This window comes from bacterium, assembly GCA_035549195.1.
Lineage (GTDB): Bacteria > Oederibacteriota > Muellerivitia > Muellerivitales > Muellerivitaceae > DASZRK01.
The window spans coordinates 57,672-288,357 of the sequence record DASZRK010000002.1; the positions used below are offsets into that span (position 1 = coordinate 57,672).

Genomic DNA, 230,686 nt, shown 5'->3' on the forward strand with positions numbered 1-230,686 from the left:
CCGCGGCTCATCAGGAGCGCGCCCAGGTTGGCGTAGCCGAGCCCCAACGGACGGTAATCGTGGCTGTTGCGCTCGATGGGCTTGGTGGGGTAGCTGGCGTTATCCACCGTGATCTCCTGCGCCAGGATGGTGACATCCACCGCGTGCTGGAAGGCCTCGATGTCGAACTCGCCCTCGGCGTTGCGGAACTTCATGAGGTTGAGCGACGCCAGGTTGCAGGCGGAATCGTCCAGGTACATGTACTCGGAGCAGGGGTTGGAGGAGTTGATCCGGGCCGTGTTGGAGCTGGTGTGCCACTTGTTGATGGTGGTGTCGTACTGCATGCCCGGGTCGCCGCAGATCCAGGTGGATTCGGCGATCATCCGCAGGATCTCCTTGGCCTTGTAGCTGTCCATGGGCTTGCCGTCCTTGCGGGACTTGGTGGTCCAGGTGCCGTCGTTCATCGCGGCGTTCATGAAGTCGTCGGAGACACGCACCGAGTGGTTGGCGTTCTGGAACTGGACGGAGTCATAGGCCCCGCCGGGGACGTTGAAGCCGCCGTCGTAGCCCGCCTCGATCAGGGCCCAGGCCTTCTTCTCTTCCTCGGCCTTGCACTGCACGAACTCGACGATGTCCGGATGGTCGGCGTCCAGGATGACCATCTTGGCCGCGCGGCGGGTGCGCCCGCCCGACTTGATGACGCCGGCGAAGCTGTCGAAACCCTTGAGGAAGGACACCGGGCCGGAGGCGGTGCCGCCGCCCGAGAGCTTCTCCTTGGAGGAGCGCAGGCTGGAGAAGTTGGTGCCGGTCCCCGAGCCGTACTTGAAGAGCATGCCCTCGGTCTTGGCCAGGTCCAGGATCGATTCCATGGAGTCGGAGACCGAGTTGATGAAGCAGGCGGAGCACTGGGGGCGGGCCTCGATGCCCACGTTGAACCAGACGGGCGAGTTGAAGGCCATCTTCTGGTTGACCAAAAGATGCAGGAGCTCGTTATGGAAGATCTCGGCGTCGCTCTCGGTGGCGAAGTAACCCATGTCCTTGCCCCACTCGGCGATGGTGTCGGCCACGCGGCGGATCAATTGCTTCACGGAGCGCTCGCGCTCCTCGGTGCCCATCAGGCCGTGGAAGTACTTGGAGACCACGATGTTGGTGGCGGTCTGCGACCAGCTCTTGGGGACCTCGACGTCCTTCTGTTCGAAGATGACCTTGCCCTTCTCGTCGGTGATGCCGGCGGAACGCAGTTCCCATTCGACCTCATCGAAGGGATGGACGCCCTTCTTCGAGAAGTAGCGCTTGATCTTGAGGCCCCCTTCCCGGGTGAAAGTGTTCGGCCTCACAAAGGTCTGGGCGGCTTGGGCTGATTTCGTCGACATGCATCCTCCTTAAAGGAACGGTGCCCGGGGATCCTGGAAGGACCCGCACGGACAAAAAATGGTTTATGGGTTCCCCCAGGCCCTGTGGACCTGCGGGAGAAGGGGTCGCAAAAACACCGGCCCCCCCGGAGCCAAGATTTCCCTCCTGAGGTTAACCATGGGTTAACTCAGTCCTGGAATCCAGGTTGTAGTGGATGTGGTTCGGAAAGTTTCGTGCGAGGCTGGAAGGGCAGTAGTTGACGCGCGACGGTCGGATCCCCGTTATCCCCCTCTAAAAATCACCCGAAGAAGGCCCCGGTACTTCCCCCATGGGACGCTCCCTCAGGACACAAAATGTGGTGTTCGGTTGAACGACCAGCCACTAGGAAAAAAGCGGGCAAAAATCGTTATTTAACACTACATTTTGTTAACACGCAGGTTATATACCCAAGGCCTAGTGCTGTCAAAGGAATTATCGGTCCCCCAAATGATTTAACATAAGCCGGACCCGATGGCTCCACCGCCAAGCCGCCAAGCCGCCAAGAAAAGTAGATGGGGATGGAACAACCCACCCCTTAAAAACCAATTCCCCCAAGTTTTATGGAATCCTCCGGATTTCACATCGGAGGGATTTGACCTTTTTAAGAGACGGCCAAAAGGTCGATCCTTCTTGGCGGTCTTGGCGTCTTGGCGGTGAAAAGAAGAGCTATACCCCTTTGGCCTTGAGCTCCGCGGCCAGCTTCTCGAAGCCCTTCTTGCCCAGCAACGCGAACATGTTCTTCTTATAAGCCTCCACCCCCGGCTGGTCGAAGGGATTGATCCCCAAGAGCGTGCCCGAGATGCCGCAGGCCATCTCAAAGAAGTAATAAAGGTAGCCGAGCGAGTATTCGGAAAGTTCGTTCATCGTCAGGCGGATGACCGGAAGTCCCCCGTCCCGGTGCGCCACGGCGGTGCCCTTGAAGGCCTGCTCGTTGACCCAGGAAAGCTTCTTGCCGGCCAGGAAGTTCAGCCCCTCCCGGTCGTCCTTGTCCTTGGGGATGACCACATCCTGGTCCTCGTCCGCCACCCAGAGCATGGTCTCCATCAGGTTGCGCTGGCCTTCCTGCAGGTATTGGCCCATGGAGTGCAGGTCGGTGGTCAGGTCCACGCTGGCCGGGAAGAGGCCCTTGCCTTCCTTGCCCTCGGACTCGCCGTAGAGCTGTTTCCACCATTCGCTGACGTAATGAAGTTCGGGGCGGAAGTTGGCGAGCACCTCGGTGGTCTTGCCCTGGGTGGAGAGCAGGTAGCGGGCGGCGGCGTAGCGGGCCGAGAGGTTGGCCTTCCAGTCGGTGGACTTCATGACCTTGGCCGCGTCCTGCGCGCCCTTGAGGAGCTTGGCGATGTCGTAGCCCGCCGCCGCGATGGGAAGCAGGCCCACGGGGGTGAGCACGGAGTAACGGCCGCCCACGTCGTCGGGGATGACGAAGGTGGCGTAGCCTTCAGCGTCGGCCATGCCCTTCAAGGCGCCCTTGGACTGGTCGGTGACCGCCACGATGCGGGCCTTGGCCTTCTTCTTCCCCACCGCCTTCTCCACCCAGCTCTTGAGGATCCGGAAGGCGACGGCCGGTTCGGTGGTGGTGCCCGACTTGGAGATGACGATGATCCCGGTCTTCTTGGGGTCGAGGTCCTTCATCAGCTTGGCCAGCGCCGTGGGTGAGAGATGGTTGCCCGCGTAATGGACCTTATCGGACCCGCCGAGGGCTTCGATGGTGGACTTGATGCCCAGGTAGGAGCCGCCGATGCCGACGGAAACGACCGACTCGCACTTGGCGAAGGCCTTGGCCGCCTTCTTGAGGGCGGTCAACTGCTTCTTGGCCGTGAAGGGAAGGTCGATCCATCCCAGGTAGTCGGAGCCGCGGCCTGTGCCCTCCAGGAGGGATCTCAGGGCCGCCTCGACCCGGGGGGTAAGGGCGATGATGTCCTGTTCGGAGACCAGGTCAGAGATATAGGAAAGATCGAGGGTTAGGGGGGATGGCATGAAAGCTCCTTGAAAGGCAGTCTCGAACCACAGAGAGCACAGAGTACACAGAGAAAAGAAAAATAAAAATGGGTTTTAACGGCGGAAAATAAATGGTTTGGATGTCGGGTGGAAAGGAATCAGGCCAACAAAAGCCTTCTCTGTGCTCTCTGTGGTGAGAGGTTTATGCGGTTAGCGGATCTTGAACTTCTCCACCATGCCCTTCAGTTCCTCGGCCATGGCGGCCAGTTCCTTGAAGGTGGCGCTCACCTGCTCCATGGAGGCCGTCTGTTCCTCGGTGGAGGCCGAGACCTCCTCGGTGGAGGCGGCCGATTCCTCGGAAACGGCGTTGATGTCCTGGATGGAGTGGGCGATCTTGGCGAAACGCTGGGATTGGGCGTTGATCATCTCGGTGATCTTCTGGCTGTGCTCCATCACGTTCTCGATGACCCCCACGATGTCGGTGAGGGTGCTTTCCATGTGGCGGATGCCCTCCTTGCCGCCCTCGGCCTCCCGGGCGCTCTTCTTCATCGAATCCACCACCAGGGTGGTCTCTTCCTGCATCTCCTGGACCAGTCCCGTGATCTCCTGCACCGCCTTGCTGGAGCCCTCGGCCAGGATCTTGATCTCGTCGGCCACCACCGTGAAGCCCTTCCCCTGTTCCCCGGCGCGGGCGGCCTCGATGGCGGCGTTGAGGGACAGCAGGTTCGACTGCTCGGCGATCTGGGAGATGATCTCCACCACCCGGCCCACTTCCCGGCTCTTCTGCCCCAGCTTCTCCACCATGGTGGAGTTCTGGAGGATGATGTCGTTCACGCTGGCCATCCGGCCGATGGCGTCCCGGGTCAATTTGCCCCCGGCCTTGGCGGTCTGGGTGGCGCGGTCCACCGCGTTGGAGGTCTCATGGGCCTTGCGCTCCACCTCCCGCATGGTGTCCTGGGTCTCCTGCATGAGCTGGTTGAGCTCGGCGATCTTGGCGGCCTGTTCCTCGGCGCCCTTGGCGATCTGCTGGACGGTGGTGGTCACGTCCTCGCTCATGGCCGAGACCTCGGCGGTGGAGTGGCTCATGGACTGGACCTGCTCGGTGAGGTGTTCGGAATGTTCCATGATCCGGAGCACCATGGCCCGGATGCGCCCCAGGAACTGGTTGAAGGAGCCCGCCATGGCCCCGATCTCGTCGTGGGTGCTCACCCGCACCTGCAGGGTCAGGTCCGCGTCGCCCCGGGAGAGCTGTTCCAGTTCGGCGCCCATCTCATGGATGGGCCGGATGACGAAATAGTTGAAGGTGGGCCAAAGGATGAGGGTCACGAAGAGCAGGATCGCCAAGGTGACGCCGCCCAGGGTCCAGAGGGTCTCGGTCACCCTTTCCTGGGACTCGGGGTCCAGGAGGCTCAAGGGGAGCTCCATCTCCAGGCCGCCGGAAAGCGCCCCGGCGCCGTCATGGAGCGGGAAAAGGCAGCGCACCGTCCCGCCGGGAAGGAACTGGGAGGGCGGGGCGATGTGGGACTCGATACGGGGCAGTTCTTCCTTCGGGTTGCCCGGGTGGGGGGTGTAGCCCTCCACGCGGACCTTCTCGGCCAGGGGCTTGCCCTTGAGGTCCACGAGGATATAGGAGGAAGCCTGGAAACGGGAGGCCAGGTCCTCCAGCAGGTCGGCCAGTTCCTGGTTGCGGGAGTGGCGGACGGCGTTGTGGATGGTCTTGTCCACCAGGGCCACCGAGGAAGCCAGGACCTCGGTCTGCCGGCCCTGGACCCTTTCCTTCTGGCGGGAAACGGCGAGGAAGCCGATGACCAACGCGATGAAGAGGATGGAAAACAGGACCGTGGCGAGGACCCGGACGCCTAATTTGCTGCTGAACAAGGGCTGGCCTTTCCCACGGGGATGGAACGCAGGCATTTTAACAGGGACGGCGGTTTTTCAAGCGGGTTAAAAAACGATCGAACCACGGAGGGCGCAGAGATCACAGAGAAGACCCCTTCCCGGGGAAAGATAACGGCTTGAGGCCGAGCCCCGACCGATCTTCCCTCGGTGTCCTCCGTGACCTCTGTGGTTCGAGGACGTTCCTTTTATTTGTCGTCCTCGAACAGGGAGGACATCATCCTGAGGCCCTGGACCACCTCGGGCAGGGCCTTGAGGAACTGCTTCACCTGGTCGCCGGTGTTGTGGCGGCCGAAGCTCAGGCGCAGGCCCTGTTTGGCCTCCTTCGGGGAACGGCCCATGGCGGCCAGCACGTGGGAGGGGGGCGCGGAGCCCGCGGCGCAGGCGGCGCCCGAGGAGACGGCGAAGCCCTTGGCGTCCAGGCTGTGCACCAGGTTCTCCCCGTCCAGGCCGGGCAGGGTGACGTTGAGCAGGCCGGGCAGGCGCCGGTCGGGGTCGGCCGGGCCGTTCAGCTTCAGGTCGGGGAAGATCTTACGGGCCTCGTCCAGGAAGATCTCGCCCATGACCTTGAGGCGGCCCATCTCCGTAGGGTCCGAATGGATCAGCCGGGCGGCCTCGGCCATGCCCACGATGCCCGCCACGTTCTCGGTCCCGCCCCGGCGGTCCTTCTCCTGGCCCCCGCCGTGGATGAGGGGCACCAGCTCCACGCCCCGGCGCTGGTAGATGAACCCGGCCCCCTTGGGCCCGTAGATCTTGTGGGCGGCGACGGAAAGGAAGTCGATCTTGTCCCGCTGGGTGTCGAGGGAGAGCTTGCCGTAGGCCTGCACCGCGTCGGTCATGAAGAGGATGCCGTTCTCCCGGGCGAAGGCCCCCACCTCGCGGAAGGGCTGGATGGCCCCCACCTCGTTGTTGGCGGCCATCAGGCCGATGAGACGGGTCTCGCCCTTGCGGACCGCCTTCTGGACGGCCTTGGGGTCCACGAAGCCTTCCGAGTCCACGGGGACCGTGGTGACGGAGACGCCGTGGTTGGTGAGCCAGTCGGCGCAGTCCAGCACGCAATGGTGCTCGACGGCGGAGAGGATGATGTGGCGGGGCTTGCCCTCGTGGGCCCAGGCCACGCCCTTCAGGATCGCGTTGATGCCCTCCGTGCCGCCGCTGGTATAGACGATCTCCTTGGGGTCGGCGTTGAGGGTGTTGGCGATCTCGTCGCGGGCTCGCTCCAGGGCGGCGCGGCCTTCCCGGCCCAGGGCGTGCACGCTGGAGGGGTTGCCGTATTCTTCTTTTAGATAAGGGAGCATCTTTTCCAGCACCCTCTCGTCGAGGGGGGTGGAGGCGGCGTGGTCGAAGTAGATCATGGGTTTCCTTCAGGGATCCGGGACGGCCTCAGTTTAGCATCCTTCGGGCGGGTCCGAACTATTTCGATGCCGGGTTCCAACTCGCCCATTCACCATACGCTACCGGCCCCTGCCTTAATGGGACTTTGGTGGCGGATTGGACCGTCGGGTCCGCCTTCAACCGCGCAATGATCCCATCGGCATTTCCACCGGTCACCTTCAAGAAGTAATCAGGGTTCAAGCCGTCCGAGGACCCATCGTCCGCTCCAAATCTCGCCAGGACCTTTGTTCTCTCCTCCAAGGAAGTGCCGTTTTGAAAGTGGATCGCGATCCGGTCCGGTTCCTGGCCCTTCAACAGGCAAAGCGCATTTTCCTCATTCCCGGGTTTTCCATCCGCCTTCTCAAAGGACCCGACTTCGACACGCGGAAAGCCGGAAACCCAATGAAGACGCCCGACGATCCGAAGATAGGCTTGCTGGTCCGGAATATCCTGGTCCCAATAGACCAAGATCCGCCTATAACATCCCCCGGGAACCGGGAGGGGCTCATCCGGCACAAAATAAGCGATCCGTTCCTTATCCAGGGGAAGGGTCATCGATCCCGGTCCCGTCTTTATCCTCTTCCCCAACAAACCCGTGAAAGTCACTGGATCGTTCTCGGTCTCAAGATGGACATAGGCATTAGCGCCGCTCACGTCCCCATGGTCCCGGGCCAATCCGTACCATTTCTTCGCTTCCGCCAGGTCCTTGTTCAACCCACGGACTTTCTTGCCTGATGCATAACCCGTTTCAAAATAGGATCCGAGTTCGTTCTCGGCGGGACCCCATCCCTGTTGGGCGGCCTTCTTGATCCATTCCAAGCCTTTCTCCCGATTGTCGTCGGTGTAGCCCTCCCACTCCTGGTACCCACCCAAGTAATAGCGGCCCAATTGGTACTCGGCATCGGGGTCCCCCTTTTCGGCCCGGAACTTGGCCGACTCAAAAGGAAGGGTCGGGGCCACGGAAACACCCCTTTGGGTCACAGGGGAAAAACCCGTCGGCACAAATGAATATCGCGGCTGGATCATGGCCGCCTCTTCGCAGCTCAAACCCCATTGTCGGAGCCATGGCGGGAGCAATGGATTTTTCATGTCCATGACAAGGGCTTCGTTTTCCAAATGGGAGATGGTCTCCACGGCCTTTCGGCCTGCCGTCTTCTCGACCAGGTATCCCACCGCGCAGACCGCGCCATTGTCGCCGATGAATTCCGGCGTCCTTTTGAGGAACCGGTGATTTTCCGGGAATTTCCCGGCTTCCCGGTAATCCCTCAGGAGGTCCATAAGATGGAGCCGATTCGACCTCTGTTCTTTTGAAAGTCCCCTCACCCTTCCGGCCCGGAACCTCTTTTCCAGGATGGCCAAATGGATTTGGATCCGTTGTTTTTCCGTGGTTCGGGGTAAAAAAGCGGCGATGTTCTTAAAGTGGCCGTCGTAACGGGCCATCCCCCGTTCCAGGTCCGGGACTTTTTCGGCGTGGCCGATCATTCGACCCACGATGAGGAAAAAAATGATCAGTGGATTTTTTATTCGCATGGATCCTCGGGATGACCACGACGAGATCATCAAGAACGACCGATATGACCGCCTCAAAGCTCCATGAGCTCCAGCAGCCCTTCGGGATAGAGCGGGACCTTGCCGGCGTGCAGGTCCTTCAAGGGCACCCAGACCGCCTTGCCGAGCGTCCTGCCCCCTTCCAGGATGGGCCGCTCCGCCGCCTCATAGAGGGCGGGGTCGGTCAGGTCGCCCCGGAAGATGATGAGGATCTCGTGGCCCGACTCGCCCGTCAGGGGGAAGGGGCTCTCCATCTGGCCGTAGGATTCGAGGTTCTTCAGTTCAGCCCCGATCCCCTCGCGGAAGGCCCGGCGCACCGTCTGCTGTTCGGGCTCGCCGAACCCCACCCGGCCCCCCAAGGGGCGGTAATAGGTCCCACCCTTGGCCTTGTCCTGGCATTCCATCAAAAGGACGCGGCCATCCTTCTCGACGACGCAGACGGCCACGACATGAACGGCATCACTTCCCTGCATTTTCCGCTCCTAAAAATGAATTCAGCAGGCCGGACCATTCGGTCTCCTGCAGGCGCACCAGCACCCGGTAGGGCACGGAGGCGGGGTCCTCCTTGCGGTATTTGTCGCAAAGGTCCACGAAGGTCTCCGGTTCCCAGAGGCAGGACTTGTGGACCCGGTCCCGGAGCTTGACGAGGTCCTTGGGCGGGTCCTTTTCCAGGATCTCCAGGACCGACCAGCCGATGGCCCGGTAGGCGCTGTCCGGCGCCTTCACCCGGGCATACCAGTACTTGGAATTGCCGGCGTCGGGCTCCCGCCGGTGCAGGATGGCATGGATCCAGTTGCCTTGCCAACTCCCCTCGTGGTCATTGGCCACATTATGCGCTTCGTCGAAACAGTCAAGGTAAAGGAAGAGCGCGCCCTGCACGAAGGGCTTGAGCCCCGAGGCGGCCACCGCCTTGGCCGCCATGGCCGGGGCTTGGCCCCGTTCCAACCGGTCGAGGGGCCTGGCCTGGCCCGCGAAGGCCATGAGGGACTGGATCTTGGATGAGAATTCCACGGCGCTTCCCTTAGGGTTCCAGGGTCTTCTGGTGCCCCGCCTTGTCCGACATCTCGATGGCGCTCTGGGAGCCCAGGCCCTTCATCCGCACGAAGGTCTTGTCGTCCTGTCCCATGACCAGGAAGCCCGCGCCCTGTTCGTTGGCCACCAGCTTCACCTCGGGCCGCCCCTGGGGGTCGATCAGGCGCAGGATGACCGTGTCCGGCAGGGTGCCGCCATCGGGCATTCGGACCTTGGGGTCGGCGGGGAGCACGGCGATGGCGGCCCGGATGCGGTCCTGCTGGTCGACGATCTGCAGGCCGCGGCCCCTCAAGATCCCGTCCGAGTCGGCCCAGGCGGAGCGCAAGGGCGCGCCCAGGAAGACCAGTAGGACGCAGGTCACGTTCAGGACCGTCAGGGCGACCAGGAAACGGCGGAGCTTCTGCATTTGGGCCAATTCGTTCGACATGGGAGACCTCCTGGAATGAAAAAGGCCCTCCCCTTCATAGAAAGGGAGGGCCTCCAGTCTAACTTCCCGGAAAGGTCCGACAAAACCCTTTCGGGCCTTGGGGCACCGGGCGCGCCGGGGAGGGCAAGTGTCGAAGACGAAACCCCTTTCGGCCCGGGGTTCCTAGCCTTTTGCCCCTCCTGGCGCTCCCGACGCCCCAAGGACTTCCTTCCGACCCATTAGAACCTTTTGAACCACCGAGAACACAAAGGTCACCAAGAAGAACCTAGGCCTTAGGCAGGAGGACATTCAAGATTCCCCCAAAGATCCTCCGTGCTCTCCGTGCCCTCTGTGGTTCGAACCACCTTAATCCACCCGTTTCATCCGCACCCCGAAGTCCACGTTGTTCTTCACCCAGCGGATGAACTTGTCCTGCTTCTCCATCGGCCCGTCGGGGTTGTAGATCTTGGGATCCTTCCAAGTCTCCATGACGGGGGCCTCCTGGGTCCAGACCTTCACGCGCCGGCGGGGCACCTGCCCCTCCCACTTCTTCCCCACAGTCGGGTCCGTATAAAGGAGGCGGACCGTCACGTTGCGGGAGAGCTTCTCCAGCGGCGAAAGGTCGATGCCCCGGAAGTCGTGCCGCCCGTGGTTGCCCGGCACGTCCAGCATCCCGTCGCTGACCATCACCACCGCCAGGGGCTTGAGGACCATGTTGCGGTCCTTCACCATCTCGGTCACCTTCTGGAAGAAGGCGTTGTAGTCGGTGTACTTATCGACGTGGTCCTTCGGGAAGATCTCGCGCAGTTTCGCCTCGATCTCCTCCGGCGTCTTGTCCTGGAAGGTCTCGATGGGGAAGAAGACCTTCGGCTCCCCCTTCTTGTCCCCTCCGATGGACCCCACGAAGAGCGCGGCGGGCTGGGTCATCCCCTCCAGGCCCTTCAGGTGCCCATAGATGTAATGGGACAGGAACTGGATGGAGTCGTCGAAATCCGGCCCCTTGAGGAAGGACCCGCTCTGGTCCACCCCGATGAACATCACCAGCCGGGGTTGGGGTTTGTCGTCGAAGAACCCGCCCCAGACCGGCATGGTCACGAACAGCGCCAGGGCCCCGAGGGCCGTGATCCTTGCCGTCCTCATGGCCGCGCCTCCTGGTGGGTGCTGTCGGGCACGACGGACAAGGGCGCCGCCTTCGCCTTGCCGGACCGCTTGCGCGCGATCTCGGGCTTCGCCTGCAGCAATTCCCGCGAGCGCATGATGTCGCGGAAGCTCTTGAAGGGCAGGTCGAAGAGGTGGCGGGACATGATCAGAAGGATGAAGAAGTTCACGGTGGCCGAGACCACCTGCATGGGCGGCAAAAGGAAGGCCCCCAGCAGTTCATCCCCCTTCTCCCGCAGGTAATCCATGTCGCTCTTGACCGAATAATAGAAGGCGGTCGTATAGGCGAAGGCGTCGTCCATCTTCGCCGACACCCCTCCCTCGGGTTTCTTCAGGCCCGTTCCCTGGATGATGGCCGTCAGGATGGGCACCCCGTGGGACCCGAAGAGGAACCAGGTCATGCCCCGGACCCCCAGCCAGGCCAGGAAGCCGATGAAGAGCGTCCCGCCCATGCCCAGGTCGAAGTCCTTGGAGGTGTGCTGGGCGAACCAGGGCACCAGCGAATCCACCAGTTCACGGTAGAGGAACAGCACCTCCACGAAGGCCGCCACGCATTCCACCAGGCTGATCTTCACGATGGTGGGGATGTCCCGGCTTTCCAGGGCCTTGGACCAGGCCGCCAGCACCGCGTAACTGCCCATGATGAGGAAGAACATGAAGAGGAAGAGCGGGATGCGGATGGCCGTCTCGGAGAGCTCGCCCCCGGTCATGTTGGCCAGGGTGTCGAGCACCAGGGGGGTCATCACATAGGTGAAGATCACCGCCTCCACCAGGCACCAGGCGAAGGTCATCACCACCGCGATCCAGGGCACCCCGGGTGTGGACACGCCCTTGGCCACCGTGCGCACCAGCCGGAAGGGGATCATCAGGATGTCCTGAACGATGAACCAGACCCCCAACACCATGACCCGCGCCAGACCGTAGAGGGACGAGACCAGCACTATCAGGAACTTGAAGAACCCGCCCCAATAGGCGAAGACGCTCTTGAGGTAGTCCCACCAGGTGACGCAGAAGGCCTTGAGGAACTCCACCCTCTTCTGGCGGACCACCACCGTTAAAAGCGACGGCACCGTGAGCCAAAGGCACACCATGGTGGCGGCCGCCGGCAGCAGCAGGAAGACCCGTTTGGCCACCATCAGCCCCAAGGGATCCTGCGCCCCCCAGGCGAATTGAAGCACTTGTTGTTGGAAGAACGTCGGGAACAACAGGACGGACAGAATGACGGAACCGAGGCTGGATGCGCCTTGATCCATGACCGCACCTCCTATTGCAGAAGGCGAAGGTTGCCCCGTCCCCGGCGGCCTGCCGCGTCCCTCGAAAGGGGCTTGGCGGGAGTACCACTAGAACCCAATGGGACCTTCAGATAGAGGGTAGGCCCAAGGCGTCAAGGACCCCAATCAAAACCGACGTTAAAGCAGGGTCATGCCTTTACCCCTTGGATTTGGGGCTGGTTGCACGTGAGTGAAAAAAGCGGAAATCGATGTCGAAGTTTGGGAAATATTTCACAAGGAACAACGGCTTCACCACGGAGCCACGGAGAAGGCAAAACCAGGACGGCTTTTTCACCGCGAAGACGCGAAGTCCGCGAAGAAATCCCAAACCCTTTCAGGACATCCGCCAAAACCAAGATCAAGAACCCCTTCTCCCTCGAGGGGAGAAGGCCGGGATGAGGGTGACCTACAGGTTGGGGATCCTTAATCCAAGTGCTTTAGGCGGCGGTCACGGGGTTTTTCCTTGCCGCCCATCATCCGCGCCGCGCCGCATTGGGGGCAGACGAATTTGCGCTTTTTATGGGCCGAATGGGCCTGTTCCCGCATCTTGATCTTGCAGCGTCGGCAGAACAAGCGAACACCTTTCTAAACAATATTTCGGGTCGCGCATTCACGAGCATATATTTTTAAATGAAGATCGAGATCCCGGTTCCGCCTTAAAAACCGTTGAATAATGGCCCTGCTCCTCACTGTTTTTTGATGTCCCAAACCGTGTAGGGCACCGCGAAGACAATAATGATTCTTAAGTTTTAATATCCCCTCCAAAGTATCCAGCATCGCCTTTAAAAGAGCTTTTCCGTTCGCGGTCAGCGGCCCTCTCTTCCAGTTACGCGGCACTCCTTCGAACCAATCCCACCACATAAAAGCAGAATCTTCTATTTCTCTTTTCTCAAAGACCCCGGCATAGAGCTCCCCCATGGATTCGACACATCTCACTCGAAGGGACAAGGGAACGGACTTATTAGTGAGCACATCAGGCAGGTTGGCGCCAAAAGCCAGATAATACAAACCCTGATTAACTTGATCGTCGCTAAAACGATCGAAATTACTCGGACGGGAGAAAAGACGGATCACATTACGAACAAGGACCTTTGGGTCGTATTGACGACTCCACTTATCTTGAAAATACCAATCCTTCCCACGATCCTTTTTAGGTTGATCCGAGTATTTAGACCTATGGCGAGGATGGACTTTCCGATCAAAAGCGAACCGAACCCATTTTTCGAAATTTTCCGGATCCACCATTCCTTCGTTCACTCCCATTGACCACCTCGTCCAATTCCCCTTCCTAGTAACCCTGCTTCACGGGAAGGAGATAACCCAGGTCGGGTCCCAACTTCTATTTGAGCGATCCGGCGGGGACCCGTACCACTTTCCCGTTCTTCCATATCACCAGGGGACGACCGGATCTCTTATGTTCCTCCACCACCTGCCGAACGGCCTTTTTCATGGCCGCTTCCGCTTTATCCTGCAAGGACATCCTTTTTTTCATGACCCACCTCGTTCACCCTGAATTTTGTCGAACAGGTCCTCATGGAATACTTCGACATTCCCGTTCCGGCCTTTGGCGACCAAAAGCGGGACTGAGCCGGAATTGTCGAAAAGCATCATTGGGGAAGGAATTGCCTGGCGAAAGTCGTCTTTCCTGCGCCATTGGGACCCGCGATGACGTAAATATTCTTGTTTTTCATGACCTTATTTTAACTTATTCCCGGGAGTTCAACTTGCTGTATTCCACGGCCTCTTCCAATATCCCCTTGTTCAAGTCTTGTAGCGTCGGCAGAACAAGGGGCCTCCCCAGACCGTGTTATTTCCAAGCGTAATTCGTTAATTTTTAAATACCGTACTAAAAATCAACCCTCTTTCCGGTCGTTAGACACCACAAAAACGTCGCGACGAAGAATCCTGAAACGAGAATATTGGCCCCAAGTATTATTTTGTCGATGACGTCTAGTTTTTTGTTCCAAGAAATTGCCGAAATCAAGAAAGATAAACAAACATAACCAATTCCAAGTGTCGGGAGACCATAGATAAAAATACACAAAATCGGAAATAATAAAATATCTGCCGACGTGATAAACCAAGTAACCCAACAGGCAAGAGCAAGAAAAAGTGGGATGTTTAAAATGATCGATGACAAAAATAAAAATCTGTTAAGTTTCAAAATACCTCCCCGTGTTGGACTCGCGCCGATCCACTCTCTTCACTTTCCGGATCGCGCCTCGCTCGTCTTCACCGCCTCTTCCAGGATGCCCTCGTCCAATCCCCATTCCTTGTAACCCTGCTTCACCTGAAGCAGATAACCCAGGTTGGGTTTGCCGAAAGGCGGGTCCGTTTGGGTCAATTGATAGCAGACGGCCTTCACCTTTTCCCCGCCGTCCTTTTCCACCTCGACGTCCAAGGGCTTGTAGAGCCCCTTCTCGCAGGCCTCGGCCCGGTCCAGGTATTGGATCATGACGACGTCCAGTTCATAGAGGGTGCCGGGAACGGTGCTGGCGGGGTCGGGCAGGAGATTGACGACGGGGCCCTTGCGCTCCGTGGAATGGCCCATGAAGGCCAGGCGGTAGCCCTTCAGGAAAGCCCGCGTGACGGGGCGGTTGCCCATGAGGCGGCGCTCCATCTGGGCACGAAGGAGGCTGGAGCCGTAGGCGAAATAAAGGGGCATAAAACTAGTTTAACCACGGAGGGCACAGAGAGCACAGAGAAAGACCTTTTTGATTTGAAGTCTTCACCGGCTCTTCGTCAAAGACAAAATCCTTCTCTGTGGCCTCTGTGATCTCTGTGGTTCGAGCGGTCCTTAGGGGTTCTTCTCCGGCAGGCTGGGCGTGGAATGGGGGACCACCAGCGCCTTGGTGGCCGAGATCTCGGAGGTCAGGGTCACCCGCAGGGGCGCCCCGTGCTGGCAAAGCTGGAGCAAGGCCGTCCTAGTATCCCCCGGGTTGCCCACCCCCAGGCTGACCGCCAGGCCTTCCCGGCCCAGGTCGAAGTCCTTGTCCAGGTAGGTGCCCGCCAGCGGAGCCCAGCCGCCATCCTTGGGCAGGATATCGGCGGTCAATTGGCCCCGGCGGCTCTCCTCGCGGTTGGCGACGGTAAGGGAGACCTTCCAGGTCCATTTGGCGGGGATCTTCAAGGAAAAGACCCGGCACTCATTGGCCGCCAGGACCAGGTCGTAGCGCTTGAAGGGGTCCAGGGGCGCGGGGTCGCCCAATGTGCCCATGGGTCCTTGCCGGGCCTCCACATCCGACACTTCGGTGAGGCCCATCTCCTGGTCCAACCCGAAGCACGACGGCAAAACCAGGAGAACGACCAAAAGAAGAGGCCATTTGAACCACAGAGGGCACAGAGAACTCAGGGAAAATCCTCTTGGGTATTTCGGCAAATCGATCCAGGGGCTTTGCTTTTTCAAATTTTTTCTCTGTGCTCTCTGAGCTCTCTGTGGTTCGACCATGGTTCAAGGTCCCAGCTTTTCGACGGAACCCTTGGGGAAATAGTGCCGCAGGATGGCCCGGAAATCCTCGCCCGCCCGCGCAAGACCATAGCACCCGACCTGGCACAAGCCAACCCCGTGGCCCCAGCCCCCGCCATAGATGGTGTATTCCAGCGGCCAACCCTTGGGGTCGCGCTGGGTCTCGATCCAGACGAGGTTGCTGCGCAAGCCCCCCAGGAACCCCCGGATGGCGTCGCCCCGCACCCGCTTCGTTCCCTGATCACCCTCCACCAGCAGGACCTGGGCCCAGCCCGCGCTGGAGCGTTTCTCGACGAGGAGACGCTTGAGCCGCCCGATCTCGGGCGCCTTGGCCTCCAGCTCCTGGGCGCCGATCATGGAGATCCAACGGTAGTTCTTGTAGCCCCGCAGTTCGAGGACGCGGCACCAGGCCACCCGGTCCTCCTGCACCCATTCCTTCAGGTGGAGGGGCGAAGGGGGGAATTCCATGTCCCGGTTGTAGCGCTCGGGGAAATCGGGCACGCCCACCACGGGCTCATGCCCTCCCCAAGCCTCCTGGTAGTCCTGGGTGTGGCCGCCGCACTCGGCCGAGAAGACCGTCTTGAGGATGTGGTCGCCCTTCTTCACCACCATCCCCGCCGTTTGCCGCACCGCCTCGCTGGACCGGGCCACTTCGGCCGTGATGCCCCGGTAGACCTGGTCGCCCACCGTGTCCACCACGTCGAACCCCTGGGAGGCGTGCCCTCCCATGCGGGTCATGGCGTAACTGCGGGCCGCCACCGCCTGGGCCTTGAGGGCCTCCATGGGCCAGGAGGGATTCATCTCCGAGGGGATGACCCCCGCGCAATAGTCCTCCAGCCCGACCCGGTCGATGACCGAGAAACCCTTGCCCGGTTCGGGACGGACCTCGATCGTCCCCCGGTAGGCCCGGTCCTCGGCCTCCTTGGCGAAGAAGTAGCCCGCGCCCGAGGGCAGGGCGTGGATGAGGATGGCCTTGGCGGGGTCCGGAGAGGACACCTGGAGGGGCCGGTCGAACTTGAGGACCAGCTTGTTCCTCCGGTCCAAAAGCTCCCAGGCATCGGCTTGGCCCTTCCGACCCCGTCGGTAGATCCATTGGTGGTCCACTCCGCCCTGGAGCTGGGTCACCGGGCCCTGGCCTTCCACCGAGACCGTGAGGTCGCCCTGGCCCCGGAACACCACCCGGCCCATGCCGGTCAGGAGCCCGACCCGCACCGTGACGGGGGACGGGGCGATGGGCGGGGCCGGGGTGGGCTGGTAGTCCTTCCATTGGGCCAGGCGCAGGGCCTTTCGTTTCTTCTCTTCCCCCGGCAGTTCCTTGGCCACCAGGGCGGCCTCGGCCTTCAATTCCTGGTTCTGGGGCTCGACCTGCATGGCCCTTTGATAGCGCTCCAGGGCCTCCTTGGAACGTCCGAGGCGTTCCAGGAGCCGGGCGATGAGCCCATGGACCTTCTTATAACTGGGGTCCAGCTTGAGGAGGGCCAGGTAGGCGTCCAGCGCCCCCTGGTCGTCGCCGGCGAGGGTGAGCACCTCCCCCAGCCGCCAATAGGCCGGGGCGAAGCGCGGCTTGATCTTGACCAGGTCGTTCAGGAACCCCGCCGCTTCCTCGAGCTCCCGCTTGCGGAACCAGCGCCGCTTGTCGACCCGGGCCTTCTCATGGTCCACCTGGGCCAGGCCCCAAAGGACCCAGGGATCCCGCGGCTCCTGCTTCCGCGCCTCCAAAAGGAAGGCTTCGGCGTTGCGGGAACGGCCCATCTGCAGGAGGGTCAGCCCCAGGGCGAGCCGCACCTTCGCGTCCCCGCCCTTCTCCAGGCAGGACCGGTAGGCCGTCAGGGCCCCGGCGTCGTCCCCGATGCTCTTTCGCAGTTCGGCCAACTGGAGCCAAAGCTCCTGGTCCGTGGGGTCGCGGGCGATCCTTTCCCTTAAAAACCCGTCGGCCTGGCGGAACTGCCCCTGGGCGTAAAGTTTTCCCAGGTCCTCCTCGAAGGTCGAGGCAAGAAGGGGGGAAAGGAGGAACGGAACCGCCAAGACGCCGAGACGCCACGAAAGACCCGATGGATTTTTAAAACCCTTGCTCATGGCGGTCCTGAAAAAGAAAAACCTCCAAGTCGGAACGACCGGAGGTTTTAAGGGTCGGCCCGGCTCGGCGCCGGGCGGTGAGGGTTTTACTTCTTGGCCAGTTCCAAACGCCGGGGGACCAGGACCGACTCGTCCCGGGAGGACCAGTAGCCCGTGTTGTCGATGACCTCGAGGTTGGGCACGTAGCGTTTCTTGAGGTAGTCCAGGATCTTCACCAGCGCGATATGGGAGGCGACGTCGCCCGGGCGCAAGTTCGTGCAGGTATGGACCTGGTGCAGGACCTGGCGCAGGGCCCCGGTGGGCTTTTGGCCCGGCATCTCGGCGGGGGCTTTCTCGTAATAGATATGGGAGAGATAGCCGTCCTTGTCGAAGGTGACCTGGATGGGGGAGGTGGTCTTGGAAAGGGTCAGGCGGATGCCGCGCAGGGTCAGGCGGGTCCCGGTCGGGTCCCCTTCCTGGGCGAAGACATGGTCCACCATCTCATGGGCCCAGCCGCTGACCTGGGCGATATCCCGGAATTCCTCCTGGAGGTCCCTCAGCGCTTCCTGGCTCTTGATCTTCCCGAAATAATGGACGGTGGTGGACATTCATCCCCCTTTGATGCACCCAAGGTTGGAACGGCGAGCCACGATTTCAATCCCATCCCCGGATCTTTTTCCGGGAACCCGCGTCACAGGGGCCGCTTCACTCGTTGACGGCCAACGGCATTTCCAATTGTCCGTCCTTGGAAACCACCGGTCCCTTTTCGGGGGGAAGCGTACGGAAGATCCCCTTGAGGTTCTTGCCGGCCTTGAAGGAAACCTTGGGGTAGGCGGGGAGGGAGATGGGGAGGTTCCGCGCGAGGTCACGGCCCTTCTTGCCCGACACCATCTTGGTCTGGAAGACACCGAAATCGCGGATCTCGATGCGCTGACCCTCCGCCAAGGCTTCCTGGATGGAGGACACCAATTTCCGGACCACGACTTTCGCGTCCGGGCGGGCAAGTTTGGTGGCTTTCGCCACCGCGTCCACTACATCTTGTAGGACAAACTTCATGGGGGGAATTATATCAAGGGGCAAAAATAAGGGAAATAGCCCCATCGGGAATAACCCCTAAAAAGAGTGCCACTTCCCTTCCTCGAAGGTCCGCCAGCGGCCCTTTCCTCCCTCCCCCACCTCCACTTCGATCGCGCCGTCCAGGGCGGTGGAAAACACCCTGGCCCCGGGCCGGGCCCGCCCGAAAAGGACGTGATCGTCGGCGTAATCCCGCCAATCGCTCAGGACCGTGAAACGGGGGGTGAGGTCCTTGGCGCAAAGGCCCGGTTCGCCGCTACGGCGGCCATGGTGGGGCGCCATCAGCCAATCCAACCCCGCCAGTCCGGGGTTCCCGTTGAAGAGCCTGAGCAGGCCTTCCTTCTCCAGGTCCCCGGGAAAGAGGAACCGTACCCCCCGAAAGGTCAAAAGGGTCGCCAGGGAGAGGTTGTTGACCGCATGGAGGTGGGGATGGAATTCCCGGGGCGGATGGAGCAGTTCCAGGTCCATTGGCTCCAATCCCTCCAGCGGGTCGCCCGCTTCCACTTCCCTCTTCGGGATCCCCAGTTCCTTGATCCTTCCTTCGAAGCGCCGGTAGATGAAGCTCGGGGCGGGATTGCGGCCGCTCTCGAAGACCTCGCCCACCCGGCAGGCGCCCAGCAGGTTGTAAAGGCCGCCCACGTGGTCCTCGTCCGGATGGGTGAGCAGGGCCCCGTCCACACGGTCCAACCCCTCGTGCCGCAGGTAGGTGACGAGCGGGCTGAACCGGTCGGCGCCTTTGTTCTCCTTGCCCCCGTCCAGGACCAGCACCCGGCCCTGGGGCGACCGGACGACCACCGCGTTGCCGTGGCCCACCGCCAGGTAGGTGACCCGCAGGGGCTGCCGCTCCAACCTTCCCCCAAGAAAGACCGCGACCGCGGCGCAAAGAAAGACCGCCGCCGCCCGCATGAACCACCGGCGTCCCCTCCTCAGTTTTTTCATTCCCTCCTTCCATCGGGGGGAGGGCTCCACGGGACGGGGGCGGGGCCAGTAGAAATAGAACCCCGCCAACAGGAACAAGTGATAGAGCAGGACCCATCCCCCGGGCGGCGAGGCCACCACCCATTCCACGCCCGGCAAGGCGGCCATCCGGTCGGCGGCCCCGAGAAGGAACTTGAGCGGCATCTCGCAGGCGCCGCCCAGGAAATGCCCCAGGGCCGGATGGATCAGGGACCCGGCCAACACCGCCGCCCCGCCCGCCGCCGAGAAGAGCGCCAGGGGCACCACGACCAGGTTGGCCGGGACCGAATAGAGCGAGACCTGGTTGAAGGCGTCGGCCATCAGGACCCAGACCGCGAACTGGGCCGACAGGGTGGCGGTGACCAGCAGGGCCGCGGGGCGCCAGAGGAAGGAGAGTTTTTCCAGCAGGGGCGAAGCCATCACCATGAGCCCCGCCGTGGCCAGGAAGGAGATCTGGAAGGACAGGTCCTCCAGGAGCAAGGGATTGAGAAGGAGCAGGAAGAAGGCGGTGCCGAGCAAGAGCGTTCCCCCGTGCACCTTGCGTTCCAGCAGGAGGGCCAGCAGCGCCAGCCCCGAGAAGACCGCCGCGCGGCAGACCGGCGGATGGGCGCCCGTCACCAGGGTGAAAAGGAGCAGCAGCGGCAGGGTCACGCCCGCCGCCCATTTGCGGGGCACCCGCAGGGCGCGAAGCACCAGGAAACAGAGCCCGGCCAGGAAGGCCGTCATCATGCCCGAGACCGCCAGGATATGGATGGTCCCGGTGAGGAAGAAGGACCGCACCAGGTCCTCCGGCAAGGGCGACCGCTCCCCCAGCAGGATGCCGGCCAGGAGGGCGTTCTCGGGGAACTCCAGGTCGGCATCAAGGGTGTCCAGGGACCAGCGCTTCAGCGAAGCGGCCCAACGCGGCAGGAACCAGCCCCGGGGAGGGGCCGGGGTCCTTTGCCATTTCCCCGGCGCGCCATAGAGCACATAAAGAAGGCCCTGGTCCCGCAGGTATTTGGGGTAATCGAACTGGCCCGGGTTCAGGGGCGGAGCGGGCGCCTGCACCTTGCCCTCGACCTCCACCTCATCCCCGTAGGAAAGGACCGCCTGGGACCGGCCCGGCGCAGGAAAGAAGGCCGCCCGCACCTTGACCGGGGGCAAGGGCCGGCCGTTCAGGGAGACCAATTGGCAGACCGCCCGGACCTCGCGTACTTGAGGATCGTAAACGCCCCGGGTTCGGCCCGTTTCGTGGCCCCCCGGCGCGTGCTCGAAAAGGACCTGGGGCTCTTCCCGGACCCAAAGCTTGAAGAGACCCTTGGTGGGCTTGGGAAAAAGGGCGGACTGGGTCCGAAGGTCCGTCCGGGCCTGCCAGGCGCGCAGGAGGAGAAGGACACCGGCTAAGATCAAGATCCACTTTCGATCCACGGATAGGCCTCAAATGAAGGAAAAATACCTCTCCAAGAAGAACGAACGTCCCAACAGCCATTTAGCCACAGATACATGGGATGCACAGGGAGGACGTCCAGGAAAAACGATCCATCCGACCCTTCCGGGTGGTTTTATCCCATGCATCGGTGGCTCGATGGCTTTTTCGCCGTCGGCCCTATTTGAGGTTCTCGGGGACGATCCCGTCCTTGAAGGTGAAATAGCCGAAACCGGACACGACGATGGGACCCCGGCCGTCATAGGCGGGGACCACTTCGATCCGGAGGAAATACTTGCCGTAGGTGTACTTGGTGGTCTTCGTCGCGTAAAGGAAGGAGCGGGAAGCCCGGCGCCAGACCCCGTCCTGGCGCAGGCCCGTCTCGGAAGCCTTGAACTGGAAGTCCAAAAGGCGTCCGTAGATCTTGTCCATCTGCCCGATATGGTCCCCCAGTTCCTTCTCATCCTTGACCACCATGTGGAAACCCGGGTCCAGGCGCTGGAAAAGGTCCTTCATGTCCTGTTGGAGCAGGTCGGAAGCCACCGCGTTGGCCAGGTTGCGGGCCTGGGTGTAATCGGCCAGCGGCACCACCGGCTTCTGGCCGTCGCCCGCGGGCTTGGGGCCGCAACCGGTCATCCATCCTAAAAGGGCCAGGGCCAGGACCAGGGAGCGGGACATGGGGCCTACTTGATGTAGGAAAAGGGGATCGAGATCTGCTTCTCGATGCGGTCCCGGGATGAATAGGTGGCCATGACGTGGAGCAGCAGCGAATAGTTGCCCGAGACGACGGAAGGGTCGGGGGTCCAGTCCAGTTCCTGGCGGCCCAACTCCAGGTCCTGCTTGAGGGCCAAGGTGGTCACGGGACGGGCGGCCCCGTCCAGGACCTGGGCGGTCACTAGGGCCCGTTCGGTGAGGAAGAAGGGGATCCGGAACCCCGTGCCGGAGAGCTCCACCTTCGGGTCCAGGGCGTCGGCGCCGTTCCAGAAATATTGGACGCTGTCCTTCTCGCTGACCAGCACCTGGCCGAACTGGTGGTTGATGGCGATGCCCCGGGGTTCGTTGAATTGGAAGTCGTCCCCACCCGGGCCCCCGAAGGTCACCAGGTAATGCAGGTCCTTGTCGAACTTGCGCAGGCAGTCCTTGAGGCCGTCGGTCGCCACCACGTTGCCGAAATAATCGAAGGCGCAATCGTTGAGCTTGACCGGTCCGTCGGGGATCGCGGCGGCCTCGGCCTGGGCCAGGGGCGACCCGGCCAGGCTGAGGGTCTGAAGGCGCCGGCCCTGGCGGTCGATGACGGCCAGCCGGTCGGCGTAGGGTCCCTGCGGGTAGAAGGTCCAGGCCTCGTGGGCGTCGATGACGGCGATCGCGCTGGGGCCCTCCAACCGGGGCGTGGGAAGCACCCGGAAGCGCCCCGAGGGGGTCATGACCTGGATGCGGTCGTTGCCGGTATCGGCGATATAGAGGTTCCCCTGGGAATCAAAGGCCACTCCCATGGGACCGGCGAAGTGGCCCGGCGCGTTCCCCGCCTTGCCGGCCGTCTTGACCCAGGCCATGCGGAGCCCGTCGTGCTTCAGGAAGCAGATCCGGTTGTTGCCCGTGTCGGCGATGGCCACCCGGCCGTCGGGATGGATGGCGGCGCCGGTGGGATGGAAGAACTGCCCCTCGCCATGGCCCGTCTTGCCGAAGCGGCGGATGTCCTTGAGCCCCACGTTATAGACGATCTCCCCGGCCCCCGAATTGACCCCGATGCAGGTCACCACCACGTCGTTGTTGGGGTCCTGGGGGTTGTGGTCGCTCTTGAGCAGCGCGCAGGCCACCCCCCGGGGATCGTCGAAGGAACAACCGGGGAGCATGAGCGAAAGCATGGTCTGGGTCCCCCGGTGGATGTTGAAGGGCAGGAACCCGTTGGTGGGATAGACGAAAGTGGAGGGGACCTCTTTCAAGACCTCCAACGGCGCCGCAACGGCGAAGACCGGAACCGCGATGAAAAGGCAGGTCCACCGCCAAGCCGCCAAGCCGCCAAGAACGGCTTTCCAAGAACGGGGTTCCCCATCCCGGCCCCTCCCAAAGGATCCTTCCTTCCGATCTTTCCTTGGCGTCTTGGCGTCTTGGCGGTCCACTCGCTCTTCCTTTTTCTCAGTGTTTCTTCGGGACGACTTGGAACCGATAGTCGTTCCGGGCCAGCACCTTGCCGCCCTTGGAGAGCGATACCTCCACCCGGTATTCCCCGAAGGGCGCGTTCCCGGGCACCTTGAAACCCTTGATGTGGTTGTAGCGCTTCTTGGCCTCGAAGGGTTGGACGACCGAATCGGCGGGGATGTCGCAGGGACGTTTGTCCCGGTGAAGGACCTTCCCGTTGGAGGCCACCACCTTGGCCTCGGCCGAAAGGCCCTTGAAGGCCGTCGGCAGGTCGTTGACCACCTGCAGGGTGTTGAGGAGCGACACGCCCCAGTTGAAGACGTCGCCCCGGTTGTATTGGCTGATATGGGCCCGCCAGACGGGAAGCAGGGGCTGGGAGGCGGTCTTGAGCGCCTCGTAGCCCGGCTTGGGCTTGCGGTAATAATCCACCACGCTCCAGGTGATGGAAGGCCAGCAGTCCACGAACATGAACTGGAAGTAGCCCGTGACCGGCTTGTACTTCTTGAGCCGGAAGCTCTGGATGTATTCCTTCACGATCCTCGCCTGGTAGGCCTGGCTGTTCCTCACGAACTCCTCGATCGAATCCCCCATCGGGACCTTGGCCACGTTGAAGGTCTGGAAATACTGGAAGTCGCGGAAGGCCCATTCGCTCCACTTGGGGGGCCAGAGATCGGCGGGCTTGAACATCTTCTTGAGGGTGGAAAGGTCCGGCAGGGCTTGGGCCCCGAACTCGGAATAGAAGGGGCTCTCGGCGGTGATGCTGCCGGGCGCGTCCTTCACCACCGACTCCTCCCAATACCAGCCCGGGTAGGGGTGGAGCTTGAAATCGCTGGCCACGTCCACGTAACGGCTGTCGTCCTCTTCCTTGACCGCCCGCTCCAGCACCGGGTCCAGCACCTCGCGGTTGTGGGAGGGTTCGTTGTGGCAGCACCAGACCAGGATGGAGGGATGGTTATAAAGGAGGCGGACCATCTCCTTGACCTGCCGGCGGGCGTTGCGGGTGAAGGCGTCGGTGGCCTCGTAGCTCCATTGCAGGGCGAAATCCTGCCAGACGAAGATCCCGGCCTCGTCGCAGGCCGAATAGAACTCGTCGCGGTTCACGTGGGCGTGGACCCGCACCCCGTTGAGGTTGGCGTCCCGCATCATCCGGACGTCCCGGGCGATCTTGTCCTGGGTGTATTCGGAAAGCCACTGGGTGGGGATGATGTTGGTGGCCCGGGGGAAGAAGGGCCGCCCGTTCAGCCTGAACTTCCAGCCGGGTTCGACCTGGATGGAACGGATGCCGAAGCGGACCTTCCCCTTTTCGACCACATGGCCCGTGGCCGAATCATGGACCTGGATCGCGGCCTGATAAAGGTTGGGTTGGCCCTGGTCCCAGGTCCACCAGAGGCGGGGCTTGGCCACGGTCTGGCTCACCTGCACCTCGGTCTGGCCCCGTTGCAGGTGCACGTTCTTCTGGGTCTTGAGGCGCGTGGGGAACCCCACCCCCTCCAGGTCCAGCCGGATGTCATAGGTCCCGGCCTCGGCCACGTTGAGCAGCGTCAGCTTGAAGTTGACCACCGCCTGGCCGTTCTTGAGCAGGACCGAATCCACCTGGATGCGCTTGAGCAGCACCTGGTCCACCAGCACCAGTTCCACGTCGTTCCAGAGCCCGCCGGTGTTCAGGTCCTGGCCCCGCTCCACGTCCCAGCTCCCGGGCCGGGCGTCGTGGTGGTTGAAGATGCCCTTGATCAGGTGCTTGTTATGCGGCCAGACCTTGCGGTTCTCCTTGGGGGATTCGACCCGGACCTTGAGTTGGTTCTGGTTGCGGAGCGCGTGGGTGGCGTGCAGGTCGAAGGTCTGGAAATAGCCCTCGTGGCTCCCCAGGAGCTGGCCGTTCAGCTCGACCTTCGTGAAATAGTCCGAGCCCTTGAACCGAAGGAAGGCCGCCTGTCCCTTCTTTAATAGAGGGGCCTTGAACTCCCTTTCATAGAGGGCTTCCCCGGCGAACTCTTCACCTTGCAGGTACCAGTTGGAGGGGACCTGGATGACCCTCCCTTTCGCCTTGGCGAGGGGGACGGACCTTTTGTCCAAGGTGGACTCGGCCAGGCGTATGAAGCTCCATTTACCGTTGAGGGAGATGATCTGGGACAAGGAGGATTCCTTTCGAGAGGGTCATGGCCTGCCTTGGGAGGAGGCTTCCGACCCGGGAGTTTGGACGGTCCTTGGCTGGAGGGCAAGCCGAAGGACGCCCAACAGGGCCATCACCACGAGGAAACCGACCACTTTTTTCTCTTGGGGGGTCATGGGGGCCTTTTCCTTGGGGGCAAGGGCGCTCATTATAGCCAAAGGCCCCGGCGGAAGGACCGCCCAGGGCCGCTTGGGGCGGGGCGAAAACCACGCCCAAGGTCCCCAATGGGCCCTTTCCGTGGGAAAATCGTCCGGTGGGTTTGCCCCCGCACCCCTTTGGGCCCTTTCCATCGTCTAATGACGGAGACCTTCAGGACAGGAAATCTTCCTTGACCGACGCCGAAAAGATAACGCTCATCCTCCAGGGCCAAAAAGACCTCTATGGCGACCTGATCCACCAATACCATAAGAAGGTCATGGGCTATTGCCTCTCCATGCTCCAGAACCACTCGGAAGCCGAGGAGGCCGCCCAGGACATCTTCATCAAGGCCTACCGGAACCTGCCCAAATTCAAGGGGAATTCCCAGTTCTCCACCTGGCTCTACCGCATCACCGCCAACCATTGCCTCGATGTTTTGCGCAAGCGCAACCGCCGCAAGACCTTTTCGCTGGACGCTTTATTGGAGGACGAGGGAGAATCCATCCACCGTTTCCTGGCCGCTCCCCCCCTGGCCGAGGCCCAGGCCGAGAACCGGGACCTGACGGGCAAGATCCTTTCCACCCTGCCCGAGGATTACCGGGCCATCCTGACCCTCCGGGAAGTGGACGGCCTGGAATACCAGGAGATCGCCAAGGTTTTGGAGTGTTCCCTGGACGCGGTCAAAGGCCGCCTTTCCAGGGCCCGGCGCCTGCTCCAGGAGAACCTACGACACTTCCTGGCCGAAAAGGACGTCCAAACAGACGGATAACCACCATGAACCACGAAATGATCCAGGAAAAACTCTTCGCCCTTTATGACGGCCCCCTGACCGAACAGGAAAGGAAGGTCGTGGAGGGACATTTGTCCCAGTGCCGGCAGTGCCGCCGGGCCCTGGCCGAGTGGAAGGCCCTGTCCCAGCGCCTTTTCCCCAAGATCGCCTTCTCGGAAGCCTCCGAAGATATTTTCACCCTGGGCGTCCTGCGCCAGTTGGAACCCTACCGGCCCGCCGAGGTCTTTTGGACCCGGCCCTTGTTCAAATGGGCCGTGCCGGCCTTGGGCGCCGCCGCCCTGATCGCCTGGTTCTTCCTCTCCTCCTTGAACACGGGCGCGGGCTTGGTGAACGAGCCGGCCGAGGCCGCCTTCACCTTCGCCGGGGCCGGCGGAGGATACACCCAAAGCGGGTTCGTCCCCGTCTCCTATCCCGGACCTTAAAGGAAAACCCGACATGAAGACCTTCTGGATCTCCCTCTTCACCTTCGTCGCCGGGATGGCCCTGGGCGTTTTCGTCCACGGCGTCGTCGAGATCCGCCACTTCCGCGAAGTGCGGGTGAACATGCACAATCCCAACTCGGTGCTGGACAACCTCTCCCGACGCCTGGACCTTTCCGACGACCAGCAGCAAAAGGTCCTGGTCCTGCTCAAGGCCCAGATCCCCAAGACCGATGCCCTGCGGGACGAACAGCGAAAGAAGTTCAAGGCCATCCGGACCGCCTTCGACGCCCAACTGCGCCCCCTGCTGAACGCGGACCAACAGAAACGGCTCGACGCCATGGTGGCGGACTGGGACCGGCATGAGAAGGCCGAGACAAGGGACCCGGACTGTCCCAGCGGTCCCGTATCCGCGGCGGTCGCTCCGCGCTGAGATCAACGTCCCCGGCCTCTCCCCGGATGGACCTACGGGGCCCCCTCCCAAAGGGGGCCCTTTCGTATTTCAGGAAAGCTTCGTTGCAGGTATAAGGAACGTGAAATTTTCAGCGACCATTTGAAATCGGTGGGCCTCTTCGCATAAAGTGCGCCGACCCGAGAACGAACGAGGACCCATGACCCAAAGATCCCTGCTCTTGCTTCCGCTGTTGCTCGTCGGATGCGCGGGCGCGCCCGTGGTGGTGCACGACGGCAAGATCGAGCACCCCCTGGAGGAGGCCACCGGCCTTTCCACTTCCGACGTCGAGAAGGCCGCCGGTAAGGGCGAGTTGGACCTTTGGGACGTCTATGCCCTGGCCGTCGACCGGACCGAGACCCTGGCCACGGCCCAGGAGAACGTCGAACAGGCGGAAGCCCTTTCCCGCCAGGCCGTCGGGGCCTGGCTTCCCCAGATCTCGATCGCCGACCGCAAAAATTGGCAATCGGACAGCTACATCGTGGGCCCCTCCAACTCGAGCCCGTTGGACAACAGCCTCTATCTCTCGGGGGCCGAGACCATCCTCAGCGGACTCACCCAGGTGGCGGCCATCCAAGGGGCCCAGGCCACCATCGATTACCAGCACGAGAACCTCAAGGACTCCGCCGCCACCCTCTTGAGCGGCGTGGCCCAGGCCTTCTATGACGTCCTTTCCCTGCAGGAATCCCTCGGGACCCAGCAGGCCACCCAGGACCTGACCCAGAAGACCCTCGACCAGCAGAGGAGCTGGCAGGCCATCGGCCGGGCCCAGAAGAGCGACGTCCTGGCCACCTCGGCCCAATTAGCGCAGGTCGTCGCCAACCTGGCCAGCACCCGTGACCAATTGGCCCAGGCCCGCGAGGCCCTGGCGACCCTGGCGGGCATCCCGCCGGACGCGGCCTTGAAGAGCGATAACGAAGTCCTCACCGCGCCCACCGCCACCCTGGAAGAGTGCCTGGCCCGCGTGAAGGACCGGCACGACGTCAAGGCCGCCCAGGCGGCCGTGGCCATCGCCGACGCCCAACTGCTCCAAGCCCACGGCGGGCACCTCCCCACCCTGGCCCTCCAGGGACAGTATTCGCTCCTGCAGGACGGCGGGGGTTCCACGCCGGACTGGACCGTGCAATTGAACGCCTCCCTGCCGCTCTTCGAGGGCGGGCAGGTCGTGGCCCAGGAGGATTCGGCGGCCTCCAAGAAACGCCAGGCCGAGCTCGAACTTTCCCGCACCCAACGCAACGCCGCCCAGCAGGTCCGTCAGGTCTACCAGGACCTGGTGAACACCCTGCAGGTCATGGACGCCTACCAGAAGGCCGTGGACGCCGCCCAGGCGGCCTACGAGGCCGTGCTGCACGATTACCGCCTGAACCTCACGAACAACCTGCAGGTCCTGAACTCCTTGAACACGCTGGAAAGCACGAAGGAAAGCCTGGTCAAGGCCCGCTACCAGGTGCTGGCGGACAAGGTGGCCCTGGGCGTCGCCACCGGCGAACTGCCGAAACTGAACCACTCAAATTAACCACAGAGGACACAGAGATCACAAAGATCTAGATCGGCGGGCCGTTCGAACGGCGGAAGATCCTTCTCCGTGCCCTCCGTGCTCTCCGTGGTTCAAAAGGACTTGAAATGACCCTTTCCGACGTCTCCATCAAGAATCCCGTCTTCGCCTGGATGCTCATGTTCGGGCTCATCCTCTTCGGGATCGTGTGCTTCCTCCGCCTGGGCGTCTCCCAGATGCCCGACGTGGACTTCCCCGTGGTCAACGTCTCCGTCTCGCTCCCCAACGCCTCGCCCCAGATCATGGAGTCCGACGTGGCGGACCCGGTCGAGGACGCGGTCCTGGGCGTGGAGGGCGTGCAGGACGTGCAGACCACCTGCACCGAGGGAAGCGCCAACATCTCCATCCAGTTGGACATCAGCCGGGACGTGAACGTGGCGGTCCAGGACGTGCAGACCGCCGTCTTCCAGGTGGAGCGCCACCTGCCCAAGAACATCTACCCCCCCATCATCCGCAAGTTCAACAACAACAGCTCCCCCATCATGTGGCTGGCGGTCTCCGCCGACCCGCCCCTGACCCTCAAGGACCTGATGCTCTACGTGCGCGACCAGTTGAAGGACCGCTTCACGAACGTCGACGGGGTGGCCAACGTCTTTTTGGGCGGTTTCGTGGACCGCCAGGTCAACATCTGGGCCGACATCAACAAGCTCAACGCCCGCCAATTGACGGCCGACGACCTGGTCAACACCATCCAGAAACAGCACGCCGAGGTGCCAGCCGGCTTCATGGAGACCCCCAAGACCCAGTACGACATCCGCTCCATGGGCGAGGCCTATTCCATCAAGGATTTCGGGGACCTGCCCATCCTCCAGCGCGGCGGGGCCCCCAACTACGCCCCCACCAAGCTCAAGGACGTGGCCGCCATCGAGGACGGCCTGGCCACCATCTCCCGCATCTCGCGCTTCAACGGCATCCCCTCCTGCGGCATGGGGATCGTGATGCAGGACGGCTACAACGCGGTCCAAGTGGGTGACGCGGTCAAGGACCGGGTGGCCCAGATCCTCCCCAACCTGCCCAAGGGCTACCACGTCGCCCTCAATTTCGACACCACCACCTTCATCAAGGACAACGTCTTCGAACTGGAGCTGACCATCCTCCTGGCGGCCCTCCTGACCGCCCTGGTCTGCTATCTCTTCCTGGGAAGCTGGTCCTCCACCCTCAATGTCTTTTTGGCCATCCCCACCTCCCTCTTCGGGACCTTCATCGTCATCTATTTCTTCGGCTTCACCCTGAACACCTTCACCCTGCTGGCCCTGTCCCTTTCCATCGGGGTGGTGGTGGACGACGCCATCATGGTGTTGGAGAACATCGTGCGCCACCAGGAGAAGGGCGAGAACATGGTGGACGCGGCCCTCAAGGGCGCCCGTGAGGTGACCTTCGCCGCCGTCGCCACCTCGGTGGCCATCGTGGCCATCTTCCTGCCCCTGGTCTTCATGCAGGGGGTCATCGGCAAATTCATGCTGCAGTTCGGGGTCACCCTCTCGGGCGCGGTGATGATCTCGCTCCTGGAGGCGGTCACCCTCACCCCCATGCGCTGCTCCCAGTTCGTGCACGCCGCCGACGAGACCCGCGGCTTCGCGGGTTACGTGGCCCACAAGTTCGAGAAGCTCTCCGCCTTCTATTCCCGCGCCCTGGCCTGGTGCCTGGATCGCCGCTGGTGGGTGGTCCTGGGGGCCCTGGTCTTCTTCGCGGCCTCCATGTTCATGGCCAAGCTGGTGAAAAAGGAACAGGTCCCCTCCACCGACCAGAGCGCCTTCCTGATCAACTATCAGCTCCCGGTCGATTACTCGATCTTCCACACCGACGAGGTCATCAAGCAATGCGAAGCCGTCCTCAAGGACCGCAAGGAGATCCAGAACCTTTACACGGCGGTCGGGGGTTTCGGCGGGAATGCGGCCAATTCGGCCATCATGTTCGTGACCATGAAACCCCAAGGGAATCGTCCCAAGGCCGATTGGTCCGAGAAGATCCCCTCCACCGGCCCCCTGTCCCTGCTGACCAATTTCTTCGACCGCCACTTCACCACCCCCCACCTGACCCAGCAGGAGTTCATGGCCGTCGTCCGCAAGTCCCTCAAGAAGGTCTCTCCCGACCTGCAGGTCTTCCTGATCGACCTTTCCAAGCGGGGCCTTTCCAGGGGGAAGGGTTACGACGTGGAATTCACGGTGACCGGCCCCGACTGGGCGGACCTGGCCAAGTATTCGGAGGAGATCAAGAAAAGGATGAAGGACAGCCCCCTGCTGGCCGACGTCAACAACAACTACCTGGCGGGGCAACCCGAGATCCAGATCATCCCCGACCGGGCCAAGGCGGCCCTGCGGGGCGTGGACATCTCCGACCTGGGAACGGTGCTCGGGACCCTCATCGGGGGCTATACCTTCCAGAGCGCCTATTACCACGAGTCCGGCCACCAGAACAACATCTTCATCCGCGTGCCCCAGGACCAGCGCCTGAACCCTTCGGACCTGCGCAAGGTCTATACCCGTAACAACCGTGGGGAACTGGTGCCCATCCTGGACGTGGCCGACATGAAACAGGTGGACTCCCTCCAGCAGATCACCCGCGACAACCGCCAGCGGGCCATCTATTTCCAGGCCAATCATTCCACGACCGCCACCGGCCAACAGGCCTTGGACGAGGCCCTGAAGATCGCCAAGTCCGTCCTTCCCCCGGGCTACCAGACGGCCCTGACGGGCACCTCGCAGGAAGGCTCCAACACGGGCAAACAGCTCATGGTCGCCATGGTCCTGGGGATCATCGTGGCCTACATGGTGCTGGCCAGCCAGTTCAACAGCTTCATCCATCCCTTCGTGATCCTCCTGGCCCTGCCCTTCTCCATCACCGGGGCCTTCGGGACCCTCTGGCTCTTCAACCAGTCCATGAACATGTACAGCTTGATCGGCCTTTTCCTCCTGTTGGGACTGGTGAAGAAGAACTCCATCATGCTGGTCGACTTCACCAACCAGGCCCGGGAACGGGGCATGGCGGTGAAGGACGCCCTCCTTTACGCCTGCCCGGTGCGCCTGCGGCCCATCCTCATGACCTCTTTCGCCACCGTGGCGGGGGCCTTGCCGGCGGCCCTGGCCTTGGGACCGGGCGCCGAGCTTCGCCAACCCATGGCGGTGGCCATCATCGGCGGCATCCTCATCTCCACCCTGCTCACCCTGGTGGTGGTCCCCTGCGCCTACAGTCTTTTCGCCGGGCTGGAGTCGAAGAGGCGGCATTTGGCCTTCACCGTCGACGCCGAGGGCAACGTGGCCACGGTCCCCGGGAAAAAAACGAAGGCCCGCTCCCGCTGACCTTCCTTGGCCCGTAAGGACGGAACCATGGACCCTCGATCACCCTTGAAAAAGAACCTTCCGGCGGCTTTCCTGGCCCTCATGGCCTGGACGGCCGTCTCCCCCGCCCTGGCGGGGTCCCTTTCCTTCTCCAAACCCTCCCTCCAGGCGGTCCTTCCCTGGACCAGTGACCACTCTCCCGGCGCGCCCCAGGAAGGCGCCGACTGGCTGGTGGTGGACGGCCGGGGCCGTTTCCTCCTGGTCTCGGGGCTCGATTTCGACCTTTTCTCCCGGGACGGGAAGTGGATCCGGACCACCCAGCCGTTGGACGCCCAGGAGAATTTCTACGGTTTCGCCGGATTGGAGGCCCTCGCGAAGGGCGGGACCGTCGTCCTGGTCCGCCTGGAAAGCGTCCGGGAGCAATGGGGCAAGGATAATTTCGAACTGCGCACCAAGCCGGGCGTTCGACGGGTCCTGCTGGATACCGAGGGCAAGGTCCGCGAGGCGAAGGAATTCGTGGACGACCTGCAGCCCCACTCCAGCTATTGGCTCATGGATGGGGCGGTCTATGCCGTCCATGACGACGGCACCTACCGGGAACTCGATCCGGAAGGACCGGCCCCTTCCGCGAAGGAACCTTTCCTTTTCTTTGCCCGGACGGCCTTCGAGCCCGAACGGTGGCTGGCCCACCTCAAGGGTCTTCCGGTGTTCCGGTCGAAGAACGGCGCCTACCACGACATCCATGGGCAGGTCCACGATGTCCCGGGCGCCTCTTCCTTCCTCCTGGGACGCCGCTTCGTCGAAGGGGTCGGCCCCCTGGCCTTCCGGCGCGGAAGGACCTATTACCGGGTGGTCTGCGATGAGAAGAAGGGGTTCGTGGATTCGGTCTTCGTGGAGGATCCGGCCCGTAAAAGCTACGCGCTGGTCGAATTGGAACGGCCCGAAGGGGACCTGACCGGCGCCAAGAGGCCGGTGATCCATGTGGACGGCCACGGGGACATCTTCGAGGGCGTGGCCAAGAAGGACGGCTACCGCATCTACCGCTGGAGGGCCCTCAACTGACCGGCGGGTCCGCCTCGGGGCCGGATGGGTCCCGGTTCAGATCGTTCATGGCGGCCTCGGGCCCCTTCAGGATGAAGGTCTCGATCCCCTCGGCCGCCCGCGCCACCGCTTCCTCGACCTTTTCCTTCTCCCCCGGTGGGAACCCCGAAAGCACATGATGGGCGCCTTCCCCCGCGGATGGAGGTTTCCCCACCCCGATGCGAAGACGGGGGAAACCGTTCCCTCCCAAGTGGGCGATGAGGGAATCCAGTCCGTGATGTCCGCCGGAACCGCCCGAAGGCCTCAGCCGGATACGGCCGGGGGAAAGGTCCAGGTCGTCGGACACCACCAGGATGTGGTCGGCCGGGATATTGCGGTAGCGGGCGTAAGGCCCGACCGCCCGGCCCGATTCGTTCATGAAGGTCTGGGGGAAAAAAAGGACGACCTCGCGCCCCTCCAGGGAATAGGATCCGAAGATGGCCTCGTCCTTCTCGCGATAGGCGACGCCCCGCTTCTTGCCCAGGGTCTCCACCGCCCGGAAGCCCACGTTGTGGCGGGTGTGGCGGTAGTTCTCGCCGGGGTTCCCCAATCCCACGACCAACCAGATCTCGCTGGCCATCTGTTCCTCTCGTTCCTGGAGCGACGGGGCTAGTTTAACCGACAAGGGCTGAAATGAAAAAAGCCACCCAGGGCCAAAGCCCTGGATGGCTCGAGAACTTCTTCCGCCGGGTTACTTCTTCTCGGCGGCCTTCTTCTCCCCACCCTTGGCGTCGGGGGCCGCGGCGGCCCCTTCTTCCTTCTTCTTGGCGGTGAGGACTTCCGGCTCGGCGCCCGCGGCGGGGGCGGCGCCCGGCGCGGCGGCAGCGGCCGCGGCGTCCGGTGTGGCGGCCTTGACCTCTTCGGCCATCTGCTGGGCCACGGACAGGACCACGCTATCACCGGAGGTGATGGCCTTGACGCCCTCGGCCAGCTTCAGGTCGCTGACGTGGACCGAGCTTCCGATCGCCAAGTGGAGCGCGTCCACGGTGACGGCCTCGGGGATCTGGGCGGGCAGGCACTGTACCTCGACGGAGCGCAGGAACAACTGCAGCACACCCCCGGCCTTCACGCCTTCGCAGGTCTCGCCGTTGAGGATCCGGACCGGGATCCGGATGCGGATCTTCTCGTCCATCTTCACCTTCAGGAAATCGGCGTGGATGATGAGGTTCTTGAGCTTGTGGTTCTGGACTTCCTTCAGGATGGCCAGTTGGGAGCCGCCCTGGGCACCCTCCACTTCCAATTGGAAGAAGATGTTCTCGCCCCGGTTGCTGGTGAGGATCTTCGAGAGTTCCTTCTCATTGACCTCGATGGTCAGGTTGGGTTCCTTGTGGCCATAGACCTCGGCCGGGACGAACCCCTTCGCGCGCAGGCGGCGGCAATCGGCGCTGCCACGGATGTCGCGGACTTTGGCTTTCAACGGTACTTGTTTCATCGTCTTATCGCTCCGGCCCAGGGCGTGAGGGCGACGGTTCAGCCTTCACGTGTCCCAAGTTTCTTTTTTATTTATTTTATTTCTTACCGCGAAGAAACGAAGGTGCGGATGGGATCGACCCAAGGGATCGCCCGAGGGTAAGAACTTCGCCGTTTTCGCTTCTTCGTGGTGAAGGTGGGCTTCCGCCCCGATCAGAGGTCGTCGAACAAGGAACTGATGGAAGCTTCGTTGTGGATCCTCATGATCGCCTCGCCCAGCAAGGGGGCCACCGACAAGACCGTGATCTTGGGCGCCCGCTTTTCCGGGGGGAGGGGAATGGTATCCGTAATGACCAGCTCTTTCAAGACGGATTTTTGGAGGTTTTCCACGGCCTTTCCCGACAAGACCCCGTGGGAACAGCAGGCGTAGATGTCCTTGGCCCCGAACTTGACCAGGGCGTTCACCGCCTCCACCAGGGAGCCCCCGGTGGCGATCATATCGTCGGGGATGAGCACGTTCTTGCCCTTCACCTCCCCGATGAGGTTCATGGCCTCCACTTCGGTCGGGCCGGAGCGGCGTTTGTCCACGATGGCCAGGTCGGTCCCCAGCTTCTTGGCGTAGGCCCGGGCCATCTTGATGCCGCCCACGTCGGGCGAGACCACGATCAGGTTCTTGAGCTTCTTGCGGCGGACATAGTTGGCGATGATGGGCGAGGCGTAGAGATGGTCCACCGGGATGTCGAAGAAACCCTGGATCTGCTGGGCGTGCAGGTCCATGGTCAGGACCCGGTCGGCCCCGGCGCGCGTGATGAGGTTGGCCATGAGCTTGGCGGTGATGGGCACCCGGGGCTGGTCCTTGCGGTCCTGCCTGGCGTAGCCATAGTAGGGGAGCACGGCGGTGATGCGGCGGGCGGAGGCGCGCCGGAAGGCGTCCAGGATGATGAGCAGCTCCATCACGTTGTCGTTGACCGGGGGGCAGGTGGGCTGGATGAGGAACACGTCCCTCCCGCGCACGTCCTCCTTGATCTTGATGCGGATCTCCCCCTCGGAGAAGCGGCCGACCATGATCTCGCCCAGGGGCATCTTGATGCTCTTGGCGATTTCCCGGGCCAGGGGCACGTTGGCCGTCCCGCAGAAGATCTTCATGGCGTCATTGTTCTTCAACTTGGGGCTCATAGGGGTCCTTGAACGGGTTGATGAAGGCGGAGGAGGGGCGTCGAAAGCGGGATTTTATCTATTTCCTTCCTTTGGGTCTAGCGGGAACCCCGACGACCGTCGTGCCCGCCCGGACGTCCCGGGTCACCACGGCGCCCGCGCCGATCACGGCCTTGGCGCCGACCTTGACGGGGGCCACCAGGGTCGAGTTGCTTCCCAGGAAGGCGCCGTCGCCGACCGAACTCCCGTGCTTCTTCTTGCCGTCGAAGTTGGCGAAGACGCATCCCGCGCCCACGTTCACGTTCTTGCCCAGTTGGGCGTCCCCCACGTAGGAGAAATGCCCGCATTTGGTGCCGGCGCCGAGCTTGGAGTTCTTGATCTCGGCGTTGGTCCCCACGTGCACGTACTTGTCCAAGACCGACCCGCCCCGCACATGGGCGAAGGGCCCGGCGTCGCAACCATCCCCCAGGTCGCTATCCGTCACCCGGGAATGGCGCACGACCACCCCGTCCCCCAGGCGCGAGCCGTGGATCACGCTTCCCGCCTCGATCTTGCAATCCTCCCCGATCTCGGTGGCGCCCAGGAGCTGGACATTCCCCTCGATGAGGCTGTCCCGGCCGATGGCCACCTTGGGGCCGATCTCCACCGATCCGGGGTCCAGGAAGGTCACCCCTTCGCGCTGGTGGTGCTCCACCCGGCGCAGGTTCCAGAGCCGGTGGGCCTGGGCCAACTGCTGGCGGTTGTTGATGCCCAGCACCTCGGATCGGTCCGGGACCATCAGGGCGTGGACCTTGCCGCCCTTCGAAAGGATGAGGGGGATGGCGTCGGGCAGGTAGAGTTCCTTGGGGCCCTTCGGCGATCCGATCCCGGCCAAGGCCTCCGCCAGGGCGGGAGCGGAGAAGAAATAGACACCGCCGTTGATCTCATTGAGATGTTTCTCGAACTGAGTGGCGTCCTTCTCCTCCACGATGCGCTCCACTTCCCCATCCGTCCCGCGCACGATGCGGCCATAACCGAAGGGGTCCTCCACCCGCGCGGTCAAAAGGGTGGCGGAAGAGCGTTGGAGCAGGTGGAACTGGCGCAGGGCCTGGACGGTCTGGGGACGCACCAGGCAGGCGTCGGCGTAATGGACGAGGATGTTCCCCTTGAAGCCCTTCAGTTTGGGGAGCACCTGGGCCACCGCGTGGGCGGTCCCCTTGCGGTCCTTTTGGATGACGGGAACGGCCCTTTTTTCCACCGCCGCCGCCACGGGGCTTTTGGCGTCGCCCACCACCACGAAGATCCGCTCGGGCAGGAGGGACTCGGCGTTCCCAAGGGCATATTCGATCATGGGCTGACCCGCGATGGGATGCAGGACCTTGGGGGTCTTGGACCCCATCCGGGTGCTGTCTCCGGCGGCCAGAAGGATGGCGATCGTGGGCGTAGGCAAGGGGACCCTCCAACGGTCTAGTTTCAACGCCCCATCATAACGCAAAGACATCGACCGGACCTGTCCGAGCTCATGGAAGGAAGGGGAAATTTCAGCGGGCCGGCCTGTCCCGAAGGAGGAAAACGGCGCTTTTTCCATCGACGTAAAGGGGCTGTAACCACCGGTCCTTGAAGGCCGCCCAATTCCCGAAGGGTTCGCCGGTGGCCGAATAAGGGAACCGGTCCCCGAACAAACGGGTCCCCTCGGTCCCCGAGACCACCAGGGCGTCGATGCCCATCTCCCGCAGGGTGCGCCGCATCCCATCCGGGTCCAGGCCCGAGAGGAGTTCGGGGACCTGGGGGTCGAAAAAGCTGTTGGTCACGACCTCGCCGGGGTAATAAAGCCCGCGGGCATCCCCGACGACCAGGGACCGTCCGCCCGCGGGCAGGACCCGGGCCGCCGCTTGGGCCAACGAAAAATAGGAATCGGTCTGGGGACTTTGGGCCAGATAGTCCCTTTGGCTTTCCGCGCCCGACCAGACCCGGTCGATCCGGTAATAGTGGAAGGCCAGACGGCCCAAGGAAAGGAAGGACAGGACCCCGAAGACCCCCAGGACGCAGACCGCCCAACGGCGCCATCCCGGCGTCCGGACCTGGCCCAGCCCCATTCCCGCCGCGATCAAGAGGACCCCGAAAGCGGGGATCACCAACCGGGGTTGGTGGGAAAGTCCGAACCCGGCCAAAAGCCAAACGCCCCCCAGGGCCCCAAGGAACTTCGCGGGACCCGGAAGGCCCCTCCAAAAGAAAAGAAGGGGAAGGAGTCCCAGCACCAAGGGGGCCGTGGTCCGGTCCAGGTCCCGGGTCAGGACCCTTTGGAGCCAAGCGGTGAAGGAGGGATGACCGATCCAGGAAGCCTCGTGATCGGACAAAAGGGAGGCCAGGGAGGCGGGCGGCAGGGATCCCCCCCAACCCAGGAAGGGATAGGGGTACAGAGGATCCGCCCGAAGGGCCAGGTTCCTCATCAGCCAGGGTGCCAGGAGAAGGAACGCGACCGAACCGATCAGGATCCAACGCCGCCCCTGGCCGCGCCGGAGGGCCCAGGACCCTCCCAGGGCTAGGAGGATCCCCAGTCCGGCGGTGAACTTGACCGAAAGGGCGGCGCCGGCGAAACATCCCGCGCACAAAGCCCATCCCGCCCCCCTTTTTTGCGTGGAACGCCCAAGGGACAGGAGAAAGAGGAAAAGGAAAAAGGCCAGCAGCACATCCACCTGGCTGGTCCAGACCGTCGCGTTGAAAAGGGGCACGGTCATCACCATGGCCCAAGTGGCCGCGCCCGCCCAAGCTCCCGCTTCCTCGGCGGCCCAAAGCCCCGCCACCCAGGCGGTCAGGACCAGTCCTCCCACGTTCAACAACTTGGCCCCTTCGCTTCCCCCGAAAAGGAAACCATTGAGAAGGACCATCTCGCCCCCGAAGGGGTAATAGGTATAGAGGTTGGTGGGCAGGTCCACGAGGGTGTGGCGGTCCAGCCAGGCCTGGAGGGTGGAAAGGTGATAGACCAACCCGTCATAAAAGACGTCGGGCGCGGACCCCATCATCAGGCTGAGGACCCCGAAAAGGCCCCCCAAGAGGAGGAACCCTTTCGTCCCTCGTTCCTGCTCCCCCCATGCATCGGCCCAAGTGAACCGCTCGGCCCGCAGTTCCACCAGGGCCCCAAGGGAAAGACCCACCAGGACCAGTTTCAGCAAACCCGGATACCAAAGACCATTGAGCCCCAAGGCGGTCCAAGCGATCCCCAGTCCTAAGGCGCCCAGCCCCAAGGCCAGGGGCCCCCGGAAAGGTCCGGGATCAAGGCCCATCCAGGCGAGAAGCCGGGCTCCGGAAGCGTAAAAGACCAGGCCGATTAGGAACACGCCCAGGAGGTTCTTCAGGAACAGGATCCAGGTCCCGAAGAATTTTTCGGCCTGGAAGGAGGACAGGTCCCGGGGCAAGGACCCCAGGAAGGACAGGTCCAAGGCCCCGGGGAGCGGGAAATAGTGGACGAAAACCAGGGCCGACCAAACCGAGGCGGCGGCCCAAAAGACCTTCCCGGCGTTGGAGGGGGCTTTCACGGTCCTATCACTTCCCTTTTTTCAGCGGGCTTCGGGTCTTCTTATGGGACCCCTCCAGGATATCAAAGGTCCGCTTGAAGAGGTCCCAACAACGGCGGGACGCGCGGCTGTCCTTCGCGTCCCCACCCGTCATCACCACGACCACCCCACCGTCGGGAACGATGAAGATATATTGCCCCCCCACACCCCAGGCCTCGACGACCCGCCGGGTGCGCCCATGCGCGATGACGTTCCGTTCCCACCAAAGGTAGCCGTAATCGAGGCCCTTTCCCAGGGCATCCTTCACCTGCGGCGAGGTGCTTTTTTCGATCCATTCCTTCGGGACGACCACTTGGCCCTGCCATTCCCCCTTTTGGAGGACCAACAGACCGATCTTGGCCATGTCCCGGGGCGTCAGGGAAAGGCCGAAGGCGGGGGAGTGGGCCCCCTGGGGCCCTTCCCACCAGGTGGGGGCTTGGATCCCCAGCGGATCGAAAAGGTCCTTTTGGGCGAGGGCCAGGAGCGGCAGCTTGCTTTGCTTTTGCAGCGCCTCGGCCAGGATGGAAAGGCAGGCGCCGCAATAGGCGAAATGTTTCCCAGGCTCCCGGGTCATGGGAAGGGAAAGGGCGAAGGAACCCCAGTCGGACGAAGCCACCATGGGCCAGGAGCAGCCCTTGCCCCGGGACAGGTCATCGCAATCGATCCCGGAGGTCATGGTGAGCAGGTCCTTCACCGTGACCTTTCCCTTGCGGGCATCCCCGGACACCGGAGGCCCGGGGAACAGGTCCTGGAGCTTATCGTCCGGATCCAGCCAACCCTTCTCCACCGCGTCCCCCACCAATAAGGAGAAGATGCTCTTGGTGACCGACTGGACCGGATGGGGGTCCCGGGGGCCATAGCCGTAGAAATACTCCTCGAGCAGGAGCTTGCCGTCGTTAAGGACCAGAAGGCTATGCAGGTGCCTGTATTTCCCATGGAGGGCCCCCTGGACCAGGGCCTGGAAGCGGCGTAAACGGGCTGGATCCTCCTTCAGGTCCCCGGGGACAAGACCGTCCCCCAGGTCCTGGGGCGGGATATAGGAATAGCTTTTGTCCGCCCGGGGCCTCAAGCGGTCGCTCCCCCGGGTGAGGGTGATGGGATAGGAAACGCCCTCCCCCATCAGGCTTTGCTTGCCGTCCTTCCCCGCCCCCTGGGTGAAGGTCCCGGTCATCACCGGACAGCGGGGGAAATAATCCAGGTGGATCGTCCCGCCCCCCGGCGTCACGCCATCCAGCGCCCCGTCCCCGGCCCCGAAGGAGACCAGTTCGTTATAGATGCCGTCGTCCAGGTTGTTGTAATAGCCGAAATCCTCCCAGAACTGGAAGGCCACCTGGAACCGGTGGGATCCGGAGCCGAAGGTTCCCTGCCAATCGCCGCCCCAGGGTTCGTCGATCGAATCGGCCCATCCAGGACCCACGGCGCAGGCAGCGATCAAGGTGAGGAGGAAGGTCCGGACCAGGTTCAGAACCGGACCCCCACGGAGAACCGGGACTCCGCCGGGCCCCAAGCCAATTGGAGGGGCGTCCATTCCCACGCTTCGCCCTTTCGGGAGCGCAGGACCTGGTTGTAGCGCTGGACGGCGTTGAATTTCCGGGCCTCCGAGTTGGTGTCAAAGAGGCTCCCCAGTCCCCAGACCAACTGGGCCACGGTGAAGCCCGTGAAGACCCGGTCCGCCCAATCCACGTTCAAAAGCGGCGTGGGCCGGAAGAAAAGGGCGATGTCGCATCCCGTGAGCAGGCCCGCGGCGAAGACCGTCTCCCCCACCACCTGGCATTGGCCGGCCTCGCGGATGAGCCGGGAGGCCTCCGCGTCCCCCAGGGGATAGATGACGGACTTGAAATCCTCCATGTCCCGAAGGGACCGCCCCTGGAGGGTGTATTCCATTTTTCCGCCCAGGACGCCGAAGAGACCCAACCCCATCCGGCTTTCGATGGGCTGGTCCCCCGGCAAGGCCGGGACCCGACCCCAAACTTGGGGGATGAAAGGACCTAGGAAAAATAATGCGGCAAGGAGGGGACGCATGGCCCTACTTTAAAGGGGAGGAGCCCTCAAGCGCCAGTTGGATGGGAGTCAAAAAAGTCAGGGGACCAGGTCCGGACCATGGAAAGCCAAGCGTCCATCTTCTGGAAACGCTCCTCCCCAGAGAACCAACGGACCGGCCGCCCGTGATGGAAGAGCACCAAGGTCGGGTCTTCCTGGAACCAGGGGGCCGGCGCGTCGTTGAAGACCGCGCCCAGGTCCAGGATCCCCACGGCGATCTCCCTGTCGAAAGAGAAGGCCAACGGTAGGAGTTCCTTGGACGTCCGGGAGGCATCGCTTCCCGGGGCCAGCAGTTCCGCGACGACCAGGCCTTTCCCTGGGCGGGACCATTCGGACCAATTGTCGGCCGTAAAGGCGCGAAGGGCGGCCATGGTCAACCTGCCTTCGGGACCGTGAGGAAGGGCGCCTGGAAAGCCCGGATCGCCTTCACGAAAAGGGGATTGGCGCCGCCCGGCGGGACGGCCCGCAGGAGCCTCCGCGCGGGGACTTTCCGGGGCCTGGGGTCCCGGGTGGAGCGGGTGGGAACGGCCGGAAAGGGGGTCATTCCCCATCCTCCTCTTCCATCCGGTCGATGATCTTTTGCATGTCGCGGATGAGGATGCGGCCGCGGGTGCAGGCGACCAATCCGGCGGCTTCCAGCTTGGTGAAGGTCCGGATGCAGGTCTCCACCACGGTCCCCGCCATTTCGGCGATCTCCCGGCGGGTCAGGGGGATGGTGTTCCCGAATTGGTCCGCCAGGGTGGCCAGGACGTGCAGGATGCGCTTCTCCACCGACTCCTGCTCGAAGGTCTGGGTCTCCTTGGAGCGGCTCAACCTTTGGGAAAGCTGGTCCGCGACCGCCAGGGTCACCGAGGGATGGCGGCCCAGGATCCCGATGAAATCGGCCCGGGGGATGGAAAGGACGGTGACGTCGGTCTCGGCCACGCTATGGCAGGGATAGGTGCCCCCGCCCAGGGAACAGCAGGACCCGAACATGGACTTGGGGCCCACCATGCAGAGGGTCTGACACCGGCCGTTGGGGCTGCAAGCCTGGGCCTTGACGTGGCCCTCCTTCACGAACCAGACCTGGTCCGCCGGGTCCCCGTCCAGGAAAAGGGTGTCCCCCTTCTTGAAGCGGCGCTCGATCATCTTTTTTTCCAGCTCGGACTGTTGGGCGAAAGGCAGGCTCTTGAAGATGTCCAGGAAGGGGGCTTGCGTCCTCCCCGGGACGGCCATCGGGTTCGGCCGGATCTTGGAATAGGTCAGCATCACTTCCTCCTTAATGGAACGGCTCTAGGCTTCGGGCCCAAGGCCCTTGGCCGGGTGAACGTCTAATCCTTTGCGCCCCTCAAATATCCCGCCACGATGCCCGGAAGGGCCTGGGTATCGATGGGTTTGCTCAGGTACCCGTCGCATCCGGCGGCCATGGCCTTCTGCTCGTCCCCCTTCTGGTCGTAGGAGGTGATCATGATCACGATCGCATCCTTCGAGCGGGGGTCGGCCTTCAGGCGCCGGGTCAATTCCAGGCCGTCGACCCCGGGGAGCTGGAAATCCATGAGGATCAGGCGGGGCCGGAACCCCTCCAGGACCCGGAAAGCCTCTTCGGCGCCCTGGGCGGTGTGGACCTGGTAATGCTCCACTTCCAAAAGGAGCTTGGCCAGCTTCAGGTTCAGGGGGTTGTCATCGATGATCAAAATGGGTTCTTCGGACATGGTGCCTTCCCCGGTCGGATTTGACCTAAAGAAAGGCAACTGTGATGCCAGTCATAGAAGGGGAAAAACCGGGGAAAAAGGGGTGATCGGAGCGGAGGATCGGATGAAAAAGGGGGATTATGGCATGGGCGCCATAGTGGAGGAGCCAGAGCCCATCGGAACCACAGAGGGCACAGAGGTCACAGAGAAAATCATTCTTGCTTTTGACTTTTTCCGTCCTACAAAAGACGGCCGTCTCCGTGCACCCCGTGCGCCGCCGAAGGCGGCCTGTGGTTCAAATGGGCTAGCTTTTCGACCAAAAGTCGTATTTTTGGGACTTCATGAAGTCGGAACCACAGAGGTCACAGAGGGCACAGAGAAAATCATTCTTGCTTTTGGCTTTTTCCGTCTTCCAAAAGACGGCCGTCTCCGTGCTCTCCGTGCGCCGCCGAAGGCGGCCTGTGGTTCAAATGGGCTAGCTTTACGACTGAAGACCGTACTTCTTCACCTTCATAAAAAGGGTCTTGTAGTCGGTCCGGAGGATCTTGGCGGCCTGGGACTTGTTCCCCTGGGTCGCCCGCAGGACGTTACGGATGGCCTGCTTCTCCGCTTCCTCGGCGGCGCGGGTCGAGATCTGCTTCAAGGAAAGGCCGGGCGCCAGGGGCACTTCCACGGCCTCCAGGCCCGCCTGGGGCGCGGAACCCTTGCCCAGGAGGGATCGGAGGACCTCCGGACCTACCTCCGGGCCTTGGCTCAAGAGCACGGCCTGCCTGACCACGTTGCGCAGTTCCCGGATGTTCCCGGGCCAGGGGTAATCCCGGAGCCGCTCCAGGGCCTCGGATCCCAGGGGCGCCAGGGGCTTGCGGAATTCCACGGCCGCCTCCTCCAGGAAGCGGCCCGCCAACAGCTCCAGGTCCTCGAGACGGTCCCGCAAGGGGGAAAGCTGGAGGGTGAACTCGGCCAGGCGGTAATAGAGGTCCTGGCGGAACTTCCCTTCCTGGGCCAGTTGTTCCAGCGGCGCGTTGGTGGCGGCGACGAAGCGCACATCGATGGCCAGGGACCGCTCGGCGCCCACGGGGCGCACCTGGCGTTCCTGGAGCACCCGCAGCAGCTTGGCTTGGAGCCCCATGGGCAGGTTCCCCACCTCGTCCAGGAAGAGGGTCCCGCCCGACGCCAGGACCATCTGGCCCTCCTTCTTGCGGTCGGCGCCGGTGAAGGCGCCCTTCTCATGGCCGAAGAGCTCGCTCTCCAGCAGGTTCTCGGCCAGGGCGCCGCAATCGATGGCCACGAAGGGTTTCCCCCGGCGGGGGCTTTCTTCGTGCAGGGCCCGGGCGGCCAGTTCCTTCCCCGTCCCCGTTTCCCCCTGGATGAGCACCGTCAGGTTGGAGGGGGCCACCTTCCGGATCTGGGCCACCATGTCGCGCAAGGCGGGGCTCTCCCCCGCCAACCGTCCCAGGGCCGGTCCCTTGCCCGCCCTCTGGCGGAGCTCCTCCATTTCGTTCAGCAGTTCGTCCCGTTCCAGGGCATTGCGGAGCGTGATGAGCAGTTGGTCGTTCTCGAAGGGCTTGGTGAGGTACTGGTGGGCGCCGGCCTGCACCGCCTCCACCGCCTTCTGCACGTCGGTGACCCCGGTGAGCATCAGGACGGGAAGTTGGGGGCGGCGTTTCTTGAGCTCCTTGAGGACCTCGATGCCGCTCATGTCAGGGAGCTGGAGGTCGAGGAGGACCGCGTTCACCGTGGGGACCGCCCGTTCCAGGGCGGACCGGCCGTCCTCGGCCGTCAGGACGTCGTAACCCGCCACCTTGCCCAGGAGGGTCTGGAGCAGGCGCCGTTCGATGGCGTCGTCGTCCACCACAAGGATTTTCTTCATTTGAACCTCAGGTAAAAGATGGACTAAAAGGCATCCCATGACACGAAGATTCTAAAACACTAAGAAATCCGTTCCTTTTCGATCCACATACAAAACCCTTACTTCGAATCTTTGTGGCTTCGTGTCATCCGATGCCTTCATTCCTTCAAATACCCCGCCACCTGGGACGCGAAGGTCTGCACGTCCAGGGGCTTGGAGATATAGCCGTCGCAGCCCGAAGCCAGGGCCTTCTCCTCGTCGCCCTTCATGGCGTAGGCGGTCACGGCCACGATGACCAGGTCCTGGAAGGCCGGATCGGCCTTCAGTTGGGCCGTCAGCTCCAGCCCGCTCATGCCGGGCAGTTGGAGGTCCATCAGGATCAACCGGGGCCGGGTGTTCTCCAGGCTCTGGAGGGCCTCCTCGGCGGAGCCGGCGGTGAGGACCCGGTAGCCCTCCTTGGCCAAGAGGAGTTTCGTGAGCTTGAGGTTGATCGGGTTGTCGTCCACGATGAGGATCTCGGTCACTCGAACACCCCGAAACCAATTCTTGATGTCGGAAAGTTTTCGACACTGATCCTGCGTCGAAAAAATCCTGAATTCAAAATTAAAAATTCAAAATTCATGCTTGGTTTCCAGAGGTGTCCCGGGGCAGGACCGCGGTGAAAACGCTCCCCGTCCCATAAACGCTCCGGACCGAGACCGCGCCCCCCTGGGCCTCCACCAGACGCTTGGTGAGGGCCAGTCCCAGGCCCGTGCCCGCGTATTTCTTGGCGACCCCCTGGTCGAGCTGCTGGAACTCGATGAAGAGCTTGTGCATGTCCTTTTCCTGGATCCCGATGCCCGTGTCCTCCACCTCCAGGCGGAACCGGTCGTTCCCCTCGGGCAGGGCCCGGACGGTCACCGTCCCGCCCTCGGGGGTGAACTTGATGGCGTTGGAGAGGAAATTATAGAGGACCTGCTTGAGCTTGGAGGCGTCCAGCACCACCGTCCCCAGGGCCGGGTCCACCTGGGCCACCAGGTCCAGCTTCTTGGGTCCGGCGATGCCCCGCAGGATCTCCTTGACCTCGGTGATGGAACGGGAAAGATCCACCTTCTCGGGGCGGAACTGCATCTTGCCCGCCTCCACCTTGGTGAGGTCCAGCACGTCGTTGATGAGCTGCAGCAGGTGGCGGGCGCTGGTGAGGATGTCGCCCAGGTATTCCTTGTGGTCCGGCGAGAGGGGCCCCACCTTCTCATGCACCATCAGCTCGGAGAAGCCGATGATGGCGTTCAAGGGCGTGCGCAGTTCGTGCGACATGTTGGCCAGGAACTCGCCCTTGAGGCGGTTGGATTCCTGCATGCGGCGGTTCTCCTCCTCCAGCACCCGCCGGCGCTCGGAGACGTCCCGGACCGCGGCGATGACGAAGACGCCCTCCTCCGTATGGATGGGGCTGAGCGATATCTCCGCGGGGAACTCGCTCCCGTCCCTTTTCAGGGCGTAAAGGTCCATCCCGGCGCCCATGGGCCGGATCTTGGGGGCGTGGAAGTACTCGCCCCGGTGGGCCGGGTGGCCTCCCTGGTACCGGGCGGGGACCAGGGCCTCGATCTTGAGGCCTTGAAGTCCGTCCGGCGGGTAGTCGAAGAGGGTCTCGGCCTGGGCGTTGGAGAGGACGATCCCGCCGTCCTTGCCCACGATGACCATGGCGTCCGGGGCGGCGGCCAAAAGACCCCGGAGCAGGGCCTCCTCCGATCTCGGACGGGCGGAAGGGCCGTGTGTCCTTTTCCCGGGGCCGCGGGTCTTTCCGGTTCTCGGTTTGTTCTTTTTCATGCGGGAAGGATTTCCTTTTTGGGGGGTGGGCTTCCCAATTTTAATCCAGGGCCATTGGTTTTACGACGGGAAGAAGGCTATATTCCCGTTACATCCACCGGGAGGAAGACCATGTCCATCCATCCATTCCAAGCCAAGACCATCGACGGGAAGGAAATCGCCCTTTCCCAATACCGGGGCAAGGCCCTTTTGATCGTGAACGTGGCCAGCCGTTGCGGCTTCACCCCGCAATACGAGGGCTTGGAGGCGCTTTACAAGAAATACAAGGACCGGGGGTTCGAGATCCTGGGCTTCCCCTGCAACCAATTCGGTTCCCAGGAGCCCGGGACCGAGACGGAAATTAAACAGTTCTGCGACCTGAACTACGGGGTGACCTTCCCGCTCTTCGCCAAGATCGACGTGAACGGGCCCAACGCCCATCCCCTCTATAAGTACCTGACCTCGGAGAAACCCGGCATCCTGGGCACCGAGGCCATCAAATGGAACTTCACCAAGTTCCTCATCGGCAAGGACGGCGAACCCGTCAAGCGTTACGCCTCGGCGGCCACCCCCGCCAGCCTGGAAGCGGACGTCGAAGCGGTCCTTAACAAGTAGGACAAGGCCCATTGAGCCACCGATGAACACCGATCAACTCCGATAAAGACCCGATAGATCATTTTCACCACAGAGACCCCCCCGTCCCAGCCCACGATCGTATCCAAGACTTATCGGCGTTCATGCCCTTCATCGGTGGCTAATGGGACGTTCGATGTCGTCGCGAAATAAAAAAGCCCGGGGATTTCCCGGGCTTGTGTGCCGGTCTTCTGTTCCATCCCATCTATGCCATGCATCTGTGGCTGGAATGGATCTTTTTAGTGGATGACCGCCAGCTTGCGCGTGAAGGAGACCCCGTCCACCGTGAAGCGGCCGATGTAACTGCCGCTGGCCAAGGCCTGGCCCGCCTGGTTCGTCAGGTCCCAATCCACGCTGTTCTCCCCCGCCACCGTGGCCGAGGCCGGCAGGGTCCTGTCCCAGACCAGCGTTCCGGTCAGGTCGAAGACCTGGACGCTGACGTTGGAAGGCCCCGGCAGGTCGAAGTGGAGCTTCACCGACCCTCCCCGGGCCGGGTTCGGATAGAAATAGGTGGTCTCATCGCTGAACCGGTCATGGGACCCGTGCGCCAGGGCGTCGGGCGTGGGCGTCGGGGCCACCAGGGTCAGGGGCACCACCTTCAGGCTGTTGGTGCGCATGTGGGTCGTCACCAGGGCCGCGCCATCCTGCCCCTTCATCACCGCCAGTTCGACCGGACCGAAGGAATGGTCCTGGCCTTCGGCCACCGTCAGGGTGCCCTCCAGGGCGTAGGTCCCGTTGAGGGCGTCGAAAACATCGATGGTGTCCGAGTCGCGGTTGGCGACCAGGATCTCCAGGTCCTTGTCCCCGTCCAGGTCCGCCACGGTCAGCCCGTTGGGATGCTGGCCGGTGGTCGAGAGCGGGAGTTGGGGATCGAGGGAGCCGTCGGCCTGTTGCAGGAAGACCTGCACGTTGTTCTTGGTGAAATCGGCCAGCACCAGGTCGGAACGCCCGTCGCCGTTGAGGTCGGCCAGGTGAAGGTCCGAGGGCGAGCCGCCCGGCGGGAGTTCCAGGGTGCGGGTGACCGCGAAGGACGAGGGATCGGCGTTGGAAGCCGAGAGGATGACGACCTGGTTGGCGTTCATACAGACCACCGCGATCTGGCCGGAACCGTCGCCCGTCAGGTCGCCCACCGCCAATTGCACCGGGCCGCCCGGCACGGGAATATCGGTCCGTTGGCCCAGCTTCCCGTCCTTGAGCGGGAAGAGGGAGACCTGCCCCGCCCCGTAATCGGCCACCGCCACGAAGTCGGTCCCGTCCCGGCGGGTGCGCCCCGCGGCCACGCCGACCGGCATCTTCAAGGTCGGGGCCTCGTCCACCTGTCGGAAGCTTCCCCTTCCCCATTGAAAGACCTGGAGGCGATCCGCCTCATAGGCGGTGACGAAGAGCAGTCCCTTGCCCGTGGATTGGGCGTCCAGGATGGCCAGGCCCCGGGGGCTCTGGGCGGTGGGGATCGTGGCGATGGGGCTCAAGGCCGAACCGTTCAGGCCGAAGACCTGCACCGTGGAATCCTGGGCGTGGGTCAGGGAAACGGGGGTGGAGAGCCCGATGAAGGTGTGGGAACCGAAATTCGCCACCGCCAGTTGTTGGGAGCCGTTCCCCAGCAGGGAACCGACCGCCAAACCCCGGGGGCTGGTCCCCGCGTCCTGGCTGGTGGGTGTTTGGAAGGGCAACGGGACGGCTTGGCTTGCGAGAGGAAGAACGGCGATAAGGGCGGCTTTCCGGATAAAGGTACGGATCTTCATTGGACCTCCTAAAAAGAAATCAGTAGGTCAATGGTATCAAAAAAGTCCGGTCCCGGCGGTCGTCTCGGGGGAAAAAGAGGAAGGAAAAACCCCAGGTCAGGCCTATTGGCCCCGGCCCATCCCGTAATAGGTGAAACCCTGTTCGGCCAGCGGGCCGGCCTCATAGAGATTGCGGCCGTCCAGGATCAGGGGTTGTTTCACCAGGCCCCGCAGTTTCCGGAAGTCGATCTGCCGGAACTCGTTCCACTCGGTGACGATCAGGATGGCGTCCGCCCCATGGGCCGCCTCGTAGGCGGAAGGCGCGTATTTGACGTGGGGCAGGAGGGCCCGGGTCTTTTCCATCGAGACCGGGTCATAGGCCCGCACCTTGGCCCCCGCCTTCAGGAGGGCGGGGATGATGTCCAGCGACGGCGCTTCCCGCAGGTCGTCGGTGTTGGGCTTGAAGGCCAGGCCCCAGACCGCGATGGTCTTGCCCTTGAGGTTCCCCACCACCCGGCGCACCTTCTGGAGGAAGATCTTTCGCTGCTGCTTGTTCACCGCCAGCACCTGGGGAAGGATCTTGAAGGGCTGGCGGTTCTTCTTGCCGATCTTGGCCAGCGCCGCCACGTCCTTGGGGAAACAGCTTCCCCCGAAACCCAGGCCGGCGTTCAGGAACTGTCCCCCGATGCGCGGGTCCAGCGCCATGCCCTTGACCACCTGCAGGATGTCGGCCCCGATACGGTCGCAGAGGTCCGCCACCTCGTTGATGAAGGAAATCTTGGTGGCCAGGAAGGCGTTGGAGGCGTACTTGATCATCTCGGCGCTCTTGAGGTCGGTGATGACCACCGGGCACTGGAGCAGCTTGTAGATCTCGGCCACCTTCTGGGCGGCGGCGCGGTTGGTGGCCCCGATGACCACCCGGTCGGGCTTCATCAGGTCGTTCACCGCCGAGCCTTCGCGGAGGAACTCGGGGTTGGACACCACGTCGAAGGAGACGTCCGAGGGGCTGTTCTGGATGATGATCCGGGCCACGATGTCGGCCATGCCGATGGGCACGGTGCTCTTGTTGATGATGATCTTGTAGCGGTCGAGGCTTTTCCCGATCTCGCGGGCGGCGGCCTTGACGTTGGTGATGTCCGCTTCCCCGTCCTGGCCCGGCGGGGTGTTGACGGCGATGAAGATGAAGTCGGAGGCCTGGACGGCGCCCTTCAGGTCGGTGGTGAAGGTCAGGCGCTTGCCCCGGTTGCGCTGGATGATCTCGGAAAGGCCCGGCTCGAAGATGGGCACCACGCCCCGGCGCAGGGCCGCGACCTTTTTCCTGTCGATATCCACGCAGATGACCTGGTTGCCGAACTCGGAGAAACAGGCCCCCGTCACGAGCCCCACATAACCGGTCCCGATCACGGCGATGCGCATGAAAAAGCCTCCGAAAAGGATTGGGAAGATTGGACGCCCGGCCGGGTCACCCCGGACCCAGGGACAAAACCAAAAGCAGGATAGCCTTTTCCGATGATTTTCCAAGTTGGAAAGAGGACGGCCCGGGCCCCCGAAAAGGGGCATGGGCCGGGAAAAAGGGCCTGCCTTCCCTAGGGCTGACTTGGGGGGCGGGCGTTCTGTAACTGCATCCGTTCCTGCTCGCTGAGCTGGTAGGGGAACATGGAAAAGTCCACGGCTTGGTCCCCCCCGCCCTCGGTCCCCCGGAAGCTCTGGTTCGGCGGTTCCTCATAGGCCTTGGCCATCCGCGCCCCCACGTCCAGCCCCGACGGGTCATCCGTCCAATACCTTTCCCCGAAATTCGGGTGACTGATCCGGACCTCGTAGGCTTCCGGAGCCGAGAGCGGGGGGACGGTCACATGGTAAAAACCCTGTTCGTTCGTGGTGGCGGTCACCGCCACGCCGTTGTTCGAGAAGACAATCACGGCGCCGCTGATGGTCGACAAATGGAGGCAGTCCAGGACCTTCCCGTGGAACTGCCAGGACGGGCCCGCGATGGTCATGGGGGTGGCGATGGGCGTGGGGGTGCAGGTCGCATCGGGATACCCGCAAGGCAGGGGGGTCCAGGTCGCCTCCGGGGACGGCTCTTCGGTGGCGTTCCCATAGATGGAGGTCGGGCGCTCGATGGGCTTCGGGGTGGCGTATCCGTCGGTCTTGGGTGTGGGCCAAAAGGAATAGAGGGCCGCTCCCAGCAGGAGCGGGACCGCGAGCAGGATCATCTTCTTGAGTGGGAACTCCTGGTATTGCCGCTCGGGCAGCGGTTTTTTCCAAGGGTTCGTTTCGGCCGGGGGCGGGTTTTCTAAAGGCGGCGCGGCGGCCGGTTCCGGGCCCGATGGCGCCGGCCCAGGTCCGGGGGTCTCCGGGGGCGGAGGCGCATTGCGTTCCCGCCATTTGGCGAAGATCAACCCGCAGGCTTCGCAGGTCTCATTGCCATCGGCTTGTTCGAACCGGCAACTGGGGCATTGCATTCAATGATTATAAAACGGATTTTGGGGAATCAAAGAAAACGGACCGGTCGTTCCTTTGGGTCCGTTTAAGGTGAAAAGAGAGCCGATCGGGCATTCGCGGAGGATCTTTTAAACTTCGACGAAATCCTCCATTCCCGACAGGGCCAAGAGAAGGACCTATCGGGACCCACCCTAGTTCAGGGGCATGGACCTAGTTACTTTTGACCCCTGTTCTTCGGGTCAAAGTCCACGGTCCATTCAATGCCGTACTTATCCCGGAACATCCCGAAATAGGAACCCCAGGGACTGTCGGCGATAGGCACTTCGATCGCTCCACCCGCCGAAAGTCCATTGAACAACCTGTCGGCCTCTTCACGGCTTTCCGCGCTGATCGCTATCTTGGACCTGTTCTCGTTTTCGTTCACCCGCCCCATCCTTTCCGGGACGTCATTGGCGATCAAAACATTCTTCCCGATGGGCAAGGCGATGTGCATTATTTTATTCGCTTCCTTCTCCGGGACCTGGAACTCGGGGCTCGCTAGGTCCTTGAAACGGACGATCTTCGAGAATTCTCCCCCGAAGACCGATCGGTAAAATCCGAACGCTTCTTCGGCGTTCCCATTGAAGTTGATGTAAGGATTGATGGTCGGCATAACGTTCCTTTCTCGGTCGACGTTCTTTCACGGCTTTACCCGCTTTATTCCCCAACGACACAAAAAGAGGCCACGCCTAAATCTACTTGAGGACCATCCCCATGGTACGGCTCATTTCAAGCCTCCGGTCATCCGGAAATGGTGGCTGAACTCAGTACTACGGACCAATTGCGGGACCCACCCGCTTTGGACCGCCAGCTTTTCGAGGTGGGACCAATCCCGGTGCTGGAGGGCGGGGCCTTGGGCGTTCTTCTCCCCGCCGGAAGGCGCCTGGGAACGGGCCACGGAACCGACCAGCAGGCCCGGGCCCGTCCGACGGAACAGGTCCAAATGGGCGGCCACCACCCCATCGGAAGCATAGGAAAAAAGGGCCCCTTCCGACGAAACAACAACGAGGGCCGCCGGACCCAGGGACCCCAACAACCGCCGCAGCGGTTCCGGGTCCTCCCAATCATAGTCGATCACCTCCAAGGCGATTTCCAGGCCCCGCAAAGGCCCCCCGGCGGAACGGAGGGCGTCCAAGGCCCGGCTCCCGAAGGCGGGACCTTCCCTTTCCAGTTCCAGGACGTGGATCAGGACCTTCCGGTCCGACAGGAGTCGGCGCGGATCCCGGGACAGGAGGATCAGCGCGTTGAGGTTGTCGATCGCGGGCCCGCCCCCGATGTTGATGAAGTGGAGGGGAACACCCGGATTTTCCGCCAGGGCCGGGGCCACCCCCTCGGCCTGTAAATGCGCCATGTCCCAGAGACGCAACCGCAGGGTCCGGGCCAATTCGGACGCCGCGATGCGGCGGTCGAACCATCCCCCCCAGCCCGGCTTTTGGTGTTCCGGGCCCAGTTTCATCAGATAGGTGCCCATGCCGCTCAGGAAGCTGCCCCGCGCGTCCCGGACCTCCCGGACCAGGGGCGACCCGGGCCAGAATTTCCCCATCGGTTCGATCACGGCGCGGGACAGGACCCGTTCCACGATGCTCCGCTCCCGGCCCTTCGGCGGCGGATAGCCAAAGGAAGGGTGGGTGATATCGATGACCGGCAACTCATCCCCACCGTCCCTGGATGCGTAACAAAGACCCGGGCGCCCTCCCTTGCCGGGGTTCCCGGCCGGGAACGGCCCCCGCGTGGACAACCGCCGCAGGATCCGGTAAGGGGCGGAACGGAAGGACCTTTCCAAGCGGCCGGCGGACGGGCGGGTGGCCGACCAGCGCATGACGGCCCAATAGGCCCGCTGAAGGATCCCCACGGTCCCGGGCCGGTGGGGCACCCGGTCGTTCAAGGCCCGCATCTTCCGGCCGAAGGTCTCCACCCATTTCCGGTTCAATTCCCGGCGGTGGGACGACCGGGTCAGGGCCAGGGAAAAGATCTGCGGATTGGTGTTGATCTCCCAGACACTGATCCGGCCCTCTGCGTCCACTCCATAGTCGACGCGCCCATAATCCACGCCGGCCAGGGCGAAAACGCGGCGCAGGAGGTCGGCATGGGGGTTCCGGGCGACATGGTCCCTTTCCTCCGCCAGCAACCCTTCCTCGAAAAGTCCCGCTTCCTTGACCTGCCAATGGGAATTGAAAAGCACGCCCCGGGGGATCACCTCATCCCCGATGAGGAAGGCCGCGTATTTGGCATAGGCCCCGTCGGGACGTTGGGACCCCGCGTACTCGCAGGCGATCCATCCTTCCAGGTCCTTTCCCTGGGAACGCAGTTCCTCGATCCGCCGCTGGAGCGCCTCCGGGCCCTCCAACAACCCCGACCGGGCTCCATCATGGTCGTTGGCCACGCGGAGGAAGACCGGGAACCGGACATCGGGAGGAGGGGGTTGCCACAGGGGCCAGGCCCGGTGACGGTTGATGCCTTCCGCTTGGAGCTTCCGGAGAAGTTCCAAGCGGCGCAGGGTCCGCCCAGGCTGGTTCAAGGTCACCCACCGCGCGGGATCCTCCTGCAAACGCTCCCACAGCTCCCCGGCTTGGGCCTCCTCGGCGGGGCTCAAACGCTCGATGTCGGTGAAAAGATAGACGCCCGGCGGTGGCTCGCCGGCGGAGCGCAAGAGCGGATGCCCATAGGGGACCGGTTTGAGGATGTCCCGGTCCGGGGCTCCCGCCCCGGCCAGGTATTCGTCGATCGTATGGAGGCCGAAACGGGTGGCCAGGAAGTGGATCATCGCAGGACGTTGGGCACGCCCGGTAGCAGGGAAAAATGGCTATGGACGCAATGCCACCGATCCCCGCCCTTGAGGCGCAGGATCAACGTCGACCTGCCCGGCCTTTCGAACCGTCCCTGGTCGGGGGCGATGCCGGTGGAGGTCCAGGGAACGGCGATGGACAGGACCCCATGGGCGGCCTCCCCATGGACCCGCATGGCGTCCAATTGGAAAGTGAACCCCTCGATATTGGGCCAGACCCTGGACCACTGCTCGGCCTCCAGGCCCCTCTGGCCGGCCACCGCATGGACCCGGCTTCCATATCCCAGGACATCGGGGTCGAAAAGTTCCCGCGCGGACGCGTAATCCTGTTTCCGGACGCAATCCTGGAACCGGACCAACCATTGTTCGGCGATATCCTTGGGGACCATTGGGGCATTTTATACAGGGACCGCGTTCGGCGGGAAAAATCCGGGTAAAGACGGGAAGCGGTGAAGGTCGAATGGTTCGATAAACCCACCACAAAGCCGCCCGCCCTGAGTTCATCGAAGGGTTAGCTCACAGGGGAAAGGACCCCCTGTGTACCCCATGAAAGGCCCTAGGGGCCCTGCCCCTATGAACCCCACGGTTCGAATCCCTATTACCACAAATAATTAAGCCCTCTCTCCCGAAGGAAGAGAGGGCTTTCGATAGACCAAACCCAGGGCGGTGAATGTCGAACCGCTTCGCTCACAGGGGAAAGGACCCCTGTGTACCCCTTTGAACGACATGGGGACCTACTGTTCCCCATACCCCTCACGGTTCGAATCCCTATTACCACAAATAATTAAGCCCTCTCTCCCGAAGGAAGAGAGGGCTTAATTGGCTGGGGCGGTAGGATTCGAACCTACGAATGCCAGATCCAAAATCTGGTGACTTACCGCTTGTCGACGCCCCAATGTCCGCAAAGCCGCGAATTTTGAATTTCGAATTCTTAATTTTTAGTTAAAAACCCTAAAACCCATCGGCGGGCAGGTAATTTAATTCCCGCAACTTCCTTATGCAAGCGCCAATTATATGGTCAAAAGGGCGGTTGAGACCCGGCCCCGGCGCGTGATAGCCTGAAAACATGGAACAAGAACAGGAAACCCCCGAAAAGATCACCCGGCTCCCTTCCCTCTTCGAGATCGGCAAGGGTCTCGCCAAGGGACAAAATTCGGAGACCGAGAAACTCTTCTACACCTGTCCCCAATGCGGCCATGGGATGGTCACCAAAAAGTGCAAGATCGTCTGCTACCACTGCCATTACTTCATTGGCTGCGTCGAGTGACCCTTCTTTTTCTGCCCGCTCATTAGATCCTCTTCCGCCTTCGGGAAGCCGGCCTTCAGGTCCTTCAGGAACTCTTCCACCACCTTCTCATAGATCATCGGATAGAGCTTGTAGGTCTCCTCATGGCCTGCGTCGGGGATATAGATGAGCCGCTTTTGCCGGGACGTGGTGGCTTCGAAGAGTTTCCGGACCTCGTCCGACTTGGCCAGGTCGTCCTTCTCGCCCGTGATATAGACCGTGGGGACCCCGTTCAATTGTTTCACCACCGGCAGCAGGTCCAGGTCGCTTTCCTTCAGGTCCAACCCCGTGTCCTGGTCATAGGCGGAAAGGACCTTTTGCAGGAACCCGGGAAAGGCCGCGAACTTGGCGCCCATGGTACGGCGGGAGACATAGGACTTGAGGTTGGCGAGGGGGCTGTCGGCAATGACCGATACGTTCGGCGTCCCAATGGCGGCGCGCAGGGCGCTGATGGCCCCCATGGAGAACCCGAAATAGACCAGGGGACCTTTCAACGAATGGCGGCTTTCCAAATAGGCCCGGGCCGCGGGGAAATCCTTGTATTCCAGGACGCCGCCGGCCAGGGGCGCGTCCCCGCTCTGCCCGCAGCCCCGCTGGTCGAAGATCAGGACCTGGCATCCCAGCTTGTGGAGGAAAAGGGCCCGCGACAGCACCTGTTCCCGGTTCTTGAAGGCGCCGTGGGTCAGCAGAACCGTCGCCAGGACGTCCTTCTTCTTTTCGGCCGGGATCCACCAGGCCGCCAGGGGGATGCCGTCCGGGGTCCGGATCGTGACCGCCTCATAATGGGACATCCCATAGACCGCCGGGGTCTCGGTGACGGGCTTCTTGACCTTGGCCTTGGCCGCAATGGACTGGGCGACCTTGCCCGGCAGGACCCCATAAATGAAGTAAAGCCCGCCCAAAACCGCCAGGACCAGGACCGCCAGGGAGAGAAGCACCCAACGGTTTGGAGAGTTCCTCGTTTTAGCCATGTTCCACCCTCAAATGAATTGGACCCCATCGGGGACCGCTTGGACCGCCCAGACCTCCCAACCCCGGCCCTCGAGCGAACCGCGGATCCGCTCCGCATGGTCCGCGTTCTCCGCCACCCCGAAGACCGTCGGCCCGCTGCCGCTGACCAGGACCCCCAGGCTTCCCGCCTTCTCCAGCGCCTCCCGGACCTTTCCGATGAGGGGCAGGAGAAAAAGGGCCGCGGGCTCCAGGCCGTTGAACAGGGCCCGGCCGATCCGGTCCGCTCTCCCGTCCGCGGCCACCTGCCGGAAAGCCCGGGCCTTCTCCCCGCCGGTGAACAACGCCTTTCCCGACCCGTAGACCGAAGGCGTCGAAAGGCCCTCCGCGGGCTTGACCAGCACCAGGGACCAGGAGGCCGGAGAGTCCCAAGGTTCGATGATCTCGCCCCGGCCGGTCCCCAAGGCGGTGCCGCCCTTGAGGAAGAAGGCCACGTCGGAACCCAATTGGGCCGCCAGGGGTTGGAGCTTGGCCGGTCCCCACCCGGTCTTGAAAAGACGGTCCAGACCCAAAAGGGTCGCGGCCGCGTCGCTGGAACCGCCACCCAACCCCGCGGCCATGGGGATCCTCTTGGTGAGCCCGATCCGGACCCCCGGCTCCTTCCCCAGCGCCTCTTTCGCGAAAAGACGCGCCGCCCTCAGGACCAGGTTCGAATCGTCCGCCGGGAGCGTCGAGCCCTCGACCTCGAGACGGAGGCCGGAGCCGCCCTCCTCCATCCTCAGTTCGTCGTAAAGGGCGACGGCCTGGAACACCAGGGCCAGTTCATGGAAGCCGTCGGGACGCCGCCCCAGGACCTCCAGGACCGGGTTGACCTTCGCGGGCGTCCGCAAGAACAGGTTCAGGCTCAAGAGAGAACACCCCATTCACCGCCAAGGCGCCAAGACGCCAAGAAGGACCGAATGAAAATTCCCGGGAAAAGAACGTCCGGATCAGGGAAAAAAGACCCTTGGAAAACATCCCTTCGGGCCTCCGGGTCCCGCTTTTCGATCTTTTCTAAGATCTTCTTGGCGTCTTGGCGTCTTGGCGGTAAAGGATCTTTTGGCATTCAAAGACCCGAAGTGGAATTCTCTTGGATCTTCAGGGAGAAGTCCTTGTTGGCGGGGTCCAGCGCGGAGGCCTTCTTCCACTGCGCCACCGCCTGCCGCTTCTGCCCCTGCTTGAGGTAGACCTGGGCCAGGTGGTCGAAGATGACCGCATCGTCCTTTTGGGAGGTCTTGAGGAGTTGGACGGCCTTCTCCAGGCTGGCCTGGGCCTGGGGGTATTCGCCCCGCTTGAATTGGACCCAGCCCATGCTGTCCAGGTAATAGGGGTTCTCCGGTTCGAGCTTGAGGGCGCTTTCCATGTAACGCTTAGCCTCGTCCAGGCGGATGCCCTTGTCGGCGAAGGAGTAACCGATGTAGTTATCGACCTCGGCGTTCTCGGGCTGGATCTCCAGGACCTGTTTCATGGAGGCGATGGAGTCGTCGAAATGGCCCTGCTTGTCCAGGACCACGCCCTGGTTGAAATAGGCCTGGGCCAGGGAGCCGATGTTGAATTCGGGCGCCTGCTTGTCCCGGTAATTCTTCTCGATCTTGATCACCCGCCGGTATTGTTCCAGGGCCTCGGGATACTTCTCCGCCTCGTGGTAGAGCATCCCCTGGACCAGGAGCAGGTCCGGATGGTCCGGTACGGCCTTCAGACCCTCTTCCACGGTCTTTTGGGCCAGGTCGGCCTTCTTCTCCCGGTCATAAAGGAGGGCCAGGCGCACCCAGGCATCCAGGGATTTATCATCGTTCTTCAGGATCTCCTGGAGCTGGAGCTCCGAATCGGCGAAGTCCTTCATCTCCTCATAGGCGGCCGCCAGGCGGTAGCGGATGAGGGCCTCGGTCGGTTTCTTTTCCAGTATTTTTTGGAAGACCTGGACGGCCTCGGGATAACGCTGGAGGCGGAAATAGCACAGGCCGATGTAGTCGTTGACCCCCACATCCTCCGGTTTCAGGGAGGAATAACGCTGGAAAGCCTCCAGGGCCTTCCCATCCTCCTTCTGGTTGTAATAGAGCTGTCCCATGGCCAGGTAAGGCTGGGGGTTCTCCGGGTCCTTCTCCGCCAGGGCCTGGTAGATGGTGATGGCTTGCTGGGGTTTCTGGTCCAGTTCATAGACCAGGCCCAGGGAGGAATAGGCGCGGGCGTCCTTGGCGTCCAGGTCGATGGCCTTCTTGAAGGCCTCCTCGGCCTTCACCACCTGGTTGGAGCGGGTATAGATGAGGCCCATGTTGTAATAGACGGCCTCTTCCTTGGGATGGTCGGCCAGGATCTTGACGTATTGCTGGATGGCGTCCTCGTAGCGGTTCTGTCCGGCCAGCACCCCCGCCAAGTAATAGCGGGCCTCCAGGTCCTGGGGATCGATCCTCAGGATCTCCTCGTACTCATGCTGGGCCTTGCCGTACTCGCCCTGCGACCCCAAGAGGCCCGCCAGCATCATGCGCGGTTCGATCTTCTCGGGGGAGATCTCGATGGACTTGCGCAGTTCCTCCACGCTCTTGTACTCCAGGCCCTCCACGTAATAGTGGTAGGCCAGGCGGTCATGGATGGAGGCCGACCTGGGGTCGTAGCGGATGGCCTGCTGGAACTCGACCAGGGACCGCTCCACGTCGCCGGTGCGCTGGGCATAGATCCCGTTGAGGTAATGCCAATAGGACCGGGGGTCGTTGGCCAGGCGGTCGCCGTCCACGTCCGCCCAAAGGGCGGTGACGAGGGAAAGGAAGGACAAGGCGAGGAAAAGCGGTTTCGGGGTTCGCATGGGATCGTCTTTCAGACTTGTTTGATGGACTCGTTGGCCTTGCGGAGCCGTTCGTTGGCCGTGCGCAGGAAGACCAGCAGGATCTTCAGGGCGATATCGGGGTGCTTCTCCAAAAGGGTCGTGAAGGCCTTCTTGGTCATGACCAGGAGGCTCGAGTCCTCGGCGACCCGGGCGGTGGCGGTCCGGGGACGGTTGTCGATGAGGGACATCTCCCCCAGGAACTCGCCCTCCTTCAGGCTCGCCAACACGATCTCCTCGTTCCCCTTCCCCTTCTTGGTGATGTTCACCGTGCCCTTGCGGATGACGTAGAGGATCTCCCCCGTCATGCCTTCCACGAAAAGGGTGGCGTTGCGGGTATAGACCTTCTCGAAGAAGAGGGTCGACACGCTGGCCAGTTCGGAAGGGCCCAGTTCCTTGAACAAGGGGATGCCCTTGAGCGAATCGACGTCGAGCTGTCCGGCCATGGTTCCCCTTTTCCCCTGGTTTTGACGCGCATTATACATCCGGGGGGTCCGCAAAAAGCCCGTGTCCGAGGAAAAGGATCAGCGGCGCCCCAGGATCCTCCGGGCGGCGGACGTTCCTTGGGCGATGGCGCTTTCCATGCTCCCGTACTCCCAAAGGCCGTAGCGGCCCACGCCATCCACGCCTTTACGCCGGTAATGGTCCAGGAGCTCCGGCACGCACTCGCGGTCCCGGTCATAGATCACATAGGCACCGGGCAGGTCCAGGTCCGCCCGGCTGACGACCTGCTTCCCGCTCTTGATCCAGCCCAGGTGCTTCAGGCCTTCCAGGGCCTGCTTCCCCAGGACCTTCGGCGAGGGCCGCGGGCCCCGGTAGGAGAATTCCACATAAAGGGAAAAGTGCCCCGAGGGGGCGACCGTGGGCACGCAGGCGCTCACCGAACCGGCCCGGTGGAAGGTGAACTCGGCCCCCGGGAAATAGACCCAGCTATAGGGGATGGGTTGGCGCCCCCGGAGGCCCAGGTTGATGTTGTAGATCGAGGTGGCCTTGAGCCTGCCGGCCATCCGGCGCAGGCCCGCCGGAAGGTCGCGGGTCAAGCGGACCAGGCGGGGCAGGGGAAGGCTGGAGACCATCCGGTCGAAGGGGACCGCCCGTCCATCCTTCAGCCACGCGGTCCTTTTCCCCAGGTGGAGCCCCGCCAGTTCGGCCCCGAGCCAAAGGTCCGGGAGCCCTTTCGCGATGGCCTGGGGGAGGATGGAGATGCCGCCCTGGTCGGGATAGAGGAACGTGGCGTTGTAGCCCGCGCTGGAGTTGCGGGAGCCCCGGGCCCCTTCCAGGACCTCCAGGACCCTCGGGCGGGGCACGAAGCGCCCCATCCAATGGGTCGAGAGTTTGTGCAGCGGGAACTTCCAGAGCTTTTGGTTGTAGGGGAACATGAAATTCTTGGAGATGCCTTCGCCGAAAGAGCGCAGGCACCAGGTCCTGAAATCATCCGCCGGGCCCGTCCCGTCCGCCGACCGCCGCCCCAACTGGGCTTGGAGATAGCCCAGGACGTTCTCCCGCACGGTGGCGCTGGGAAGTCCCGCGTTGTTCTCCTGGTAGGGATATTCGCTGTAGGTCCCTTCGCTATGGATGACCGCGTGGCGGCGGCGGACCTTGAGCCGGTCCCCGACCCATCCAAGCACCCATTCCTTGACCTTGGGGTCCTGGAAGTGGAGGAAGTGCCCCGTGTAATCGTAGGTGAAACCCTGGGTCAGCACGGAACGGCAGAGGCCGCCCGGATCCTTTTCCTTCTCGACGAGGAGATAGGGATGGGAATGTTGGAAGAGCTCCCGGGCGCAGGACAGTCCCGCCAAGCCGCCGCCCGCGATGAGGACGCGGGGCTTCATTTCTTCCGGGACTTTCGGGGGCTCCGGTCAGGGGGCTTCAGGAAAAGCCGGAAGGGGTTCTCCCGGACCTTTTGTTTCCCCTCGTCCACCGGGATCACCGAGACCGCCACCGTGAAAAGGAGCGTCAAGGTGAAGAGTCCCAAGAGGAGGATGGTCGCCCTTTTTTCGGAGACATGGACCAGCACCCAGGCCGCGATCCCCAGGAGGATGGAAAGCCCCCAAAGGGTCCCGACCACCTGCTTGACCGTCATGCCCACCGCCCGCAGGCGCAAGGCCAAGTGGTCGTTGGAGCCGCGGAACATGGAACGTCCCTTCAGGAAGCGCAGGAACATGACCAGGGCCGTGTCGTAAAGGGGGATCCCGAGGATGAGCAGGGGGGCCAGGAGGCCTTCCACGTTCACTTGGGAATAGCCGTGGCCCATGGCGAGTCCCGCCAGGACGAAACCCAGGAACAGGGCGCCCGAGTCCCCCATATAGATCCTGGCCGGTTGGTAGTTGTAGGGAAGGAACCCCAGGACGCTCCCCCCCAGCGCGGCAGCGGTCAGGTGAACATAGCTATGCGGCCCCAGGGCAGGGACCAAGGCGAAACCCAGGCAGGCCAGGACCGTTACCCCGCCCGCCAGCCCATCCATGATGTCGATGAGGTTCACCGCGTTGGTGACCGCCAGCACCCAGAAGACCGTCAGGACTTTCCCCAACCAGGGGTGGCTGGGCAGGAACTCCAACTGAACACCGAAAAGGATCAGCAAGGCCGCCGCCAGGACCTGGAAGAGGAACTTGATGCCCGGTCCCAGGGAGAAGAGATCGTCCACCAGTCCCAGGATGGCCATGACCGTGCCTCCGGCGAGCAGGGCCAGGACCCGGGGCCCATCCTCCGGCGGGGTGAGGATCAAGGCCGAAAGGATGCCCATCAGGAAGGCGAAATAGATGGCCAGGCCGCCCAGGTAGGGGATGGGCGCCGTGTGCTTCTTGAGCTGGCCTTGCGGGCTGTCCAGGAACTGGGTGCGAAGGGCGATCTTGCGGAAAAGGGGGGTCAGCCCCAGGGAAAGGGCGAAGGTGATGAAAAAGAGCAGCCAGTCGGTGTTCAGGGGTGTCCTCCAAAGCGGATGCTGTCTTTCAGGCACTATAACACAGGGGGGAAAGGGTTAAAATTCGGTGGAAAATGGCCCTTGGGGCATAAAAAAAGAGCCCCGGTGGGTCGACCGAGGCTCTGGAGGTGAGTTTTGATTCGTTTAGGCCAGTTGTCGCTGACCTGCATTACATATAAGCAATGCTTGTGCCAATCTTTGGTCTTTTTACAATGGCTCAAAATAAGGGTTTTGGGACCCAGCTTCTTCGAACTGAACCGTTCGAGTGTAAAATAATTATACTATTGATAACCAAGTGTTAATTATATTTACACTTTGGATGTTTTCAGGCCGTATTTCCTGATCTTTTGATAGAGGGTCGGTCGGCTGATCCCCAGCCGCAAGGCCGCCTGCTTCTTGTTGAACCCGGCTTCCTGCAGCACCCGCAGGATCAGGTCCTTCTCCCCCTTCTCCAGGACCCCGATCCCGGGAAGGGTGGCCGCTTCCGATGCCAAAAGGCCCTGCGCCTCGGCCCACTCCGCCGGCAAATGCCGGGGCTCGATCACCACATCGTCATGCAAGGTCACGATCCGTTCGATGACATTCTCCAGCTCCCGGACATTGCCCGGCCAGCGGTAACGGGCCATGGCCTGGAGCGCCTCGGACGAAAAGGTCTCGAAACGCGTCGGCCGTTCCTTCTTCAGCCGGTCGAGGAAATAACGGGCCAAGATCGCCAGGTCCTCTCCCCGGTCCCTCAGGGGCGGCATCTCCAGCACGATGACGTTGAGCCGGTAGAAAAGGTCCTCCCGGAAGTGGCCGTCCTGGATGGCCTTCTTGAGGTCCCGGTTGGTGGCGGCGATGACCCGGATATCGACCTTCACCCGCTCGGTCCCTCCCACCCGCTCGAACTCCCGTTCCTGGAGGACCCGAAGGAGCTTCACCTGGGTGGCCGCCGAGATCTCCCCGATCTCGTCCAGGAAGACCGTGCCGCCGTCGGCGGCCTCGAACTTGCCGATCTTCCGACCCACCGCTCCCGTGAAGGAGCCCTTCTCATGGCCGAAAAGCTCGCTTTCCAGCAGGGTCTCGCTCAACGCCGAACACACCAGGGGCACGAAGGGCCGGTCGTGCCGGGCGGACTGCTCATGGATGGAGCGGGCCACCAGTTCCTTGCCCGTTCCGTTCTCCCCCAGGATGAGGACCGTGGCGTCGCTCGCCGCCGCGCGCTTGATGAGGTCCCGGATCTTCCGCATGGGGGCGCAATCGCCGATCAAGGAGGTCTCCCCCACGGGCTGTTCCTTGCGGGCGGTGGCAGCCGAGACCATGGATTTGGACAGGGCGAAAAGGATGGAAGCGGCGTCCTTGGAGGACTTCACGAAATCCTCGTAGTCCTTGCGCATGCGGCCGGTCAGGCCCTCGTGGTAATAGACCTGCCCCAGGTTGTAGATGGCGTTCACATGGTCCGGGTCCTGCTTCAGGACATCCTTGAACTCGGCCACCGCCTTTTCCAGCTCCCCCTTCTTGAAGTAGCAGATGCCCAGGTCGTTCTGCAGGTTCCACCTTTCCTCTCCCGCCGGGACCTTCTTCAAGGCCTTGCGGTAGGCGGTGATGGCTTCGTCGAAACGCTCCAAGGCCATCAGGCAGTCGCCCGATGCGCCGAGGGCGGGAAGGTTGCCCGGGTTCCCCTCCAGGGTCCTTTGGTATTGCTCCAGGGCCTTTTCCAGCTCCCCCTTCTCCTTGAACAGGGCTCCCAGGTTCATGCGGCATTGGTACTCCAGGGTCTGGGCCGAATGGAAAAGCCCCAGGTAATAGGCGCCCGGAGTGATGGGGTGCAGCAGCCGGAGGGCCTCGAGGAATTCGAAGGCCGCATCGTTCACCTGCCCCCGTTGGCGGTGGATGAGGCCGCAATTGAAGTGGATGTCCAGGTGATTGGGGTTGATCCGCAGGGCCTTCTGGTAATGGTCCAGGGCCACCCCCAGGTCCTGCCCATGGAAGGCCGCATGCCCCACGTCCCTCAGCGCGAAGGAATTGAAGGGATTCTTCTTGGCCACCGCCTTGAAGGACCGCAGGGCCTTGTCATACTCCCCTTCCTCGAAAGCCGCGATGCCTTCCTCGGTGGCCTTGTCCAAGGGTTCATGGACCGCGCCGCAGACCGGGCAATATCGGTGTTCGGCCTCCAGGGGATTCCCGCATTCGCGGCAGGGAAAGAGGGCCATGGATCAGGCCCCTTTCTTCTTGGGCGGCTTCGCGCCTTCCAGCTTCCCGATCTGCATTTGGGTCAGGTGCACCGCCTGGGGATGGCCGGCGTATTTCTTTTCCAGTTCCTTATATCGTTTGAGGGCTTCCTTCTTCTTGCCCGCCTTTTCCAGCTTATAACCCTGGCGGAATTCCTTCTCGAACTCGATGAATTTCTCCTGGGCTTCCCGGGAGAGGCGCGTGGTCCAAAGGTGGGCGAACTCGGTGAGGGCCGCCATGGTCATCAGATAGACGAAGTAGGGGGGGAAAGCATAGGCGGCAAAGAGCGCCACGAAGGTCAGGCCGCCCCACTCCTCCTTCTTCAGCATGGTCTTGGGCGTTTCGGGTTCTTTCACGGGGTCCCTTCAAAGGCCGGAACAGGCGAGTAAATTTATTTTACACCCCGCCCTCGGGGCCTTTTGGACAAAAAAAAAGCCCCGGCCGGAAGGCCGGGGCTTTCAACGGCTTTTTAATTCTTTTTGTAATCCTCGATCTTCAACCCCAAGGCTTCCTTGCGGGAAAGCTTGATCTTCTTGGTCTTCGGATCGATCCCGATGCACTTGACCAGGAGCTCATCGCCTTCCTTCAGGACGTCCTCCACGCGTTCCACGCGGCGGTTGTCCAGCTGGGAGATGTGCACCAGGCCGTCGGTGCCCGGCAGGATCTCGACGAAGGCGCCGAAATCCATGATCTTCTTGACGGTCCCGAAGTAGATCTTGCCCTCTTCGGCTTCCGCCATGAGGCCGTCGATGAAGGCCTTGCACTTCTCGATGGCGGCGCCATTGGGAGAAGCGATATGGACGGTCCCGTCGTCCTCGACGTTGACCTCCACCTGGAAATCCTCCTGGATCTTTTTGATGGTGGCCCCGCCCTTGCCGATGATGTCGCGGATCTTGTCCACCGGCACCTTGATGCTGACGATGCGCGGCGCGAAAGGCGACAGGTCCTTCTGGGGCGTCGAGAGCACCTTGTCCATGATGTCCAGGATGGTCAAGCGGCCCTGCTTGGCCTGGGCCAGCCCCTTGTCGATGACCTCGAAGGGCAGGCCGAAGATCTTGATGTCCATCTGGATGGCGGTGATGCCCTTGCGGGTCCCGGCCACCTTGAAGTCCATGTCGCCGAAGTGGTCTTCCAGGCCTTGGATGTCGGTCAGGATGGCGGTCTTGGACATGTCCTCGTTGGAGACCAGTCCCAAGGCCACGCCGGCGCAGGGGGCCTTCAGGGGCACGCCCGCGTCCATCAGCGACAGCGAACCGCCGCAGACGGAGGCCATGGAGGAGGAACCGTTGGATTCCAGGATGTCGGACGTGACCTGGATGGTGTAGGGGAAATCATCGTGCTTCGGGAGCAACGGCTTCAAGGCGCGCTCCGCCAGGTTGCCGTGCCCGATCTCACGACGGCCGGGGCCCGACAGGCGCTTGATCTCGCCCACCGAGTAGGGCGGGAAGTTGTAGTGGAGCATGAAAGTCTTCTTCTGTTCGCCTTCCAGCTCCTCCAGGATCTGCTGGTCGTCCTTGGTGCCCAAGGTCGTCGTCACCAAAGCCTGGGTCTGGCCGCGGGTGAAGAGCGCCGACCCGTGGGTACGGGGCAGGACGCGGGTCTCCGCCGTGATGGGGCGGAACTCGTCGAACTTGCGGCCGTCCTGGCGCTCTTGGCGGTCCAGGATGGCTTCGCGGACCAGGTCGGACTCGATGCCATGGACCAGCCCGTGGATGTCCTTATCCTTCTCGGGGAACTTCTCTTTCAAGGCCTCGACGGTATCCTTGGTGACCTTGGCGATGCCTTCCTGGCGCTTGAGCTTGTCCTTCTCGGCCATGGCGGTCTTCATCTTGGAAAGGGCGAAGTCCTTCACGGCCTTGGCCAGGTCCTCGGGCGGCTTGACCAGGGTCAAAGCGCGCTTGGGTTTGCCCGCCTTCTTCACCAGCTGTTCCTGCAGGTCGATGATCTTCTGGCATTCCTTGTGGGCCAGCTTGATGGCCTCGAACACCACGGATTCGGATTCTTCCTCGGCCTCGCCCTCGACCATGACCACGGCCTTGCGGCTGGCGGCCACGATCAGGTCCATCGTGCTCTTCTCACGCTGGGCGAAGGTCGGGTTGATGACCAGGTCGCCGTTGACGCGGCCGACGCGCACACAGCCGAACATATCGGCCACGGGGATGTCGGAGACGGCCAAGGCCGCGGAAGCGGCGGAGACGGCCAGGACGTCCGAGTCGTTCTCTTGGTCCGCGGAGATGACGGTGGCGTGCATTTGCACTTCATTGAAGAACCCGTCCGGGAAGAGGGGGCGGATGGGGCGGTCGATCAAACGGGAAGTGAGGATCTCCTTGGTGCGGGGACGGCCCTCGCGCTTGAACCAGCCGCCGGGGATGCGTCCCGCGGCCGAACTGCGTTCGCGGTACTCGACGGTGAGGGGGAAGAAATCCTTGCCCGGCATGGGGTCCTTGGCGCCGACCACGGCCACCAGGACCACGGTCTCGCCCAGTTGGGCCAGGATCGATCCGTCGGCCTGCTTGGCCAAACGGCCGGTCTCGAACGAGATCTGGGTATTGCCTAAAGCGCTGCTGACACGTTCCATCATTTCGGAAGCTCCTTCGATAGTTTAGTGGTGTGAGGAAAAGGCCGGGATGAACGGACGAAGAACGGGGGCGGTCCTTACTTCACGCCCTTCGCGGCTTCGTGGTTCAATTCGTCCTTATTTGCGAAGTCCCAAACGATCGATGAGCGCGGCATAGCGCTTCACGTCGTGCTTTTTCAGGTAGTCCAAAAGACGGCGCCGGTGCCCGACCAGCTTGAGCAATCCACGGCGGGACGCATGGTCCTTGGGATGGGATTTGAAATGTTCCGTTAAGTACTTGATCCTCTCGGTGACGAGGGCGATCTGAACTTCAGGGGAACCGGTGTCGCCTTCCTTTTGCCTAAAATCCTGAACGAGCTGGGTCTTCTTATCCTTGGTCATCATGGTACTGCTCCTCAAAGTTAATTTTTACGGCTTGGACTCCCCCCGAACCGAGCGATCGTTAGAGTGAACGAAGGCCAAGTAAGGGATCCGTGCCCCATCCGCTTCCAAGATCCAAAGGCGGATGGGCCCCGAGTAAGTGAAACGCATCGAGGGGCTAATCGCTCTTTTTGGAAGCGTGCCTGCGCCAAAAGTCCGGGCGCAGGGGCAGTATTCTATGGGCATTCCATAGGTGAGTAAAGGAGGATGGGCCTCCGTGAGGACCCCAAAAACCTTATTTGAGGCGGGGGAGCGGGGTTCCCATGATCTTTCGAAGGTCCTTCTTGATCTGCCGCACCAGGAGCGCGGGGGACGGGAATTTCCTCTCCGGCCTCAGGTATCCGAGCAGTTGGACCGCCATCTTTTTCCCATAAAGCTTCCCGTAATAATGGAGCAGATGGACCTCGGCCTGGCGATGGTGGTCATCGTCCCGGAAGGTGGGCCGGTGCCCCAGGTTCATTCCCGCCCGGTAGAGCTTCCCCCCGAGAGGGACCGCGCAAGCATAGACCCCATCCTTGGGAAGGTAGGAGGAGATGCGGGCCAGATTGGCCGTGGGAAAACCGATCCGGTGTCCCAGGTGTTTCCCATGGACCACGGTCCCCTCGATGCGATAAGGCCGCCCCAGCATGGCCCAGGCCTGGTCGGGACGCCCGGCCGCGAGACTTTCACGGATGCGGCTGGAGGAGATGATCCGGCCTTGATAGCGCACCGGAGCCACGGAACGGACCTCGAACCCCCGTTCCTTGCCGACGCGCCTTAAAAAAGCGATGTCGCCCGCCGCCCCCCGGCCGAAACGGAAATCCTTCCCCACGACGATCCCCTTCACCCGCCCCAAACGACCCAGCCAATCCAGGAACTGTCCCGGGTCCTTTTTCGAGAAGGCCCGGGAAAAAGGGATGACGGCGACCCGTTGGATGCCGGCTTCCCTCAACAATCCGAAGGTCTCCGTTCGGTCCAAAAGGAACGGGATGCGTTCGCCACCCCGCAGGATGTGGACCGGATGGTCCTTGAAGGTCGCGGCCACGGCCGTGGCCTTCGAACGGCGGGCAAGCTTGACCGTTTCCCTGGTCAGGGCTTGGTGTCCCCGATGCACGCCGTCGAAGACGCCGATGGTCACGACGATCGATCTTTTATGATTGGAACTCAAGGCCATCCCTCGATGCCGAAAACTTTCCTTGGACGACCGACACCTTCCCCGGCGCCTTCCACAATGCCGCAAAGAAGGCCTTGGCTGTTCATCACGCGGGCCAGCTGTCCCTGTTCTAACTTCGCCCGCACTTCCCTTCCATGACAAAAAGCAGTGAGTTCACTGTCCGCCAGGGTGACGGAAGGGAGATGGCCGGCCAGACCCGAAGCGGGAAGCAAGGCCCCTTGGACCTTCCCATCCTTCACCAAGGACTCGAGCACTTCCAGCGTCACGCTCCGCTCCAAGGGAAAGGGCCCCACCCGGGTCCTCTCCAATGATTCCAGACAACCACCGACCCCTAAGGTTTCCCCCAGGGTTTCGCAGAGGGAGCGCACATAGGTGCCCGGAGAGCATACGACACGGAAACGCACCCGGGGAAGTTCCATGGACGTCACTTCCAGATCCTCGATCCGGATGGGCCGGGGCTTTCGTTCGACCTCGATGCCCTCCCGGGCCAATTCGTAAAGCTTGCGTCCGTCCCGTTTGACGGCGGAGACCATGGGAGGGACCTGTTCGGTCAGGGCCTTGAGGCTAAGGGCCGCTTCCCGGACCTTCCCCGGCTCGAGCCCGTCCCAGGGTTTTTCCTCCAGGACCGTCCCCGTGACATCGCCGCTATCGGTCCTTTTTCCCAGCAGGCAGGTGGCCCGGTATTCCTTATCGAAGGAAGCGAACTCGATGAGCCTCGTGGCCGTGCCCACGACCAAAGGAAGCACCCCGGTGGCCATGGGGTCCAAGGTGCCCAAATGGCCGATCTGTTTCTCGCGGAGGATGCCCCGGACCTTCGCCACGACGTCATGGGAGGTCCAGCTCTTTGGTTTACGAAGGATCAGGACGCCTGTCATGGGAGCACTTTAAGGCCGATAAAGGATCCCAGGGACTCAAATTTTAAATTCTTAATTAAACAAGGGCTTCCGAGGATCGGAAACTTCCAGAATTCAAAATTCAACATTCGAAATTGAGAATTGGTTTTTTTAGAGGGCGTCCTGGCAAGCGGCGATCACGGCGGGCAGGGCCTTTTGGATCGGGCCTTCGGTCACGGCGCCCGCCGCATAGGCGTGGCCGCCGCCGCCGAAGCGCTTGGCCACGTTCGCCACGTTCACGTGGTTCTTGGACCGGAGGGAGATCTTGACCAGTCCATCGGGCCTTTCCTTCAGGAAGATGGCGATCTTCACGGTGTCGAGGTTCCGCACGACGTTGATGAGGTTCTCGGTGTCGTCGTCGCTGGCCCCCGAACTGCGGAAATCGGCCTGGTTGAGGGTCATGGAGCCGATGAGGCCGTCCTGATGGACCTTGAGGGTGCCCATGGCGAGCCGGGTCAGTTCCATGGCCTGGCGGGTGATGTCGCCGAAGATATGCTCGCTCACATGGGAGGTATCGGCGCCCGCCTCCTCCAATTCGGCGGCCAGGCGGAAGATGTGGGGCGTGGTATTGGGATAACGGAAGCGGCCCGTGTCGGTCACGATCGAGGTGAAGATGCCCTCGGCGATGGGCTTGTCCATCTTGACCTTCAGCGCTCGGAGCAGGCGATAGACCACCTCGCCGGTGGCGGCCGCGTCGGGGAAGACCAGGTTGTAGTCGCCGTACTTGTTGTTGGAGTAATGATGGTCGATGTTGACCAGGGTCTTGAACTCTTCCCGGCGGACGCCTTCCCGGATGCGGGTGAAATCCCCGGCGTCGAGCACGAAACAGACCTCGTGGGGCGGGATGACATCGCTCGCCTGGTAGTGGGGGGTGAAGGCCAGGTATTTGAAACGATGGGGCAGGGGGTCGTGATTGACCACCTGCACCTTCTTGCCCATCTTGGTGAGGGCGGCGAAAAGGGCCGACTCGGCGCCGAGCCCGTCCCCATCGGGGTTCACATGGGTGGTCACCAGGAAGGACTTATGGTCCTTGATGAGCCGGACCACCTTTTGGAAATCGTCCTTCGCGGTCCTGCGGCGGACGGGGGCTTTTTTCGTCTTAAGCTTCATCGCCGGTCTTGTCCTCGGGCTTCTTGATCTGGTTCAGGATGCCTTTGATCTTCATGGCGTGGTCGAGGGATTTGTCGAGGCGGAACTGCAGCTCGGGGGTATATCGTAACTGAAGGCGGTGGCCGATTTCACCCCTTAAAAAACCCTTGGCCCGTTCCAGGGCTTGCATCGTTTCTTGCCGGGTCCCATCGTCCCCCAGGATGGAGACGAACACCTTGGCGTGACGCAGGTCGTCGGTGGTCTCGACGCCGGTCACGGTGACGAAATGGATGCCCGGGTCCTTGACCTCCTGGGTCAACATGACGCTGATCTCGCGCTTGATCGCCTCGGAGACCCTATCCGCCCGCTTGTAGGACATAGAATCCTCAATTTTAAGTTCTTAATTCTGAATTCCTAATTAAAGACCAAAAATTCAAAATTAAGAATTGCCGTTAAAGGTACTCGGTCTGCACACCCGTCACGATCCAGTCCCCTTCGTTCTCCATCAGGTCCAGGACCTTCGAGAGAGCGGCGTCGGCGTGTTTCCGGTCGGTATTGACCGTGACCACGGCCAGGACCGACCTTTGCCAGAGGTTTTGGTGTTCCACTTCGGCCAGGGAGACGTTGAAACGCTTGCGTACCCGGTCGGAGACGCTCTTCAAGGTCATGCGTTTGGTCTTGAGGGAGCCGCTCTCCGGGTAATGGACCTCGACCCGCAAAAGACCTATCACCATCGTCAGAATTCTCAATTCTTGATTTTTAATTCTTAATGACGGTGATCTTGAATTCATAATTCAAAATTAAGAATTCAAAATCGCCTTTATTCCAGCTTCTGCGCGACCGCCTCGAGGATATAGACCTCCAGTTGGTCCCCCACCTGGACGTCGTCGTAGCCGTCGATCCCGATCCCGCACTCAAAGCCGTTGTTCACTTCCTTCACGTCGTCCTTGAACCGGCGGAGCGACGACAAGGTCCCATCGTGGACGATCTCCTCGCCCCGGTGGACCTTCACCTTGGCCTTGCTGGTGATCTTGCCCGACATCACCATGCAACCCGCGATGGTCCCCTTGGGCGTGCTGAAGAGCTGGCGCACCTCGGCGCGGCCGATGCTCACCGGCCGGTAGGTGGGTTCCAGCATGCCTTCCATGGCCTTGCGGACGTCCTCCACCGCGTCGTAGATGATCTTGTAGACCCGCACATCCACGTCCTCCCGCTCGGCGGTGGACTTGGCGTTGGAATCGGCCTTCACATTGAAGCCGACCACGATGGCGTTGGAGGCGGAGGCCAGCAGGATGTCGGAGTTCACGATGTTCCCCGTGCCCGAATGGATGACCTTGAGGGCCACCTTCTCGGTGGAGAGCTTCTCGAGGGATTGGGTGAGGGCCTCCACCGACCCCTGGACGTCGGCCTTGACCACGGCCTTGAGTTCCTTGATCTGCCCTTCCTTGATCTGCTCGAAGAGGTTGTCGAGGGTGATGTGCTTCATGGCGCCGACCAAGCGGTTGTCCTTGCGGGCTTCGGCGCGGCGGGCGGCGATCTCGCGGGCCATCTTGGAATCCTCGACCACGAAGAAGACGTCCCCGGCCTGGGGCACGTCGGAAAGACCGAGCACTTCCACCGGCGTGGCCGGGGTCGCGCCCTTGACCTGTTTGCCCAGGTCATCGTGCATGGCCTTCACGCGGCCGTAGGTGTTGCCGGCGATGACGTTGTCGCCGATCTTGAGGGTGCCCTTCTCGACCAGCAGGGTGGCCACGGGTCCACGGCCCTTGTCGAGCCGGGCTTCCAGGACCACGCCCTTCGGGGGCCGGTCGGGGTTGGCCTTGAGTTCCAACACCTCGGCCTGGAGCAGGATCATCTCCAGCAGTTTCTCCAGGTTCATGCGCTTCTTGGCCGAGACCGGCACATAGATGGTCGTGCCGCCCCATTCCTCGGGCACCAGCCCGCGTTCCGCGACCTGGGTCTTCACCCGGTCGGGGTTGGCCTCGGGTTTGTCGATCTTGTTGATGGCCACGATGATGGGGACCTTGGCTTCCTTGGCGTGGTCGATGGCTTCGAGCGTTTGAGGCATGACCCCGTCGTCGGCCGCCACGACCAGTACCACGATATCCGTGGCCTTGGCGCCGCGGGCGCGCATGAGGGTGAAGGCCTCGTGACCGGGGGTGTCGAGGAAGGTGATGGAACCCTTCTCATGCTGTACCTGGTAGGCGCCGATATGCTGGGTGATGCCGCCCGCTTCGCCTTCGGCCACCTTGGTCTTCCGGATGGCGTCGAGCAAAAGGGTCTTCCCATGGTCCACGTGGCCCATGATGGTGACGACCGGGGGCCGGGGCTTGAGGTCCTTGGGATCGTCCGGGGTGTCCTGGATCATTTCGGCCCCGAACAGGGGCACCACTTCGACCTCCGCATTGTGGGCGGAAGCCAGGGTTTCGGCGACCGCCATGTCGAGCCGCTGGTTGATGGTGGCCAGGATCTTGAGATCCAGCAGTTCCTTGATGAGCACACCCGCTTTGACATCGAGTTTTTGGGCCAATTCGGAAACGGTGATCCCCTCGCTGAGCTTGATCTTGGTCTTGGGAATGGAAGGATCGCCCTCGGCACCTTCCAATTTCGGCTTCTCCTCGGTCTCCTTCAGGGCCGCGGCGCTCTTGGGACGCCCGGCGGCCAATCCATGCCCGCCCGATTTGACGGACAAGGGTTTCAGGGACGGCCCGCTCTTACGGGCGACCATGGCCGGCCGGGGCGCGGACGGTTTGGGCGCGGAGGGCTTGAGGGTCGGATAGGTGGCCGTGGGCGCGCTCAGAGTGGACGGTTTCATCATGGTCCGGGTGGCCGGGGCGGCGCCGGGAGCGGCCTTGGGGGCCGTTCCGGGCTTGACCGTCGGGGCCGGAGCAGGCGCCGGGGCGGACACCGCATGGATGTCGGCCAGCCCCAGGTCCCGGCGGACCTCGGACTGGATCTTCTCATCGATGACCGTCAATTGGCTCGGGATGCTGTGCCCCAGCTTCTTGCAGCGGTCCAGGATGTCCTTGCTGGGGAGCCCCAGTTCCTTGGCGAATTCGAAAAGTCGTTTGCTCATCAGGCCTTATTCCCCCTGTCCTTCCGGCGCGGGACTTTCCTCGGCCAACACCGGGGAAGCGGGGATGGTCGGCATCCCGTTCTCGTCCTTGGTCAATTCAGGGGCCAGCGGGGCGCTTTCGCCCTTCACGGCGCCTTCGTCGATCTCGTCGGGAGGCGCGTCCTTGCGGTCCTCCTCGGTCAAATGGGAGGCGGCCCCGGCGCTGGGCGCTTCGATCTTGGCGTCGGCCAGGTCCTGCGGGACCTCCTGCTGGATCTGCTGGAAATGGGCGTCCATGCGGGCGCGCTCCTCCAGGGCGTATTGTTCCTCGCTCTTGATGTCGATCTTGATGCCCGTCAGGCGCGCGGCCAGCCGCGCGTTCTGCCCCTTCTTGCCGATGGCCAGCGACAGCTGGTCGTTGGGCACGATGACCTCGGCCGAGGAAACCTCGGGATGGAACACGATACGGGCGATCTTGGCGGGCGAAAGGGCGTTGGAGAGGTAGTTGTGCGGGTCATCGTCCCAGCGGACGATGTCCACCTTTTCTCCGCGGATCTCGTCGACGATGTTCTGCACGCGGATGCCCTTGACGCCCACGCAGGCTCCCACCGCGTCCACGCGGTCGTCGCCCATGGAGCGCACCGAGATCTTGGTGCGGGCGCCGGCCTCGCGAGCCACGCTCTCGATCTTGACCGCCCCTTCGTAGATCTCCGGAACCTCGAGTTCGAACAGCTTGCGCACCAGGTTCGGATGGGCCCGGGACACGATGATGGCGGGGCCCTTGAGGGTCTTGCGGACCTCCAGCACGTAGAACTTCATGCGTTCACCGGTCGAGTAACGCTCGCGGGGCACCTGTTCCTTGGCGGGCATGAGGGCCTCGGTGTCGCCGAGGGACAGGATGACGTTCCGGCCCTCGTAACGCAGCACGCTGCCCGTGATGAGGTCGCCTTCCTTTTCCTTGAACTGGTCATAAACGCTCTGGCGCTCGGCGTCCTGCACGCGCTGAACGATGACCTGCTTGGCGGTCTGGGCGGCGATGCGGCCGAACTGTTCGGCGGGAATGCGGACCTTGATGACTCCTCCCACCTCGGCGTCCTTGTCGAGCTTCCGGGCGTCGGAAAGGATCAATTGGGTGTTGGCGTCGGTGATCTCGTCCACGACCTCTTTCAGGTAATAGGCCTTGAACTCATAGTTGAGCTCGTCGAACTCCACGTCCACTTCCTGGGCGGCGCCATAGACCTTCTTGGCCGCAGAGGACAGGGCGGCTTGGATCGCCTCGACGAGTTTCTTCTTGTCGATGCGCTTGGTATGTTCCAACTGGCTCATCACCAGGGCTAGTTCGTTGCTCATTTCCTACTCCTCGTTCGGTCGGCGTTGAAAAGTCATTCCACGACCAGACGGGCGGCCTTCACCAGGGCGTAAGGCACCCAGACCGTCCGTTCCTTCCCCACCTGCACCTGGACCCGCGCCCCATCCGTTCCCAACAACCGGCCTTGGAAGCTCACCAAGCCCTCCAGGGGCTCGGCCAAGGTGAACTGGGCCATGCTCCCCTGGAACCTAAGGCAGTCCTCCAGGTTCCTCAAGGGGCGGTCCAGCCCCGGCGAGGACACCTCCAGCAAGTAGCTGGTCTTGATCAGGTCCAGCTCGTCCAGCTTCTTCTCCAGGTCCCGGCTGACCGCCGTGCAATCGTCCAGGGTCACGGGCCCGCTTTTCTTGTCCAAGGCCACCGTCAGGACCAGCTTCCCGCCCTGGGGATGGGTCTTGAGCTCGAAAAGCTCCAAAAAGTTGTCCTGGGCCACCCGTTCGGCCAAGTCCCACAACTGGGCGTTCAAGCTCGCGTCCGGGAATGCCATTCCCTTTCCTTTCGCCATTTGGCCCATAAATAACAAACGGCCTTTCGGCCGTTGGCAGGCAACAAGAACTTTCGGGTCCCGAGAAGCCCGCCGAACTCCGTTTCCCGAACCCTGGAAAAGGAGAAAAAAAAAGTGGGCCGGAAAGGGCCCACTTATCTGGACAGCCTTAAATTCACGCTCTTTGTATCAAAAAGGCCTGGATTTGGCAAGGGCGGGCCCGCCAAAACATTTGAAAATAAAGGATTTTCTCGGCTTAGAAGAGAGTGGCCTGGTTGGATTCGGGCATGGCCTTCAGGCACCCATGGCCCTTGAGGATCTCCACCACGTTCTTGTTCACGCCGCAGCGCTCCACCAGGTCCTCGATGGTCGAGAACTCCCCTTTGGCGCGTTCTTCCTGGATGGCGTCGGCGGCGGTCTCCCCCAAGCCCGGAAGGCCGATCAAAGGCGGGCGCAGCTTCTTTTCCCCGCCATCCTCCTGGACCTGGAACTGGCGGCTGTCGGACCTGTAGATATCGACCGGCAGGAACTTCAGGCCCCGGGCATAGACCTCCTCCACCACTTCCAGGATGGAGGCCTCGTCCAGTTCCTTATTGGTCGGTTTTTCCAGGGAGCGGATGAGCTTGATGCGTTCTTTCACCCGGCCCGGGCCCCCGCAGGCGACCGTGGCGTCGAAGCCGAAGGACTTGTTGGTGAAGAAGTCGGCGTAGAAGGCCAGGGGATGGTGCACCTTGAAATAGGCGATCCGGAAACTCATCACGCAATAGGCCACCGCATGGGCCTTGGGGAAGATGTACTTGATCTTCTTGCAGCTGTCGATGTACCAGGCCGGGACCTTGGCGGCCGCCATGGCCTGCTCGTACTCGGGCTTGAGGCCCTTTCCCTTGCGAACATCCTCCATGATCTTGAAGGCCAGGGCCTCTTCCATGCCCCGGGCCACGAGGTCGTTCAGCATGTCGTCACGGGTCGAGATGACGGTCGACAATGTCGCCGTTCCCTTCTTGATGAGCTCCTGGGCGTTGCCGAGCCACACGTCGGTCCCATGGGCGAGCCCGGAAAGACGGGCCAAATGCTCGAAGCGGGTCGGCTTGGTGTCCCGGAGCATGTCCATGGCGAACTGGGTGCCGAACTCGGGAACCCCCAGGGTCCCCAGGTCCTTATCCGTCTTGTCCTTGAGGTTGAGGGCCTGGGTGGACGAGAAAAGGCTCATGGTCTTGGGGTCGTTCAGGGGGATCTTGAGGACATCCACGCCCGTCACGGTCTCCAGGCGCTTCAGGCTGGTCGGGTTGTCATGGCCCAGGATGTCGAGCTTCACCAGGCAGTCGTGCATGCTGGCGAAATCGAAGTGGGTGGTGATGACATCCCGTTCCTTGTTGTCGGCCGGGTACTGGACCGGGCAGACGTCGGTGATGTCGAACTCCTTGGGCAGGATGACGATGCCGCCCGGATGCTGGCCGGTCGTCTTGGAGACGCCCGAGCAGCCTTTCACCAACCGGTTCAACTCCGCGTTCCTCGGATTGCGGCCCGCCTCCTCCACGAACTTCTTCACGAAGCCGAAGGCGATCTTGTCCTGAACGGCCGAAATGGTGCCGGCTCGGAAGCAATGGTCCTTGCCGAAAAGCTCTTCCACGTATTTATGGGCTTCATGCTGGTACTCGCCCGAGAAGTTGAGGTCGATGTCCGGCATCTTATCGCCCTTGAACCCCATGAAGACCTCGAAGGCGATGGAGAACCCGTCCCGGATGGAATCCTTGCCGCAAATGGGGCAGTTCTTGGGAGCCAGGTCCACGCCCGCCATGGAGGCCGGGTTGGGCGGGAACTCGGACCAATGGCCGCTATCGCAACGCCAGTGGGGCATCAAAGGGTTCACCTCGGTGATGCCGCAGAGGAAGGCCACGAAGGAACTGCCGACGCTACCCCTGCTCCCGACGATATAGCCGTCGGCCATGGACTTCTTCACCAGCTTCATGGCGATGACATAAAGGGTGGAGAACTTGTTGTTGATGATGGCGTTCAACTCTTTTTGGAGGCGTTTTTCGATGAAATCCGGGAGCGGTGAACCATAGAGGGCATGGGCCTGCTCGGTGGCCGTCTTTCGCAAAAGCTCATCCGCCCCTTCCCACATGGGGGACAGGGTCTGGGTCGGCAAGGGTTCCACGTCCTCAATCATCTCGGCGATCTGCCGGGGCCCTTTCACCACCAGTTCATGGGCCATCTCCTCGCCGAAATAGGCGAAGTCTTCCTTCAATTCGTCGGTCGTCTTGAAATAAAGGGGAGCCTGGCGCTCCACGCCGTAACCCATGCCGGCATGGATGATCTTGCGATAGACATCGTCCTGGGGCTCCAGAAAATGGGAGTCCCCGGTGGCCACCACCGGTTTTCCCAGCTTCTTCCCCGTCTCATAGATGCGCTTGGTGAGGGATTGAAGCTCTTCCATGTCCTTGACCTTGCCGTCGGCCACCATGAACTCATTGTTGGCACAGGGCTGGATCTCGATGTAATCGTAGAAATCGGCAACTTCCTCCAGGGGTTTGTCCCCTTCCAGAAGGTGCTGCCAAACTTCCCCCTGCTCGCAGGCCGATCCCAGGATGAGCCCTTCCCGCTTCTCCTGCAGGAGAGCCTTGGGGATAAGGGGCCTTTTATAGAAGTAATCCAGGTGGCTCTTGCTCACCAATTGGTAAAGGTTCTTCAGGCCGGTCTTGTTCTTGACCAGGATGATGATGTGGTAGATCTCCATGCCCTTTTCGCGCTTGAACTCGTCCACCAGGTAGCCTTCCATCCCCAGGATCAGCTTGATGCCGTGTTTTTTGGCGGCCGCCCGGGCTTCCGGGTAGGCCTGCACCACCCCGTGGTCCGTGATGGCGATGGCGGGATGGCCCCACTGGGCCGCCCGCTCGATGAGGCGGTCGATCTTGGAAAGGCCGTCCATGCGGCTCATCTGGGTGTGGCAGTGGAGTTCGACGCGCTTCTCGGCGGCCCGGTCCTTGCGGGTCTCCGGCGGCGCCATCTTCATGATGTCCTTGGCCGTCATGGTGAGCTCGTCGTTGGAATACTTGTCGGGCCGAAGGTCACCCCGCACCCTGACCCAATCCCGTTCCTTGAGGCCGCCCTTGAACTTTCCGTCGTTCTCGTGGAAAAGCCGGATATCCAGGGAATCGGTATAGTCGGTGATGGTCATCTTGACCAGGATGCGCCCGCTCCGGGTGGTGAAGTTCTCGTAGTGGATGATCTCGCCCTGCACCACCAACCCGTTGCACTCTTCCTTGACCTGCATGGACTGGGGCTCCTCGGCGATCTTGCGTCCATAGATGACGACCGGTTGGGGGGCCTTGGGAGCGGCGAACCCCACGGGCTTCTCCTCCGCGGCCAACGGCGTTTCGGGAAGGATGGAACCATTGATGACCAGTTCCACTTTGGGCTCGATCCCGGTGCGGGTCTTCAAAAGGTCGGCTAGGCGCTTGGGGAATGCCTTACGGTCCAACTGTTGCCGGGCCAGCTCATGGGGGACCTCGAAGTTCAGGGTCGTCCCTTGGGCCTGGTATTGGTAATGGGAGAACCAACCTTCGGCGATCTCCGCCTCTTCGCCCAGGCAGAAGAGCAGGTCCTTCTCATGGGCGGCCAGGTAATCCGCCAGGGTCACGGCGGAAGGGGCGTAATGGACGTCCAGCACCACCCGGCGCACGTTCGGAAGGGTATCTTTCAAATAGTTGGAGACCAAGCTGTAGGTGGCCGGCGGAACCGCCTGGGGCATCTTGATCCCCAGGAGCAGAAGGCCCCTCTCCGGATAGACCTGGACCCCCAAAAGTTCGGCCTGGAGGAAACGCTCTTGCTCGAAACATTGGAGTGGGATCTGTTGCAGCAGTTGGTAGAAGGGGGAGGCGGCCGGGTCGGAAGGGGCGACAGTGGGGCTATCGACGGGACTCATCCTGCCTCCAACGGCTCTATATCGGGTTTGGGAAGGGCTTGGGGGTGACTCCTTCGAACTATACAACCGGTAGATGAAAAATCAAATACTTTTATGAACGTCTTTATAAGCCAGCATGTGGAAGAGTCTCTGTTCTTTTTCGTCATCGAACCCACAGGTGTAGTCGAAATTTTTTGGATTTTCATAAGTGCCGAACAACATATCCCACCAAACGATATCGCCGTAATTGTTCCGGTGTTTTTGGTAACGATGATGGATCCGATGCATTTCGGGCCTTTGAAAAAAGAATCCAACCCAATGTGGGGTTTTTACGTTCGTGTGATAGAAAAACTCCCCAAGAGCGGTACAAAGGGTATAAATGGCTCCCGCCTCCAGGGAAAGACCCAACACCGTATAGACCAAAACGCTGCCGATGAGAGAATTGACGATCATTTCCCCGGGGTGTTTATAGAAGGACGTGATGACTTCGATCCGTTGGGGGCTATGGTGAATTTGGTGGAACGCGAGCCAAAGAAGATCGACCTTATGACGCCAACGGTGCCACCAATAAAAAACAAAAGTGGCGATGAAATAGGCGAGAAATCCACCGGTCAAAGGCCCCATCGAAGAGCCTAGATGGAAAACGGACCAAGAAGAAAGCCAGCGTTCCCAAGTGATCCCCGCCAGGAGCACGACCAAAAGTTGGATGAGATTGACACAAACCACACGCAGGGACCAGGTCTTGACCGGTGGTAATTTCCAACCCGGGAATGCCCTTTCCAAAAGAAAACAAAAAAGGAACGCAAGAAGGATGATCTTCATCTCGAACCCCCGCTCCCCTTCACTTCCTGCTCGATTTTAACCCTCAACCTTTTCCACAGGTACACATTTCAGGGATCGAAGAACACGCCCAGACCCCAATGGTTGTCCCGCACCTCGTAGAACTGGCCGTACTCGCTGTTGCCGTTGTAGTAGGTCAGGGCCAGCCGCACGCCACCCTCGCTCTCCCTTTTTCCTTTCCATTGGAAGCCCCATTGGAAATCCTGGTTCGTGACGCTCCCCGCTTCATCCTTGACCTTGAGGTCATAGGTGAAATAACCGCGTCCCGTCGTGCCCAAAAGGAAGTCAAAATAACCGGTGTAGAGTTCGGCGCCCAAATGGAAGAAAAAGGGTTTTTCCATGGGCGCCACATGGGGGGAATAACCGGCCCCGCCGTAAAGCCGGACTTGCTCGGAGGGCGTGAAGGAAGTGATCCACCGGAAACTCTCCCGGGTGTAGATGAAACGCGGGATGGCCAGGAAGAGCTCGTCGCCCAGGTGGGAACTGACATGGGTATAGTCCAGCCGGTTCGAGAGGACCCCCGATGTTTCGCTGAAGTACATGCCCAGGTACCAATCGCTCGCCCTTTCGGGATAGGTGAAATGGCCGAGGGAGTCCAGTTCGATGAAACTGGCCCCCCAGATGCCCCAGCCCCAGCGGCTCCCGTCCTTCGGGACCCATTGGAGGAACTCCAGCGTCGGGCCCACGGACCCTTCGAAGCGGGGATAGGTCAGGTTGGCCAGGATGGCGTTCTGCGGTTCCCGGGGATCACCGATGAGCCGGTCAAAGGCCGGATGGGACGGCAGGAACAAAAGCCGGTCCTCCTCCGCTTTCAAAACCGACGTCTTTGACCACAGAGGCACAGAAACACAGAAAAGGACCAGGAATATCTTCTTCGTTCTGTTCATCAACATTTTTGAACCGTGCCTCTGTGTCTCTGTGGTGGATCGGGTTTATGGATCGAAGAACAATCCGAACCCGAAATGCTCGTCGTGATCCCGGAGGAACTGCCCGAACTGGGAATTCCCGTTGTAATAGACCAGGGCTAGGCGGATGTCCCGGCTTTCCGCTTCCTTGAACTTCCACAAAAGGCCCACCTGATAGGTCTGGTCCAGGACCTCGATCTCCTGGATCCAGCGCAGGTCACCCGAGGTGTAGCCCCGCAGGACGGTTCCCCAAAGGTCGGCCGGACCGGTGAAAACCTCGGCTCCCGCGGAAGCGAACAGGGCCGCTCCATGGGGCGCCATGTTCCACCAGGCACCCAGTTTGGAATAGAAGGTAAGGTCCGGGGAAGGCCGGAAAGCCAGGGCGTAATTGAAGTTCTCCCGGCTGAAGAAGATCGGGTTCCGGATCCCTTGCAGGGCATCCCCCAGGTGGGCGCTTCGGTGCTGGAATTCCAAACGGTGGGAAAGGTCCCCGGAAACCTCGCTCACATACATCCCCACGTTCCAATCCCCCGCTTGCATGGGAAAGGTCGCCCCGTCCTCGTCCAAAAGGATGGTCCCGTCGCCGAAGACCCCCCAGCCCCATCGAGTACCGTCCTTCGGCAAGTATTGGAGGAACTCGAAGGTGGAGCCCACGGCCCCCTCGAACCGGGTCTTGTCGCCATAGGCGGTCAGGCCCGTATGGGGCTCCCGCAGATCGCCATATAGGGGCTGAAAAAGGGGAGCGACGGGGAGGAAGGTCCAGGTTTCCTGGGCAAAAGCAGGAACGACTATCGAACCACAGAGAACACAGAGTTCACAGAGAAGGCCCCAAGAAAGGAAAAAATTTTTCCGACGACTTTTCCTCAAATCTCTGTGTCCTCTGTGCTCTCTGTGGTGAGATCAGTTTTTAAGGATCTTTTCGTAGGCTTCGATCATCCGCCGGGCCATGGACCCGGAGGACCAGCGGTCGGCCTCGGCCAGGGTCTCGGACTTCTTCTGCGCGTACAGGGCCTTGTCCGTGAGCATCCGCAGGACCGCATCGGCAAATTCGTCCTCATTCAGGCCCGTCGTCAGGCCGCCTCGGCCCGACGCCATCACGTCCTTGATACCCATCTCGGCCACCGCCACCACGGGGGTCTCGGCGGCCATGGCTTCGGTCACCACCAACCCTTGGGTCTCGGTGATGGAGGCGAAGACGAAAAGGTCGGAACCGGCATAGCAGTCCCGCCAATCGTCCTTGCTCAGGTAGCCGGCGAAATGCACGTAATCCTGCATCTTCAGGTCCAGGGCCATCTTCTCCAGATGCTTCTTGGCGGCTCCCTCGCCGGCGATGAGGAACTGGAGGTTCGGGACCTTCGGTTTAAGGCGGTGCACGATCCGCATGAGGAAGTCGATGTTCTTCTCCTCGGCCACCCGCCCCATGAAGAGGACGACCTGGTCCTCGGGCTTGTAGCCCTTGAGTTTCCGGAACCGTTCCGGGTCCTTGCCCCGGAACCGCTCCAAGCGGATGCCCGTCGGGATGACCTCCACCGGCTTGGTCACGTCGTAGCTCAAGAGGACGTTCTTCATCTCGCTGGAAGGGGTGATCAGCAGGTCACAGGCGTTGCAGTAGCGCCGGCTGGCGCTCTTGGCGTACCAGACCCCGAAGGATTTGGGCAGGAACCAGAGATAATGCTCCGTGTAGGCCGCGAAAAGGGTGTGGTAGGTATGCACCACCTTCGCCCCCGACTTGCGGGCCCACTTCACCGCCGGACCCCCGATGGTGAAGGGGGTCTGGGTGTGCACGATATCGTACTTCTCGTCGATGAACCGTTGGACGAGCTTCTTATCCTTCCAGGGCATTCCCAGGCGGTCCTCGGGGTCGAAGAAAAGATAGAAGGACGGGAACCGGAAGACCTTGTAAGGAAGGCTTTCGTCGATATGGTTCGGGAAGGCGGGGGCGTAGATGTGGACCTCGTGCCCCAGCTTGGCGAACTCCTCGGCGAAGATCTGGGTGGAGGTGGACACGCCGTTGATACGGGGGAAATAGGTATCGGTGACGAGAGCGATCTTCAATGAAAACCTTTCAAAACCAGTTGAACCACAGAGGACACAGAGTTCCCAGAGTTAAAACCAAATCCCCCTCAAGACTTTCCAAAAAATCCTTCTCTGTGCCCTCTGTGCTCTCTGTGGTGAATAGCCTTTACGGAGTGCAGAGCTTCCATTCTTCGGCGGCGAATTCCTTCACCTTGTCCATGACCTGGGCCACGGGCACCTTGGCGACGTCCTTCTCCCGGCGGCGCTTCACCTCCAGGACCCCTTCCTTCAGGCCCTTGGAACCCACCCGGACCGACAGCGGGATGCCCAGGAGGTCCGCGTCCTTGAACTTGAACCCGGCCGTGGCCTCGGTGCGGTCATCATAAAGGACCTCGTAACCGGCCTTGGTCAAGTCCTCGTAACATTGGTCGGCCGCCTTGGCCACTTCCGGTTCGGCGGGATTCAAGAGCAGGAGGTGGACCTGGTAAGGGGCGATGGAGATCGGCCAGAGGATGCCGTCGGCGTCATTGTGCTGTTCGATGGCGGCCCCGACGGTGCGGGTGACCCCGATCCCGTAGCAGCCCATCACCGCCTCATGGTCCTTGCCGTCCTCGCCCAGATAGACGCATTTCATCGATTTGGAATATTTGGTGCCCAACTTGAAGGTCTGGCCCACCTCGATGCCGCGCCCGGTCTTCAAGGGCTTACCGCATTTGGGGCAACCGTCCCCGGTCACGACGCTTCGAAAATCGTTGTACCAGGGCGCGGCGCAATCCCGGCCGATCTCCACGTGGATGAGATGCTTGTCCTTGGCCAAGGCCCCGGTCACGTAATCGTGGCCGTCCTTCAAGGCGTTGTCGGCCAATATCTTGACGCCCTTCAAGCCCACCGGCCCCGCGAACCCGACGGGGGCCCCGGTCACTTCCATCACCTTTTCCGCCGAAGCCAGGACCAGTTCCGTGGCGCCCAAGGCGTTCTGGACCTTCACCTCGTTGACCTCGTGGTCCCCACGGACCAGGACCGCAACGGGTTTCCCATCAGCGAGGAAGATCAGGGTCTTGATGAATTGGGAGGGAGGCAGCTTCAGCAAGGCTCCCACATCCTCGACCGTGTATTTTCCGGGAGTATCGACGGCGGCGTAAGCTTCGGAGGTGGCTTGGGCGACGGCGGCAGGGGTGGGCACGCCCGTCGCTTTCTCCATGTTGGCCGCGTAGTCGCACGACGAACACATGGCCACCGCCGCCTCGCCCGTCTCGGCCAACACCATGAACTCATGGGTGAAGGACCCGCCGATGAGCCCCGAATCGGCCTCCACGGGCGCGAAGGTCAATCCGCAGCGCTTGAAGATGCGCTTGTAGGCCTCGAACATGATCCAGTAGGTCTTGTCGCAGGCCTCGTCGTTGACGTCGAAGGAATAACCGTCCTTCATGAGGAATTCGCGGCTGCGCATGACGCCGAAACGGGGGCGCACCTCGTCGCGGAACTTGGTGGCGATCTGGAAGAGGTTCAGGGGGAGCTGTTTGTAGCTCTTGAGCTCGCGGCGGACCAGGTCGGTGATGACCTCCTCATGGGTGGGCCCGAGGGCGTAATCGTGCTCATGCCGGTCCTTCACCCGCATCAGTTCCTTGCCGTATTTCTGCCAGCGGCCGGTCTCTTTCCAGAGCTCGGCGGGGGTGAGGATCGGCATGAGGACTTCCTGGGCGCTTCCCCGCTCCATTTCCTCGCGGATGATGCCCATGACCTTGAGGAGGGCCCGTTGGCCCAGGGGCAGGTATTCGTAAATGCCCGAGGCGACCTTGCGCATGAGGCCGGCCCGTAGCATCAGCTTGTGGGACGGGATCTCCGCCTCGCCGGGAGTTTCTTTGACGGTGGGGATGAGGGCTTTGGAGACGCGCATGGGTTCGTCCTTGGTGGATAAATAAAAGGGCGGGTCAAAAGACCCGCCCTTGGTGGCAGCACTATACAATCGGCCAAAGCTTTTAGGAAGTCTTGGCTTGCTCCATCTCGGCGGCCCGCTTCTTGATCTCGCCGATCAAGTTGGGCACCAGTTCCTCTTCCTTCAAGCGGGTCTTCACCTCGCCCTTCTCGAAGATCACCCCATGGCCCTTCTCGGCGCAGAGGCCGACATCCGCCTCCGCCCCCTCGCCCAGGCCGTTCACGACGCAGCCCATGATGGCGACGCGCATGTTGGTCTTCATCGTCAGGGTGGCGGTCTCGACCGCGTCCACCATCGACTCAAGATCGACGTGGCAGCGGCCGCAGGTCGGGCAGGCCACGATCTCGACGCCTTCCTTGCGGAAGCCCATGGAACGCAGCAGATGGGTGGCGACCTTCACTTCCTCGACCGGGTCGGCGGTGAGGGAAACGCGGATGGTGTCGCCGATGCCGTCGGCCAGGACCGCTCCGATCCCGGCGGCGCTCTTGGTGATGCCCTGCATCTTGGTCCCCGCTTCCGTCACGCCCACGTGGAAGGGATAGTCGCATTGCTGGGCCAGGAGGCGGTAGGACTGGATCATGGTCGGGACGTGGGAACTCTTCACCGAGATGATCATATTGTGATAGCCGAAGGACTCGATGAACTTGATGTGACGCATGGCCGATTCCACGATGGCCTCGGGCGTCGGATGGCCGTACTTCTCGAGCAGGTCTTTTTCCAGCGACCCGGAATTGACCCCCACCCGCATGGCCACGTTGTATTTCTTGCACTTCTCCACCACCTGGGCCAGGCGGTCCATGCCGCCGATGTTCCCGGGATTGATGCGGATCTTATCCGCGCCCTCGTCGATGGCACCCAGCGCGATCTGGTAGGCGAAATGGATGTCGGCGACGAGCGGCACCCGCATGCCCGCCTTGATCTTGGCGAGGGCCTTCAGGGATTTCTGGTTCTCGACGGTCACGCGGATGATCTCGCAGCCCGCGTCCTCCAGGCGCTTGATCTGCTCCAGGGTCTCGTCCACCTCATAGGTGAGGGTGTTGGTCATGGACTGGATGGAGATGGGGGCGTCGCCCCCGACCTGGACCTTGCCCACCATCACGGGGCGTGTCTTTCGGCGTTGGATCTCGAAGAACTGTTCGGCCATTTCATCCACTCCAGAAGGATCGATACCGGGAAATGGCCGGTCCCGGGGGCCGCCGAAGGCGGTTAGGGACGGCCATAAAAGGTTGAGAGATTATCCGTTAGGGTGTTCCCGCTTTCAAGGCGGGGAGCCCGGCCGAATGGCCCTATTTCAGCGCAGGACCAACAATTTCATCACCTTTCGTGTTTCTTTGCCGCCTGTTTTGGCCGTCACCACCAGGTAATAAAGGCCGTTGGCCAGGTCCAGGCCCCGGGCGGACCAATCCCAGGAATAAAGATAGGTCCCGGGCTGGATCGAAGGACCCGTCCCTTCGAAGATCTTCCGGAAGGCGCTGGTGAAGACCTTCACCTTCACCTCATCCACGGCGGCGGGAAGGTTGTAATAGAACTGCACCTGGGTCCCCTGGAGGATCGGGTTCGGAAAAAGGATCCCGGTCAAATTGCCGGGGACCGTGGCCGTCGGGGTGGGGGTGACGGTCGGCGTGAAGGTCCAGGTCGGGGTCAACGTGGAGGTGGAGCTGGCCGTCGGCGTGAAGGACGCAGTGGCCGTAGGAGTGAAGGTGCGGCTGGGCGTCGCCGTGGCGGTGGAGGTGAGGGTGGAGGTTCGGGTCGGTGTCGGGGTCAGGGTGGAGGAGGGCGTGGAGGTGGGAGTGAAGGTCGCCGTGGAAGTGGCCGTGTCGGTGGGGGTATCCGTGAACCAGGTCCCCGAGGGGGTCGGGCTCAAGGTGGGACTATCCGTGGGAGTGGAAGTCAGGGTCGGGGTCAGGGTCGGCGTGGAGGTCGGGGTCAGGCTCGGGCTGTCGGTCGGGGTCGCCGAGGGCGTGGTCGTGGGGCTATTCGTCGCCGTCCGGGTGGGAGTGCGGGTCGGGGTGAAGGTGGGGGTCACGATGCCCGCGGCGCTGTAGAAAGCGATCTGGTCCAATTGGACGCTGAAGCTGGCCCCGGTGAAGGAGGTGGCGAACTGGATGGCGTTGATATCGGTCCCGCTCTCCGTGGCCGGCAGTCCGGTCTGCCCGCCCCACCCCTGGCGGGTCATGCTGGTGAAGGGGATCTGGTAGAAGGTCCAGACACCCGCCGGAGGGGTCAAGTTGTAACCATAATTATCGAAGTCGGTCACCGACTGGTTGTCCACCATCATGCGATAGGTATGGCCGTCGCCGTAGATCCAGAACTGGAGGCCCAGGATGCCGGACCCGCTCAGATCGTAGGCCGTCGGGGGCCATCCGGCGCTCAGGGTGCTGCTGTAGCCCGAATAGGGGTTGTTGGAGCCGTTGCTGGCCACGATGGTGCCGGCGAATTTCACCGCGTAGGTGGTCCCGGCGGCCCCGGGGCCCACGCCGTATTGGATCGAGACCGAGCTCCCATCGCTGTCCAGGTAGGTTCCCCAGGTCCCGTTCCAAAGGTTCGTGCGGGCAGGCGAGGTCCCGTTCCGGGCCTGATCCTCGAAATCATCGACCAAGGTCGTGGGACCGTAATTGGGGGTGGAGGTGATGGTCGGAGTCGCCGTGATGGTCGGGGTGATAGTGGGGGTATTGGTGGGCGCGCCCGAATTGGTGAATTGCAGGACCGTGATGGAATAGGGCTGGAAGGTGACGGGGAAGGAGGAGGCGACCCCGGTGAAGGTGACGGTGGAAGGCGCGGTGTCCGGGGCCGCGTGGTAGGGCAACGAGCCGGTCTGCCATTGGTAGTTGGAGGAGTTGAAGGTATAGCCCGTGGCGCTGGAATTGGGGGTGAAGGGGATGCCCGTGATCCAGGTGTTGTAGGAGTTGGTCGGGCTCTTGTTCACCACGACCAGGGAAAGGATGCCGTCGGGCCGGTAATCCGCATAGGCTCCGAACAGCGAGGCGGGGATGCTGTTCCCCGTGGAGATGAGTTGGTGGGTATTGGTGTCCGCCGGGATGGCCCATTGGGTCGCCATCATCTTCATGGCCCAGTAGCTGGCGTGGGGCTGGTATTGGTAGGCGTCGTTCTGCACGTTGAGGTACCCCAGGTCGCCACCGCCCGCGCTCACGGTCCCGCTTCCCCCGTTCAGGACGTCCCAGAGGTTGGTGTGACCCCGGCTCCCGAAACCCTTGATGAAATGGCCCAGGGCATCCGCCACCCAGAGCCCTTCCGCCAGTTGGAGCTCGAAGTTCTGGTCGCTGACGTCGATGTTGTATTCGCTCATGATGACCGGGATGCTGGAAGCGCCGGGCACTCCCGCCATCCAGGTGGAAAGGGTCGCCGGATAGGTGTCGATGGTCGAGGTGCTGTCCAGGCCCGAGGCATTGGTGAAGGTGCCGAACCGGGGATACCAATGGAAGTCGATGGCGTTGATGTAGCTGTCCTTGCCTTGGGCGTGGAGCAGGGCGATGAAGTCCTGCACGACGGTCTTGCCGTCATAGAGGTTGGAGGATCCGTTGAACCCTCCGGCCACCGGCCCCGTCACGATGATCGAGGGGTCCTCCGCCTTCATGGCGTCGTAATACTGGATGTAGCGCCGGACATAGTCCTGGGTATTGATGGGCCCGCCCGTCTCCCAGTTCCCCTCCGTCTCGTTCCCCACCTGCCAATACTTGATGCCGTAACCCTTCACCACGTTGGCGTAGTGGACCCAAGAAGCGGCTTCCGACGCGGTCCCGGTGCCGAAATTGACCGTGATCATGGGCACTCCCGGGGGGCTCATGGCGGTCACGGCGCCCATGAAGGATTCGAAGTCGGTGCTGCCGGGGGGATTGGTGGTGTATTGAAGCGTTCCGGCCGGATCGGTGCTGGAGACCTCCACCTGGGTCTGGACGGTCGAGGAGGGATTGTTCACCGAGACCTGGGAAGCCCCGTTATAGAGCCTCGCCTCGGCCAGCGCGTAGGCCCCGCTCACCCCGGCGGAACTGGCCGTCATGAGGACGCGGAAGTATTGGGCCGCGACGCCCGTGAAGGTGATCCCCTGGGTACCGCCCGAGCCCGCCACGGTGCCCGAGGAGGTGGTGATCCAGTTGCTCTCGGGAGAGCTCTGGTAGGGAGGAGGCCATCCGGTCAGGGCCCAATATTGCACCTTGAAGGAGGCGGCATAGGGGGTCCCCCAGACCAGGGTCACCGAATTGACCGTGGAGGAGGAAGGAAGATCGAACTCGACCCATTGTTTGTCCGGGAAGTCGGTGTTGACGTTCGACATCCAAGTGGTGGCGTTGTTCCCGTCCGCCACGTTGGAAGCGGTCCCGTAGCTGGAGGTGGTGCCCCGGAACTTTTCCCGGGCGACCCAACCATAGGTCCAGGAGGTGCCGCTGGGCACCCAATAGCCGTTGGCGTCGAAGGAACCGGTCCCGTTCCAATGGTAATCGTCCGAGGAGGAACCGCCCGGGTAACGGAGGAAATAGTTCCCCGCCGCTTGCACCTGGGGCATCACCGCCTGGTTGTTGGTGTTGGTGACCCAGTAGGCCATGTTGTTCCCGAAAAGGCTGACGGGAACGAAGGAGGCGGTGGTCACGGCCGCGTTGAGGGTGATGGTGGCCGGCAGGGTCTGGGCCGAGGCACCGGCCGAAAGACCCAGCAATGATAAGAGGAGAAAGGTCCGCAACTTCATGGTCCGCATTTCCATCCGTTTCAGGATCGGGAAAAAGAAAAGCCGAAAACAGGGTTTTCGGCTTTTGGGGTCACCCGGTCGGTTCGATGACCAAACTATGCCACCGGGACCGGCAAAATGCAAAGGGCTAGCGCCGCAGGATGACCTTCATGACCCGTCTCGTCTCCTTGCCCCCGTTCTTCCAGGTCAACACGAAGTAATAGAGGCCGTTCGCCAGGTTCAAATGGGCGTTGTTCCAATCGAGCTGGTAATTCCAGGTGCCGGGGGTGATGACCAGGTTGTCGTCCTCGAACACTTTCCGGAAGGCCAGGGTATAGACCTTCAGCTTCACTTGGTCCACGCCGTTGACGTTCTGGTAGTTCAGGTTCAGGGGGCCCGTGCCGTCCCAGGGATTGGGCCAGGGCAGGAAAGGCGCCTGCGGTGTGTCCGTCGGGGTCGGTGTGTCGCTGGGCGTGGGGGTGTCGGTGGGCGTGCAGGTGTTGCCCGGATAGCCGCAAGGCGTTTCCGTGGCGGTCGGCGTCACCGTCGGGGTGGCGGTCAGGCAAGGGGGCGCGGGGGTGGCGAGCCAGTTCTTGACCGGGACCCCGTGAAAGGTCGTGGCCGTCGTCCAGTCGGACTGGAGCAGGCAGGGACAGGAGTTGTAATGCATGTCCCAGGCGGTGGCGTTGTAGCCGTGAAGGTCGGCCCAGGTCATCAGGGCCTGGTCCCAGCTGCCGTTGGTGTCCGGGTTGGGGGTGTAGCCGGAGATGGAATTGCCCTGACCGAATTCCCCGATGAGGATCGGGTGGGTGGAGGAGGCGACGGTGATCTTGTTGTCCCCGTCGTTGGTGGTCCAAGGGTTGCTCCCCTTGAAAGGATAGATGTGGGTGGCATAGACGATCCCGTTGCCCACATTGGTCATGGGGTAGCTGTCCACGTTGGAGAGGTCGTAGGCGTAGTCCAGCCCGCCCATGACCACGATGTTGTTCGCCCCCGTGGCCCGCACCGTATTGAGCAGGGCCTGCATGCCGGGGGTATGGTACCCGTAACTGATCCCCGTGCCCCCCGCCTGCCAGATGTTCCAGCCGTTCCCGTCGTAATCGTAGGGTTCGTTGAAGAGGTCGAAAAGCACCGCCGGATTGTTGGCGTAGGTGGAGGCCACCGAGGACCAGAAGGTCACGCTGTTATCGTCGGGCATGTAACGCTGGGCGGTGGCGTTCCCCCATCCGGTCCCGCAAGGGGCCGTGGCGCCGGTCTGGCTCCCGGACCAATGAAGGTCGAGGATCACGTAGGCGTTCTGGCTGGAGCAATAATTGACGATGCTATCCACCAGGGCCCGATAGTTGGGCCCGTTGACCGGGTTCCCACCGACCTTGGAATTGGTGCAGCCGAACCAAAAATCCTGGCTCAAGGGCAGGCGAATGACGTTGGAGCCCCATTGGGTGACCGCATTGGCCACCACCGCGGTGATGCCGCCCGCAGGCCCTTGCCCGGCGGTGGTGAACTCCAGACTGTCGGTGTTGACGCCTTTGAGCCGGACGGTGCAACCCTGGCTGATCGAACGGAGACGGTTCCCCACCACTTGCAGTTCATCGGGGGCGGCCCAAAGGGCGGTGGATGAAAGGGCCAGGAACAAGACGGTCAGGATGGGGCGTTTCAAGATCGAGAGGGGCTCCCAGGTGAGTTGGAAAGACAGGCACCAAAAAATACGGCAGGTCCCGGCCCATGTCAAAGAACAAAGGTCCCGGCCCATCATTTGGAAGCGCTTTTATTAAAAAGGTGAAAAAGGGGCCCGGGTGTTCACGTTAAAGGGAACTCAAAAACCTTTTAACGGTTCCCGCTTATAATGCGCCCATGGAACGACCTCAGGCCCTGGTCCTGGCCGCCGGAAGCCTCGGCGATTGCATCTTGACCCTCCCCGCGCTTCAAGTCCTGGAGAAGCTGACCCAAGTGACCGTGGCGGGGACTTCCCCTTACCTCCAGTTGGGAAGCCTCCTGGGTCCCCATCTCTCGGCCGTCCCCCTGGAACCTTTGCTTCAAAAACTCTACGCGGGCCAAGATCTTGTCCCATCCTTTCCATCCGGATGCCGGGACCTCTTCCTCTTCTTCAAGGACCAGGACCCCAGGTTGATGGCCGTTCTCAAGGGGCAAACCGATATCCGGGTCCATTCCCCCTCCAAGAGCTTTGAAGAATTCCTCAAGGAAGGACGCTGGGCCGGGGACTTTTGGCTGGAGACGGTCCTGGGTCCGGGGCGGCCCATCGATGAAAAGATGCGGGATGGGCGTTTCAAACTTCCACCCGAATTCTACGAAAGGGGCCTTCAAGTCTGCCGAACGCTGGGTGTCCCGGCGGCCGCGTTGAAAGGACCTTTCGTCATCCATCCCGGCAGCGGGAGCCGGCAAAAGAACGCCCCCCTTTCCTTCTTTCGGGAAGCGGCCCAGAAGATCTCCTCCGAGACCGACAAGGAGATCCTGGTCCTTTGGGGCGAGGCCGAACAGGACTGGGTCGGCGAGATCCGGCAGGCCTTCCAGGACATCCCCCGGGTGACGGTCCTACGGGAGCCTTTGCCCCTCCCGGACGCCGCGGCGGCCTTGGCCGTCTCCTGCGGCTACATGGGCAACGACAGCGGCATCACCCACCTGGCCTCCGCCTGCGGGGCCAAGACCTTCGCCCTCTTCAACAGCACCGACGCCAAGGTCTGGGGACCCCAAGCAAACTTCATTATTCTTTCAGCCCTAAAAGGAAGCCTTGCCTAGCCCAGTTCTCCTTGGATCTTGATATCCGAACAGGGCCGGCGAACTTCATCATTCTTTCGGCGCTCAAGGGCAGCTTGGCCTAGAACAAAAAAGGCCGCCTCCCTTTTGGGAAGCGGCCTTGGCGACACCGAATTCATTTCTTCTTTTTGCCCTTCTTGGCCGGGGCGGACTTCTTCCCGCCCTTCTTGCCCTTCATGGCCTCGACCAGCGCGTTGCCGATCTGGCCCGGGCTTTGCGCCACCACGATGCCCGCCGCTTCCAGGGCCGCGATCTTCTCCTTGGCCGTTCCCTTCCCGCCGGACACGATGGCGCCGGCATGGCCCATGCGCTTGCCCGGGGGGGCGGAGGTGCCCGCGATGAAGGCGGCCACCGGCTTCTTCATGTATTTCTTCACGTAGAGGGCGGCCTCTTCCTCGTTGCTGCCGCCGATCTCCCCGATCATGATGACCGCGCTGGTGTCCTTGTCCTTGTTGAACATCTCCATGGCGTCGATGTGGGTGGTGCCTACGATGGGGTCCCCGCCGATGCCGATGCAGGTGGACTGGCCGAGCCCCAACTGGGTGACCTGCCAGACCGCCTCGTAGGTGAGGGTCCCGGAACGGGACACGATGCCCACCTTCCCGGGCTTGTGGATATAGCCCGGCATGATGCCGACCTTGGCCACGCCCGGCGTGATGATGCCGGGGCAATTGGGCCCGATCAACCGCACGTCCGGATAGCCTTTGAGGATCTTGTTCACCTTGGCCATGTCGTTGGCCGGGATGCCTTCGGTGATGGCCACGATCAGCTTGATGCCGCCCGCGGCGGCCTCGAGGATGGCGTCGGCCGCGAAAAGCGCCGGCACGAAGATCATGGTGGTGTTGGCGCCGGTCTTGGCGACCGCCTGTTCGACGGTGTCGAACACCTTGAAACCCTCGATCTCGCTGCCGCCCTTGCCGGGCGTGACGCCTCCCACCATCTTGGTGCCGTATTCGCGGCAGGCCTTGGAATGGAAGAGCCCCGCGCTGCCCGTGATGCCCTGGCAGATGACCTTGGCGTTCTTGTCGAGAAGGACGCTCATGCTTGCACCTCCTTCGCCGAAGCCACCACGGCTTTGGCGGCGGCATCCATGCTGGCGGCGAATTGGTATTTCAAGGTGGACTGGGCCAGCAGCTTCTTGCCCTGCTCCACGTTGGTGCCCTCCAGCCGCACGACCAGGGGCAGGTTCAGGCCCACTTCCTTGGCCGCGTCGATGATGCCCTGCGCGATGACGTCGCACTTGGCGATACCGCCGAAGATGTTGACCAAAATGGCCTTCACCCGGGTATCGGAGAGGATGATCTTGAAGGCCTGGGTCACGGCCTTTTGGGAAGCGCTGCCGCCCACGTCCAGGAAGTTGGCCGGCGAACCGCCGAAATGCTGGATGGCGTCGGCGGTGGCCATGGCCAGCCCCGCCCCGTTGACCAGGCATCCGATGTAGCCGTCGAGCGAGATATAGGAGAGACCGTATCCGGCCGCCTCCAGTTCGCGGGGGTCCTCCTCGTCCGGGTCCCTCCAGGATTCGTATTCCTTGTGCCGGGGCAGGCCGTTGTCCTCGAAGGCCAGTTTGGCGTCCAGGCAGTGGATGTTCCCATCCTTGAGGACCACCAGCGGGTTCACTTCGATCAGGGAAAGGTCCAGGTCCATGAAGATCTTGGCCATTTTCTGGAAGAGGGAGGCTCCCTGGTTGATCTTGTCCTGGGGCAAGCCCAGCTTGATGTGCAGTTGGCGGGCCTGGTAGGAATGCAGTCCCTCGATGGGGTCCACGGGAACGCGCAGGATGGCCTGGGGCTTGTGCTCGGCCAGTTCCTCGATCTCGGTCCCGCCCTCGGCCGAGGCCAGCACGATGGGCATACGGGTGCTTCGGTCCAATACCACGCTGACGTAGAGTTCCTTGGCGTAATCGGCGGCCGGGGTGATGAAGATCTTCTTCACCTGCTTGCCTTGGGGCCCGGTCTGGGGCGAGATGAGGGTCATGCCCAGGATGTCGCTGGCCTTCTGGCGGACCTCCTCGGGGGTCTTGGCCAGCTTGACGCCGCCGGCCTTCCCGCGGCCGCCGGCGTGGATCTGGGCCTTCACCACCCAGGGACCCGTCGGGAACATCCGGAGGGCCTCATCCACCTCCGAGAGGTGCTTGACGACCTTGCCTGGGGTGACCGGCAGGCCGTATTTCGCGAAGATCTCTTTGGCCTGGTATTCGTGAAGTTTCATCCGGAATATCCTCCTGGAGTTTTACGCCCAAAGCCGCAAGAACAACGGGACCACCCGGATCAAGGGATCTGACGGTGCACGTTCTCCATGACCCAGTTCCACACATCCATACCCACTGCGTAGAGCATCAAGCAGCCCACTAGGGTGAAACCGGCGATCTGGTAGACGTTCTGGAATTTGATCGACAAGGGTTTGCGTTTCACGGCCTCGAAGAGGCAGAGGATGATCTGCCCGCCGTCCACGATCCCCAGGGGCAGGAGGTTCATCAGCCCCAGGATGAAGGAAATGGAGATGACCGTCTTGAGGAACTCCTCGATGCCCTGGGCAGCCTTCTGGTAGAGCGTGCGGAAGATGGTGACCGCTCCGCCCACGTTGTCCTTCAGGTTCATCTTCAGGGTGACCAGCTTCCAGATGACCTCCAGGTATTTCTTGCAGAAGTAATAGGTCCGGAGGCCCGCCTCGGGCACGGCCTGGAAGAAGCTCATGCGTGTCACCGTGAACTTGTCCGAGGGCTGGGGCTGGATGCCGATGACGTGGTCGTCCCCGTTGTAGATGCGGGTGATGGAGACCGGATAGTCCTTCCCATTGCGGTCCACCTGGAGCTCCAGGTGGTCGTTGGTGCCGCTCTTGATCACATAGGAAAGTTCGAGCCAGTCGGAGACCTTGCGGCCGTCCACGCTCAGGATCTTGTCGCCGGGGCGGATGCCCGCCTTCCAGGCCGGGGTGCCCAAGGGAACGTCCCCGATGACGGCGGGGGCGGAGGAATAAAGGCCGAACCCGAACTTCTTCGGGTGGACATCGCCCTTCAAGGGGATCTGGAGGGTCTTGCTTCCCCGTTCCACGGTGAACAGGGCGGAGGCGGAAGGGTCCTTGACGAGCTTGGCATAGGTCCCGTCCAGGTCGCCCGAAAGGTCCTGGATGGGCTTTCCGTCCACCTTCAGGAGCAGGTCCCCCTTCTTGAAACCGCAGTCATAGGCCAGGCTCTCCGGAGGTACGAACCCCAGGACCGGTCTCTCGAAATAGACCTTCTCGCCGATCATGAGGACCGCCACCAGGATCAGGAAACCCGAGACGAAGTTCATGCCGGGACCGGCCAGGAAGATGACCACCCGCTTCCACCAGGAGGCGAAAAGGAAGTCCCCCGGCTCGGCGGGCTTGGCGTAGATCTCCTCGACCGATTGGCCGCTCAGGTCGCCGCCCTTGGGCTTGCAAAAACCGCCCAGAGGGAAGGCGCGGATGGAAAAGAGTGTGCCCTTCCACTTGCGGGACCAAAGGAGGTTGCCGAAGCCGAGGGCGAACTCCTCGACATCGACCTTGTAGAACTTGCAGGCCAGGTAATGGCCGCCCTCATGGATGAAGATCATCGCCTCGAAAGCGATCAGGACTTCCAGGTAGTAGATAAGATCGTTCAGATGCATCGTTCGCCTTTAGGAACTTTCGACCCACCAAGTGTAAGGATCGTAACGGGAGCTTTGAAGGCCCCGAGGGGGGCTTGGGTGGGGATCTAGGCCCTCGCCGCTTCGGCCCGGGCCCATTGATCGGCCCTCAATATACCATCGAGGCTGGGGTTTGTCAGGGGACGGTATTTTGTCAGGGTCTTCTCGATGATCTTGGGGATCCGGGTGAAATGGATCTCCTCGCGCAAGAACCGGTTCACCGCCACTTCATTGGCCGCGTTGAGGACCGCCGGATATCCGTCGCCTTTTTTCCCCGCCTGATAGGCCAGGTCCACGCAGGGGAATTTCTTTCGGTCCGGCTGCTCGAAATGCAGGCGCCCCACCTTGGCCAAGTCCAACCGTTCCACGGGGGAATCGGCGCGTTTCGGATGGGTTAAAGCGTACTGGATGGGGATCTGCATGTCCGTGGTCCCCAACTGGGCCAGCACCGACCCGTCCACGAACTCCACCATGGAATGGATGATGGATTCGGGATGGATGACGATATCGATCTTGTCGTAGGGAGCGTTGAAGAGGTAGTGGGCCTCGATGACCTCCAGCCCCTTGTTCATCAAGGTGGCGGAATCGATGGTGATCTTGGGGCCCATGCGCCAGGTGGGGTGGTTCAGGGCCTGCTTCAGGGTGATCCTGGCGAAATGTTTCTTGTCCAGGCTCCGGAAAGGCCCGCCCGAGGCGGTCAGGAGGATCTTGTGGATCTCGGAGGCGCTCCCCGCCCCCGCCAGGCATTGGAAGACCGCGCAATGTTCACTATCGACCGGCAATATCTTGGAACCGGACTTCTTGGCCGCCTTGGTCACCACGTCGCCCGCCATGACCATGGTCTCTTTGTTGGCCAGGGCGATGTCCTTGCCCTTTTGGATGGCGGTCAGCGTCGGCTTCAACCCCGCCGCGCCCACAATGGCGGTCAGGACCATATCCGCGCCCGAATCACCCGCCACCGCCACCAATCCCTCTTCCCCCGCCAGGATCTGGGTGGAGGTGCCTTGGGTCAGGGCCTTGAGCTCGGGAAAGAATTTCCAATCCAGGATGGCCGCCATCTTGGGTTTGAAGATCTTGATCTGCTTGGCCAATTCCTTGGCGTTGCGGTAGGCGGTGAGACCTGTGACTTGGAAGGAGGGCTTGAGCTTTTGGACGACTTTGAGGGTGGATATGCCGATGGAACCCGTCGAGCCGAGAATGGCGATCTTTTTAGGCATTTAAAAAAGGTTCCTTTGGTGGCCAAGAAGCGAACGGGATTATAACACCCCGCTTTGAGACGGTCTTCTTTGAGACGTCCTTCGGACAATAAAAAAGGCGGCCTTTCGGCCGCCTTCCTTAATTCAAAATTATGAATTCATAATTCAGAATTATTTTTTATCCTTATCCACCGGCTCGTACTCGGCGTCCACGGCCCCCTCGTCCTTCTTCTTTTCTTCCTGGGGCGCTTCACCGCCCGGGGCGGCTCCCGCCTGGGCCTTGGCCGCTTGGTCCTTGTACATGGCTTCCCCGAGCTTCATGGAAGCCTGCGACAGTTCCTCGGCCGCTTTCTTGATGGCCTCGACGTCGTCGCCGGCCAGCACCTTCTTCAGGGCCTCCAGCTTCTCCTCGATGCCCTTCTTGGTGTCCGCGTCCACCTTGTCCCCATAATCCTTCAGTGCCTTCTCGGTGGAATAGGCCAGGGTGTCCGCGTGGTTCTTGGCCTCGATCTTCTCCTTCTTCTTCTTGTCCTCGTCGGCGTGGAGCTCGGCGTCTTTCTGCATCTTCTTGATCTCGTCCTCCGACAATCCGGAGGAAGGAGTGATGCGGATGGACTGTTCCTTGCCCGTGCCCAGGTCCTTGGCGCCCACGTGCAGGATGCCGTTGGCGTCGATGTTGAAGGTCACCTCGATCTGGGGAATTCCCCGAGGAGCGGGAGGGATGCCCACCAGGTCGAACCGGCCCAGGGTGCGGTTGTCGCCGGCCATCTCACGCTCGCCCTGGAGCACGTGGATGGAGACTGTGCTTTGGCCGTCGGCGGCGGTCGAGAAGGTCTGGCTCTTCTTGACCGGGATGGTGGTGTTGCGCTCGATGACCTTGGTCATCACCCCGCCCAGGGTCTCGACCCCGAGGGAGAGCGGCGTCACGTCCAGCAGCAGAACGTCCTTCACCTCGCCTTTGAGGACGCCCGCCTGGATGGCGGCGCCCACGGCGACCACCTCGTCCGGGTTCACGCCCTTGTGGGGCTCCTTCTTGAAGAAGTCCTTCACGGTCTTCACGACGAGGGGCATGCGGGTCATGCCGCCCACCAGGACCACTTCGTGGATCTCCTCCACGGTGAGGCCGGCGTCCTTGAGGGCCTTGCGGCAGGGCTCCAGGCTCTTTTCCACCATGTCCATGACCAGCTGTTCCAGCTTGGCGCGGGAAAGTTTGACGTTGAGATGTTTCGGGCCCGAGGCGTCGGCAGTGATGAAGGGCAGGTTGATGTCCGTCTCGTTGGTGGTGGACAGGTCGATCTTGGCCTTCTCGGCGGCTTCCTTGAGCCGTTGCAGGGCCATGCGGTCGTTCTTCAGGTCCACGCCGCTCTCTTTTTTGAACTCGTCCACGAGCCATTGGATGATGCGCTGGTCGAAGTCGTCGCCGCCCAGGTGGGTGTCCCCGTTGGTGGACTTCACCTCGAAAACGCCGTCGCCCAGTTCCAGGATGGAGATGTCGAAGGTCCCGCCGCCCAGGTCATAGACGGCGATCTTCTCGTTCTTCTTGTCCTTGTCCAGGCCATAGGCCAGGGCCGCGGCCGTGGGTTCGTTGATGATGCGCAGGACTTCGAGACCGGCGATCTTGCCGGCGTCCTTGGTGGCCTGCCGTTGGGCGTCGTTGAAATAGGCGGGCACGGTGATGACCGCTTCGGTGATCGGCGAGCCCAAATAAGCTTCCGCGTCGGCCTTGAGCTTTTGCAGGATCATGGCCGAGATCTCGGGGGGCGAATATTCCTTGTCGTCGATGTTCACCCGCACGTCGCCGTTGGAGGCTTCCTTCAAGGTGTAAGGGACCAGCTTCTTGTCCATTTCCACCTCGCCGTCATGGAGCTTGCGGCCCATGAAGCGCTTGATGGAGAAGACCGTATTGGTCGGGTTGGTGATGGCCTGGTTCTTGGCCACGCGGCCGACCAGCCTCTCCCCGGATTTGGAAAAACCCACGACCGAGGGGGTCGTGCGGGCCCCTTCGGCATTGGCGATCACCTTGGGCTCGCCGCCCTCCATGATGGCCATGCAGGAATTGGTGGTTCCCAGGTCGATACCCAGGACTTTGTTCGTTGCCATATCATTGCTCCTTAAAGATCTTTTTCACCACGGAGGGCACGGAGATCACGGAGAAAAAGATCCCGATTTTTCCGCCTCACTTCTGTGTCCTTCGCGAACCCTTCGGTTCAAGCTTTCTTCGTGTTTTTTGCGACTTTTACAAGCGCGGGGCGAAGCACCCGCTCATGCAGGAGGTATCCGGCCTGTAGTTCCTCCAGGACCGTGTCGTCCGGGGCCTGGTCGGTCTCCTCCTGGAACATCACTTCATGCATCCGGGGGTCGAATTTTTCCCCCAGCGCCTTGATGCGCGTCACGCCATGCAAATTAAGAAGGGAATGGAACTGCTTCAAGGTCAACTCCACCCCTTGTTTGAGGGCGAGCAGGCCCTTGTCCTGGTCGTCGGGAGGAAGGGCCGACACGGCCCGCTCCAGGTTGTCGGCCACCGGCAGGAACTCCTTCAGGAGCTTGGATTCGGAGAATTTCCGGTCCTCGTCCCTTTCCTTGACCATCCGCTTCTTATAGTTCTCGAAGTCGGCGGCCAAATAGACCAGTTGTTCCTTCACGTCATCGTGTTTCTTCTTCCATTCCTCCAGCTCCTCGATGGCCTGGGCGGGAAGGACAGGTTCTTGCGGGATGTCGGCGGCGTTCCCGGCGTCGTCATAACGCTCTTTTTGACTGGATAGGATCTCGATCTCGGGTTCTTGGTTGGGATCGGTCACATCAGCCTCCCCGGCGGGAAAGGGCGGCTTCCAACTGGCGGGCCATGTGGCTCAGTTGGCCGCAGACCCGGTCGTAGGCCATGCGGGTGGGCCCCAGGACCCCCAATGCCCCCGCGACCTTCCCTTGATAGTAATAAGGAACATGGACGAAAGAAAAATGACGGAGCTCAGCCTGGGGCAGTTCCCGGCCGATGGCGACCGAGAGGCCGGGTTTGGCCCATTGGCGGCCCAGGACGGAGGCCAGGGGCGACCTCTCCTCCACCAGCCGGACGACCTGCTCCAAAAGTTGGGGATCGTGGAATTCGGGCTGTTCGGCCAAGTGGGAGGCCCCTTCCAGGTGGATGGTAACGGCGCTGAAACGCAGGGCCTCGTCCACCATCTGCAGGGCGGCCTCGATCAATCCCAGTTTGGCCCGCCGGGCCGATTCGGCCTCCTGCAGGAGCTGGCCGCGGATGGCCGAAAGGGATTGGCCGGCGAAACGCCGGTTCAGGATCTGGGTGATCTTGAGGACCTCCTTGGGGTCCACCGGAATGTCGGTGGAGACCAATTCCTCCCGGACCAGACCCTGGTCCAATACCAGGATGACCATCACCCGTCGGGTATCGATGGGCACGATGCGGAAATGGTCGAGGGACAGGTCCGCCGGAACATGGAACACGGCCAGCCCGGCCAGGCGGGTCATGGCGGAAAGGATGCGGGCGGTGTGACGCACCAGGGTCTCCACCTCGTCCTTGGCCTTTTGGTATTCGGCCTCGATCTGTTGTTTCTCTTTCAGGGTGACTTGGCGGGCCTTCATCAAACGGTCCACATAGAAGCGGTAGCCCTGGTCCACCGGCACCCGGCCGGAGGAGGTGTGGGGATGGGTGAGAAAACCGCGTTTTTCCAGGTCCATGAGGGTGTTGCGGATGGTGGCGGAGGAGACCTCCAGGCGCCCGGCCAGGGCCTGGGAGGCCACGGGCTTGGCGGTCGCCACATAGGCATGGATGACCGAGGAAAGGACGTTCTCTTCGCGCTCGGGAATGGACGGATTCAAAGCAAGACCTCGTCAAAGGGGGTTTGAGCCCCCTCATAATAGGTAGGGAGGTTCGAAAGTCAACTTGGGCCGTTTTTTCGCTGGCCCTTAAACCACCAGCTTCTCCAATATCCCGTTCAGGACAAAATAACCTTGGGGGGCCACCCGGACCCGCTCCCCTTCCTCGACCAAAAGGCCCGCTCCCAGCAAGGGCCTCAGCCTCGATCCCGCCTGGGCCCCAAGATATTGGGTCAAGGGTCCCTTCGGAACGCCCGAGCGGGTGCGAAGACCCAGCATGATCCGCTCCCAGGCCCGGGTCTTGGGGGAAAGCTCCTCCACCTCGAGCACCGGCTCGCCCCTTCCCACGCGACCGATATAACCTTCCAGGTCCTCCCCGTGGCCATGGCGTAAGGGGCCCACCGTGCCCACCGCCGACAGGCCGAAGCCCCAATAATCCTCGCCCTGCCAGATGTTCAGGTTGTGGCGGCAATGGAAGCCGGGTTTCGCGAAGTTGGAGACCTCGTATTGTTCATAACCCTTCTCCGCCAGGAACTTCTGGGCGAGCGCGTATTCATCCGCCACCAGGTCCTCGGACGGAAGGGGCAATCCCTCGGCCACCGCCTGGGCCAGGGGTGTTCCCGGTTCGACCTGGAGGGCGTAAAGGGAAAGATGATCGGGCCCCAAGGCGAGCGTCTTCTCGATCGAGTTTTGGAACATCTCCAGGGTCTGGCCCGACAAACCGAACATCAGGTCGAGGTTGATGTTGCCGAATCCGGCCGAACGGGCCTGGCCGAAAGCCTTCTCCACCCGGTCCCACTCATGGCCCCGGCCCATCTTGCGCAGGAGTTCCTTCTGGGCCGCCTGGGCGCCGAAGCTCAAGCGGTTCACACCCAGGTCCCGATAGCCCTTGAGCCTGTCCCCATCCACCGTCTCTGGATTCGCTTCCATGGAGATCTCGGCGTCCGGGGCGAAACCCGCCTTGTCCCGGAGCGCTTTCAGGACCCATTCCAAACGCGCGGGCGGCAGGAGGGACGGCGTCCCGCCGCCGAAATAAACGGTCGCCAACGGGCCTTTCAGGTCGGAGTTTTCGATCTCCTTCGCCAGGGCGTCCACGTAGGGACCCAGGCGGCCCTCCATCCCCGCGAAGGAGGTGAAGTCGCAGTAGTTACAGATGGAGGTGCAGAAGGGGATGTGCAGATAGGCGTTCATGGCTCTAAACCCCGAATATTGGACCGCGAAAGGACGAAGATGGCGAAGGAGCGAAGGACCGCGCGAGGGATTTCATCCCAAGATCCCGGATCTTGAGGGATGCGCATTTCCTTCGCCTCTTCGCGGCGAAAACCTTTATTTGATCACCGTGAACATACGGGATTTCAGCGTTTTCATGTTGTCCTTGAACTCGCCGGCCCCGATGTGGGCGAACATGAAAATGGCCAGGAGCAGGCAGAAGCCGCTGGTGTAAAGGTAGTTCTTGGACGCCTGGGCCTGTTCCTTCAGCAGGGCCGGATCCGACGGCGGGGTCTTCTGGAACCGGATGCCCGCCCAGCCGAAAAGACAGTAAAGGATGACCAACAGGGACCCCAGGATCACGAAGACGCCCATGGAGACGCTGTGCCAATAGATGACCCAGGCCCGCCCCTTGATGTTCTCGGCGGGGACCTGGCCCCAGTAGCGCGAGTCCAGGCTGTTGTCCCGGTTGTCGCCCATCATGAAGTAATGGTCCGGTTGGACGGTGACCGGGCCGAAGTTGACCTTGAGCGAATCGGGCCCATCGACCGCCAGCGCCATGAGGGGCGTGTAGAGGTGTTTGACGTAGGGCTCCACCTGCTTCTCGCCGTTGACATAGACGTCGGCGTTCCGCAGCTCGATCACGTCGCCGGGGATGCCGATGCAACGCTTGATGAAGTCCTTGGAGGGGTCCACCGGATAAACGAAGACCACCACATCCCGGCGCTTGGGCTTGCCGAACTCCAGGAACCGCGGCGTCTTATTGAGGAAGGAATAACCGTAGGCGTACTTGTTCACCAGGATGTAGTCGTTGATGAGCAGCGTGTCCTCCATGGAGCCCGAGGGGATGGTGAAGGGCTGCACCAGCACCGCCTTCAGCGACAGGGCCACCGCCATGGCCACCCAGAGGGAGTCGAAGGTCTCCACCCACCCGGCGTTCTTCGGGTCCTTGCGGAAGGCCGGCAGGCCGAAGCGGATGAAGATCTCCACCAGCGTCAGCGCACCGAAGAGACCCCAGAGGATCCCGTTCAAATGGTCCATAATGTCCATGAAAGACTCTCCCGATCGGCCTTTATTCCTCGACCTTCAGCACCGCCATGAAGGCTTCCTGCGGTATTTCGACGCTCCCGATGTTCTTCATGCGCTTCTTGCCCTCTTTTTGCTTCTCCAAAAGCTTGCGCTTGCGGCTGATGTCCCCGCCATAGCACTTGGCGAGCACGTCCTTTCGACGCGCCCGGACCGTCTCGCGGGCTATGATCTTGCCCCCGATGGCCGCCTGGATGGGCACCTCGAAGAGCTGTTGGGGGATGATCTCCTTGAGCTTTTCGGCGATGCCCCGTCCCCGGATCTCCGCCTTGTCCCGGTGCACCATGAAGGAAAGGGCGTCCACGGGTTCGCCGTTCAGGAGGATGTCCACCTTCACCACCTCGCCCACCTTGGTGCCGATGGGCTCGTAATCGAGCGAGGCGTAGCCCTTGGTGCAGCTCTTGAGCTTGTCGAAGAAGTCCATGACCACCTCGGCCAAGGGGAGCTCATAGGTGATGAGGGCCCGGGAGGTGTCCAGGAAGTGGGTGTCCTTGTGCACGCCCCGCCGTTCCTGGCAAAGGGTCATGACCGCCCCGATATAGTCGGCGGGCACGATGATCTTGGCATCGATATAGGGCTCTTCGATCTCCTCGATCTCGGAGGGGTTGGGCAGTTTGGAAGGATTGTCCACGGTGAAGGTCTCCCCATTGGTCTTCTTCACCTTGTAGACCACGCTGGGGGCGGTGGCGATGAGGTTGAGATTGTATTCGCGTTCCAGGCGTTCCTGCACGATCTCCATGTGGAGAAGCCCGAGGAACCCGCAGCGGAAGCCGAAGGAGAGGGCCAGGGAAGTCTCGGGCTCGTAGGAAAGAGCGGCGTCGGAGAGTTTCAGCTTGGCCAAGGCCTCCTTCAGGTCCTCGTAATCATCCGAGATCACCGGATAGAGGCCGCAGAAGACCATGGGCAGCACGTCCTTGAAGCCCGGCATGGCCTCGGCCGTGGGCCGGCCCTCTTCGGTGACCGTGTCCCCCACCTTGGCGTCGCGCACTTCCTTGATGTTGGCGGCCACGTACCCGACCTCGCCCGCCAGCAGGCCCTCGGTCTTCTCCATCTTGGGCTTGAAAACGCCGACCTCCTCCACCTCGAAGACCTTGCCGGTGGACATGAGCTTCATCCGGGTGTTCTTGCCGATCCTGCCGTTCAGGAGCCGGATGAAGACGATGACGCCCCGGTAGATGTCGTACATGGAATCGAAGATGAGGCCCTTCAAGGGTTCGTCCGGCTCCCCGGTGGGCGGAGGAACCCGCTTCACGACCGCTTCCAGGATGTCCTCGATGCCGATCCCTTCCTTGGCGGAAGCCGAGATGGCCTCCTCACCCGGGATGGCGAGGGATTCCTCCATCTGTTTCTTGCAACGTTCCACGTCGGCGGCGGGCAGGTCGATCTTGTTGATGACGGGCACGATGGCCAGTTTCTGGTCGAAGGCCAGATAGGCGTTGGCGAGCGTCTGGGCCTCCACGCCCTGGGAGGCGTCGATCAAAAGAAGCGCCCCTTCGCAGGCCTTGAGGCTGCGGGAGACCTCGTAGTTGAAGTCCACGTGGCCCGGGGTATCGATGAGGTTCATCTCGTACTTTTGGCCGTCCTTGGCCTTGTAGAAGAACCGGACCGCCTTGGCCTTGATGGTGATGCCCCGCTCCCGCTCCAGGTCCATCTGGTCCATGAGCTGGGCGCGCATCTCCCGGGGCGGGATGGCACCGGTGAATTCGAGCAGGCGGTCGGCCAGGGTGCTTTTACCGTGGTCGATATGGGCGATGATGCAGAAATTGCGGATGTGGGACAGCGACAAAGCGGGCTCCCGTGAGGAATGTGGGGCCGTAGTATAGGGGAGGAACTAGGCAAAAAGAAGTTGAGCGCCCGGCCCCCAAAACGAAAAAGCCCGCCTTCAGGCGGGCTTTTCTAGGATTGCCGTCGGTTTCAGCTCAGAAGAGCTGGACCTCGTCCACGTAAAAATCGCAGCCGTAGGTCCCCGCCACGTTGTTCGGGTCCTCTTCCCATTGGAAGTAGAGGATGCGGCTGATGTTGGGCGAACCCGTGCAAGGCGCGATGCCGCAAGTCCCCGACAAGGGGCCGATCTTGGGATCGCCCCATCCGGCCTGGGCGAAGGCGCTCCAGGTGAAGGAAACCAGGGTCCAGGTATTCCCGGTGGCGGAGAGGGCTTTTTTATAGGTGTCATAACAACCGCCGCCGCCGCCCGCACAATTGCCCACCGGGGGCGGGATCTGCTCGGGAGCGGGCACGATGAACCACCGGGCCGGCATGTTATCGCTGGGGCCCGTCTTCCAGTAGAACTGGATCCCGTTGGTGGCGGTGCCGTAAGCGGTCCCGCTGAGGTTGTAGTTCCCGGAGGTGTTCGGGTTGGCTTCCAGTTCGTAAGGTGAGTAACCGGAAAGGGCCGTGGGAGCCACGAAGACGTTGGCCGCGAAGGCCGTGCCATTGGCGCCGCCGGACACGACCACGTTGGAGATGGAACCCGGCAGCCAGTTGAAGTTCGGGCTGGAGGAGCGGATCAGGTTATTGTTCACGGTAGCATTCCCGTTGTCGAAGTTGGCCACGACATGGGGGCCCAAGGTGGGGGTGGAGGTGGCCACTAAGGCCGACAGGGGCGGGATCTTGCCCGTGCACCCCTGCAGGAACCAGATCCCATTGAGGACCACGGCTCCCAGCATGAACATCAGAACGATGACTTTTTTCATTGGCGATCTCCCGGCTCTTTACGATGTATAGGGGCCCTGGGGCTCCCCGAGTTACCGATCAGTAGAAGTATACCTCGTCCACATAGAAGTCCACGTTGGAGACCCCCGCCACGTTCTGGCGGCCGACCTGCCACAAAAGCCCCAAAACCTGGGTGAGATTGACCCCGGTGAGGCTGTTGGGCACCGGTTTCACCCCATAGCTGGTGACCAGGTCCTTATCGAACTGGAAACTGTATTGTTTCCAGCCGTTGCTGGAACCTGCGGGAAAGGTATAGCCGAAATAGTTGTAGCAACCCGTGGCGGCCGTGCAGTCGCCCTGGGGCGGCTTGGCTTCCTGGGTGGTGGGGATATAGAAGAAGCGGGACGGGGTGGTGTCGGACGGCATGAAGTTCACGTAGAACTTGACCCCGGTGAAAAAGCTCATGTTGTAGGCGTTATGAGGGGCTCCCGAGGCCGTATCCAGGTAACCCTCGAACCCGATGGAAGGATAGGTGCCATCCCCCAGGTCGGTAACAGCGCCAGAGATATGGGCGGCCTGGGGCGTGCCCGCGGCCCCGCCGGCAGCGATGAACATGTTGGCGTTCTCATTGGCCGGGAAGTTGTTGATGATGGCCCAGGAACCGGCGGTCTGGACGGTATTTCCCGGCACCCCCACCTCAAAGAGGCTGGAATTGGTCGAATCGCTGGAAGCGCCCACGACGGCCGTCTCGAAATTACAGACCCGCGTGTAATTGGGCGCCGAGTTGGGGGCCGTATAGGCGGTCAGGGGCGCGATCTGGGTCTGGCATCCCCAGAAGGCCAGGAGCCCTCCGAAAGCCAGGATCGGCAGAAGGACCTTAAAATTCGGTTTCATAGGTCAGCTCCATGAATTCATTGTTCAGCGTTCCCGAAATGGGTCCGTCATAAGGAAGTTCATTGGTCCAATCGAAGCTGTAGTCGAAGTGGACCTTGGTGTTGCGCCCGGTCTCCAGGGTCGTGGAGAGGATAAGCTGGTTGTCATAGCCGTTCACCGTGAAAACCGAGTATTGGCCCAGGTCGGTGTTGTCGAACAGGTAGGTGGCCCGCGCGGTCGGAACGCCCCCGATCCCCATTTCGGAGCCCGAGAAGCTGCGGGTGCCGAAGGAACCGCCGACCTGCCAACCCGGGAAGAGCCCCGCCTCGACGCCTCCCAGCACCCAGAGGCTGTCCAGGGTCCCGGCGACGCTGCTGGTCTCCTCGAAACGAACGTTGGTCCCGATCACGAAAGGCGTGGAAAGCCCGGCGCCGGGCCCGATGTCGATGGAAGGACCCAGGTTGAAATAGACGAAGTTCCGCTTGGGGACCTCCCCGCCAGCGGTGGTATCCAAGCCCGTATAGCCCGTTCCTCCGCTGTTGACCACAAAGTTACCACTGATCTCGTCCAGGAAGTAGGCGGCCGCCCGGATCCTGAGGCTTTTCTTCTCAAGGGTCTTGATGTCGATCTCGCCCCCGAACCCTTCCCGGTTGGGAGTGGCCAAACCATAGGGGAACACGTTGTCCAGGGTCCGGTCGTAATAGCCGAAGATGGCCCCCGCCCGCGGGACCGAACTCAAGAAGAATTGGGACATGGGCTGGAAATTGAGGCTTTCCGGACCCACGAGGAGGGTATTGCCCGGCGCCACATCGCGGGTCTGGGCCAGGGGGGAATAGTAGTTCGGACCGACGTTCAGGTAGGTCAGGGAGACCTTGGAATCGCCGAACTGGAAGAAGGGGCCGAAGCTCATGGCATAGTCGCTGATGGTGCTATCGGTGTTCCGCTTGTCGTCCTGGAAGCTGGCGAAGGCCCCTTCGTATTGGGCGCCCAAATAAACATCATCCCCCACACCGACCCGCAGGGTCGGGGCCACGCTCCCGATCATGTATTGATGGGCCCAAGTGGCGGTGTTGAATTGGCCGTAAGGGGAACCCGGTTGGGTCGAGTCCAGGGGTTCGTCCAGGATGATGCCGTAGGCATCCGCGCTTACCTGCCAGGACATTCCACCAGCGTACCATTTCTTCGATTTGATCGTCCCCTTCCCGGCCAGGATGAGGTCGGTGAAGATGTTGGACCCCATGTACCATCCGCCGCCGCCGTCGTTGAAACCCTGCCGGATCATGTGGACGAAGCCGGAGGCGCTCGCCGATTCCAGCACTTTTGAATCAGGCCAGCCCAGCGCGGTCCCGATCCTCAGACCCCGGAAGGGAAGCTCGGGCTGCCGGTCCATGAAGGTCTCGTATTTGGCGATGGATTCCCAACGGGCCATGGGCTCGGGCTTGTAGAAGAGGTCCTCGCTGTCCCGGCCCCAGAGGGTGAAAGGGCTGTAGGCTTCGTAAAAATCGCCGAGGGACACCGACATGTATTCCGGATTGAATTTTGCCTCCACCCAACGCAATTGCAGGAAATCGTTATAGAAGGTGGAACTGGAACCGATCTCGGGGGATTCGGAGGCACCCAAGGCATTGAAAAGGCTCGGCGAGGAGGTCTTGGGCAGGAAGGAGGACCCCAAACGGATGATCCCCTTCCAACGTAGTTCCTTGGACACGCTCCCGGTGGGCTCCAGGTCCAGGTAGCCGAAGGCTTGGCGGTTACCCGTATTGTCGAAAAAGCTGTTGGTGTAGGTCCCGAAATATTGCTGGCCGATCCCCATGGCCCGGCCCACACCGTGGATCGAGACGCTCGGATATTCGGTGATCCCCCGCACGCTCCGCCAAAGGTCGAATTGGTCGGCTTCCGCCTTGGATAGCTTGGCGTCCAGGTCGTCCTTCTGGTCCCGGACCAGTTTCAGCTCGAAGTCATAGGCCTCTTGGAGGTTCTGGAGGTTTTTCTCGGCCTCCTCCACCTTTTTCGGGTCCTTCCAAAGGGGGAGCGACTCGGCCGGCGAAAGCGAATCGGAGGCGTTCCCGGTGTTGGCCGTATTGGCGGCGTTATCGCCCGGAGGCAGGGGGGCGCCGGCGTCCGGCGGGGGGGGGGGCAGGTCCATGTCGGCCTGGGCGACGACGACTTCCTTGAACTTGGTCTCGGCCTTGAAGATGCGCTCGGCCATCTCGAAACGGGTCAGGGGCCCTTTCGAATCACCTGGGGCCAGGAGTCCATCACTCTCCAGGGCCTTCAAGCGGGTGTAGGCCGGGTCCCCTTGCGGCACCAGGGAGAAAAGACCGGCGCGTTCCGTCGCGGAAACCTGGGCCCCGGCGCCCGCGAGCAGGAGCAGTCCCAAGACCGGGATCAGGAAGGGCTTAGAAGTGGGCTTCATAGGTGAACCTCATGATCTGGTCGGTGCGGTCGTAGCTGGGGACGTCTTTCCAGGAATACTCGTTGATGAAAAGGTCGCCCCGGAAGTTGATGGTCTTGGACAGGGGGTAAAGGAAACCGAAGGCCAGGGTGGTGCGGGTCAGGTTGAGGGGCGTGTAGCTGTATTGACCCAGGGAGCCCGTGTCCAGGTAGAAGGAATAATTGGCCAAGGTCGGCGGGTTTCCCGCGCCGGCAAGGGTGTATTCGCTCCCCGCGGCTTGGGTCTGGACAAAGGCCGTGGATAGCACCACCGAATCGAACCCCGCGAAAGGCACGGTGAAGTCGGCGGAGGCGATAAGGGTCGTCACGTCGAACTTGGAGGAACCGAAGAGGGTGGTGGTCTCGTCCTTGTAGTCGAAACCCAGCTGATAGGTTTTCCCCTTCAATTCCAAAGGTTTCGCCAGTTCCACCGTCATGGCGCCTTCCCAACCCTCAAAGGTGCGTTCGGCCCCGACCGAATCCAGGGTATCGACGGCCACACCGCCGGTGCCCGCGCCATTGAGGACATAATTGGCCGTGGTCTCTTTGAACCCGGTCATGAGCTTGGCCCGGGGATGGAGCCAGGCCTCGATGTCGGCGTCGAACCCCAGGATCAGGCCCTGTCGGTTCGGGGTCGCGTCCCCATAGGGGAGGGCGTTCTCGTTGAGGCGGTCATAAGTGGCGAAGACCGGCCGGCCGGCGGCCGAGACCGGATAGCGGTTCAGGTATCCGATCAGGGCCTCTTCCTCCTGGAAGTTATCGTTGCTGAAGTAGCCCGTGGGCGGGTTCCCAAAGGAGAATCGGTTGGTCTGGGCACCGGGTGAATAGAAGTAGGGACCGATGTCCATGTACTTGGCGCTCAGGTGGAACCCGGCGATGTTCAGGGAACCGCTCATCCAATAGGCCCAATCCTGGAAGGCCCGGTCGGGATTATTGGCGTCGTCCACATAGCGGCTGGACCCGTACTCCCCTTCCCCGGTCACGTTCACGTCGGCGTCGAAGGGGACCTTCACTTTGGCCGAGAGGCTCCCCACGTGGTACTGCTTCGGGAAGGTCAGGGGGAAGTCGGGGGTGTAGAGGTTGTTGGAATCGTTGATCGTGCCCGGGTCGTCCCAGATGAGCAGGCCATCCCCTTTGAGCTCCACGTTCTTGTCCAGCAGGACCAGGGCGATCTGGGACCCGGCCATGTAGTCCCCGAAGCTGAACTCGGTGGCGTTCTTGATGGGGCTCACCATGGCCTCGGCCTTCAGGTCGGAGAAGAAGGGATCGTTGGAGCCCATGAGGTCGGTCGAGGCCCGGAAGCCCCGCACCCGGAAGTCGGGGCCATGGTCCATCATGGCCAGTTCCTCCACGTCCTTGCGGTTGCGGTAGAAGGAAGAAGGTTCCAGCAGGGTGTAGACGGGAACGTCGTAGTTCCAGAGGACCAAGGGACTATAGTGTTGCCAGAAGTCTCCGGCGTTCACCGTGAAGTATTCGTTGTAATCGCTCAAGGATAGCCAGCGTAGGTCGGTCTTGGGGGAAATGGGGTCCGCGTAGAACATCCCCAGGGTCCTCCAGAACCGGATCGTGGCCTCGAAGAGGACGGTGGGCACCGGGATGCTGTGCAGGCTCATGTCCATGAAGAGGTCGTAGTTGTATTGGGTGGTGGTGTAGGGCGCGTTGATCCCGAAACCTCGGTAGCTGTTGAAATATCCCCGGGAAAAACCGGTCCCCTCGGTCCCGGTCCGTTTCAGCAGGACCTGTTGCTGGGCCCCCAGGGATTCATTGCGGTGCTCCAGGGCGAAGATCCGGTCCTCGATTCTCGGCAGGTCGGCCCCCATGGCCTTGAGTTCCTTCTTGAATTCTTCCACCAGTTGGCCGGCGCTCTTGGAAGCGGCCGGGGACGGGAAGCTCGGCAGGCCCGCGGCCGCCGGAGGCGGGGGAAGGGCCCCCGGAAGTCCGAAGTTGGGGTCCATGGGCGGTGGCAAGGTCAGGTCGTCCCCCGGCGGGGGCAATTGGGCGACCAGGATCTCCCCGGTATGGGCGGTCATCTCGGCCGCTTCCAGGTTGGACAATTGGGCGATCGGTTTCGTCGGCGACGGGGCCCATCCTTCCTCCACCAGGCGGGACAGGGCGTCGTTGATCCAAGGGGACCGCTCGTTCGAGGACAAGGTCCCATGATCGGCCCGGGCGGCCGAAAAGGCACCCAGGACCATCGCGAGGACCGCCCCTTGGATTTTGTTCGTTCTCTTCTTCACGGAAACCGTCCCTTTACCCATCTTTTAGAACAACAAGTAGAATTCGGAGATCCATTGCCCGGTGTGATAGCTGTTGGCGGGCACATAGGCGTCCTTGAACGTCACATCCTTGTAGCGCAATTCGAATTTGCCCGATCCCCAAGGTATGTCATAAGCGAACCCGCCCCCGATCACATCGGTGCGGTAGTCCACCAGGGGATAGGTGTAGGCGCATTTCCAGGTCTCCCAGCCGTATTCCCCCATGATGTTGACGTTGCGGATCAACTGGTACATGGCCCCGAAGTCGACGACCTGCTGCTCGAAAAGGTTGGAGATGTCGGATTGGGACGGGTCCTGGGCCTTGCCCGACACCCGGTTGTCGGTGAAGAAGACCGACCCGTAGAGGGGCTGGTCGATCCCGAACATCTTGTTGAACTGGTATTTAGTGGTCAGGGTGATGTAGCTGTAGGTCTTCAGGTGGGTCAACATGGTGTAGGCGTTGGTGCCCGCCACGACCCCCGGGGCGGACCCGTTGACCACGATGGCCCCGCCGCCGGTGGTGACCGGCATCATCAAAGGAATGCGCTCGGAAGAAAGGGTGAACTGGTAGCGGGTCTGCTGGCCGGAGCTGATGTCGCCGTCGTTGCGGAGAGCCTCGATATTGTTGTCATAGGCCTGGCGGGCGGGCAACCAGGGCGCGGCCGCATAGCCGCCCCAGAGGTCCAGTCCCCAGATACCTTCGTCCTCCTGGTAATAGGGGGAGAGGACGTTGAAGGCTTCCACGAAGTTGTAATTGTTGTAGACCGGGTCCCCGTTGGAATCGGTCCCCACATTGGTGGGGCTTTGAACGGCCCGGTATTCGGTCTTCTGGGCGAAATCGAAATTGACCACGATATCGTCGAGGAAGCTGGGCCAGCCCCTCATCCAATCCTGCTTGCGGCCGTCCCAGCCCAGGTTGGCGCGCCAGCCGTAGCGGTTACTGACCAGGTTGTCCACTTCCCCCACCAAGCCATAGGCGTCCTCGAAGGAACTGGAGGTATAGCCCGGGCCCGCGTAGACCCCATATTGGTTGAAGTTGACCCCGGCCATGGCCACCTTGCTGTTGAAATTGGCGAAGCTGTCGCTGATGGCGGTGTAGAAGAGATTGAAGGGATAGTAGGAGATCTGGACCTGTCCCGCGGGCGCTTCCAGGGCGGCCTTGGCCGGCTGGCCGTTGTCGATGCCGGAATAGAGGTGGGAGAATCCGGCTTCCACGTCGATCCGCACCGGCTTGAGGTCAAACCCCAGGCTGGCCTGATAGGTCTTCAGATCGAGTTGAGGGACCTGGTTGACGCCGAAGTCGTCGTTGATCCACTCCGTGGACAAGGCGGCCTGGACCGTCCCAAAGTTTTTGGAGAGCTTGGCGGCCTGCTCGAAACGGTTCCCTTGGGTGTTCTGGGTCCCCATGCGCCCGAACATCAGGACCATGTTCCCATCCTGGCCCAACCAGGGCAAGTTGGACCCGATGCCATAGATCCCCGAGAAGACCGGGTCGAAGCTGGAAACGATGGCCCCGGCGGCCGAAGAGGGCGGCACCGCCGAGATGTTGCTCACGTAATCGTCCCAGGTCTTCTGGTCCTTGTCGTCGGAGAAATGCTTGATGTCCACGGGGTTTACGTAGCGCTTCAAGGAGGTGGGTCCGATGCCCCGGGTGAAATCCCCCAGGGTCCCGGCGCCCGGATAGCCTTCCGCCATGAAATGGGTGTCCCAACGGCCCAAGGGGCCGTCGAACTGGAAGCTCACGTCCGGGTTATAGATGCCGAAGCTGGCACCTTGGGAATTGGCGTTGGCGTCGGTCAAGGTACCGGTCAACCCTAAGGAAATGGCTCCCTTCCCCCCGAAATCACTCCACATACCCAGGTCGATGGAATTGGCGGTCCGGATGGCGTTCACCACCGTGATCCCCGACATGGTCAGGTTCTCGAAGCGGAAGCGGGTCTTGGTGCTGAAGTTGGGGATGCCGCTGCTCTTGTTGGCCTTCTTCCAGGTCGCGTTCACGTCGTCCTGGACGGTATTGAGCTTTTCCATTTCCTTCTGCCACTCGGCCAGGCGGTTGTCGTAGAGGCTCAAATGGGTCCGCAAGAGCTCCGACTCCTGCTTGAGTTCCTTCAATAGGTTGTCGATCTCCTGCCGCACCCAGGGGTTCACCGGAGGAGCCATCGGGGTGGGGATCGGCGTCGGAATGGCGATCGGCATGGGGGTCGGGATGGGCTGGGGCGTGAAGGTCGGCGTGGGTTGGAGCAATTCGGGGGCCGTCAGGCGGGCCTTGGCCTTCTCCGTATAAAAGGCCAGTTCCAACCGGCTGACGATCTTGCCCTGATCGAGCTTGGCCTGGTCCTGGGGGTCCAGGAGGCCGTAATCCTCCAGGTGCTTGACCCTTTGATAAAGAGGGTTGTCGGGCGTCAATTGGTCGAAGGGATTCGCCAGGGCCCGGAAGCCCAAGGCCCCGCCGGCCGAAACCAGGAGGAAAAGGGCCAAAAATTGTTTCAAACGAAGTTCCAAGAACGTCCTCTATTTAAGGATGACCGGCTCAACCCAAAATGAACCCGTCCGGATCGACGGGAAAGGCTCAGTAAAACTCCACCTCATCCACCCAGTAATCGATCGCATAGGTCCCGGCGGCATTGTTGGCGCTGTGCGCCCAGGTCAGGTTGATGAACTCCTTCAAGTGGTCCGACATGTCCGGCGGAGTCACGGGAGCGCCCCATCCTTCCCGCTTCAGGTCGGTGAAGGCGTAGGCTTTCTTGGTCCAATCGGGGGAAACGGACAGGTCCGCCCCGAAGTTGTCATAACAGCCTGAACTACAGGTCCCACCCTGGTCCGGCGGAAGGGTCACGGCGGTGCCCACCTTGAAGCGCCGCTTGAGGGCCTGGTCGGTGGCGGGACATTTGTAATAGAACTGGATGCCGGTGAAATTGCTGGCATCGTAGAAGCCGCTGTCCTTGAACTTCCCTTGGATCTCGAAATCCGGATAGACCTTGTCCCCATGGTCCGTCAGGTTGCCGTAGATATGGGCCGCCTTGGGGGTGCCATTGGCCCCGCCCGCCGCGCCTAGGTCCGCGTTGAGGGTGTTGCCGCCGAAGGTGATGGCCAGCCACATGCCGCCTCCGCCGCCGAAGAGCTTGGAATTGGTCGCCTTTCCGCCGCTTTCGAAATCGTTGACGACCCGGGCTTCCCGGGGGACCGCGACCTTCTTGGGCGGGTTCGCCGCCGGGTTGGACAGGCCTTCCGTCAGGGATGCGTTCTTGGAACCTTCATTGATGAAAACGGCCCCGCAACCTTGGAAGAAGAGGACGGACGCGGCCAGCAAAAAGCCAAAAGCCAGGCACCAAGACCGCATGAACACCTCGGGGGATCCGGTTGGGATAAATGCTCTAAGGAAACAAGGGACCGGCAAAAAAGCCTGGGTATTTTACTAAAAGGGTCCGGAACCAGGAACCCTTTTTTGCCTTGGGGACCATGTCCCGAGCGATGAAGGACTAAAGCGGTTTTAGGCTCGAGAAACCGGTTTCATGAAAAAAGGACCCCTTCAATCGTGGGGTTATTCCGGTTTCCCACCGTCGGTGGTATCCGTGAAGGGCGCCGTTTTGCCTGCGGGGACTTTCTTCATGTAGGCGAAGTCGAAGACCCGCATGGCTTGTCCGGGTTTTTCCAACAACACCGCGGCCATGTAACGGTCGTCCCGGGCGGGGTCCTCCGTCTTGGGAAGGTTCGCAAAGAGGTTCTTGACCCGCACCATGTGGCCGGAGGGAAGGTCGAAAGGGCCCACCGTCGCCAGGTCCGTGTAATAGTTCTTGCTGGTATCGACCTGGTGCAGGACCACGCCCTTGATGGCCTCGTTGGATTGGTTCCGGATCTCCACGCTCAAGGGGATCGGCACCCCGCCCGGCGCCCGTTCGGGGGCCACCAGGGTCATGTCGATGGGCACCAGCCCCTCCATCCGCTGCATCGTCGAGAAGGCCTTGCCCCCCGCCACCGCCCACTCCATGGAGCTGTAGGGTCCCCGCACCCCATAGACGATACGGTAAAGGTCGTGCCAGAACATCCCGAGCGAGGAGTTGACCGTGAACCAATCCTGGAAGACCCCCACCTCCCGGTCGTAGAGTTCCTCGGGCCCCGGGGGGTCGAGGGATTTCTGCACCCAGTTGAAATCCACCATCTCGCCCGGGGCGTATTCCCCGTTGCACCGGGCCAGGTACTGGGGCCATTGGGTCTTCATGGACTTGAGGGTGTTCCGGTCCCCCTCATAGAGCATGATCTGGTTGAAGTTCACGCCCGCGTCCACGTACATGGCCGGGTCCTGTCCGTGCTGGTGCCCCATTTCCCATCCCAGGGTGAAGGTGAAGACGGGTTTGGAGACCTTGGCTTCCTCCAGGATGCCTTTGAGGGTCAGGGCCACCTTATGGGCCCGCCACCATTGGAAGAGCGTGTTCACTTCCTTGCCGATCTTGTGCTTCTTCCCCGATTCCACCGTTTCCGCCAGCCAATGGATGCGCTCGTCCCGGGACATCTTGGCGAACTCGTTCGGCACGGGGACGTCCAGGTCGTTCACGAACTCGTCCACCAACTCATAGCCTGCATCGCCGGTGCGGACATAGTCCAGGCCGATCATGTCGATGTCCGGGTCCTGGTCCAGTTCCTGGAGGAATTGGACGACATCATGGTGCCGGTGCTCATCCTGGAGGGAGATGAACCGGGTGGGGGCCACTTCCCCGGTCTCGCGGTCATAGCCGAGCGAGAATTGGTAGGGCGCCTGGGCCCAGGCATCGCCCACCACCTTGAAGGTGGTCATGTAACCGGCGAACTTGAGCCCCGCCTGGTGGCAGAGCTTGGCGTATTTCTTCCCCACTTCCATGTCGCCGCGGCTGAAGGGGAAATCCCGCGCGATCATGTGGTCCCAGATCGAGGTCTGGCCCATCAGGTAGCAATAGATGTTGGCCCCCATGAACTTGGCCCATTCGACGGCGTTGGCCGCCCGCAGGGAATCGCTCCCATCCAGGGCCGGGACCGCCCCGCCCACCAGCTGTTTCCCGCCCTCCATGGTGAGGGCGGCGTAGCCGGGATAGAGGCCCGAGGGCTTCAAGGGCGAGATGGTGAAGGCCGACTGGAAGACCTTGGGCGACTTCCAGCGGGGGCTATGGACGGTCACCTCCGCTACATAGGTGCCGGGGATGGGGTTGAAGGGAATGGGCCAATTCCCATGGAACCGGCGCTGGTCGTTGTCCTTCTTGAGGGGCATGACGGTCCTGTCCTGGACCCAGGTGACCGGTTCCCCGTTCCGGGTCACCTGGACCGAGGCCTGCATCTCGCTGAAGGCCTCCTTTTCCTGGTCGCTGATCTTCACCTCGACGGGGACCATCTCGTAGCGTTTGTAGTCGCGGGCGGGCATGACGGCGATGACATCCGGGACCAGCTGGGTCTCCAGGGGGATCAGCACCCCGAGCCTCTTGGCATCGGGCGAGAAGGTGGCCGCGGCCCAATAGCCCCCGCCAACGAGGATGGCCAGGATCACCGCCCAACGAAGGTCGCGGAAAAGGGCCTTGCGCGAGGGAGAAAGCGGCAGTGGGACGGGGGGCGGGGGCGCCGAGGGCCGGGCCGACGGGACTTCCTCCGCCGGGACCGACGGAGTTAATTCCTGGACAGGGACTTCGGCCGGGATGGGCGGCTGGACAGGGGCCGGTGCCACGGCAAGGACGGGTTCGGGCTCCGGGGGAGCCTGGAGTTGTTCCAGGACCACCGGCGCTTCTTCCGGTTCCCTTTCGGGGGGGATCGAACGCTGGACCACCTCCGGCGTCGGCGCTTCCAGGGGCTCCTGAACAACCTCTTCCTGGACCGGGCTTGGGGCTTCCTGTACCGTCGCCTCGGACCATTGGGTCTTCATGACGGGGGCCGGCGGTTCGGCAGGCACGAAGGATCTTTCTTCCTCCGCTTCGACCACGAAGGCCTGGGTCTCCTCCTCGATGACCGATTCGACCCTTTCGGTCAGCACTTCCTCCTCGATGGCCTGCAGGAATTGGGCGGCCTTCGAGGCCGGGCGGTTCCCCTCGTCCGTGGCGGGACCCTGGGACTGGTCCCGGGTCCGGGCGATGGCCTGCTCCATCCATTGGAAGGTCTTTTGGCCGGCTTCCACTCCATCACGGGCCGCCTTGCCCAATTGGGTCGCCGTTTCCGCCCCCACCTGGCCCACCACTTCGCGGGTCTTTCGGGTGGCGTCGCTGCCGGCCCGGAGGGCCCGTCCCAGACCCCGGCCGGCCCCTACCGCTCCCTGGGCCGCCGAACGTCCCAGGAACGAAACGAGGGACCAGGCCAGGCCGAAGGCCGCTCCGAACTGCTGCCCCACCGCCACCATGAGCCCGGCGGTGCGGTCCTTGAAATAACGGAAATTATCCGAGACGTCCTGGGGTTTGGGGGGCGCGATCGGCGCGGCGACGCGGAAGGGGGTCTCCCCGGCCAGCGCGGCCTCCTCCGGCGTCTCCGGCAGGACGGGCTTCTCCCGGGTCAACCGCACCACCGTTTCGGTGTGGTAGGTCTGGGGGAACATGTCGAGCGGTTGGGCCCAATCGACCAGGTAGCCGTGCTTGGAAAGGAGCGCCAGGTCCCGGGCCAGGGTGGAAGGGTCGCAGGACACATAGACGATCCGCTCCGGATGGAGCGAGGTCACCCGCGCCAGCACCTCGGGCAAGACCCCCTTTCGGGGCGGGTCCAGCAGGACCGCGTCCACGCGGTTCATCCCCTTCTCCCGCAGGCCCAGAAGGATGGGGGCCACGTCCCCCTCGAGGAAATCGATGTTGGCCCGCTGGTTGAGCTTGGCGTTCTCCTTGGCGTCCTCGACGGCGGGGCCGATCTCCTCGATCCCCACCACGTAATCCGCCAACGGCGAGACCGCCATCGCCAGCGTGCCGATGCCGGAATAAAGGTCGAGGATCGTCCCCCAGCGCTTCTTTCCCGTGGGGGCGCCCAGGGCTTCCCGCACCACGGTGTGGAGGATGTCGGCCTGGGCCGTGTTCACCTGTAGGAAGGAACGTAACGAGACCTTGAGCTTCAGGTCGTCGATGACCTCGAAGTAATGGTCCCGCCCGGCCAGCACCCGGGTCGTGGGCCCGAAGACGATGTTCGTCCGGGAAGGGTTGATGTTCTGCAGTACGCCCACCAGACCCGGGGTCTCCTCCATCAGTTCGCGGGCCAGGCGGGGCAGGATGCCCTCCAGGGGTTCGGGCAGGAGGGTGGGCTTCTGCACCCGTTCCTCCGGATCCTCGGTCCGGGTCACGAAGGCCAGCAGGAACTCGCCCGTCTTCTGCCCTTGCCGCACGGTCAGGTGGCGGAGGAAGCCGGAATGCTTCTTCTCCTGGTAAGGGGTCAGGCCCGATTGATCGATCTTGGCGGTGACCTTTTGCAGGAACTGGTTGATGCCGTCGGCCTGGATGGCGCAGGTCGTGTAGGGGACCAGGTGATGGGACCGGGGTTCATAGATGCCCGTGATGAAGTGCCCGTCCCGCATGGAAAGGACCGGCATGGCTTTGTTGCGGTAGGCATAGGGCGACGGCGAGGGCAGGCAGGGTTGGACCGTGACGTCGCCCATCTTGCCGATGCGCTGGAAGGCATCCACGACGAACTGACGCTTGGTCTGGAGCTGGCGCGGATAGCTGAAGTGCTGCCACTGGCAGCCGCCGCACTCCTGGAAGATGGGACAGGGCGGCTGGACCCGGTCGGGGGAATGCCGGAGGACCTGGAGGATCTCCCCCACCGCGTAGTGATCCTTCACCTGCACGATCTTGAGGCGGACCCGCTCGCCCGGCAGGCCGCCGGGAATGAAGACGGCGAAATCCTTGAAGCGGCCGACCGAATCGCCGCCGAAGGCCAGCGAGGCGACATCGATCTCGATCTCTTCGCCGTGCCTTACCGGCGGGGTCGGGTGGGTGGTGTTCATGGGTTTCGCGACCTTGATCCTTGGGTCCTGCCCTTGGATCCCTTCAAGAAAGTGTGGTGGACCCGGCTTGGGAAATGTCGAAGTACGGAAGCCGCCGAATGACCCAAGGGACCCGGAAGGCCCCTGGGGTGCATTTTAAATGATTTTCGGCCAGGAACAAATCGGGTGGGACGCAAGAATTGGGAAAAGGGGCGACCCGTCCCTAGCGGCGGGGGGTCGGAGAGGCAACGGCGACCGGTTTGGGAGCCTTGGCATCCCCATCCAGTCGGAGGTTGTCCAGGTAGACCACCAAAGGTTGGGCGGCACCGGACAGATCCAGTCCGAAATGGAAGGACCGGATATTGGAGAGGTCGATCCGGGAGGCCGCCGTCTCACCCAGGGGCAGGACCAAGTTGTTGACCTTCCGGGGCAAAAGGGACCCCGAAGCCGTATAGACGTAGCCCCGTGAGTCGGCGATCTGGATGAACCAGGAGACCGGCTGATCCTGGGGATCGAAGACGTCCAGTTTCAAGTTGGCGTAATCCTGCCATTCATAGACCCCCAACTGGGTCGGGGAACGGTTCTCAAGGACCATCTCGGGCCGCCAGGCGATGGGGGGGGTCGGGACAGGGGAAGCCGGAGGAGCGACCGCCAAGGCGACCTGCTTCTTGCCGCCCGTGGGGGTCTGGGTCGGGGTGGCCGTGGGAAGGGGGGTCGGGGTGTCTCCCATGGAGGCGTCGGAGGTCAGGGCCGGGTTGGGGGTCGGGGTCGAGTAGAACTGGTTGAAGAGAAGGAAGGTCGCCTTGGCGGCGTATTTGCCGTGGGTCTTGTTCTCGGTCGAGGGTTCGATCTGGACATAACCACCGGTGGTCCAGTCATAGTCCCATTGCGGCCGCTCGAAGTCGTTGATCATCTGGCTCTTGGCTTCCACGTGCCTTTTGCCTAAACCGCGGGTGAGCCCGAGCCCGGCGGCGATCAAATAAAGGACGCCCAGGGCGGCCAGGATGATCAGGAGATTGATGAGGGGTCGACGCATGTCCCATCCCATGGAAGTTTGGCCAGCAAAAGCCGAGGCATTGTAGCAACCGGGTTACGGGCCTGCAACGCAGAAGGCCCGCTTAAAAGACCTGATTTGACCGCGAAGAAGCGAAGACGGGAATTTTACCGGGCATTCAGGATCCGGCTCCGCCCTCATGATCCTTTCGCCGCTTCGCACCCTCGCGGTGAAACGACTTTTGGGGTTTAAGGTTTAAAACCACTTTTTCTTGGAACCACAGGATTGCCGCACCACCAACTGGGTCGGCACCAGCACCTGTTTGGGTTTCCACTGGCTCCCGGCGTGGATCTTGTCCAAGAGCATCCGGGTCGCCTCCACGCTGATGGTCCGGTAATCCTGGCGCACGGTGGTCAGGGAATAGGGCGGGGTGAAAGCCTCGGTGATGTCGTCGAACCCCACCAGGGCGATGTCTCCACCCACGGTGAGCCCCGCTTCCTCGGCCACATCCCAGGCACCGAGGGCCATCAGGTCGTTGGAGGCGAAGACCGCCGTGGGCTTGTCCGGCAAGGCCAACAGTTTCTTCATCGCTTCCTCGCCGGAGGGGCGCATGAAATCCCCCTCGACGATATAACCTTCCGGGATGGAAAGACCTTTCCCCTCCATGGCCATCCGAAATCCCCTCAAGCGGTCATTGGCGTTGCGGGAGGTCTTGGGTTGGCCTGAAATGAAGGCGATCTTCTTGTGGCCCAGCTTCACCAAGTGGTCCACCACCGTCACCGCGGCCTGCACGTTGTCGCTGTCCACGAAATCCATTTCCTGGCTCTCGGTTCGGTAGCCGATGAGGACCACCGGGATCTTCTGGTCCATCATCTGCAACACGTCGGTCTCTTCCAGGTAGGGGGAGACCATGATCACCCCGTCCACGGCGTTGTGATAGACCCGGCGATAGACCTCCTGCGGGTCGAAGATGCCCGCGATGGTGTTGATGAGGAGTCCGTACTGGTTCTCCTGCACCACCTCGTTGATGCCGTTCAGGAGCCCCACATACCAGGCGCTCTGCAGGTTGAACTGATAGCCGGACCAGGAGAAGACCACCTCGATGAGGTTGGTCTGGCGGGCCACCAGGCCCCGGGCGATGGGGTTGGGCTTGAACTTGAGCTCCGCGATGGCCTGGAGCACCTTTTGGCGGGTATCCTCGAGCACATTGGGATTGTTGTTGAGCACCCGGGAAACGGTCGAGATGGAGACACCGGCCTTGTGGGCCACGTCATAGATGGTGACGGACATGGTTTTTGCCTTTCGCTTTCAAACGCTTTCATGACAAAAGACTTCTCTCCGCCCGGGGTTTTCCATGGAATTCAGGACGGAATGTCCTAGGGGCGGACTACGACCGCATTATAGCCGAATCCCTTTTACGGCCGCCCTCTATTTCCCGCGTCCCCGCCGGTTGTTACAATCCCCGGGCCTCAAGGAGAAAACTTTAATGTCCTCTTATTTAACCATCGCCGTTCGGGCCGCCAAGAAAGCGGGCGCCGTTCAAAAGGCCCACTACGGCCGGGTCCGGAACATCCAGTACAAATCCAAGAACAAATTGAACCTGGTCACCGAAGTGGACCAGCGTTGCGAGAAGATCGTCCTTTCCATGCTCAAGGCATCCTTCCCCACCCACAATCTTTGGGGAGAGGAAAGCGGGCAGGGTTCGACCTCTTCCGAATATACCTGGCTGGTGGACCCCCTCGACGGGACCACCAATTACGCCCACAGCTATCCCTTCTTTTGCGTCTCCATCGCCTTGGTGAAGGACAACGAGCCCGTGGTGGGGGTCATTTATGACGCCCTACGGAACGAGCTCTTTACCGCTGAAAAAGGCAAGGGCTCCTTTTTGAATGGAAAGCGGCTCAAGGTCAGCCCGACCAAGAGCCTTTCGGAAAGCCTGCTGAGCACGGGCTTCGCCTATGCCGTGCGTGAGACCCATTACAACCTGGACAACTTCCGCCGCTTCGTGCTGACCGCCCAGGGCGTCCGCCGGGACGGATCGGCCGCCATGAACCTGGCCTATGTGGCCGCCGGGCGTTTCGACGGTTTCTGGGAAAGGGGCATCCAGGCCTGGGATATGGCCGCCGGGGTCCTGATGGTGCGGGAGGCGGGCGGCCGGGTGACCGACATCAACGGCAAGCCCTTCGACCTATTGGCGCAGAACGCCCTGGCCAGCAACGGCAAAACCCATCAAGCCATCTTCAAGACCTTGTGGAAGGGTAAGGACGAGAAGAACTGGATGAAGAAGTGGGCCCATCGGGCTAGGCCCCAATAAGCGTTTCCGATCACCCGAAGTTCATTCCTTATTTAACGACACCGACCCCGGACCTTTTCTTTACCACCTATCATGCACGCCCGCCGCAAACAGGACAAATGAACTTCCTTTTCTTGTGAGCCGAATGGACCTGTTCCCGCATTTTGACCCCACATTTTCCACAGAACACAACGCCTCTCCGATGTAGGGCTTTCGACCGCACACCGAAAAATAGGATTTGTCATATGGGAGGGCGTGCTGGTTACTGGATCGCCTTAAGGATCCCGATCAAAGATCCTTGAAAGACCGGCGCGTAGGAAGTGAATGTGTCCTTGTCCACCCGGAAACTCACCTGATAAAGGTTGTTCCCGTGGATGAACATGTAAGTTGTTTCAATGATGGGGATCTTTCGCTTGGTCGAAATGAATTCCATGACCAGCCTTTCAACGAATTTCCCGAAGGTTACAAAACCTCTTCTCTCAACAAGGGTTGTGTCTTGACCCATGGCTTGTTTGACGTAACATTCCCCACGCCCCTCCAGGAACCCCTTTTCGGTGGGATCGGATAATTGCCCGAAATGGATTTCTTGGACATACATGACCGCTGATTTCTGGGCTTTATAGGCTTTGGGATCATAGGCCACCAGCTTGAACGTGGGTTCTTGGGCAAGATCTGTTGCCAGATCAAGAACGGATTTGGGCACGGAAGGGTCGTTGGTCGGGATGCTTTCCAAGGAGACTTTTACCCATCCTGGAGGTGTGAGTATTTGGATGGATGTAGCGGCAAACCCAAAAGACGGTCCGGCAACAAAGATCACGGTTAGGACGGCGAGGACCGCACAAATACGATACCGAATCCCCACATTACCCTCCGACGGCCAAGATTTTCCCGCAAAAACCAATTCGACAGATTAACATTATCATTTTTAAAGGTTTTGACCTGTTCTTGTTTAAAAAAACCTCGGGTTGAACCAGGCCATCTTCAACCCAAAGTAACTGGCGATCCAATCTTCGCACCCAGCTTTTGCGCAGCGCTCCCCCCATTCACCGACACCTCCAGGTTCCCGGACGACCCCACCAAGACGGCCACCGTTCCCTTCTTGATCTGCGAATAATGGGTCGCCACATGGAGCACCACCGTCTTGCCGATCTTCATGCGGAAAGGCTTGGGGATATGTTTGGCTTCCAGGTTCGTGATGAGATTCCCGAAGCGGTCGATCCAAAGCACTTCCCCGGTCCAGCCCGCCTTGGTCCTGAAGGGTTTCGGTAGTTCCCGCCAGACCCAATGGTTGATGCGGTTCCCCAGTTTCAACAAGGGCACCCCCTTGGCCAGATGGGCGGCGGCGGGAGCGAAGATGTCCCGCCCGTGGAAGGTCGTGCTGGGGTTCGGAAGTTGGAATTTCTTATCGGTGAGTTCCACCACCTGTTCGATGCCCCAGTCTTTCAAGGCCGCCGAGAAAAGCCCATTGTCCGGGCCCACAAAAAAATGGCCCTGGGATTTGAGAACCACGCATTTGCGGGCGCTCCCCACCCCCGGGTCCACCACGCAGAGATGGATGGTCCCGGGGGGGAAATAGCCGATGGAGGTCTTGAGCAAATAGGCCCCCGCCATGACCGCCTGGGGCGGAACCTCGTGGGTCAGGTCCACCAGCCGGGCCTGGGGGCAGATGGAAAGAATGACGCCCTTCATAACACCGACAAAGGGGTCCCGGGAGCCGAAATCGGTGAGAAGGGTCATGATCGGCGTTTTCAACTCGATCCTCCGGTTGAATTTTGAATTCTTAATTTTTGGTTCTTAATTAAAAACTAAGAATTGAAAATTTAAAATTGCCGTTAAGAGGTCCAACCCATCAGGAACTCCTCGATGAGGGCCGGCAGGTCATCGTGATAACCGCCTTCCAAGAGCGCGAAGGTGGGGGTTCCGATGTCCTTCAGGGCTTTCCCGATCCCCCGGTAATCCTTCTTCGTGAGCCCGAACTGGGTGAGCGGGTCCTTCTCATAAGTATCGAATCCCATGGAGATACCCAACAGGTCCGGCTTGAATTCCGCGACCCGCTTGAGCGCGCTGTCCAAGGACTGGAAATAGTCCCGCTCCGTGGTCCCGGGCGGCAAGGGGTAATTGGCGCAGTTCCCCCGGGACTGGCGGCCCGTACCCGGATAGGCCGGGAACTGGTGGAGCGAGACATAAAGGAAAGGATCCCGGCCAAAACAGAAATCCTCGGTGCCGTTCCCGTGGTGGCAGTCCAGGTCCAGCACCGCCACGCGCCCGGCCCTTTTGTTCTTCACCTGGTCCTCGATCGCCACCGACATGGAATTGAGATAGCAGAATCCCATGCCGCTGTCCGGGGTCGCGTGATGCCCGGGCGGGCGCATGAGGGAAAAGACCTTTGGGCCTTCCAGGGCTTCTTCGGCGGCTTGCACCGCCGCTCCCGCCGCCAGAAGGCTGCTTTCCCACACCCCGGGAGCGCCCGGTGTGTCCGGATCGAAATAACCTTCCTTCTCGACCTGTTCGATCATGGCCTTGTGATGGACCGCGTGCAGCTGTTCCAGTTGGACGGGTTTAGGTTCTTCGAATAATTGTCTGGGCAGGATACTTTTGAGGTGTTCCAAGGACCTCAGGACCCTTAAAGGATGTTCGGGGTGGCCGGGGATGTCGTACTTCCCCACCTTTGTCGTGGAGAGGATTTTGAGGGGACCGGGAGAAGGTGTCATGCAGCCTCGCTCTCAAGCCAGGAGTGGAACGATGCCTTTGTTCATTTGCCACCGTTGCGTTGCCGGATCTTCTCGGCCAGGAGGAACTTGTCCAGCCGCACCACATCCTGCCGGTTGAGGGCCAGGATCTTGATGCCCGCCCGGTGGGTCGTGCCCGAGGAGGGGGACCCCTCGGTATGGACCCGGACGATCTCGGCCAGGAGGGTCAAGGGCGCCGGATAGCCCGGCAGGTAAAGATGGATCTCCAGGGCCGAATCGGGAGGGAATTCGTCGGACCCGACCAACGACATGCCCCCCATGGAGATGTCCCGGGTCACGGCGTGGACGCTGGCGGATTTCTTGGCCAACTCCGGCAGGTGGTCGATGGAGGATTCCCGGTAGGCCGGGTCGGATAGGACCCGGACCAGCTCGCCCTTGGGGACCACCGTATAGGTCACCTTGACGGTGGCGTCGATGCGCTCGAACTGGCGTTTTTCCATCCAGCCTTGGTGGATCCCCATGGCGCTCCTATTTCTTCCAGTGGATGCAGGCCACCGGACAGGAATCCATGGCCGCCTGGATCCTCTCTTCGCTGTCGCCCTGGGGATTGAAGACCTCGGAGAGCCCGTCGGAGGTCATGCGGAAGACCTTGGGGGCCTCCACCACGCAGGCCTCGCAACCGGTGCATTCGTTCTGGTCCACGAAGGAGATGCGGTTCGTCCGCTTGGCGGTGGGCATGGCGTTCCCTAGAGCTGGACCCGGAAGCTGGTGGAAAAGGCCAGGTCGGTCCCGTTGGATTCGCCCACGATCGCCCAATGGAGACCCATGCCGAAATCGAGCCCCACCACGTACTTGGGCTCGAAAAGGTTGGGCTGGGCCGAATTGGCGGCGGATACGTTGATCGGCGTGGGACTGCCCGGAGAGACGGTCAGGGTCCCGGTGCCCGTCATGGTGGAAGTGATGGTCCCCGAATTGCGCTGGAAACCGATGGCCGCGAAGGGGTACGCGACCCCCAGGTCCTTGCCCACCTGCACTTGGGCGCCAAAGCTCTTGGTCTCCCAATGGAGGGCATAGGTGTTGTTGCCGGTGAAATTCACGTTGTAGTTCATGGACGTGTTGGAGTCGACATAATTGCCGGACTGGTTGATGGGGGTGCCGATGCTCAGGTTCCCCGCCATGTCGTCGAAACTGACGCCCACCGTCACGGTCGGCGCGGTCGCGCCTTCCACCAGCTTGTAACGCAGGTCCAGGCCCCATCCGAAGAAGTCCGCCGCGAACCCCAGTTCGGGAAGGTTGACCTGGGGCAGGTAGTTGAACTTCACCCCCAGGTCCAGCCCGTTCAATAGACCCACCTTGCCGGTCAGGACGGGAAAGGGCGCCGGGACCACCGCCGGAATGCTCAGGTTGGAGGAGAGATGGATCGCGTTGAGGCCGACCGAATTCAGGTCCGGAAGGCCCATCAGGTCCGCCCCGACCCCCACCCCCACCTCGGCCCGGGGGCCCGAGACCAGGTCAAAGACCTGGGTCGGCGTGTTCCAACCGAGCGAAGTGAAGAAACCCATGCTACCGGCGAAACGACCGTTGATGTAATTGGTCAGGGACTGGTAATCGGCTTGGGCGTCCGCGGTGAAGTCCGATTCAGGAGTGGCCCAGGAGGAAAGCGGACAGATCAGGAAGCCCGCGCCCAACAAGGACACCAGGAGGGATCGACGTGGGTTTTTCAAGGGAAGCCTTTCCAAAGGACCGGACCGGTCGGATACATGATGTTCTCTATAAATTACCCCAACCGCCTGGAAATTGGGATAGCTTGGGCGCATGAAATGGCCCGATGCCCCCCTGGTTTTAGGCGTTTTCCTCGAAAGGCTCCATCGTTTTGGGGCCCGGGTCAAGGTGCGGGGCCGCGTCGAATATTGCCACGTCACCAATTCGGGCCGCTTGCGGGAATTGTTGCGGCCCGGCGCCACCGTCGCCCTGGTGGATCACCGCTCCAAGGGCAAGGCCTTGGGCACGGGTCCTCCCCGGAAGACCCGCTACTCCATCCGCCTGGCCCGATACCGGGGCAAGTGGGTCTGCATCGAGGCCAACGTGGCGCCCAAGCTGGTCCGGGAGGCTTGGGAAAAAGGAAAGCTGGCGGGGCTGGGCGCCTACGGCCGGTTGCGAAGCGAGGTCCCGTTGGACCGCCATACCCGTTTCGACCTCCAAGCCCGTGATCCACGGACGGGCCGGGTCCTTTGGGTCGAGGTGAAGTGCGTCACCCTGGTGGACCAGGAAGGCCGGGGCTTCTTTCCCGACGCCCCGTCCGAACGCGCCTCCAAACACCTGCGAGAACTGATGGCCCTTCGCCGCAAGCCCCGCACCGGGTCCCTGGTCTTTTTTGTCCTTCAAAATCCTTTGGGACTTTCGGTAAGTCCCAAGGAGGACACGGACCCGGTCTTTGCCCACACTTTGCGAAAAACGAAAAGAGCGGGCGTGGAGATCCGCGTCTTGAGGACAAGGATCGGCCTGAAAGGCGCCGAAGTCACCGGACCGGGGGAACTAAGGTTGGGTCGAAAGGGTCTTTAGATCAGCCAGGTGTCGCGGTCGGCGGGACCGGTTTGAAAGGAAGAGGATTTATCGGAAGAGGGCCCCGAGGCGGCCAGCGCCATCCCGGTCTTTTCGATGACGAAAGCGTTACGGACGTTCTGGTCCAGCAGGTAACAATCCGGGCAATCCTGGATATGCTCGGTCACCCAAGCGGTCTGCTGAGGGGAAAGCTTCCCTTGTATATAGACACTGTAGGCTTGGTGTACCTGGCGGCAATCCATAAAAGCCTCCATCCCTCGGGTTACGGCCTAGGATGGAACTTAACGGAACGATTCCAGGTTTCCAATCGGAAAAACGCCGGTTGCCGGTTCCGGGGCCTCGGTTCCCGGGAACCTTTTCCGTTTCCCATTACAAAAACGATTAAATCGATAGGATCCAAAATAAAAAAAGGGCGGCTAATGCCGCCCCTTTAAAAGCATGAACGTTAAACTTCAGTTCATTCGAAACCGTAGAACGAATAAGGGATCCCCTTGGAATCCTTGACCGTGCTGTTCACATACACGTTGCCCAAGCCGCTGTCGTACATCCAGCCGGTCGAACTTCCGGTCGGGACCTTGCTTTGGGCCGTCATCGCGACTCCCGCGCCCGAAGGGTTGACCGCGTTGGCCACGAAAGCGCCTGTCACCTTGACCGGCGAGATATTGTCCAGATAGCGGCTGAAGGCATAGGTGCTGAAGGAATTCAGTGTGGTGGGCCAGATCCCCTGCTGGTCGCCGTAATAGATCGAAGCCGCCGACTTCAAGGACCCCAGGTTCCCTTTCGTGGAACCTTCTCGGGACTTCTCCAACATCTGGGCGAAGCGCGGGATCGCGATGGCCGCCAGGATCCCGATGATCGCCACCACGATCATCAACTCGATCAACGTGAACCCCTTTTTGGATAGACGAATCATGTCAACCTCCTTGGAACTTTTGAAGAATGGCCTCGGAGCCTTTGACCCAAGGCAAAGAGGCCGGGATCGACAAATCCCGGCCTCTTTGCGGACTATAGCCCCAATGCGTTCTTATTCAAACCCGTAAAATGAATAAGGGATGCCTTTCGAGTCCTTGACCGTGCTGTTCACATACACGTTGCCCAAACCGCTGTCGTACATCCAACCGGTCGAGCTTCCCGTCGGGACCTGGCTTTGACCCGTCAAGGCCACCTTGTCCCCAGCGGGGCTGACCGCATTGGCCACGAAGGCGCCGGTCACCTTGACCGGGGAAACGTTATCCAAATATCGGCTGAAGGCGTAGGTGCTGAAGGCGTTCAGGGTCGTCGGCCAGATCCCCTGCTGGTCCCCGTAATAGATGGAGGCCGCCGACTTCAAGGATCCCAGGTTCCCCTTCGTCGAACCTTCCCGGGACTTCTCCAACATCTGGGCGAAGCGCGGGATCGCGATCGCCGCCAGGATCCCGATGATCGCCACCACGATCATCAGTTCGATCAAGGTAAATCCCCTGCTTTTAAGCGTTTTCATCCTCATCCTCCTTAGGTCAAATTGAATGAACGGCCCCGGGCCGACAAACCCGGTCCCCTTCTCGCGAAGGGTCACTTTTTGGGCACCGGGATCCTTTGTACGTTGGTCTCGGTCCTTGCGTTTCCCCCGTCAAGGGTTTTCGAAGGACCGCTCCCTTTGGGGTCCTTGGTGGGACCCGGATGTCCCGAAAGGGCCCAAAGGGCGCCCAGAACGATCACCAAGGCCAGTAGAAAAATTCGAAAGGAATATTTCACGAGCCCTCCGGTCCTGGATCCCTGCCCGTGTTCCATAAGAGCAGGGGCCATGCCAAAGGGGGGCTATCTAAATCGGCGGGATTCACCGGGGTGGGCGGGCGCCCCATGCATTAAAAGGAATGCATCGGGCATCTTTGCATGCAGGCCTTAGAAGGGATCACTTCTTGAACTGGGCCGGGGAGAAACGGTATTTCTTCAGCAGGGCCTGGAAATTACGACGGGCCATCCCGGCCTGCCGGGATGCTTCCGACACGTTCCCCCGGGTCTGGGACAACAGGGTGTGGAGATAGTCCTTTTCAAAGGACTCCACATAGGCTTTCTTGGCGGTCCGGAAAAGCCCACCCGCCGTTTTCCCCTCTTCCGGAAGGGCCAGCGATAGCAATTCGGTCCGCCGGATCGCGCCATCGGAGGTCAAGAGCGCTGCCTGCTCCAGCGTGTTCTTCAATTCCCGGACGTTCCCGGGCCAATCCTGCGCCAAGAGCCACTTCATCGTGTCCGGCAGCAGCCGCAGGTCCTTCCCGGTCTCCCGGCGAAAGCCCGCCAGGAAATGTTCCGCCAGCGCGGGGATATCCTCGCGCCGTTCCCGCAAAGGAGGGATCCTGAGGCAAAGCACGGAAAGACGGTGATAGAGATCCCTCCGGAAACGCCTTTCCCGGACCATCTCCTCCAGGTCCTGGTTGGTGGCGGCCACGATCCGCACGTTCACTTTGCGCGATTTGATGTCGCCCACCGGCCGGACCTCACCCGTTTCCAGGGCCCGCAGGAGCTTCGCCTGGGACTCCAAGGGGATCTCCCCCACCTCATCGAGGAAAAGGGTCCCGCCGTCGGCCGCCTGGAACAGGCCTTCCCGGTTCTCGTGGGCTCCGGTGAAAGCTCCCTTGCGCACGCCGAAAAGCTCGGCCTCGAAGAGGGTCGCGGGAAGGGCGCCCGCGTTGACCTGGACCAAGGGCCCCTTGGCGCGGGGGGAGGCCTCATGAAGGGCCTTGGCCGCCAGTTCCTTGCCCACACCCGACTCCCCGGTCAGGAGGACCGGGGCGCTGCTTTGGGCGAACTTCCGGACCGTTTGCAGGACCTGGTCGATGGCCCGGGAATGGCCGATCATGGGCCCGGCCTTACCGGCGATCTCCTTGCGGAGCCTCTCGTTCTCGGCCAGCAGCCTTTGCTTGTTCAGGGATTTCCAGACCGCGACTTCCAGGTCCTCGGGGTTGAAGGGCTTGGAGAGGTAATCCTCGGCCCCCTTTTTGATGACCTGGACGATGTTGCGGGTATTGCCGTAACCGGATATCACCACCACCGGAAGGTTGGAATGGGCCTTCTTGACCTTCTCCAAAAGGGCTTCCCCGTCCATGCCGGGAAGCCGCAGGTCCGTGATCAAAAGGTCGAACGCCTCGGCCCCCAGGAGACCCAGGGCGCTCTCCGCGTCCCCGACCAGGACGGCCTGATGCCCTTGCCGCCCCAACATGGTCTCCAGGAGCCTTCCGACCCCCTTTTCGTCCTCCACCACCAGGATCCGCGCGGGCTTGCTCATTTTTTTCCTTTGGAAGAAAGATCCACCGGCCATTCCAACACCATTCTAAGGCCCCGGGGCTTCCGGTTCCTTGCCAGGACCGTTCCCCGATGTTCCCGGAGGATGGCCTGGACCATGGCGAGCCCCAACCCGGTCCCTTGGGCCTTGGTCGTAAAGAAGGGCTTGAAGAGGTTCCGGAGCTGCCGCGGGGGGATCCCGGGACCTTGGTCCGTGAGGACCAGCCGGTTGAACCCCCCTTCCCTCCGGAGTTCCACCTGGACGATACCGCCTTGGGCCATCGCCTCGCGGGAATTCTTCAGGAGGTTCAAAAGGACCTGGGCGAACCGGTCCGGGTCCACCCGGACCCGGAATCGGTCCGGCTGAAGCCTCAGTTCGAAGGGAACGCCCCTCTCCGGGAGCCGGTCCCAGGTCTCCCGCACCATCCCGGCCAGGTCGCAGTCCCGGGGCGTGATCCGCCGGGGCTTGGCGATGTCCAGGAGGTCGCCCAGGAGGCGCCGGCACCTTTCCGCTTCCTTCCCGATCTCCCGGATCCACCAATCCTTCTTCCTTTTCCCGGACCGCAGGGCCATCCGGACACCGCCCAGGATGACCGTCAGGGGATTGTTGAGCTCGTGGGCGAGCCCCGCGGACCACTGTCCCACGGTGGCCAGGCGTTCGGACTCGGCGGCCTTTCGCTCCGCCTTCAAGGTCCTCAGGTAGGCCCTTTCCTTTTCCCGGTCCTGGGAGCGGATGGTCCCCATCATCCGGAAGAGGGCCTGTTTCAGGAGCCCGATCTCGTCGTTCGCCGCGGCTTTCATCGCGGACCCGCGGAAGGTCTCCAGGGTCCGGAACCCTTCCGCTTCCCGGGCCAGGTTCAGGATCGGGTCCACGAATCTTTCCGCCAACACGATCGAAAGGAAGGCGCTGGCCGCCATGGCGAGGATCACGAAGAAGGTGGTCCCCCACAGCATCCGGGTGGCCGATTCATAGCATTCGGAAGCGGGTTGCCGGACGATCACGCCCCAATCCGAGGTCTTGACCGGGGAAAAGGCGGCGACCACCTCCTCGCCATCCTGGTTCCTGAATTGGATGGAACCCTCCTTTTGGGTCTGGAAGGCCTTGACCGCCGGGTTGCCGCTCAGGTCCCGGAGCCATTTGGCCCGGTCCGGATGCAGGATGGCGATCCCCTCGTGGTTCACCAGGTAGGCGTAGCCGGACCTTCCGATCCTCGCCGTGTCCATGTTGCCGATGACGTGGTTGGGAAGGTGCATGACCCCCACCAGCACCCCCTGGAGTTCCCCTTGGCGGAAGACCGGGGCGCTGATCCCGATCTCCAGGTGGCCGGAAGCCGCCGTATAGACCTCCACCAGCACCGAATGCTCCAGTTGTCCCGAACGCTCCAGCGTCTGCCGCACGAAACGGTCCGGGGGATATTCGGCGGAGGAGACGCCCGAGATGCTCTTGGCCCAGAGCGAGCCGTCGCGGTCATACCAAAGGAGCGCGTCCACATATTCGGTCGTGGAGGTGATGAGGGTCATTTCCCGGATGATATAGGCCTTGTCCCGGGCCAGGGTCCGGGGGTCCTTGGCGAAGACCGAGATGGTCTGCAGGGCGGTGGAAAGCCCCTGGTCCACCTCCCAGGCCAAGGTGCGGGCCAAGGCCCTTTGGGACTGCTGGACCTGTCCACGCAGGGCCTCATAGGAGCTCCAGACCAGGTAACTGCCCAAAAGGCCGGTAGTGGAAAGGGTCAGGAGCGCCGCCCAAAGGGCGGTGCGGGTCTTGAGGCTCATGAAGGCCATGGGATCCCTTTCGGCCGGCCGGGAACGGGAAGGATCAACGGTCCTTCGGGGCGGGTTCACCGATGCCCAGGAGGCGCTCGATCTCCGTCCGTTCGATCTTGTGGATGTTATGGGAGAAGGCGCCATCCTTGTTGCCGATCAGCAGGCGGTCGTTCTTCAGGAGGTAAAGGTGGAAGAGGACCTTGTCGCCCTTGTAGAAATGAACCAGGACCTGCACGCCGGGCGGCGTGACCATGAGCTTTTCCCATCCGGTGCGCCGTTGATGGATAAAATCGTAGATCTTGCCTATCTTGGCCTTCTCCTCCACGTAGCTGACCTGCTGGGCCTTTTGCTCGAAATCGTTCTGGCGGACCTCGATGCGGGTGATGGAATCCACATCCGGCAGGTAGATGTCCTTGTTGAACAGGGAAAACCAGGCCACGGTCCCGATCACGGCCACCGCGATCAACAGGCCCAGGCCCCAACCCGTTTTTCTCATCATGGAACGTGCTTTCCTTAAGACCGATCTTTCCATCCGTCCGGCCCCATTCTATTCAGCCGGACGGGGGCCCCCAACCCCTATAAAAAAGGGGCAGGGCCTTGGGCCCCGCCCCTTCCGTCACCTTCAGCGTTCCGTCACTTCTTCTGGACCAGGTCCATCCCGCAATCCGGGCACTTCCCGGCCTTATCGTAGGAACCGCCGCACATGGGACAGGTCCAAACGACCTTTTGGGCATCCTGGCCCACCGGGGCTTTGGCCTCTTTTTTGACCTTCGCCTTCTTCGCGGGGGCCGGTTTTTGCTTCACCAGGTCCATGCCGCACTTGGGGCATTTCCCATCGGCCGTCTTGGGTCCGCTGTAATCCCCCATGGGGCAGGCCCAGGTCTCGGCCGCCGTCTTCTTGGCTTTCTTCGCCTTATGGGCATGAGTGGTCTTCTGAGCGGGGACGCTGGGGGTCGAGGACGGAGCCTCGTCCGCCCGGGCCAGCGTCACCCCGAGGGCAAAAATGGACAGCAAAGCAAGGACTGCGATCGTTCGTTTCATGGCTTCTCCTTTTCCTTTTCCGGGCGACAGGGGCCCCAAACTAACCCAAACAGGGCCCCGAATCCATCCCCGCTTCCAACGATAGAATAAATTCCCTTGGGAAAAACGGTTACATCCCTTACCCCAAGTTCCGGATCCAACGCCAAAGACCCCTTCCCTTCCGGGCCGACAGCTCCGTGTTCCATTTCCAGGCCGTGAAAAGGACCGGATAGACCAGGAGCTCCAGGATGAAGGAGGTCGCCACGCCCCCCACCATGGGGGCGGCGATGCGCTTCATCACGTCGCTGCCCGCCCCCGTGGAAAAGAGGATGGGCACCAGCCCGAACCAGGCGGCACAGACCGTCATCAGCTTGGGCCTCAGGCGTTTCACCGCCCCCTCCATCACGGCTTCCCGGAGGTCCTTTTCGTCCCGCATCCTCCCTTTCGCCCTCCTTCCCTCATAGGCCATCTTCAGGTAAAGCAGCATGACCACGCCCGTTTCGGCGTCCAGCCCGGCGAGCGCGATCATGCCCACCCAGACCGCCACCGAAGTGTTGTAATGCAGGGCCCAGAGCAGCCACACCGCCCCCACCAGCGAGAAGGGGACGGCCATGAGCACCAGGAACGTTTCGGTGAAGGATCCGGTGTTGAAATAGATGAGCAGGAAGACGAGCAGGAGCGCCAAGGGCACCATGATGAGGAGCCGCTTGTCGGCCCTTTCCTTGTATTCGTATTGCCCGCTCCAGGCCAGGCGGGTCCCCTCGGGAAGCTTCACCTGGTCGCGGATCAGGGCCTTGGCCCACCCCACGTAGGTACCCGGGTCCACCCCCTCGGTGTCCACGTAGACGTAGCCGGCCAGGAGGCCGTTCTCGTCCCGGATCATGCCAGGCCCCAGGGTCAAGGAGACGTCCGCCAACTGCCCCAACTGCACCTTGGTCCCCGAGGGAGTGGTCACCAGCACCCGGCGCAGTTTCCCCACGTCATCGCGGTAGTCCCGGGCGTAGCGCACACTGACCGGATAACGTTCCCGGCCCTCGACCGTGGTGGTGACCCGGTCCCCCCCGATGGCCATCTCGATGAGCTCGTTCACGTCCTCGATCTTGAGCCCATAGCGGGCGACCTGGTCCCGCTTGGGGCGGATATCGACGTAATAGCCCCCCGTCACCCGCTCGGCATAGACACTGCGGGTGCCCTTGAGCCCGGCCAGGACCTTCTCGATGGAAAGCCCGGCCTTCTCGATGTCGGGCAGGCTCGTCCCCAGCACCTTGATGCCGATGGGGGTGCGTACCCCCGTGGTGAGCATGTTGATGCGGTTGATGATGGGCATGGTCATGGCGTTGGTCCAACCCGGGAATTGCAGGGCATCGTTCATCTCGGACAGCAATTGGTCCCGGGTCATCCCCTTGCGCCATTGGGACTCGGGCTTCAACAGGACGGTCGTCTCCACCATGGAAAGGGGGGCCGGGTCCAGGGGTGTTTCCGCCCGTCCCGCCTTGCCGAAGACCCGCTCCACCTCCGGGAAGGACTTGAGGACCCGGTCCTGGGACTGCAGGATCCGGGCCGCCTCCGTGACCGAGATCCCGGGCAGGGTGGTCGGCATGTAAAGGAGGGATCCCTCCCAAAGGTCGGGCATGAATTCGCTCCCCAGCCGGAGGAAAGGGAGGAGGGTCAAGGCCAGGATGATCCCGACCCCGGCCAGGACCTTGCCGCCGTTCTGAAGGGCCCATTGGGCGGGGCCCCGGTAGAAGCGTTCCAGGAAACGCCCGACCGGATGGTCCTTTTCGGGAAGGATCTTCCCTTTCAGCGACAGGGTCATCAGGAAGGGCGTCACGGTCACCGCCAGGAAGGCGGCGAAGAACATGGAGAAGGTCTTGGTATAGGCCAAGGGACTGAAGAGCTTCCCCTCCTGCCCCTGCAGGGCGAAGACCGGCAGGAACCCCGCCGTGATGACCAGGAGGGTGTTGAAGAGGGCGGGGCCGACCTCTTGAGCCGCACCGATGATGACTTCGGTGCGGCTCAACCCTGAGCGAGCCGAGCGAGTCGAAGGGTTTCGCCCACGGTCCGCCTCCCATTCCTCCAGGCGTTTGACCGCGTTCTCCACCATGATGATGGAGGCGTCCACCATGGCCCCAATGGCGATGGCGATGCCCCCCAGGCTCATGATGTTGGAGGAGACCCCCATGTAACGCATGGCGATGAAGGACATCAGGATGGCCAGGGGAAGGGTCAGGATGATGACCAGGGCGCTCCGGAAATGCCAAAGGAAGATCAGGCAGACCAGGGACACGGCCAAGGCCAGTTTCAACAGTTCATGGGTCAGCGTATCGATGGAACGGTCGATCAGCTCGGAACGGTCGTAGACCGGCACCAGTTCGACCCCCGGGGGAAGGCTCGGCTTCAACTCCTCGATCCTCTGTTTGACCCGCTCGATGACCTTCAGGGCGTTCTCGCCGTAACGGGCGGTCACGATGCCTCCCACCACCTCGCCCTGGCCGTCCAGTTCCGCCACCCCCCGGCGCACCTCAGGCCCCAGTTCCACCCGGGCCACGTCCCGCACCAGGATGGGGGTACCTTGCCGGTCGCGCCCCACCGCCACATTCTCCAGGTCCTTCACGCTCTTGAGGTAACCCAGGCCCCGGATCATGTATTCGGCGCCGTTGAGCTCCAGCAAGCGTCCGCCCACGTCCCGGTTCGAATCCCGCACGGCGGAAAGGACCTGGGAGAAGGCCAGGTCATAGGCCGCCAGGGCGTTGGGATTGACCTCGACCTGGTATTGCTTGGTCTCTCCCCCCACCGTGGACACTTCCGCCACCCCCGGCAGACTCTGCAATTGGTACCGCAGGTTCCAGTCCTGGTAGCTCTTGAGTTCGGATAGGGTGTGCCGGCCCGAACGGTCCACCAGGGCGTATTGATAGACCCAGCCCACGCCCGAGGCATCGGGCCCCATTTCCACTTTCACCCCCGGTGGGAGCGTCCCCTGGATCTTGGAGAGGTATTCCAGGACCCGGCTCCGGGCCCAATAAACATCGGTCCCATCCTCGAAGAGGACGTAGATGTAGCTGTAGCCGAAATCCGACGAGGCCCGGATGCTCTTGACCCGGGGCGCGCCCAAGAGGGCCCGCACGATCGGGTAGGCCACCTGGTCCTCGAGGATGTCGGGGCTCTTCATCCATTGCGCATAGACCACCACCTGGGTGTCCGAGATGTCCGGGATGGCGTCCAAGGGGATGTTCTTGACCGACCAAATGCCCCAGGCCGCGATCGCCGCCACCGCCAGGGACACCAGGAAGCGGTTGCGCCCGCACCAGTCGATGAGCCGGCGGATCATGGCGCGTCCCCTTTCTCGAAGGCGGCCTTGATCTGGGAATCGGCGTCGATGAGGAAGTTGGCGCCGTCCACCACCTCATCCCCTTCCTGAAGGCCGGCCAGGACCTCCCAGCCCTCGTCCCCCTCATAGCCGATGGTGACCTCCCGGGGCACGAAGGTCCCCGGTTCCGTTCGAAGGAAGACGTAGCGGCGGGTCCCCGTGTCCATCACGGCCCCGGGAGGGACCGCGAGCTTGGGGGACGTGGACGCCTCGATCTCCACATTGGCGAAGATGTCCCGGATGTCGCTCTTGGGCAGGCTCACCCTCACCCGGGTCACCCGGGACTGGGTGCCGTCGTAGGGGTAGAGGAAGGACACCCGGCCCTCGACCCTCGCGCCCGAGCCGCTCAAGGGGGACACGAAGGCCTTCTGGCCCACCTTCACGAAGGGCAGGTCCAAGGCATAGACGTCGGCCACCACGTAACGGCCGGAACTTTTGAGCGAATTCTGGGCCGCGAAGTCGCCGGCCAAGGCGGCGAAATCGCCCCCGCCGCCGGCGAAGCGTCCGACGGTCCGGATGGTCCGGGTCAGGGACTCGATCCCGGCCTTCGCCATCCTCACACCGATCATCTGCTGTTTATGGTCGCTCAATTTGACCGGCGCCAGGCCCGGAAGGCCCTTGTCTTCCATCCCTTCCATCGCGTTCCCTTTCTCCTCATCTTCCAAGGGGATCAGGGTCATGCTGCAGATGGGGCAACTCCCCGGATGGTCCCGGCGGATCTGATGGTGCATGGGACAGGTATAGACCGTCTTTTTCACCGCGACCCGGGGTGTGGCAGCGTAGCGGAAGATCGCCCATCCCCCTCCCGCCAGGGCCAAGACCGCTCCCAGCCAGAACCACCTCATCGTCATCGTCTTCTTAAGGCTTTTCATGATCGTCCCCTCCTAGGTCCCCGGCTTGGTATTCCAGTTCGGCCAGGGCCTTTCCATAATCGGTGCGGGCCTGGTAATAGGCCGTCACCGTCTGCAGATAGGTGTTGTAGTTGTCCACGAATTCGGGAAGCTGGATCTCCTCGTTGCGGTAGGCCAGTTGGGTGGCCTGCCAGGCCCGCTCGGTCTGCTTCAGGAGCCCTCCCTGCTCGTAGAGCTGGAGCAGCCTCCAGGCCGACTGGGCGCCCACATAGGCCTGCTCGGTCATGTGGATGACCTCGTCCTGCTTTCCCTTCAGGTCGTAACGGGCGGCCTCGGTCCTTTCCCCGGCGGCGTCCGCCCTCTGGGTCTGCTTGGCGGGAAAGAAGATCGGCACGCTCAAACCGAAGCGGAACCCGTAATCGGAAAAACCGCCGTTGGGATCGCGAGTGCCGGAGAGCCTCAAGTTGAAATCCGGCAGGTGGTCCAGGAGCGCCAGTTTCCCCTCGGCCTCCTTCGCCTCCACTTCCCGACGGGCCGATTCCAACTGCGGATTCGAATGAAGGGCCCGGTGGACGAATTCCTCCTCGCCCAAGGCCAGGGCCGGCAGCTCTTCATCCCCGGCGAGGGCATAGGACGTGGCATGGGGCAGGCTGAAGAGATGGGTCAGGTTGAGTTGGGAGACCCGCAAGGCCTGGGTATTGGTGATCAGGTCGTTCACCGCCCGGGCGCTCTCCATCTGCATCTTGATGGTCTTGAGGGAGAGCCACTGGCCGCTGAGCTCCTTGGATTGGAGCACCTGGCTCAGGTGCTTCCAGTTCTTCTCGGCGTCCTGCAGGATCCCGTCCACCTTGCTGCGGAAATAGAACTCCCAGAAGGCCTGGCGGGCCTGTAGCAGGATTTCCCGGTCGGTGGCCCCGGCCTCGGCCTCCAGGCGCTTGGCCTCCGCCCCCAGGGCGTCCGCCTTCACGATGCCCTTCCCCGGAAAACCCAGGTTCTCCTCCACCATCCACATCTCCATGCCGGAGGAGAAGTTGAGCGGATCCCCCGATTCACCCGTCTTGTCGATCATGAAGGATGGGTCGGCGGGAAAGAGCGCGGGCAGGACCTCCTTATCCGCGGCCCGGGCCCGGGCCCGGGCGGCGTGGATATGGGGGTTTCCCTTCAAGGCCAGCTGTTCGACCTTGGCCAGGGTCAGCTCCAAGGTGACCGGGGCCGGATCGGCCTCTTGGGCCCATGCCCTGCCCACCAGGACGGACCCCACCAGGGGGATAAGGATGAATTTCAGGATCTTCATAGGACCACTCCTTTTGGCGGTCCCCGGGCCATGGGCCCAGAGGGACGCGCGGATACGGGACAGGTTTAGGCCCGCCCGGACGCATCAAAAGGAACGGATCAGATTCTTAAGGAGAGGGGTGCTCGGAACGGCGAGGTGTCGATCGGGGTCGAAGGATGGAAAGGAACCCCGGCCGGAACGAAGGACGGAACAACGAAAGGATGGACCACCACGACGGGAGCCGGCGCAAGGGAATGCCCGGCCGACACCATGGAAGACTGGTCCATGACCTTGCAAAGGGGGCTGACCGGCTTGCTCTTGTGGCAACAGTCCATCTGGCCCGACATGGACTTCATGGAGCAGGCGGTCGCCGTCGACCCCATGGCCTGATGGCAAAAGCCGCAAGGCGTCAGGGCGACCAACACCCCGGCGATCAGTAGGGCCCGGTTCAGGACCTTCATAAGTGGGAACATGTTCAAAGGATACTTCCGTCCTATCGTTTTTTCCAAGGGGGCCGTTGGGCCCTCTTAAAAATTAAGCCCGGGCCCACGGGATCACTATGAGATAGGTCACTTTTTGTCCGAGGAAGCCCTCTGCCCCAGGACGGCGCCCAGGGCGGCCCCGAACAGGATCAACCCCAACCAGACCAGGAACCTAAGACCCTCTTGGGACAAGGAATGGCCGAATCGGGAATCGACCCAGAACCCGAGGGAATAACCCAGGACGCCCCCGACCCCCGCCCAGAGAAGGCTCTTGAGGACCGTCAGGACGGAGGTGTAACGCTGGCCCACGCCCAAAAGGGGCTGGAGGATGGGGAAATAAAGGAAGATGAAGAGGAACCCGAGGCTTCCGGGGTGATCGATCATGCTGTAGAAGAAGTGGCTCCTCAAGAGCAACAACAGGTAAGCGATCCATAGATAAGAAGAAACGCAAAGGAGCCAGCCAAAGAGGAACCCGAAGGGCCAGAGGGCCAGGCGCAGGCAACCATCGTCCAGCTTCCAGCGATAGACGTAAAGGAAGGGATAGGCTACCAGGAAGAAGAGCGCGTTGTAACGGAAGTTCAGGTCCCAGATCTCATTGGCGAAGGGATGGAAATGGATCTGCAGGAAGCCTGCGAAAGCCAGTCCTTCCCAAACGATCAGCCGGATCAAGGAACGGTCGGAACCTTTGCCCATCAAAACCCCTAGCCGCGAATTGGCGCGTATGAGCGCGCATTAAAAACAGGATGCTGCAGTCTTTAAAGAATTCGGATTTAATTTGCGAATATTTGCGTAAATTCGCGGCCCCGCCTCAGCCTTTTCTTGTTTTGTTCCCGAACCACACGACCGCGGCCACGCCGATCAGGATGAAATCCATCCAAAGGATGCCCTGGACATCCGGGCCACCGAAGAACTGGCCCCACTTGCTGATCAGGGTCCGGCCCAACAACAAACCGCCCACCACGCCGGAGACCGAGTCGGAGATCATGCCTACCGAGGCCCAAAAGGTGAAATTGACCCGGCTCAAGCCCCAAAGGTGCTCGAAGAAGAAAAAGTAGTCCATCACATAAAAGGGGGCCATGAACATCCAATTGCCCTTGATCACCTGGAAACAGGGGATGGCCACCGACAGGGCCCCTTGAGCGTAAGTGAGGTTGCAGGAGGAGGCATAAAGCAGGTAAACGATCCAAAGGAAGCCATTGGCCATCAGGATGACCCGCAAGGCTTGCTCCAGGGGGGAAAGGAGGAACTTGAGGAAGAGCGGCAGGTTCAGTTGTTTGTAATAGTAGAGGACCGGATAGGCCGCCGCGAAGACCAGGGCGTTCCCCAGGAACAGGAGGGGGGTCGGGTCGTTGGGCGGCGCGTAAAAGAGGATATGCAGGAACCCGACGATCCCCACGCTTTCCCAAAGGATGAAGCGGGCGAAGGAAGGCTTTTGTTCGATCGCCGATTGCGGTTCAGTTTCTTTCACTTTCGCCATTTCCCCCTTCTTTCCCCATATATATAACCCGGACCCGCCCCTCTAGGCATCTTTCCTGAACTTCTCCGTCACATGCCCGCATTTGGGGCAAGGGTAAAGGGTGACCCATCCTTTGCGTTCCGGATCGTAACGCTTGGAGTGGGCCTGCACCCGGTCCGCGCACCAAGCGCAATGGGCCTTTTCCCAACGGGGACGGGTGGTCCCCCAGAGGATCCCCAAGGCGGACCCGCAGACCAGGACCGCGAAAGGCCCGGGGAACTTTTGAGTGAACCCGAAATGGAGCCAGAGAAGGGCCGATCCCATCACCAAAGCCAGGGCCCAGAGAAGGAGGAATTTTCCCCAAGGCACCCGCTTGAAGAACGCGAAGATCATCGGCGCCCTCTCCTTCCCCCGGATTTCCCGTTCCGGACCGCCTCCTGGATGATCCAGGTCACATAAGGGATCCGGAAAAAGACGATTTCCTTTTCCAGTGTGACGCAGGTCATGCCCGCAAAAACGAAAACCCTTTAAAAAGTCCCACATCAAGGCCCACAAGACCTTGATCCGCCCTTGGGCCCTGGAATCGCCGCTATGGCGCCGGGACCCTAATTGGCCCTTTCGAAAATATCGGGACCGCCCCAGAAGGGAAAAAGCCTTGTTTTTACGGGTGGGCCCTTTGGCACCGCGATTGCCTTAAGGGATGGTAACAACCTTCCAAGGAGAGTGACATGAAAAATTCGATTCTGGCTGGGATCACCGTTGCGGCCCTGTCGGTGGCGGTTCCCCTGACCACCCTGGCCGACGGCGGGAATCAATTGATGCAGAACCAGACCCACTGGTACCAGAAGGCGGCCTTGAAAGTGGCCCCCGCCGATATCACGACCAAAAAAGGTTCGGTCCTGAACCTCCAGGCCGGGAGCTATCTCTACCTGGAAGGGGATTCCACCCTCCACAAATACCAGATGAACGCCAACAGCCTGAAGGGTTCGGCCGAGATCACGGCCGCCGATCCGAAGGAAGCCCTGGAAAAAGGCAAGGTCGGGGCCATGTCCCTGGTGGTACCGGTGGCGGACCTGAAATCCCGCGAATCGGGCCTGGACGACAACGCCCATAAGGCCCTCTTGGCCGACAAGAACCCCGAGATCAAGTTCGTCCTGGACAAGGCCTCCCTCAAGGGCAAGACCCTGACCGCCAAGGGCCAATTGACCATCGCGGGAGCGACCGTCCCCATCACCCTGACGCCCGAAGTGACCGTCAAGGACGGGGTCGTGGAGCTCAAGGGCGACCAGCCCCTCAAGATGTCCGACTACAAGGTCATGCCGCCTTCGATCTCGCTCCTGGTGACCTCGATCAAGTGCACGGACGACATCACCATCCACTACGACGTGAAATTCGCAACGGCGAAATAAGAACTCGAGATTCCGGGTGACCGGGTGTTTCTCAAGTGAAGCTCAACGGGCCGAGGCCCGAAATTCTAAGGAGGCAGTAAGATGAAAAATCTACAGAAATGGCTTCTGGCGGTCCTGTTACTGCTGGGCTTCGCGGCCCGGGGAAAGGCGGCCGAGATCTTCAAGAACGATGACCTGGACTTCTCCATCGGCGGCCGGATCCAGGAACTGGGCGAGATGGAATTGGTGACGGACGACGCCATCCGCAACCACTACCGCATCTACCTCTGGAACGCGGAGGACCGCCTCTACTCGAACGGGACCTTCAAGGGGTTCAAGTGGAACTTCGAGGCTTCCTTCGGCGGCGAGGACATCGCCAACGGGACCAACGGATCCTTCAACCTGTTGGATGCCAACGTGGATGTTCCGATCATCCCGGACATGATCTATGTGAAGGTGGGGCAGTTCAAGGACGCGGCCAACCTGGAAAGCGCCACTTACGAGGGCAGCCAGCTCTTCACCGAGAAGTCGCCGCACTTCAACCTCTTCTTCAACGAGGGATACGACACCGGCGTGGCCCTTTGGGGCCGCTTGGGCAACCTGGACGGGGCCGCGGGAATGGTGCAAGGCGCGCCGAACCTGCCGCAACGTTACCTGCCTGAACTGGTCAACTTCCCCATCCCCATGTTCGCCCGCGTCGGTTTCTCGGACGGCATCCAGGACGACTTCTTCAAGCCCCAGCAGACCGGTTTCGCCAAGCCGGACAAGCTCCAATGGGCGGTCCACTTGGAGGGTTTCGCGGCCGCGGACAGCAACGCCGGGCACAGCAACCTCTTCGGGCAGATCGGGGGCGGCTTGGCCACCTTCAACGACAACAGCTATTACGGGAACGTGCTGACCTCCTCGAAGTTCAACCCCTACCTCTCGGTGGCGGGCCAGAACCCGGTGACGGCCTTCTATGGCCAGGCCGGCCTGGACTTCCAGGTTCGCACCCCGATGGGTGACACGACCTTCACCCTGAGCGGCCAGGCCATGTTGGGCCACTACGACATGACCGTCCCCAGCTTCACCATCCCCAATACCACCCCGGGGAAGATCAACGGCGTGAACGCCGTACCCGGCTCCAAATACGCCCTGAACATCGGGGGCGGCGAGCTGATCGCCTCGGTGGGGGACAACCCCTGGGAGATCGCGGGCCGTTTCGTGGTGGTCGTCCCCGACGACAACCTGCGCGGGACCGCCAACGACGGCACGACCTACCGGTCGATCTTCGTGAACAGCAACCCGATCTACGAGGTCACCCTGCCCTCCATCACCTGGCACATGAACGAGCAGACCAAGCTGGTGGCCGAGACCATGTTCATGTTCGACACAGTGGAATCGCAGGACACCGATGGGAACTATGTGGTGGCGGAAATGCCGGGATCGGCGACCGGGACCACCTACCGGGCCCCGAACATCCGGGCCGGGTTTGTGCCCGTCGGCCGCATGATGTTCCAGTTCTCGTTCTGATCGAGCCGTAAGGTAGAATGGGTCCCCGGGATCGCCCGGGGGCCCTGAAGAGGGGCCCCGGACGGGACCCCTCTTCAGGGTAAGGAGAGACCCCATGCAGAAGAACCACTTTTTTGAGACCCTTCGCTCGCTCCTTTTTGGGGCCGCGATGGTGGCAGCCTGTGCCGCCCTCTCCTGCGGCACAGGCCTCGCTGCCGATCAACAGCCGGTCGCGCTGTCCTTCTATAGCGAATCGGGGCACTTCAAGGTCGAAGGCTCCTTCTTCACCGACGCCGACCGTTCCACCGCCTGGCACGTCCTCACCGATTACGCCAGCATCCCCCATTTCGTCAACAGCATGAAGGTCAGCAAGGTCGAGAGCCAGGACGAGCACGACCTGGTCCTGGACCAGGAAGGCGAGGGCGGCTTCCTCTTCTTCACCCAACGCATCCATCTCCTGCTCTCGGTCCATGAGCAACCCGAGAAGTCCATCGTCTTCCAGGACACCAGCCACAAGGATTTCGACTATTACCAGGGTTCCTGGACCATCAAGAAGGCGGATTCGGGCCAGGGGCTGGAGGTCATCTACACCCTCGACGCCCAGGGGCATTTCGACGGCCCCGGCTTCCTGGTCAGCGATTCCATCCAGGGCAATGTGAAGGACCTGCTGGAGTCGGTCCGGCGGGAGATGGGCATCCAACAGGCGGCCTTGGATCAAAAAAAAAGCTCGAAGGACATGGTGGCCGAGAACCCCAAGGCGAACCAACTCTCGAACCAACTGCCGAATCAGCTGAATAAATAGATCTTTTCCCCGATATAGACGTTTCTGTCATCGCGAGCCCTTCGATTCGCTTCGCTAGCTCAAGGCAGGGATCGGGGCAACTTCACCCCGAGTAAGATCGAGGGGCTCAGTTCTAATAAGCCTCTTCCCCAGTATAGGTCTGCCTGTCATTGCGAGGAATGACCGCCGCATAGGCGGTCGCTCATGACGAAGCAACCTCAGTTTAAATAAGCCGCTTCCCCGATCTGTCTACTGGATCTTCGGCTTCTGGAAGGCCGACATTTCGCTCTTTTTATCGTGGGATTCCTCACGCGGGTCCAACGACGAGGCCTTCTCCAGCTTATGGAACCCATACTTCCGCTTGATGGCGTCCACGCTCTTGAAAAGCTTGTCCTTCTTCTCGGATCCCATTTCCGGGAACAGCCAGTCCTCCCCTTCCTCGACCGCCTCGAACCTCGAGAGCGAGACCCCGAGAAGCCTGATCTTGCGCTTTCGGGTATGGGAATCCTTGAACAACTCATAGGCAGTCCGCATGACGGTCGCGTCATCATGGGTGGGGTTGATGCTATGGGCCCGGGTGATGGTCTGGAAATCGTCGTAGCGGAGCTTCAAGGTGATCGTCCGGGCCTTCTTGCCGATCCGCCGCAGGCGGTAACAACCCTTCTCCGATAACCAAGCTAGGGTCTGGTGGATCTGCTGGAGGTCGGCGGTGTCCTTCTCGAAGGTGGTCTCATGGCCCACGCTCTTGGCCGCGTGGTAAGGATGAACTTCGGCGCTGCCCAAGCCCCGGGCCGCCCCATAGAGCCACTCCCCCGCCGACTGTCCGAAGGATTTTTGGAGCTTCGGCAAGGGGATGGACACGATGTCCCCGATCTTGAAGATCCGCATTTCCTTCAAGCGCGGCTGGGTCTTCTCCCCCGCCCCGTGGAGCCGTTCGATGGGGAGCGGCGCCAGGAAAGCCTGTTCCTGCCCTTCAGGCACCACCACGACCCCGGTGTTCTCGGTGACCTTCTGGCCCAGGAAGGCCGGGTCGGGTTTGACGGTCTTTCCCGCGATCTTGGCCACGTATTTATTGGAGGCGATGGCGACCGAACAGGAAAGTTTCGTGCGCTCAAAGACCGAGTCCCGCACCTTGCGGGCCATGACCCAGGGATCGTTGCCATAAAGGGCTTCGCAGCCGGTGAAATCCAGGTAGAACTCGTCGATGGAGGCGTATTCGACCAAGGGCGCGATCCGGCGAAGCAGGACATAGACCTTGCGGGAATATTTGGAATAGAGCTTGTGGTGGCCGGGGACAAAGAGGGCTTTGGGGCAGAGTTTTTCGGCGGTCATGATCGGCATACCGGATTTGATGCCGTATTTACGGGCTTCGTAGGAGGCAGAGGCCACGACCCCGCGTTCGCCCTTGCGGCCGCCCACGACCACGGGTTTCCCGTTCAGGGAGGGGTCGAGCAGACGCTCGCAGGACACGAAAAAGGAGTTCATGTCGATATGGGCAATAAGGTGGCTCATTAGACTTACTTTAGGTCAGCAAATAAGAAGAATACAAGCGTATTCCTTTTTTGACTTTTAAATGGTTATTTTGTTTGCTTTGTTGCGGAAGTGCTTCCGACCCGAATCTTGGCGTCCATCGCCGCGTTCCCGAAAGGGATAGGGTTGGAAGCTTTTCTATTTAGGCCAGGTCTGAACATAGATTTCCCGATGCGGGATTATTTATTTATATTCATTCCCGGCTTTTTCCCTGGCGATAATTTCACGTGCCGCTGCCGATGCTATAAAGCTCAACGACAAAACCGATGCTGTAAGATACACGTATGATCCCTTATTTAACCATTATTAGCCGCGCAGGCCTTTGTTTTGAGTTTCCAGGGTCGCCCTTTCCAACAGAAAAGAAATGCCCTGGGAAAAAACGGATCCATTCCCTTTGAAAAAACTATTTACCGAAAACTCAATGATTATCTCCGCGCTGACTCTTTTGACGGCGTTGCCCCTTGCCCCGTCTCTTTGGAATGGGTTCGTCAATTGGGACGATCCCGTTTTCGTCGAACACAATCTGAATATCCGGAGCTTCGATCTTGAGTCCATGAAATGGATGTTCACGACTTTTTACCAGGGTAACTGGACGCCTTTGACGTGGTTGACATTCGCTCTTGATTATCGGATCGGAGGACTCCATCCGTGGATATTTCATATGGACAGCCTGTTCATCCATCTTGCCAATACGGTCGTAGTGTTTTTTCTGGTGTCCAGGCTGCTCATGCGGATCCTTCCCGCGGGGGAAGCCCAAAACCAGCCTCGAAAATACGCGGCTTTCTTGACCGCACTTTTGTTCGGTATCCATCCACTTCACGTCGAGCCCGTCGCATGGGTCACCGATCGCGTCGATCTTTTGTGCGGTCTTTTCTTCTTGCTGAGCCTGCATTGCTATTTGGTTTTCGTATCGGGAGGAAAAAGAAGGATCGCGTATTACGCCGCTTCGTTCGTGTTTTTCCTGGTCGCGATGGCTTCAAAATCGATGGCTATAAGTCTCCCAATCATTTTATTGCTCATTGATACCTGGCCCTTCCACCGTTGGAAGACGCGGGTTCGGGACGTGGTGCTTGAGAAGGTCCCTTTCTTTGTGGCCACGATCATCTTCGGAATGCTATCCCTCTATGCCCGTTCAGAGGCGAAGGCTATAGCGGGTCTCAACACCGTTCCCCTTGATTTTCGGTTCATGAACGCATCTCACTCGGTCGTCCTCTATTTAGAGAGATCATTCATCCCGTCGAATCTTGGCATTTTGTATCCACTCCTTCTCAAAGATACCTATTCGGCCGGGAACGTCTTTTCGATGATCTTGACGGTCTTTCTGATAGCGCTCATTTTCTTACAGCGAAAGAAGCGGCCGTACCTGGCCGTTTCCTTTTCCTATTACCTGATCACCTTGGCACCGGCCATAGGTTTATTGCAGGTCGGAAGCCAGGCCGCGGCCGATCGATATTTCTATCTTCCGAGCATAGGGCCCTTTCTGCTGTTCTCGTCATGGCTGGTTTTAAGAGCGGCTTCGAAAAGAAGCGTTTACATATCGGTGATCGCCTTCTTCTGGGTCTTACTAGGCCTGTTGGCATATCGACAGGTCACTACCTGGAAAGATTCGATCTCTTTGTGGGAAAACGTCATGAGAACCCAACAACGGCGGTCGACCATCGCCTATATCAGTCTGGGCGATGCATATCGAAAGGCGGGGCGCTGGAATGAGGCGATGCCTCTTTTGGAGCACGCGATACAACTGGACCCTGGCGCACCTAATGCCTACGACGGAATGGGCAGAATTCTTTTGGAAGAAGGGAAATACGAAGACGCGGAGAAAGCGTTCATGACAGCCGCTACGGCCGATCCGTTGGATGTTTGGGCCCATTGCCATTTAGCCATCGTCTATTCCGCCATGAAAAAGGAAAACCTGTCTAAGGAGCAGCAGAAAATAGCCGTTTCTATAAAAACCGATGATCCATGGGCTCATTATGAAAGCGGCTCGAATTACCTGAAATTTGGAATGGATGAAGCGGCTTTAACGGAGACCCATTTGGCGATCAAGCAAAGTGCCTGTTTTGGCGAGGCCTACGACCAATTAGGAGCACTCTTATGGAAGAGCGGAAAGAAAGAGGATGCCATTGTGGCGTACCAAAAAGCCATTTCTTTGGATCCGAGAAACGAGACGTTCAAGACCGACTATAAGGCGGTTGTTGGGTCCCGCTGAAGAATCCAAGGGCCTCTTAGGCGTGGGTCGAGCAGGCGCTCACAGGACACGAAAAAGGAGTTCATGTCGATATGGGCGATGAGGCGGCTCATTGGTATGCGTTGGTATACCAATGAAAAGAGCACCAATAGATTGTTTAAAGTTATTTTTTTTCTTTTTTGGTGAAATTCTGAATATTGCTCGGGGCAACAACTTCCCAATGAGACGGAGCTGGCAGTAATTTAGTATCAGACCCCGAAAGATAAGGTTCTATATCAGCCATAATTTTTTTATACGACTTACTTTCGGCGGGGAAAATATCGTGAATTGTTTCTGTCTGTTTTACGTTACTCATACTTTTTAGCCCCTCACACTAGTCTTACTAGACTCTATTAACTTCCCGCATTGATTTCCAGTCACCCAATTCGATCTTACATACAATTCCCATAAACAATCCCACTCTTTTGTCCTGATATTTATGTCCAAAACATTTAAACCTGTGGCCCTCACATCTTCTCTAGTAATCATTCGTCCGTGCGATAAAGACTTTTCTTGTGTCAAAAATATTTCTATCGCCTTGATGATTTCATCATCCTTCTTACCCTTCATCATAGACTTTTGCAAAAGTCTTACAGCAACGTCCCTCGATAGTAGTTGAGCCACTTTCATCTCTTGAACTAACCGCGCATCATATTTATCAAGTTGTTGCATGTATGGTTGAATGGCCGGGTATTGACCAGAACGCGCTTCATTAAAGAGAGTCTCATAGGAAACTATGTAGTCTTGCGCAGAACTCGCTTGTTGTTTCCCTTTGTCATCAACATATAAAAATTGTGGGTCGGTCGGTCCAAGCTCGGAAGTCTGGCTCATATGAATTGCATCTGCCCCGAAACAAATGATGGTTCCAGCCGACTTTGCCATATGCGGAACAATTACTTCAAATCCATCCGGGAAGTAAGACCGGCAAAGGTTGACAATTCTTTCTGCAGCTAAAATATCGCCACCGGGGGAGTTCAAAATTAAATAAAGCTTTTTATCTTTTGTTTCGGCAGAAAGAACACTTTCCAGCATTTCGGCGTCACCATCGGTAATCATGACATCCGGTTTGCTGAAAGAAGTGAAAAAGGTTACGACCTGACCCTTCAAATGTTTTTCTATTTCCCTTATCACTCCCTGACGAATTTCAGGAGCTTGATTGACTTCGCTTATTAATTTATTAAAAGGGCTGTCTTTAAAATCTTTATACATTTTTACCCCATCTTGTCTTAGCGGCTTTTTTTGCTATCGCTATACGATCTGCTGACGATAAGGATTGTGCTCGTGCAATTCCGCCCTTAAGTCCTCCCTTACGACCCATATGGGCCATAAAGCGGCTTATTTCTTCTTTGGTTGGAGTCAACGGCTTTTCGTTTTTGCCCATAATTAATTGAGACCCTCTAAACTCCAGGGACGTTTATAGTCATAGTTGCATGAACGGTCAAGCATTTAACTACCGATAGATATTTTCGGAAGAAAATTGGGCACTTATGGCTAAAAACAAAAAGAGAAAAGGTTTATTCTCCCAGCGTTACTTCCACCTTCACCGTTTTCTTCCCCGTGGCCGGTGGAATAATGTTCCCCTCCACCTTCTGGCCATCCACTTTCAGGCTCTTCACGCCCTTGCTGATGCCCTTCGGGTTGGTCACGTGGACCTGGTATTCCACCCCACGGTAATGACGGGTGACCTTGAAGTCTTTCCAGCCCTTCGGGATACAGGGGTCGATCTGTAGGCCGTTGAATTCCGGCTTCACGCCTAAGAGTCCTTGTGAAACGGTGAGAAAGGTCCAGGCGGCGGTCCCGGTCAGCCAGGAGTTCTTGGCTTCGCCCGGGGTAGCCGCGTCGCGGCCCGCGATCATCTGGGCGTAGACGTAAGGCTCACTGCGGTAGGTCTCGATCTGGCTTTCCTTCGCCGAAGGACAGATGGAAAGGTAATACTCCAGCGCCCGGTCGCCCTCGCCCAACATGCACCAACCCAGGTTGATCCAGGTGTTGTTGTGGCAGAAGATGCCGGCGTTCTCCTTGTAGCCCGGGGGATAGCTGGTCACTTCGCCCAATTCCAGGTGGTAGGTGCTGTAGGCCGGCTGTTGCAGGATGATGCCGTTGGACGTGTAGAGGAGCTTGTGGACGCTTTCCAAGGCCTGGCGGGCCCGGCCATTGTCCTTCCCCGCCCCGCCCAGAACGCACCAGCCCTGGCTTTCGATGAAGATCTTCCCTTCTTCGTTGGCCTTGGACCCCACCGGATTCCCCTTGGCGTCATAAGCGCGGGTGTACCATTCGCCGTCCCAGGCCTTTTCCTCGACCACTTTCAACATATCGTCGTAAGCCTTCTGCATCCGGTCGGCATCCGCCTCTTTCTTCATGAACTTATAGAGCGAGTTCATTTCCCGGGAAGCGTAGAGGAAAAGTCCCGCGATCATGACGGATTCGGCTTTGGACCCCTTCACGTCGCCCGCCGTCTGGAAAGACTCGTTGGGCTCGGTGGAGAAGCAGTTCAAGTTCAGGCAGTCGTTCCAGTCCGCGTGGCCGATCAAGGGCAAGCCCCGGTCGCCGCGGTTCTTCAGGGTATAGGCGATGCTGGTCTCCAGGTGGTGGAGCAGGTTCTCTTTCGACCCCGGCTTGTCGGCGTAGCCCACGGGAGCTTCCAGGATGGAGGTATCCCCCGTCTCCTTGATGTAGGCGCAGGTGGAGAGGATGAGCCACAAGTGGTCGTCGTAGAAGTCCCCGCCGATCTCGGCGTTGCCCTTCTTGGTGAGCGGCTGGTACTGGTGATAACAGGTGCCGTCGGAAAGCTGGGTGGCGGCGATATCCAGGATGCGTTGCTTGGCCCGTTCGGGAATGAGGTGCACAAAGCCCAACAGGTCCTGGTTGGAATCGCGGAAACCCATGCCGCGGCCAATGCCCGTCTCGAAAAGACTGGCGGAACGGGACAGGTTGAAGGTGGCCATGCACTGGTATTGGTTCCAGGTGTTGAGCATGCGGCGGGCGTGCGGGTCCGGGCAGTCCACTTGGAACTTGGAAAGCAGGCCGTCCCACATCTTTTTCACGCTCTCGAAGGCCGCGTCCACGGCCCCGGGCTTCTGGTACTTCGCCAGGATCTCCCGGCCCTTGGTCTTGTTCATCACAAAGGGCTTGTCGAACTTCGGCAGGTCGCCCTGGTCCACGTAGGCCAGGATGTAGGAATAGGTCTCGCTCGCGCCCGGCGCCAATTTCAGGTGCACCTGGTGGGACCCGATGGGGTTCCAGCCATGGGCCACGGTCTTCTTGGACTGTCCGGCGAAAGGCACGGCGGCCTCATGCAGGCCGTTGTGGACGCCCACGAAAGCGTCGCGGGAGGTGTCGAACCCGGCGATGTCCCGGGTGCAGGCGAAGAGGGCGTAATGGCTGCGGCGTTCCCGGTATTCGGTCTTGTGGTAGATAGCCGACCCTTCCACCTCGACCTCGCCGATGGAATAGGTACGCTGGTAGTTGGTCATGTCGTTCTGGGCCTCGAAGAGGCAGAACTCAATGAAGGAGAAGAGCTTCAGGTCCTTCGACTTGTTGCCGGTGTTCTTGACGGTGGTCTTCCAAATTTCCAGGTTCTCGCCCGGCGGCACGAAGAACAGCATCTCGACCTCGACCCCGTCCTTGGCCCCGAGGATCTTGGTATAGCCCAGCCCATGGCGGCATTCGTAGCGGTCCAGCGCCGTCTTGGTCGGCTTCCAGCCCGGGTTCCAGACCGTGCCGTTGTCGTTCACGTAAAGGTAGCGGCCGCCCAGGTCCATGGGCACATTGTTGTAGCGGTAGCGGGTCAGGCGGCGGAGCTTGGCGTCCTTCCAGAAGCTGTAGCCCCCGGCGGTGTTGGTGCAGAGGCCGAAGAACTCGTCCTGGCCGATGTAATTGAGCCAGGGCAGCGGCGTGTCGGGCCGGGTGATGACGTATTCGCGGGCCGGATCGTCGAAGTGGCCGTAAGGGTTGGACAAGGCAAGGCTCCTGTTTTTGTGGGATCGGACGTGGAATTTTAACGGTTGGCCGGGGGTGAAACTACACCAAATTGGGGGACAAAAGAAGGCTTCTTAGGACTTCTTGAAGGTCAGCTTCATCGAATTCGGGACGGGTTTGGAGGCGGGGTTGAAGACGGGCGCGGCGGCCTCTTCCCGGAGGCGCTGCTCCTCCAGGGCCTTCACGTTCTCGAAGTCGTGCTTGTTGACGGCGGCGAAATGGACCTGGGCCCGGAACATGGGCCGCCTGAGTTCCATGAAGGTCTGGGTATCCCGGGCCCGGGCCAAGACCCGGAGCTTGGCCTGGTGCCGGGCCACGAAAAGTTCCAGCTCGATGATCTCGTTCTGGGTGAAGACGCTGCTCGCCGTCAGGCTCAGTTCGCCGTAGGAGACCTTCTTATCGAGCACGTAGTAAAGGCTCTCGTCGCGGTGGTTACGGGCCGGGGGCGCCTGGCCCTTCTTGCGGCGGGCGGTCTTCTTGAGCTTCACACGGTGGTATTTCACCTCCACCATGGAGATGACCCGGCCGTCCTTGTATTTTTCAAGCCACCCGGTTTTGGAGCTCACGTCGATTTCCCTTCAAGGAAATGTCCTGCGCAAAAGATACCACAAGCGGTTTACCTAACGGTCACGTGGGGGAATCTTGAGCCGCTATCCGGTTTTAACGGTCCAACCGGTCTTTAAGTGAAGATCTTTTCGAGGCTGGGGATCGTGTTTTCCCGGTTCAACTCCCGCACTTGGTTCCGCATGGCCTCCCAATGGACGAGCCGTTCCTGGTGCTCCTTCAGGATGGGCCGCACCGCGCTCTCGGCGAAGACCGCCTTGAGGTGGAGCGACATCTGGTCCTCCCGGGGGCGGTTGGCGCCGGTCAGCAGTTTCGCCGCGCCGTCCTGGGCGCAGGCGGTCACCAGGAAGTCGTTGCCGGTGAAGGAATAGATCTCCAGGTTCGGGATGACCACCTTGCCCCCTTCCTTTCCCTCCACCCAGTTGGTGAAGAGCACCACCGACCGGCGGTCGGGCGAGATCAGGGTATGGGCCCAAAAGAAGGTCATGGAAGCATAGGAGAGGTTCCCGATGAACTGATAGCCCTCGGCCTGGAGCTTCGGCGAAAGGTCCCGGAGCCATGGCGGCGTCAGGCGCTCCACCATGTCCTCGGGCGCGGGCATCAGGCGGACCTGGGGTTTCGGCATTCCCTCGAAGGGGTTCGTGGGCGCGCCGGGGCGGCCGAAGGGCCTTTCCGTGCCGAGGATATAGAGGATCGTCAGCACGATCAGGGAAAGAAGGACAACGCCGCCTATTCCCATTCCGTGTTCCCGGCAGTGAGGTTCCCCTTCGCGTTTTCGCTTCTTCGCGGTAAAAGTGCCGTCATGAATGCCCGTATTGCCCCATGATCTGGGTCCAGCCCAGGACATGGCCGTGGATGGCCTTCATCAACTGGGCCGCGGTCTCGCCCGCGGGCAGGCGGACCGGGGCATCGAGGGCATAGAGCTTGAAATAGTAACGGTGGGTGCCGCTGGGCGGCGCCGGACCGTCGTAGCCGATGTCCTGGAAGCCATTGGCGCCCTGCAGGATGCCGGCGTTGGTCTTCTCATCGCGGGGGAAATCCTCCAGTAATTCATAGGTATTGCTGGTGGGGTCGGTGGGCTTGGCCGGGATGTTATAGATGACCCAATGCACGAAGGCGGGGATGGAGGCATCCGGGTCGTCCACGATGATAGCGAAGCATTGGGTCTTGGGCGGCACCCCGGTCCAGGTCAACTCGGGCGACTGGTTCCCCCCGGCCCGGGAGCACTTCGCGGGCAGGAACCCGCCGTCCTTGAAGGTGGAGCTTTGAAGGTGAAGATTGCTCTTTTTCTTGGGCTTGGATTCCTTCGCCATGACCGCCGAGAAAACCAGACCGACCGCCAGGAACACCGCCCATTTCTGATGGGACATGATCCCTCCTTTTATTTTTTTCTTTCGTAGGTCCCCATCAGCTCGGCCGTCCCCAGGAGACGGCGTTGCGCGGCCCGCTCGAAAACGGGCTTCTTCACGTCCCCCTCCAGGTCCAGGGGCGCGCCAAGCGCGTAAAGCTTGAAGAAATAACGGTGAATGCCACTGGGGGGCTTCGGACCCTGGTAACCGAGCCCTCCGAAATCGTTCAGGCCCTGCTGGATGCCGTTGGGCTGGGTCCGGAGGGCCGGATAGGCCTCCGGAAGGTGCACGACGGTGGTGGGGATATTGAAGATGATCCAATGGGTGAAATTCCCGCTGGCGGCATCGGGATCGTCGCAGACCAGGGCGAAGGCCTTGGTGCCGGCGGGGGACTCCTTCCATTCCAGGGGCGGGGAAACATCCTCCCCATCGGCGGTGTAATGGGCGGGGATCGCTTCCCCATTCTTGAAGGCGCGGCTGGTGATCTGGAAGGCCATTGGATCCGTCCTCATGCGTCAGGGGCCAGTCATCAGCGGGCCAAGACGACAGGCCCATTCTATCCCAGCGCTTCCTGGTAGGCCCGTAATGTTTCGGTATCGAAGCAGACCATCCGGACCCGCTCGAGCCCCGGTTTTTCCCCCAAGAAGCGGTTCATCTCGCCCAGCGCGATGGGCGCGGCCAAATGGACCGGGAAGCCGTAAACCCCGGTGCTGATGGAGGGAAAGGAGAGCGTACGGGATCCCTTCTGCAAGGCGGCCTCCATCGAATTCCAATAACAGGAGGCCAGCAGTTCCTCTTCCCGGTCCCCACCTCCTCGCCAAACGGGACCCACCGTATGGATGACCCATCGGGCCTTGAGGCGGTAACCCCGGGTCACGCGGCACTCTCCCGTGGGACATCCGCCCAACGCGGCACACTCCTCCAGGAGCTGGGGGCCTGCGGCCCGATGGATGGCGCCGTCCACGCCGCCGCCTCCCCGGAGGGAGGTGTTGGCCGCATTGACGATGGCATCCACTGTTTCCAGGGTGATGTCACCCTGGACGACCTCGATGCGGCCCATGCTTAACCCCGCACCTGCGCGGCGACGACCCCCAGGCAGGCGTCGGATACGACCTTCAAGCCCGCTTTCTCCAGCCGGGCCTCGGCCTCCGGGTGGGTGATGCCCGATTGGAGCCAGACGACCTTGGGGCGTTTCTCGGGGGGCAAGGCCAGCACCTCGTCGGCCAGGGCGGGGATCACTTCGGGACGCCGGAAGACATCGAGGATATCGGCCCTTTCGGGCACTTCGGCGATGGCCGCATAGGCCTTCTCGCCCAGGGAGGATTGGATCTTCGGGTTCACGGGAATGACCTTCATCCCCAATGCCTTGAGACGGGCCGGGATCTGGAAGGCGGGCCGGTCCATCTTGGCTTCGTCCTGCATCCCCTCGACCGCCACGGTGCGGGCGCTCATCACGATCTCGCGCATCTCCTGCTCGGAAACGTTCACGGAAACCTCCTTACGTATGCGTTCGACATTTCAATATAGGGAAGGTGGGGTGCCCAAAACAATGCGACGGGTCAAGCCTGGGTAAGGAGAAAACCCCGGTAGAGCATGAAATAGACCAGTACCCCGGTGACCGAGACGTAAAGCCAGATGGGGAAGGTGATGCGGGCGATCTTGCGGTGGCGGGCGAAATCACCCTGGAGGGCCCGGCGCAGGGTCGCGATGGCGAGGAAAGGCACCAGGACCGCCAGGACCGTGTGGGTCCCCAGCACCCAGAGATAAAGGGTGCGGGACCAGCCATGGCCCGGGTAATAGACGATGCCCGCCAGGGCATGATGGATGAGATAGGAGGCCAGGAAGACCACCGAGACCGAGAAGGCCGTCACCATGCAAAAACGGTGGGCGGAGCGGTTCCCCCGGCGGATGAAGGTATAGCCGGCCAGCAACAGGAAGGCGCTGGTCCCGTTCAGGCCCGCGTTCAGGGCGGGCAGGTCGTTGACGTTCACGTATGGTCCCGGGAACCCATGAGGTAGCCCACGTCGGCCCAGAGCTTCTTCATGTCCCCGTCGTCCTGGCCGTCATAAAGGCCCCGCATCATGCCCTGTCCGTCGATGAGGATCATGCGGGTCGAATGGATGAATTCGGACCCAGGCTCGCCCTCGGGGTCCGGCTCGGCGGTCACCTTGAACTCGTGGATGACCGGGTAGATGACCTTCTTGGGGGCCCAAAGGAAGAACCACTGGGACGGGTCCGCCTGGACCTCCTCGGCGTATTTCTTCAGGACCGCGGGCGTGTCGTGGTCCGGGTCCACGGTCATGGAGACCAGCTTGAGGTCCCCGTTCCCCTTCCAGGCCTGCTGCAGGATGTCCATCTGGTGGGTCAGGATGGGGCAGGAACCGGCGCAGCGGGTGAAGATGAAGTCCACCACCCAGACCTTGCCCTTCAATTCGTCGCTGGAGACCATCCGGCCCGAACGGTCCTGGAACTTGAAGTCCGGGGTCTTCAGCATGGGCTTGGAGAACTTGTCCGAATGCCGGGTGGCCAACACCCGGTAACCCAGGAAGCCCACCCCCAGCACGGCGATCAAGGCGAAGAGGATCTTTTTGACATCGTTCATCTAAACGGCTCCTTTCGATCTTTCAACGGCAAAGGAAGAGAAGGCATAGAAGACGGCCCCCATGGCCGACAGCACGACAAGACAGGTGCCAAGGCTGGGGATGGTCCCCAGGTCCGTGCCCGGGAAAAGCCCCCGCCGCACTCCCGCCACCCCATAGGTGAAAGGGTTCCATTCCATCACCAGCGCCATCCAGGAGGAAGGAGCGGCGGCGAAGATCGCCCCCGAGGCCATCCAAAGGGGCAGAAGGACCATGTTCATGATGGTGTGGAAGCCCGGGGGGGAGTCGATCTTCCAGGCCAGCCAGAAACCCATGGCGTTGAGGACAAAGGAAAGCAGGAACAAGGAAAGGACCAGGCCGAGGAGCGGCATGGGCTCGAACCGGGCCCCCACCGAAAGGGCCGCCGGCAGCAGGATGAGCCCTTGGAGGGTCGAAAGGGTGGCGCCGCCCAGGATCTTGCCCATGACGATGGCCGCCCGGGGGACCGGGGCCACCATCACCGACTGCAGGAACCCCTCGTGGCGGTCCTCGATGACCGAGGCATTGGAGAAGATGCAGGTGAACAGCACGCTCATGACCAGCGTCCCGGGCAGGAAATAGGCCCGGTAATTCGGGACGGGGATGCCGGCCCCAAGCACCAGCCAGAAGAGGAGGGCCGTCCCCACCGCGCCCACGACGCGGCTGGGCTGGCGGTAGAACCGCACCAGCTCGCGCAGCCAAAGGGTGTAAACGGCCAAAAGGAAATTCACTCTTTCTCCTCCGCGAAACGGCGCCCGGTCTTGTGGATGAACACATCCTCCAGTGTCGGGAGCCCCAAGGTCAAGGAGAGCACTTCCTTCGGGAAGGCCTCCAGGAGGGGAGCCACCAGCTCATGGGCCTTGGGGGTCTCGATCTGGATGAGCCCGCCCACCAAAAGGGTCTTCACTTTCAACCGGGTTCCGATGGCCTGGGCCAGGGCCTCCGGGTTCCGGGTCTTGATCCGGAGCACTTCCCCTCCGATCCCCGCCTTCAATTCCTCCGGGGCGCCCAGGGCCACCTTCTCGCCCTTGTCGAGGATGAGCAGGCGGTCGCAACGGTCCGCCTCCTCCAAATAATGGGTCGTCACCAGGACCGTCAGGGATTTTTCCCGCCGCAGCCCCGCCAAATGGTCCCAGAACTCGAGCCGGGCCGCGGGGTCGAGCCCCGTCGAGGGCTCGTCCAGGATGACCAGTTCCGGATCGTTCAAGAGCGCCTTGGCCAGTTCCACCCGGCGCTGCAGCCCCCCGGAAAGGGTCTTCACCTTGTCCTTCGCCCGGTCCGCCAAACCCAGGCGGCCCAGGTCCCGGTCGATGCGCTTTTGCAGTTCCGCGCCCACAAGGCCGTAAAGCCGGCCCTGGTGTTCCAGGTTCTCCCGGACGGTCAGTTGCTTGTCGAGGGCGGGCATCTGGAACACCACGCTCATTTTCCGGCGGATGGCCGGGGTTTCGACGGCCAGGTCCATCCCGAAGATCCGGATATGGCCCGGGGCGCAGGCGAAGAGGCTGGAAAGCAGCTTGAAGGTCGTGGTCTTCCCGCCCCCATTGGGCCCGAGGAAGCCGAAGATCTCCCCCTTGGCCACGTCGAAGGACAGGTCCTTCAGGGCCGTCTTTTCCCCGTAGCGATAGGTGAGCCCTTCGACCCTCAGGACATTTTCCATGGTCATACCTTATTGACGCACATCAGCGCGAAAAGGACGGGTAAATAGGTGATGGAGAGCCAAAAAAGCCCCCGGGCGTAATAGAGGCTTTTCTTCCAGGCCAAAAGGGCCGAATAGAGGATGAAGCCGAGGCCCATCAGGAGCGCCGCCCAGAAGTAAAGCGATCCCGTCATGTGAAGATAGGTGGGCAGGAGGGAGACCGGCCAAAGGGCGAAGGCATAAGCCACCGCCATGAGCCCGGTGACGCCGCCTTGGGGGTCCACAACGGAGAGCATGGGGAAGCCGGCCCTTTCGTAATCCTCCCGGTAGAGCCAGCCGATGGCCAGGAAGTGGGGCATCTGCCAGAAGAACAGGATGGCGAAAAGACACAGGCCCTCGGGGCCCACCGTGTCGCGGACCGCCGCCCATCCCATCATGGGCGGGATGGCCCCCGGGATGGCCCCCACCACCGTGCAGAGGGAGCTGTATTTCTTGAGGGGTGTGTAGAGCACCAGGTAGCTGAAGAGGGCGCAGGCCCCCAGGAAGGCCGTCAGCACATTGACCCAGAGGTAAAGGACCAGCACGCCGCCCACCGAAAGGCCCACGCCGTACCAGAAGGCCCGGTCCCCCTTCAGCCGGCCCATGACCAAGGGACGCTTCCTGGTCCTGCGCATTTTCTTGTCCTCTTCCACCTCGAACCATTGGTTGAGGGTGCCGCATCCCCCCGCCACCAGGGTGGTCCCTGCCATGGCCAAAAGCGCCGCGACCCAGGGGAAGGGGCTGGGCGCCCCCAAATAGAAACCGGCCAAGGTGGTGAACAGGGCCAGCGTGTTCAGGCGGGGTTTGGTGAGGGTGATGTAATCCCGGAGGTTCTGCAATGCGTCTCCTTCTCCCGGGACGACCGGGTCAGCTCTTTCGGAAAAGGCGGTAACTGTTCAGGGTCAGGACCAGCATGGAGGCCAGGGTGGCCCCGCCGACGATGACGTGCAGGGAGGTCGGGAGGATGGCCTTGGAGGTGGCCAGGATCAAGAGCCCCAGGAAGCATTGGATCCAGACCAGGATCCCCGCCGTTGCCGCGGGAAGGAATATACCCTTTTCGTCCGGGAAATGATAACAAGCGCGGTAGGCGGTGTGGGCGGTGAAAAGGAGCACCAAGAAGGCCCCGATGCGGGTATGGCTGAACTGTAGGGTGACGGGCCCGGTCCACTCGGGCGGGAGCAGATGGCCAAAGGACAAGGGGAAATCCAGGATGGCGAGCCCCGCCCCACTGTGGCGCGTGACCGCCCCCACCACGATCTGCGCGTAGATGAGCACGGTCGTCCAAAGGGCCCATTGGCGGATGGGCGAGGGACGGTCGGTCAAACGGTCCCCTTTCTCCTCGATCCAATAACGCGAGGTCACCAGGGCCAGGGTCACGATCAGGCAGAAAAAGACCTGGGCGAGCCCCGCGTGGGCCACCGAGACCTGGGTGGGAAGCTTCAGAAGCACCGTCAGGCCGCCCAAAAGGGCCTGGAGGACCACGACGCCCAGCGCGGCCCAGGCCAATTTCCGGACCCAGGGGCGCCCCTCGGTCCTTTGCACCGTCACCGCCAGGACCGCGGTCAGGGTCGCCACCGTCCCGGCCACCAGCCGGTGGCCATGCTCGAAAAGGACGCCGCCTGTCATTTGCGGGAAAAGGGTACCGAAAGAAAGGGGCCAATCGGGGACCGCCAGGCTGGACCCGGTGCTGGTCACCAAGGCGCCGGCCAGGAGCAGCAGGAAGGTGCATCCCGCCGTGAACAAGGCGAAACGGTGGAGCCGGGGATGGAAAAGGGGCCGGGGATCGGTCATGGGGTCCTCAAAAAAGAAAGGCCCCGGGGAGACCCCGGGGCCCGTTCACGGGATGGAAAAAGGTTATTGGGCGGCGAAAGTGAAGTTGGCCGTCGCGGCCTCCCCGTCCTTCACCGTGACCTGCGTGGGTTGGGATTCGCCGTACTTCTCGTGCACCGCCACCAGGCTGTAGGTCCCCGCCGGGAGGCCGGCGATCTTGAAGGTCCCGTCGGTGCCCGTAATGGCGAAGAAGGGATTGGAGACCACGCCGATGTCGGCGTGCATCCAGCTGTGGACGTCGCACTTGAAAGGGACGAGCACTTCGGGTTTATCGAACTTCTTCTCGCTCGTCATGTTCTGGCTGGGCTGGCCCACGTTGAAGGCGTCGTTGATCTTGGCCATGCAATGGACGTTATGCAGGGTCGGATCCCCGTTCATGATGATAAGGGGCTGGTTCACCTGGATCCCCATGACCCGGGGATGGTAGAGACAGCCTTTTTGCAGGAGCGTGACCGGAGTGGAGGGGGCCGGGTAGTTGGCCGCCCCGTCCTTCACGTAAACGAAGACATTGGCCAGGTCGCCCTTGGCGTCGGTGAGGACCACCTCGTTGTGGCCGGCGGTGGCATGCTGGGACTTGCAGACCGGGTCCGCGTCGAAAGTGATGACCTCATTGGGCGCCGCCTTGCCGGTCAGGACCACCTTCCCGGCGATGCTGGCGGTGCCGGTCGGGCCCGAGGCCCCCGAGCCGCCTGAGCCGGAGGAAGCGGAGGAACCGCCCCGGTTCTTGGAGAAGTATTGGTCGTCATCGTCGCCCCCGCCGCAGCCCGCCATCACCAGGAGGGAGGCCATCAGCGTCAAGGCCAGAATCTTTTTCATGTCCATCGCCGACTCCTTAAGATCGAATTCGGTCGAACCGGGCCCGTTGGCCTAGTTCGCCTGGCCCTTGCCCAACATGAAGAGATAATCCCGCAGGGCTTCCCTTTGTTTCAAGCCGTCCCCGCCGAAAGCTTTCGGGTCGGGAACGATCTCCTTGCCGTCGTCGCCCTTGGGCCAGAAGCCGGTCATCCGGGTGTCCGGCATGATGGCGGAGGGATTCTCCAGCCAACGGACCACCCAATCCGGGTTCAAGCGCTTGTGGACCTGCAGGAGGTCCGGCGCGGCTGAATTGATGTCCGGCGGGATGTGGGATCCCACGATATGGCACTTCTGGCATTGGAGCTTGGTGAAGAGCGCCTTGGCCTCGGCCAGGTCGTTGCCGGTCAGCTTGTGGGTCTTGACGTTCTTGAAGGGGAACACCTGGTCGTCCTTCAGGTTGAAATAGGTGATGACCTTGCTGACCTTCTCCTCGGTCCAGGGGAAGCTGGGCATGCGGATATGGAGCCAAGGCCGGATGGGATGGACCCCGGTCAGGAAGTCGTGGAACCAGTCGACCTGGAGCTTGGCGCCCTCGGTGTTCAGGTTCGGGGGCCCCATCGAATAATCGATGCCCTCTTTCTTGTACATCCCCAGGATCCGGCCGCCCTGGCCCTGGTCGAGCATCTCGTCGATGGATTTCCCACTGGCCTCGATCAAGTGACAGCCGCGGCAGTTGAAGTCGGCGATGACCCGGCGGCCCTTTTCCAACAGGGGCCCATCGCCATGGATCCCGGCCATCATCTCGTCCGGGATGTAGGTCTGGGAAAGGCCCAGCACCGCGGTCATGATGGATTCCTTATCCTCTTCATCCAAGTGGAAGTTGGGCATGCGCAATTTGTCCGCGAAGGCCACCACCTTGTCCTTGTCGAACTGGCGCGGATTGGAGAGCTTCGCGTAGAGGAAACCCTCGTGGGTATGGGGGATGAGCTTCTCATCGGTGAAACCGAAGTCGAGCTGGGTGACGCGCTTGCTGGCCCAAGTGGTGAGCTCGGTCCCGATGCCGGGCGTGGTCTCGAAGCCCTTGATCATGTGGCAGGCGAAACAGGCGTATTTGTTGAGGGCCCTTTCGCCGAGGAGCATCATTCTGTCGTGCTCGTCCAGGTTCAGGACATGGGCGTTGGCCGCGCTCTGGCCTTCCTGAGGCGCCAGGTAATCGGCCAAAAGCGCATCCCGGACCGCCGGGTCGAAGGCCGGCGGCAGGGTCTGCTCGAAATCCTTGTTCTTCTTGCTCATCAGGTAGGCGGTAATGTCGGCCGCCTCCCGGTCGCTCAGGCGAAGCGACGGCATGCGGGTATCCGGGTTGAAATGCTGGGGATTCTTGACCCAGGAATAGATGAAGGAGGCCGTGAGCTTGCTGCCGACCGAGGAAAGGTCCGGGGCGAAATCGGCGTGCATGCTGGTGACGTCATTGATGCCATGGCAGGCCAGGCATCCCACTTCCTTGAAGAGCTTCTTGCCCGCCGCAACACTTCCCCCCGGGGCGCCGTAGGGAGGCTGGTAGTCCTCGGATTTGTCGTAGATGTAATCCACGATGGCGTTGAGTTCGGCCTTGTTCTTGGCCATGGTGTCGGGATCCGAATTGTTCGTCTGGCCGAAGAAGGCGGGCATCTTGGCCTTGGGGTTATAACCGGTCGGGTTCCAGACCCACTTGAGGACGAAATCCTTCTTCAGCTTGCCCTTGACCTTGTAGAGCTCGGGACCGGCCTTGGTGAGGCCCTCCAGGTTCTGGACCTTGTGGCAGCCCACGCAACCGCGGGTCGCCATGAGTTCACGACCCCGGTTCAACTTGGGGGCGAAATTGACGTGTTCCTGGGTCCCGTGGCATTTCAGGCAGGACCCTTCGGTGAACTTGAGGGGCATCATCATGCTCTGGACGCCTTCGGGTTCGGCCCAGCCGTATTTCTTGTGCCAGACCTTGGCCTCTTGCTCGTCATTGGCCACATGGGCGGCCGTATTGAAGTCCAGGGCCTGTCCCATCCCGCCGTGGCAGACCGTGCAACCGACCTTCTCCATGGGATGGGGGCTGGTGGACCCCACGTAAAGCTCGAGATTGGGGTGGGACCGGAAGACCTTCGGGATGCCCGGGTAATGCGCCTCATCGAACCCTTTCTTGTCGATCCCCAGATGGCAGGACATGCAACGGTCCACCCGCATGGTCTTGGCGAAATAAAGGTCCTCGGGCAGGTTCTTCAGGACCACCTGTTGGACCTGGATCGTGGGGGCCATGAAGTCCAGGAACATGGCGTTACGGATATGGAAAAGGATGTAGGGGCCCCAGGTGTTCGCGTTGAAAAGGCGGAAGGGAGGATTGAGGGAGTGGACCTTGGTCTTCAAGGCGTCGAAATTGGCCGTTAACTTTTGCAGCTTCTGTTCGGCCTCGGTCTTCTTGGACTCGATGGAAGCCAGGTCCTTGGTGATCTGATCCCGCTCCTGGGTCATCTCAAAAACCTGCTGGTTCAAGGCGTTGGCCCGGTCGTTCTCCGCATCCAGGGTTTTCTTCAGCTTCTCGGCCTCGGCTTCCTCCCCGTTCTTCATGGCCTCGCCATAAACGAAGCTATCCGCGCCGATCTGGGCCTTCAAGGCCTGGTATTCGAACTTGTTCTTCTTGAAGATCTTCGCGTCCAGGTCCGCGCCCTTGTTGGTCAGTTCGTCGATCTTGACCTTATCGGCCTTCAGGTCGCCCTCGGCCTTCGCCACCTGGCCCTTCAGGGCCCAGTAATCGTCCACGCTGATCTGGTCGCCCGCCTCATGCCACTGGGAAGCGGTGTGCTTGCGGACCATGTTGTTGAAGGAGCGCTCATAGTGCTTCCAGGACCGGTCGTAGTCCTTGATGGCCATGATAACCACGCAGACCCAGAGCAGGAGGCTGGAGACCAGGAACCACCGCACCAGGGTCTTGCTGTCGTAGGCTCTTTCGTCTTTGAAGTCGGCCAAGGTGTTTTCCTTATCCTAGATATTAAAGAAGACTTCAGGGATACCGACGATGTACTTCAGGTTGAACACCCACCGCAGGACCATCTTGATCGGCAGGGCCGCCATGGAAAGGGCCAGGAAGACCAGCGTGACATAGCGGGCCACGCCCATCTTTTCCAGAAGCCCCATCAGGAAGGCGCTCTTCTTGGTCAGGAAAGCCGGCAGCCAAAGGAAATAAGCCGCGATCACGAGGAAGCCGGGAGCTTCCCGGATGAGCGGGTTGGAGGGCAACGAAACGTGGAGCAGCATGACCCAGAAATACTCGGACAGGTTCACGTTGTTCAGGACCACGACCTTATGAGGGTTCCACTCCTCGAAGGGCCCGAAGAAGTTCCAGGCCGGACCCCGGAGGAAGGTGCCCAGGAAGATGAGGGTGACCCAGAGGATCAGGAACCCGAAGAGGAAGGGGATGATCGCGAGCTTGCGTTCCTTGATGGTGTAGTAACCGGAACCCTTGGGGTTCTTGTCGATATAGGGGATGGCCATCAGCCCGACGATGATGAGGGTCGGGAAGACGACCCCCGCCAGCCAGGGATCGTAATAGACCAGCATTTCCTGGAGCCCCAGGAAGTACCAGGGGGCCTTCGAGGGATTCGGGGTCCAAGAGGGGTTGGCCGCCTCTTCCAAGGGGGCATGGAAGCAGAGGGACCAGACCAACAGGACCACGCCCCCGATGATGGTGGCGATGAACTCGATGAAGACCAGGTCGGGCCAGACATAGACCTTCTTATCGGAGGTCTCCTTTTCGACCGGGGGTTGGCCTTGGTCGATGCGCCGGTCATTGAGGACGGCCTGCCGGAAGGAAAGCCAAGTGAAGAAGCCGACGGAAAAGACCATGATGAAGATGGGGATGTTGTCGGCCTTGGTCGAGATATCGAAGAAATGCTCATTGGTCATGAAAAGCCCCAGGAGCACGATCACCCCGGCGAGGATCTTCAGGGCCATTTTGGGCTCGGTCCATTGTTCGCGCCACACGACCATGGCGATGAAGATGGCCGTGGTCAGCACAAAATAAAGCCAAGGCTGGAAGAGAAAGTTCGTGATCGCCAAGATGCTCATGGAATTCCTATTTCTTCCTCAGGTTTTTGCCGCCTGGAGGCGGCCCTTCCCGACCCAACGACCCGGTCGCCGCCGGGCCTCCCCATCAAAGGGGACCGGAAATGCCGCCGTCCTTGCGGACACGCCAGAAGTGGATGGCCATCAGGGTGGCCGCCACGATCGGGATGAACACGCAATGCAACACGTAGAAACGAAGCAAGGTGGCCTCGGAAACGAAATGGCCCCCCAAAAGGGCGAAATGGATGTCCGATCCGCCATGCACTAATTTCACGCCCCCGATCTGGATCATGGCCGCCCCGGGACCTTCGTAGCCCAGGAAGGGAGTGGCGCGGGCCATGTTGGTCCCCACCGTGATGGCCCACATGGCCAATTGGTCCCAAGGCAGGAGGTATCCCGTGAAGGAGAGAAGGAGCGTCAGGAGGAGAAGGACCACCCCGATGACCCAATTGAATTCGCGGGGGGGCTTGTAGGAACCGGTCATGAAGACCCGGAACATATGGAGCCAAACGGCGATGACCATGGCGTGGGCCGCCCAACGGTGCAGTTCCCGCATGATCCCCAGGGGCACATGCTCCCGCAGGGCCACGATGTCGTAATAGGCGTATTCGGCCGTGGGCCGGTAGTAGAACATCAAGAGCACCCCGGTGACGGTGAGGTTCAGGAAGAGGAAGAAAGAGAGCCCGCCCATGCACCAGGTGTAGCTCATCTTCACGCCGGAGTGGCGCACCTTGACGGGATGCAGGTGGAGGAACACGTTGGAAAGGACCGCCATGATCCGGTTGCGGGGAGTGTCGGGATAGCCATGGCGGAAGATCGATTTCCAGATCTGCCCATCGGCGATGGCCTTTTTCACCGCCTCCGGGGAGGGCTGACGGGACTTCCACTCCTCCAGGGTCTTCTTCAGTTTATCCAGCATTCTCGACTCCTTCGTTGACCTTCGGGATCACGCTTTGTAATTAAGGAAAGAACCCGGCAGGCCCCACTGGCCCAATTCCTGTTGATACTGGATGCTCTCGTCGATCTGGATCTGGCCATCATCGGCCAGGACGATGTTGAACCTCGGCAAAGGCCGGGGCGCGGGCCCCTCGAAATTGACGCCGGTGATGTAGTAGCCGGAACCGTGGCAGGGGCACTTGAACTTCTGCTCGGCTTGGAGCCAATTCGGCGTGCAGCCCAAGTGGGTGCAGATGGTGGACAAGGCGTAGAACCCCTGGTCGTTCCGGACGATCCAGACCTTGTGGTCGTTCTTATGGCGTTCATCCACTCCCATATTGAAGGTGTCCGGGAACCCCGCCTTGAACTTGAGGGGCGGCTCGAACGTCACGTTCGGGAAGGCGAAACGCAGCATGGTCGTCAAGGCACCCATGGTGGCGGCCACGAAGGCCACCCAGGCCCAACCCAACAAGGAAAGGAACGAGCGGCGGGTGAATTCGGGATTGAGGGGAATGCTCTCGACGGGGGCTTCGGAAGCCTCCTCGTGTTTTTCCCGTTTGGGCACCAAGGCGGCGACGGAAAGGACGGCCAAATAAAGGAGCCCTAAACCCATGATCGCGACGGCCAGGTAACTCACACCTTCCACGATGACCTTGAAGGACGTCATTTTCAGTCCCGCATCCGCCGAAAGGAGGGCGAAGAAGAGGGAACCCGCCCCGACCACCGCGAAAAGGGTCCCGACCCAAAGAAGACCGGTCTGGAAGATGGAACCCATCCCGGGCCCTTCCCCATGACCATGCGCTTGCTTGGCCTTGCGGAACTCCTGGAAATTGCGCAAGAGGAACCGGACGGTCAGGAACCCCGCGTAAGCGAAAAGACCACAGGCCAGGAGGGCCCCCAAGTTGGCGATGTTGGAAACGGTGGTGGCGGTTTGGGGAAGTTCCCCCTCCGCAAGGGCCGGAAGGGCCACGAGGGAGATGAGAAAGGTCAGGAAAGAACGGTGCCAAGTGGACCGACAAGAGGTCATTCGGGTCTCCGAAGAAGACATAAGATCGCAGGGAAAAACGACAAAGGCTTTGGACAACGCGGCTTCCAGGCGAAGAGCAGGCGGTATTTTAGTTGAGGCTTTTTTCGAGTGTCAAGGAAAGTTCGGCTTTCAGGGGCGTGGTTTTATTGAAGATCTTTTGTGCGTTACGGTTCTTTTGTCGGGTATTTTTCGAGGAGGGCCGTCGAGACGTTAAACCCTTTAAACAGGCCCGCTATCCCAAGGTCCTCAATGAAGAACGAGGAGTTTGGCGAGGGAACGCTTTCCATCGACGGTCACGAAGACGTAGTAGAGCCCGTTGGCGAGCGGATGACCCCAAGCGTCCTTCAAGTCCAAGGTCACCGGAACGCCACCCGGTAACGTCCGGTCGATGTCCACCACCTTGCGGAAGGAAGCGGTGAAGATCTGGATATGCACCGTCTTCATTCCTGAGAACGCCGGCGGCAGGATGTTCACGACCGTCCCCGGATCGGGGTTCGGATAGAGGATGACCGTCGTGTTCCCCACCGGGGTGGAGGTCGAGGTGGCCGTTGCGGTCGGGGAGAAGGTGCTGGTCGGACTGTTCGTCGGGGTAAAGGTCCAGGTCGGCGTGTAAGTGAACGTCACAGTCGGGGTGAAGGTCCGGGTGGCGGTGGAAGTGGGGCTGTTCGTCTTGGTGGGGGTCAAAGTGAAGGTCGGCGTGAAGGTGAAGGTCCCGGTGGAAGTGGGCGTGGGGGTCGGGGTCAAGGTATTCACCGGGGTAGAGGTGGCCGTCGAGGTGGCGGAAGCGGTATTCGTGGACGTCGGGGTCGAAGACAAGGTCGGGGTCGCCGTCCGGGTAAAAGTGGACGTGCCCGTACTCGTGAAGGTAAAGGTCGAGGTACCGGTGGAGGTGGGGGTCGGGGTGATCAGGGCCGTGTTCGTCGGGGTCAGGGTCACCGTGGGGGTGAGGGTCTGGGTCGACGTGAGGGAGGGCGTGGAAGTGGCCGTGGAGGTCGAACTATCGGTCGCTGTGGAAGTGGAGGTGGGTGTCGAAGTCCATGTAAAAGTTCGGGTGGCCGTGCCGGTAGGGGTTCCCGACGCGGTCGAGGTGGCCGTATGCGTGAAAGTAAAGGTCGAAGTGCCGGTGGAGGTGGGGGTCGGCGTGATCAGGTCCGTGTTCGTCGGGCTCGGGGTCACGGTGGGTGTGAAGGTCCGGGTGGAAGTCGAGGACGGGGTCGAAGTTAGGGTGGACGTGGCGGTAAAGCTGGAAGTGGACGTGGAAGTGGCGCTGGAGGTCGGAGTGGAGGTCTTGGTGGGAGTGGACGACGGGGTCGCCGTGGCCGTGAAGGAGGATGTGGACGTCGGGCTGTTGGTCTTGGTGGCGGTGGAACTGGCCGTGGACGTCGGGGTGGCGGTGGGCGGCACTGGGGTGTCGGTACGGGTCGCCGTCGAGGTCGGGGTGGCGGTGGGCGGCACCGGAGTGTTAGTGCGGGTCGGCGTCGAGGTGGCGCTGGAGGTGGCCGTCGAGGTCGGACTGTTGGTCCTGGTCGCCGTGGAGGTGGCGGTGGAAGTGGGCGTGGAGGTGCGCGTCGGGGTCGATGTGGCGGGCATGGGAATGATCTGCAGGGCCTCCAAGACCGCGTTGGCGTCCGTGCCTCCCGTGCTGGTCAAGGTGATCGTGATCACCCCACCGCTGGGGCTCACGTTGTTGTAGACCTGGTCGTCCGCCGCGTTGCTCCCCACTTGGGAATAGATGTCCAGGTTGGAAGTCACGGTGGTCCCGTTGATGGAAACGCTGAAGACCCGGGCCCCATTGGAGAAGTCACCCGAATAGGTCTCGGCCAGCTTCAAGGTCACCTGATAGCTCCCCGCCGGCACGTTGAAGGAATAGCTGAAGGTGCCCCCATAACGCTGGGTGTCGTAAAGGGTGGAGTCGCTCGTGCCCGTGATGGTCCCACCGCTGGCGACGGTGGAACCCCCGCTATAGTTCTCATCCGCGGCCCAAAGATTGCCCAGGGTATCCGTGTAGGCGGGCCCGCCGGCGTTCACCCGCCAGGTCGATTGAACGATCGGCGTGGGGGTCTTGGTGGGTGTGGAGGTCGGCACGGGCGTTCCCCCCGTGGTCGAAGCCACGAAGGTGACGATGCTCTGGGAGGGCAGGTTGTAGGTAAAGCCCCCGCCGCTCACCGCCACGGAGGATTGTTGGACCAGGTTATTGGAGGCGTCGGTCAACCAGGGATAAACGGTAGTGACGGTCAGGCCGCTGAAGGTGATCGGAAGGCTTTTGGCCGACCCGTTGTTGTTGATGGCCACCACGACGACCTTGTTGTTGGCTGAACTGTAATAGGCCGACACGGAGACTCCGGCCGTCGGGACCTCGGTACAGGAGATCCGATTGAACCCCGGCCGGATGAACTTGCTGAAATTGCCCAAGGCAAAGAGGCGCTTGGTGGGCGTGGTCGAACTGCTCGGCCCGTAAAGGCCCTCGTTATCGGTGTTCAGGTTGAGGATCCACCAATAGACATAAGCGTTGAAGTTATGGTCCACGATGCAGTTGTGGATCTGGTTCGCGTACTTGAGGCCGCTGGTGATGCTGTAGTCATTGGAGGCAAAATCCGAGATCTCGGTCTCCCAGCTCTCGACGGTATGGCCCGCCACCGTGGAATAGCTGGCCGGGACCGTGCTGGGACCCCCGCCATAAAGATGCATGCCGATGGCCTTCACAAAGGTCGCCGCCGCCGAGTCGCCCATGGTGGTGGCCGACAGGTTCAAATTATCGGCGAAGGACTCGGGCATCATGATGATGGGGTTGAACCCGGCGGTGGCCAGGGCGGGGCCCAGGTAGGTCTTGATGTAGGTGTCGAAGTCGGAGGCCGACCAAAGGCAGGACTGGTAGTTGGTGTCGTAGTCCGGTTCGTTCTGCACCGAAAGCGCGTAGGGCGTGAACCCGTAGGTGTTCTTCATGGCCGTGGCCCAGCTCGTCTGGTAGGCGGCGTAGTTGCTCCAATAGGTGTGGTTCATCTGGTTGCTGTTGCCGCCGGGGTTGCCGTTGTCGTTCCCCGTGTTGTTGCCGCTGGTATTGTTGTTGTTCTTCCACTTGGCCGGGGGGCTCCAGGAAGTGCCGAAGATCCTCATATTAGGGTTCTGGCTCAGGGCCAAGGTGGCCGCCGCCGCTTCGGTCCCCCAATTGGCGTTCCCCGACTCGTCGATGAGGATGCGGTTGATGGAAAGCCCCACCTGCCCATTGGCCTGACTGGCCGGGGGAGAACCCGAATCATCGTGCCAAAGGGTGACCGCAAGGCCCCGAAGGGTGGCAATGGAATCCCAAACACTGGCGGCGCCGAAACCGGAAATGGTCTGGTAGGTCGTGGACGGATTGATGGTCACCGTTTGGGCGCCCAGGAAGGAAGCGCTTGCAAACGTTATAAGGAAAATGATTTTATTGGATCGGTTAAACAAAAAAACCTCGGGGGCCGCCTTCAAGCGGCGTCATTTGTGGAACGCTGGAATCATACCGCGGCCCGAAGGGACCCGGACCGACATAATTACTTTTTATTAAAGTTAAAATATCTTTATATTTCACCTGTTAAAAAGGGCGAAAGCGGAAGGGACTTTCCCGTTCAACCCGGATCGGGACTTTTGCGGAATTCCTGGGGGGTCTTGCCGAACCGCGCTTTGAAAAGCTGGATGAAGTAGGGTACGGAACGGAATCCGCAGTCCTTCGCGACCCGCAGGACGGGAAGACGGGTCGTCCGCAAAAGCCGTTTGGATTCGGCGAGGCGCTTTCGTTGCAAGTAATCCCCCAGACCCAATCCGGTGGATCGCTTGAAACGACGGCTGAAGGTCGGCACGGAACATCCGGCCTTTTTGGCCAATCGACCGATGGGAAGGACCTCCTTGAAATGCTTGTCGATGAATTCCCGCGCCGCTTCCAGGGAAAGGTCCCCCTCGCCCGCCTTCCCTTCCACCTCTCGCTCGAGGGATTCCAGTCCGCCTTGGAAAGCCAGGAGCATTTCCTGGAAAGAAGCCGCCAACGCCAGGGGCCGCGATAGTCTTTCCCGCAGTCGGCTCGAATCGCGCGCCGACAGGTCCATTCGCTCGGCCACCCCCACTCCCAACCGGTCCAAGGCATATTGCAGATGCCATTGGATCTCGCCGGGGTTCTGGAAGGAGGTCTCGATCGCCTGCCGCAGGAACCGGTCCTTCAGCACCGCCAGTTCGGAGAAGGCGGCCCGCTGAAAAGCCTCCTCCAATCGGTCCAGGGAGACCCGCAGGCTGTCGAAACCGCCCAGGTCCTTTTTCTCCGGCCCGGGCCCATGGAAGATGATGTCGGAACCTTCTTCATGGCCCAAATGGAGGGCGAAAACGGCCTGTCGGAAGGAAGCGTGCAGGGGTTCTCCGGGGGCCACCGGATCCCCGACCCCGACCAGCACCGGCCCTCCCCATTCACGCACCGCGAAGTCCCGGATCTTCCGGGCCGTCTCTTCGAGGGTCCTCTTCTGCATCAGCCGGGGGCCGCGCGGGTCCGCCGAGGTGACGAAGACCGCGCCGTAATCCTCGAGCTTCCCGCCCACGGTCTGGGGGATGTTCCGGGCGAACTGGAAACTGCGCCTTTGGAAACGCCGGATCCGGAAAGCCTCCGCCGTACGGTCCAGACGGTCGCCGCTCGTCCTTTGGGGGATGACCGCCAAGGCGGTGGTGGGGACCCGCGTCAACCCGATCTCATTCTGGGTCCAATCCCAGGTCTCCATGGAACGACCCCAAGCCGGGACGGATTCGTTGGTCGGACGCCCAAGCGCCCAATCCAACCAATAACTATGGGGAAGCCCCTTGGAGAAGACGTCGTTCTGGAGTTGGAGGAGCCGTTCGCCCACCGCATCGGGCTCGCCTTCCTCCGCTAAAAGTTTGGCGAAAAGTTCCAGGGATTCGGCCAAGGCGGGCCCCAAAGCGCCGTCCAAAATGGGGATCTCCAGGAAACCTTGTGCGAAGGACCGTAGCTCGGGCAGGTCCGGGGAATAACCTCGACCGCTGATGGCTTTCCAACAACGGACCAGGTCCTCAAAAGTCGTCTCATGGTCCGAATAGGCTCCCGCTTGAAGGAACCCCAGGACCCTTCCCTTCTTGAGGATGGGCACAAAAAGGTCCTTGAACCCGTTGCGCTCCCCCACGACCGTCCTCCCGGCTCTTCCGGCTTTGAGCAGATGGGCCCGGGTGTAACGGTCCCGGGTCCGGGAACCTTGGTACCGGACCTCCAGGGTGAAAAGGTTGGAAACCCCTTTGCGGCGGTTGAGGGACCACCAGACCTGCGGTGCCCCGGTCGCCTGCCCTGAGGTGATGAGGAAAACGCTCAGGTCCACGTAATAGTGGATGATGCCGTGGAAGGGCTTGTAATGGAGGAAGCGGTGGAAGGTCTCGGGGAAAGGCCGCATGGGGCCATTCTAGACCAGCCGGGGACCTTCGTTCAGCGGAGGATGAGGAGTTTGGCGAGGGTCCGGCGTCCGTCCAGGTCGCAGAGGACGTAATAAAGCCCGTCGGCCAAGGGCACTCCCATCCGATCCTTCAATTCCAGGGTCACCGCGACACCCGGCATGGGGTTGGGGTGGTCATCCTCCCGCACCTTCCGGAAAGCGCTGGTGAAGACCTGGATCTTCATGTCCTTCGCGCCGCTGAAATAAGGGGGATAGAGGGCCACGGTCGGGCCGGTCGCCGGGTTGGGATAGAGGATGGGACGGCCTTCCCTGCCAACGGTGGGCGTCGGCGTGAAGGTCTTGGTCGGGGTGAACGTCGTGGTGGGCGTATCCGTGGGCGTCGCGGTGAAGGTAAAGGTGCCCGTGAAGGTCGCCGTGGGGGTGGCGGTGAAGGTCCGGGTCGGGGTCGCGGTCCAGGTGAATGTCCCCGTCCAAGTGGAGGTCGAGGTGGGGGTGGCGGTGTTGGCGTTCGTGGCCGTCGGGGTCGAGGTGAAAGTGGCCGTGAAAGTGGAGCTTTTGGTGGGCGTCGCCGAAGGCGTAGCGGTGAGGGACGCCGTCGGCGTCATCGAAGCCGTCGCGGACAATGTCGAAGTCGCACTGGCGGTCGCCGTCCCCGTGGCGGTGCGGGTCGGGGTCGAGGTGAAGGTGGCGCTATTGGCCCCGGTGGGGGTCGCCGTGGAAGACGGGGTGTTCGTGGAGGACGGGGTGGAGGTCCCCGTGTAGGTCGCCGACGCCGTAGGCGTCCGACTGGCTGTATTCGTCGGGGTCGAGGTGAAGGTCGCGGTGTTGGCGCCGGTAGCGGTCGGGGTGGAAGAAACCGTCGGGCTCGCGGTCCTCGTCGGCGTTGCCGAAGGCGTTGCGGTAGGGGTCGCCGTCGGTGTCATCGAGACCGTCGCGGTCGAGGTGAAAGTGGCCGTATTGGCCCCTGTGGCTGTTGGTGTGGCCGAAGCCGTGTTGGTCCGTGTCGGGGTGAAGGTGGACGTAGAGGACGCCGTAGCCATCGGGGTCCGCGAAGGTGTCGAGGTCACGGTCGAGGTCGGGGTGCCACTAGGCGTGGAAGTCCGGGTGAAGGTGGAAGTCCCGGTGTTCGTAGGGGTCGAGGTGCCCGTAGCGCTCGCCGTCCGGGTAGGGGTGGCGCTGGGGGTACCGGTGGCGGTCGAAGTGGGGCTATGGGTACGGGTCGCGGTGGAGGTGGGCGTGAAGGACGGCGTCATGCTGGCGGTCGGGGTATGGGTCTTGGTCGGAGTGAAGGTGGCCGTCGTCGTCGGGGTGTTGGTCTTCGTCGGGCTGTTGGTCGGGGTATTCGTGGGCGCCGCCACGCAACCTGGGAACTGTTGGCCCGTGCTGGCGTAGGCGCCGCCGGCGATGACCGAGGAATAACAGGGGTTCAGGGCCCCGGCGCAGCTGCCCGTCCCGGTGGTGAGGGTCACGCTGGCGTTGAGCTTGTTGCCCCGGGCATCGGTGATGGTCACCGGCATCACCGCGTTCGCCGAATAACCGAAGTAGCCCGAGGATGATTGCCAGCGGTTGTCGGCCGAATGGGTCAGGCTCTCCCCCTTTCCCGTGACCACGGAGATGATGGGAAAAAGATAGTCCTCGAAGAAGATCCCCGAGGTCTCCCCATCCTTGTAGAAATAGGTGACCTTCCCCCCCGAGGATGCGTTGGCGTTGAGGATGCTCAAGGGACATTCCACGAAATGCCAAGTGATGCTGATGTTCCCCAGGCTGGTGTTGGCCAGCGCGGAGAAAGCGGTCTGGCTCAGGTCCAGGTCATCGGGCCCGGAACAGGTGGGACAGCTGTCCACCACCTGCACGATGACGCTCGTTCCGCCCGCCGCGTAATTGGCCTGGATGCAGGCCCCGCAGGATCCCGAACTGGACCAGAGGTTGTTGGCCCCGGCCGAGGACGCCGCGCAATAGTATTGGCCGATGGCCTGGCTGGCGTAGCTACAGGCAAAGGTGCAACAAAGGGTGTAGTAGGTCGCGTGACCACTGAAGGAGGTCGGGGGATCGGCGGGGCAATACTTGAGGGTGCTGAAATTCATCTGGGCTTGGGCGCTCCCAAGAACCAAAAGGAAGCCGCAGGACAATAGAAGGACCTTCCCTGTATTAGGGAGGTCTTTGATCGAATAATGGGATCTTCCAAAAATCGTTTTCACCCGGACCCGCCGAAAGGGATTTCGTCAGGGAAAAGGTACCTGGGTCCCAGGTTGCCATATGTTGATGGGTTGTTTATTTAATAAGAAGATTTTGCAGATTCAGAACGCCTCAAAGATCCGCTGGAGCGACAAAAAGACCGGCCAGGGGCCTGATCTAATCAACGCAAAATGAGGATTTTTCCTACTGTTTTTCCAGTAGGGGTCTTGACCACCACGTAATAGAGCCCGCTGGCCAGGGGGCTCCCCCACTGGTCCATGGGATCAAGCTTCACTAAGGACCCCGGGGTCATATTGTGGATGTTCTTCTCGGCCACTAAGCGGAAGGCGGTGGTAAAGACCCGCACTTGGACATCGGTAGGAGCGTTCAGGGGAACGGCGACCTGGATGGGTTGGGTCCCGTCCGAAGGGTTGGGATAAACGACCGGCTTGGACCAGGTCGGAGTGGCGGTAGGGATGCCACCGACCGTCACTTCCGCCCCGTCGTAGGGGATCCCCGTGGCCGTTCCGCTCCCCGAGCCCGTGGTGACGACGACCCCGGTCAGGGATGTCTGATAGGTCCCCGAAGGAGCGCTGGATGAGATATCCAGGACGATCAAGAGGTCTTGGGTCGCCGATCCGGGTAGGACGTCGCTGAGACCGACCGTAAGGGTCCCATCATTGGCCGGGTAGGTCCCACTGGCTAAAAGGCTGTCGCCTCCATCCACGATCCCGTTCCCGTTGCTATCCAGGTAGACCTTGACCGAGGTGATTCCGGTCTGGTCGTTGCCCGTTCCGGAAGCCGTCAAGGAGATCTGTCCCACCGTCGTAGGACCGCCGGTCAGGTTCTGGAGCTGGACCTGCATCACCGGGACCTGCGGGGCGCCAGGAGCCTGGTTCGAATCCGGAGGCGCCGCCGGTCCAGCGGAAACCTGGAGGACCGGACCGGTCGTCGGGGTATTTGTCGGGGTTTGGGTCTTGGTCGGGCTGGAGGTCGGCGAAGGCGAATTCGTGGCCGTGGCCGTCAGCGTCGGTGTCAAGGTCCGGGTCGCGGTGGGACTGTGGGTGGGCGTGGCGGTGGGGGCCGGAGGGGTCAAGGTCCCCGTAGGGCTATCGGTCGGCGTCCCCGTCGGGGAGGCCGTGGGGGTCAAGGTCGCCGAAAAAGTCGCCGTCGAGGTCAGGCTGGCCGTCGGACTTGCGCTGGGCGTCGCGGATGGGGTGGCTGTCGGCGAGAAGGTCGGGGTCGAGGTGGGGGTACGGGTCGGACTGGAGGTGGCCGAAGGGGTCGGTGTGGGCGTCGGGCTCGAGGCGCAGGTCACCGGCGCCACATCGGGCGGGAGCGAACCCAACCGGCTTTGCAACTGGGCGTCGAAAAGCGACGGCGGGTCCAGGTTGGCCCGGTCGATCCCCTCATAGGCCACGTTCCCCCGCGGGCCCACTTGAGGCGCGTTCCCGCTCATGACCGTTCCATAAACGTAGGTCGCGGTCAGGTCCTGGGAATTGTCATAAATGGTGGCTCCCCCGGTGGGGCCGATGATGAGGGCATCCGAATCCGAGGTGTAGGTGGCCGGGGAACATTGCACCGACCCCGCCTGCCAGTTGCCATAGGGATTGGCCGAGGTTCCCGAGTAGTTCCACACCACCCCGCCCGCGAAGGTCTCATAGGCATTGTTGCTTTGGGTCTCCCGGTTCTCGGCCAGGAGCCCGTTATTGGTCTGGGTCATCATGTCCCACAGGAGCCTTTGCGAATAGGCGAAATGGGTATCGTCGCATTCCATGGTCACGCTGGCCGAATTCCCCATGGTCTTGATGGAGTTGCAGCGTGTGTAGACCACCATGTTGGTCATGGCGTATTCGGTGGTGAAGTTATGGCGCAGGTTCGTGGCCGTACAGCGTTTGAAGAGCACCGCCGAAGAGGCGTAGGTGTAGAACCCGTAGCCCCAACCCCCGCCGCCATAGTCCTGGGCCCCGGTGATGGAACAATCCAGGACGGTGATTCGGGTGGACCAGGCGGGTTTGATGCCGTTCTTGGCGACATTGAGGACCTTCACGTCCCGGGCCCAACCGTTGAAGACGCCCTTGAAGGCCAAGGCGGTCCCCGCCGGGCGGCCCGAATCGTTGCTGTTGGCCAGGACCTGGATCGTCATCCCTTCGATGCCGTCGTTCTCGATGTATTGGCCCCCGTTGGGCTTGTAGAACCAGACCGTGGCGTCGCTGTTGTGCAGGCTGAAGGGGATGGGCGCGTCCAGGGTGATGACGTTGCCCGCGATGGCCGTGATCTTGCGCGGATAGCAGAGGGTGTTGCTGAAGGCCCCATCGGTGCCGGTACCCGGCGGGTCCGTGGTCCAGTTGCCGGCGCTGTTGATCGTGGAAAAATTGGGCCAGAAATACTGCTGGACCACCACCCAGTTCCCCACCGCGAAGGAAGCGGCGGAACCCACCGTGACGGACAGGTCCCCCCGGTTCACGTCGGCGCAGCTGGTCGTGACCGGCGCCTTGCCCGGCTCCGCCCATTGGCTGTAGGAGATCCCGCCGCCGCCCATGAAGGTGAAGGGCGCCTCGGTGAGCTTGTCCCCCGGGTTATAGGAGGAGGCGATCACCACCGTGGTGGCCCCGCTTCCCGCTCCCAGGATGCGGATATTCCCGCCGGTGATGGTGACGGTCCCCGAAAGGGTCACGGAGCCGGAAGGGAGCCAAAGGGTGCCGCCGCCCATCCCCACCAGTGTGGAAAGCCCGGTCCTGACCGCGGTCGTAATGTCCCCCGAGGACGAGACGGTCACGTTGTTGCAGGGGATGGCGTCCCCCAACCCGACTTGGGAGAGCTTGTAACCACTGTAGGAATAATCATCCAGCTTGAAGGGCCGTCCACCCAAGGTCACGCTCTGGGCCACCCAGTTGGGCCCGCTGGGTTGCAGGAAGACCGAGTTCCAGGCCCCCAAGGGCGTGGGCGTGATCGTGGGCGAGTTGGTCGGACTGGGGGAAGGGGTGGCGGTGAAGGACGCGGTCGGTGTCGTCGAAGCCGTCGGACTGGAGGTAGGGCTCGAAGTGGGGCTGTTGGTCGGGCTCAGGGTGGGGGTCCAGGTGGGCGTCGCCGTGGGGCTGTTGGAGGGGGTCGGCGTGGCCGTGGAGCACCCCATGAAAAGGCGGAGGTTGTCCAGGTAGAAGGTGCCCGTGACCGTGCCAGGCCCGGAGTTATAAACGAACTCGAGGGCCGTGATGGAAGAGCCCTGGGTGATGCCGCCCGCCGCCCAATTGATGTTGAAGGTCACATCGTTGTTCTGCCCCGCTACCAGGGTCGGGGTGTCGCCCGAGATGGGCTGGTAGAAAGTGGTCGGCGAATCGGCGCGCAGGAACAATTGGGTCCACCCTTGGCCCGCGGTCAAGGAGGAGGATACGTTGATGTCCAACTTCAGTTGGGTGACGCTGGTCCAGTCATTGGGGGTGAATCCGGTCAGGTTGAAGAGCTGATCGTTCCAACTGGCGCCGGTGGTCACGTTCACCTGCAGGCTGTGGGTCCCTTGGGTGGCATTCAATGTGGTCACAGCCCGGGAAGCGTTGGTCCCCGACCAGGTCCCGTTCTCCGCCAGGGTCTCGGCCCCGTTCAAGAGGACCACGCAAACGGTGGCCGTGGGGCTGGGAGTGGCTGTGGGGGTCAGGGTGGCCGTGGAACTGGGGGTCGGCGTAGCGGTGGCGAGGGTGCCCGTGGGAGTGGCCGTCGGCGTGGCGGTGGGGGATGTATTCACCGCGAAGGCCGAGAGCAGGAACTGGTATTTGCCCTGGTATCCCTGGTCGGGCTCGGTGACCTCCCAGGAATCCTCGGGCCATGTGTTCCCCCAATCCTTATAGGACTTCATGGGCGGTTGGCCCTGCGGCGGGTTGAGGGTCGGTCCCGAATAGGAGGCGTCGGGCGCGAAGTTCTGGTTGGGTCCTCCCGCCAGGATCCCCGGCGCCGGCCCCACCGCCCCGCCACCCGTGTTCCCGTCGAAGGTCGTCCCTTGGTAGAACCAACTGTGGTAGATGGACATGATCGATTTGGAGGCCCCCAGGTTGGCACCCTGGGTCCCCATGTTGGTCAGATAGACCCAGTTCAAGGGGTTTCGGCCATGGAAATAATGGAGGTACTCCTCCGCTTGGTTCGCGTAAGCCGTGTTCTGGGCCGGGTTGGCATTGGTCTTCACGGCGAAAAGGAGTTGGTTGCCCCAGGAAGCCTTCAACTGGTTGGAGCCCCAGGTGTAATGCCCCGGGTACATGTAGCCCAAGTAGGGATCGTTCACCTGCTGGTTCATGATGTAGTTCTGGCATTCGTTCTTCAGGGAGTTCTTGATGGCCGTCACCACCGCGGCCGTCGCCCCCGGGGCCAGGCAATAGGACACCATCCCCAATTCCAGCGGCTCGCAAAGGGACGCGTCGAAATGGTCGGCCCCTGCGTTGGGCGGATTGGAGACCGGCCGGAAAGAGCTTTCAATGACCGCTGAGGAGTTGTAATTGGCGTCGAAATAGGTCTGGTAGGTGGCGCTCCCGGTCAGGGCGAAAAGTTCGGCGGCGGCGGCCACCCGGGCCTGGGCGTCCCAGGCCGAGGATTGGTTGGCGTTGGCGCTGGAAACCCCGGTGGAATCGAAGGTGACCGGCGAGGGATTGGCGGAAAGATAGCCCCAAGCCGAGACCGCGGCGTTCTGCAGTGTCACCGCGTAGGAGCTATAGAGCGGATAGGCCTGGAAGAGCCGCGCCCCCAGGGCAAAGGCCATGGCCCCGGTGGCGGTGGCGGTGGTGGAGACGTTCAGGTAGTAGCGCTTGGCGGTGTCGTTGGCCGGGTTCCCCGGGTTGTTGGAGGTGCTCGCGTTGCTGTAACCCACCATCGAATAAAGGGCCCCGTCGCTGGAGCGCTGCATGCGCAGCATCCAGTCCAGTTCATATTTGACCTCGTCCAGCATGTCGGGCACCCCGTTGCCCGATTCGGGGATGTTGGTGTTGTCCCCATAGCCGTTGGGGTACCACTCCGCCGAATGCATCAGGTACCAAAGGGTCGCGTGGGCGAAGGTCACATATTTCCCATAATCCCCCGCGTCATGCCAGCCGCCATGCACATCCCGGGCCGTGCCCGCCCCTTGGTCGGCGTTCGCATTCCAGAGGTGGGCGACCAGGTCCTGATTGGCTCCCTCATGGCAGGCGGTATGGTTCCAGTTCGCCCCTCCATTGGCCGAGGAGATATTCATCCCGCAACGCTGATAGAAGAACATCCGCTGGGAAGCCGTGACCACCCCGTTATAGACGCTGTCCAAAACTTGGAAATTGTAGGATTGCCCGCCGGGATTGGAGCCGCCGGGCACCTGCACGTAATAGGTCCCGGGCGCGCTCAAGGTGGTGAATGTTCCCTGCCACACCTTATCGCCGGAAAAGGTGCTGTCCGTGGCGCCCGCGCCCCAGGTCACCGCGCTCCCGGTGAAGACCGTGGCCCCATTGGAGACATTGATGACGTTGAAGGTGGCGCCCGCGCCCAGGTTGAAGCTCGAAGGGCTCCCGACTCCGGTGTTGGGCTGGGCGAAGATGACGATCTTTGGATCGGCGGGCTTGTAGCCGAACTGGTCCACGATGATGTTCGACAGGACCGCTCCATGGACCGGCCCTAGGGCCGAAGCGAACAGGAGAAAGATCCCAAAACGTTTCAAGTCAGGACGCAATGATCCCTACCTTTGGACAGTTCTCGGCTTTTTCGTCTTAACGTGCAATCAACCCGGCAAAAAAAAGCCGACCCGTGAAGGCCGGCTTTTATTTTATCGGAGGACCAGGATCTTCCCGACGGATTTCCCGCTCTTGGTGTAAACGACCACGTAATAAAGGCCGCTGGCCAACGGCGTTCCCCAATCGTCACGCATCTGAACGGTCAAGGGCCCATAGGCCTGATCGGTGTAATCCTGTTCCTGAACCTTCCGGAAGGCCGTGGTGAAGATCTGGACCTTGACGTCCGACGTGCCCGTGAAAGGAGGTGGCAGGACCTGGACCGGTCCTCCGTCGGAGGGGTTGGGATAGACGATCGGCTTGTTCTCCTTGAAAGGCGTGGGGGTGGCCGTGGCCGTCGGGGTAAAGGACGAGGTCGGAGTGAAGGAAGCCGTCGGGGTCGAAGTCGGTGCGACCACGGTGATGGTCGCTCCGCTCAAAGGCAGGGGATTGAAACTGGCGGCCTGTCCGTTGGTGCCGGAGGCGCCCGTCAGGCTGAAGGAATAACCACCGGTCGTGGAGGTCCCGGAGAAATTCACCTGGAAGGTATAGGTCACCGAACCGCCACCCAAGGGAATGACGTCGGAAAGTCCGCTGAAGGTGGCCGTCGAACCGCTGAATCCGACCGGTGAACCATCCGGCGAACCATTCTTGAGCAGGGTCACCGAAAGAATATTGGAGGTCGGGTTCCCCGTCTCGGTGAGGGTCAGGCTGGTCATGGTCACATTGGTCGTACTGGGATTGGTCAACACGACCTCGATCACCGGTACATTGGAAGCCCCTTGCAGTTGATTGCCGCTGGGTGCGCCCGAACCGTTCGCCACTGCCACGATGACCGGCGTCGCCGTGAAGGTGGGGGTAACGGTCGGTGTATTCGTGGGTGTAAAGGTGGAAGTCGGGGTGTGGGTGGCGGTATTGGTCGCGGTGTTGGCCAAGGTATTGGTGGACGTGGAAGTGGCGGTCCGGCTGGCCGTCGCTGTCGGGGTGTTCGTCGCGGTATTGGTCGCCGTATTGATCAGGGTATTGGTGGCCGTGAAGGTGGCGGTGCCGGTGGCCGTTGAGGAAGCTGTGCCCGTCGCTGTGTTAGTGGCCGTATTGACCAAAGTCGCGGTGGGAGTGCCCGAAGCTGTCCGGGTGGCGGTATTGGTCGCCGTGCTCGCTAAAGTATCGGTGGGGGTCTGGGTCGGTGTCTTGGTGGCGGTAAGGGTCGCAGTGGAGGTATTGCTGTTCGTGGCGGTCGAGGTTGCCGTATTCGTGGTGGTAAGGGTGGGAGTAAGGGAAGGCGTCGGCGTCATGGAGGGGCTCAAGGTCCCGGTCGGACTGAGGGTCGGGGTCGATGTAATGGTGGGGGTTCCCGTATCCGTGGCGGTCGAAGAAGGCGTGCGGGTCGCCGTTTGGGTGGCGCTATTGGTCGTCGTGGAAGTGGCGGTCCTGGTCGCCGTGTTGGTGGAGGTGTTCGCCAGGGTCGCCGTCGGGGTCAGGGTCGGGGTGAAGCTAGGCGTGGCGGTCAAGGTGGCCGTGGCCGTCCGGGTAGGCGTGGAGCTGGAGGTCGGTGTCCCACTATGAGTGGCCGTGTTGGTCGGTGTGCCGGTGTTGGCAAGGGTGGCGGTCGGAGTGGATGAGGGGGTGCTCGTGGAGGTGTAGGTATTCGTCCGGGTCGCCGTATTGGTCGGCGAACTGGTGGACGTCAAGGTGGGGGTATTGCTGGGGGTGGTGGTGGCGGTCCGGGTCGCCGTATTGGTGGCCGTGCTGGCGACCGTGTTGGTCGGGCTATTGGTCGGGCTGAAAGTGGGGGTCCGCGTGGGTGTGGCCGTGACGGTCGAAGTGGCGGTATTAGTGACGGTGCGGGTCGGTGTGTCGGTGGGCACAATGGTCACCACCGGCGTGCTGGTCGGAAGAGGCGTGGGAGTGTTCCAGCCCATTCCAGCCAGACAGACCTGGTCGACCCAGAAAGCGAAGGTGACGCCCGACACGGGGGCCTGGGCCACCCATTGGAGGGAAGTAACATGGGTCATCGCCTGGGCATAGCTCAGAGTAGTACCCATGGCCGAAGCAGGGCCCCAACTTTCCGGAGCAAGTCCGGCCGCGAGCGATCCAGGCTGGGTGACATATTGCCATGTGTTGGCTGAAGTAATTGGAATCATGAAGCCATATTGATTGGCGTTCCCACCATTCGATGGGTCAACGGCGGGGTTATAAAAATTCAGCCGAACGGTCTGGGGCGCGGAGGTAGCCTTGATATAAAAGGCGATGTTGGTCATGGAGGTCGGTGCACTGGCGAGATTCTGATAACCCGTGGTCAATTCGGTGGCCAGGGAATAACCGGCATAGACCGTTTCGGGCTGTGTCAAGCCGCCATAGTAAACGTTGGTCGAGCCGCCGTTGATGGCGCAGGAACCGGTCACATAGGCCGAGTAGGCCGGGCCCGTGGTGGCCCCGCCGACATAAACGATCGTGGAGGGTCCGGAGAAGGTGTAAAGCTGGGGCGTCGCGACCGGCGTGTTGTTCACACTGGCGTAACCAAAGGTGAACCAATAACCGTTCACCCGGTTCATGCTGTTCCCATCCTCCACGTCGTCGAGCATATAGCAGGCCAAGGGCGTGGGCGAAGGGGTCGGAGTGCAGGTCTGGGCCCCGCAAGGAGGCGTGCCGCACACGATGTTGGGGAAATTCCCCGTGGCCACCAGTTGGGCGAGGAAGCAGACCGAGTCTTGGAAATAGGTCCAGGAACCACAGGTAGGGTAACGGCTCATCATGGTGCTGTAGATGTTGTTGATGTAGGACTGGTTCGTCGCGTTGTTCGCAAGGGAGAGGGAGGCCACCAATACGCCCCCGATCTGCAGATCATTACAATTGGACCCTGACGGCGAGCCGTAAGGGGTGGAATTGACCGTCCAGAACTCCTCGATCTCATTGGCGCCATTGACCCCGACCCCGGCCTGTACCGTGGTGGCGAACTTGGTCACGATGGAAGCGCCGGCGCTTTTGTTCCAAAGCCAGTCGATACCGATACGCAAAGGATAGCGGGAGGCGTCATAGCCCATCTCCAGGGCCGGACGGCCGGAGTTGGTGGTCGCGTTCAGGCTGGAATCGACCTGATTGGGCATGAAGCCCAGTTGAGAATATTTATTGTAGACCGTGGGCAGGAATGTCCCGTAGATCCAGTTGTTGGGAATGTTCCAGTTATGGCCCTGGGCGTCGTAGGCGTTCCAGCAGCTGAACCAAGCCGGTTCCATGTAGCTGGAGTAAAGGGGATATTGGTAGGCGTCCCCCGAGTAGATGGTTCCGGTACCCACCTCGTAACTCCAAATGGCGTTGATCATGTTCTGCCATTGGGCCTTGTAATTAATCGCCCCGCCCGATCCCCATATCTTGTCGGCCATGAGCAGGGCCATGGCCATGTCCTCGTCCGCGTCGGTAGCGCCGTTGGCACCCTTGATGCCGCCGTTGTTGTCCAGATTCCAATCCATCACATAATGATTGCTGGAGTCGGGCATCCATTGCACGGCGTATTTCCACAATCCATCGAACAGGGTCTTGTCGTTCATCATGACGGCGATGAGCATCCCATAGCCGATACCCTCGGAGACCGTATCGTTTCCCACGTCGGGCCGCTGGACGCGAAGGGCTCCCGCCAAGGTCCCGCCCCCGCGCTTGGTCCCGCTGCTGGTCACGTAGTGCGTGTACCAGCCGATGTAATTGGTCGAGACCGCCGCATTCATCGTGGCGTTCGGGCCGCCATTGGGGAGATAGACCCCACCATAGGAATTGTTGTGGGGAAAGGTGACCGACCCGCCGCCGGAATTGACCGCCTGGGCGTTCAAGACCGAGACCGAAAGGACGAATAAGAGGATCGAAGCGGTTAAATTTTTGAAGTGGCTGAAAAACGATTTCATTGGGCCTCGTTGTTGTTCAAAAAACGGGGTCGAGCATCGGACCGAGGATGTAAAAGGTATCTCAATATTCCCGTCTTGTAAATTACGGCGGCCAGAAAGGCCGTCTTTTTGGTTTACCGATAAATCGAAGACCCTTTGCTCTGTTTAACCCGGATCCGGTTAAACGGCCTCAGCGCAGGATCAATAGTTTCCCCACTGACCGGCCGCTCTTGGTCTGGACCGCAACATAGTAGAGGCCGCTGGCCAAGGGCGTCCCCCAGGCATCCCTTAATTCCAGGGTCACGGGTCCATAGGTCAGGTTCGAATAAGCATCTTCCCTCACCTTCCGGAAAGCCGTCGTGAAGATCTGCACCCTCACATCCGAGGTCCCGGTGTAGGGCGGAGGCAGGACCTGCACCGGCCCGCCGTTGGAAGGGTTCGGGTAGAGGACCGGTTTGTTCTCCTGGAATGGCGTCGGGGTCGAGGTGGCCGTTGGGGTGAAGGAGGAAGTGGGCGTGAAGGAAGCGGTCGGTGTCGCCGTTGCGACCACCACAGTGATGGTCGCTCCGGACAAGGGCAACGGGCTGAAATTGACCGCTTGGCCGTTGGTGCCGGACGCGCCCGTCAGGTTGAAGGAATAACCTCCGACGGCGGCCGTCCCGGAAAAGTTCACCTGGAAGGTATAGGTCACCGAGCCGCCGCCCGAGGGAACGATATCGCTCAGGCCGCTGAAGGAGGCCACGGAGCCGCTGAACCCCACCGGTGAACCTTCCGGCACACCGTTCTTCAAAAGGGTCACCGACAGGATGTTCGCCGCGGGGTTCCCCGTTTCGCTCAAGATCAGGCTTGTCAGGGTCACGTTGGTCCCGCTGGGATTGGTCAGCACCGATCCTTCCACGGGCACATTGGAAGCCCCTTGCAATTGGTTCCCGCTGGGAGCGCCTCCTCCCAAGGAGACCTGGACGGTCACAGCCGTCGGGGTAAAGGTCGGAGTGATCGTCGGCGTGAAACTACGGGTCGGGGTCCAGCTGTGGGTGGCGGTGAAGGAATTCGTCGGGCTGGGAGTGGCCGTTCGCGTAGCTGTGGCGGTGGCCGTATTGGTCGCGGTGTTGACCAGGGTGTTCGTGGGGGTATCGGTGGCGGTGTGTGTCCGGGTCGGAGTGGCGGTTGCCGTATAAGTGGCGGTGGGGGTCGTTGTGGCTGTCCGCGTGGCGGTCCGGGTCGGAGTGCCGGAAGGAGTGGGAGTCCCGGTCCAGGTGGGAGTATGGGTCGGGATCAAGGTACCCGTCGGGCTGTCCGTTGGGGTCGGGGTGATCGTAGGCGTTCCCGTGGCGGTCGAAGTGGCCGTGGAAGTTGTGGTCGAAGTGAGCGTGGATGTGCGCGTGGGGGTCGCTGTCGGACTGTTCGTGAGGGTCGAGGTGAAAGTGGCGGTGTTGGCCAGGGTCGCGGTGGGAGTGCGGCTGGGCGTGGAGGTCGGGGTGGCCGTCGGTGTATTGACCGCCGTGTTGGTCGAAGTGGCCGTAGCCGTCCGGGTCGCGCTTTGGGTGGCCGTGGAGGTGGCGGAAGCAGTGGACGTGGAGGTCGTGGTCCGGGTCGGGGTGCCTGTGGGTGTAGGGGTCCCGGTACGCGTGGGCGTATCCGTCGGGATCAAGGTTCCCGTGGGACTGTCCGTAGGGGTCGGGGTGATCGTGGGGGTCCCCGTAGGGCTCGGGGTCCAGGTCGCCGTCCGGGTCGCCGTGTTCGTGGCCGTCGGGGTGGCCGTGGAAGTGACCGTGCGGGTCGCAGTGGAACTAGGCGTATTCGTCACGGTGGAAGTAGGGGTATTGGTCCTTGTCAGGGTGGCGGTAGGGGTAAGGGTCGGGGTGGAGGAAGCGGTGGCTGTTGCGGTCAAGGAAGGCGTGAAGCTGTTGGTGAAGGTCCGGGTCGGCGTGTTGGAAACCGTGGAGGTGGGGCTGTTGGTGCGGGTGGCGGTGTTCGTGGGCGTATCGCTGGGAGTGGCGGTGGGGCTGTTGGTCCGGGTGGGCGTGTTGGTGGGAGTCCCGGTCGAGGTATTGGAAGCCGTGGAGGTGGGGCTGTTCGTGCGGGTGGCGGTGTTCGTGGGCGTATCGCTGGGAGTGGCGGTAGGGCTGTTGGTCCGGGTGGACGTGTTGGTGGGAGTACCGGTCGAGGTATTGGTCCGGGTCGGGCTCGAGGTCGCCGTCGAGGTCGGAGTGAAGGTCGGCGTGTAGGTCCTGGTCGCGGTCGAGGTGGGCGTATTCGTGGGCGCGCAGACCACAGTGATGGCGATGGTATTGCTGGTCACCGGCCCTCCGCCCGACCATTGGGCTATCCCACGATCGCTGACGACCTGGCAGGCATCACCGGCGGTATAGCTGTAGGACCCCACGATGAAGGTGATCGGCACACAGCTCCCGCCTGGCAGATTGCTCACCACCCAGCTCAAATTGGGGTAGGTCGTTCCTGTCGGGTTGATGGAAACCGGTGTACCCGATACGGTCACGGTCCAAGGACTATAGCCGGGTCCTTGGAAGGCCCACGACAGGGGATTGGTGATGTTGTCGGTCACGGTGACCGAATTGGCCGTGACCGAACCGGATGAATTGCAGACATTCAAGACCATGGTGATGGGGGCGGCGTCCGAATAGCCCGAGGTCGGGCCGCCGGTGGTCTTCGTGAGGGTGATGTTGGGAGGGACCGTGGTGGGGGTGGCGGTGGCCGTACGGGTGGGCGTGCTGGTGGGCACCGGCGAACTGCCCGAGCAGGTCGGGGCGACGGTGGCCAATTGGTTCACGACCGGCTGCCCATGCCAGGAGTTCAACGAGGAAGGCAGGGCCGAGAGCATGGCCGGGCAGGCGCCGTTGTGCCAGGACCAGGCGGTCCAGGAATAGACGTAACTGCGGTTGTTGCTCCCGTTGGCGAAGGTGAAGAGGGCGTTGTCGAAAGTGCCGCTGTCGTTGTTGCAGTTGGGCCCCGAGGGGTCGGGCCCGAACTCCCCGATGAAGACCGGATGGTTTGCCGCCGCGATGGTGGTCTCGGTATCCCAATTGGAGGAGTTGTCCGTCCCGTTGCCCTTGTGCCCGTAGATGTGCACATCGTAGGCGAACCCATTGCCCGCGTTGGTGAAGGGATAGGAATCGATGGACCGCAGGTCATAGGCCCAGTCCAACCCGCCGATGAAGATGATGTTGTTGGCCCCGGTCCCACGGATGGCGTTGATGAGGGCCTGGTGGCCCGGGGTCGTGAAGCCCTGGGTGGTGTTCCCGCCGCTCTGCCAAACGGACCAGGAGACGCTCTTGGGTTCGTTATAAAGGCCGAAGAAGACCGCGGGGTTGTTCTTATAACGGTTGGCCACGTTGGTCCAGAAGGTCACCGCGTTGGCGTCGGGCATATCCTGCTGGCCGGTGGCCGTGCCCCAGCCGCTCCCGCAAGGGGCGGAGGCGGTGCTGGAGGTCCCCGACCAATGCAGGTCGATGATGACATAGGCGTTGGCGCCCGAGCAGTAATTGACGATGTTGTCCACGATGGTCTGGTAGGAGGAGGCGCTGCCCCCTTGGCAGCCGAACCATCGGTCCTGGTTCACGGGCAGACGGATGATGTTGGCCTTGTAGGTCCCGACCGCGGCCTGGACCGAGGAAAGGGGCGGCCCCTCACCGGTGTTGCTCCATTCCAAACTGGGAACGTTAACGCCGCGTAAACGGACCGAACAGCCGCTGGAGGTCTGGAAGTGGTTGCCCGAAACAAAAAGGTCCGGCGGCGCGGCCAAGGCGCTTGAGGACAAAAGGAAGGCAAAAAGAAGGACGCCTTGCCTGAACCGGTTCAATGGTCTCTTTTGGAATTTCATTTCCGTACGCACGAATGCCTTGATCAGGATTTAAAACGACCAAAAAACGTTTTCAGCAGGAAGCAAAAAAGGGCGGCCTTGCCCATAAAAGTTACCACATTTTCCCCCGTTACAAAGGAACAAATGAAATAGGCAATTCTTTGATTTTATCGAAAAAGTTTAATGCTCAACCAACCTCGCCCTCGATCGTCCTTCAGCGAAGCACTAATAACTTCAACGTCCAATGACGTCCCCCACCGGAAAGGACCAGGTAGTAAAGGCCGTTCGCGAAAACTTTTCCTTGTGGGTCGGTCAGGAGCAAGGGAATGGATTGCCCCGCCACGCTCAAGGTCAGGTGGATGTCCTCCACCTTCCGGAAAGCCAATGTAAAAACTTCGATCCGCAGGTCTTTCCCCGCCGAGCCAGGCGAAAGGAGGGTCACTTGCTCCCCTGTTTGCACCGGGTTCGGATAGAGCAGGGGTTTGTCCGTCGCCAAGGGGGTCAGGGTCGGACTCAGGGGCGGCGTTGTGGAAGAAGGGGTGGCGGAGGATGTCGTGGTCGGGGTGGCCGTGGGGGTCAACGTCGAGGCCGGGATGGAAGTGGCGCTGGCGGTCCAAGTCGGGGTCGCCGTCCCCGTAAAGGTCGGCGTCAAGGTACGCGTTACGGTGAAGGTGGCCGTGGTGGTTGCGGTCACCGTGAAGGTACGCGTAGCGGTCGGGGTAGTGGTGGCCGTCCCTGTGGAAGTTCCTGTTGAAGTAGGGGTGGCGGTCGGCGGCAAGGTCCCCGTGGGCGAAAGGGTCCGAGTGGCGGTAACGGTCGGGGTCGCCGATGCGGTCGCACTGGGTGTGGTCGTCGAGGTGGAGGTAGCCGTTCGGGTCGGACTGAAGGTTCCGGTCGCCGTCCAGGTGGCGGTACCGGTCGGAGTGGCGGAAGGAGGGGCCGTGGGGGTGAAGCTGGTCGTGGAAGTGGCCGAAGGGGTCGTGGTGGGGCTCGGGGTGAAGGTCCCTGTCGAGGTCATCGAGGCGCTTGGGGTGGGCGAATAGGTTCCCGTGGGGGTCCAACTGACCGTGGCCGTCGCGGAAGCCGTGGCTGTCCGGCTGGCGGTGAGGGTCGCCGTGGACGACGGGGTCGAGCTGGGGGTAACGGTGGCCGTCCGGCTAGCCGTCAGGGTCGGCGTCGCCGACATCGAACTGGTCGGTGTGGAACTGGCCGTGCGGGTAGGGGTCGGCGAGATCGTGGGGGTGGGCGTATAGCTCCCCACCGTCGGGGTCGGCGTGGCGGTCGGGGGCTTGGGGGTATTGGTGGGGGTCGCCGTCCAAGGGGTGGTCGGGGTGGGGGTGGGCAGGTTCGCGATACGAATGACCTGGATGGCGTTCACTTGCGAGGTATCGGCGGTCGAACTGAACGACAGGTCCAACTGGCCGCTCGAGACCAGTACCGTCACGGTCCGGTCATAGGCCGTGTGTTCCCCTCCGGCCGCGCTATAGACGTCCAAACCGCTGATCTCCGGTTGGCCTTGGGCCGTCAGGCTAAAGACCCGCCCCCCCGGGTGGGCATTGGGGTCGTAGTTCTCGCAGAACTTCAAGGTCACCTGGTAATAGCCCGTGGGCACGGTGAAATGATAGATGGGATTGCCCCAGCGCTCGGTCTGGTAGAGGGTCTGCTGGTTGTTGACCGTATTGGAGATGGTCTGGCCGCTGTAGGTCGAGGTGCTCCCCGAGGTGGTGGTGTCATAACCCCAACTCCCCGCCGAGAAAACCTTGTCGGCGGCCCAGGTGGCCCCCGCGCTGTCCACGAACTGGGGCCCCCCTGCGTTCACCCGGATCGTGAGCGGGGCATAAGCGGAAAGGGTCGGGGTGGGGGTCGGCGTCCCATAGAGGTTGTAGTCGAGGAAATTCCCGGAAAGCATCAGCAGCGACATCACCGTCCAGGATTCGTCGTAATAGGTGCCCCCCACCAGCAATTTCGATCCCACCAGGTCGTTGTAGGTATCGTCCATATAGGCCTGGTAGTTGCGGCTCACCATCCCCCCCACCCCGGCGGGTCCCACAAAGGCCGCCGATTGGAACCCAGGGTTCTGGGAAACGGTCAAGGTGGGCAATTGGGCGTCCGGGGTTCCGTTCAAGTGGTAGCCATCCACGATGGAGACGGCCCCGATGGCGGAGAAGAAATTGCTGGTCTTGGTGGCATAGGTCTCCGCCGCCGAATTCCCGAACCAGAGGTAATCCTGCACCATGCGGAAGGGCGTGCGGCAGGCGTCGTATTGGTAGTCGGTGTAGGCTGACCCCACCGAGTTCTGGGAAACCCCCGCGCTGTTGCACCAGGCCGAGACCAGGCCGTTGGTGGCATTGCCATAGCCCTGGGCGAGGTTGTTGTTGAGGATGGTGTAACAACTGGCGGCGATATTGAGCCAACCCGGTTGACCTGTGGCGGTGGCGAATTCCCGGAAATAGGCGGGCGCGAAATAGGAGGGATTGATGGCCCCGAACCCGTCCCCCGCGGTGACGATCTGCCCCGCGCTGTTCATATAGGAATAGAGCTTTCCGATCTGGGTGACCGCCAGGCTCTGATAGCTGGCCCCCAAGGACCCGCTCCCGCCCCATTGGCGGGCGGCCATGAGCAGGGCCCAGGCCATGTCCTCGTCCCCGTCAGTGGCGGCGCCGCTTCCGGCGGTCCCGCCCGAGGCATCGATGTACCAGTTCATCAGGCCGCTGCCGTCCAGGTGCAATTGCTCGTACTTCCAGAGCTTATCGAAGAGGTTCTGGTCGTTCATATAAACGGCGATGAGCATGCCGTAACCGATGCCTTCCGACACGGTGGAATTGAGGGCCAGCCCCGAGTCGTTGGGCCGCTGCACCCGTAGGAACCCGCCCGCGCCCGTCGAGGTCACGCAGTCGGCGTACCACTTGTTGTAGGCGGCGAGGATGTCGGCGTTGTTATAGATGGAGGAATGGAACCCATAAGGATTGTCCCGGTTCTGGGGGAAGGGGAAGTTGCCCGTGGTGCCGTTCACACTTTGCGCGTTCATTGAACCGGTCCAACAAATGGACACAAGGAAGGCACAGAGGAATTGGGGGAGCCGGACCTTCAAGTGGGACTCTCTTGGAAATTTTTTGGTTTGTTACAACGCCGGGCGAAAAGGACCCTTCCGAGCGTGCGAATAGCCGATGAAAAAATATACACCGTAACGATTTGGACTTGGGGTCGAAGAACCTGAATTCGGGTTTCTCGTGAAAGTATTTTTCAGGAACTTCACCCCTTCGCCCGGGATTTTTTTATTCCCGACAAAGCGCTTCCAATAAGGAGTTTCAGCGGTCGGTCGATCCCATCCCATTTAAACGTTGGAATCGGACAAGGTGGGGCCCTAAACTCCGCGCGATGGAACTGGAATGAATTAAGGAGGGTCGCATGCCTGAAACGATGCTCATCACCGGCGCCAACCGTGGTCTGGGTCTGGCCATCAGCAAAGCCCTGTTGGAAATGGGGGATCGGGTCTTCGCCGCCTGCCGGGAACCGCAAAAAGCCGAAGAGCTCAAGGCCCTCGCGAAAGCCCACCCAGGCCAGGTCGAGATCGTGGCGCTGGACCCCAGCAACGACCGCTCCCCTTTCGAGGCGGCGAAAGCCGTCGCTTCCAAGACCGACCACCTGGACCTGCTCTTCAACAACGCGGGCGTCTCGCCCCAACCCTATGACGCGCCTTTGGACCAGGTGGGCCTTGCCCAGATGCGGGAGGCCTTCGAGGTGAACACCTTGGGCCCCCTCAAGGTGTCCCAGGCTTTCCTCCCCCTATTAAAGAAGGCTTCCAACCCCCGGATAGTGAACATGAGCACCGGGCTCGCCTCCCTCTCGGGCAAGAGCGAGGGCCACTTCTACGCCTATGGGGTCTCCAAGGCCGCCATGAACATGCTGACCCGTACCATGGCCTTCGACCTGCAAAAGGACAAGGTGACCTGCGTTTGCCTGGATCCGGGTTGGGTGAAGACCGACATGGGCGGTCCCAGCGCTCCGCTCCAACCGGCCGAATCGGCCGGGGCCATCGCCAAAACCCTCAAGAAGCTGTCCCTTTCCGGGACGGGTCGCTACATCTACAACGACGGCAATGACCTGAAGTGGTAAGGCGTCGGCGCTCCTAGCGCCGCACCAGCAGTTTGCCCAGGGCTTTCTCCTCGCCCTGCCCATTTCCGACCTGAACGTAATAAATATAGAGGCCGCTCGCTAAGGGATCCCCCTGCTGGTCCTGGGGAGCCCAGGGAATGAAATTCGTCCCTGCGGACCCCGGGACCTTCTTCGCAAAAACACATTCCCCCGCCACGTCGTAGATACAAAGGATGATCGTCCCGCTCCCGGGCAATTCCACACGGAATTGGACCACGGCGCCCCCCACGCTCACGTTGGGCTCGGCACGGACCAAGAAATGGGGCAAGGGAGTCGGGGTCACGGTGATGGTCGGGCTGGGCGTCGAGGTCCAGGAGGCGGTCGGGGTCGGGGAAAAACTGGGCGTGGAGGACGCTGTCCAGCTTGCCGTCCATGAACTGGTCGGGGTCCGCGAGGCTGTCGCGCTTGGGGTCATCGAAGAGGTCGGCGTGGGCGAATCCGTCGGGGTATCCGTATCGGTCAGGGTTCCAGTGGGGCTCAAGGTCGGGGTGGACGTCGCCGAGGCCGTCGTCGTAGCCGTCGGGGTGGAGGTGGTCGTACGGGTGGCGGTATCCGTTCCCGTATCCGTGGGCGTGGACGTTGCCGTCGAAGTAGCGGTCCTCGTTGCGGTCAACGTCGCAGTTCGGGTCGCGGTATCGGTCGCCGTGGGGGTCCAGGTGGGCGAATCGGTGGCCGTGAGAGTGGCGGTCGATGTGGCGCTGTCCGTGGCCGTCGAGGTCGCGCTGGAGGTCACCGTCGAAGTTGCGGTCCTCGTCGCGGTCGACGTCGCCGTTCGGGTCGCGGTGTCACTGGCCGTGGAGGTCGCGGTCATGGTAGCGGTGGGGGAGGCCGAATCGGTCGGGGTGGACGTGGTGGTCCGGGTCGGGGTATTCGTCCCTGTATCCGTCGCGGTCGATGTGGCGCTGTCCGTGGCCGTCGAGGTCGCACTGGAGGTCGCCGTCGAAGTAGCGGTCCTCGTCGCGGTCGACGTCGCCGTTCGGGTCGCGGTATCACTGGCCGTGGAGGTCGCGGTCATGGTAGCGGTGGGAGTGGCCGAATCCGTCGGGGTGGACGTGGTGGTTCGGGAGGGGGTTTCGGTCGGGGTCCGGCTGGCCGTCGGGGTGGCGGAATTCGTCGAGGTCCAGCTGGCGGTCCTGGTCGCCGAGGCGGTCGCGCTATTCGTCGGGGTGGAGGTGGGCGTCCGGGTGGCGGTCCGGGTCGGCGTGGGGGTCAGGGTGGGGGCCAAGGCCACCAGGTCGTCGATCAGGGGCTGGCCCTTGGGAGAACCCCAACCCGTCGCCAGGTCATAGCCCGTCACGGCCGGGAATTGGGTGGCGCTCCCGTTGTTGCCCGTGGTGACATCGTGGAAATCCGTGGTGTAGCTGGCGCCCTTTCCGATGGTATAGAGGGCGAGGTTGGCGAAACCCACGGTCCCCTTCCCCTGCAGGAGGGCCTGCTGGTTGACCAAGGCCATGAAGGCCCCCCAAAGGGGCGCCGCCGCGCTGGTCCCGCCCACATTGTCATCGACCCCGCAATCACGGACATAGCAGTTCAAGCCCGCCATGGAGACGTCCGGGATGTTCCGGTAGACCGTGGAGCCCTTGTTCGCGCTCATGTCGATGCCCGCCTGGTAGCTGGCGTAGGTTGCCTGATTATCCCCCACCCGGGTCCCTTGCAGGATGCCCCCTGTGGACTGCCAGCCGTTGACGATCCCCACGGGGACCTCACCGGACCAAGCGGCTCCGGTCCCTGTCATGGAAAGATCGGTCGCCCCCACGGTGGTCTGGAGGGTCAGGTCATCATTGTCCAGGAACCGGTCCCCGTAGGGCGGATCGGACGTAAAGGCTCCGATCCCTTTATTAGGATTGGTGGACTTCCCGTCCCCCGAGGCCAGGAAATAGGACTGTCCCTGGGCGGCGAACTCCGCCAGGATGGCGTTCTGGGTCGTCCGGTCCGAGGTCGACAACCGCCATCCCCAGGAACAGCTGATCTGGCGGCTGGTATTGTCCGAGGCGATCCGATTGAGGACATTGGTCGTCGAGTCCCCCATATAGACCACCATCTGGTCCAGGCCGGGCGCCATGGCCATGGCCACCTCGATGTCCAGGTCCACCTCGATGGCCAGGTTGCAGTCCACCGTACTGGCGGCCGACAGGCTGTCCAGGTAGACGTTGACGAGGGGGACGCTCAGCACCGGCGTGCACTTGGATTCGTACTGGGCGATATCGCTGGCGTCATAAACGCCGAACTCGACGAGGGCGAGGGACTGTCCCGCCCCGGTGAGGGTCACGCCCGGCGCGTAAGCGTTGCGGAAATCGGTCCCCAGGAAGGTGCTGGTCCCCGCCACCACCGGGCCCGAACCCCCGGCCCGCGGGACCGTGCCGCCCGGCGCCGTTCGGGCCTGGGAGGATTCATTGCGCCGGAAGCGGGGATGGGGCCGTTCCGCATCGTCCAACCCGGCCACCGCAGCGACCGGCTGGTTCCAGTCCAGGGAAGGGTCCCGGTCGGGCCCGTAGAAAAGGCTCCTGTCTTGCCGTTGAAAGTCGTTGAGTTGGACCCGGAAGACGCGTTCCACCGTGACGCTGGGGCCTTCGACCGACAGGGCCAGGCGATTGGCGAAGGTACCGGTGATCTTGAGCCCTTCCGCCCTGGCCTTTCGCTCGAGGGCTTCATACTCGTCCGGCGGGGTCCCGAAGCGGTCGGCGAATTCCTGGGGGGTGAGGAAACGACGGTAAAGGGGACTGGCGGGATCGTAGAGCGCCAGGAGCAATCCTTGGAGTTCCGCTTCGTGACGCAAAGGCAGCGAAAGGGTCAGATGGAGGGGAGCGGAAAACGGATGGCGACCTTTCCAAAGCCGGTCGCCCGGGTTGAAGGTCCGGTGACCCGTGAGGGTCCGCCAGGGACCTGCGAAAGCGGGCGCTGCCAGGAGACAAAGGGCCGCGAGAAAGACCCGGAGCGGGCGCGACAGGGGGATTCGGAACATGGACCTTTCCTGAACGGGGATTTCAGCCCCCGCCGGTCCTCAATGGCGCACCAGGACCTTTCCAACGGCTTTCTGGCCGGAGGAGCCGTCCCCGGCCTGCACATAATAAAGGTAGATGCCGCTGGCGACAGGATCTCCTTGCTGGTTTTTGACCGGCCAAGGGATATCGTTCCACCCGAGGTGTCCCGGCACTTTCACCGCGTAAAAGCTCTCCCCCGAAAGGGCGTAAAGGGAAAGGGTGAGTGTCCGGGCCGTGAGCAGGTTGACCTTGAAGTGGATGGTCTGCGTCCCATCGGTGAAATTGGGCCAGGCTTGGACCACGAAGGCCGGCCCCGGCGTGGGCGTGATGGTGGGCGTCGCGGTATCGGTCGGAGTGGGGGTGATGGTGGGGGTATGGGTGCTGGTCGGTGTCCTCGTCGGGGTCCCGGTGTGCGTTGAGGTGGCGGTCGGCGTCACGGTGGGAAGGACCGCCACCAGGTCGTCGATCAAGGCTTGACCCTTCGGGGAACCCCAGCCCGTGGCCAGGTCGTAGCCCGTGACGGCCGGGAATTGGGTGGGGCTGCCGTTGTCCCCGGTGGTGATGTCGTTGAAGTCGGTCGTGTAGTTGGCCCCCTTGCCGATGGAATAAAGGCTGGGGTTCGCGAAACCCACCGAACCCTTGCCCGATACCGCCGCCTGTTGGTTGACCAGGGCCATGAAGGCCGCCCAGAGGGGCGCCGAAGCGCTGGTGCCGCCGACCGTATCGTCCCCATAGGAGCAGTCATAGACGTGGCAGCCCAGACCGACCATGGATACATCGGGAACGTTCCGGTAAGTGGTGGACCCGAAGTTGGTGCTCATGTCGATCCCGGTCTGGTAGGACGGGATCGAATCCCCCACGTTGCTGCCCGCCAGGATGCCTCCTGTGGATTGCCATGTGGCCTGCGTGGGCACCGGTACCTCCGAAGACCAGGACACGCCCGGGCTGTTCATGAAGAGCCGGGTGGCCCCCACCAGGGTCTGGGTGACCTCGCTGTCATTGGCCAAAGAAGTATCTCCATAGGGCGGATCGGTCGTGAAGGCGCCGGTACCATCCGTCGAGCTCCCATCCCCGGAGGCCAGGAAATAGGATTGGCCTTGGGCGGCGAATAAAGCCAGGACCGTGTTCTCCGCGGTCCTTTCGGAACTGGACAAGGACCATCCCCAAGAACAACTGATCTGACGGCTGTTGTTGTCGGATTGGATCCGGTTCAGGACCGTCAGGGTCGAAGTTCCCATATAGACGTACAGCTTGGAAAGTCCCGGCGCCATGGAGATGGCCACGTCGATGTCCAGGTTGACCTCCACTTCACCTCCATTGCCCGAACAATCCACCGTGGACGCCGAACTGAGCCCATTCAAGTAAATGTTCGAGACGGGAACGCTGATGGGCGGGGAGCATTCCGCCGCGTAGGTCGCGGGATTACCGACGTTGTAGGTGGAGAACTCCACCAGGGCCAGGTTTTGGCCCGCGCCGGTCAGTGTCACGCCTGGCGCGTAGGCATTGCGGTAGTCGCTGCCGATGAAATCCCCGCCAGGACCGGACCCTCCCACCCGGGGGACCGGGAGGCCCACGCTCCGGGGGATCCTTTTCAAGCGGGGACGGGGCCTGACCGCGTCGTCCAGGCCGCCTATATGCACCACCGGACCCAGGCCGTCCGTGGACGGGTCCTGGTCGGGCCCATAGAAGACCGTGCCGTCGGCGCGGCGGAAATCGTTGATCCTCACCCCGAAGTTCTTCTCCACCCGGTCCGTATCCCCCTCGAATTCCACCATCAAGCGGTTGGAATAGGTCCCGGTCACGCGGAAACCCCGGAGCCGCAGTTGGTCCTGGAGGGCCTGGTACTGGGCCGCGGTCGGACCGAACCGGTCGGCCAATTCCTGGGGCGTGAGGAAATGCTGATAGAGGGGGTTGTGGGGGTCGTAGACGGCCTTGAGGAAGTTCTCCAGGCCCGCCGGATCCCGCAAGGGCAGGCTGACGGAAAGCCTCATGCGGGCGGCCGGGGCGTGACGGCCCAACCAAAGATGGGACGAGGGGGAAAAAGTCCGGTGGCCGGGAATGGCATGTGGAGCGGCCCAGGAAACGGTCCATCCACCTGATAAAAGAAGGGCGGAAAGGAGAAGGACGGGCGTTCGGTTCTTGCTCATGGGATAAAAACTATATCATCGACCGGCCAAGCCACGCTATAGACCCATTAGGACCTGTCGCTTATTGGCTATACATTGCCACATAATTTGAAAAAAACCGAAACATAAATCGCATTAGGACCATTCATCGCTACGCCTATCGGAATTGCCGACCGGACCACATCCCCCAAAAAGTTTCCCAAACTATCCAACTCTTCGAGAGTGATCCTGTGCCGAAGTTGGTCGCATTGTCCGTCTCCGTTTCCGGCCCTTCATTGATTAATACGATTCGACCCGTGACCAAAAATCTCCACTCGGGCATTCCCATGAAATCACTTCCAATAAGCATTACGGGGAATAAACTTCAATGGAATTGTTCGCAGTATCCGTAAGATAAATCCTCCCCATTCCATCGATAGCAACTTGGTTCGGGAGTGCCAGACTCCCCGAAGGATCACCCGACGCAGTTGTGTCACCCAAAAAGATCCAAGAATCATTGAATTCCCTAAGGCAAGCCCGCGTATATGTGTAGTTACCGCCCGCTATGTAAATGTTCCCAGATGGATCAATCGCCATACCGCGATAAGCCGGATCCAAACTCATCGGCACAGCCAATTCCGGAGCATATAAAAATGTTAGTGGATTGCCATTTGCATCGAATTTAGAAATTTGAGAAGGAGGGTTTGCCGATACATACACATCGTTATTTCCATCAACAGCGATTGATCCGATATTCCCCGGAAAGATCTGTGTTATATAGGTGCCGGAATGAGTGAATTTTTGGACACGACTGTTTCCGGGATCCGTGACATAGATCGAAGCACCTGCGGACCCATTGTTATCCAAGACAATCCCGTACGGATGTGAAAACTCGCCGGGACCCCCACCCGTAACCGGAGAACTGGATCCAATTTGATAAATGAAATTCATGTTTTGGTCGAAAACCATGACCCTGTTTTCATTGTTGTCCACGATGAAGATATTTCCTAACTGATCAATCGCGATGCCGGCAATCCGTCCAATTTGTCCCATCTGGCTGCTCGATGCCGCATAAGAAGTAACCGGTATCCCCGCAGATGTGTAAATACCCAATGTGGTCCCAAATAGAGATCCGATCGTAGTCCCAAGGGATTGGCCCACAAAGACATTGTTGTTTGTGGGATCGATAGCGATCGCTTCAGGAAGTGGAACCGTCCAATGGGTGATATGCGTGAGAACTGGTGTTGACGTATAGGTCGGGGTTCCGGTCCAGGTCGCAGTGGAGGTCATGGTCGGTGTGAATGAAGATGTCAAAGAACTTGTTGGCGTGAAACTATCCGTCTCCGTGAATGTAGGGGAGATGGTAAAAGTAGCTGTGGCGGTCGGGGTGTTCGTCGGGGTTTCCGATGGGGTTTGGGTGGGTGAGTCGGTCGGACTGGAAGTTGGTATGGGCGTATTCGTCCGGGTGACCGTCGGGGCGGGAGGAGATGCAGGCGGTTTGTTTTCCACGCATGACCAGGAAAGGAATAGGCCCAAGAACCCAAGAAAGAACAAATTTAAGGACTTTTTCATAGCACCAACTTCGATAAGGATCACCCGGTCATCCAGAGCATCTTATCAAAGTGCCATGTTTATTTTGACCCAGGCTTACTTGGCCCGGTAGGCCGCCGCGAAACCCGACAGGAATTCCTTCAAATGGGTCGTTCCCCGGCCCAGGGTCCGGGTCGGTTCCAAACGCCCCTCATTGAAAGCTTGGTTCATCTCGATCATGAGCCCGGCCATCTGGGGCGTCATGCCCGCCCCGATCATCCCTTGTTTGGCGTCCTCATAAGGGAACTGCACATAGGGCAGGCCGGGTTTGCCGATAGCCTCCCCGATGAGCGCGGTGGCTTGGGTCATGGTCACGTCCTCCGGTCCCCCGTATTCGAGCACTTCGGCGCCTTGGAAGTCCAAAGCGGACAATCTTTGGGCGCTCACCACCCCCAGGTCCCGGGTGGCCACCATGGGGATCTTCAGGTCCGCACGCAACGGCGTTCCCACGACCCCCATCCCCTTGAGGACGGGCAAAGCGTAGAAAAGGTTCTCCATGAAATAAGCGGCGCGCAAATGGACCACGTTCAGGCCCGCGATGGATTCCAAGTTCTTTTCCATCCGGTGGAGGTTCCCGATCGGTCCGTTGCCCTTGGGTTTGTCGGCCCCGATGGAGCTCAGGTTCACGGCGTTCTTGACGCCTGAAATCTTGACGGCGGCCGCGATGGCCTCGCCGGTGGCGATCTGATAAGCGGAGAAATCCGGCTCCCCATAGGAAGGCGGGATCAACAGGAACACCCCGTCGCTTCCCTGGAAGGCCGCGCCCAGGGCCTTGGCGTCCCCGAAGGAAGGCGAAAGCGTCTCGGCGCCCTTGGCCTTCAACCGGGAGAGCTTTTCCGGGTCCCGTCCCAGGGCCCGGACCTGATGGCCCTTCTTCAGGAGTTCTTCGGATAGGACATGGCCGATATGGCCGGTAGCGCCCATGATGGTGAAGGTCTTTTGGGACATACGCCCTCCTTAGGTTCGAGTGGAAGCACTATCGATCCCCCGGAAAAGCCTTTCAAGCGGGCCTTGGATTAAACCGTTTCCCCTTAGTAACCCGCTTTCGGTTGAGGGACGGCGGGACGGCGTGCGATAATCCCCTGCGGTGTCCTTTGCCCGTTCATTGAACGGGTTCACTGCGTCCGGACGGTTTCACGTTTGATTTCGGATCTTGATCTTGGGGAAACGAATGGTCCTTTCCGTTAACAAATTAAAACGTTCCAAGCTCCCCTTTCTTTGCCTGGGACTCTTGGTCCTCCCTTCCCTCGCCCGGGCCCAGGTCACCTTCAACAGCCTGGCGATCTCCAACAGCAATCCTTCTCCCGGCAGTACGGTGGGTGTGACCGTGGTCTATTGCGAAGGGACCTTCAAAACCCCGCATTTCTTCGTGGGGCTGAATCCCTCCTCCACGACCCTGCAATCCTGCCCCGCCGCCAACCAGACCCTGCTGGTCGATTCCTCCACCACCCCCAGCGGGAGCTATTCGGTCAATTCCTCCACCAACGACACCAACGACTCCGGGGGCGGTTGGACCGGGGTGGCCGTGGGCGGCACCGCCGCTTGTCCCGTCACCCAGGTCTGGGCCGTGACCATCCCGCTCACCCTGGGTGCCGGCACCTACCACTTGATCGTGGAAGAGAACGATTTCTACATCGGCTGTAACGGGACCGCCTATCCCAACGTGAACACCACCCTGACGGTGCCCTATCCCCCGCCCTCCATTAATTTGGTCAAGATCGCCGACGGCAGCACCGCCAACCCGGGCGACCTGGTGCTCTTCCGGCTGGACTACACCTACGTGAACACCGGACCCGTCACGATCACCGATACCATCCCGGCGAACACCGCCCTGGCCGCCGCCTCGGGCGCCATCAGTCCCGGCGGCACCTTGAGCGGTTCCACGATCACTTGGGTCTTACCCTCCACCTTGGCCCCCGTCACCGGCGAGGTCTGGTTCCTCACCCAGGTCAATGCGGGCACCCCGGCCGGCACCGTGATCTCCAACACCGCCTCCGCCTCCTCCGCCAGCGCCGGTACCGTTCCTTCCAATACCGCCCAGGTCAACGTGGGAGTGGGGGGCTTCACGCTCCTGAAAAGCGAGAACGCCGCCACCCTCAACAACGGCAACACCGTGACCTATACCTTGAACTACCAGGTGAGCGGGGAAAGCCTGCAGGATTGCGACACCTTCGCCAACAACACCGTGGGCACGGCCAACGGGTCCATCCTGGGCTTCGACGGGACCGGCTACACCTACACCAATACCGGGGGCATCGGCGGTTTCACCGTCCAACATGACGCCCAGGGCAACAGCTATGTCCAGGCCTGCGCCCAGAACACCTGCAATTCGTCGGTCACGGTCGGAAATTACCCCACCCTGCTTCGAAACGGCCCCGCCGTGAACCTTTGCAACAACTTCATGGTGGAGGGGGACATGATGATCCCGGCTTCCTCGGCCCCCGGCGCCGACGCCACCCTGGTGCTGGCCGACAACATCTCGGCCCCTGGCGTCAACGACGCCTACATGGCGGGCATGTCCCTGGACGCGGGTCCGGCGAATTTCTATATCCAGAAGAACGTGTCCGGGACCAGCAGCGTCACCTTCCCTGCCCAGGCCAACAACGCGGCCCTGGGGCTCACCATCACCAGCGGGGTCTGGTACACGGTCAAGGTCCTGGTGACCTACTCGGGCGGTTCCCTGACCTTCCAAGGCAAGCTCTGGCCCAAGGGGTCCGCCGAACCCGCCACCTGGAGCATCAATTGGACCGATAGCTCACCCCTGCCCTGCACGGCCATCAACGGCGGTTCCTACCGGATGGGTTGGCAGGCGGACGGCTCCGCCTCCACCGATGATTATTCCAACCTGAAGCTCTACGGACCTTCCCCGGTGGCGGACCCCACCCTTTGGGACACCCTCCCGGCCGGGCTGGTCTTCGTGGGCTCCACCCCCAACGCCCCCAGCCTTCAGGCGGGCAATTTCCTGGAATGGGACCTGGGCGGCGCCCACCCCGTCACCACCTACAACCTGACCGGGGCCGTCACCCTTTCGGCGGTCGTCACTTGCGGCACCTTCGCCAACCAGGCCGCCATCATGGGCGGCGGCGCGGCCTCCATGGTGCTGTCGAATTCCGTGACCCTCGCCATCAACAGCGGCTGCATCACCAGCACCCCGACCAACACCCCCACTCCCACCATCACCCCGACCCCGACGGTCACGCCCACCCCCAGCCCCACCGGGACCCCCACGAACACCCCGACCATCACACCCACCCCCATCCCCGAGGTGGACATTTTCTACGTGTCGAAGAACGCCTTCGACCCGAAGAACGACGGACCGGTCTCCATTTATGTCGGTTACTCGAAATTCCCGGGGGATTATTCCTTGAGGATCTACAACAGTGCGGGGGAGCACATCCGGACGCTGGATTCGAAGACCGTGAACCAGCCCTTGAGCGAATCCTATGAATGGGACGGGAAGAACAAATACGGCGACGACTGCGCCAGCGGCATCTACATCCTCCTGCTACGGGAGCCCTTCGCGGTCAAGATGAAGCGGGTGCTCATCCTTCGCTGACCCCGCTCCCGGTCACTTCTTACCCTTCTTTTTCTTCGCCTTCCCTCTTTTAGGGGAGGCGGTCCCCTTTTTTCCCGTCCGATGGGCCGTCTTTTTCCTTCCCGCATGGGCCGCGACCGCCTCATGGGAATGGAGCCAATCGGCCACCACGACCTCCAACCGCGAACCCTTGGCCCAGCGCAGCGCCCCCTGCACCTCGTCGGCCGGGAACAAGGCCTCGGTCTCCCGGTAGAAATCCTTCGCCCCGTCCTTGGTGGCCTGCCGGCAGGCGGGATGGTGCAAGGTCATCAGCAGGAAGGCCAGGGCCTGGGTGTCCTTGCCCTTCGCCTTCTCATAGCGGGCCATCACCGTCAGGGCCTCGGCCAGGACCGGGACCAAGCCCGACCGCAAGGCGGTCTCCAGCACACGCCTCAGGATGGGCAAGCCCTTGTCCGGCGCCCCTTCGAGACAATAGAGGCGGGCCAGGTGGAGCCCGGCGTTGTCCAGACCGGTGGGATCCTCCAACCGCGTGAAAAGGGCCAGGGCCTTCTCCATTTCACCCCGGGCCTGGGGACGCCGGCCTTGGGACAGATGGATGAGCCCTTGATGGTAGTGATGCCAGGCCTTGGAGGTGTCCACGGCCTTTTCGCCCCCCGCCTTCTCGAAAGCATTCCGGAAGAGGGCCTCGGCCTCGGCGGTTTGCCCCTCGTCCAGGCGGATATTGCCGGTCCAATCCAGGACCCAGGATTCACCCAGGTGGTCCTGGGCCTCCCGGTAATGCTGGAGGGATTCCTCCAGGAAGCGGTCCGCGCCCAGGTAATCCCCCAGCGACCAGGCCACCTGGGCCAGGAGGCAAAGGCACCAGCCCACGGCCCGGGTGTCGCCCAGGTCCCGGAAGATGGAGAGGCCCTCCAGGACCATCTGCCGGGCCCCGGCGAAATCGCCCAGGAAGAGCGACTCCTGTCCCAGGCTGGTGAAGGACCAGGCGATGCCCCGGCGCTCCCCGATCTCCAGGTAGGTGGTCAGGCCGTGCTGGTAGTTCCGTCTGGCCTCCTCGAAGCGGCCCCGGTCGTGCGCCAGGTCGCCCATCAGGTTGTGGGCATAGGCCTTGGCCCGGTGGTCCTTGTCGGCCAGCGCGTAGGACAAGGCCTTCTGGAGATGGGCCGTGGCCTTGTCCGGCCGCTTCAAGCGGTTCTCGATGTGCCCCAGGTTGTTCAGGTTCCAGACCATCCCCCAGCGGTCCCTGGCCTTTTGGAAGGACGCCAGGGCCTTTTCATAATGCCGTTTGGCCCCCGCCATGTCCCCGTGCCATTCCAATGCCACCCCATAGCCCGCGTGGCAGAAACCCGCTTCGCGGTGGAAGCCCGCGGGGGGCAGGAGGTCCAGGCATCCGGCGAAGGTCTTTCGGGCTTTTTCCCCCTGGCCCACCGCGTTCTGGAAGAAGGCCGCCATGGACCGGATCCAGGCCAGGAGCGCCAGGACCTTGCGGGGGGCCTTGGCGGGGTCCGGGAATTTTTCCTCGAGTTTTTCCGCGGCACCCTGGAAGGATTCCACAGCCTCCCGGAAAAGTCCCTTCACCTCGAAATAGTGGAAAAGCCCCTGGACGAAGCCTTCCATCTCCTCCTCCAGCCCCAGGGCCACCACCCGACGCCAGGCTTCCCGGATGTTCCCGATCTCCAGGGTCAGGTCCTCCAAGGCCCGGCGTTGGCCGGCTCCATAGAGTTCCTCGGCCTTCTTGGCGGTGAACCGGGAGAAATACTGGGCGTGGGCCGCGAAGACCCGGTCCTTCTCCGTCGGGTCGTCGAAAAGCTTTTCCTTGGCGTAATATTTGAGCAGCTCATGGATCTCGAACCGTCCATTGGGCAGCACCCGCAGCAGGGTCTTGTGGGTGAGATAAAGAAGGAGGGTCTCGGTGGCCCCGCCGATCTTACGGGCGGCCTGCTCGCTGAAACTGCCCTTGAAGACCGAGATGGAGCGCAGGACCTTCTTCTGGGGCTCGGTCAGCAGGATCCAGGAATACTCGAAGACCGCCCGGAGCGACCGGTGCCGGGCGGGCAAATGAGGCATGGTGGTGGCCAGGAAGTCCCGGCTGGTCTCGATCTTGGAGGCGATCTCGTCCAAGGGGAGCGTCGCCACCCAGGTGGCGGAAAGTTCCAGCCCCAAGGGCATGCCCTCCAAAAGGGCGCAGATGCGGGTCACCGCCGGGCGGTCGGCCGGTTCCAGCTTGAAATGGGGCACCAGCCGCTTGGCGCTGCGCAGGAAGAGCTGGACCGCCGGCGAGCCCTCGAAGGTGGTCCCATGGTCGTCGCCCGGGTATCGCAGGCCCTTGACGTCCAGCACCTTCTCGCCCTCCAGCTTCAGATTTTCGCGGGAGGTGACCATGACCTTCACCCGGGGGGCGGCCTTCAGGATGTCCTCCACCAGGTCGGTCCCCTCGATGAGGTGTTCGAAGTTGTCCATGACCAGCAGCATCTGCTTGTCCTTCAGGTGGTTCAGGAGCTGGGACTTGGGATCCTCCGCCCCGTAGAAGAGGAACTTGATGGTGGAAGCGATGGCCCCCACGATCAGGTCGTCGGAAAGGAGCGGTGCCAGGTGGACGACGAAGACCCCGTCCTCGAAATCCTCGATCATTTCCGCCGCCGTCTGCAGGGCCAAGCGGGTCTTCCCGAAACCGCCCGGACCCAGCAGGGTCACCAGGCGGACCGCCGGGTCCCGAAGGGAGGTCATGATCTCCCCCATGGCCTGCTCCCGCCCGAAGAAGGGGGAGGCCTGGGGGTTGAAATTCTGGGGATGGTTCTTGAGGGACCGGGGCGCGGCCAGCCCCGTCCCTTCCAGGTCGGGATGCAGGAGGGCGTAGAGGTTGCCGGGCTCGCTCAGGTCCTTGAGGAAATGGACGCCCATGTCCTGCAGGCGGGCGCCGGGTGGCAGGGGGACGAAATGGACGGCGGGGACCGTGAAGAGGATCATGCCCGGCGGGGCGGCCTCCAGCACCTTTTGGGCGTGGATCATGTCGGGGCCCACGCGTTCCTGCCCCACCTCGTCCACTTCGCCCGAGTGGATCGCCATCTTCAGGCGGGCCTTGCCGAACCGGTCCCATTCGAAGGAACCGAACTCCTTCATCAGGACCAGGGCCGCCTTACAGGGATCCCCCTTGTCGAAGAGGGACAGCATGCCGCGGGGAGTGCGCTTCATCCAGTGGACGCCCTGGGCGAAAAGGAGTTCCTCGATCCGGAAATATTGGGAGGCACGGACATGGTCCACCGCGAGGGCGTCCTCCTCGCGGTCCAAGGCCGGATGGTCGATCTCGATGAAGAGGAAGATCACGGGAGGCCCTTTGGGGCAAGGATGGACCGGACGTTCTTATTATAGACCTCTCCCCCATCCCCGGCTCACCGCCGAATTGCGGCCGTGACCCCCGCCCTTTTGATAGAATCGCCAAGAACGCGGCGCGATCCATCCTTCCCTCTCGAGGTCCTCTTGTCCCGCTTCCGGCGCTCCATCCCCCTCCTGGCCCTCTTTGCCTTGATCTTTTCTTTCCGGCTTTTCTTCGGCCTCTGGCAGGCCAAGTGGGGGGAACCGGACTATATCCAGACCTACCTCATTGGCCTGAAATACTACTCGACCGGTGAATGGCCCTATTTCGGGCCCGACGTGAACGGGGAGGAGAACCCGGCCTTCCAAAGCCAGATCCCCGGTCCGCTCGAGGGCCTCTTGATCGGCCTGCCCTTCCATCTGTTGCCCATCCCGGAAGCGCCCTTCGTCCTGCTGAACCTCCTCAACAGCGCCGGCCTCCTGCTTCTGGCCGCCTATTTCCACAGGAGGCTCCCTTCCTTATCCATGGCTTGGCTGGCCCTTTGGCTGGCTTCCCTCCCCTGGACCCTCCATGAGGGGACCAACCTGATCAACCCCGCCTTTGTGCTCTTCCCTGGCGCGATCTTCTTCGTCGGCTTCATGGAAGCGACCCCCTTTTTCTCCCTCCACTGGCTTTCCAAACCATGGGCCAATGCGTTCATGGGGTTCGGGCTCTTCACCGCCATGCAGTTCCATTTCTCCTATGTTTACCTGGGCCCCCTGGCCCTTTTCGCGATCCTGGCACAAATGGGGCGCTTTCGCGACTTCACCGTCCTTCGTTGGTTCGTCCTGGGGGCCTTGCCGCCCCTCGCCCTGGTGCTTCCCACTTATATAAGGTACGGTTTGGGGACCAATAACGTGGCCGGCGGTTTCGCCGCCTCCTTCAACTGGGACAATGTTCGGGCCTTCGGGACCATCCTGGCCCGGTTCCTGTCCCTGGCCTGCTATGAGATGCCCCGGTTCCTGGGACTGAACAGAGCGGCCCGCGTGGACTTCCTCACGGGTCATCCACTCCTGCTCGTTCCCGGCGCCTGCCTCTGGGTGGCAGGAGTGGTCCAGCCTTTCCTCTTGTTGGGTTGCTGGTTCCTCAAGGACGAGGGGCGTCCCCAATGGAGGGCCGCGAAATGGCTGATCCTGGCGGTGCTCTTGATGGTGGAGGTCAGTTTCTGGTTCACCATCAAGAAGCCCTTTTCCCATATCTACTTCATCCTGCTTCCCTTCGTGGCCTTTTACGCCGCCCAGTGTTTTTCCTTCGTGGCGGACCGAAAGCCCTGGCGGATCCTGGCCGGGACCCTGGTGGTCTTCAGCCTCTTTTTCCATCTGCTCTATGCCCCGGTCTTCGAGCCCCAATATTCCATCTACCCCAAAAGGGAACAGGTGGCCCAAGCCATCGACCATAAGAACTATCATTTGATGGGCGAACGCCGTCCAGGGAGCCTCTATTGAGGCGATTTCTAATTCTCAATTCTTAATTTTGAATTCGAGGATTTGATTCGTGGTTAAATGGTTTTAAATAAAAATCAAGGATTGTCTTTGTCCTCGAACCAGAAAAATTTTCTCCTGTTCCTGAGCCTTTTCGTCCTGCGCACGGGATTCGGGCTCCTACAGGCGCGGTGGTTCGAGGTGGACCAGCTCCAGACCTATTTGATCGGTTTGAAGAGCTACACGACCGGGACCTGGCCCTGGTTCGGGCCCGACGTGAACGGGATCGAGAACGGTTTTCACAGCCAGATCCCCGGCGCCCTGGAAGGCCTGCTGGTGGGCGTGCCTTTCCACCTATTGCCCATCCCCGAAGCGCCCTTCCTCTTCCTGAACCTCATGTCCACCGCCGCCGTCCTTCTCCTGGCCGCCTATATCCACCGGCGGCTCCCGGCCCTTTCCTACCCCTGGCTCTGCCTCTGGATCGCCATCGCTCCCTGGAGCCTGCACGAGGCCACGACCGTCCTGAACCCTTCCTATGTCTTCCTTCCCTCCACCCTCTTCTTCATCGGTTTCCTGGAGGCGACCCCCACCTTCTCATCGGACCAGCTTCCCGCCCCCTGGGCCAACGCGGCCATGGGTCTTTCGATCTTTTGGATCATGCAGTTCCACTTTTCCTATGTTTATCTGCTCCCTCTCGTGGCCTTCTCCTTTTTTGACCAGTGGCGCAAGGAAAGGGGTGCGGCCGGGTTGGGTTTTTTCTCTTTGGGGGCCCTGCCGCCCTTGGGGCTGGTCATCCCCACTTATCTCAAGTTCGGCCTGGGGGCCACCAATGTCGCCTCGGGTTTCGCCGTCCCCTTCAACTGGTCCAACGTCGGGGAGTTCACCACCATCCTGGCCCGGTTCCTGTCCCTGGTCTCCTTCGAAATGCCCCGTTTCATCGGACAGACCAATCACGAAAGATACGATTTCCTTCTGGGCCACCCCTTACTGCTGGTTCCCGGTGCCGTCCTATGGATCGCGGGGATCCTCCAAGCCGTCGCCCTTTTGGTGCTTTGGTTCAAAAAAGATCATCCGGCGCCCGGATGGGCAAAGATCAAATGGCTCCTCCTCATGCTGTGGCTGATGGTGGAGGTCAGTTTCTGGTTCACGGTCAAACTACCCATCGCCCACATCTATTTCGTGCTCTTCCCCTTTATCATGTTCTACTCCTGTTATGTCTGGGCCCTCTTCGCGGGGGACGGCCGCTGGAGGACGACCGCCAAGGTCTTCCTCGCCCTGGGGCTTTTCTTCCAGGTGGTCTACGCCCTGCAATTGGCCCCCCAGTGCTCCATCTATCCCCAACGGGAGAAGGTGGCCAAGGCCCTCCAGGAAAAGGACTACCGCCTGATGGGCGAACGCCGGGCCGGAAGCCTCTACTAAGGCGATTTTTAATTATCAGTTCTTAATTTTGAATCGACGGATCTTTCGACGGATCAAAACGTTCGGAATTAAAAATCCAAAATTCGGGGTTCAAATTGTCCGATCAGCTCAAGTTCATCTTATTGTTCCTGGCCCTGTTCGCTTTCAGGACCCTTTTCGGGCTCTGCCACGCCTTCTTCTCACCCGACGAGCTCCAGACCTATCTCATCGGCTTGAAATGGTATTGCGAAGGCGGCTGGCCCTATTTCGGGCCGGACCTGATCGTCACCGAGACGGGTTTCTATTCCCAGATCCCCGGACCCCTGGAGGCGCTCCTCATCGGCGGGCCCCTTCATCTGCTCCCCATCCCGGAAGCCCCCTTTCTTTTCCTGAACCTGCTGACCACCGGCATCCTGGCGGTCTGGGCTTGGTACCTTTCCGAACGGCTTCCCCAGGTACCCTCTTGGTTCCTCTTCGTTTGGATCGCCCTCCTGCCTTGGAACCTGCAGGAGTCCGCCAACCCCATCAACCCTTCTTATCTTTTGATCGGAAGCGGACTTTTCTTCCTGGGATTCCTTGAGGCCTTTCCCGCTCTTTCGATGGGCCTCTTTCCCTCTTGGCTCAGTTTTGCCCTCATGGGCTTCGGGATCTTCTGGGACATGCAGTTCCACCAATCCTGGGTGCTCCTACCCCCCTTCCTCCTCGTGGCCTGGGTCGCCCGGTTCCTCAAAAAGAAAAAGGGGTTGGGTGGGGACCTGGCGGCTTCGGCGGCCGGTGCCTTGCCCTGCGTCCTCCTGCTGGTCCCCACTTACCTGAAGTTCGGTTGGGGCCAGGGCACAAGCGGCTTCCACCTGGCCAGTGCCTTCAATCTCACGAACTTCCTCTCTTTCTTCACCGTTCTGGCGCGCTTCCTTTCCATGCCCAGCCAGGAGACCCTGCGGTTCCTCCTGGAGCCCGGCGCCGTCCATCACCTGGATTTCTTCAAGACCTCCCCGTGGCTTTGGCCCTTCGGCCTCTTCCTCATCCTCATGGGCTGGCTGCAGCCCTTGAGCCTCCTCGTTCTGTCCTGGCTCCATCGGGACAAGGACACCCGGACCCGCACCATGATCGGGACAACCCTTTTCGCGCTCCTTCTTTTTTGGGCAAGCTTTTGGTTCACTTCAAAAGACCCCATGGCCCATATCCTCTATATCCTCATGCCCCTGCTCATGGCCTTTTCCCTCACCCTCTGGGCCGGCCTCGCCCGTCGGAAGTGGTGGCGGGTCCTGGCCGTCGCCTGCCTGGGGGTGAACATCCTCTTCCAGGCCGGATGGATGGTGCACATGGGCAAGACCCAATCCCTCTATGTGGACCGGGAGAAAGTGGTGAAGGCCATCGGGACGAAGGACTATCATCTCTTGGGCGAACGCAGGCCGGGCAGTCACAACTAGATCGGGAGGTCGGAATGATCAAGAAACTCATGGTCCTTTGGATGCTGGTCCCGGCGGCTTTCGCCGCCGACGTCCACTTCCTCATCATGCCCGATGAAGTGGTGGGACCGATCAGCCCCTACATCTACGGCATCAACGACAAGGACCCCCAGGACACCCACACCACCGTCCGCCGCCTGGGCGGCAACCGCATGACGGGCTACAACTGGGAGAACAACGCCTCCAACGCGGGCAGCGACTGGCACCAGACAAGCGACGACTGGATGTGCGCCCAGAACCTGGGGTTCAAGGATTGCGACAAGCCCGGCTCCATGGCCGCCCAGTTCGTGGAGCAGGGCCAGAAGTTCGGCATGGACACCCTCATGACCATCCCCATGGCGGGCTATGTGGCGGCGGACAAGTCGGGCGAGGTCAGCGATACCGAGACCGCCCCCAGCAAGCGCTGGAAGAAGGTCGAGTTCCATAAGAAGGGCGCCTATACCCTGGACCCCAACCCCGAGGACGGCGTGGTCTATGAGGACGAGTTCGTCGATTTCCTGACCACCAAGTTCAAGAAGGCCGATGCGGGCGGGGTGCGTTTCTACGACCTGGACAACGAACCTGGCATCTGGGCCTCCACCCATCCCCGGCTCCACCCCAAGAAGGTCTCCTACTGGGAGATGCGCAACAAGACCGAGGATGCCGCCGAGAACATCCTGCGGGTGGACCCTTCCGCCGTCATCCTGGGAGCGGTCTGCTACGGATGGAACGAGTTCATCAGCCTCCAGGACGCCCCCGAGAGCAAGGACGAGACCATGAAGAAACAGTTCCCCACCTACCTGGATTTCTACCTGGACGCCATCCACCGGATGCAGGTGGCCTATCACAAGACCCTGGTCCATGGCCTGGATTTGCACTGGTATCCGGAAGCCCAGGGCGGCGGCAAGCGGATCACCGAGAACGACATTTCGCCCGATTCCATCGAGGCCCGGCTCCAGGCACCCCGCAGCCTCTGGGACCCGGGTTACGTGGAGAAAAGCTGGATCACCCAATGGTCCACGGGGGGCAAGGCTATTCAGCTCATCCCCTGGGTGAAAGAGAAGATCGAGAAATACGCACCCGGCACCAAGCTCTGTTTCAGTGAATACGATTACGGGGCGGGCGATAACGTATCGGGCGGGCTGGCCCAGGCGGACGTACTGGGCATCTTCGCCAAATACGGGGTCTACCTGGCCTGCTATTGGGGGGACCTGAAGAGCTACAACAAGGCGGCCTTCCAGCTCTACCGCAATTACGACGGGAAGGACGGCACTTTCGGGGACACCTTCGTGTCCTCCGCCACCGAGGACGTGGCCTTGAGCTCCTGCTACGCGTCCACCGACCCCAAGGCCCCGGGCACCCTCTGGGTGGTGGCCTTGAACAAGAGCCAGAAGGATCCCCTCCATGGGAAATTCCGGTTCCAGGGCAAGGAGACTTACGGCTCCTATGAGGCCTATTCCTTCGGGAAGGACTCACCCGAGATCAAGTTGGTGAAGCAGGGCCACGTGGACAAGGACCACTTCGACTATTCCTTGCCGCCTTTGTCGGCCACGATCTTCGTGTGCCATTCGAATTGAGATTTCTTGGATCTCCCCTTCTCCCTTAAGGGGAGAAGGGCGGGATGAGGGTGCCTGGGAGAACACAAGTCGCCTCTCCTCCCACCCTTTCGACGAGGGTCCTTTCAATAGAACTACTTCGGCCATCGGCTCCAGGTGAACATCCGTGTCAGGCCCCATTCCCAAAGGGCGTCGGGCAGGAGCCAGCGCATCGTGTAGGCCACCCGGTCCTCGAACTTCACCAGATAGCGCCGCTTCATCGTGCGGTGGGACAGGGCCTGGAGGACCGTGCGGGTGAAGAGCTCCACCGGCGCCGCATGGATGAAGCGCTCCCTCTGCCACCGCTCCGACCGTTCCGTGATCCCCCGGTAGGCGGACTTCGGGTTTTTCACCCATTGGCCCATGCGGGCATTGGCCACGACCTGGGTCCGGATCTCACCCGGGTTCAGTTCCGCCACCTGGACGCCCCATTCCCTGAGTTCCATCCGCATGGCCTCGGTGAGGGAATTCACCGCGAACTTGCTGGCGGCATAGGCCCCGATCAGGGGTGTCCCGATGAAGGCCGAGATGCTGCCCACGTTCAGGATGCGCCCGCCGCCTTGCCGGCGCATGACGGGAACGACCGCCCTGGCCACACGCAGGATGCCGAAGACGTTGGTCTCGAACTGGGCCCGGATATCCTTCTCCGAAAGGTCCTCCCAACAGCCCGCCATGACGAAACCGGCGTTGTTCAACAGGAAGTCGATACGGCCCTCTTTTTTAAGGATCTGCCGCACTCCCTTTTCGACCGAGGGCGTCCGATCCACGTCCATCACGATGGGGAAAACAGGAAGGGTCCGGGCCAGGCTCCAGAGGGCTCCGGCCCGGCGCGGGTTGCGGTAGCCGGCATAGACCCGCCAACCCCGGCGCGCGAGGGACTCGGCGGTGGCCAGACCGAAACCCGAATTGGCGCCGGTGATGAGGGCCACGGAAGATGGGCTCATGGGTTGGCCCTCCTGAATCCCTCGTAACGCTTCCGAAGGATTTGGTCGAAGACGAAATCCGGCAGGAACCAGCGCAGGCGGGGATACCAGACCGCGTCCCGTCCGACCCGGTAACGGATGGCCAATCGTTCTTTCGAAAGGATGCGGACCGCTTCCCGGGCCACGACCTCGGGACCCGGGGCCGAAGCGGGAGGATGGTCCCCGAACCAAAGGATGCCCTCCAAGGTGCGCTGGTAAAGGGAACGCTCCTCACGAAAGGCCAGGGCCTTTCGGCGGTTGGCCTTGAAAGGGGTGCGGATCGTTCCGGGCTCCAGCACCGCGACCTGGACGCCGAAGGGCCGCACCTCCAGGCGGAGGCTCTCGGTAACGCCCTCCACCGCGTGCTTGCTGGCGCAATAGAGGCCGATCCCCGCGAAGGTCATCCGGCCCGCCAGGGACCCGATCTGGAGGATCTTCCCCCCGCCTTGGGCCCGCATGGCCGGAAGCACCGCCTGGGTGACCCGGAGCAGGCCGAAGACATTGGTCTCGAACTGGGCCCGGATCTCGGCGTCGGTGAACTCCTCCAGGGCGCCGAAGGCGCCCCAGCCCGCGTTGTTCACCAGGATGTCGATACGTCCGGTCTTTCGAAGGATCCGTCCTACCGCTTTCCGGACCGAAACGGTCCGGTCCACGTCCAGGGGCAGGATCTCCAAGCGCAACCCCTTGGCGGCCGCCCGGAGGGGAACGGCCTTCTTCAGGTCCCGCATGGTGGCGAAGACCTGGTGGCCTTGGCGGGCGAGCCCCAAGGCGGTCTCATAACCAATGCCGGTGGAACAACCGGTGACAAGGGCGACAGATGGGGCCATGGGACCTCTTGGGAGTGGAAGGCGCTCTATTATCCAAAAACGGGCCCGGGCCGCCGGGAAAATCCGCTTTGCCGGGAACGGAACTTAGGACTAGGATAAGTCCGTTCCTGGAGCCTTTCTCATTACCTCGCGGGAGTTCCCATGCGCCTTCAAACCTTTTTAGGCCGGATCCTGGTCGTTCTTTGGGCCGTTCCCGCCTGCCTCTGCGCCAAACCCTTCAACGAAATGACCATCGACCGGCTCGGTGGGACCATCATGGACCAGCCCGCGGACGGCTCCAAACCCTACGCCCTGGGCACCACCAGCGTGGTGAACAAAGGGGACGTGCTCACGGTCTATGACCAGGGCTGGGTGATCCTCAAGACCCATAACGGGGACCGCATCGGTCTGGACGGCAATACGGTGGCCGTGGTGGACGAGTTCTATATCGAAGGGCCTGACCGCCAGGTCCGTTTCCTGCTCCAAAAAGGCACCATGCTCTTCAAGGTCAACGGCCGGGATTCCCGCCAGAGTTTCTTCGAGATCAACACCGGCGGCGAGGTGACCTCCATCAACGACACCCGTTGCATCCTGGTCTATGATCCTTCCGCCGCGGCCCTGGACGTGAAGTTCATCGCCGGCAAGATGACCGTGCTGGACAAGGACAACGAGGAGAAGTTCAAGGTCGAGAACTCGGAGCGCACCTGGAAGGACGGCAAGATGATGGCCGAGGACCCCACCCCCCTGGACCAACTGGATGTGGTCAATTTCAACAAGTTCTTCGAGGGCGAACCCCGCTTGAAGCCCCGGGACAATAACTTCCTGCTCCCCGGCGCCGACTGACCGTCCTATGGCGGGCCCCACGGTCGAGTTCGACTGCCCCTATTGCGGTTACCCCAACTTTTCCCCCATCGACCCCATTTCCGGCCACCAGCAATGGACCACGGACTGCGAGAATTGCTGTCGGCCGATCGCTTTGAGCGCGCGGGTGGTCCGGGGCGAGGTGGAGGAGTTCGACGTGGAGCGGGAGCAGGATTGAGGCGCGGTGGACCTTAGGCCGCCGGCGCGCCGCCGGTGTGGATGAGGTTCATGACCACCTTGCCGGCCATGAAAAGGTAATAGAAGAGCAGCAGGGCGCCGCAGATCCAGGTGATGATCCGAAGGGCCCGGCGGTTGAAGAGGTTCCGGCTGTAATGGACCCCCATCCCCAGGCAGGAGAACCAGACCAGTTCGCTGACCAGCACCGCCGAGAAGAACGAAGTCGCCGACCCGCCCAGCCTCTCGATATTGTCCACCCCCCCGTATTCGGAGAGCCTTAAGGTCCCCACCATCCCCACCCAATAGATGAGGGTGAAGGGATTGGAGGCCGCCAAAAGGAACCCCATCGCGAAGGAATGCTCCATCCATTGGGTCTGCTTGGCCAGCCTGGGGTTCCCCATGGCCTCCGGATTGTCCCGGATCTCGCTGACCGCCGAATAGGCCAGGTAGAGCAGGAAGACCGCGCTGAGGCCCCAAACGACGAATTTCAGGGCCCCCACCACTCCATTGGTCGAAATACCCACAAAAACCATATAAGCAAAGGCCGCGTCCACCAGGGCCGCCCCGGCGCCCACCTTGAAGGTCTCCTGGAAGCCGCCCATGATCCCCCGGCGCACCGCCAGGAAGTTGATGGGGCCGATCAGGGCCGCGGTGCAGAAACCGATGATGAGGCCTTGGGTGATGGCCGCATAGAAAAGCTGGAAGGTTTCGTGGGGCATGGGGCCATTCTACCAGGAAGGCCGGGACGGCCCATCAATTTTGTGGTTTCGCTCCGGGACCGCTTCAATTTATTTTCAAATTTGCTATTCTTTCCGCACTCAAGACGCCCAAAACCGCGAAGGAGACCTCCATGGCGCAATTGGTGAACATCCTGATGGGAAGCAAGTCCGACTGGGACGTGATGAAGAACGCCTCCGATACCCTCAAGCAATTCGGGGTGGAGCACGAATGCCGCGTCCTTTCCGCCCACCGCACTCCCAAGGAGACCTCCGAATACATCTCCGGGGCCGAGGGCCGGGGCGTGCAGGTCGTCATCGCGGCCGCCGGCGGCGCCGCCCACCTGGCGGGCGTCTGCGCGGCCCACACCGTCCTTCCCGTGCTCGGGGTCCCCATGGAAAGCAAGCTTTTGGGGCTCGATTCGCTCCTTTCCACCGCCCAGATGCCGGGCGGCATCCCGGTGGGCACGCTGGCGGTGGGAAAGGCCGGCGCCGTCAATGCCGCCTTGCTGGCCATCGCCATCCTGGGCCTCAAGGATCCCGCCCTGAACAAGAAGCTCAAGGATTTCCGCGCCGAACAGGCCGCCAAGATCCTGCAGGAAAAATTGTCGTAAGAACCGGCCACGGAGGCATGAAGGTCCGGGCGGGCAGGTCCCGCCCTTTTACCTTTGTCCCGTCGCTCAAAGGACTTTAGGTAACTTCCATGTTCCGAGAAGACAACAACCCGACGGATGGGCAGGTCAACGACCCCTATTCCCTGCCGACCTTGGTCAACGACCTGGCCAGCACCCTGGGCCGCGTCATTTCCTACCAGGAAGGCCCCGAAGCCCTCGAGTTGGTCGAGAAGGTCCGCCAGCTGGCCAAGAACTTCCGCGTCACCTCCGACGAAAAGGTGGCGGAGGAACTGGCCGGGATCATCGCCAAGCTGCCCGTGGACGATCTCACCCTTCTCATCAAGGCCTTCACCCATTTCTTCGGGCTCATCAACCTGGCCGAGAAGATCGACCTGATCCATTCGCTCCAAGAGCCCCTTCCACCGGGCTCCCACCGGCCCGGGTCCATTCCCGACGCCGTGGCGGCCCTGAGGGAGCAGGGCGTGACGCCCCGCAAGATCCAGGCCCTTTTGGACCAGGCCCGCATCCACATGGTCTTCACCGCCCATCCCACCGAGTCCAAACGCCGCACCACCCTCACCAAACTGCGCCGCATCTATGCCCGGGCCTTGCGCCTGGCCATGGCCCGCCTCACTGAGGACGAGAAGGACGACCTGCACAAGGGAATCCTGGAGGAGATCGTGGCCATTTGGCAGTCCGACGAGGTCCGTCAGGTCAAGTTGACGGTGTTGGACGAGGTGAAGAGCTACCTTTATTACTTCGAGCAGAACCTCTGGCAGGCCATCCCCTCCCTCTACCGGGACCTGGAATTGTCCTTGAAGAGGGAATTCCCCAAGACCCCCTGGACGGTGCCGCCGATCCTTCGCTTCGGGTCCTGGGTGGGCGGGGACCGGGACGGCAACCCCTTCGTGACGCCCCAGATCACCCTCGAGGCCGTGCGGTTGCTCCGCATCACCGCCCTCAAGGCCCATATCCGCGCCGTGGAGGAATTGAGCTCGCGGCTGAGCACCTCGGACAAACAGACGCCGATCAGCAACGACCTGGCCGCCTCCATCGCCAAGGACGAGGCCCTTTTCCCCGAGTTGGCCGAACAACTCTCCCTTCACATCCCGCACGAACGCTACCGGCAGAAATGCAATTACATCCACCAGAAGCTGATCGCCTCCCTCGCCCGGGCCGAAGCCTTCCCCAATGAGGCCGCCCAGGCCGAACCGGTGGCGCCGGGGAGCTGGTACGAAAGCGCCGACCAGTTCCTGGCCGACCTGGCCGTCATGGACGCCTCCCTAAGGGCCCACAAGGGCGCCATCCTGGCCGACGGTTTCCTGGCCAAAGTGCGCCAGAACGTCCAGGTCTTCGGGTTCCGCCTGGCGACGCTCGATATCCGCCAGCATTCCAGCCGGCACACCCAGGCCCTGAACGAGATCCTGAAGGGCGTCGGTGTGACCCCCGATTACGAGACCCTGCCCGAAGAGAGGCGCTTGGCCATCCTGGAGGCCCTCTTGCACGACGAACGCCCCCTCGTCCCCCACAAACCCGAATACGGTCCCGAGACCACCGAGACCCTGGAGACCTTCCAGGCCATGGCCACCATCCAGGAACGCCTCAACCCCCGGGCCATCAACACCTACGTCATCTCCATGACCCACGGCGTCTCGGACGTCCTGGCCGTCCTCCTTTTCCTGCGGGAGGCGGGCCTTTATCGCAAGGACCACTACAGCCACATCAACATCGTGCCTCTTTTCGAGACCGGGGACGACCTGCGCCGGTCGGCGGACATGTTCGAACGCCTCCTCAAGAACGATTCCTACCGGGCCCACCTGAAGCTGCGCGGGGATTTGCAGGAGATCATGCTGGGCTATAGTGATTCGAACAAGGAAAGCGGCTATCTCTCCGCCAATTGGGCGCTCTACAAGGCCCAGGTGGACCTGGCCCGCATGGCCGATAGCAACGGCATCGCCCTTCGCCTCTTCCACGGCCGGGGCGGCAGTATCGGCCGCGGCGGCGGACCCGCCAGCCAGGCCATCCTGGCCCAGCCCCCGGGCACCGTGAAGGGCCGCATCAAGATCACCGAACAAGGCGAGGTCATCAGCGACCATTACGGCGAGCCCGTCACCGCCCGCCGCCACCTGGAACAGATCACCAACGCCATCCTTCGGGCGTCCTTCCCCACCCGGGAGGTCATCCCCAAGACCGAGTGGAAGCAGATCATGGAGAAGCTCTCCCGCTCCTCCTTCACCGCCTACCATGCCCTGGTCTACGGTGATCCGCGCTTCGTGGAATATTTCCGCTCCGCCACCCCCATTGAGGAGATCAGCCGCCACCGCATCGGCAGCCGCCCCTCCAGCCGCAACCAGGACCGGGGCATCGAGGCCTTGCGGGCCATTCCCTGGGTCTTTTCCTGGATGCAGACGCGCACCACCCTTCCGGGCTGGTATGGGGTGGGCAGCGCCATCGAGGAGTTCCTCAGGACCGACACCGAAAAGGGCTTGGCCACCTTAAGGGAGATGTACGCCCAATGGCCCTTCTTTCAGACCGTGCTGGACAACGCCCAGATGATCCTCTTCAAGGCCGACCTGGACATCGCCCGGCGCTATGCCGCCCTCTGCCCCGACCCGGCCCTGGGGGCCTCGGTCTATGGGAAACTGAAGGCGGAGTACGATCGTTCGGTCGATGCCATCCGGAAGATCGCCCAGGTGAACGAACTGTTGGAGAAGGACCCGACGCTCCTGGAATCCATCAAGCGCCGTAACCCCTATATCGACCCCTTGAGCTTCATCCAGATCGAGCTGATCCGCCGCTTCCGGGCCCAACCCGACGAGGCCCAACGCCGGGAACTGGAAGAGGCCATCCTGATGACCATCAACGGCATCGCCGCGGGCCTCAAGAACACCGGCTGATCCTTTCGAAGTTTCCCGAGGTCCCATGATCGAGATCGAAAAAGCCGCGGAGATCATCCAGGAAGGTGGGTTGGTGGCCTTCCCCACCGAGACCGTCTACGGCTTGGGCGCCGACGCCCTGAACCCCTTGGCGGTGGCCCGGATCTTCGAGGCCAAGAACCGCCCCCAATTCGATCCGCTCATCGTGCACGTGGCCGACCTGCGCCAGGCCGAGATCCTGGTGAAGTCCTTGCCTGCGGCCGCCCTCAAGCTGGCCGGACGCTTCTGGCCGGGTCCCCTGACCTTGGTGCTCCCCAAATCGGACCTGGTGCCCGACCTGGTGACCTCCTCCATGCCCAACGTGGCCATCCGCGTTCCCCGTCATCCGCTGGCCCTTCAATTGATCCGGGAGTCGGGCCGCCCGATCGCCGCGCCCAGCGCCAATCTTTTCGGGCAAGTGAGCCCCACGACCGCCGAACACGTCCGCCGTTCCTTGGGGAACAAGGTGGACCTGGTCCTGGACGGGGGCGCCTGTGAAGTCGGGGTGGAGTCGACCATCATCTCGTTGGCGGGGAATAAAGCGGCGCTCTTACGCCCGGGCGGTGTGCCTTTGGAGGAGATCGAGGCCCTCATAGGTCCTTTGACGGTCCAGACCCAGGCGGGCGAGAAGCCCTTGGCGCCGGGACAATTGGAGAGCCATTACGCTCCACGGACGTTGCTCGTCCTGGGGCCCCAGACCCGCCTCACCGGCGGCAAGGCCGGATACCTGGGGCTGAAGGAACCGGGGAACCCCGGGGCCTACCAGGCCGTCGAGGTCCTCTCGGCCAAAGGAGACCTTCGGGAAGCCGCCGCCGGCCTCTTCGCCGCCTTGCGCCGCCTGGACGACCGGAGCCTGGACCGCATCGAGGCTTTCCCGGTGCCGGACGAGGGCCTGGGCCGGGCGATCAATGACCGCCTCCAACGGGCCGCCCACAAACCTCCGGTCGCCTAGCTCGGGCCAGAAGACCGGCCCCATCAGGAAGCCGCCCCGCCCCGGGAGGTCTCTTCCAGGGGCAATCCCAGGATGCGGCGAACCGCCGCCTTCAGGTCGGAAAGCCCCAGGGGTTTGTGCAGGAACAGGTCCACGTTGAACCCCTTCTGGTGGAATTCCTCCAATAGGTTCACGTAGTAACCCGAGACCACGATGATCGGCATGTTGGAATTTCGTTGGCGGATGTGGGGGAGGACCTCCAAAGCGCTCATCCCGTCCAATTTGAGGTCGGTGATGAGCAGGTCGAACCGCTGTTCGTCCAATTCGGCCATCATCTCGCTGCCCGAAGCGACCAGGACCACCTCGTAGCCTTCCTGGCGGAAGGTCTTCTCATAAAGTTTTCGGGCCCCCGGGTCGTCTTCGGCGATCAGGATCTTGAAATCGTTGCGTTGCATTTGATTCTCCTTAGGAGTGATGTCCACCCCAACCTTTCAGGCAACGCACGTGCCAGGGGAGAACCCGGAAAATCAGGCTATTTTTGCCGTGAACATCGGCGAAAATGGGTAAAGAAGACCCACCGTTCCCACCCTTTCCCAAACCCATACCGGTCCGCTTCACATCGGGTCGCTTCGCAAGGCACTCGGAACACAAAAAAGGCCTTTCCTTTCGTTTTGTCCCGGCTTTTTCTGGGTGGACCTGGTGGCCCCAGAGGAGCTTATGGTTAAAATCTTACCGGCTTGAACTTTGAAAATTCACGAATAGGGGACCGAATGAAATACAGGAAATTGGGCCGCTCCGGCCTGGAAGTCTCCGAGATCAGCCTGGGCTGTTGGACCCTGGGCGGGCTCAATTGGGTGGATGGGGTCCAGAACGGCTGGGCCAACGTGGATGAGGCCGAGGTCAAAAGGGCCATCGACCACGCCCTGGACCAAGGGGTCAATCATTTCGACAACGCCGACGTCTACGGCAACGGCCGGGCCGAACGGATGCTTTCCCGCATCCTAGGCGACCGTTCGAAGAAGGTCTCCATCGCCACCAAGGTCGGCTGGTTCCCCGGCACCGCCGAGCACGCCTACGAGCCGGCCCACATCCGCCACCAATGCGAGCAATCCCTTCTCAACCTGAAACGGGACGTGATCGACCTTTACTATTTCCATCACGGGGACTTCGGGAAGGACGATCGGTACCTGGACGAGGCCGTGGCGGTCATGCGCAAGCTCAAGACCGAGGGCAAGATCCGCCTCATCGGCCAGTCCGCCTATTCCAGCGCCGATTTCACGCGCCTGGTCCCGAAGGTCCAACCCGATGTGCTCCAGAGCTGGGCCCACATCATGGACGACCAGTTCATCCAAGAGGGGGGCCCGGTGCGGCGGCTGATGGACGAAAAAGGAATGAGCTTCGTGGCCTTCTCGCCCCTGAACCAGGGCATCCTCCTGGGCAAGTTCGACCCCAAGGCTCCGCCCAAGTTCGAGGCGGGCGACCACCGGCTGGGCGACAAGCGTTTCACCACCGAGGAGCTCTTGAAAGTGGGCCCCAAGATCGAGCGATTGAAGGAAAGGTTCGGCGGTGACGTGAAGTCCCTGGCCCGGGTGGCCTTGCAGTACCTGCTCGCCAACCCCGTGGTGGCTTGCGTCATCCCGGGTTTCCGGAACCTGGGGCAGGTCCAGGTGAACCTCGCCGGTTGGGACCAACCCTTGGCCCCCGGGGACCTGGATTTCATCCGGGAAACATTCTCGAAATAGTCGCAGAGGTTATAATCCCATCATCAAATAGGAAAGGATGAATATGAAGACCAAGGTTCCGCTCCATGCACTGCTAGTCCTGCTATCCTTCACGACAGTCGGCTTTTGCCAATCGGACGCCCCCTCTCCTTCCAACCATTCGAAATGGTACCTGAGCGAAGGATGGGGCATCACCTGTCCCGTCCAGGATTGGGCCCTCGATTATCCGCTTGGCGGCCAAGCCCTCCTGGCGGGCGGCTGCCAATTGGACAATAGCTTCTCCCTCCAGTTGAGCTTGAACCCGGCCCTGTTCACCGGGGGCGGTTCCGCCACCGTGGATACGCGGCTCTCCCTGGAGCTTCGCTGGCGCAACAGCGCCGAAGGCGTCCATCCCTACATCCTGGCCGGTCCCGGCTATGACGTCCAGGTCCAGAGTCCGTCGGGTTACAGCACCTCCTCCCCGGCCGCGGTCTTCGGGGTGGGCTTCGAGTTCGACCTTCATCCGGGGGAACATCTTTTCCTGGAATCCCGTTATGACCTCCTTTTCTATAAGAACCTGACCCAACAGGATGTTCCCCTGACCTTGGGTTTGAGCGAAGACCTTTAAGACCTTTTTCCGGGAGCCGCCATGGACGCATCGAAAGCTTATGAACAACTGCTGGACCGCATGAAGGAGATCGCCCTCTTGGGCAACACCGCCGGGGTCCTGGGATGGGACCAGGAGGTCTATATGCCCGGGGCCAACGCCCCCTACCGGGCGGAACAACTTTCCCTTCTGGCGGGCATGATCCACGCCAAATTCACCGATCCGAAGGTCGGGGAATGGATCGCCCAGGCTTCCTCCTCCAAAGAAATGACCGGGAACCCGGAAAGCAACAGCGCGGTGAACTTAAGGGAATGGAAGAAGTCCTATGAACGGTCCACCAAGCTCCCCCAACGGCTGGTGGAGGAGATGACCCGGGTCACCTCCCAGGCCCAGGTGGAATGGGTCGAGGCCCGCAAGAAGAACGAATTCAAGCGCTTCCAGCCCTGGCTCGACAAGATCATTCCCCTCTGCCAGGAACAGGCCAAGTGCTACGGCTATGAAAAGCACCCCTACGATGCCCTCTTGGAGGATTACGAACCCGGCCTGACCACGGAGGAACTGGACAGGCTCTTCCCGCCCTTGAAGAAGAAGCTCTCCGACCTGGTGCAGAAGATCGGGAATTCCAAGAAAAAACCCGACCTTTCCATCCTCAAGCGTCCCTGCCCCATCCCCGCCCAGCAGGCCTTCTGTCGGGAACTTTCCGAGGGGATCGGGTTCGACTTCGAAAGGGGCCGCATCGACGTGTCCGCCCATCCTTTCACCACCGGCCTGGGGCCCGGGGATACCCGGATCACCACCCGATTCGAGGAGACCAACTTCGAGAACGCCTTCTTCAGCACCCTGCACGAGGGCGGCCATGGCATCTATGACCAGAACCTGCCTTCCTCGATGGAACTCTACGGGACCCCCCGCGCCTCGGCCGTCTCCCTGGGGATCCATGAGTCCCAATCGCGCCTCTGGGAGAACCTGGTGGGCCGCAGCCTGCCTTTCTGGAAACATTTCTTCCCCCGGTTGAAGAAGGCTTTCCCGGGCACCTTCGACGACCTGACCGTGGAAGCCTTCCACTTCGCCATCAACCACTCGGCGCCTTCCTTCATCCGCACCGAATCCGACGAGGTGACCTACAACCTGCACATCTGCCTTCGCTATGACATCGAGGTGGGGCTCATCGGGGGAAAGCTCAAGACCGCGGACATCCCCGCCGCCTGGAACGAGGCCATGAGGAACTACCTGGGAGTGACGCCGCCGACGGACGCCTTGGGATGCCTGCAGGATGTGCATTGGAGCCACGGGAGCTTCGGGTACTTCCCCACCTACACCCTCGGGAACCTCTACTCGGCCCAATTCTTCGCGGCCGCCGACAAGGAACTGGGCGGTTTGGACGCCAAGTTCGAAAAAGGCGACTTCGCCCCCTTGAAGGGCTGGTTGAACAAGAAGATCCACGCCCTGGGACAGACCTATCGGGCGGGGGACCTTTGCAAGAAGGTCACCGGCCAGGACCTGACCAGCGACTTCTTTTTGGATCATCTCGGGAAAAAGTTCGGCGGTTTATACGGGTTTTGATCCCGACGCCTTGGCCCTCAGCCCCACCATCGTCACCAGGACGATCTCGACCACCACGAAGGTGATGACATAGGGCAGGCCGCCCTTGGAGAAGCCGTAGCTGTGAAGGCCGACCCCCAGCACGAAATTCACCCCGTACCAGGCCATGAGCACCCCGAGGAAGGCCGACACCACGCCGATGGTGAACCCCACCTCTTTCAGCCAGCCCGCCAGGCGTCCGTGCAGGATGGCCACATAGCCCAAAAGGGCGATCAGGGCCCAGGTCTCCTTCGGGTCCCAGCCCCAGAACCGGCCCCAGGAATAATTGGCCCAGACGCCGCCCAGGATGGTCCCGGCGGCGAGCAATACCACCCCGACCTGCACGACCCGGTAAAGAAGCCGGGTCTGTCCTTTGAGCTTTTCCCCGGTCCCTTCCTTCCAGATGGTCCAAAGACAGGCGTGCCCGATGCCCAGCGACAGGAAGAAGGCCGCGTAGCTCAAGGTGATGGTCAGCACATGGATGGTCAGCCAAAAGTTGCTTCGTAGCACCGGTTCGATGGGCCCGATGGAAGGGTCCAGGACGGTCGGGACATTGTCCGCCAGGACGAAACCCACCACCGCCAGGATGGAGCCCGCCAGGGAGAAGTACCGCGATCTGAAGACCAGCTCGAAGATGAGCGCGAAGATCGTCATGCCGAAGGTCACCCAGATGAGCGATTCGTACATGTTGGAGACCGGGGGCCGGCCCGCGATCAGGCAGCGCAGGACAAAGCCGTAGCCGCTCATGCCGATGCCCCCCAGGAAGGCCAGGAAACCGGCCCGGAAAAGGACCGGCATGCCCAGCAGGAAGGAGGCCCCGATCAAGAGGGCGGCCGCCAAATGGATGATCCAGGCCCATTGGAATGGCTTCAAGGCATTGAAATGGACTTCCCGGGCCAGTTCCCCCCGGGTCGGATAGTCCGCACCACCCAACTGGGCCAGGACCCCCGCGAGATTCCTGCTGTCGGCGGCAAAGCGCGCCGCGTCCTTGTCGCTCAGGTCGGAAAGAACGTCCGCGAAGGTGCCGGCGATGGTCATGGCCCCCGCCGGGACATGCCTGGGATCCTGGTGAAAGGCGCGGTTCAGGTCGCCCAAGGTCCCCCACTTCTGGGTCTTGGGATCGGGGACGGGAATGACGGCCAATGCCTCCCCCGATTTGATGTCCTCGTAGCGCTGGAGCCTTCCGAAGACGGTGAGGGACTCTTTTTCCTTGGGGTCCAGGGTCATCTTCCGCTGTTGCTTGAGGAAATTGCTCTTGGCATAGGCGATAAACCCCTCATGGTTCACCAGGAACTTGGGACTTACCCGGCGCTGCTCCTTGGGGACGCCGATGAGGTCCTTCAGTTCCAGGTTGTCGATGAGGATGAAGGGCTTCTCCTCCCAGTCCTTGGGATGGGCGACCCAATCCAGCATCACCGCCATGGAACTTTGGCCCTCGAAGGTCTCGTGGCCCGTGACCAGCCGCACGCTTTCCCGGGCGAAGGTATCCAGCGGCTTCTCGCGGCCTCCGGCCTGGATGGGGATGAGGGAAAGGGTCCGGTAATCCAGGTCCGCCGCCGAAGCCCGACCCAAGAAAAGGAGCGCGAGCACAAATCCGCCACGAAGGAGCGAAGGAACCAAGGATCTCCTTTCGGTCGCCCCAGCCATGGTTCCGTCCATTCTTTCCCGCGCACCTTGATGTCTTCGCGGTGAGATAGCCTTAATTTTGAACATCGTCCGCCTTCTTTCCCCACGCGGGGTTCTTGAACCAGAACATCAGGATGATCCCCAGCACCATCACCAGGGCGCCGCCGTATTTTAGCCAGAGGCCCGGGTCCATCCCCACGGAAAAGACCGAGGTGTACTTGCCGTCGGGGCCCTTCTCATAACTGGCTTGATAGACCGTATAGCCCTGGTAATGCAAGGGATGGTTCATGGAGATGACGTAGGGCGTCTGCACGCCTTGTTCCGGGTCGATGTAATTGATCTCGCTGGTATAGGACGCGGCCTTCTCCGTCCCCGGGTCGAAACCGACCTCGAAATGGGTCAGGTGGATGGCGAACGGAAGGTTCAGCCTTTGGGGTCCATAGGCCATGGAAAAATACCCCTTGTCCGGCAGGAGGAAAGAGACCGGCTGGTCCTGGTAGCCCAGCCAGCCCTGCTCATGTTCGGCCCCCTTCAGGAACTCATAATGAAGGGCGGGCGTCAGGTCCTTCTGGGAATCCAGGGGCAAGGGCAGGAAGGTCGATTCCGGTTGGGCCGACGGAAGGAACTCCCGGACCCGGAACTGCATGTCCATCCATCCGGTGGCATAGGCTTGCCCGGGCTGGACCGTTTGAGGGGCCTGCCACTGGCCGTGGAAACGGGTCTTGAACTTCAATCCGTCCTTGTCCCGGATGACCACCAGGGCATTGGGGGGATAAGGACCAGCCCGGCCTTGGGCGCCCTTTTTTCCGTCACGGCCCTCGAAATAGACCGAGGCGGGCCCCAGGTCGATCCGGCCGTAATCCGGATGGCCCTGGAAGAGCCAGGTGTCCTGGTGAACGAAGGAACTGTCCAATTGGATGTGGACGGCGGGGTATCCCTTTTCGCCGGGCGCGGTAGCACGGCCTTGGGTCGTCCTTTGGGCATTGAGGTAGAACTGGTCGACCATCAGGAGCCCCCCGCCCTCCACCTGCGTGCGGAAGGGGTGGTCCGGATCGGGCACCCGGAAGGGGAAGGCCGCCGGGATCTTCTCGACCGGTCCGTCCCCCGATTGGTAGTAAAGGGTGGGCTTGTCCTGCTGGAAGCTGTGCCCTTCCCCGCCTTCCTGCAGGGCGATCTGGCCGTCCAGCCCCCACTGCTGGGTGGCGAAGGAACCCGCCAGGATGCAGACGATCCCCAAGTGGGTCACCACGAAACCCGTCTGGTATTTTTTCCAGGGGAACCGGGAGAAGGCCGAACAGATGAGATTGATGCCCAAGAGGACCAGGAAACTCCCGAACCACCAGGTACCATAAACGAAGCGCTTGGCCACCGCGGTGGAGAAGCGGGATTCGACGATCGTGCCCGCCGCCAGAAGGACGGCCAGGACCAGGAGCATGGGGAGGGCCAATTGGACGGAGCCGAGGAAGCGCAGGATCCGGTTCTCTTTGAATGGGTTCAAAAGTCTCTCCGTGAGGGCAAAGCCGGTATCTTAGAAGTCCGGCTTTAGGGGGGCAAGGCGTTCGGAACATAAAAAAGTCCCGCGTTTTGGACGCGCGGAGCGGAAGAAAGGCTTACGACAAGGAAGGACTAGAAAAAGCGGACACCAACGGTCAGTTCGGGACCTGAAAGATCCAGGGCCCAATCCCCTCCGGCGGCTTTAGGAATGGTATAGGCGTTCCCTTGGGCTGGCGTAGCGGTGACCGGCGAGATCGAGAGCATTTGATACCCCAGGGAAAGATCCACCGCCCAGCTCTTGCCGGGATCCATCAGGAGTTCCACTCCCGCGGACAAGGAACCGCCCAGACCGGACCCGGACAAACTGTCCGAATTGCTGGTGGCCGTCGAGGTGACGCTGCTCCCGATCAAGGTGTAGAAACCCAACTCCAGGCTTCCGAGGAAATTGATGCCGTTGTCGATGGGGATATCGGCCTCGCCGACCGCGGCCAGTCCCAAAGCGGTTTCATTAAAAGTAATGGTGGTGCCGAGATCGTCGATTTCCTCGGGTTGCTTCATCAAACCGTGGAGCCTTACGCCCACTTGGAAATTCGGCATTACGGCCAGGGAAGCACCCAGGTCCACCTTCAAGCCCGTGGGCGTCCCCCCGCTCCCGCTTCCATAGAGGTCCTGGATATCCTGCCAACTATCCATCCAAACTCCCAAATTTCCTTCGATCACCAATCCTCCCTCCTTAGGCAAGTTGGGATTCCGGCCTACCGCCCCAGGTTGCCCCGCCCTATTCCCGGCTGGGGACGCCGCCAGGTCATTCCCCATCCCGGCCGGTTGGGGCGGGAGTTGGGCCTGGAGGGCTTGGACAAAAGCGGAAAGCTGGGGATTGTTCGGGTTGATCGCCAGGGCCCTTTGATAACTGGCCAAGGCGCCGGCCTTGTCCCCTTTGGCGTAATAACAGTTGCCCATTCCTTGGTCCGCTTCCCATTTGTTGGGGTTCATTTGGAGGGCCGCCTGGTAATAACGGATGGCCAGGTCATAGTTTTTCTGGGTATAGAGGGTGTTCCCGGCCTGGTAATAGGCGTTCGACGGATCCTGGGCGAGGACCGGGACTGCGGACAAGAACATCAAGACCAGGAAACACCATTGGGGAGTTCTCAATGATCCAACCTTTCCATATCGCGGCCGGGCCTTCATGAGGACCAACGCTTACGGCCGCCCATATTCAAAACTTCCATACGCAAAACCCGTCGCCTATTGTGCCCAAGGGATCAAAAAGCACCCAAGGACGGTCCAAGGCTAAAAGATGCGAACTCCCACCGAAAGGCCCGGACCCGAGAAATCCATGCTGGCATCGGACCCGTCGGCATTGGCCAACTTGCCACTGGTACTGCCGACCGTCTCGGTGACCGGGGAAAGGGAAAGGGCTTGATAACAGAGGGCGATGTCCAAGGCCCAGGTCTTGTTGGGATCCATGAGCAGTTCCACTCCCGCGCTGATCTTCCCTCCGGGGCCCGAGGCGGCAAGGTCCCCCGTCTCATTGAACACCCCGGATCCGGCCAGGGTGGACCCGATCAATGTGTAGAACCCGGCTTCCAAGGAGCCGAAGAAATTGATCCCATCGCCGATGGGAAAAACGCCTTCCCCTTCCAATGCCCCTCCCAAAAGGTTCTCATTGAAGGTGTAGGTCTGAACGGTCCCGTAGTTGACCTGTTCGGGCTGTTTGAGCATGAATTGCAGTTGGGCCCCGACCTGAATGTTGGGCGAGAAGACATAGGCCGCACCCAACCCCAAGCCTACCCCAAGGGGGGTCCCTGAAAAAGTGCCTCCCCCTGTTTGTTTCTCGATGTCCGTCCAACTCCCCGCCCAGCTCCACTCGGATGCTTCCAGGACAATATGACCTTCCTTGGGCAGGTTCCGGTCCATGGCCACCGCGGCCGGTTGGGCCGCCGGATTCCCGGCGGGAGCCGCCGCCAGGTCGTTCCCCATCCCGGCGGGTTGGGCCGGCATCTGGGCCTGAAGGGATTGGACGAAAGTGGAAAGCTGGGGATTGTTCGGGTTGATGGCCAAGGCCCTTTGATAGCTCGCCAGGGCGTTGGCTTTGTCCCCCTTGGCGTAATAGCAGTTCCCCATTCCCTGGTCGGCCTGCCAAAAGTTGGGGTTCACTTGGACCGCCGCCTGGTAATAGCGGATGGCTTGGTCATAGCTCTTCTGGCCGTAGAGAGTGTTCCCGGCTTGGTAATAGGCGTTCGACTGGTCTTGGGCACTGGCCCGAACCGCGACTAAAAACAATAGGGAGGCGAAAAATACCCGAAATAGCTTCATGACTGAACCTCGGACCGGATGATATGGAACCTTGACCAAAAAATTTACGGCAAAATCTGTCCGGGTCCAGGAAAAGATCGCGGACCCGGACCTGTCCTACATATCGAAGCTGACGCCAAACTCGAGGGGGATGAAGGAATAGGTCAGGCCGGGGCCGCCATTCTTCCCGCCGACCATGACCATCTCATATTTGACCTCGGCAAAAAAAGCCATGTCAGGACCGCCGGGTATCATGGCTCCACCGCCAAATTGAATGACCGGATCGCTCTCGGATTGGGAATTCGACCCACCTCCAGCGGAAAGGAAGGACATCCCGACACCACCTGTCACATAGGGCTTGAACCCTCCCGCATCGAATTTGTATTTCACTGCGGCCGTCAGGTCCAAGAAATTGTAGGAGAACGATGTGGTAGAGCCCTGAGGGGTCTTGCTAAAGGTGTAATAATCGGCCGAAAGACCCAATCCCAACCCACCGGGCAGAAGATAAAGTCCCCGGGCCTTGCCGCCGAACCCAAATCCAAAATCAGCACTTGCTCCGCCTGCCGAAGCGCTGGAGGCCAACCCTGCACCTGCTCCGAAATCCAATTCCAGGTTCTTCGCGGACGAGGAGGCGGCAGGACCGCCCGCCCCCATCGCAGGCGAAGTACCGTCCATCGGTGAAACCGGGGCAGCCCCGACCTCGGCCTGGAGGGATTGGACGAAGGTGGAGAGTTGGGGATTGTTCGGGTTGATCGCCAGGGCCTTTTGATAGCTGGCCAGGGCATTGGCCTTGTCCCCCTTGGCGTAATAGCAATTCCCCATTCCCTGGTCGGCCTGCCAAAAGTTGGGGTTCACCTGGACCGCCGCCTGGTAATAACGGATGGCTTGGTCGTAGTTCTTCTGGGCATAAAGGCCGTTGCCCGCTTGGTAATAGGCGTTGGATTGGTCCTGGGCCCGCACCAGCACCGGCAAAGCCAGTAGGACTAAAAAAAACGAAAATGGGCGGAAGAATTTCATGGTCTGATCCTTGGTTCAAAAGTGGATGGCCTGGGTGGCCGAGGACGGTCGGCTCCCAAGGGAAGTTCAAGACCGGGTTGGACCTTGTGGTCA

At 61.5% G+C, this 230,686-nt stretch carries 180 protein-coding genes and 1 tRNA gene (1 of these 181 running past the window's edge); 30 read left to right on the top strand and 151 right to left on the bottom strand.

The genetic code is table 11. The features are described 5' to 3' along the window. The 23 genes from VHE12_00320 to VHE12_00430 all read right to left on the bottom strand — a co-directional run. Positions 1–1,352: the start of a vitamin B12-dependent ribonucleotide reductase gene (locus tag VHE12_00320; GenBank protein HVZ79222.1), read on the bottom strand. 1,429 nt of this gene lie to the left of the window's left edge; 1,352 of the gene's 2,781 nt are visible here — the first part of the coding sequence; its start codon is at positions 1,350–1,352; its stop codon lies off the left edge, out of view. Positions 1,353–2,037: 685 nt separating this feature from the next. Beyond that, the gene (locus tag VHE12_00325) at positions 2,038–3,348 is read right to left on the bottom strand and encodes a glucose-6-phosphate isomerase (protein HVZ79223.1); all 1,311 of its coding nucleotides are present in this window, start codon (positions 3,346–3,348) and stop codon (positions 2,038–2,040) included. Positions 3,349–3,519: 171 nt separating this feature from the next. Then, positions 3,520–5,187 carry a methyl-accepting chemotaxis protein gene (locus VHE12_00330; protein ID HVZ79224.1) on the bottom strand — a complete coding sequence of 556 codons (1,668 nt, stop codon included), beginning with the start codon at positions 5,185–5,187 and terminating at the stop codon, positions 3,520–3,522. Between the two features lie 206 nt (positions 5,188–5,393). Beyond that, a complete protein-coding gene (locus VHE12_00335; protein ID HVZ79225.1) occupies positions 5,394–6,560 on the bottom strand; it encodes a cysteine desulfurase family protein in 1,167 nt (388 codons plus the stop codon). 58 nt (positions 6,561–6,618) lie between these two features. After that, positions 6,619–8,070: a tetratricopeptide repeat protein gene (locus tag VHE12_00340; protein HVZ79226.1), complete on the bottom strand. Its 1,452-nt coding sequence runs from the start codon at positions 8,068–8,070 to the stop codon at positions 6,619–6,621. Positions 8,071–8,162: 92 nt separating this feature from the next. Next, positions 8,163–8,600 (bottom strand): NUDIX domain-containing protein, encoded by a 438-nt coding sequence (locus VHE12_00345; GenBank protein HVZ79227.1) that lies wholly within the window; start codon positions 8,598–8,600, stop codon positions 8,163–8,165. After that, positions 8,587–9,138, bottom strand: coding sequence for a hypothetical protein (locus VHE12_00350; GenBank protein ID HVZ79228.1), 552 nt, complete (start codon positions 9,136–9,138; stop codon positions 8,587–8,589). The genes VHE12_00345 and VHE12_00350 overlap by 14 nt, the downstream gene beginning before the upstream one ends. Positions 9,139–9,148: 10 nt before the next feature. Further along, entirely contained in the window at positions 9,149–9,586 is a 438-nt protein-coding gene (locus VHE12_00355) for a hypothetical protein (GenBank protein HVZ79229.1), read from the bottom strand. Positions 9,587–9,931: 345 nt separating this feature from the next. Beyond that, complete coding sequence (locus VHE12_00360; GenBank protein ID HVZ79230.1) at positions 9,932–10,705, bottom strand: hypothetical protein; 774 nt, start codon at positions 10,703–10,705, stop codon at positions 9,932–9,934. Beyond that, on the bottom strand, positions 10,702–11,976 hold the full coding sequence (locus VHE12_00365; protein ID HVZ79231.1) for a hypothetical protein: 1,275 nt from the start codon (positions 11,974–11,976) through the stop codon (positions 10,702–10,704). The genes VHE12_00360 and VHE12_00365 overlap by 4 nt, the downstream gene beginning before the upstream one ends. Before the next feature lie 441 nt (positions 11,977–12,417). Continuing rightward, entirely contained in the window at positions 12,418–12,567 is a 150-nt protein-coding gene (locus VHE12_00370; GenBank protein ID HVZ79232.1) for a hypothetical protein, read from the bottom strand. Between the two features lie 12 nt (positions 12,568–12,579). Further along, positions 12,580–13,257 (bottom strand): hypothetical protein, encoded by a 678-nt coding sequence (locus tag VHE12_00375; protein ID HVZ79233.1) that lies wholly within the window; start codon positions 13,255–13,257, stop codon positions 12,580–12,582. A 76-nt stretch (positions 13,258–13,333) separates the two neighbouring features. Beyond that, positions 13,334–13,486 carry a hypothetical protein gene (locus VHE12_00380; protein HVZ79234.1) on the bottom strand — a complete coding sequence of 51 codons (153 nt, stop codon included), beginning with the start codon at positions 13,484–13,486 and terminating at the stop codon, positions 13,334–13,336. A gap of 711 nt (positions 13,487–14,197) precedes the next feature. After that, a complete protein-coding gene (locus VHE12_00385; protein ID HVZ79235.1) occupies positions 14,198–14,659 on the bottom strand; it encodes a gamma-glutamylcyclotransferase family protein in 462 nt (153 codons plus the stop codon). A gap of 132 nt (positions 14,660–14,791) precedes the next feature. Then, positions 14,792–15,304: a hypothetical protein gene (locus VHE12_00390; protein HVZ79236.1), complete on the bottom strand. Its 513-nt coding sequence runs from the start codon at positions 15,302–15,304 to the stop codon at positions 14,792–14,794. 141 nt (positions 15,305–15,445) lie between these two features. Further along, positions 15,446–17,485, bottom strand: a complete 2,040-nt coding sequence (locus VHE12_00395; GenBank protein ID HVZ79237.1) for a SpoIID/LytB domain-containing protein — start codon at positions 17,483–17,485, stop codon at positions 15,446–15,448. A gap of 137 nt (positions 17,486–17,622) precedes the next feature. Then, on the bottom strand, positions 17,623–18,123 hold the full coding sequence (locus VHE12_00400) for a hypothetical protein (GenBank protein ID HVZ79238.1): 501 nt from the start codon (positions 18,121–18,123) through the stop codon (positions 17,623–17,625). A 97-nt stretch (positions 18,124–18,220) separates the two neighbouring features. Beyond that, on the bottom strand, positions 18,221–18,571 hold the full coding sequence (locus tag VHE12_00405; GenBank protein ID HVZ79239.1) for an HU family DNA-binding protein: 351 nt from the start codon (positions 18,569–18,571) through the stop codon (positions 18,221–18,223). A 57-nt stretch (positions 18,572–18,628) separates the two neighbouring features. Beyond that, the gene (locus tag VHE12_00410; protein ID HVZ79240.1) at positions 18,629–20,935 is read right to left on the bottom strand and encodes a ComEC/Rec2 family competence protein; all 2,307 of its coding nucleotides are present in this window, start codon (positions 20,933–20,935) and stop codon (positions 18,629–18,631) included. A 196-nt stretch (positions 20,936–21,131) separates the two neighbouring features. Beyond that, positions 21,132–21,629 (bottom strand): hypothetical protein, encoded by a 498-nt coding sequence (locus VHE12_00415; GenBank protein ID HVZ79241.1) that lies wholly within the window; start codon positions 21,627–21,629, stop codon positions 21,132–21,134. Between the two features lie 5 nt (positions 21,630–21,634). Further along, entirely contained in the window at positions 21,635–23,071 is a 1,437-nt protein-coding gene (locus VHE12_00420) for an NHL repeat-containing protein (protein HVZ79242.1), read from the bottom strand. Between the two features lie 16 nt (positions 23,072–23,087). Further along, complete coding sequence (locus VHE12_00425) at positions 23,088–25,223, bottom strand: glycoside hydrolase family 2 TIM barrel-domain containing protein (GenBank protein ID HVZ79243.1); 2,136 nt, start codon at positions 25,221–25,223, stop codon at positions 23,088–23,090. A 21-nt stretch (positions 25,224–25,244) separates the two neighbouring features. Next, a complete protein-coding gene (locus VHE12_00430; GenBank protein ID HVZ79244.1) occupies positions 25,245–25,376 on the bottom strand; it encodes a hypothetical protein in 132 nt (43 codons plus the stop codon). Between the two features lie 212 nt (positions 25,377–25,588). Here VHE12_00430 and VHE12_00435 point away from each other — a divergent pair, with 212 nt between their 5' ends. From VHE12_00435 to VHE12_00460, 6 genes are all read left to right on the top strand, one after another. Next, the gene (locus VHE12_00435; GenBank protein HVZ79245.1) at positions 25,589–26,167 is read left to right on the top strand and encodes an RNA polymerase sigma factor; all 579 of its coding nucleotides are present in this window, start codon (positions 25,589–25,591) and stop codon (positions 26,165–26,167) included. 5 nt (positions 26,168–26,172) lie between these two features. After that, complete coding sequence (locus VHE12_00440) at positions 26,173–26,610, top strand: zf-HC2 domain-containing protein (protein ID HVZ79246.1); 438 nt, start codon at positions 26,173–26,175, stop codon at positions 26,608–26,610. 13 nt (positions 26,611–26,623) lie between these two features. Beyond that, positions 26,624–27,040, top strand: a complete 417-nt coding sequence (locus VHE12_00445) for a hypothetical protein (GenBank protein HVZ79247.1) — start codon at positions 26,624–26,626, stop codon at positions 27,038–27,040. 178 nt (positions 27,041–27,218) lie between these two features. After that, positions 27,219–28,574, top strand: coding sequence for a TolC family protein (locus tag VHE12_00450; GenBank protein HVZ79248.1), 1,356 nt, complete (start codon positions 27,219–27,221; stop codon positions 28,572–28,574). Between the two features lie 107 nt (positions 28,575–28,681). Beyond that, the gene (locus tag VHE12_00455) at positions 28,682–31,912 is read left to right on the top strand and encodes an efflux RND transporter permease subunit (GenBank protein HVZ79249.1); all 3,231 of its coding nucleotides are present in this window, start codon (positions 28,682–28,684) and stop codon (positions 31,910–31,912) included. A 27-nt stretch (positions 31,913–31,939) separates the two neighbouring features. Then, positions 31,940–32,953 carry a hypothetical protein gene (locus VHE12_00460; protein ID HVZ79250.1) on the top strand — a complete coding sequence of 338 codons (1,014 nt, stop codon included), beginning with the start codon at positions 31,940–31,942 and terminating at the stop codon, positions 32,951–32,953. On the opposite strand, the gene pth is transcribed toward VHE12_00460, so the two are convergent. From pth to VHE12_00530, 14 genes are all read right to left on the bottom strand, one after another. After that, positions 32,946–33,596: an aminoacyl-tRNA hydrolase gene (gene pth, locus VHE12_00465; protein HVZ79251.1), complete on the bottom strand. Its 651-nt coding sequence runs from the start codon at positions 33,594–33,596 to the stop codon at positions 32,946–32,948. The two genes, VHE12_00460 and pth, sit on opposite strands and share 8 nt — an antisense overlap. Positions 33,597–33,662: 66 nt before the next feature. Beyond that, on the bottom strand, positions 33,663–34,388 hold the full coding sequence (locus VHE12_00470) for a 50S ribosomal protein L25 (protein HVZ79252.1): 726 nt from the start codon (positions 34,386–34,388) through the stop codon (positions 33,663–33,665). Positions 34,389–34,594: 206 nt separating this feature from the next. Next, the gene (locus VHE12_00475) at positions 34,595–35,557 is read right to left on the bottom strand and encodes a ribose-phosphate pyrophosphokinase (protein HVZ79253.1); all 963 of its coding nucleotides are present in this window, start codon (positions 35,555–35,557) and stop codon (positions 34,595–34,597) included. Positions 35,558–35,615: 58 nt separating this feature from the next. Continuing rightward, complete coding sequence (gene glmU / locus VHE12_00480) at positions 35,616–36,992, bottom strand: bifunctional UDP-N-acetylglucosamine diphosphorylase/glucosamine-1-phosphate N-acetyltransferase GlmU (GenBank protein ID HVZ79254.1); 1,377 nt, start codon at positions 36,990–36,992, stop codon at positions 35,616–35,618. 64 nt (positions 36,993–37,056) lie between these two features. Continuing rightward, positions 37,057–39,051 carry a glycosyltransferase family 39 protein gene (locus VHE12_00485; protein ID HVZ79255.1) on the bottom strand — a complete coding sequence of 665 codons (1,995 nt, stop codon included), beginning with the start codon at positions 39,049–39,051 and terminating at the stop codon, positions 37,057–37,059. Between the two features lie 7 nt (positions 39,052–39,058). Then, on the bottom strand, positions 39,059–40,504 hold the full coding sequence (locus VHE12_00490; protein ID HVZ79256.1) for a serine hydrolase: 1,446 nt from the start codon (positions 40,502–40,504) through the stop codon (positions 39,059–39,061). A 26-nt stretch (positions 40,505–40,530) separates the two neighbouring features. Then, on the bottom strand, positions 40,531–41,091 hold the full coding sequence (locus VHE12_00495; GenBank protein HVZ79257.1) for a hypothetical protein: 561 nt from the start codon (positions 41,089–41,091) through the stop codon (positions 40,531–40,533). Between the two features lie 26 nt (positions 41,092–41,117). Then, positions 41,118–41,480 (bottom strand): hypothetical protein, encoded by a 363-nt coding sequence (locus tag VHE12_00500; GenBank protein ID HVZ79258.1) that lies wholly within the window; start codon positions 41,478–41,480, stop codon positions 41,118–41,120. A gap of 2 nt (positions 41,481–41,482) precedes the next feature. Further along, positions 41,483–41,653 carry a hypothetical protein gene (locus tag VHE12_00505; GenBank protein ID HVZ79259.1) on the bottom strand — a complete coding sequence of 57 codons (171 nt, stop codon included), beginning with the start codon at positions 41,651–41,653 and terminating at the stop codon, positions 41,483–41,485. Beyond that, on the bottom strand, positions 41,650–42,357 hold the full coding sequence (locus VHE12_00510) for a Crp/Fnr family transcriptional regulator (GenBank protein ID HVZ79260.1): 708 nt from the start codon (positions 42,355–42,357) through the stop codon (positions 41,650–41,652). Before VHE12_00510 ends, VHE12_00505 begins: the two co-directional genes overlap by 4 nt. A 62-nt stretch (positions 42,358–42,419) precedes the next feature. After that, positions 42,420–42,800 (bottom strand): response regulator, encoded by a 381-nt coding sequence (locus VHE12_00515; protein ID HVZ79261.1) that lies wholly within the window; start codon positions 42,798–42,800, stop codon positions 42,420–42,422. Between the two features lie 460 nt (positions 42,801–43,260). Beyond that, positions 43,261–44,649, bottom strand: coding sequence for a sigma-54 dependent transcriptional regulator (locus tag VHE12_00520; GenBank protein HVZ79262.1), 1,389 nt, complete (start codon positions 44,647–44,649; stop codon positions 43,261–43,263). Positions 44,650–44,786: 137 nt separating this feature from the next. Next, entirely contained in the window at positions 44,787–45,152 is a 366-nt protein-coding gene (locus tag VHE12_00525) for a response regulator (GenBank protein ID HVZ79263.1), read from the bottom strand. A gap of 94 nt (positions 45,153–45,246) precedes the next feature. Next, positions 45,247–46,434, bottom strand: coding sequence for an ATP-binding protein (locus VHE12_00530; GenBank protein ID HVZ79264.1), 1,188 nt, complete (start codon positions 46,432–46,434; stop codon positions 45,247–45,249). 111 nt (positions 46,435–46,545) lie between these two features. Here VHE12_00530 and VHE12_00535 point away from each other — a divergent pair, with 111 nt between their 5' ends. Beyond that, positions 46,546–47,028 carry a glutathione peroxidase gene (locus VHE12_00535; protein HVZ79265.1) on the top strand — a complete coding sequence of 161 codons (483 nt, stop codon included), beginning with the start codon at positions 46,546–46,548 and terminating at the stop codon, positions 47,026–47,028. Positions 47,029–47,285: 257 nt separating this feature from the next. On the opposite strand, the gene VHE12_00540 is transcribed toward VHE12_00535, so the two are convergent. The 7 genes from VHE12_00540 to VHE12_00570 all read right to left on the bottom strand — a co-directional run bounded on the left by VHE12_00540 (position 47,286) and on the right by VHE12_00570 (position 54,928). Continuing rightward, positions 47,286–48,788 (bottom strand): FG-GAP-like repeat-containing protein, encoded by a 1,503-nt coding sequence (locus VHE12_00540; protein HVZ79266.1) that lies wholly within the window; start codon positions 48,786–48,788, stop codon positions 47,286–47,288. 102 nt (positions 48,789–48,890) lie between these two features. Next, positions 48,891–50,183 carry a UDP-glucose/GDP-mannose dehydrogenase family protein gene (locus VHE12_00545; GenBank protein ID HVZ79267.1) on the bottom strand — a complete coding sequence of 431 codons (1,293 nt, stop codon included), beginning with the start codon at positions 50,181–50,183 and terminating at the stop codon, positions 48,891–48,893. 170 nt (positions 50,184–50,353) lie between these two features. After that, positions 50,354–51,229, bottom strand: coding sequence for a carboxypeptidase-like regulatory domain-containing protein (locus tag VHE12_00550; protein ID HVZ79268.1), 876 nt, complete (start codon positions 51,227–51,229; stop codon positions 50,354–50,356). Positions 51,230–51,423: 194 nt separating this feature from the next. Next, on the bottom strand, positions 51,424–51,861 hold the full coding sequence (locus VHE12_00555) for a VOC family protein (protein ID HVZ79269.1): 438 nt from the start codon (positions 51,859–51,861) through the stop codon (positions 51,424–51,426). Positions 51,862–51,972: 111 nt separating this feature from the next. Next, the gene (locus VHE12_00560; protein ID HVZ79270.1) at positions 51,973–54,012 is read right to left on the bottom strand and encodes a hypothetical protein; all 2,040 of its coding nucleotides are present in this window, start codon (positions 54,010–54,012) and stop codon (positions 51,973–51,975) included. Further along, positions 54,009–54,422, bottom strand: coding sequence for a nuclear transport factor 2 family protein (locus VHE12_00565; protein HVZ79271.1), 414 nt, complete (start codon positions 54,420–54,422; stop codon positions 54,009–54,011). The genes VHE12_00560 and VHE12_00565 overlap by 4 nt, the downstream gene beginning before the upstream one ends. Before the next feature lie 431 nt (positions 54,423–54,853). Beyond that, a tRNA-Gln gene (locus VHE12_00570) sits at positions 54,854–54,928 on the bottom strand. Positions 54,929–55,099: 171 nt separating this feature from the next. Here VHE12_00570 and VHE12_00575 point away from each other — a divergent pair. Then, entirely contained in the window at positions 55,100–55,300 is a 201-nt protein-coding gene (locus tag VHE12_00575; GenBank protein ID HVZ79272.1) for a hypothetical protein, read from the top strand. Here the strand turns inward: VHE12_00575 and VHE12_00580 are convergent. From VHE12_00580 to VHE12_00710, 27 genes are all read right to left on the bottom strand, one after another. Beyond that, on the bottom strand, positions 55,276–56,289 hold the full coding sequence (locus VHE12_00580; protein HVZ79273.1) for an alpha/beta hydrolase: 1,014 nt from the start codon (positions 56,287–56,289) through the stop codon (positions 55,276–55,278). The genes VHE12_00575 and VHE12_00580 overlap by 25 nt on opposite strands. 9 nt (positions 56,290–56,298) lie before the next feature. Then, complete coding sequence (gene ispE / locus VHE12_00585) at positions 56,299–57,174, bottom strand: 4-(cytidine 5'-diphospho)-2-C-methyl-D-erythritol kinase (GenBank protein HVZ79274.1); 876 nt, start codon at positions 57,172–57,174, stop codon at positions 56,299–56,301. A 197-nt stretch (positions 57,175–57,371) separates the two neighbouring features. After that, positions 57,372–59,105 carry a tetratricopeptide repeat protein gene (locus VHE12_00590; GenBank protein HVZ79275.1) on the bottom strand — a complete coding sequence of 578 codons (1,734 nt, stop codon included), beginning with the start codon at positions 59,103–59,105 and terminating at the stop codon, positions 57,372–57,374. Positions 59,106–59,116: 11 nt separating this feature from the next. Further along, the gene (locus VHE12_00595; GenBank protein HVZ79276.1) at positions 59,117–59,569 is read right to left on the bottom strand and encodes a cyclic nucleotide-binding domain-containing protein; all 453 of its coding nucleotides are present in this window, start codon (positions 59,567–59,569) and stop codon (positions 59,117–59,119) included. Between the two features lie 78 nt (positions 59,570–59,647). Further along, positions 59,648–60,955 (bottom strand): FAD-dependent oxidoreductase, encoded by a 1,308-nt coding sequence (locus tag VHE12_00600; GenBank protein ID HVZ79277.1) that lies wholly within the window; start codon positions 60,953–60,955, stop codon positions 59,648–59,650. Next, complete coding sequence (locus VHE12_00605; GenBank protein ID HVZ79278.1) at positions 60,952–62,079, bottom strand: MraY family glycosyltransferase; 1,128 nt, start codon at positions 62,077–62,079, stop codon at positions 60,952–60,954. Before VHE12_00605 ends, VHE12_00600 begins: the two co-directional genes overlap by 4 nt. A 272-nt stretch (positions 62,080–62,351) precedes the next feature. Next, positions 62,352–64,235 (bottom strand): sigma 54-interacting transcriptional regulator, encoded by a 1,884-nt coding sequence (locus tag VHE12_00610; GenBank protein HVZ79279.1) that lies wholly within the window; start codon positions 64,233–64,235, stop codon positions 62,352–62,354. A gap of 3 nt (positions 64,236–64,238) precedes the next feature. Beyond that, complete coding sequence (locus VHE12_00615) at positions 64,239–64,610, bottom strand: hypothetical protein (protein ID HVZ79280.1); 372 nt, start codon at positions 64,608–64,610, stop codon at positions 64,239–64,241. 113 nt (positions 64,611–64,723) lie between these two features. After that, positions 64,724–66,835 carry a polyribonucleotide nucleotidyltransferase gene (pnp, locus tag VHE12_00620; GenBank protein ID HVZ79281.1) on the bottom strand — a complete coding sequence of 704 codons (2,112 nt, stop codon included), beginning with the start codon at positions 66,833–66,835 and terminating at the stop codon, positions 64,724–64,726. Positions 66,836–66,949: 114 nt separating this feature from the next. Beyond that, a complete protein-coding gene (rpsO, locus tag VHE12_00625) occupies positions 66,950–67,216 on the bottom strand; it encodes a 30S ribosomal protein S15 (GenBank protein HVZ79282.1) in 267 nt (88 codons plus the stop codon). A 271-nt stretch (positions 67,217–67,487) separates the two neighbouring features. After that, positions 67,488–68,399 (bottom strand): bifunctional riboflavin kinase/FAD synthetase, encoded by a 912-nt coding sequence (locus VHE12_00630; GenBank protein ID HVZ79283.1) that lies wholly within the window; start codon positions 68,397–68,399, stop codon positions 67,488–67,490. Then, positions 68,396–69,280, bottom strand: a complete 885-nt coding sequence (gene truB / locus VHE12_00635; protein HVZ79284.1) for a tRNA pseudouridine(55) synthase TruB — start codon at positions 69,278–69,280, stop codon at positions 68,396–68,398. The genes VHE12_00630 and truB overlap by 4 nt, the downstream gene beginning before the upstream one ends. Before the next feature lie 129 nt (positions 69,281–69,409). Further along, positions 69,410–70,408 carry a bifunctional oligoribonuclease/PAP phosphatase NrnA gene (locus tag VHE12_00640; GenBank protein HVZ79285.1) on the bottom strand — a complete coding sequence of 333 codons (999 nt, stop codon included), beginning with the start codon at positions 70,406–70,408 and terminating at the stop codon, positions 69,410–69,412. Next, a complete protein-coding gene (gene rbfA, locus VHE12_00645) occupies positions 70,398–70,766 on the bottom strand; it encodes a 30S ribosome-binding factor RbfA (protein ID HVZ79286.1) in 369 nt (122 codons plus the stop codon). Before rbfA ends, VHE12_00640 begins: the two co-directional genes overlap by 11 nt. Before the next feature lie 73 nt (positions 70,767–70,839). Next, complete coding sequence (locus VHE12_00650; GenBank protein ID HVZ79287.1) at positions 70,840–71,136, bottom strand: DUF503 domain-containing protein; 297 nt, start codon at positions 71,134–71,136, stop codon at positions 70,840–70,842. A gap of 71 nt (positions 71,137–71,207) precedes the next feature. Continuing rightward, positions 71,208–73,463: a translation initiation factor IF-2 gene (gene infB, locus VHE12_00655; GenBank protein HVZ79288.1), complete on the bottom strand. Its 2,256-nt coding sequence runs from the start codon at positions 73,461–73,463 to the stop codon at positions 71,208–71,210. A gap of 6 nt (positions 73,464–73,469) precedes the next feature. Beyond that, positions 73,470–74,792, bottom strand: a complete 1,323-nt coding sequence (gene nusA, locus VHE12_00660; GenBank protein HVZ79289.1) for a transcription termination factor NusA — start codon at positions 74,790–74,792, stop codon at positions 73,470–73,472. A gap of 32 nt (positions 74,793–74,824) precedes the next feature. After that, a complete protein-coding gene (rimP, locus tag VHE12_00665) occupies positions 74,825–75,295 on the bottom strand; it encodes a ribosome maturation factor RimP (GenBank protein HVZ79290.1) in 471 nt (156 codons plus the stop codon). A 253-nt stretch (positions 75,296–75,548) separates the two neighbouring features. Beyond that, positions 75,549–79,217 (bottom strand): PolC-type DNA polymerase III, encoded by a 3,669-nt coding sequence (locus VHE12_00670; protein HVZ79291.1) that lies wholly within the window; start codon positions 79,215–79,217, stop codon positions 75,549–75,551. 81 nt (positions 79,218–79,298) lie between these two features. Continuing rightward, on the bottom strand, positions 79,299–80,018 hold the full coding sequence (locus tag VHE12_00675; protein ID HVZ79292.1) for a sterol desaturase family protein: 720 nt from the start codon (positions 80,016–80,018) through the stop codon (positions 79,299–79,301). Positions 80,019–80,086: 68 nt separating this feature from the next. Further along, the gene (locus tag VHE12_00680; GenBank protein HVZ79293.1) at positions 80,087–80,851 is read right to left on the bottom strand and encodes a DUF1207 domain-containing protein; all 765 of its coding nucleotides are present in this window, start codon (positions 80,849–80,851) and stop codon (positions 80,087–80,089) included. A 117-nt stretch (positions 80,852–80,968) separates the two neighbouring features. Then, on the bottom strand, positions 80,969–81,808 hold the full coding sequence (locus VHE12_00685; GenBank protein ID HVZ79294.1) for a DUF1207 domain-containing protein: 840 nt from the start codon (positions 81,806–81,808) through the stop codon (positions 80,969–80,971). A 33-nt stretch (positions 81,809–81,841) separates the two neighbouring features. Then, positions 81,842–82,996 (bottom strand): glycosyltransferase, encoded by a 1,155-nt coding sequence (locus tag VHE12_00690; protein HVZ79295.1) that lies wholly within the window; start codon positions 82,994–82,996, stop codon positions 81,842–81,844. 127 nt (positions 82,997–83,123) lie between these two features. Next, on the bottom strand, positions 83,124–84,854 hold the full coding sequence (locus VHE12_00695; GenBank protein ID HVZ79296.1) for a proline--tRNA ligase: 1,731 nt from the start codon (positions 84,852–84,854) through the stop codon (positions 83,124–83,126). Between the two features lie 82 nt (positions 84,855–84,936). After that, positions 84,937–86,016 (bottom strand): flavodoxin-dependent (E)-4-hydroxy-3-methylbut-2-enyl-diphosphate synthase, encoded by a 1,080-nt coding sequence (gene ispG, locus VHE12_00700; protein ID HVZ79297.1) that lies wholly within the window; start codon positions 86,014–86,016, stop codon positions 84,937–84,939. Positions 86,017–86,184: 168 nt separating this feature from the next. Continuing rightward, positions 86,185–89,601, bottom strand: a complete 3,417-nt coding sequence (locus tag VHE12_00705) for a CIA30 family protein (protein ID HVZ79298.1) — start codon at positions 89,599–89,601, stop codon at positions 86,185–86,187. Positions 89,602–89,719: 118 nt separating this feature from the next. After that, entirely contained in the window at positions 89,720–91,231 is a 1,512-nt protein-coding gene (locus VHE12_00710; GenBank protein ID HVZ79299.1) for a cellulase family glycosylhydrolase, read from the bottom strand. A 194-nt stretch (positions 91,232–91,425) separates the two neighbouring features. Between VHE12_00710 and VHE12_00715 the strand changes: the two genes are divergently transcribed. Continuing rightward, a complete protein-coding gene (locus VHE12_00715) occupies positions 91,426–92,328 on the top strand; it encodes a glycosyltransferase family 9 protein (protein ID HVZ79300.1) in 903 nt (300 codons plus the stop codon). 133 nt (positions 92,329–92,461) lie between these two features. Here VHE12_00715 and sucD read toward each other — a convergent pair whose 3' ends face one another. The 19 genes from sucD to VHE12_00810 all read right to left on the bottom strand — a co-directional run bounded on the left by sucD (position 92,462) and on the right by VHE12_00810 (position 121,715). Then, on the bottom strand, positions 92,462–93,388 hold the full coding sequence (sucD, locus tag VHE12_00720) for a succinate--CoA ligase subunit alpha (GenBank protein HVZ79301.1): 927 nt from the start codon (positions 93,386–93,388) through the stop codon (positions 92,462–92,464). Continuing rightward, positions 93,385–94,557, bottom strand: a complete 1,173-nt coding sequence (gene sucC / locus VHE12_00725) for an ADP-forming succinate--CoA ligase subunit beta (protein ID HVZ79302.1) — start codon at positions 94,555–94,557, stop codon at positions 93,385–93,387. Before sucC ends, sucD begins: the two co-directional genes overlap by 4 nt. 59 nt (positions 94,558–94,616) lie before the next feature. Further along, on the bottom strand, positions 94,617–95,975 hold the full coding sequence (gene rseP, locus VHE12_00730) for an RIP metalloprotease RseP (GenBank protein HVZ79303.1): 1,359 nt from the start codon (positions 95,973–95,975) through the stop codon (positions 94,617–94,619). A gap of 86 nt (positions 95,976–96,061) precedes the next feature. Continuing rightward, positions 96,062–97,210, bottom strand: a complete 1,149-nt coding sequence (locus tag VHE12_00735; GenBank protein ID HVZ79304.1) for a 1-deoxy-D-xylulose-5-phosphate reductoisomerase — start codon at positions 97,208–97,210, stop codon at positions 96,062–96,064. A 150-nt stretch (positions 97,211–97,360) separates the two neighbouring features. Beyond that, positions 97,361–99,289, bottom strand: a complete 1,929-nt coding sequence (gene dnaK, locus VHE12_00740; protein HVZ79305.1) for a molecular chaperone DnaK — start codon at positions 99,287–99,289, stop codon at positions 97,361–97,363. 107 nt (positions 99,290–99,396) lie between these two features. Beyond that, positions 99,397–99,987 (bottom strand): nucleotide exchange factor GrpE, encoded by a 591-nt coding sequence (gene grpE, locus VHE12_00745; GenBank protein HVZ79306.1) that lies wholly within the window; start codon positions 99,985–99,987, stop codon positions 99,397–99,399. Between the two features lies 1 nt (position 99,988). Then, entirely contained in the window at positions 99,989–101,020 is a 1,032-nt protein-coding gene (hrcA, locus tag VHE12_00750) for a heat-inducible transcriptional repressor HrcA (GenBank protein ID HVZ79307.1), read from the bottom strand. A gap of 87 nt (positions 101,021–101,107) precedes the next feature. Beyond that, positions 101,108–102,208 carry a radical SAM family heme chaperone HemW gene (gene hemW / locus VHE12_00755; protein ID HVZ79308.1) on the bottom strand — a complete coding sequence of 367 codons (1,101 nt, stop codon included), beginning with the start codon at positions 102,206–102,208 and terminating at the stop codon, positions 101,108–101,110. 135 nt (positions 102,209–102,343) lie between these two features. Beyond that, complete coding sequence (gene lepB / locus VHE12_00760) at positions 102,344–103,276, bottom strand: signal peptidase I (GenBank protein HVZ79309.1); 933 nt, start codon at positions 103,274–103,276, stop codon at positions 102,344–102,346. Between the two features lie 22 nt (positions 103,277–103,298). Next, positions 103,299–105,098 carry a translation elongation factor 4 gene (lepA, locus tag VHE12_00765; protein ID HVZ79310.1) on the bottom strand — a complete coding sequence of 600 codons (1,800 nt, stop codon included), beginning with the start codon at positions 105,096–105,098 and terminating at the stop codon, positions 103,299–103,301. 133 nt (positions 105,099–105,231) lie between these two features. Continuing rightward, complete coding sequence (locus VHE12_00770; GenBank protein ID HVZ79311.1) at positions 105,232–106,005, bottom strand: hypothetical protein; 774 nt, start codon at positions 106,003–106,005, stop codon at positions 105,232–105,234. Between the two features lie 58 nt (positions 106,006–106,063). Further along, a complete protein-coding gene (locus VHE12_00775; GenBank protein ID HVZ79312.1) occupies positions 106,064–106,858 on the bottom strand; it encodes a hypothetical protein in 795 nt (264 codons plus the stop codon). After that, entirely contained in the window at positions 106,842–109,253 is a 2,412-nt protein-coding gene (locus VHE12_00780) for a hypothetical protein (GenBank protein HVZ79313.1), read from the bottom strand. Before VHE12_00780 ends, VHE12_00775 begins: the two co-directional genes overlap by 17 nt. Beyond that, a complete protein-coding gene (locus tag VHE12_00785) occupies positions 109,237–111,507 on the bottom strand; it encodes a hypothetical protein (GenBank protein ID HVZ79314.1) in 2,271 nt (756 codons plus the stop codon). The genes VHE12_00780 and VHE12_00785 overlap by 17 nt, the downstream gene beginning before the upstream one ends. A gap of 24 nt (positions 111,508–111,531) precedes the next feature. After that, positions 111,532–114,027, bottom strand: a complete 2,496-nt coding sequence (locus VHE12_00790; GenBank protein HVZ79315.1) for a hypothetical protein — start codon at positions 114,025–114,027, stop codon at positions 111,532–111,534. A gap of 67 nt (positions 114,028–114,094) precedes the next feature. Further along, positions 114,095–114,865 carry a hypothetical protein gene (locus VHE12_00795; protein ID HVZ79316.1) on the bottom strand — a complete coding sequence of 257 codons (771 nt, stop codon included), beginning with the start codon at positions 114,863–114,865 and terminating at the stop codon, positions 114,095–114,097. 201 nt (positions 114,866–115,066) lie between these two features. Further along, positions 115,067–119,452: a 23S rRNA (uracil(1939)-C(5))-methyltransferase RlmD gene (gene rlmD, locus VHE12_00800; protein HVZ79317.1), complete on the bottom strand. Its 4,386-nt coding sequence runs from the start codon at positions 119,450–119,452 to the stop codon at positions 115,067–115,069. A 202-nt stretch (positions 119,453–119,654) separates the two neighbouring features. Next, positions 119,655–120,467 (bottom strand): hypothetical protein, encoded by an 813-nt coding sequence (locus VHE12_00805; GenBank protein ID HVZ79318.1) that lies wholly within the window; start codon positions 120,465–120,467, stop codon positions 119,655–119,657. A gap of 213 nt (positions 120,468–120,680) precedes the next feature. Next, positions 120,681–121,715 (bottom strand): LacI family DNA-binding transcriptional regulator, encoded by a 1,035-nt coding sequence (locus tag VHE12_00810; GenBank protein ID HVZ79319.1) that lies wholly within the window; start codon positions 121,713–121,715, stop codon positions 120,681–120,683. Positions 121,716–121,911: 196 nt separating this feature from the next. Between VHE12_00810 and VHE12_00815 the strand changes: the two genes are divergently transcribed. Further along, positions 121,912–122,739 (top strand): inositol monophosphatase family protein, encoded by an 828-nt coding sequence (locus tag VHE12_00815; GenBank protein ID HVZ79320.1) that lies wholly within the window; start codon positions 121,912–121,914, stop codon positions 122,737–122,739. Positions 122,740–122,980: 241 nt separating this feature from the next. Here VHE12_00815 and VHE12_00820 read toward each other — a convergent pair whose 3' ends face one another. The 6 genes from VHE12_00820 to VHE12_00845 all read right to left on the bottom strand — a co-directional run bounded on the left by VHE12_00820 (position 122,981) and on the right by VHE12_00845 (position 127,132). After that, the gene (locus tag VHE12_00820; GenBank protein HVZ79321.1) at positions 122,981–123,580 is read right to left on the bottom strand and encodes a hypothetical protein; all 600 of its coding nucleotides are present in this window, start codon (positions 123,578–123,580) and stop codon (positions 122,981–122,983) included. Positions 123,581–123,699: 119 nt separating this feature from the next. Beyond that, entirely contained in the window at positions 123,700–124,470 is a 771-nt protein-coding gene (locus tag VHE12_00825) for an SAM-dependent chlorinase/fluorinase (GenBank protein HVZ79322.1), read from the bottom strand. A gap of 80 nt (positions 124,471–124,550) precedes the next feature. Next, positions 124,551–125,429, bottom strand: coding sequence for a histone deacetylase (locus VHE12_00830; protein HVZ79323.1), 879 nt, complete (start codon positions 125,427–125,429; stop codon positions 124,551–124,553). A 41-nt stretch (positions 125,430–125,470) separates the two neighbouring features. Beyond that, complete coding sequence (locus tag VHE12_00835; protein HVZ79324.1) at positions 125,471–125,929, bottom strand: PilZ domain-containing protein; 459 nt, start codon at positions 125,927–125,929, stop codon at positions 125,471–125,473. A gap of 7 nt (positions 125,930–125,936) precedes the next feature. Further along, a complete protein-coding gene (locus tag VHE12_00840) occupies positions 125,937–126,146 on the bottom strand; it encodes a ferredoxin (GenBank protein ID HVZ79325.1) in 210 nt (69 codons plus the stop codon). An 8-nt stretch (positions 126,147–126,154) separates the two neighbouring features. Continuing rightward, positions 126,155–127,132, bottom strand: a complete 978-nt coding sequence (locus VHE12_00845) for a DUF6588 family protein (GenBank protein ID HVZ79326.1) — start codon at positions 127,130–127,132, stop codon at positions 126,155–126,157. A gap of 91 nt (positions 127,133–127,223) precedes the next feature. On the opposite strand from VHE12_00845, the gene sfsA reads away from it, so the two are divergent. Next, positions 127,224–127,970, top strand: a complete 747-nt coding sequence (gene sfsA, locus VHE12_00850; GenBank protein HVZ79327.1) for a DNA/RNA nuclease SfsA — start codon at positions 127,224–127,226, stop codon at positions 127,968–127,970. Here the strand turns inward: sfsA and VHE12_00855 are convergent. The 14 genes from VHE12_00855 to VHE12_00920 all read right to left on the bottom strand — a co-directional run bounded on the left by VHE12_00855 (position 127,967) and on the right by VHE12_00920 (position 141,834). Next, positions 127,967–128,212 carry a zf-HC2 domain-containing protein gene (locus tag VHE12_00855; GenBank protein ID HVZ79328.1) on the bottom strand — a complete coding sequence of 82 codons (246 nt, stop codon included), beginning with the start codon at positions 128,210–128,212 and terminating at the stop codon, positions 127,967–127,969. The genes sfsA and VHE12_00855 overlap by 4 nt on opposite strands. A 215-nt stretch (positions 128,213–128,427) precedes the next feature. Further along, positions 128,428–128,883, bottom strand: a complete 456-nt coding sequence (locus tag VHE12_00860; protein ID HVZ79329.1) for a prepilin-type N-terminal cleavage/methylation domain-containing protein — start codon at positions 128,881–128,883, stop codon at positions 128,428–128,430. 111 nt (positions 128,884–128,994) lie between these two features. After that, entirely contained in the window at positions 128,995–129,450 is a 456-nt protein-coding gene (locus VHE12_00865) for a type II secretion system protein (GenBank protein HVZ79330.1), read from the bottom strand. A 411-nt stretch (positions 129,451–129,861) separates the two neighbouring features. Further along, complete coding sequence (locus tag VHE12_00870; GenBank protein HVZ79331.1) at positions 129,862–131,232, bottom strand: sigma-54 dependent transcriptional regulator; 1,371 nt, start codon at positions 131,230–131,232, stop codon at positions 129,862–129,864. After that, positions 131,229–133,010 carry an ATP-binding protein gene (locus VHE12_00875; protein ID HVZ79332.1) on the bottom strand — a complete coding sequence of 594 codons (1,782 nt, stop codon included), beginning with the start codon at positions 133,008–133,010 and terminating at the stop codon, positions 131,229–131,231. Before VHE12_00875 ends, VHE12_00870 begins: the two co-directional genes overlap by 4 nt. A gap of 34 nt (positions 133,011–133,044) precedes the next feature. Next, the gene (locus VHE12_00880; GenBank protein HVZ79333.1) at positions 133,045–133,491 is read right to left on the bottom strand and encodes a hypothetical protein; all 447 of its coding nucleotides are present in this window, start codon (positions 133,489–133,491) and stop codon (positions 133,045–133,047) included. Between the two features lie 134 nt (positions 133,492–133,625). Continuing rightward, entirely contained in the window at positions 133,626–134,033 is a 408-nt protein-coding gene (locus VHE12_00885) for a heavy metal-binding domain-containing protein (protein ID HVZ79334.1), read from the bottom strand. Positions 134,034–134,151: 118 nt separating this feature from the next. Beyond that, positions 134,152–137,340, bottom strand: a complete 3,189-nt coding sequence (locus tag VHE12_00890) for a CusA/CzcA family heavy metal efflux RND transporter (protein HVZ79335.1) — start codon at positions 137,338–137,340, stop codon at positions 134,152–134,154. Continuing rightward, complete coding sequence (locus tag VHE12_00895) at positions 137,337–138,251, bottom strand: heavy metal-binding domain-containing protein (GenBank protein ID HVZ79336.1); 915 nt, start codon at positions 138,249–138,251, stop codon at positions 137,337–137,339. The genes VHE12_00890 and VHE12_00895 overlap by 4 nt, the downstream gene beginning before the upstream one ends. Beyond that, complete coding sequence (locus VHE12_00900; GenBank protein ID HVZ79337.1) at positions 138,238–139,524, bottom strand: TolC family protein; 1,287 nt, start codon at positions 139,522–139,524, stop codon at positions 138,238–138,240. The genes VHE12_00895 and VHE12_00900 overlap by 14 nt, the downstream gene beginning before the upstream one ends. Positions 139,525–139,622: 98 nt before the next feature. Then, entirely contained in the window at positions 139,623–139,976 is a 354-nt protein-coding gene (locus tag VHE12_00905) for a hypothetical protein (GenBank protein ID HVZ79338.1), read from the bottom strand. A 96-nt stretch (positions 139,977–140,072) separates the two neighbouring features. After that, positions 140,073–140,678, bottom strand: a complete 606-nt coding sequence (locus VHE12_00910; protein ID HVZ79339.1) for a hypothetical protein — start codon at positions 140,676–140,678, stop codon at positions 140,073–140,075. Positions 140,679–140,793: 115 nt separating this feature from the next. Then, the gene (locus VHE12_00915) at positions 140,794–141,462 is read right to left on the bottom strand and encodes a hypothetical protein (GenBank protein ID HVZ79340.1); all 669 of its coding nucleotides are present in this window, start codon (positions 141,460–141,462) and stop codon (positions 140,794–140,796) included. Positions 141,463–141,504: 42 nt separating this feature from the next. Continuing rightward, positions 141,505–141,834, bottom strand: coding sequence for a hypothetical protein (locus VHE12_00920; GenBank protein HVZ79341.1), 330 nt, complete (start codon positions 141,832–141,834; stop codon positions 141,505–141,507). A gap of 335 nt (positions 141,835–142,169) precedes the next feature. Here VHE12_00920 and VHE12_00925 point away from each other — a divergent pair, with 335 nt between their 5' ends. The 3 genes from VHE12_00925 (at position 142,170) to VHE12_00935 (ending at position 145,122) form a co-directional block, all read left to right on the top strand. Then, positions 142,170–142,850: a YceI family protein gene (locus VHE12_00925; GenBank protein ID HVZ79342.1), complete on the top strand. Its 681-nt coding sequence runs from the start codon at positions 142,170–142,172 to the stop codon at positions 142,848–142,850. Positions 142,851–142,931: 81 nt separating this feature from the next. Continuing rightward, positions 142,932–144,341: a hypothetical protein gene (locus VHE12_00930; GenBank protein HVZ79343.1), complete on the top strand. Its 1,410-nt coding sequence runs from the start codon at positions 142,932–142,934 to the stop codon at positions 144,339–144,341. Between the two features lie 94 nt (positions 144,342–144,435). After that, a complete protein-coding gene (locus VHE12_00935) occupies positions 144,436–145,122 on the top strand; it encodes an SRPBCC family protein (protein ID HVZ79344.1) in 687 nt (228 codons plus the stop codon). Between the two features lie 228 nt (positions 145,123–145,350). On the opposite strand, the gene dinB is transcribed toward VHE12_00935, so the two are convergent. Further along, complete coding sequence (gene dinB / locus VHE12_00940) at positions 145,351–146,613, bottom strand: DNA polymerase IV (GenBank protein ID HVZ79345.1); 1,263 nt, start codon at positions 146,611–146,613, stop codon at positions 145,351–145,353. A gap of 382 nt (positions 146,614–146,995) precedes the next feature. On the opposite strand from dinB, the gene VHE12_00945 reads away from it, so the two are divergent. Further along, complete coding sequence (locus tag VHE12_00945; GenBank protein ID HVZ79346.1) at positions 146,996–148,840, top strand: tetratricopeptide repeat protein; 1,845 nt, start codon at positions 146,996–146,998, stop codon at positions 148,838–148,840. A 339-nt stretch (positions 148,841–149,179) separates the two neighbouring features. Here the strand turns inward: VHE12_00945 and VHE12_00950 are convergent, their stop codons facing one another. From VHE12_00950 to VHE12_01075, 26 genes are all read right to left on the bottom strand, one after another. Beyond that, positions 149,180–150,067: an ATP-dependent Clp protease proteolytic subunit gene (locus VHE12_00950; protein HVZ79347.1), complete on the bottom strand. Its 888-nt coding sequence runs from the start codon at positions 150,065–150,067 to the stop codon at positions 149,180–149,182. Between the two features lie 305 nt (positions 150,068–150,372). Next, on the bottom strand, positions 150,373–152,817 hold the full coding sequence (locus VHE12_00955) for a glycosyl transferase (protein ID HVZ79348.1): 2,445 nt from the start codon (positions 152,815–152,817) through the stop codon (positions 150,373–150,375). A gap of 93 nt (positions 152,818–152,910) precedes the next feature. After that, positions 152,911–153,402, bottom strand: coding sequence for a hypothetical protein (locus VHE12_00960; GenBank protein ID HVZ79349.1), 492 nt, complete (start codon positions 153,400–153,402; stop codon positions 152,911–152,913). A gap of 113 nt (positions 153,403–153,515) precedes the next feature. Further along, entirely contained in the window at positions 153,516–154,139 is a 624-nt protein-coding gene (locus VHE12_00965) for a hypothetical protein (protein ID HVZ79350.1), read from the bottom strand. Positions 154,140–154,200: 61 nt separating this feature from the next. Next, entirely contained in the window at positions 154,201–154,770 is a 570-nt protein-coding gene (locus tag VHE12_00970; protein HVZ79351.1) for a YbhB/YbcL family Raf kinase inhibitor-like protein, read from the bottom strand. A gap of 11 nt (positions 154,771–154,781) precedes the next feature. After that, positions 154,782–155,246: a YbhB/YbcL family Raf kinase inhibitor-like protein gene (locus VHE12_00975; GenBank protein ID HVZ79352.1), complete on the bottom strand. Its 465-nt coding sequence runs from the start codon at positions 155,244–155,246 to the stop codon at positions 154,782–154,784. Positions 155,247–155,305: 59 nt separating this feature from the next. Beyond that, positions 155,306–155,809, bottom strand: coding sequence for an O-acetyl-ADP-ribose deacetylase (locus VHE12_00980; protein ID HVZ79353.1), 504 nt, complete (start codon positions 155,807–155,809; stop codon positions 155,306–155,308). 2 nt (positions 155,810–155,811) lie between these two features. Then, on the bottom strand, positions 155,812–156,237 hold the full coding sequence (locus VHE12_00985) for a CoA-binding protein (protein ID HVZ79354.1): 426 nt from the start codon (positions 156,235–156,237) through the stop codon (positions 155,812–155,814). Between the two features lie 71 nt (positions 156,238–156,308). Beyond that, a complete protein-coding gene (locus tag VHE12_00990; protein HVZ79355.1) occupies positions 156,309–156,740 on the bottom strand; it encodes a DUF420 domain-containing protein in 432 nt (143 codons plus the stop codon). Further along, entirely contained in the window at positions 156,737–157,351 is a 615-nt protein-coding gene (locus tag VHE12_00995; protein HVZ79356.1) for an SCO family protein, read from the bottom strand. Before VHE12_00995 ends, VHE12_00990 begins: the two co-directional genes overlap by 4 nt. Beyond that, positions 157,352–158,098, bottom strand: a complete 747-nt coding sequence (locus tag VHE12_01000) for an ABC transporter permease (GenBank protein ID HVZ79357.1) — start codon at positions 158,096–158,098, stop codon at positions 157,352–157,354. Beyond that, positions 158,095–159,024 (bottom strand): ABC transporter ATP-binding protein, encoded by a 930-nt coding sequence (locus tag VHE12_01005; GenBank protein ID HVZ79358.1) that lies wholly within the window; start codon positions 159,022–159,024, stop codon positions 158,095–158,097. Before VHE12_01005 ends, VHE12_01000 begins: the two co-directional genes overlap by 4 nt. Positions 159,025–159,026: 2 nt before the next feature. Next, positions 159,027–159,881 (bottom strand): heme o synthase, encoded by an 855-nt coding sequence (cyoE, locus tag VHE12_01010; GenBank protein HVZ79359.1) that lies wholly within the window; start codon positions 159,879–159,881, stop codon positions 159,027–159,029. 28 nt (positions 159,882–159,909) lie between these two features. Further along, positions 159,910–160,833 carry a COX15/CtaA family protein gene (locus VHE12_01015; protein ID HVZ79360.1) on the bottom strand — a complete coding sequence of 308 codons (924 nt, stop codon included), beginning with the start codon at positions 160,831–160,833 and terminating at the stop codon, positions 159,910–159,912. Positions 160,834–160,896: 63 nt separating this feature from the next. Further along, positions 160,897–161,688, bottom strand: coding sequence for a carboxypeptidase regulatory-like domain-containing protein (locus tag VHE12_01020; protein HVZ79361.1), 792 nt, complete (start codon positions 161,686–161,688; stop codon positions 160,897–160,899). 51 nt (positions 161,689–161,739) lie between these two features. After that, positions 161,740–164,661, bottom strand: coding sequence for a c-type cytochrome (locus VHE12_01025; GenBank protein HVZ79362.1), 2,922 nt, complete (start codon positions 164,659–164,661; stop codon positions 161,740–161,742). Between the two features lie 15 nt (positions 164,662–164,676). Then, positions 164,677–165,759, bottom strand: coding sequence for a cytochrome C (locus tag VHE12_01030; protein HVZ79363.1), 1,083 nt, complete (start codon positions 165,757–165,759; stop codon positions 164,677–164,679). Positions 165,760–165,844: 85 nt separating this feature from the next. Beyond that, a complete protein-coding gene (locus VHE12_01035; protein ID HVZ79364.1) occupies positions 165,845–166,675 on the bottom strand; it encodes a cytochrome b N-terminal domain-containing protein in 831 nt (276 codons plus the stop codon). 27 nt (positions 166,676–166,702) lie between these two features. Beyond that, a complete protein-coding gene (locus tag VHE12_01040; GenBank protein HVZ79365.1) occupies positions 166,703–167,719 on the bottom strand; it encodes a ubiquinol-cytochrome c reductase iron-sulfur subunit in 1,017 nt (338 codons plus the stop codon). A 246-nt stretch (positions 167,720–167,965) separates the two neighbouring features. Further along, complete coding sequence (locus VHE12_01045) at positions 167,966–171,085, bottom strand: malectin domain-containing carbohydrate-binding protein (protein HVZ79366.1); 3,120 nt, start codon at positions 171,083–171,085, stop codon at positions 167,966–167,968. Positions 171,086–171,318: 233 nt separating this feature from the next. After that, positions 171,319–173,127 (bottom strand): AraC family transcriptional regulator, encoded by a 1,809-nt coding sequence (locus tag VHE12_01050; protein ID HVZ79367.1) that lies wholly within the window; start codon positions 173,125–173,127, stop codon positions 171,319–171,321. A 32-nt stretch (positions 173,128–173,159) separates the two neighbouring features. Then, positions 173,160–175,256, bottom strand: a complete 2,097-nt coding sequence (locus tag VHE12_01055) for an RlpA-like double-psi beta-barrel domain-containing protein (protein HVZ79368.1) — start codon at positions 175,254–175,256, stop codon at positions 173,160–173,162. Positions 175,257–175,483: 227 nt separating this feature from the next. Further along, a complete protein-coding gene (locus VHE12_01060) occupies positions 175,484–180,967 on the bottom strand; it encodes a glycoside hydrolase family 9 protein (protein ID HVZ79369.1) in 5,484 nt (1,827 codons plus the stop codon). A 105-nt stretch (positions 180,968–181,072) separates the two neighbouring features. After that, the gene (locus VHE12_01065; GenBank protein ID HVZ79370.1) at positions 181,073–184,912 is read right to left on the bottom strand and encodes a glycosyl hydrolase family 8; all 3,840 of its coding nucleotides are present in this window, start codon (positions 184,910–184,912) and stop codon (positions 181,073–181,075) included. Between the two features lie 169 nt (positions 184,913–185,081). Continuing rightward, the gene (locus VHE12_01070; protein ID HVZ79371.1) at positions 185,082–188,711 is read right to left on the bottom strand and encodes a cellulase family glycosylhydrolase; all 3,630 of its coding nucleotides are present in this window, start codon (positions 188,709–188,711) and stop codon (positions 185,082–185,084) included. A 214-nt stretch (positions 188,712–188,925) separates the two neighbouring features. Then, complete coding sequence (locus VHE12_01075; protein ID HVZ79372.1) at positions 188,926–191,739, bottom strand: glycosyl hydrolase family 8; 2,814 nt, start codon at positions 191,737–191,739, stop codon at positions 188,926–188,928. Between the two features lie 380 nt (positions 191,740–192,119). On the opposite strand from VHE12_01075, the gene VHE12_01080 reads away from it, so the two are divergent. Continuing rightward, on the top strand, positions 192,120–192,827 hold the full coding sequence (locus VHE12_01080) for an SDR family oxidoreductase (GenBank protein ID HVZ79373.1): 708 nt from the start codon (positions 192,120–192,122) through the stop codon (positions 192,825–192,827). Positions 192,828–192,840: 13 nt separating this feature from the next. On the opposite strand, the gene VHE12_01085 is transcribed toward VHE12_01080, so the two are convergent. The 3 genes from VHE12_01085 to VHE12_01095 all read right to left on the bottom strand — a co-directional run bounded on the left by VHE12_01085 (position 192,841) and on the right by VHE12_01095 (position 199,242). Continuing rightward, the gene (locus VHE12_01085; protein HVZ79374.1) at positions 192,841–195,828 is read right to left on the bottom strand and encodes a S53 family peptidase; all 2,988 of its coding nucleotides are present in this window, start codon (positions 195,826–195,828) and stop codon (positions 192,841–192,843) included. A gap of 39 nt (positions 195,829–195,867) precedes the next feature. Beyond that, complete coding sequence (locus VHE12_01090) at positions 195,868–197,994, bottom strand: S53 family peptidase (GenBank protein HVZ79375.1); 2,127 nt, start codon at positions 197,992–197,994, stop codon at positions 195,868–195,870. A gap of 327 nt (positions 197,995–198,321) precedes the next feature. Next, positions 198,322–199,242 (bottom strand): 6-bladed beta-propeller, encoded by a 921-nt coding sequence (locus tag VHE12_01095; protein HVZ79376.1) that lies wholly within the window; start codon positions 199,240–199,242, stop codon positions 198,322–198,324. Between VHE12_01095 and VHE12_01100 the strand changes: the two genes are divergently transcribed. Beyond that, a complete protein-coding gene (locus tag VHE12_01100) occupies positions 199,241–199,615 on the top strand; it encodes a hypothetical protein (protein HVZ79377.1) in 375 nt (124 codons plus the stop codon). The two genes, VHE12_01095 and VHE12_01100, sit on opposite strands and share 2 nt — an antisense overlap. Here the strand turns inward: VHE12_01100 and VHE12_01105 are convergent. After that, positions 199,600–200,490 carry an NmrA family NAD(P)-binding protein gene (locus tag VHE12_01105; GenBank protein HVZ79378.1) on the bottom strand — a complete coding sequence of 297 codons (891 nt, stop codon included), beginning with the start codon at positions 200,488–200,490 and terminating at the stop codon, positions 199,600–199,602. The two genes, VHE12_01100 and VHE12_01105, sit on opposite strands and share 16 nt — an antisense overlap. 223 nt (positions 200,491–200,713) lie before the next feature. Between VHE12_01105 and VHE12_01110 the strand changes: the two genes are divergently transcribed. Beyond that, positions 200,714–203,098 (top strand): hypothetical protein, encoded by a 2,385-nt coding sequence (locus VHE12_01110; GenBank protein ID HVZ79379.1) that lies wholly within the window; start codon positions 200,714–200,716, stop codon positions 203,096–203,098. A 12-nt stretch (positions 203,099–203,110) separates the two neighbouring features. Here the strand turns inward: VHE12_01110 and VHE12_01115 are convergent, their stop codons facing one another. Next, a complete protein-coding gene (locus VHE12_01115) occupies positions 203,111–206,401 on the bottom strand; it encodes a tetratricopeptide repeat protein (protein ID HVZ79380.1) in 3,291 nt (1,096 codons plus the stop codon). Between the two features lie 153 nt (positions 206,402–206,554). On the opposite strand from VHE12_01115, the gene VHE12_01120 reads away from it, so the two are divergent. The 4 genes from VHE12_01120 (at position 206,555) to VHE12_01135 (ending at position 212,273) form a co-directional block, all read left to right on the top strand. Beyond that, positions 206,555–207,874 (top strand): hypothetical protein, encoded by a 1,320-nt coding sequence (locus tag VHE12_01120; GenBank protein ID HVZ79381.1) that lies wholly within the window; start codon positions 206,555–206,557, stop codon positions 207,872–207,874. 81 nt (positions 207,875–207,955) lie between these two features. Next, positions 207,956–209,269 carry a hypothetical protein gene (locus VHE12_01125; protein ID HVZ79382.1) on the top strand — a complete coding sequence of 438 codons (1,314 nt, stop codon included), beginning with the start codon at positions 207,956–207,958 and terminating at the stop codon, positions 209,267–209,269. A 95-nt stretch (positions 209,270–209,364) separates the two neighbouring features. Further along, entirely contained in the window at positions 209,365–210,678 is a 1,314-nt protein-coding gene (locus tag VHE12_01130; GenBank protein HVZ79383.1) for a hypothetical protein, read from the top strand. Between the two features lie 14 nt (positions 210,679–210,692). Next, positions 210,693–212,273, top strand: coding sequence for a glycoside hydrolase family 44 protein (locus VHE12_01135; GenBank protein ID HVZ79384.1), 1,581 nt, complete (start codon positions 210,693–210,695; stop codon positions 212,271–212,273). Between the two features lie 113 nt (positions 212,274–212,386). Here VHE12_01135 and VHE12_01140 read toward each other — a convergent pair whose 3' ends face one another. Next, the gene (locus VHE12_01140) at positions 212,387–213,235 is read right to left on the bottom strand and encodes an SDR family oxidoreductase (protein HVZ79385.1); all 849 of its coding nucleotides are present in this window, start codon (positions 213,233–213,235) and stop codon (positions 212,387–212,389) included. After that, positions 213,232–214,080: an SDR family oxidoreductase gene (locus VHE12_01145; GenBank protein ID HVZ79386.1), complete on the bottom strand. Its 849-nt coding sequence runs from the start codon at positions 214,078–214,080 to the stop codon at positions 213,232–213,234. Before VHE12_01145 ends, VHE12_01140 begins: the two co-directional genes overlap by 4 nt. A 141-nt stretch (positions 214,081–214,221) precedes the next feature. Between VHE12_01145 and VHE12_01150 the strand changes: the two genes are divergently transcribed. Beyond that, positions 214,222–214,902: a hypothetical protein gene (locus VHE12_01150; GenBank protein HVZ79387.1), complete on the top strand. Its 681-nt coding sequence runs from the start codon at positions 214,222–214,224 to the stop codon at positions 214,900–214,902. A 7-nt stretch (positions 214,903–214,909) separates the two neighbouring features. After that, the gene (locus VHE12_01155) at positions 214,910–215,098 is read left to right on the top strand and encodes a CPXCG motif-containing cysteine-rich protein (protein HVZ79388.1); all 189 of its coding nucleotides are present in this window, start codon (positions 214,910–214,912) and stop codon (positions 215,096–215,098) included. Between the two features lie 13 nt (positions 215,099–215,111). Here VHE12_01155 and VHE12_01160 read toward each other — a convergent pair whose 3' ends face one another. Next, positions 215,112–215,816 carry a LysE family transporter gene (locus tag VHE12_01160; GenBank protein ID HVZ79389.1) on the bottom strand — a complete coding sequence of 235 codons (705 nt, stop codon included), beginning with the start codon at positions 215,814–215,816 and terminating at the stop codon, positions 215,112–215,114. A 131-nt stretch (positions 215,817–215,947) separates the two neighbouring features. Here VHE12_01160 and purE point away from each other — a divergent pair, with 131 nt between their 5' ends. The 3 genes from purE to VHE12_01175 all read left to right on the top strand — a co-directional run bounded on the left by purE (position 215,948) and on the right by VHE12_01175 (position 220,294). Further along, on the top strand, positions 215,948–216,427 hold the full coding sequence (purE, locus tag VHE12_01165; protein ID HVZ79390.1) for a 5-(carboxyamino)imidazole ribonucleotide mutase: 480 nt from the start codon (positions 215,948–215,950) through the stop codon (positions 216,425–216,427). An 89-nt stretch (positions 216,428–216,516) separates the two neighbouring features. Continuing rightward, positions 216,517–219,324 carry a phosphoenolpyruvate carboxylase gene (gene ppc, locus VHE12_01170; GenBank protein ID HVZ79391.1) on the top strand — a complete coding sequence of 936 codons (2,808 nt, stop codon included), beginning with the start codon at positions 216,517–216,519 and terminating at the stop codon, positions 219,322–219,324. Between the two features lie 25 nt (positions 219,325–219,349). Further along, complete coding sequence (locus VHE12_01175) at positions 219,350–220,294, top strand: L-threonylcarbamoyladenylate synthase (GenBank protein HVZ79392.1); 945 nt, start codon at positions 219,350–219,352, stop codon at positions 220,292–220,294. 23 nt (positions 220,295–220,317) lie between these two features. Here the strand turns inward: VHE12_01175 and VHE12_01180 are convergent, their stop codons facing one another. Further along, entirely contained in the window at positions 220,318–220,728 is a 411-nt protein-coding gene (locus VHE12_01180; protein HVZ79393.1) for a response regulator, read from the bottom strand. Positions 220,729–221,043: 315 nt separating this feature from the next. Here VHE12_01180 and VHE12_01185 point away from each other — a divergent pair, with 315 nt between their 5' ends. From VHE12_01185 to VHE12_01195, 3 genes are read left to right on the top strand one after another with little or no spacing between them, the layout of a single operon-like run. Continuing rightward, complete coding sequence (locus VHE12_01185; protein ID HVZ79394.1) at positions 221,044–222,015, top strand: aldo/keto reductase; 972 nt, start codon at positions 221,044–221,046, stop codon at positions 222,013–222,015. A 43-nt stretch (positions 222,016–222,058) separates the two neighbouring features. Then, positions 222,059–222,601, top strand: a complete 543-nt coding sequence (locus VHE12_01190) for a hypothetical protein (GenBank protein HVZ79395.1) — start codon at positions 222,059–222,061, stop codon at positions 222,599–222,601. A gap of 21 nt (positions 222,602–222,622) precedes the next feature. Beyond that, complete coding sequence (locus tag VHE12_01195) at positions 222,623–224,143, top strand: carboxypeptidase M32 (GenBank protein ID HVZ79396.1); 1,521 nt, start codon at positions 222,623–222,625, stop codon at positions 224,141–224,143. Here the strand turns inward: VHE12_01195 and ccsA are convergent. The 5 genes from ccsA to VHE12_01220 all read right to left on the bottom strand — a co-directional run bounded on the left by ccsA (position 224,129) and on the right by VHE12_01220 (position 230,593). Further along, entirely contained in the window at positions 224,129–225,751 is a 1,623-nt protein-coding gene (gene ccsA / locus VHE12_01200; protein HVZ79397.1) for a cytochrome c biogenesis protein CcsA, read from the bottom strand. The two genes, VHE12_01195 and ccsA, sit on opposite strands and share 15 nt — an antisense overlap. Positions 225,752–225,860: 109 nt before the next feature. Next, on the bottom strand, positions 225,861–227,285 hold the full coding sequence (locus VHE12_01205; protein ID HVZ79398.1) for a cytochrome c biogenesis protein ResB: 1,425 nt from the start codon (positions 227,283–227,285) through the stop codon (positions 225,861–225,863). A 128-nt stretch (positions 227,286–227,413) separates the two neighbouring features. Beyond that, positions 227,414–228,433, bottom strand: a complete 1,020-nt coding sequence (locus tag VHE12_01210) for a tetratricopeptide repeat protein (protein ID HVZ79399.1) — start codon at positions 228,431–228,433, stop codon at positions 227,414–227,416. A 138-nt stretch (positions 228,434–228,571) separates the two neighbouring features. After that, positions 228,572–229,597, bottom strand: coding sequence for a tetratricopeptide repeat protein (locus VHE12_01215; protein HVZ79400.1), 1,026 nt, complete (start codon positions 229,595–229,597; stop codon positions 228,572–228,574). A gap of 96 nt (positions 229,598–229,693) precedes the next feature. Further along, positions 229,694–230,593, bottom strand: coding sequence for a tetratricopeptide repeat protein (locus VHE12_01220; protein ID HVZ79401.1), 900 nt, complete (start codon positions 230,591–230,593; stop codon positions 229,694–229,696). Positions 230,594–230,686: the final 93 nt, after the last annotated feature.

Coding starts and splice junctions, on each gene's coding strand:
- VHE12_00325 (HVZ79223.1), bottom strand. CDS start 3,348: ATGCCATCCCCCCTAACCCTCGATCTTTCCTATATCTCTGACCTGGTC.
- VHE12_00335 (HVZ79225.1), bottom strand. CDS start 6,560: ATGATCTACTTCGACCACGCCGCCTCCACCCCCCTCGACGAGAGGGTG.
- VHE12_00345 (HVZ79227.1), bottom strand. CDS start 8,600: ATGCAGGGAAGTGATGCCGTTCATGTCGTGGCCGTCTGCGTCGTCGAG.
- VHE12_00355 (HVZ79229.1), bottom strand. CDS start 9,586: ATGTCGAACGAATTGGCCCAAATGCAGAAGCTCCGCCGTTTCCTGGTC.
- VHE12_00360 (HVZ79230.1), bottom strand. CDS start 10,705: ATGAGGACGGCAAGGATCACGGCCCTCGGGGCCCTGGCGCTGTTCGTG.
- VHE12_00365 (HVZ79231.1), bottom strand. CDS start 11,976: ATGGATCAAGGCGCATCCAGCCTCGGTTCCGTCATTCTGTCCGTCCTG.
- VHE12_00375 (HVZ79233.1), bottom strand. CDS start 13,257: ATGGGAGTGAACGAAGGAATGGTGGATCCGGAAAATTTCGAAAAATGG.
- VHE12_00380 (HVZ79234.1), bottom strand. CDS start 13,486: ATGAAAAAAAGGATGTCCTTGCAGGATAAAGCGGAAGCGGCCATGAAA.
- VHE12_00385 (HVZ79235.1), bottom strand. CDS start 14,659: ATGCCCCTTTATTTCGCCTACGGCTCCAGCCTCCTTCGTGCCCAGATG.
- VHE12_00400 (HVZ79238.1), bottom strand. CDS start 18,123: ATGTCCACCACCGTCCATTATTTCGGGAAGATCAAGAGCCAGGAAGCG.
- VHE12_00405 (HVZ79239.1), bottom strand. CDS start 18,571: ATGAAGTTTGTCCTACAAGATGTAGTGGACGCGGTGGCGAAAGCCACC.
- VHE12_00415 (HVZ79241.1), bottom strand. CDS start 21,629: ATGTCCCGCTCCCTGGTCCTGGCCCTGGCCCTTTTAGGATGGATGACC.
- VHE12_00430 (HVZ79244.1), bottom strand. CDS start 25,376: ATGACCCCCCAAGAGAAAAAAGTGGTCGGTTTCCTCGTGGTGATGGCC.
- VHE12_00440 (HVZ79246.1), top strand. CDS start 26,173: ATGAACCACGAAATGATCCAGGAAAAACTCTTCGCCCTTTATGACGGC.
- VHE12_00445 (HVZ79247.1), top strand. CDS start 26,624: ATGAAGACCTTCTGGATCTCCCTCTTCACCTTCGTCGCCGGGATGGCC.
- VHE12_00450 (HVZ79248.1), top strand. CDS start 27,219: ATGACCCAAAGATCCCTGCTCTTGCTTCCGCTGTTGCTCGTCGGATGC.
- VHE12_00455 (HVZ79249.1), top strand. CDS start 28,682: ATGACCCTTTCCGACGTCTCCATCAAGAATCCCGTCTTCGCCTGGATG.
- VHE12_00460 (HVZ79250.1), top strand. CDS start 31,940: ATGGACCCTCGATCACCCTTGAAAAAGAACCTTCCGGCGGCTTTCCTG.
- VHE12_00475 (HVZ79253.1), bottom strand. CDS start 35,557: ATGAGCCCCAAGTTGAAGAACAATGACGCCATGAAGATCTTCTGCGGG.
- VHE12_00495 (HVZ79257.1), bottom strand. CDS start 41,091: ATGCGTCCCCTCCTTGCCGCATTATTTTTCCTAGGTCCTTTCATCCCC.
- VHE12_00500 (HVZ79258.1), bottom strand. CDS start 41,480: ATGGCCGCCCTTCGCGCCTTTACGGCCGACAATTGGTCCGAATGGTCC.
- VHE12_00505 (HVZ79259.1), bottom strand. CDS start 41,653: ATGACCCCCTTTCCGGCCGTTCCCACCCGCTCCACCCGGGACCCCAGG.
- VHE12_00510 (HVZ79260.1), bottom strand. CDS start 42,357: ATGCTGACCTATTCCAAGATCCGGCCGAACCCGATGGCCGTCCCGGGG.
- VHE12_00515 (HVZ79261.1), bottom strand. CDS start 42,800: ATGTCCGAAGAACCCATTTTGATCATCGATGACAACCCCCTGAACCTG.
- VHE12_00520 (HVZ79262.1), bottom strand. CDS start 44,649: ATGAAGAAAATCCTTGTGGTGGACGACGACGCCATCGAACGGCGCCTG.
- VHE12_00530 (HVZ79264.1), bottom strand. CDS start 46,434: ATGAAAAAGAACAAACCGAGAACCGGAAAGACCCGCGGCCCCGGGAAA.
- VHE12_00535 (HVZ79265.1), top strand. CDS start 46,546: ATGTCCATCCATCCATTCCAAGCCAAGACCATCGACGGGAAGGAAATC.
- VHE12_00540 (HVZ79266.1), bottom strand. CDS start 48,788: ATGAAGATCCGTACCTTTATCCGGAAAGCCGCCCTTATCGCCGTTCTT.
- VHE12_00545 (HVZ79267.1), bottom strand. CDS start 50,183: ATGCGCATCGCCGTGATCGGGACCGGTTATGTGGGGCTCGTGACGGGG.
- VHE12_00550 (HVZ79268.1), bottom strand. CDS start 51,229: ATGCAATGCCCCAGTTGCCGGTTCGAACAAGCCGATGGCAATGAGACC.
- VHE12_00555 (HVZ79269.1), bottom strand. CDS start 51,861: ATGCCGACCATCAATCCTTACATCAACTTCAATGGGAACGCCGAAGAA.
- VHE12_00560 (HVZ79270.1), bottom strand. CDS start 54,012: ATGATCCACTTCCTGGCCACCCGTTTCGGCCTCCATACGATCGACGAA.
- VHE12_00565 (HVZ79271.1), bottom strand. CDS start 54,422: ATGGTCCCCAAGGATATCGCCGAACAATGGTTGGTCCGGTTCCAGGAT.
- VHE12_00575 (HVZ79272.1), top strand. CDS start 55,100: ATGGAACAAGAACAGGAAACCCCCGAAAAGATCACCCGGCTCCCTTCC.
- VHE12_00580 (HVZ79273.1), bottom strand. CDS start 56,289: ATGGCTAAAACGAGGAACTCTCCAAACCGTTGGGTGCTTCTCTCCCTG.
- VHE12_00590 (HVZ79275.1), bottom strand. CDS start 59,105: ATGCGAACCCCGAAACCGCTTTTCCTCGCCTTGTCCTTCCTTTCCCTC.
- VHE12_00595 (HVZ79276.1), bottom strand. CDS start 59,569: ATGGCCGGACAGCTCGACGTCGATTCGCTCAAGGGCATCCCCTTGTTC.
- VHE12_00600 (HVZ79277.1), bottom strand. CDS start 60,955: ATGAAGCCCCGCGTCCTCATCGCGGGCGGCGGCTTGGCGGGACTGTCC.
- VHE12_00610 (HVZ79279.1), bottom strand. CDS start 64,235: ATGGCCCTCTTTCCCTGCCGCGAATGCGGGAATCCCCTGGAGGCCGAA.
- pnp (HVZ79281.1), bottom strand. CDS start 66,835: ATGATGGAACGTGTCAGCAGCGCTTTAGGCAATACCCAGATCTCGTTC.
- rpsO (HVZ79282.1), bottom strand. CDS start 67,216: ATGATGACCAAGGATAAGAAGACCCAGCTCGTTCAGGATTTTAGGCAA.
- truB (HVZ79284.1), bottom strand. CDS start 69,280: ATGACAGGCGTCCTGATCCTTCGTAAACCAAAGAGCTGGACCTCCCAT.
- VHE12_00640 (HVZ79285.1), bottom strand. CDS start 70,408: ATGAAGCTTAAGACGAAAAAAGCCCCCGTCCGCCGCAGGACCGCGAAG.
- rbfA (HVZ79286.1), bottom strand. CDS start 70,766: ATGTCCTACAAGCGGGCGGATAGGGTCTCCGAGGCGATCAAGCGCGAG.
- infB (HVZ79288.1), bottom strand. CDS start 73,463: ATGAGCAAACGACTTTTCGAATTCGCCAAGGAACTGGGGCTCCCCAGC.
- nusA (HVZ79289.1), bottom strand. CDS start 74,792: ATGAGCAACGAACTAGCCCTGGTGATGAGCCAGTTGGAACATACCAAG.
- rimP (HVZ79290.1), bottom strand. CDS start 75,295: ATGGCATTCCCGGACGCGAGCTTGAACGCCCAGTTGTGGGACTTGGCC.
- VHE12_00670 (HVZ79291.1), bottom strand. CDS start 79,217: ATGAGTCCCGTCGATAGCCCCACTGTCGCCCCTTCCGACCCGGCCGCC.
- VHE12_00675 (HVZ79292.1), bottom strand. CDS start 80,018: ATGAAGATCATCCTTCTTGCGTTCCTTTTTTGTTTTCTTTTGGAAAGG.
- VHE12_00695 (HVZ79296.1), bottom strand. CDS start 84,854: ATGCGCGTCTCCAAAGCCCTCATCCCCACCGTCAAAGAAACTCCCGGC.
- VHE12_00705 (HVZ79298.1), bottom strand. CDS start 89,601: ATGCGGACCATGAAGTTGCGGACCTTTCTCCTCTTATCATTGCTGGGT.
- VHE12_00715 (HVZ79300.1), top strand. CDS start 91,426: ATGGAACGACCTCAGGCCCTGGTCCTGGCCGCCGGAAGCCTCGGCGAT.
- sucD (HVZ79301.1), bottom strand. CDS start 93,388: ATGAGCGTCCTTCTCGACAAGAACGCCAAGGTCATCTGCCAGGGCATC.
- sucC (HVZ79302.1), bottom strand. CDS start 94,557: ATGAAACTTCACGAATACCAGGCCAAAGAGATCTTCGCGAAATACGGC.
- rseP (HVZ79303.1), bottom strand. CDS start 95,975: ATGCATCTGAACGATCTTATCTACTACCTGGAAGTCCTGATCGCTTTC.
- VHE12_00735 (HVZ79304.1), bottom strand. CDS start 97,210: ATGCCTAAAAAGATCGCCATTCTCGGCTCGACGGGTTCCATCGGCATA.
- dnaK (HVZ79305.1), bottom strand. CDS start 99,289: ATGGCAACGAACAAAGTCCTGGGTATCGACCTGGGAACCACCAATTCC.
- hemW (HVZ79308.1), bottom strand. CDS start 102,208: ATGAACGCCTATCTGCACATCCCCTTCTGCACCTCCATCTGTAACTAC.
- lepB (HVZ79309.1), bottom strand. CDS start 103,276: ATGGACATTATGGACCATTTGAACGGGATCCTCTGGGGTCTCTTCGGT.
- VHE12_00770 (HVZ79311.1), bottom strand. CDS start 106,005: ATGAAAAAAGTCATCGTTCTGATGTTCATGCTGGGAGCCGTGGTCCTC.
- VHE12_00775 (HVZ79312.1), bottom strand. CDS start 106,858: ATGAAACCGAATTTTAAGGTCCTTCTGCCGATCCTGGCTTTCGGAGGG.
- VHE12_00780 (HVZ79313.1), bottom strand. CDS start 109,253: ATGAAGCCCACTTCTAAGCCCTTCCTGATCCCGGTCTTGGGACTGCTC.
- VHE12_00795 (HVZ79316.1), bottom strand. CDS start 114,865: ATGCGGTCTTGGTGCCTGGCTTTTGGCTTTTTGCTGGCCGCGTCCGTC.
- rlmD (HVZ79317.1), bottom strand. CDS start 119,452: ATGAACACCACCCACCCGACCCCGCCGGTAAGGCACGGCGAAGAGATC.
- VHE12_00805 (HVZ79318.1), bottom strand. CDS start 120,467: ATGCGTCGACCCCTCATCAATCTCCTGATCATCCTGGCCGCCCTGGGC.
- VHE12_00810 (HVZ79319.1), bottom strand. CDS start 121,715: ATGTCCGTCACCATCTATGACGTGGCCCACAAGGCCGGTGTCTCCATC.
- VHE12_00815 (HVZ79320.1), top strand. CDS start 121,912: ATGTCCTCTTATTTAACCATCGCCGTTCGGGCCGCCAAGAAAGCGGGC.
- VHE12_00830 (HVZ79323.1), bottom strand. CDS start 125,429: ATGACACCTTCTCCCGGTCCCCTCAAAATCCTCTCCACGACAAAGGTG.
- VHE12_00835 (HVZ79324.1), bottom strand. CDS start 125,929: ATGGGGATCCACCAAGGCTGGATGGAAAAACGCCAGTTCGAGCGCATC.
- VHE12_00840 (HVZ79325.1), bottom strand. CDS start 126,146: ATGCCCACCGCCAAGCGGACGAACCGCATCTCCTTCGTGGACCAGAAC.
- sfsA (HVZ79327.1), top strand. CDS start 127,224: ATGAAATGGCCCGATGCCCCCCTGGTTTTAGGCGTTTTCCTCGAAAGG.
- VHE12_00855 (HVZ79328.1), bottom strand. CDS start 128,212: ATGGATTGCCGCCAGGTACACCAAGCCTACAGTGTCTATATACAAGGG.
- VHE12_00860 (HVZ79329.1), bottom strand. CDS start 128,883: ATGATTCGTCTATCCAAAAAGGGGTTCACGTTGATCGAGTTGATGATC.
- VHE12_00865 (HVZ79330.1), bottom strand. CDS start 129,450: ATGAAAACGCTTAAAAGCAGGGGATTTACCTTGATCGAACTGATGATC.
- VHE12_00870 (HVZ79331.1), bottom strand. CDS start 131,232: ATGAGCAAGCCCGCGCGGATCCTGGTGGTGGAGGACGAAAAGGGGGTC.
- VHE12_00875 (HVZ79332.1), bottom strand. CDS start 133,010: ATGGCCTTCATGAGCCTCAAGACCCGCACCGCCCTTTGGGCGGCGCTC.
- VHE12_00880 (HVZ79333.1), bottom strand. CDS start 133,491: ATGATGAGAAAAACGGGTTGGGGCCTGGGCCTGTTGATCGCGGTGGCC.
- VHE12_00885 (HVZ79334.1), bottom strand. CDS start 134,033: ATGAAACGAACGATCGCAGTCCTTGCTTTGCTGTCCATTTTTGCCCTC.
- VHE12_00890 (HVZ79335.1), bottom strand. CDS start 137,340: ATGATCCGCCGGCTCATCGACTGGTGCGGGCGCAACCGCTTCCTGGTG.
- VHE12_00895 (HVZ79336.1), bottom strand. CDS start 138,251: ATGAAAAGCCTTAAGAAGACGATGACGATGAGGTGGTTCTGGCTGGGA.
- VHE12_00900 (HVZ79337.1), bottom strand. CDS start 139,524: ATGAAGATCCTGAAATTCATCCTTATCCCCCTGGTGGGGTCCGTCCTG.
- VHE12_00905 (HVZ79338.1), bottom strand. CDS start 139,976: ATGTTCCCACTTATGAAGGTCCTGAACCGGGCCCTACTGATCGCCGGG.
- VHE12_00910 (HVZ79339.1), bottom strand. CDS start 140,678: ATGGGCAAAGGTTCCGACCGTTCCTTGATCCGGCTGATCGTTTGGGAA.
- VHE12_00915 (HVZ79340.1), bottom strand. CDS start 141,462: ATGGCGAAAGTGAAAGAAACTGAACCGCAATCGGCGATCGAACAAAAG.
- VHE12_00920 (HVZ79341.1), bottom strand. CDS start 141,834: ATGATCTTCGCGTTCTTCAAGCGGGTGCCTTGGGGAAAATTCCTCCTT.
- VHE12_00925 (HVZ79342.1), top strand. CDS start 142,170: ATGAAAAATTCGATTCTGGCTGGGATCACCGTTGCGGCCCTGTCGGTG.
- VHE12_00930 (HVZ79343.1), top strand. CDS start 142,932: ATGAAAAATCTACAGAAATGGCTTCTGGCGGTCCTGTTACTGCTGGGC.
- VHE12_00935 (HVZ79344.1), top strand. CDS start 144,436: ATGCAGAAGAACCACTTTTTTGAGACCCTTCGCTCGCTCCTTTTTGGG.
- dinB (HVZ79345.1), bottom strand. CDS start 146,613: ATGAGCCACCTTATTGCCCATATCGACATGAACTCCTTTTTCGTGTCC.
- VHE12_00945 (HVZ79346.1), top strand. CDS start 146,996: ATGCCCTGGGAAAAAACGGATCCATTCCCTTTGAAAAAACTATTTACC.
- VHE12_00950 (HVZ79347.1), bottom strand. CDS start 150,067: ATGTATAAAGATTTTAAAGACAGCCCTTTTAATAAATTAATAAGCGAA.
- VHE12_00965 (HVZ79350.1), bottom strand. CDS start 154,139: ATGGGAATAGGCGGCGTTGTCCTTCTTTCCCTGATCGTGCTGACGATC.
- VHE12_00970 (HVZ79351.1), bottom strand. CDS start 154,770: ATGTCCCATCAGAAATGGGCGGTGTTCCTGGCGGTCGGTCTGGTTTTC.
- VHE12_00975 (HVZ79352.1), bottom strand. CDS start 155,246: ATGGCCTTCCAGATCACCAGCCGCGCCTTCAAGAATGGGGAAGCGATC.
- VHE12_00980 (HVZ79353.1), bottom strand. CDS start 155,809: ATGGGCCGCATCGAGGTCGTCCAGGGTGACATCACCCTGGAAACAGTG.
- VHE12_00995 (HVZ79356.1), bottom strand. CDS start 157,351: ATGAACGATGTCAAAAAGATCCTCTTCGCCTTGATCGCCGTGCTGGGG.
- VHE12_01005 (HVZ79358.1), bottom strand. CDS start 159,024: ATGGAAAATGTCCTGAGGGTCGAAGGGCTCACCTATCGCTACGGGGAA.
- VHE12_01015 (HVZ79360.1), bottom strand. CDS start 160,833: ATGACCGATCCCCGGCCCCTTTTCCATCCCCGGCTCCACCGTTTCGCC.
- VHE12_01020 (HVZ79361.1), bottom strand. CDS start 161,688: ATGAAAAAGATTCTGGCCTTGACGCTGATGGCCTCCCTCCTGGTGATG.
- VHE12_01030 (HVZ79363.1), bottom strand. CDS start 165,759: ATGAGCATCTTGGCGATCACGAACTTTCTCTTCCAGCCTTGGCTTTAT.
- VHE12_01035 (HVZ79364.1), bottom strand. CDS start 166,675: ATGCTGGATAAACTGAAGAAGACCCTGGAGGAGTGGAAGTCCCGTCAG.
- VHE12_01040 (HVZ79365.1), bottom strand. CDS start 167,719: ATGACCTCTTGTCGGTCCACTTGGCACCGTTCTTTCCTGACCTTTCTC.
- VHE12_01050 (HVZ79367.1), bottom strand. CDS start 173,127: ATGCGGCCTTTCCCCGAGACCTTCCACCGCTTCCTCCATTACAAGCCC.
- VHE12_01065 (HVZ79370.1), bottom strand. CDS start 184,912: ATGAAATCGTTTTTCAGCCACTTCAAAAATTTAACCGCTTCGATCCTC.
- VHE12_01075 (HVZ79372.1), bottom strand. CDS start 191,739: ATGAACGCGCAAAGTGTGAACGGCACCACGGGCAACTTCCCCTTCCCC.
- VHE12_01080 (HVZ79373.1), top strand. CDS start 192,120: ATGCCTGAAACGATGCTCATCACCGGCGCCAACCGTGGTCTGGGTCTG.
- VHE12_01085 (HVZ79374.1), bottom strand. CDS start 195,828: ATGTTCCGAATCCCCCTGTCGCGCCCGCTCCGGGTCTTTCTCGCGGCC.
- VHE12_01090 (HVZ79375.1), bottom strand. CDS start 197,994: ATGAGCAAGAACCGAACGCCCGTCCTTCTCCTTTCCGCCCTTCTTTTA.
- VHE12_01100 (HVZ79377.1), top strand. CDS start 199,241: ATGGTCGGTGTGAATGAAGATGTCAAAGAACTTGTTGGCGTGAAACTA.
- VHE12_01095 (HVZ79376.1), bottom strand. CDS start 199,242: ATGACCTCCACTGCGACCTGGACCGGAACCCCGACCTATACGTCAACA.
- VHE12_01105 (HVZ79378.1), bottom strand. CDS start 200,490: ATGTCCCAAAAGACCTTCACCATCATGGGCGCTACCGGCCATATCGGC.
- VHE12_01110 (HVZ79379.1), top strand. CDS start 200,714: ATGGTCCTTTCCGTTAACAAATTAAAACGTTCCAAGCTCCCCTTTCTT.
- VHE12_01135 (HVZ79384.1), top strand. CDS start 210,693: ATGATCAAGAAACTCATGGTCCTTTGGATGCTGGTCCCGGCGGCTTTC.
- VHE12_01140 (HVZ79385.1), bottom strand. CDS start 213,235: ATGAGCCCATCTTCCGTGGCCCTCATCACCGGCGCCAATTCGGGTTTC.
- VHE12_01145 (HVZ79386.1), bottom strand. CDS start 214,080: ATGGCCCCATCTGTCGCCCTTGTCACCGGTTGTTCCACCGGCATTGGT.
- VHE12_01150 (HVZ79387.1), top strand. CDS start 214,222: ATGCGCCTTCAAACCTTTTTAGGCCGGATCCTGGTCGTTCTTTGGGCC.
- VHE12_01155 (HVZ79388.1), top strand. CDS start 214,910: ATGGCGGGCCCCACGGTCGAGTTCGACTGCCCCTATTGCGGTTACCCC.
- VHE12_01160 (HVZ79389.1), bottom strand. CDS start 215,816: ATGCCCCACGAAACCTTCCAGCTTTTCTATGCGGCCATCACCCAAGGC.
- purE (HVZ79390.1), top strand. CDS start 215,948: ATGGCGCAATTGGTGAACATCCTGATGGGAAGCAAGTCCGACTGGGAC.
- ppc (HVZ79391.1), top strand. CDS start 216,517: ATGTTCCGAGAAGACAACAACCCGACGGATGGGCAGGTCAACGACCCC.
- VHE12_01175 (HVZ79392.1), top strand. CDS start 219,350: ATGATCGAGATCGAAAAAGCCGCGGAGATCATCCAGGAAGGTGGGTTG.
- VHE12_01180 (HVZ79393.1), bottom strand. CDS start 220,728: ATGCAACGCAACGATTTCAAGATCCTGATCGCCGAAGACGACCCGGGG.
- VHE12_01185 (HVZ79394.1), top strand. CDS start 221,044: ATGAAATACAGGAAATTGGGCCGCTCCGGCCTGGAAGTCTCCGAGATC.
- VHE12_01190 (HVZ79395.1), top strand. CDS start 222,059: ATGAAGACCAAGGTTCCGCTCCATGCACTGCTAGTCCTGCTATCCTTC.
- VHE12_01195 (HVZ79396.1), top strand. CDS start 222,623: ATGGACGCATCGAAAGCTTATGAACAACTGCTGGACCGCATGAAGGAG.
- VHE12_01215 (HVZ79400.1), bottom strand. CDS start 229,597: ATGAAGCTATTTCGGGTATTTTTCGCCTCCCTATTGTTTTTAGTCGCG.
- VHE12_01220 (HVZ79401.1), bottom strand. CDS start 230,593: ATGAAATTCTTCCGCCCATTTTCGTTTTTTTTAGTCCTACTGGCTTTG.